Source organism: Sinorhizobium meliloti (assembly GCF_017876815.1).
Classification (GTDB): domain Bacteria; phylum Pseudomonadota; class Alphaproteobacteria; order Rhizobiales; family Rhizobiaceae; genus Sinorhizobium; species Sinorhizobium meliloti.
Window position 1 is genome coordinate 1 of record NZ_JAGIOS010000002.1, and the last position, 230,686, is coordinate 230,686.

The window sequence follows — 230,686 nt, forward strand, 5'->3', positions numbered from 1 at the left end:
AATATCGACCCGGCTCTCAATGCCGATGTGCTGCACGCGCTGAGATCGATGGGCCATGGCGACACGCTGGTGATTTCCGATACCAATTTCCCATCGGATGCCATCGCCCGGCAGACCACGCTCGGCAAACTGCTGCACATCGACAATGTTTCTTCGGCGCGCGCGGCAAGGGCGATCCTTTCGGTCCTACCGCTCGACACGCCGCTTCAGCCCTCGGCCGGGCGCATGGAAGTCATGGGGGCGCCGGACGAGGTCCCGGCGGTGCAGCGCGAGGTGCAGGCCGAGATCGACCGCGCCGAAGGGAAGCCCGCTCCGATGTACGGGATCGAGCGCTTTGCCTTCTACGAGGAAGCAAAGAAGGCCTACTGCGTCATCACAACAGGCGAGACACGCTTCTACGGCTGCTTTCTTTTCACCAAGGGCGTCATTCCCCCGGAAAACGCCTGAGCCGCGCGAGGTTACGCCCCATGGCCGAGCTCAAAGTGAGGACGCGGGAAACTGGCGCGACCGCCGTAGTCGGCCGCACCGGCTTTCCGCATGTGACATCGCTGACCGGCGGCGAACTCGATATCGTCACCAGTCCTTCGCAGCCGGGATTCGGGCCGCTCGACCTTCTTTACGCATCGCTCGCGAGCTGTCTGGTGCTCAGCGCACGCATCGCCGCGAGCCGTTTCGGCGTGCTCGACCGGCTCACGGAAGTTACGGTCAAGGTCACCGGTGAGAAGGCCCATGACGAGCCGTCGCGCGTCGCGCGGTTCGATATCGCCTTCGTTATCAAGGGCGATTTCGACGACACCGTGCGCCACGCCATCATGGAGGCGGCGGAGGAGGAGATCTGCACAGTCAGCAACACGTTGCGCGGCAGTCCGGATTTCGTAAGCACCGTGTCCGCTTAAATAAAAAACCAACCAGAGGGAGAAGAGTCCGCGATGACGCGTCCGGCCCATCAATTCAATTCCATCATCGTGCGCTCGCCGTCACGATCGGTCGTTAACGGCTTGCGCGCGGAGGATCGCGGCAGCCCCACCTACGAGGGAGTGAAGGCCGAGCACGACGCCTATGTCGAGGCGATGCGCGATGCCGGCGTGAAGGTCACGGTCCTGCCGGCGCTCGAAGCCTTTCCGGACTCGATTTTCGTGGAGGACCCCGCTCTGGTCTTCACAGAGGGGGCGGTCCTGCTTCGGCCGGGAGCGGCCACGCGCGTCAAGGAAGTCGAGGAAATCGCGCCGACGCTGCGTGACATGTTCGAGACGGTGCTCGACCTGCCGCAAGGCTATGCCGACGGCGGCGACGTGCTGACAACGCGCGAAAGCGTGATGATCGGCCTGTCGGCGAGAACCGACACGGCGGGCGCGGCGGCGCTGCAGGCCTGCCTCGAAAAACTCGGGCGCAAGAGCGAGGTCGTCGCGACCCCGGAGGGCGTCCTGCATTTCAAGACCGACTGCTCGCTCCTCGACGACGAGACGATCCTTTCCACCGATCGTCTTGCACGATCCGGCGTCTTCGGGGAGTTCAGGCAGATGATCATTCCCGAGGGAGAAGAGCCGGCCGCGAACGCACTGCGCGTCAACGACGTGGTCTTGGTCGGTTCCGATTTTCCCAGGACGATCGAGATGCTCGACAAGGCCGGCTATGGGGTCGTCCCGCTGAAGACCACGGAGATAGGCAAGATCGACGCGGGGCTTTCCTGCATGTCGCTGAGGTGGTTCAGCGAAAAGGTTTGACGGGAGCCTGCGCAGGAAGGCGTTCTGCATGAGCCCAACAGGCCGGATCCCCGTCCGAGACGGGGAGAAGGGACAAGCGGCGCGGCCACAGTTCTCCAGCGGAGGCTGGAGCATGAGGAGGGACCCAGGGGTCCCCTTCGCCCCGCTTGCGGGGAGAAGGTGCCGGCAGGCGGATGAGGGGCAATCCCCCCGACCCTACGCCGACGACAGATCTCCGAACACCGTCGGGATGAGTTCCGACACGGTCGGGTGGATGTGCACCGCGCGGGCGATCATCGTGTAGGGTTTCTTCGCATACATCACGTCAAGGATGCTCTGGATCGCCTCGTCACCACCTGTGCCCAGGATGGATGCGCCGAGAATCTCGTCGGTGTCCGCATCGACGATGACTTTCATGAAACCCTGCGTCTCGCCCTTTTCGACCGCGCGGCCGACCCTTGTCATGGGACGCGTCCCGATCAGCAGCTTGTGTCCTTTCTTGCGGGCCTCGGTCTCGGTCATGCCGGCGCGGCCGAGCGGCGGGTCGATATAGAGGGCGTAGGTCTGGATGCGGTCGCTCACCCGGCGCGGATCGTCGTCGATGAGATTGGCGGCGACGATCTCGAAGTCGTTATAGGAGGTGTGCGTGAAGGCGCCGCGGCCGTTGCAGTCTCCCATTGCGAAAATATGCGGAACATTGGTGCGCAGGCTGTCGTCGACCTCGATATAGCCCCGTTCGTCGGTCTTCACGCCCGCCTTGTCCAGGCCGAGATCATCCGTATTGGGGTGGCGGCCGGTCGCAAGCAGCACATGAGAACCGCTCACCTCCGGCTCGCCCGATGTGCAATCCACGCCCACGGCTACGCTGTCCGCATGGTTCGAGAAGCGGATGCATTCCGCATTCGTGCGTATTCGAACGCCTTCGTTCTCGAGGATCTCACGGATCGCGTCGGAGACCTCCGGATCCTCCCGCCCGATCAGCCGCGCGCCCTTTTCGATGACGGTGACGTCGGAGCCGAAGCGGCGGAACATCTGGGCGAATTCAAGCCCGATATAGCTGCCGCCCACCACGACGAGATGTTCCGGCAGCTCGGCAAGGTCCATGATCGAACTGTTGGTGAGATAAGGGACGTCGTTCACGCCGGGCAGATCGGCAACTGCGGCGCGGCCCCCCACATTGACGAAGATCCGCTCCCCCGAAATCAGTTCGTCGCCGATGCGGACCTCACGCGGACCTTCGAAACGGGCGTGGCCCTCGAAGACGGTGCAGTTCTTCATACCCTTGAGCCACTTCTCGACGCCTGAGCGGGCATCGAGCCGGACCTTTTCCTTTCGCGCCATGACGCGACCAAAATCGACCGAGACAGGCCCTGTCGTCATGCCGTATTCGGCTCCGCGTCGGGCGGTGTGGATCGCATAGGCGCTCGCGACCATCGCCTTGGTCGGCATGCAGCCGGTATTGACGCAGGTGCCGCCGAAAAGCTTGCGCTCGATCAGTGCAACGGTCTTGCCCGCATCCGACAACCGTCCGGCGAGTGAAGGTCCCGCCTGGCCGGCACCGATGACGATCGCATCGAAATGCTTGTTCATGACAACCTCCGGAGAGATGCTGGCGCCGGGCGGAAGAGTGGTCCACATTACGTCCGATTGCAATGCGCATCGACGGCAACGTTTGCCGCCCGGTCCGGACGGCGCCATGGAACGGATATCAAGTGCAGACAGCTTAAGCTCGATTTTTTCCGGAAAGCTGACATATATGGAACGTCTTGGCCGGACGCAGCGCGGAAAGCGTGATCAAAATTCGAGATCAAAACCGAGGGAGACAATCATGCGACTGAACTTCACCAGGACACTGATCGGTGCCGCCATTGCGCTTGCACTCACCACCGCGGCTGCCGAAGCCGAGGTCGTCGTTTCCTCGAAGATCGACACGGAGGGCGGCGTTCTCGGCAACATCATCCTCTCGGTCCTGAACGCCAACGACATCAAGACGACGGATCGCGTGCAACTCGGCGCGACCCCTGTCGTGCGCAAGGCGATCATCGCCGGCGAGATCGACATCTATCCCGAATATACCGGCAACGCCGCCTTCTTCTTCGAGAAGGCCAACGATCCGGCCTGGAAGGATGCGGCGAAAGCCTATGAAGAGGCGAAGAAGCTCGACTATGACGCCAACAAGATCGTCTGGCTGACGCCGTCTCCGGCCAATAACACCTGGGCGATCGCGCTGCGCAAGGACATTGCCGAGAAGAACAACCTCAAGACGCTATCGGATTTCGGCAAATTCGTTTCTGGCGGCGGCGAGGTCGTGCTCGCGGCTTCGTCGGAATTCGTCAACTCCGCCGCTGCCTTGCCTGCGTTCCAGACGACCTATTCCTTCAAGCTGAAACCGGAACAGCTCATCACGCTCTCCGGAGGCGATACCGCCGCGACGATCGCGGCTGCGGCAAACCAGACGAATGGCGCCAATGCGGCAATGGTCTACGGCACCGATGGAGGCATTGCGCCCTCCGGTCTCGTGGTTCTCGAGGACGACAAGGCCGTCCAGCCGGTCTATCAGCCGGCGCCGATCATCCGCGAAGCGGTTCTCAAGGAAAATCCGGCGATCGAAGAGATCCTGAAGCCCGTCTTCGAAAAGCTCGACCTCACCACCCTGCAGGAGCTCAATGGCCGCGTGCAGGTCGGCGGCGAGTCGGCCAAGGCCGTTGCCGAGGACTTTCTGAAGGCAAACGGCTTCCTGAAATAGCTTGACGTCGGGGGAGGGCGCTGGTCCGATAAGATTCGACCGCGCTCTTCCTTCACCTGCCTCGAACGGACCGCTGAATGGCGACTGGCATCATCCAGACAAGGGAACGCTTGGCCTTTCGTTTCGACAAGCTCGGCCTGATCATCGCGATCCTCGTCCTCTATGGCGCTCTCCTTGCGCCTTTCGCGACGTTTCGTGCAAACCGGATCATTCAGGGCGAAGCACGGGCAATCCTGGAGGCACTTCCGCCGCCGCTCGGCTACGGGCTCCTCGCCCTCGTGATTGCCGGCGCCGGCGTCGCGTTTCTCAGGACCCCGCGCCTCTTGCGGATGGCCGTGGCACTGGCTGCGCTGGCAGCTCTCGCCCTTCTGATCGGGGTGGCGGCCGATCACCTGACGCCGCCGGACAACAGCTTTGCACGCGTGTCTCCGGCTTCCGGCTTCTGGGTTCTGGTCTTCGCCTTCTCCCTGTTGGTCGCGGACGCCTTGACCCGCCTCAATCCGGGGCCTGGTCTGCGGCTTCTCGTTTTCGCGGGCGTCCTCGTCCTCGCTGGAGGAATGCTCGTCACCGGCCGCTGGGACGACCTTTCGATCATGAAGGAATATGCCAACCGCTCCGACCTGTTCTGGACCGAGGCGGGCCGTCACGTGACGCTGGCGCTCGGCTCGCTGGTCGCAGCGACCGTCGTCGGATTGCCGCTCGGCATTCTCTGTCACCGCGTCGAACGGCTTCGGGCCGGCGTGCTCAATGTCCTGAACGCCATCCAGACGATCCCTTCCATTGCACTTTTCGGCATTCTGATCGCGCCGCTCGGCTGGGTCGCGGCGAATATTCCCGGCGCTGCGGCGATCGGCATCCGCGGCATCGGTGCCGCCCCTGCCTTCGTCGCCCTCTTCCTCTACTCCCTGCTGCCTGTCGTCGCCAACACAGTCGTCGGGCTTGCCGGCGTGCCGCACGCGGCCAACGACGCGGCGCGGGGCATCGGCATGACGGACCGCCAGCGCCTCGTCGCGATCGAGTTTCCGCTGGCCTTTCCGGTGATCCTGACCGGCATCCGCATCGTGCTGGTGCAGAACATCGGGCTTGCGACGATCGCCGCCCTTATTGGCGGCGGGGGTTTCGGCGTCTTCGTCTTCCAGGGGGTGGGTCAGACGGCGATGGACCTGGTGCTGCTCGGCGCAATTCCGACTGTCGTGCTGGCCTTTACCGCGGCGATCGTGCTCGACGCGCTGATCGAGATGACCATGCCGAACCGCAGCCGAGGCAACGCCGCATGATCGAAATCGAGGAAATATCCAAGCGCTATGGCGACACGACGGTCGTGAGCGACGTGTCGCTGACGGTCGCGCCGCATACGGTCACCGTCGTCGTCGGAACCTCCGGCTCCGGCAAGACGACGCTCCTCAGAATGATCAATCGCCTCGTCGAGCCGACGGCAGGGACGATCAAGATAGACGGCGAGGACAATCGATCGATTCCGGGTTTCGAGCTGCGCCGGCGTATCGGCTACGCCATTCAAGGCCATGGCCTCTTCCCGCACAGGACAGTCGCGCAGAACATCGCGACCGTGCCGACGCTGCTCGGCTGGGAGAAAGCCCGCATCGATGCCAAGGTGGAGGAGCTGCTGAAGCTGTTCCAGCTCGATCCCTCGGAATTCGGACCGCGCTACCCTCACGAGCTTTCCGGCGGGCAGCAGCAGCGCGTGGGCGTTGCAAGGGCACTTGCGGCGGAGCCCAACGTACTCCTGATGGACGAGCCCTTCGGCGCGCTCGATCCGATCATCCGCGCCAAGGCGCAGGACGACCTCGCCGCCATCCAGAAACATTTCGGCACCACGATCATCCTCGTCACCCACGACATGGAAGAGGCCTTCCACCTTGCCGACAGGATCGCGGTGATGGACAAGGGCGAGGTGGTGCAATATGCGACGCCGGCCGAAATGCTCGTCAGGCCCGCCACGCCCTTCGTCGAGACGCTGGTCGGCGCCAGCGAGCGTCCATTCCGGCTGCTCGACATCGAAACGGTCGGCGAGGCGGTCGAGCCCGGCTCGGCCGAGGGCCGGCCGGTTCCGGAAGTTCTCAGCCAGCGTGACGCGCTGTCGGAGCTTCTGTGGACGGGCCGTTCGGCACTGCCGGTCGCGGCGGCGGACGGCGCGATCCTGGGCAAGATCACGCTCGAAGCGATCGTGAAGCGTGCGGCGAGGCGGCAGTGATGGCCACGCTGCCCAATCTGTTTCGGCTGACCGTGCTCGCCGTGTTGCTGGCTTTCCTGGTGCAGCCCGCCTTGTTCGAGCCGCTGTTGAAACCTCTGGTGCAAGAGAACGCGCCGGCCGTCTACAACCAGGGCAGCCTGTTCTGGCTGACGGTCCTGCACTTGCGGACCGTGTTCGTCGCGACGGTGGCCGCGACCATCGTCGCCGTATCACTGGCGATCATCGTTACGCGGAAGGCCGGCGCCGAGTTTCTGCCGCTCTCGCGCAGTCTGGTCAACATCGGCCAGACTTTCCCGCCGGTGGCGGTCCTCGCGCTTGCGGTACCGATTTACGGCTTCGGCGAGAAGCCGACCCTGATCGCCCTTTTCCTCTATGGCCTTCTGCCGATCTTCGAAAATGCCCTGACCGGACTGACCACTCTGCCGCCGACGGTGATGGAGGCTGCACGCGGCGCGGGAATGACCGGCCGCCAGCGGCTCTTCAGGATCGAGCTTCCGCTGGCGCTGCCGGTGATCCTGACAGGCATCCGCCTTTCCGTCGTGATCAGTCTCGCGACGGCGACGATCGGCTCGACGGTCGCGGCCAGGACGCTCGGCGAGGTGATCATCGCCGGACTTCAGTCCAACAATCTCGCTTTTGTCCTCCAGGGCGGCTTGATCGTTGGAGCGCTTGCCGTCCTCATTCACGATGCGCTCCAGGGGCTTGAACGGGCATTCGCGGGTCGAGCGCACATCTGAAGCGCCTCGCGTCCAATCGAATTGATGCGATGCGTCAGGCCGCCAGCTTGGGCGTGAGCTAAACTTAACGCCAGGAATGAAAATGAATTTCACAATCTGGCGCATTTTCCGATTTTTCATTGACGCAATGAAAAATCTGTCCCAGTCTACGAAAAATAATTACGCCGAGACAAGGGAACAGCGCGAGCATGAAAGTCGGGATAATCGGACTCGGATTCCGTCTGGGATACCTGGGCTATGTCTTCAAGGCGATCGACGAAGCCTTCGAGGTCGCGGGATATGTGGATCCCGAGCCGGCCGGCCTTGCCACGCTTACCGAGAAAGGCATTTCCGCCGGCAGGGCCTACGCCACGCCTGAAGAGCTCATCGCCGGCGAAAAGCTCGATCTCCTGATGATCGGCTCGCCGAACCACATGCATCTCGATCATATCCGTATCGGCCTCGAGGCGGGGCTCAAGATCTTCTGCGAGAAGCCCATCGTCAGCACGATCGAGCAGAGCCTGGAACTTGCGGCGCTGCTTTCGAAACACGGGCCCGACCGGCTGATGGTCGGCCTCGTGCTGCGTTATGCGCCGCTCTATCGTGACCTGCGCGCCGCGCAAGCCGCAGGAACGCTCGGCCATGTGGTTTCGATCGAGGCCGCCGAGCACATAGAGCCCTATCATGGCGCGTTCTTCATGCGCGATTGGCGCCGCTATGGACGCTATGCCGGAAGCTTCATGCTCGAGAAATGCTGCCACGACCTCGATCTCTACAACGGCGTGGTCGGCGCGCGCCCGGAACGCGTCGCCAGTTTCGGCGGCCGCAAGAGCTTCATCCCGGCCAATGATCCCAGCCGCGACGGCGTAAACGACCTGCAGCTTTTCCACCGCAAGCCGAGCGGCTGGCTCGGCTCCGACAAGGTCTTCGACAGTGATGGCGACATCATCGACTATCAGGTCGCCATCGTCGAATATGCCAACGGCGTCGCGATGAACTTCCACACCAACCTCAACGTGCCGGACCAGTTCCGTCGCTTTTGCGTCATCGGATCGCGCGGCATGGCGGAGGGCGACTTCATCCGCGGCTATCTGGACGTGCACGAGGTGCTGTCGGGCCGGAAGGTGGTGGAGAAGCGCTACGCCAAAGAGACGGCACTTTCGCAACACTACGGCGCCGACGAGCAGATGGCGGCCGAGATCATCGCGCATGTGCGGGATGGCGGTCCCCTGCCGGTCTCGCCGCTCGATGCGCTGGAAGCGGGCATTCTGGCGCTGTCCATGGACGAGGCGCGGATGAAGAGGACGGTCGTCGATCTTCGGCCGCTCTGGGACCGCTTCGACGAAGCCCTGCATGCCCGTGCGGCTTGAGAGGGGGAGGGGATGAGCGTTCGGCGCAGCACGATCATCTTCGCCTGGGTCCTGCTTCTTCCGGCCGTCTTCTACGTGACGGTTATCGTCGCCTATCCGCTGGTCGATACCTTCGTCCTGTCCTTCACCGACGCCTCGCTGAAGAAGACGACCAAATGGGTCGGCACGGCCAATTACGACAAGATCTTCAACGCCACCTTCGCGGAAGTGATCCTCCGCACCTTCGTCTGGACCGCCTTCTCGGTGACGATCAAGATGATCATCGGCACATTCGGAGCGGTGATGCTGAACGCCGCAGTGCCGGGGCGGGCGCTTTTTCGCGTGCTCACCATGCCGCCGTGGATCGTGCCCATGGCGATCGGCATCTTCATGTGGGGCTGGATGTATAACGGCCAGTTCGGAATGATCTCCGGGACGCTCCAGAACTGGGGGCTGGTGGACGGTCCGGTCGCCTTCCTGGCGCATGGCTCCACCGCTTTCTGGGCGACCATCGTCACCGACGTCTGGATCGGCGTGCCTCTGGTGACGCTTTACATGCTCGCCTCGATGCAGGCGATCCCGCAGGATCTCTACGAGGCCGCCTGGACTGACGGAGCAGGGCGCTTCTACCGCTTCCGCCGCATCACCCTGCCGCTTCTGGTGCCGTCGATGATCACCATGTCGATGCTGTCGCTGATCGCCACCTTCAACTCGTTCGACATCATCTGGATCTTGACCCAGGGCGGGCCGAACGGCGACACGACGACGATGATCATCGACACCTACCGGACCGCGATCGGCTCGAAGAAATACGGGGAGGGCGCGGCGCGCGCCGTGCTGATCTGTATCTTCCTGTCGATCTTCTGCATCGCCTATTTCCGCGTCACGCACCGCCTTGCCACGGGAGAAAGCCGATGAGCCAGCCCGCAATGATCAACCGCTACCGCTGGTACGAGCTCGTCGGCATCTATGGGGGCATCTTCGTCTTCCTCACTTTCATCCTCGCGCCTTTCGTCGAAGGCTTCCTCGTATCTCTGAAGCCGCTGGGCCGCCTCTTTTCCTCTCCCTACCGCTTCTGGCCGGAGAACGGTTCCTTCGAGGCCTATCGCACCATGTGGGTAAGCGTGCCGGGCTTCGCCCGCTATATCTTCAACTCCTTCTTCATCTCCATCATCGTGACAGCCGTCGTGCTGGCGCTGGTGGTGCCGGCGGCCTATGCCTTTGCGCGCTTCAAGTTCCGCGGCAGCGGGGCGCTGCTTGCCGCTTTCCTGGCGGTCAACATGTTCTCGGGCGCCGTGCTGCTCATCCCTCTCTTTCGGCTGATGCGCAGCTTCGGCGTACTGAACACCTATTTCGCCATGATCGTGCCGGGTGTCGCCTTCCTGATCCCCTCCGCTATCTGGCTTCTGCGCACCTACATGATGCGCATCCCGCGCGAGCTGGACGAGGCAGCCTTCGTCGACGGTGCAAGCCATTTCTACACGCTACGCCGGGTGATCCTGCCGATCGCCATGCCGGGCATCACCGTAGTGGCGATCACCACCTTCATCGGCTCCTATGCCCAGCAGTTCATTTTCGCGCTGACCTTCAACTCGAAGAGCGAGTACATGCCGCTGCCCGTGGGCCTTTTCGCCTATTTCGGCCGGCAGGAGGTGGTCTGGAACGAGCTGATGGCGGCAAGTTTCGTCGGCATCGCCCCGGCCGTGATCGTGATCTTCTTCCTTCAACGCTATCTCGTCAGCGGCCTGACCGCCGGCGCGGTGAAACAATAAGCAACCATTAAAACAGGGGAGTTTCATCAGTGACTATTGCCTACAAAGCTACCTTTCTCACGCTTGCGCTGCTCGGATCGACCGCTCTCGGCAGCGTCGCCGCACAGGCCGCGGACCAGGAAATCAGCTGGATCTATTGCGGCGACACGATCGATCCTATCCACGAGAAATACATCAAGGAATGGGAGGGGAAGAATCCCGGCTGGAAGGTGACGCCCGAAGTCGTCGGCTGGGCCCAGTGTCAGGACAAGGCGACGACGCTTGCCGTGGCCGGGACTCCGGTCGGCATGGCCTATGTCGGATCGCGCGCGCTCAAGGAGTTCGCCGAGAACGAATTGATCGTTCCGGTCCCGATGACCGAGGACGAGAAAAAGGGCTACTATCCGAATATCGTCGACACGGTGACGTTCGAGGGAACGCAGTGGGGCGTGCCTATCGCATTTTCCACCAAGGCACTCTACTGGAACAAGGACCTTTTCAAGCAGGCCGGTCTCGACCCGGAAGTCCCGCCCAAAACCTGGGCCGAGGAGATCGCCTTCGCCAAGCAGATCAAGGAAAAGACCGGCATTGCGGGCTACGGACTTCCGGCCAAGACCTTCGACAACACGATGCACCAGTTCATGCACTGGGTTTATACCAATAACGGCAAGGTCATCGACGGCGACAATATCGTCATCGACAGCCCGGAAGTCCTTGCCGCCCTGCAGGCCTACAAGGACATCACTCCCTTTTCTGTCGAGGGGGCGACGGCTTACGAGCAGAACGAAATCCGCGCCATCTTCCTTGACGGGAAAGTCGGCATGATCCAATCGGGCTCCGGAGCTGCCGCCCGGCTGAAGGAAACGAAGGTCAATTGGGGTGTAGCGCCGCTGCCGCTCGGCCCTTCGGCCAAGGGCGAAGGCACGCTGCTGATCACCGACAGCCTTGTGGTGTTCAAGGATACGGGTGTCGAAGAAAAGGCGATCGAGTTCGCCAAGTTCATCACCTCTCCCGGCCCGCAGGGCGAGTACGAGTTGCAGGGCGGTGCAGGTTTGACGCCGCTTCGGCCGTCTCCGAAGGTGGACGAATTCGTCAAGGCCGATCCGTCCTGGAAGCCGTTTATCGACGGGATAGCCTATGGTGGCCCGGAGCCGCTCTTCAAGGACTTCAAAGGTTTTCAGAACACGATGATCGAGATGGTCCAGTCGGTGGTGACCGGCAAGGCCGAGCCGGCGGATGCCTTGAAGAAGGCGGCCGCCGACCTCGAACAGTACAAGTAAACGCGCCGGGACCGCGGGGCTTCGGCTCGGCGGTTCCGCCTTCAATATTGGCGGAAATGCCGCTGCGCCGGTGGCCGGAGACAGTTTATTGGGACAGCTCACTCTCAACAAGGTTCAGAAATTCTACGGCACCTACGAGGTGCTGAAGAGCATCGAGCTCGAAGTCGGGAATGGCGAATTCGTGGTCTTTGTCGGGCCTTCCGGCTGCGGCAAGTCCACATTGCTCAGAATGATCGCGGGGCTTGACGAGACGACCGCCGGCGACATCGTCATCGACGGGAAACGCGTCAACGATCTGCCGCCGGTCAGGCGGGGCATCGCCATGGTCTTCCAGTCCTATGCACTCTACCCGCATATGAGCGTGTTCGAGAATATCGCCTTTCCGCTCAGGGTCGAGAAAATGCCCGAGGAGAAGCTGAAGGCGAAGGTCGAACATGCCGCCCGCATATTGCATCTCGACCAGCGGCTGGAGCAGAAGCCCGGCATGCTTTCGGGCGGCCAGCGCCAGCGCGTGGCGATCGGCCGGGCGATCGTGCGCGAGCCGAAGATTTTCCTCTTCGACGAGCCTCTGTCGAACCTCGACGCTGCACTGCGCGCCGACATGCGCATCGAGCTTGCGAAACTGCACCGGCAATTGAAGGCGACGATGATCTACGTCACGCACGACCAGGTCGAGGCGATGACGATGGCGGACCGGATCGTCGTGCTGAATGCCGGTGAGATCGCTCAGACGGGAGCGCCGCTCGAGCTCTATCACAAGCCCGCCAATATATTCGTCGCCGGATTCATCGGGCATCCGAAGATGAACTTCCTGCCGGTCGCCTGCACCGGCGTCACCGACGCCGGCGTGGAAGTGGACTACAAGGGGCAGACTATCCTCGTGCCGGTCGTTCCCCGCGCGGGCATGGCCAGCCGAACCCTAACGCTCGGCGTCCGGCCGGAACACATCCAGATGGGTGCCGCTGACCTGACGCTGACGGTCACCCCATCGGTAATCGAGCGTCTCGGCGCTCACACCGTGGCCTATGTGGCGCTCGACGGAGAGGGCGAGAACTATTGCGCCATGCTGCCGGGAACGCTCGCGATTCGTGCGGACGAACCGATCAGGACCGGCATCCGCGCCGTCGACTGCCATCTCTTCGACGAGAACGGCACGGCCTTCGAGCGCCGGGTCGAGATGACCGACATCGACATGGCGCTCTTCGACCCGGCGGCGGCGTAATCGTGAGCGCGACGATCAGGCTGCTTGGTATCGACGAAGCCGAGGCCTTCCGCAGCATTCGGCTGGAAGCGCTGCGGACGGAGCCTGCCTTCTTTGCCAGCAGCGCCGAAGATTGGGAAAAGCTGCCGGACGAGGAGTGGCGGCGCAGAACCGTCGGCAACCCCGTCTTCGTTGCCTTCCAGGACGATGTTCCAGTCGGGATCATGGGCCTGATGCGTCAGAGCGCAAGCAAGATGGCGCATCGTGCGACGCTCGTCATGGTCTATCTGCGCCGGGAACTGCGCGGAACCGGGCTTGCGAAGCGGCTTCTGGATGCTGTCGCGGATTACGCACGAAACGAGGGCATCAAACAGCTGGAGCTTGCCGTCAGCGCCGACAACCCGGCGGCGATCCGATTTTACCATCGCGAGGGGTTTTCTGTAGCCGGCCGCATACCAAGCGGTTTTCTTCACGAGGGTCGGGAGATCGACGATGTCATCATGGTGAAACGCATCGCAGATTGAGTGCCGGCCCGTCCCACATGCGGCCACCCTCGCCGCACGTGGGAGCGAGGGTGGCCAGCAGTTGCGAAAGGACATTGACGTCACGAGCAATCGCGCGAAAATCGGTGGCGCATTCAGGTTGCTTTGGTGAACTCGGATCGGGAGGCGGGAATGTCGGAAACAACCGTCAACGTGCGTTACATGGTCGACGACGTCGATTCTGCGGTCGAATGGTACACGAAGCATCTCGGCTTTTCGCTTCTCTCCAACCACGCTCCCGCTTTCGCGGATGTCAGGCGGGGAGCCCTGCGGCTATTGCTGAGCGGCCCATTGAGCTCAGCGGGCCGGCCAATGCCGGACGGCGAACGTCCTTCGCCGGGCGGCTGGAACCGGATTCATCTCATCGTCGACGACCTGGCTGTCGAGGTCGAGCGCCTGCGCGCCGCCGGCGTCAGGTTTCGCAACGACGTCGTGACCGGGCCCGGCGGATCGCAGATACTGCTGATTGATCCTTCCGGCAACATTGTAGAGCTGTTTCAGCCGGCGGTTCGCTGACGACGCAGGTCCCCAGATCAGCTCGGAAAGTTCCGACTTGTCGGCTCGCTTGGTTCAGCCGGCGAGCGCGCCTAGGAGGTTCACAAGCCTCCCGCCAACCCGTGCGGGTCGGTCGTCATCGGCCAGATGTCGCGCCTTGCGCGCCGATAGGGAGTCCGCGCCGGGTCGTTGGGGTAGGGCGTCCCGGCAGAGCAATAGAGGATCTCGGACGCGATCTTGGAGAATGACGCGAAGAAGTGGTTCGTGGATTTGATCACGAGGATCTTTTTCGACGTGGGATCGATGCCCATCACCGAGAAAAGGCTCGGGTCGAAGCTCTGGGCGCGCGTCGTGTTCAGGATGATGTCGATGCCATGCAAGCGGATATGAACGGCGTCGCCGAAGGGGGCGAAGCTCTCTCCGAAGCGCATTTCCGCATTGCGCACCAGCTTGACGACCTTGACGATGCCATCGATCGGCCGCCCCGTGCCGGGCCCGGATTTCGCGCCGAAGCGCAAGGGGATCTCGGCGTCTTCGCCGGCCGCCATGCAGATCTGCACGGCCATGGGATCCCAGATCGTGCCGATCGCCGTGTCGGTCGCGTTCCTCGCAATGAGTTCCTCCAACACGACCGTCGCATCGCCCGCCGTGCCGCCGCCTGGATTATCCCACATATCGGCAATCACCACGGGACCGGCCGGAGCCGCCAGCGCCTGTGCCACTGCCTGGCGTTCGTCGATCTCCGGCATGCGATACGTGCCGCGGCGGGAGAAGAGCTCGAGACCCAGCTCACGGGCGAGAGCCTCGCCTTTCTCCGCCTTGCCGTTGGTGACGACCAGCATCTTGGTGCCCATTTCCGCAACGTCGCCGGCCATGAATCCATGCACGACGGACAATGACAGCACATCGGCATCGTCCCGCTCGATCTGCATCAGCTTGTCCACGAAGCTGCGCATGGGGTCGCGCGAGGTGGGGAAGACGTCTATCATCCGGCAGTCGAAAATGGACATCACCGGCGTTACGCGGCCCTCGAGCGTATCGATCGCGATCCGCCAGAGGTCTTCGGCGCGTTCGACGAAATCGGTGTGCGGGAACTCCTTGAAGAAGACGAAGAAATCCGCGGCCGCCGCTCTCCTTGCGGTGAGGTGGCTGTGCGGGTCGAGTTCGGCGCAGACGAGCACGTCCGCACCTACGATTTCGCGCACGCGCTGAAGCAGGTCGCCTTCGGTATCCTCGCAGCCGTCGGCGACCATTGCCCCATGCAGGCCCAGAACGACGGCATCGACGGGCAGGGCGGAACGCAATTGGCCGAGAATTTCGTCACGCAGATCCTCATAGGTCTGGCGATTGACGAGACCGGCAGGATCCGCCCAGGCTGCGGTGCCTTCGATCAGTTCCCAGCCTTTTTGCGCGGTCACGCGGCGGCCGACGGTGATCGGCGCGGTGCAGAGCGTCGGCGTTTCGGGGTGCTTTCCGGGCGGAGCATAAAGCGATGCCTCGAATGCGCGCCTGTCTATGCAGATAGGAGAAAAGGTGTTCGTCTCGGTCGCGAGCGCCGCCGTGAAGATGCGCAATGGCTTCGCCTTGTCCGTCAACTCAGTTCGACCCCATCGGATTGGGGAGATAGCCGGTGAAGCCGCAGATTTTCCACCGGCCCCGGTGGAGGCGGCAATAGTAAACCGTCTGCCACTTCATCACGTCGAACGTGCCGTCCGCTTTCTTCAGCCCGCCGTCGAATTTCTTGCGCGCAAGGGCAAGCTCTCCGTCGACCTCGATGTCTTCCAGGGTCGTGGTGGTGAAGATCGCTTCCCGCGGATCCTCGGCAAAGGACTGCCCGGCGAAGTCCCGCGCCTGGCGCAGCCATTCGTCGCGATAGACGGCGAGCGAGGGAAAGGTGAGCCGCCATTTGTCCGGGTTCGTCTCCCGCCGTCCGTCGATGCCGATGAAGCTCTCCTCGACGAAATCGTCGGCTACCATCGACCAGTCGGCGGCCAGGAACGCGTCGATATCGCGGCTAACCAACATCTCCCATATGGAATGGCGCGCCGTGTCGCTTTCTGGAAACGGATTCTGGAAGGGATTCCGCATGCATTTTTGCCCGGTATTGAAATTCTTTTCATAAATGTCGATTTTCACTGGCCAAATTCCGTGTTCTATGGTCATTTGTCAACGGATAAAGAAAATAATTTGCAGAACGGGTCCTCGATGTCGATCAAGCGCTATGGTGCCGAACAGGTGGGCGCAGGCGGAAAAACATTGCCTTTCGCACGTGCCGTGGAGGCGGGCGGCTGGCTTCACGTCTCCGGTCAGGTCGCGATGGAAAACGGCGAGATCATCGGCGGCAACATCGTCGCCCAGACGCACAAGGCGATCGGCAATCTTCTGGCCATCTTGAAAGAGGCCGGCTACGGTGTCGAGCACGTGGTGAGAGTTGGCGTCTGGCTGGACGATCCGCGCGATTTCTGGAGCTTCAACCGGATCTATCAGGATTATTTCGGAGCTCATCCGCCGGCGCGCGCCTGCGTACAGTCCTCCATGATGGTCGATTGCAAGGTGGAGATCGATTGCGTCGCCTATAAGCCGAAGGACGCCTGAAGGGGGAAGGGCGCCGTTCGATGGATATTTTCGCGACACTGCAGGAGGAGAGGGGGCGGTTATCCCAATCGGAGAACCGCATCGCCGATATCCTGCTCAACGATTTCGAGTTTGCGGTGAACGCTTCGATCATTGAGCTTGCCGGCAAGGCCGACGTTTCGCCGCCGACGGTCACGCGCTTCTGCCGGCGCCTCGGCTGCGAGAGCTTTTCCGATTTCAAGGTGCAGCTGGCACGCACACCCTATGTCGGCATGCGCTACCTGAAGCCCGAGCCGAAGAGCCAGGAGCCCGGGGATGTGGCACAGGATATCATCACCAAGGCGCAGAATGCGCTCTTCCTGCTGCACCGTTCGCTCGACCTTGTAGCGATCGAGCGGGCAGCCGACCGGCTTGCGCAAGCGGAAATGATCTATGCCTTCGGTTCCGGAGGCAACTCCTCGATGATCGCCGGGGAGTTCCAGAACCGTCTCTTCCGCCTGGGATTGCGCATCACCGCAAGTTCCGATCACAGCATGCAGATGATGATGGCGGCGGCCGCACGGCCGGCCGACGTTATTGTCGGCTCCTCCTTTTCGGGACGCAATGCGGAGATCGTGCGCGCCTTCACGCTTGCGCGCGAGGCCAAGGTGCCGACGATCGCGCTTACCCAGAGCGGCAGTCCGGTCGCGCAGGCCGCCGATATCACCGTGCCGGTCGACCTGCCGGAAGGAAACAACATCTATCGTCCGACCTCCACCCGTATCGCCTACATCGCACTGCTCGATATCGTCGCGAGCCTCGTCGCCTACCGCGTCCAGCCGCAGGCGACGGTGACGCTCAGGCGCATCAAGCAGCAGCTGGTGGTGCACAGGGATGGCGACGACCGACAGCTTCTCGGAGACTGACGTGCCAGAAGGAACGCCGATGCCGAAATCCGTAGCGATCGTCACAGGAGCTGCCGGCGACATCGGCCGCGCTATCGCCGCGCGCCTGGGCGACGGACACGACACCGTTCTCGTAGCCGACATCAACACTGAGGCGGCGGAGAGGACGGCGCGTGAACTCGGCGGAACGGAGCGCTTCCTGGCCGTCCCCTGCGATGTGACGGACGTCGCAAGCGTGGCCGCAATGGCGCAGGCTGCCGCCTCCGTCGGCACCGTGCGCACCCTCGTGAACAATGCGGGTGCCGCCCGCGCGGTCAGCCTGCACGACACCACGCAGGACATTTGGCGCATGGACAATGCACTCAACCTCGAAGCGGCCTTTCTCTGTTTCCGGGCTGTCGAAGAAATGCTGAAAGAGAGCCGGGGCTCGGTCGTCAACATCGCCTCGGTGAACGGCATGAATGTTTTCGGCCATCCGGCCTATAGCGCCGCCAAGGCGGGCCTTCTGCACCTGACGCGACTGATCGCCGTCGAATACGGCAAGTTCGGCATCCGCGCGAATGCGGTGGCGCCGGCCACGGTGCGCACGCAGGCCTGGGAGGCACGCGCAGCCGCCAATCCGCAGGTCTTCGAGGAGGCGAAGCGCTGGTATCCCCTGCAGCGTATCGTCGACCCGAAGGACGTCGCCGAAGCGGTGCATTTCCTTGCCAGCCCCGCCGCCGGAGCCATCTCCGGCATCTGCCTGCCGGTCGACTGCGGGCTGACCGCCGGACAGGCGGAAGTCGCGCGGACCTTCTCGCAATCGATCCATTACTGACAATTCCACCTTGGGAGGATGTTCATGCTGCCGGTTCTCTATCGCCTCGAATCTGCCTGGCAACCGGATGGCGGTCCGTTCGGGCGCTTCACCTTCAGCCTCTTCAATCTATCGGGCGGGCCGCTCAGCGCCTTCCGGCTGGTCTACACCTCGCTCACCCGCGTCATTGAAGGGGCCGCTTGCGAAAACGCGGTTTTCCTGCGCCGCAACGCCAATTTCCATGAATTCGCGCCGCCCGAAGGACTGACGCTCGCCCATGGCGAACACTGGACGTTCACCGTCAATGGTCTGCACCGCGAGGCGAAGCATTGCACCGACGGGGCGAAGTCGGCCTATCTGACGCTCGCCGATGGCAGTCATGTTCCCGTGGCGGTCTCCGACCTTCGTCTCGAAGGCGCCGTGAGCGAGCTGCCGCCGGTACGTCTTCCCAAAGGCCGGCTCGAGCTTCCTTTCGCGCTGCAGCCCTGGCCTGCCGAGATCGACGCGGCGCCTGGAGAAGCGGTACCGGACGTCCTCTATCCCGCAGCGGAAAGCAATGCGGACGAGGTCGATGCCGTCTCCAACGTCCTCGCTCTATTCCATCGGCTGTTTTCGGCCGGACACGCTCCCTTCAGTCTTGCGCCGTCCCCGCAAGGGCTGCCGATCGTCTTCAAGAAAAAAGCGGAGCTCGAAGGCGAAGCCTACAGGCTTGCCTTTTCCGATCGGGAGATCCGGCTTGATTATGGAGCGGCGGCCGGCAGGCAATATGCCCTGACGACGCTCGCGCAGTTGATCGACGGCGCGCGAAACCACGGAGGCGATTTCAGGTTTCCCGCCTCCGGCGAAATCGCGGACCGGCCACGCTATGGCTGGCGCGGCTGTCACCTCGATGTCTCGCGGCAATTCTACCCGACGGCCGACATCGTGCGGCTCATCGATATTCTCGCCTGGTTCAAGCTCAACATCTTCCACTGGCACCTGACCGACGACGAAGCCTGGCGGCTGGAGATCAAGGCCTATCCGACGCTGACGACGCTCGGCGTCATGCGCGGCCCGGACGAGCCTATGCTGCCTCAACTCGGCAACGGCGCCGAACCGGTCGGCGGCTTCTACAGCCACGCGGACGTGAAGGCGATCGTCGCGCATGCTGCGGCGCTCAGCATCGAAGTCGTCCCGGAGATCGACATACCCGGCCACAGCACTGCCGCGCTCGTGGCGCTTCCCGAACTCTCCGATGGCCAGGAGGCGCCGGAAAGCTACCACTCGGTCCAGGGCTATCCGAACAATGCCCTGAACCCGGCCATCCCGCTCACCTATGAATTCCTAGAGAAGGTGTTCGACGAAATGGTCGAGCTCTTTCCCAGCCGGTATATCCATGTCGGCGGGGACGAGGTGGCCGACGGCTCATGGCTCGCGTCACCGCTGGCGCGAAAGCTCATGGAGCAGGAAGGGATTTCCGGCACCTTCGCGCTGCAGTCCTATTTCCTCAAGAAGGTGAAACAGATGCTGACGGCGCGCGGGCGCAAACTCGTTGGCTGGAACGAGGTCGCGCATGGCGGCGGCGTTGGAACCGAGGGCACGCTGCTGATGGCCTGGGAGAACCCGAAAGTTGGCATCGAGCTTGCGCGCGAAGGCTACGACGTCGTGATGACCCCGGGTCAGGCCTATTATCTCGACATGGCCCAGGCGGATGCGTGGCAGGAGCCCGGCGCGAGCTGGGCCGGCACGGCGACGCCGGCGCACACCTATGCCTATGAGGCGGAAGGAGAGTTCCCGGAAGAGCTGAAGAGCCGGATGAAGGGAGTCCAGGCCTGCATCTGGTCCGAGCATTTCCTGTCGCGCGGTTATTTCAACCGCCTCGTCTTTCCCCGGCTGCCGGCAATCGCCGAGGCGGCCTGGACCCCGAAGGACGACAAGGATTGGCTGCGCTTTGCCGCGATCGCGCCCTTGAGCCCCATTCTGTGAGTTGAGCCATGCGGATCGCCGTCGGTGGAATCCATACGGAATGCAGCACCTATTCGCCCGTATTGATGACGGTCGAAGATTTCCGGGTGCTGAGGGGAGAGGACCTCTTGCGGTCTGATTATTTCGGCTTCCTGCGCGCTGAAGGGATAAACCACCTTCCGCTCCTGCATGCGCGGGCCGTCCCCGGCGGGCCGGTTTCGCGCCCGGCCTATGACGCCTTCAAGACCGAGTTCCTGGCGCGGCTGAAAGCCGCGCTCCCTCTCGACGGGCTCTATCTCGCCATGCACGGCGCGATCAAGGTCGACGGGATGGACGACGCCGAGGGCGACTGGATCACCGCCGCCCGCGCCGTCATCGGCCCCGATTGCCCGCTTGCCGTCAGCTACGATCTCCATGGCAATGTCAGTCAGCGGATCATCGATCAGATCGATATCTTTGCGGCCTACCGGACCGCGCCGCATATCGATACGCGCGAGACCATGGTTCGGGCATGGTCGATGCTGGTGGAGGCGCTTCGTTCCGGCAAGCGGCCCGGTGTCGCCTGGGCACGGGTGCCGCTTCTCCTTCCCGGAGAACGCACTTCGACGGAGGGCGAGCCGGCGGCGAGCCTCTATCGCGTCCTGCCTGAATTCGACAAGCGGCCCGGCATCCTCGACGCCAATCTGATGGTGGGCTACGTCTGGGCCGACGAGCCGAGAGCGACCGCCTGCTCCGTCGTCACTGGCTCGGACAAGGGCGCCGCCTCGAAGGCGGCTGAGGAAATCGCCGCAAACTACTGGCAGCAAAGGGACAACTTTCATTTCGGATCGCTCACCGGATCGCTGGCCGACATGCTCGGCATCGCCGAGCGGGCGACCACGGCGCCCGTAATCCTTGCCGATTCCGGCGACAACCCCACGGGTGGCGGCGTCGGCGACCGGGCGGATGTGTTGATCGCGCTTCTCGAGCGCGGCTGGCGCGATGCGTTGATCGCCGGCATTGCCGATCGGCCGGCCGTCGAAGCCTGTTTCGTGACCGGCGCGGGCGGAACGCTGACGTTGCGGATCGGCGGCAGTCTCGACCCGTCGAGCCCGTCCGCAGAGGTCGAGGCCAAAGTGGTGCATCTGGATGATCCGGGACCGGTTGCCGAGCGGCAGGCGGTGGTTCAGGCCGGAGGCATAGTGGTCGTGTTGTCGGCGCGACGCCGCCCCTATCATAACATCGAGGACTTTGCCCGCCTCGGTCTCCACCCGGGGACCGCGCGGCTGCTCGTCGTCAAGTCCGGTTACCTCTCGCCGGAGCTTGCGCCGATCGCCAATCCGAACCTGATGGCGCTGACGAACGGCGTCGTCAATCAGGATATCGAGAAGCTGGAAAGCCTGCACCGGCAGCGGCCGATCTTCCCCTTCGACCGCGATTTCGAGTTTCACCCCAGCGCCAGCCTGTCCGCTCGCTGGACCTGAGATTGTAGACCCGCCCCCGAGTCTCCGGGCGGGTTTCGTCAAGACGTTCCCCTTCCGCGGACTTTGCCCCCTCATGTCTTCCCCGCTGTTGATCGCCATGCGCAATCCGGTCATCCGGACGAGCATGATCGCCATCGTCCTGTTCGGTTTTTCGGGGGCCGCGACGTCGCCCTACCAATCGGTCGTCGGCATCACCGAACTGGGATTGAGCGACGGGTTCTATTCGGCGCTGATCTTCGCAGCGGCACTGGTCAATGTTGCGGTCAGCGTGACGATCGGCATCGTCGCCGACCGCGTCGGCAATTACCGGACACTGATGCTGGCGGTCATTCTCTGCGGGGTTGTCGGTTACGGGGCGGTTTATCTGCTGCCGACTAAGGGGAGCTTCGTACTTGCGGCCCTCATGCTGTTGCCCGTTCACGGCGCACTCAATCCGCTGCTCTTCGCCTATGTCCGCACGGCTGCGAAAGAGATGGGCGGCAGGCATGCGGCTGCCGTCAATTCCGGCATTCGTGCGGCCATATCGCTCTCCTGGGTATTGGTTCCCGGACTGGTCGGATTGGTGCTGTCGGCGCGCGGCAGCATGCTGCCGGCCTATCTTCTGGCAAGCCTCGGCTGTCTCGCCAATTTCGTGCTCGTCTTGCGGCTGCTGCCGGAAAAGGCGAGCGTGGACGGTGCTTTGGGCAAACGCCTCTCGTTTCTCGCGTCCTTCGGCGAGATATTATCGCTGCGCGTTCTGGCACGGCTTCTCGCCATCGCCCTGATCTCGTCAATGCTGCACGTCACTGCGGCGGTGCTGCCGCTGATCGTCACCGGTGCAGCCGGCGGCAAGGTGAGCGACATCGGCATCATCGTCGGTATCGTCGCTTTTCTGGAGGTGGTGTTCATCGTGGTCTGGGGACGTATCCAGTACCGGCTCAGCCATATCGATGCGCTCGCGCTCGGCACGGCAATCTATGTCCTGAACATGGCCCTGCTCGGGCTTTCGACCGAGCGCTGGCACATTTATGCGTTGACGCTCATCAGCGCTTTCGGCGCAGCGGCGCTGATCAGCATCCCGATCACCTATCTGCAGGAACTGATCGCGGACCGGCCCGGTCTGGGCAGTTCGCTGATCTCGGTGAACGTCTTCCTGGGGGCAGGATTCGGCGCCGCTCTTTTTGCGCTCGGAACGCGCATCAGCGACTATTCGGGAGCCGCGCTTCTAAGCTCCCTTGCAGGCATCGCCGGGCTCTTGCTGCTGCTTTTCCTGGATGGCGACCGCCGAGGAAAAGCGTCTGCGTCCTGAAGAAGACAGAGGCTGCCCGGCCTCACCTTCAACCACCCCTCATTCCTGTGCCTGTCACAGGAGTCCAGCCAGCCCAAGTCCTTGGGCTGAAAAGACCCTTCCGCGCCGCAGACGCGGCGCCGCTCTCATCCCTGTGACGAGCACAGGGATGAGAGTGGAGGGTACGGTCCTGACCGTGTTCACTGAGCGACTAGAGCGGGATGCATTTAGGCGGAATCGGAAAGGGGATTCCTTTTTCTGCGCAAATCAGATTCACCATTCAGGCCGGTGAAGGAGGCCGGCCTTTATGGCGAGACCTTTTTCGAATGATCTTCGGGAACGCGTTGTCGATGCGGTGACGGGCGAGGGCCTATCGTGCCGGGCAGCGGCCAAGCGCTTCGGCATCGGCATCAGCACCGCGATCGATTGGGTGCGGCGGTTTCGCGAGACGGGCAGCGCCGCACCCGGCCAGATGGGTGGGCACAAGCCCCGCAAGCTTTCCGGTCCGCACCGGGCTTGGCTGCTTTGCCGCTGCCGCGAGCGCGACTTCACGCTGCACGGACTTGTCGCCGAGTTGAGCGAGCGCGGCCTGAAGGTGGATTATCGCGCCGTCTGGACCTTCGTGCACGAAGAGGGGTTGAGTTATAAAAAAAGACGCTGGTCGCCAGCGAACGGGAGCGGCCCGACGTCGCCCGCCACCGGGCACGATGGCTGAAGCACTGCCCCGGAATTGATCCCGCCCGCCTCGTTTTCATCGATGAGACCTGGACGAAGACGAACATGGCGCCGCTGCGGGGCTGGGCGCCTCGCGGCGAACGACTGGTGGGCTACGCCCCCTTCGGCCATTGGAACACCATGACCTTTGTCGCCGCACTCAGGGCCGACCGCGTCAGCGCTCCCTTTATCCTCGATGGCCCGATCAATGGCGAACGCTTCCGCATCTATGTCCAGCAAGTTCTGGTGCCGGAACTCAAAGCCGGCGACATCGTCATCCTGGACAATCTCGGCTCCCATAAGGGTCAGGAGATCCGCGCCGCCATCCGTAAGGCCGGCGCCCGCCTGTTCTTTCTGCCGAAATATTCCCCCGATCTCAATCCGATCGAAAAGCTCTTCGCCAAAATCAAGCACTGGTTGCGTGAGGCACAGGCCAGATCACGCGATGCAATCCATGACGAACTGCGCCACATTCTCCAAGCCGTCACCCCACAGGAATGCGCAGCCTACTTCAAAGAGGCGGGATATGAACGGGCTTAAATACATACCGCTCTAAGATCACTCCCCCAATATGCCCGGCAGGCGCAGGCCCTTTTCACGAGCGCAGTCTACCGCAATGTCATAGCCTGCATCGGCGTGGCGCATGACGCCCGTTGCCGGGTCGTTCCACAGGACGCGCTCGATGCGGCGCGCCGCATCGTCGGTACCGTCGCAGCAGATCACCATGCCGGAATGCTGCGAGAAGCCCATGCCGACGCCGCCGCCGTGGTGCAGTGACACCCAGGTAGCACCGGAGGCGGTGTTGAGGAGCGCGTTCAGCAGCGGCCAGTCGGAGACCGCATCCGAGCCGTCCTTCATCGCCTCGGTCTCGCGGTTCGGCGAGGCGACTGAGCCGGAGTCGAGATGGTCGCGGCCGATCACGATCGGCGCCTTCAGCTCGCCGCTGCGCACCATTTCGTTGAAGGCGAGGCCGAGGCGGTGACGATCGCCGAGTCCGACCCAGCAGATGCGTGCAGGCAGGCCCTGGAAAGCGATGCGCTCGCGCGCCATGTCGAGCCAGTTGTGCAGGTGCTTGTTGTCCGGCAGCAGCTCCTTCACCTTCCGGTCAGTCCTGTAAATGTCTTCCGGATCGCCGGAGAGCGCCGCCCAACGGAAGGGGCCGATGCCCCTGCAGAACAGCGGACGGATATAGGCCGGTACGAAGCCGGGGAAATCGAAAGCGCGCTCGAGACCTTCGTCCTTGGCCACCTGGCGGATGTTGTTGCCGTAGTCGAGGGTCGGGACGCCGGAATCCCAGAAGGCGAGCATCGCCTCGACATGGTCGCGCATCGAGGCGCGGGCGGCCTTCTCGACCGCCTTCGGGTCGCTCTCGCGCTTGGCCTTCCATTCGGCCATCGTCCAGCCCTTCGGCAGATAGCCGTTGATCGGATCGTGCGCCGAGGTCTGGTCCGTGACCATATCGGGGCGGATGCCGCGACGGACCATTTCCGGGAGTATCTCGGCTGCATTGCCCAACAGGCCGACCGATTTTGGCTCGCCGGCTTTCGTCCAGCGCTCGATCATTTCCATGGCTTCTTCGAGCGTCTCGGCCTTCTCATCGAGGTAGCGCGTGCGCAGGCGGAAATCGATCGAGTCCGGATTGCATTCGACGGCGAGGCAGCAGGCGCCGGCCATGACGGCGGCGAGCGGCTGGGCTCCACCCATGCCGCCGAGGCCGCCCGTCAGGATCCACTTGCCTTTCAGGTTGCCGCCATAGTGCTGACGACCGGCCTCCACGAAGGTCTCATAGGTGCCCTGGACGATGCCTTGCGTGCCGATATAGATCCACGAGCCGGCGGTCATCTGGCCGTACATGGCAAGACCCTTCTTATCCAGCTCGTTGAAGTGATCCCAGGTCGCCCAGTGCGGCACGAGATTGGAGTTGGCGATCAGCACCCGCGGAGCATCCTTGTGCGTGCGGAAGACGCCGACCGGCTTGCCGGACTGGACGAGGAGGGTCTCGTCCTCGTTGAGGTCCTTCAGAGACGCCACGATGCGGTCGAAATCGGCCCAGGTGCGGGCTGCGCGGCCGATGCCGCCATAGACGACGAGCTCGTGCGGATTTTCGGCGACATCAGGGTCGAGATTGTTCATCAGCATGCGGAGCGGCGCTTCCGTCAGCCAGCTCTTGGCGCTGATCTCGGTGCCGCGCGGGCTGCGCACTTCGCGAATATTGTGGCGCGGATTGTTCATGTTCATGCCTCGCTCCCTGTCCTTTTGAGCTCTTTAGCGACTGTTTCGATGCGTTCCAGAATGGCTTTCAGCGGACGGCGAAGCCTGTCGGCTTTCGCCCGGTCCAAAGCGAAGGGCGGTGCTTCCGTCGCCAGATGCGTCGATTGCGCCAGTTCCATCTGGATCGCGTGCACGCCCTGTTCCGGGCGGCCATAGTGACGGGTCGTCCACCCACCCTTGAAACGGCCATTGAGGATATGGCTGTAACACTCTGCTCCGGCTGCGATTTCTGCGGCTGCCCGTTCAATTTCAGTGGCGCAGGTCTTTCCCATATCGGTGCCGATATTGAAGTCCGGCAGCCGGCCTTCGAAGAGGAAGGGAATATGCGAGCGGATAGAATGGCAATCGTAAAGCACGACGACGCCATGGATCGCCTTGACGCGGGCGATCTCTGCGGAGAGCGCCGCGTGATAGGGCGCGTGAAAATCGCGCAGGCGCTCTGTTATGTCGACCTCCGTCGGACCTTCGCCTTCTTTCCAGATAGGCAGACCATCGAAATCAGTTTCGGGCACGAGCCCGGTTGTGTTCTGGCCGGGATAGAGGCTGACGCCTGCAGGATCGCGATTGGCATCTATGACGTAGCGGTGAAAGGTCGCGCGAACCGCGGTCGCGTCCGGCAGAAGACCTTGGTAGAGATCGTGGATATGCCAGTCCGTATCGGCGAGGATGCGGCCATTGTCGTTGAGCCGTTCCCGGATCGAGGCAGGCACGTCGGTGCCCGTGTGCGGAAAGCCGAGGATGACGGGCGAGCTGCCCTGCCTGACTTCGAAGACGGCCATGTCAGTTCTCCAGTTTCGGAAGAATGCCCGCGGAGACGGCGGCGGCCAATCGGCCCGACGCGACGAGATCGCCCGCGGCCTTGAGGTCGTCGGCCATGTAGCGGTCTTCCTCGATACTCGAGGAGACGCTGCGCACGGCTGCGGCAGCCTTTTGAAGTTCCGGGCTGGTGGTGAGCGGCGCGCGGAACTCGATGCCCTGCACCGCGGCGAGCGCCTCGATGCCGATGATCGAAAAGAGGTTTTCCGTCATCTGCAAAAGCCGGCGCGCACCGTGGCAGGCCATGGACACGTGGTCTTCCTGGTTCGCCGAGGTCGGCGTCGAGTCGACGGAGGCCGGATGGGAGAGCTGCTTGTTTTCCGACATCAGCGCCGCCGAAGTGACCTCAGCGATCATCAGTCCGGAGTTGAGGCCCGGCTTCTTGGCCAGAAAGGCCGGCAGGCCGTAGCTGAGCGCAGGGTCGACCAGAAGGGCGATGCGGCGCTGGGAAATGGCGCCGATTTCGCACACCGCGAGCGCGATCTGGTCGGCGGCAAATGCGACCGGTTCGGCATGGAAGTTGCCTCCGGAAACGACGGAATTGTCCGAAAGCACCAGCGGATTGTCGGTGACGGCATTGGCTTCGATCGTCAACGTGGCTGCGACGGAGCGCAGGAGATCGAGGCAAGCGCCATCCACCTGCGGCTGGCAGCGGATGCAATAGGGGTCCTGAACCCGCTCGTCGCCCTCGATATGGCTCTGCCGAATTGGGGAGCCGGTCAGCAGCTGCCGTAAGGCGGCGGCCGTGTCGATCTGGCCCTTATGGCCGCGCAGCGTGTGAATATCCGGATGGAAGGGGGCGGAAGAGCCCATGGCCGCATCGGTCGAAAGGGCGCCGGTGATGAGGGCGGCCTGGCCGGCGCGGTGTGCGCGGAAGAGCCCGGCAAGGGCGAGAGCCGTGGAGACCTGCGTGCCGTTGATCAGCGCCAGGCCTTCCTTGGCGGCAAGCGTTACCGGCGAGAGCCCCGCCGCCTTCAATGCAGCGTCGCCTTTCATGCGTTCGCCGGCAAAGAAGGCTTCGCCATGACCCATCATCACGGCGGCCATATGGGCAAGGGGCGCCAGGTCGCCGGAAGCGCCGACCGAGCCTTTTTCGGGAATGAGCGGGATCACGCCCTTGTCCAGCATCGCTTCGATCAGCCGGACGAGCTCCAGCCGAACGCCGGAGGCGCCGCGGCCGAGCGAGATCAGCTTGAGCGCCATGATCAGGCGCACGATGTCTTCCGTGAGCGGCTGGCCTACGCCGCAGCAGTGCGAGAGGATCAGATTGCGCTGCAACGTCGCCACGTCGGAGCTGTCGATCTTGATCGAGGCCAGTTTGCCGAAGCCCGTGTTGATGCCGTAGACCGGCGCATTGCCCGCCACGATCTCGGCGATCCGCGCTGCGGCCTTGGCAATGCCGGCATCGAAGGCGGCATCGAGGCGCGCCGGTGCGCCGGTCCAGTAGATCGTTTCGAGGTCACTGAGCGGAACGGAGCCGGGCCTGAGAATGACGGTCATCGGAGAATCCTTTCACCCTTGAAGATCCGCTCCCGAAGGGGATTGAAACCGATACGGTAGATCAATTCCGCCGGTTGATCGATGTTCCAGATGGCAAGATCCGCAGACTTGCCGGCTTCGATCGTGCCGGTCTCTCCGAGGATCCCGAGCGCACGGGCGGCCTCACGGGTAACGCCTGCGAGGCATTCCTCCAGCGTCAGGCGGAAAAGCGTCGCGGACATGTTCAAGGTGAGGAGCAGCGAGGTCAGCGGCGAAGTGCCGGGGTTGCAATCGGTAGCGATGGCGATGCGCGTTCCAGCTTCTCGGAGTGCTTCGACAGGCGGAAGCTGCTTTTCCCGGAGGGTGTAGAAAGCCCCAGGCAGGAGGACGGCGACCGTGCCGGCCTTCGCCATGGCGGCGGCTCCCGCAGCGTCGAGATATTCGAGGTGGTCGGCCGAGAGAGCGCCGTAGGAAGCAGCGAGCTTCGCGCCGCCGAGATCCGAAAGCTGTTCGGCGTGAAGCTTCACGGGCAGGCCGAGCGACTTCGCCCTGTCGAAGACCGAAGCGATTTCCGCCGGCGAAAAGGCTATGCCTTCACAGAAGCCGTCGACGGCGTCGGCGAGCCCTTCGGCGTGAGCTGCGGTGAGGCCTGGCAGGACGACTTCGGCGATGTAGTCGCCGTTGCGTCCGCGAAATTCCGGCGGGGTCGCATGGGCTGCGAGATAACTGGTGACGATGCGCACCGGGCGCAGGCTTTCCAGCCGGCGGGCGGCGCGCAGCATCTTGAGTTCGGCCTCGACGTTGAGACCGTAGCCCGACTTAACCTCGACGGTGGACACGCCTTCGGCGAGAAGGGTGTCGAGCCGTGGAAGTGCGGCCTCCACGAGTGCCTCGACGGAAAGGGCGTTGGTTGCCTCGACGGTCGAAGCGATGCCGCCTCCGGCACGCGCGATCTCCTCATAGGTCGCGCCTTCGAGGCGGAGCTGGAACTCCCGGGCGCGGTTGCCGCCATGGACGATATGCGTGTGGCAGTCGATCAGCGCCGGGGTGACCCAGCGGCCTTCGCAATCGAAGACCTGGTCGGCGCGAGCAAGCTCCGAAGGCAGACCGGCTTCGGGACCGGCATAGACGATCCGCTCGCCGCGAACGGCGATAACGCCGTCTTCGATGATCCCGAGTGGGCCCAGCTCCTCACGAAGTGTGGCAAGGCGTGCATTGCGCCAGAGGCTGGTTCTGGCAGGATTTGGGTTTTCGTTTCCGTCCATAGGTACCGCCCTTCTTCGCCAATAATGTATATACATAATACCGGCGATGACAAGTGAGAAATATGATCGGTGAGATAACGCGATGGGAGCTGCCGGCCAGAAGCACGGAAACAGGATCGGCATAGGGGGCGGCCGTTGTGACCGCGCCCCTGCCACACCACCCGGCATGCGGGTCCGCACCGGGCGGTTCGAAGAGTTGAGGTCAGGCGAGGCGGGGGATACGGAGGGCATCCATCCACCTGAGGGTTAGGACCGAATTGAGCAACATGCCGCTGTTGCGCCACCATCTGCGGCTGTTGACCGCGATCTGCCGTGCCACTTCGGGCTTGGCGCCCTTGGCAAGCAGGGCCTTGTAGGTGGTCTTGCCACGCTTCCAGTGCTTGAGCTGGATCGCGCGCACCCGGTGACGCATCCACTCCTCCAGCTCCTTGAAGAGCCTTGGAGTTTGTGCCAGCCGGAAGTAGGCTTTCCAACCCAGAACATAGACGCGCAGGCGCTCGGCCACTTCCGCCATGCTGCGCCCGCCCGAACGGCGGGTCAGTTGCCGGACGCGGCGCTTGAACGCCTTGAGCGGCTTGTCGGCCACCCGCCGCTTGACCGCGCCATCCCGGCCCCGCCAGAAGCTGAAGCCGAGGAACTTGCGGCCAAACACACTGGTAACCGCGCTCTTGCCCTCGTTGATCGTCAGGTGCAGCCGTCCGTAAAGCCGCCGCAGAAGCGCCATGACCCGTTCGCCCGCCTTGCGACTGCCAACGTAAACGTTGCAGTCGTCCGCATAGCGCACGAAGCAATGGCCCCGGCGTTCCAGTTCCTTATCCACCTCATCGAGCAGCACATTGGCCAGAAGCGGCGACAGCGGCCCGCCTTGCGGCGTGCCCATCACCCGCTCCTGGACCACGCCATGGTCCATGATGCCGCTGTTCAGATAGGCCCGGATCCGGCGGATAACCCGCTTGTCCGATATCCGTTTGCTGAGGCGGTCGATCAGGATGTCGTGGTTGACCCGGTCGAAGAACTTCTCAGGTCGACGTCCACGACAATCCGCCGGCCCGACTGCACAAGGGATTGCGCCGCAAGCACGGCCCCATGCGCACTACGGCCCGGACGGAAGCCGTGGCTGTGCTCGCTGAAAGCGGGATCAAGGAGCGGCTGCAGCACTTGCAGCAGCGCCTGCTGGATCAAGCGATCCGTCACCGTCGGGATGCCGAGCTCGCGCTCGCCGCCATCCGGTTTCGGGATCGTCACCCGTCGCACCGGCATCGGCCGGTACGTTCCCGCCAGAACCCGTTCGCGGATGTCAGGCCACGACGTGCGCAGATGAGCCGCGGTCGCCTCGATGGACAGACCGTCCGCACCAGCCGCGCCCTTGTTGGCCTTCACCCGTTTCCAGGCTCTTTGCAGGTTCTCGCGCGCCAGGGCCGCTTCCAGCAGCCCCGGCCCTGTGCTCTGCGCGTCACAGCGCGGGCAGGTCGCTTCATCGCTGCCCGGTTCAGACAGGGCTTCACCCTGTCTCCCCCCGGACCGCCCCGCTCTCGCGGGCATCTGATGCCTGGCTTCCTGCATCACTATGCCTCAAGCCCTCCTCTTCGTTCGGTCCTTCGCCGCGGATACGGCTACTACAACCTCTGCTGACTTCTCGCTCCGCCGGCGCACCACAGAAAAACCCCGAACTTCCGTCCGGGGCTTATGGAGAGAACTGAGGTCTGGCCTGCGTCGGCGACTATGCGGAAGCGGGAAGCTATTCCGCCGCCGCAGTCGCCAGGCGCCGCCGATGGGATCGCAGTCCTGCATAAAGGACGGCGAGTGAAGCCACCGGAAACAGTGCCGCGAAGAAGCCGAGATCCGCGGCAGCCGTATTCTCGAGCACCCGTCCGCCGATCGCCGTGCCGGTCGCGATGCCGAGATAGATCGCCGAGGCGTTGAGCGACAGGGTCAAATGGGCAACCTCCGGCGCGAAGCCGACTATGCGGCTCGCCTGGGCCGGCGGAAACGCCCAACCGACGATTCCCCATGGCACCATTATGCCGATCAGCAGCAAGCCGGCGAGATCGCGCGTGAGGAAGTGCAGGCCGAAGGCGATCATCAGCGAGACCGCGAGCGCGGAGATCAGCGAAGCTGTCACCACGCGCGTGGCGCCGAGCCGGTCGGCCAGATAGCCGCTGGAGAGATTGCCGATCACCGCGCCGACCCCGAAGGCGAGCAACAGCCCCGGCAGCGCCAGTTGCGAAAGCCCGGCTCCGTCGATCGCCAGCGGGGCGAGATAAGAGATGATCATGAAGCCGCCGGTGAGATACAGAAACGTCACCATGAGCGACGAGGCCACGCCCGGACGGCCGATGGCGCCGAAGCGCTCGGACATTGTCAGCTTCGTTCCACTGAGGCCCCGCGGCAGGCGCAGCCAGAGCACGGCAGCGCAGGTGAGCCCAAGCAGAGCGACCGCCCCGAACGTGCCGCGCCATCCCCAGAAGGCGGCAATCAGCGCGCCGAGAGGCGCGCCCAGCGCCACGGCGAATGTGGTGCCGCCCACCACGATTGAAATCGCCAATGCGCGGTGCTCCGGTCCTGCCAGTGAAACCGCCGCCGCTTGCGCCGTGGCGGCAAACAGTCCGCTTGCCATTCCCATCACGATCTGGGCGAGCAGCAGCGTGGTGAAGGAGACGCTCATCGCCGCGATGCAGTTGCCGACGACGAATACGAGCATTGCAGTCACCAGCAGTCGACGCCGGTCCGCCGCGCCGGCCAGGGCCGAAAGCAGCGGCGCGCCGATGGCATAGGAAAGCGAGAACAGCGTGATCAGGTGCCCCGAATGGGGAATGGTCGTGTGCGTGTCGGCAGCGATCGACGGCAAAAGGCTTGAAAAGACGAAGCCGACCGTGCTCATCGTAAAAGAGCCAACGGCGAGCCAGATGATGCGCTTGTCCATCGGGAGACCCCGCTTGTTCAAAAGATATTGAACTATTGAACTTGGTTGCTCGCCGTGTCAATATGCCGAGACTGCTAATCGTGGATCCAATGACCCTACCGCATCCCACCGCCGATCAGATCACCCTGTCCAATGTCCTAGTGGCCCTCGGCGATCCGACGCGCCTGGCGATCGTGGGCTATCTCGCCCGCCGCGCCGGACGGCCGACCATGTGCCTGAACTTCACGGATTTCGGCTCCAAGACCAATATCAGCTATCATCTGGCCAAGCTGCGCGAGGCGGGCATCACGCGTACCGAGGTCTCCGGTACCAGCCGGTTGATCACGCTGCGGCGCGACGATCTCGACATCCGCTTTCCCGGCCTCCTCGATTCCATTATCACCGCCGCGGTGGACCTGCCCATGGTCAAGAAGATCGAGGATGCAGAGGAGGAGGCCCTGGCACAAGGCGAGGCGCGATAAAGAACCGCCCGCCTCTTCTTCAGGCAGGGTGATGGCGCTTAGCTGAGTGCCGCTCGACCAGCGCGACGAATTGCCGGCCCGCCACATCCAGCCTGCCGCTGTTGTCGATGACCGTTACGTCGGCATCGGCGATGACGTCGGGTGCCTGCCGCGTCAGGCGGCGGAGCACGTCTTCCTCGCTCTCCCGGCCGCGCTCCGCCAGCCGTTTCGCCAGCACCGGCGGCTCGGCGGTGATCACCGCAACGGCGATCGTACCGAACGCCTGACGAATGGCGGGGAGGGCGGCGCGGCTGCCGTTTACGATCGCGGTCATGCCTTTGGCGATCTTTTCGGCGATCTCTGCCGGGATGGCGTAGCTCAACCCATGCGCCTGCCACGAAACGGCGAAAGCGCCGCTCCGGCTCATCTCCTCGAATTCGGCGTCGGACACGCTTTCGTGCACTTCGCCGCCTGCATCCGACGGTCTTGTGATCGCCCGCCGGACGAAGAGAATATCGGGCCGCTGCGCGAAATGGCGGGCGGCAAAGCCCATGACGCTGTCTTTCCCGGCACCGCTCGGACCGACGACGACGATGAGCGTTCCGGATACTCGATCGGCGGTGGTCATGCGACACGCCGTCCTTCGCGCCAGACCGAGCGGACGACCGGTATGCCCTCCGGCCGGCGAACGCGCGCGATGTCGGCGCGCAGCCCCACGGCGATCCGGCCGCGATCTTCGAGCCCGACTGTGCGGGCGGGCGTCGCCGTCACCATCGCAATGGCCTCGGGAAGGCCGATCGATTCGACCTCGTCTGCCAGAATGAAAGGCGCATGGATCAGGCTGAAGGGAACGTAATCGGAAGAAAGCACGTCGAGGACGCCGCGCTTCGCGAGATCGCGCGCGGCGATATTGCCGGAATGTGACTTACCGCGCACGATATTGGGCGCGCCCATCAATACGCTGAGGCCCGCGCGGTGCGAGGCTTCCGCCGCCTCGAAGCTTGTCGGGAACTCCGCAAGGCGAATGCCGTAGCCGATCGATTCTTCGACATGCTCGACCGTCGCATCGTCGTGGCTGGCGACCGTGATGCCGCGCTCGGCGCACGCTTTTGCGAGCGCGTTTCGATGCGGTGTCGCATAGCGAGCCGAGAGCGCCTGCTGACGCTCGATGAATGCGGCGAAGGCATCGTCGGTAAGGCCGCGCTTGGTTTTGTAGTAGAGCGTGTACTGGTCCATCGTCTGGAACTGGCGCTGCCCGGGCGCGTGGTCCATCAGCGAAACCAGACGGACCTGCGGGTCGTTCCGGAAGTCCTCATAGTGCTCCAGCACGTCGGCGGTCGACACTTCGCAGCGCAGATGGATCAGGTGATCGGCCCGCAAACGGCCCTCTTGCTTGGCCTGGGCGAGCGCATCGGCCATGCTGCGCATCTCGCCCTTCGGAAAGCCGCTGTCCTCGTCCGAGCCCAGGCGCAGACAATCGAAGACGGTGGTGATGCCGGAGGTGACGACTTGGGCGTCATGGGCCTGGATGGCCGCGATCTTCAGCCAGCGAACCCCGGGGCGCGGAGAATAATGCGCCTCGAGATGGTCGGTGTGCAGTTCGACCAGCCCGGGCAGCAGGTAGTCACCCTCGAAATCCTCGCCCGCGGCGCTCGCCCCTTCGGAAATGTCGGCGATCCTGCCGTCGCGGATCAGCACCGAACCGTCGAGGATCCGGTCCTCCAGAACGATGCGGGCGTTGGTCAAAACCTGTTCTTTGGGCATGTCATGCGATCTTTCGTTCGGATGCGCCGCCAAGCGGCAGCAGGGAATGGACGGTGAAAGGAGCGCCGCGGCGCTCTTCGGCGAAAAGCGCAATCGTCGAGACGGCAAGCGGCTTGCCGATGAATTCGGCGAAGACCGTTTCGAGCGCCATTCTCATGGGCCGCTGCATTTCTTCCGGCACCGGCCCCGTAAGTGTCAGATGGAACTGGAACTCCTCGAAGACGTATGGGTAGCCCCATGCGGCCAGGTACTCGCGCTGACGCTGCGTAAGCCTCTCCGGATTGCGGCGGGCGAGATCGGCTTCCGAAAGCGGCGCCCGGAATGGCTCGAAACGGCGAACCGCCTGCTCCGCAAGGCGCTGCAGGGGCGGCCAAGGCTCGGCGGAGACGAGCGCGAAGAAGGGGCCGATCTGATGCAGGACGATCTCCGGCACTTCGAACGGCTCGATCTCCGCGGCGAACTCGTCGAAAGCCGCGATCAAGTCGGCTTCACGGCGGCTGGAGCTAAGCCCGAAGGGTGCCTTCAGCGTCCCGTGGAAACCGTAACGGCGGGGCTCGGTCGTCAATGCCATCTGCTCTTCACATCCTATTGCCGGATTTTCCGGGCAGTCCAGGGCGCCGCCGGTGAACGCGTCGCGTCCCAGCCAACGCGAGGCGGTCTGCGACAGCCGGTCATCGGACGGCGGCGCGAAGTAGATTGCATAGCGCACGGGTTCACACTCTCTTCATCAGTCGCCTCGACGCAGTTTGCCCCGAGTCGATGGTTCGCGGGATGAAATGCGCAGCTAGCCGATTTGCATGACAACATCATGATGACATCGGCTCAGAACGCAAATCGGTTCGGAGCGGGATGGATTGTTTGCAGCTTCGCCTGCTCCCGCTCCAGTTATCTCGAATCAGTTCGTCATTATCCGAATCGGCCGATCCGTTTCTAGATCACAATGATTCTAGGTCGGGTCGACCCAAAAACATCAACGTGATCGATTCCAAGAAGTTGAGACGCGGGATGCGGGCGGAAAACCGCACACTTTTCCTCATCCCGCTCTAGTGTGTACGGCCAATGAGGCGCGATCGGCAGAGATTGGAGATGCTGTCGAAAACGAACACGACCATCAAGATCAGCAGCACCATATAGGCGACATTTTCCCAATCCGAATTTGTGCGCATCGCCTCCCACAGCTTTAGGCCGATCCCGCCGGCGCCGACGGCGCCGATAATGGTGGCCGAACGCGTGTTCGACTCCCAGAAATAGAGGGCCTGGCTGGCAAAGACCGGCAGGACCTGCGGCAGCACGCCGAAGCGCTGCACGGCGACCGGCGCGGCGCCGACCGATTTGACGCCCTCACGCTGCTTGTCGTCGATATTCTCGAGCGCTTCGGAGTAGAGCTTGCCCAGCGTGCCCGTGTCGGTGAAGAAGATCGCCGAGATGCCCGCGAGCGGCCCGGGCCCGAAGGCGCGCGTGAAAAACAGCGCCCAGATGAACATGTCGACCGACCGCAGGAAATCGAAGAAACGCTTCACGAACTGATTGGTGAGGCGGCTCGGCGTGATGTTGCGCGCCGCGAGGAAGCAAAGCGGGAAGGCGATGAAGGAGGCGAAGAGCGTTCCGACGAAAGCCATGACGATCGTCTGCAGGAGCTTGGTCCACACGTCCAGATGCTGCCATTCCGCATTGTAGAGGATGTTGTTCCAGGCAAGGGAGAGATTTGAGCGCGCCGGATCGAGCCGTTGTCCGGAGACGATCAAGGAGGCGACTTCGCTGTATGGCTTCCCGAAGAAGGGCGAGTTGGTGTCGAAGAGGAAATTCACCCAGCCGAAGAAGCGATTGCGGATGGAGACCTCGTCGCCCTCCACTTCGGCCCAGCCGGTGGTGCCGAAGGACAGCGTCACCTTCTCGCCCGGCCGCTTCTGGATCGCCCAGGAGGGAAGGGGTCCTTCCGGCGTCACGTTGTCCGCGCCGTCGACCTGAAGCACGAGCGTCTCGCCCGAGTGTGTGACTGTCACCAGCTTTTCGGCGACGTCGATACGCGTGGAGCTATCGAACTTCACCACGGCGTGCGTGACGGCTTCTTCGGTGCGGGTCGTGGCGGCATCTTCCTGCGGCGTCGAATTCGTGTCGGCGCCGCGCGCCGCGTTGGGCGCCATGAAGCTGAAAGAGGAGGCGGTCTTTGGCTTCTGGACTTGCGCCGCGGCCGCCGGAGCGGCGACGGTTCGCGTCACCGTCTCCTTTTCGAGCGTGACCCATTCCGGGCTTGGATCGTCTCCAAGCGGCGAATTGCGCCCGAAGGACACGCTCATCGTTCCATCGGGTGCGACGGCGATCTCGGGCCGCACTTCGTAAGATACCCAGTCTGCGAGATAGGTGCCGGCAATCCCCCAATTGGCATTGGCGAGCACGTAGCCGATCGAGAAGAACCACCAGCTGAAGATCATGTAAAGAACGACGCCAGCCGTTATCAGTGCCGTACTGCGCCGCTTGGCGGCCGACGACTGCAGGAGATGCGGGTGGCGCGCTGCGATAGCTTCCATTTCGCGCGCATCGAGGTTTGTCGAGGCAATCATGATGCGGTCCTATTGCGCAAGCTGAAAGGCCTGGTCGCCGACGAGGCGGCGGCGAAGCCAGGCGGAGAACTGATCGACGGCGAAGATCGTGGCGAAGAGCAGGAGGACGATCGCGAGCGTCTTCGCTTCATGCCCCTGGCCGATCGACAGACGCAGGAGTTCCCCGATTCCGCCCCCGCCGACGGCGCCGATGATCGTCGAGGCGCGCACGTTGATTTCGAGCCGGAGCAGAAAATAGCTGGTGAAATTGGGCAGCACCTGGGGGACCATGCCGAACCAGACCCGCTCGATCCAGTTGGCGCCGACGGCACGCAGACCTTCCTCCGGTTTCATGTCGGCATTCTCGACCACTTCGAAGAACAGCTTGCCGAGCGCGCCGATCGTGTGGATCGACACCGCAGCGATGGCGGGAATAGGCCCAAGCGAAAGGATTGCCAGGAAAAAGCCGGCGATGACGACTTCCGGAAAGGCGCGCAGGATTTCCATCAGCCGGCGTACGATGCCCCTGATCCAGGGATTGGGCATCAGATTTTTCGCGGCGAGGAAGCACAGGATGAAGCCGAAGAAGACTCCGATGATAGTCGAAAAGATGGCGATGTTCACGGTCTCCAGCATCTTGTGAACATATTCCGGGATGTAGAAGCTCTCGGTCACATAGAGGCGCCCATCCGGGTAATTGTATTTGAAACTGCCGTCGTCATAGGGCGAAGGCAGGTCGAAGAGGGCGCGAATGATCTCTATCGGATCGCGCGGCATGAGATGTCCGACGAAATCGAAGAAGTGCGGCAGCCGGTCGAAGAACTTGCCCGCGTTCGACTCGTTCGCGAACCAGAGCGAACTGAAAAGCGTCAACGCGAGAAATGCGAGACCGAGCCAGGTATAGAGACGCCGGCGATTGTTGAGCTCCTGCCAGTGACGCTCGATAAGAGCGCCGTTCTCGCTGAGGTGCCGTGTAGACACGGAAGTGGCCATTGGGTTTCCGGCTGGGGGCCGGCCTCTAGAGCGCTTCCGGGAAGAGGAAGTGCGTCGTTTCAAAAAGTAGGATCGTTTGATCGAGACGATCCGGAGCGGCGGCTGCAGGTGCCCGATAGTCGAACGCCGGCCGCAGCTTGGCGGCCGGCGCAGGATGACGCGTTCGGCGATCAGCCGCCGATCGTCGCCTTGCGGGCGTCGATGATCGGCTTGTAGAAATCGCTGTTGACCTCGACGAAACCGGTGAAGTCGCCGCCCTGGATGGCGGAGAAGCAGGCTGCATCGGTCTTCGGCAGATCCATCATGAACTGCTTGAACTTGGCCTTCATGTCGTCGTTCAATGCGGTACGCACGACGATCGGGCCGTTCGGTATCAGCGGCGACTTCCACAGTTCGACGAGGTCGTTCATGTCGACGATACCTTTGTCGACCATCTTGCGCAGGTTGCCCGAGGTGTAGCCGTCCTTGAACTCGCCGACGCCCGAGCCGAAGGTCGTGCCGGCATCGAAGGTGCCCTTCACGACTTCAAGCACGAGGTTCTCGTGACCGCCGCCGAAGCCGGTCTCGCCGAAATATTCCTTGACCGGCGCGCCGATCGCTTCCGGCAGCGTGACGAGGGGAACGAGATAGCCCGAGGTCGAGTCCGGATCGGCGAAGCCGAGCTTCTTGCCCCTCAGGTCTTCGAGCTTTGTAATGCCCGAGTCCTTGCGGGCGACCATGATCGAATGATAGCCCGTGGAGCCGTCGGTCTGGACGGTCGTCAGGATCGGCTCGACCGCGTCTGCCTTGGCGAGATAGATCTTGGCATAGCCGGAGGCGCCGAGTTCGGCGTAATCGAGCGTGCCGCCGAGGAGGCCCTGGATCACGCCGTCATAGTCGGCCGCCGGGAAGAGGGAGACCTTCTCGACGCCGATGGCTGCCGGGAGCTGATCGACGAGGCACTGGTAGTTGCGCAGGCGGTCGGCTTCGTTTTCGCCGCCGATGATGCCGACGCGGAATTCCTTCAGGTCTTCGGCCTGTGCGTGGCCGACGAGGGCGAAAAGCGCGACCGCGCTCAGAAGAGCTTTTTTAAGCATTGGGTTCGTTCTCCCGTTTTCCCGGACGCGCCGGGGTCTTTCTCGGTTTCGAAAAGGCGCCCTTGACGCGGGCATTCGATCGCGGCGGACCTTAAGGGCCGGCCAGTGCCAGCGGCTTCAAGCCGGCCGATGCTGTTTCCCGCGGGGCTTCCGCGGGGGTGTTGATGCTGGTCGAGGTCATCGACTCCTCGATCGCCGTTTCCGCGCCATAGATCGCCGCGACCGCGGCGGCGGTAAGATCCTTCGGCTGCCCGTCGAAGACGACACGGCCATGCGCCATGCCGATGACCCGCTCGCAATAGTTCCGCGCGGTATCGAGCGTATGCAGATTGGTAATCACGGTGATGCCGTCGCGCTCGTTGATGTCGCGCAGCGCGTCCATCACGATCTTGGCGTTGAGCGGGTCGAGCGACGCGATCGGCTCATCGGCGAGCAGCACCTTCGGCTGCTGCATCAGCGCGCGGGCGATTGCGACGCGCTGCTGCTGCCCACCCGAGAGCGTGCCGGCCGGCTGAAGGGCGGTCTGTTCGATCCCCAGACGCTCCAGTGCACCGATCGCCATGATGCGCTCTTCGCGGCTGAACATGTTGAGGACGCTCAGTACGGTGGATCGATGGTTCAGTCGCCCGAGGAGAACATTGGTCAGCACGTCGAGTCGAGGCACCAGATTGAACTGCTGGAAAATCATCGCGCAGTCGCGCTGCCAATTGCGCAGAGCCGCCCCCTTGAGCGAGGAGACCTGTAGGCCGGCGAATTCGATCGAGCCGGAGGAGGGGTCCACGAGACGGTTTATCATGCGCAGGAGTGTCGACTTGCCGGCGCCGGAGCGACCGATAATGCCAACCATCTGACCCTGCGGTATGTCGAAGGTAACCGAGCTGACGGCTGTCTTCTTGCCGAACTGGCGGGTTACGTTCTTCAACTGAAACATTGGCAGCAGTTCCTCTTTCGGGGAGACCGGTCATCGGTATGACCCTGCCATATCCGCGCTTCATGAAAGCGCAGTGTCAGTTTCGTGTAGGTTCTGTAACAGTGCACAGGTGCGGTTCATGAACCTCGAACGCTTCGGCCGCAGTCATCGTGACCTGTGAGACCCGTCACCCCCGCAACCTGCGGCGCAGGTCGGCTTCCAACCGCGGATCGAACGGCAGCGGAAGTGCGGATTGGTCGGTGCCGAAGCCGCAGCTTTCGGCAATCGCCTTGGCTTCACGCTTGAACTTGCCGATGGAGACTGACCGGCCCTGTTCGAGCCAGCCGGCCCCGTGGAGGATGAAATCGGCGCCGGAAAGCAACGAAGCTGCGGTCGCACGCGCGCCTTCGCTGCCGGCTTGGCCGTCGTCCATCTTAGCCGATGTGACGCCGCCTTCGCCGCGAACCGGCACGCCCAGCCGGCGAGCGAGTTGGACCGCATAGATCTGCACCAGATGCGAGGCAGGATCGCCATAGCAGGGCAGCATGCTGCGCATATCGAAGGGAATGCCGAACAGTCCCATCACCACCGGCGCGCCCGGCGACCAGAGCTGTGCGAGGGCCAGCCCTGCCAGGACCTCGGCATATCCCTGAATCAACGTGCCTGCACCGGTCACCGGCGACGTCGCTCCCATCATCATGTAGGAGGTCACCATGCAAGCCTGACGGCGCTGCGCGATCGCGCGCAGGCACTTCAGCGGATTTTCCTTGTACGTCAGCGGCGGCGTGGCGTTGATCAGGTGCAGCAGTTCGCATTCTCCGGCCTTCGGCTCCCGCCCGACCGCCATCGAGACCGCGTCGATCACCTGTTCGGCGGCTTCCGGAGATGCGATGGTGCCCATGAACGGTTTGTCGGACAGTGTGAGGTGGGCGAGCGCCATCTCCATGGGCCGGTCGGCCTCCGCCACATCGTTCAGCACGCAGATCATGTGGCCCGTGTTCGAGATTGCCGGTGCCGCATGGGCCATCGAGACCAGCCGTCGGTAAATCTCCAGCGATCCGGCAGCGCGGCGGCCGTTAGGGAGCAGGACGTTCGGCGCGCCGTAGATCGGTGCGATGGCCGCAGGTTGGCCAGCGCCTATTCCGGTGTCGCGGTCCGGATTGCGGCCTCTAAGGACGAAGCTCTGCGGTGCGCTTCCCCTGATGATCTGACGCAGGCGAGACCCTTCGAGGAAAACGCGGTCGCCCTTTATGATACCGCCGTGCTCGCGCCAGAGGTCGAGCGTCTCCGGGTCGTCCTCGAACCGAATGCCGACCTCTTCGAGGACGCGATCTGCTCCCGCTTCGATTTGCCCGAGCGCCGACTCGTCGACCGTGATGATCCCGTGGCCCGTCAGGGCCGATCCGAGATCGGAACTCGAGATCGATTGCAGACCAAGCATCGGCGATTTCCAATTGGCTGGGCGCGCTGCCCTTTGTCGAGCTAGGTATCACGTCTGCGGGCGGGAATTTGTCGCGATTGCGACCCGGTTCGCGAAATTGCTTCAGCTCTGCAGGCGACCCGGGTCGAATTGTCGGGGATCGAGCCCTTCGGCCCGGAAGCCTGCGGGCGGTGCGGTGTCGCGCAGAAGGGTGCCCGCCAGCGCGCCAAGCGCAGGCGAAGTGAGGATCCCATAGCCGCCCTGGCCGGCCAGCCAAAAGAAATCCGGGCAGCCTGGCGCAAAACCGATGACGGGCAGCCGGTCGGGGGAAAAGCTGCGCAGACCCGCCCAGCTCTTGACGATTCTTCTTACCGGGACCGTCGTCGCCTCCTCGACGTAGTGTGCGGCCCAGGCGACGTCGATCTCCTCCGGCTGAACGTCCGATGCTTCGCACGGCGTCGCGTCGGCGGGCGAGGCGAGCAGCCTCCCTCCCTCGGGCTTCATGTAAAAGTCTTCGTCTACCTCGTTGATTTCCGGAAGCTTTGCTGCATCTATGCCTGCAGGCAGGTCGACGGTGATGGCGGTGCGCCGATGCGGGACGATGCCGCTCGGGCTTACGCCGAAGACCCCGGCAACCGGGTCCGCCCAGGCACCGGCCGCGTTGACGACGACCTTGGCCCCGATCTCACCGGCCGCCGTGCCCAGCAGCCAGCCCGATCCATGATGCCGAGCGGCACGGATTTCATGGCGCTCGAGGATGTCGCAGCCGTTGCGGCGGGCGCCCTTGACGTAGCCCTGGAGCAGGTTCTCGACTTCGATGTCCCAGAAATTCGGGTCGTGGAAGGCGGCTGCGACATAGTCGGGCTTGAGGATCGGAACGCAGGCAAGCGCCTCGTCCTTCGTGAGCCGCTGGATTTCTGGTGTGAATTCGCGTTCTTCGGCGAGCAGCTTTTCAAATCGATCGAGTTTCCCGGCACCGGCGATCACCACGCCGCCGCGCTGCCTTAGCAGCGGCACTTCGCTAAAGCCTTCCGGCGGCCGATCGAAGAAGGCCCTCGATATCGTCGCGAGCTTGCAGATCTCCGGCGCGTTGTATCTGAGAACGAACTCGGCGGCCGAGCGGCCGGTGCTGTGATAGCCGAGCGCCTCCTCCCGTTCCAGGACGGCGACGGAACGATGCGGGCTCAGAAAATAGGCGAGCGACAAGCCGGCGATCCCGCCCCCGATAATCACGACGTCGTAGTTTGGCATGTACCGCTCCCGCAACTTGCCGGCGGAGAATAGGGACGGTTCGGGCACCGCTCAAATTTATAGTGGAAAATGTCGTTATCAATCCTGCTGATGGTAGCAATGATCCAACGCTTGGGTGTCGGCGACATGGGCGAGGAAGGCGGCTTCGGCCGGATTGAGAATGGAATTCGGATTCGAAATGCGGAAAACGTCGGTCGTCGGCAGGTCGCGATAGGGGGGCAACTGCCACAAATCTCCCGCCGCGAGGGCCTCGCTGGCGATATGGTCGGGCAGCATGCCGATCCCGACATTGGCGGCGATCAGCCGCATAACCTCCTCGACGTTGCAGGAGACGCCCCGAACCTGCTGGCCGAAGGAGCCTACGGCGCGGACTGCGGTCACGGAATTCATGTGCTGACCGCCGAGCACATCCGCTATGAAGGCGATGTAAGGATCGCCGCGCAGATCGTGGAAATCGACACCTTCGACGCCGAAAAGCCGGTGGCCGCGGCCGCAGTAGAGCGCGTAGCGTTCGCGTATGTGGAAGCTCTTGTTCAAACCCTCCGGTATGATGCCGTCGCAGAGACCCATCGTCGCAATGTTGCGCTCGACGGCGCTCAACACGTCGACGGTCGTTGCCACCGTCATGGAAATCGTGACCTTCGGATGCATGCGGAAGAAGCTGCCGAGCTTCCGGTCCCAGGCGGGATTGTGGGCGTGGCTCACCGCATGGATGTTGAGATGGCCGGTGATCTCCTCGCCCGCCGTTTCCAGAACGTGCGGCAGGCGAATGACGGCCGCGAAGATGTCGCGGCACTGGAGGTGCAGTTTCTCACCTGCTTCCGTCAGATCGAAACGCCCCGGACGGCGGTCGATCAGTTTCTGCCCGATGGTCTGCTCGAGCCGTTTGAGGGCCATGCTGACGGCGGGCTGCTGCAGGAGCAGCCGATTTGCGGCCGCCGTGATGCTGCCTTCCTCGACGACCACGACGAAGGTGCGCAACAGGTTCCAATCGAGATTGTGGGCGAAACGTTCAAGGCGGTTGTTGGTCATGGTGGCCGGCGGAGCGAAAATGTACTTTATGCATATTCAGAAGAATGGTCGCTTGCACAAGGCCAATCGCCAATGCGTCGATCAGATGAATCATGCAGCAGGCGCATGAGCCAGTGTCTCAATTTCGTTTGAAAGCCTTGATCCGGCTTGCGATAACACAGACGCGACAATGCGACGGGAGATAGAGATGGCCGGCAAAAGCCAATTCCAGTGGGACGATCCGTTCCTCCTCGAGGATCAACTGAGCGAAGACGAGCGGATGATCCGCGACACGGCGCGCGCCTATGCCCAGGAAAAGCTGCAGCCGCGCGTGATCGAAGCTTACCGCGAGGAGACGACGGACCCGTCGATCTTCCGCGAGATGGGCGACCTCGGCCTGCTCGGCGTGACCGTGCCCGACACCTATGGCGGCGTCGGCGCGTCCTACGTCGCCTACGGTCTCGTCGCACGCGAGGTGGAGCGCGTCGATTCCGGCTATCGCTCGATGATGAGCGTGCAATCGTCGCTCGTCATTTATCCGATTTTCGCCTACGGCTCGGAAGAGCAGAAGCGGAAGTACCTTCCGAAGCTTATCAGCGGCGAGTGGATCGGCTGCTTCGGGCTGACCGAGCCGGACGCCGGCTCCGATCCGGCGGGCATGAAGACCCGGGCGATCAAGACCGAGGGCGGCTACCGTCTGGTCGGCTCCAAGATGTGGATCTCCAATGCGCCGCTCGCCGATGTATTCGTCGTCTGGGCGAAATCGGAAGCGCATGACAATGCCATCCGGGGCTTCGTGCTGGAAAAAGGCGAGAAAGGCCTTTCCGCACCGAAGATCGGAGGCAAGCTCTCGCTGCGCGCCTCGATCACCGGCGAAATCGTACTCGACAATGTCGAGGTCGGAGAGGAGGCGCTGCTGCCGAATGTCGAGGGGCTGAAGGGACCATTCGGCTGCCTCAACCGTGCTCGCTACGGAATTTCCTGGGGCGCGCTCGGGGCGGCCGAATTCTGCTGGCATGCGGCCCGCCAGTACGGTCTCGACCGCAAGCAGTTCAACCGACCGCTCGCACAGACCCAGCTTTTCCAGAAGAAGCTCGCCGACATGCAGACCGAGATCGCGCTCGGGCTGCAGGGCTCGCTCCGGGTCGGACGGCTGGTGGACGAAGGCCGCATGGCGCCGGAGATGATCTCCATCGTCAAGCGCAACAATTGCGGCAAGGCACTCGATATCGCACGCATGGCCCGCGACATGCACGGCGGCAACGGCATTTCCGAGGAATATCAGGTCATGCGCCACATGATGAACCTCGAGACCGTCAACACCTATGAGGGCACGCACGACGTGCATGCGCTGATCCTCGGCCGCGCCCAGACCGGGCTGCAGGCCTTCTTCTGAGCGCCGCCGCTATGGAAGCGCCGCTCAAGGGCATCCGCGTGCTCGAACTTGCCCGCATTCTGGCGGGGCCCTGGATCGGGCAGACCCTCGCCGATCTCGGCGCTGACGTCATCAAGGTCGAGAGCCCGGCCGGAGACGACACCCGGACCTGGGGACCTCCCTTCGTGACAGGCGAAGACGACGAAAGGCTGGATGCCGCCTATTTCCACGCGTGCAACCGCGGCAAGAGGTCTGTCGTTCTCGATTTTACGACCGCAGAGGGGCAGGAGGCGGTGCGCCGCCTTGCCGCGCAATCCGACGTTTTGCTCGAGAACTTCAAGGTCGGCGGCCTCGCCAAATACGGCCTCGATTATGAAAGTCTGAGCAAAGTCAATCCGCGGCTCATCTATTGCTCGGTGACCGGATTCGGTCAGGACGGGCCCTATGCTCATCGCGCCGGCTACGACTACATCGTCCAGGGCATGAGCGGCATCATGGACCTGACGGGCGAGCCGGATCGCGAACCGCAAAAGATCGGCGTTGCCTTTGCCGATATTTTCACGGGGCTCTATGGTGTCATCGCCGTTCAGGCGGCCCTGGCGCAGCGGGAACGCACGGGCGAGGGCCAGCAGATCGACATGGCGCTGCTGGACTGCATGACGGGCGTGCTCGCCAATCAGGCGCTGAACTTTCTCGTTTCCGGCAAGGCGCCGCGCCGGCTCGGCAATGCCCATCCGAATATCGCACCTTACCAGGTGTTCCCGACCTCCGACGGGCACCTGATCGTCGCCGTCGGCAACGACCGGCAATTCGTGAAATTCTGCGAACTCCTCGGCCGACCGGACCTCGCGGCCGACGCGCGCTACCGCACCAATGCAGACCGCGTGCAGCACCGCGACAGCCTGACGCCGGAACTTGCGGCGGAAACCGCGAAATACGAGAGGGACACGCTGCTCGAAAAGCTCGAAGCGTCAGGCGTTCCCGGCGGCTCCATCAACACCGTCGCCGACGTATTCGCCGATCCGCAGATTGTTCATCGGCAGATGCGGGTGGACACGCCGCATACCGGTGCAGCCGCGGGAACATCGCCGGGCGTCAGAACGCCGATCCGCTTTTCCGGCGCAACCCTTGCGCTGGACCGTGGCGTGCCTCGGCTCGGGGAACATACGGCGGAGGTGCTGGCGGAGATCGGAATGAATTCGCCGAAGGGCGGATAAGTTAATTTGAGCCCTGAATATATGCCCCTCACCCTAACCCTCTCCCCGCAAGCGGGGCGAGGGGACGAGTGCGAGGCCGCCGCGAGTCCCCTTCGCCCCGCTTGCGGGGAGAAGGTGGCCGGCAGGCCGGATGAGGGGCTTTTCTCCAAGTGCCTTTCACGGCTTCATTGAAACATCGAAACGTTAATGCCTCACTCCTTCAAAGCACGGCCGAATACGCGCGACAGCCGTTCTGCAAAGGCACGCGGGTCCTCGGGCCTGTCGCCGTCGAGGACGCGTGCCTGGTCGAGAAGAAGCTTGACCGCGTCCTCGCGGAAGGCCTTGTCCTCCGAGGGGCAGGTGGCAAGCGCGGCGATCAGCTGATGGCCGGGATTGATTTCGAGGACGGGTTTTGGCGCGCCCTCGATACGCCCGGCACCCTGCAGCATCTTCTGGAGCTGCCGGTCCGGTCCCTGTTCGGGCGCAACCAGGCAGACGGCGCTTTCCGTCAGCCGGTCGGAGGTTCGCACGTCTGAAACAGCCTCGCCAAGAGTCTCCCTGGCGAAGCTCACGAAGTCGGTGACTGCGGCGCCTGCTTCCGGGGAAGCGGCGGCCGCATCGTCATTCTTGGCGATGCCCGCGAGATCTGCCGCACCTTGCGTGATCGACTTGAACGGCTTTCCATCGAAGTCGGGCGCGGTCGTCACCCAGAAGCTGTCGACCGGGCACGTCAGGAGCAGCACCTCGATGCCGCGGGCGCGAAAACCTTCGAGCTGGGGCGACGCCTTCAGCTGGGCGAGGTTGTCGCCGGTCAGGTAGTAGATAGCCGACTGGCCTTCCTTCATCTCCTTGACGTAGTCGCTCAAGGCGCGCGGCTTGTCGTCATCCGCGGTCGTGCGGAAGCGCGACAGCGCAAGAAGCTGGCCCCGCCGCTCGAAATCTTCGTAAATGCCCTCCTTGATCACGCTGCCGAAGTTTTCCCAGATCTTGGCGAAGGCCTCGGAATCGCTTTCCGCAAGCTTTTCGATGCTTGTCAGGACGCGGTTCGTCAGCCCCTTGCGGATATTTGCGAGAAGAGGACTTTCCTGGATCATTTCCCGCGAGACGTTGAGCGGCAGGTCGGCCGTGTCGACAAGACCGCGCACGAAGCGCAGGTAGCGCGGTAGCAGCTCCGCCTCGTCGGTGATGAAGACGCGCTTGACGTAGAGCTTCATCCGGCCCTTGCGATCGGGGTCGAAAAGATCGAAGGGCTTCGAGCCCGGCACGAAGGCAAGCGCGGTATATTCGTGGCGCCCCTCGGCGCGGAAATGTACCGTCAGCGCCGGCTCGTCATACTGCCCGGCAACGCCGCGATAGAAATCCGTATAATCGTCCTTGCTGATCTCGCTTTTCTGCTTCGTCCAGAGCGCCGTGCCGTCTGCGACCTGTGCCGGTTCTGCTCCGGGCTTTTCGACGATCGAGATCGGAACCGGCACGTGACCGGACTGCTCCTTGACGATGCGCTCGACCGTCCAGCGCGAGGTGAAGGTCTTGGCCTCGTCCATCAGATGCAGCGTAATGCGCGTACCGCGCGCCGGCGCGTCTGCGAGATCGACCGCCGAAACCGTGTAGCTGCCCTTGCCGTCGGATGCCCAGTGCCAGGCCTTGTCGGTACCGGCGCGGCGGGAAACGACATCGACATTGTCGGCGACCATGAAGGCCGAATAGAAGCCCACGCCGAACTGGCCGATGAGCTGGGCGCCGTCCTTGTTCTGCGCTGCATCGATCCGCTCCATGAAGGCGCGCGTGCCGGAGCGTGCAATCGTGCCCAGCGATTCGACAAGCTCGTCGCGGCCCATGCCGATGCCGTTGTCCTCGATGACCAGGCGGGCATTCTCCTCGTCGAGCGTCAGCGTGATGCGCGAGCCGGGATCGCTGCCGAGGAGCTCCGGGGCGACGATCGCTTCGTAGCGCAGCTTTTCGCAGGCGTCGGCCGCGTTCGAAATCAGCTCGCGGAGAAAGACGTTCTTGTCGGAATAGACGGAGTGCACCATCAGGTGCAGCAGCTTCGCCACATCGGCTTCGAAGACATGTTTCTCTACGGACGTTTCGACTTCACTCATCGCGTTTTCGGCCTCCTTGATGTTTGCTCCCAATTGGCAAGCCGCGGCCTGAATTTCAAGGGTCGTCTTGCGGCAGCCCCGCTTCGGTGCGAAGCTCCTTTCCGATGGAAGCGCTGCTCGTCATCAATGCCGGCTCGTCCAGCCTGAAGTTCCAGATCTTCGGGATCGCCACGGCGGGGCTCGAGCGGCAGGTTCGTGCGAAACTGGACGGCATCGCAACCCAGCCGCGCCTGAAGGCGACGGCAGCCGACGGCACCGAGCTCATCAATCGGCGCTTAGATGCGACCGCCGTTCCCGACCTTCCCGCGGCCCTCTCGGTAGCACGCGACTGGCTGGCGACGCTTCGCGGTTTCGACCTCCGGGCGATCGGCCACAGGGTGGTGCATGGCGGTCCGGATTACGTCCGGCCGGTGCTGATCGAAACGACGGTGCTCGACCGTCTGGCAAGCTATCAGGACCTCGCGCCTCTGCACCAGCCCAACAATCTCGCGCCGATCCGGCTCGCCATGGAAATCAAGCCCGACGTGCCGCAGGTTGCCTGTTTCGACACGGCCTTCCATCGGGGCCGTGCCGAACACACCGATTGCTACGCCCTGCCGCGCACCTTCTATGAGCAGGGTGTGCGGCGCTATGGCTTTCATGGGATTTCCTATGAATATATCGCCGGTCGGCTGCGCGAGGTGGCGCCGGAGGTCGCCCGCGGCCGGGTGATCGTCGCCCATCTCGGCAGCGGCGCGTCGATGTGCGCGCTGAAGGACGGACGCAGCGTCGAGACGACGATGGGCTTTACCGCGCTTGACGGGCTGCCGATGGGCACGCGACCGGGCCAATTGGATCCCGGCGTCGTTCTCCACCTGCTCACGGATCAGGGTATGAGTGCACAAGCTGTGTCGGACCTCCTCTACCATCGGTCCGGCTTGAAAGGTCTCTCCGGCATATCGAACGACATGCGCGAGCTTCTGGAGAGCGATGACCCGCGCGCTTCCTTCGCGATCGACCATTTCGTGCATCGCTGCGCGCTCGATGCCGGCATGCTGGCCGCAGCCTTGGGCGGCCTCGACGCTTTCGTCTTTACCGCCGGTATCGGCGAAAACTCCGCGCCGATCCGGGCCCGTGTTTCCGAAGGTCTCGCCTGGCTCGGCGCGGAGCTCGATCCGGCCGCAAACGATGCAGGCGCCTCGGTCATCTCGAAGGCAGGGAGCCGTGTCGCGCTCCACGTCATGCCCACCGACGAGGAACTGATGATCGCCCGCCAAACGCTGGCGATCATCCGTGCTCGTTGAAGACGGCTCAGGACCTAATCGTGCCGACAGGCCCGGTCAGATGTTTCCCATGCAGAGATATTTCATCTCGAGATAGTCCTCGAGACCGTGGCGGGAGCCCTCCCGGCCGATGCCCGATTGCTTGATGCCGCCGAAGGGAGCGGCCTCGGAAGACATGCGGCCCGTATTGATGCCGACCATGCCGTATTCCAGAGCCTCGGCGACATGCCAGACCCGCTTGAGGTTCTCGGCGTAGAAATAGGCGGCGAGACCGTAGATCGTATCGTTCGCCTCGGCCACCACCTGCTCGGCGGTCTCGAAGCGGATGATCGGGGCGATCGGCCCGAATGTCTCTTCCTGGGCGATGCGCATGTCGTGCGAGATGCCGGTAAGCACGGTCGGTTCGAAGAAGGTGCCGGTCGTTCCGATCCGGCTGCCGCCCGAGCGCACTTGCGCTCCCTTGGCTACGGCGTCGGCCACATGCGCCTCGATCTTGTCAATCGCGTGGGCGTCGATCATCGGACCGATGGCGACGTCGGGAGCAAAACCGTCACCGACCGTGAGTTCGCGCACGCGCGTGACGAACTTCTCGGCGAATGCGTCATGCACCGCCGATTGCACATAAATGCGGTTCGCCGAAACGCAGGTCTGGCCGGCATTGCGGAATTTCGCCTGGACCGCGCCGTCCACCGCCTCGTCGATATCGGCGTCGTCGAAGACAATGAAGGGGGCATTGCCGCCGAGCTCGAGGCTCACCTTCTTGATCTGGTCGGAGCATTGCCGCATCAGCAGCCTTCCGACCTCCGTCGATCCGGTGAAGCTGATCTTGCGGACCTTGGGATTGCCGCAGAGTTCGCGCCCGATCGGCGCGCCTTCGGAGGCGTAGAGAAGATTGAGCACGCCTTCGGGGAAGCCTGCCTTCTCGGCAAGCACGAACATCGCGCCTGCCACCAGCGGCGTCTGTTCGGCGGGCTTCAGGACGATCGTGCAGCCGGCGGCAAGCGCCGGGGAAATCTTGCGGGCGACCATCGAGGCCGGGAAATTCCAGGGCGTGATCGTGCCGACTACGCCGACCGGCTGCTTGATCACGAGCATACGCCGATCGTTGGCGGGTGCCGGGAAGGTCTCGCCGTAGACGCGCTTGGCTTCCTCCGCGTACCACTCGACATAGGATGCGGCGTGCAGGACTTCTCCCTTTGCCTCGCCGACGGGCTTGCCCATTTCGGCCGTCAGGATCGCGGCGAGGTCGTCGGCGTGCTCGACGATCAGGTCATGCCAGCGGCGCAGGATGATGCTGCGATCCTTGGCCGGCTTGCCGGCCCAGAGAGGCTGGGCGAGGGCGGCCGCGTCGATAGCCGTGCGTGCGTCATCGATCCCCATGTCGGGAAGCGTCGCCAGTAGCTCGCCGGTCGATGGGTTGGAAACATCGAAGACGGGGCCGGCCGGCTGCCCGGAAGACCGTGTGACCTCGTCGAGGGAGGCGAAGATCTTCGGTCGCCGGATGTGTCTGGTGAGTGCGGGCGTCAGGGCCATCGGGAGTCCTCCCACGACGCCTGCGGCGACCGCAGGCCTCGCTTCTATTCCTTGTGAGGGCGCGGATCATGCGCCCCGGCATGGGTGACCGCGATAGCGGCGGGCCCGGCAGCCGTCAACCGCGTGCTTCGAGGATCGATGCCTCGATAGTGTCGAGGGCTTCTGCGAAGACCTCGTCCTGGATCGTGATCGGCGCCAGGAAACGGATGACGTTGCCATGGACGCCGCAGGTCAGCAGGATGAGCCCCTTTTCGAGGGCAAGGAGGCGGACCTTGTTTGCGAATTCGGCGCTCGGCAGGTTCGTCCTCACGTCGTTGAATTCGACGGCGTTCATGAAGCCGGGTCCGCGGATGTCGACGATTTCCGGTGCTTTCTCGCGGATCGCCGCAAGGCGCTGTTTCAGCCGGTTGCCGAGCTGGTTCGCCCGCTCGCACAGGTTCTCCTCGGCAATCACGTCGAGGACGGCATGCGCGGCGGCGATGCCGAGCGGATTACCGCCATAGGTGCCGCCGAGGCCGCCCGGCCCGGGCGCATCCATGATTTCGGCGCGGCCGGTGACGGCGGCAAGCGGAAAGCCGCCGGCGAGGCTCTTCGCCATCGTCGTCAGGTCCGGCGCGACACCGTGATGTTCCATGGCGAAGAGCTTGCCGGTGCGGGCAAATCCGGTCTGCACCTCGTCGGCGATCAGCAGGATGCCATGCTGGTCGCAGACCTCGCGAAGCGCCTTCATGAAGGCGGTCGGGACCGGATAGAAGCCGCCTTCTCCCTGAACCGGCTCGATGATGATCGCTGCGACGCGGGCCGGATCGACATCGGCCGCGAACAGCTTCTTCAGCGCCGAAAGCGACTGCTCGACAGTCACGCCGTGAAGCTCGATCGGGAAGGGGGCGTGGAAGACATCTGCCGGCATCGCGCCGAAACCGACCTTGTACGGAACGACCTTGCCCGTCAGCGCCATGCCCATGAAGGTGCGGCCATGGAAACCGCCGCCGAAGGCGACGATCGCCTGGCGGCCCGTCGCGGCCCGCGCGATCTTCACTGCGTTCTCGACGGCTTCCGCGCCGGTCGTGACGAAGATGGTCTTCTTCGCGAAGTCGCCGGGCACGATCGCGTTCAGGCGCTCCGCCAGATGCACGTAGTTCTCGTAGGGCACCACCTGGTGGCATGTATGGGTGAAGCGGTCGAGCTGCGCCTTGACGGCGGCGATCACCTTCGGGTGGCGGTGGCCTGTATTGACCACGGCGATGCCGGCGGCAAAGTCGATGTAGCGGTTGCCTTCTTTGTCCCAGATCTCGGCGTTTTCCGCGCGATCGGCATAGACCTGCGTGGTCATTCCGACACCGCGGGAGATGGCTGCATTCTTGCGATCTGTGAGGCTCGTCATCGTTGTCGTCCTGGTCGAGAGGGAATATATTGCATTTTTTCTGCAACTTTTCTCAGGAAGAGGTACATTTTTCAGGATGGATTGCAAATCAAATTTGCTGATCGAGACAAAACCCGGATTGATGGGCGCTTCTTGTGCAGCCGCCGCGCTCGCGGCTAGATAGCCGCCAGCGATCGACGGCACGGATCCGCACGGTATGAGGATATGGATTGATGGGCGGTATTGGCACCATTCGCTACAAGGTTGCCGAGGCGGCAAGGCTAGCCGGCGTGTCCGCCTCGACGCTCAGGCTATGGGAAACGCAAGGTCTCGTCGTGCCGGAGCGTTCGGTGACGGGGCATAGACAATATACCGATGCCGATCTCGCCCGGCTGAAGCGCATTTCCTGGTTCCGCTCCGAACGCGGCCTCAACCCCGCAGCGATCAGGGAGGCTCTGGAGGCGGAAAGCGCCTTCACCGAAGACGAAAACGGCTCGGCAATGCCGACCGAAGACAATGGCGACATGCAGGTCGGGCGGAAGCTGCGCAGTCTGAGACATGCCGCGGGCAAGACGCTGGAACAGGTGGCCGGTGACATCGGCATCGCCGCATCCGTGCTTTCGACTCTGGAGCGGACGTCGCAGGGTGTCTCCGTCGCCGTTCTGCACAATCTGGCGGAATATTTCGGAACCACCGTTTCGAGCCTTTCCGGCGAAGAGCAGACAAGGGCGCGGGCGCTCGTGCGGGCCGGCGAATGGCGCAACTGGCCGCGCACGACACCGGGGGTGACGGTGCAGCTGCTTGCCGAAGGCAAGAACCAGATGGATTGCCATCGCTTCGTTCTGGCACCAGGCGCCTCGAGCGAGGGCGCCTACCGGCATGAGGGGGAGGAATTCGTCTACGTCCTCTCCGGACATGTGGAGTTCGTGCTGGATTCGGATCAGTTCTACGATCTCCACCCGGGCGACTCCCTTTATTTCGAGAGCCGCCGCCGCCATGCCTGGTCGAACAGGCACGACGGCGAAACCGTGTTGTTGTGGATCAATACGCCGCCGACGTTTTGATAGGAAACAACGGCACTTACGGCGTGAAAATAATAAAAATGTTTATCTCTGACAGCTGTCTTTCGACGTAATGAGCCGTGCTGCTCCCCAACCGCAACGCCTATTCAATCGCGCCGACGCCAAATATTGCGCGCAAGACACACTCCCGGCGTCTTGGGGATCGGCCGACTATGTTGATGAAGGACGGAACAAAGTTTGGCCCGATTCCCCCGTTCAGCCTCGAACAGTTCTTTAGCCTGCCCGACTGCTGGCTTCCATCGCTGAGCGCTCAACGAACCTGATTGCAGATGACGCACCTGTTCGCGAGTTGACGGAAGAAAGCTCGAACGGAGAGGGAGTGTTGATGCAGATGGTGCGCGACCAGCAGCTGGACGGCCTGAGAGCCGTCGCGGTCTCAATGGTGCTCTACGCGCATTTCTTGGCAGCCGATGGATCCCATTTGGGCCATCTCGGTGTCCGGCTGTTTTTCGTTTTGAGCGGCTTCCTGATAACACGGCTGCTGCTCGATGCGCGCGACGCTGCCCGTTTCGAGCCGGCGACGGCACTCAAATCCTTCTACGCACGCCGCGCACTTCGCATCTTCCCTCCCTACTTCGCCGTCCTGGCCGCCGTCTTTTTCCTGGATCTGGAACGATCGAAGGAGGTCATGGCGTGGCACGCCCTTTATCTGTCCAATTTCTGGTACGCGCTGCAGAACGAATGGACCCCGTGGGTTCTCTGTCATACGTGGAGCCTGAGCATCGAGGAGCAGTTCTACCTCGTCTGGCCACTGATCGTGCTGCTCGTGCCGCGCCGGTCGGTTGCCGGAGTTTGCGTCGGCGTTATCGTTTGCTCGCTCGCCTACCGCTTCTATTGGCCGCTCACCGGTACGCCATCACTCGCGCGGGACCTCTTGCCGCCGGCGTCGATGGATGCGCTGGCCGTGGGCGCGTTGCTCGCCGCCCGCCCATCCTGGCGAAGTGGTTGGCCGGCATGGGCAAAACTGAGCTGGATGCCGCTTTCGCTCGCTTCGCTCTGCCTCGTGTGGTCGAAGCCGGTCGCCATGACACCGGTCGTCGCGTGGTTCGCCTGGATTGGCCTGGAGGTCGTCCCTCTCCTGCCGCTCGCAATGCTGGTCGGCGGTTGTTCGAAGGGGATCGGCGGGCTTGCCGGTCGGCTCATCGCGCTTTCGCCTTTGGCGGCGCTGGGCCGGATCAGCTATGGCGTCTACCTTTTCCACGCGTTCGTGCTGGCCCTGGTCGTTCAGGCGCAGCCTTTCATCCCGGTCAATGTCTCGGATCAGGGGGCAGGGCGGTTCGTCGTTGCCGGCGCCCTGACCCTGATACTCGCCTCGGTTTCCTGGCTGTTCTTCGAGAAGCCGTTGAACGGGCTGAAGCGCCACTTTCCCTATGTTCGTCCGGACGGCGGAGCGGGGGCGGCAGCCGCTATCCCTGGCGCCAGTCGCGACGAAGCCTTGCAGCCCCAGAACCTTCGATAAGCACACGAGCCGAAACCATGCCGACGCCCGTCGTTTCCATCGTCCTGCCGGTCTACAACGCGGAGCCGTACATTGCCGCAGCTATCGAGAGCGTGTTGCGCCAGGACTACGAGCGTCTGGAGGTAATCGCGATCGACGACGGGTCGACGGATCGGTCGCGGGACATTCTCGAACGATACCGCAAGAGCGACTCTCGCGTGTCCATCATCTCCCGCGAGAACCGCGGCCTTATAGCGACCCTGAATGAAGGCCTCGCGCTCGCAAAGGGCGAGCTTATCGCGCGAATGGATGCCGACGACATCGCCTATCCGTCGCGCCTGTCGCGGCAGGTCGCATTGTTTTCCGCAGAGCCCCGGCTCGCCCTATCGGGCACGGGCATCGACATGCTGATCGGCAATCGGATCATCCGCGGCAAGCCCAATCCCATTTACCGCCCGGGAAGCCTACGAATCCTGTCGATGTTCTTCACCATCTTCATGCATTCGACCGTTGTCTATAACCGTAACGTCATCCCGGAAGAGATGCTCCGCTACGACCCGAATTATGTGCATGCGGAAGATTTCGATCTCTTCAGGCGGATCGCCGATCGTTTCCCAGTCCACATGATCGACGAGGCGCTGGTCGCCTATCGGATCCATGAGGATAGCGTGACCAGCAAGCACAAGCGGCAGATGCGCCGGACCCATTTGACCATCGTCGCCGAGAACCTGGCGCGGGATGCCCTTCTCAGAGATTCCGCTGCCCTCGAAGCGATCGGCGCCGCGGTAACGAGCGAGACGGTGGCACGTCTTGCCGACTTGGTCCTGGCGCTCGAGCGTGAGATTTCGGCGCAGCCGGGCGAGGTTCGGCGTGCCTATGAGGATGGCGCCCTTTGCTTTTTCTACTTCCTCTACCAGCTCATCGCCGAGGAGGAGCAGCCGCGACTGACTCATGAGTTCCTGACACGGACGGGGAAATGGGGCCTCATCCGCCGCCGCGAGCGATACGGGCTGCTTGCGGCCGCTCGCGCACCCTGGTGCAGCCGGATTTCGCTTGCCGCAAGCAAGCGGGTGGATCTGCTCGCGCGCCGCCTGCAGTCGGTGCCCGCCGCGACCGTGCTTCCCGGACATGGCTTGACCTGACATGGCCGTCGAACATCCCGCAAAAGCGCAGAAACATCTAAGAGCACCGGCTGCTCGGCACTCGGTGGCCGCTTCATTGTCCGAAGCGCCGGAGCCGTTCGCCAGCTTCATCGTCTGCACGCGTAACCGCGTCCGGTCGCTTGGCGCCTCGATCCGATCGATCGAGACCGCATGCCATGCCCATGCGGCGATCAGGAGCGAACTCGTGGTCGTGGACAACGGCTCCACGGACGGCACCCCGGAAGAACTCGCACGCCTGGCAGCAACCACGACAATGCCGATAACGCTCGCCACCGAGCCTCGCCCGGGCCTCGCCGCGGCACGCAATACAGGGATGGGGCGCGCACGGGGCCGAATTCTCGTATTCATCGACGACGACTGCGAGGTGGACAGGAACTATCTCGCCGACCTCGAACGGCACTACGCCAATGGCGACGCGCGGGTCATCCGCGGAGGACGCGTGGAGCTCGGCGATCCTGCCGACCTGCCGTTCACCATCAAGCGGTCGAAGATCGCGGCACGTCTGACCCGCGATGTCCACCCCGGCGGCTTCGTCCTCGGCTGCAACATGACCATGCATCGCGACGTCGCGGCGAGCATCGGTCCTTTCGACGAGCGCTTCGGTGCCGGCGCGCCCCTGAAAGCCGCGGAAGATACGGATTACCTGGTCCGGGCATTTCAACTCGGCATCCCGGTCGAATACGTGCCGGACATGATCGTCCATCATCATCACGGCCGCCGTCTTCGTGCGGCGATCGAAGAACTGCATCGCAATTACAGCCTCGGCAATGGCGGGCTCTGTCTGAAGCACCTCCTCGGCGCGCCTTGGCTTCTCAAGCATTTCGGCTGGACCGTCAGGTCCGCATGCGGCGAAGTTTTCGGCGGCGCCCGCTTCGACCCAAAGCTGCAACTGTCGCATTGGCCGATCGTTTCGATGAATATTGTCGGCGCCGCGCGCTTCGCGCGGCTTGCCATGACGAACCCGGCGCAGCCGACCGAACGGCGCCGGCCCGGACAAGCAGCACCGAAGCTCAGGTGAGGACCGCAGATGCGTAGATTCTTATTGCCAGGCCTTGAGGTCCTGCGCGGCGCACTGGGGCGGCAAATGCGCCTGCTGCCGGCCGTGGTCATTCTCGGCCTCGCCAGCGCTGCGCTCGAAGGTGCCGGCATCGGCCTCATCATTCCGATGCTGGGCATCATCGCCGGAGATGGACAGGCCAACGGGTTGAGCGGCATTTCCGCTTACTTTCAGGCGATAGGAGAGGGCTTGGGAGACGGCGAACGCCTCCTGGCTATTGCGGCCGCCGTGCTCGCGCTGATCGTGCTCAAGAATATCCTCGCCTTCGCCAACACGCTGCTCACCACCTTCATCTACGGCAAGGCCAGCCACGCCATCCGCAGCGCGCTTTCGGATCAGCTCCTACGGATAGGATATCCGTTCTTCATGCAGCAAAGTCCCGGCCGGCTGCTCAACATCATCTCCAACGAGTCATGGCGCGCGTCCGACGCGATCCAGACGGTCCTTTCGTCTATCGTGCACGGCTCGGCGGCCGTCATCCTGCTCGCCTTTCTCTTGCTCATGTCCTGGCAGATGACGCTGTTCGTGGCGCTCGGCCTCGTCTTTGTCCAGCTTGCCCATGCAGCGCTCTCTGCGACGCTCAAGGGCCCCAGCCGCCATGTGACCTCCTTCAACAGCGAGCTTGCCGCCAGAATGCTGCATCTCGTTCATGCCGGAAGGCTGATCCGCGTGTTCGGCCAGGAAACACGCGAGAAGAATGCATTTGATTCCGCATCCGACGCCGTTCGCCGGGCCGGCTTTGCGCTCCAGTCACGACAGGGGGCGCTGCCGCCGCTGACTGAAGTGCTGCATTCGGCGTTGTTTCTGGCCGTGGTCGTGAGCGCCTGGTCCATCGGCGTCAGCTTTCCGGTGATCGTCGCCTTCGTCGTGCTGCTATATCGACTGCAGCCGCATATGCGCGCCCTGCAGATGTCCTGGAGCCAGATTCAGGGCTGGAGCGGATCGCTCGAAGAGGTGCGATGGCTTCTCGACTCCTCCGACAAGCCAAAGCCTCCTCAAGGCAATGCACCGGTCGACGGCCTCCACCAGGGCATGACATTCGACCGGGTGACGTTCCGGTATCCCGGTTCCGAAGTGCGTCCCCTGGTGCTGCATTCCGCAAGCTTCGAAATCCGCAGCGGCCGTTCGACTGCAATCATCGGCCGTTCCGGCGCCGGAAAGACGACGATCGTCAATCTCCTCTGCCGTTTCGTCGAGCCGGACGAAGGCCGCATCCTCGTCGACGGCGTGCCGCTCGGTCAGATCAATCCCGTTCAGTGGCGGCGCCAGATCGCGGTCGCCAGTCAGGACCTCGAACTGGTGGACGGCACCATTCTGGAAAACATCACCTACGGTCAAAGCGCCACGCCAGCAGAAGCGGAACGCGCCGCGAAGCTGGCCGAAGCGCATGGCTTCATCGAGCAGCTGCCGCAGGGCTATGAGACGCTCGTCGGCTACAGGGGTGCAAGCCTCTCGGCAGGCCAACGCCAGCGCATCGCGCTGGCCAGGGCGCTGGTGCGCGATCCGGCCATCCTGATCCTCGACGAGGCGACGAATGCGGTGGACGGCCTGTCGGAGGCGGCGATCGTCGAGACGCTGAGATCGAGGGCCGGCAGACGCACGACGATCGTGATCAGCCATCACAGGAGCACGATCTCGTTCTGCGACGACGTCGTGGTCCTCGGCTCCGGGCGCGTCAAGGGCCAGGCCGCACTGGCGGACGTCGCGTCGCTCAGCATGGACCAGCTCTACGAGCATGAGACCGGCATGGGGGGTGGAGGGTAGGTTTGCGGCACGCTCAGCGGCCGGATGCAGGGCACGCGAAGACCCAGCCGCTTGTCCATTCGCCCCGGTTGCCGGCGCTGAGGCGCGGACGGGGAGAAGGGACAAGCGGCGCCGCCGGGAAATCTCCGGCAACCAATGGAGGAGGCGGAGGCTCCCACGAGTCCCTTCGCCCCGCTTGCGGGGAGACGGTGGCGGCAGGCGGATGAGGGGCCTCCGATCGGAAAATTATGCGGCGGCGTAGCGCTTGGCCATCTCCGGCAAACGCAGCACCCGGATCTTCGATGCCTGGCCGGCGGCACGGAAGGCCACGAAGCGCTCCTTGCAGACCTCGGTCATGTGGGCAATCGCGGGCTTCAGATAATTGCGCGGATCGAAATTATCCGGATGCTCGATATGGTGCTTGCGGATCTCGCCGGTAAAGGCGAGGCGGAGATCCGTGTCGATATTGACCTTGCGCACACCGAGCGGAATGGCCTTCTGAATCTCGGATACCGGAACGCCCCAGGTCTTCTTCATCTTGCCGCCATAGGCGTTGAAGAGTTCCTGGAGATCGGCGGGAACGCTCGAGGAACCGTGCATGACGAGGTGCGTGTTCGGCAGACGCTTGTTGATCTTGGCGATCGTCTCGATCGAGAGGATCTCGCCGTCGGGTTCACGGGTGAACTTGTATGCGCCGTGGCTGGTGCCGATCGCGACCGCAAGAGCGTCGACGCCGGTCTTCGAGACGAAGTCGAGGGCCTGCTCGGGATCGGTCAGCAGTTCCTCGCGCGAGAGCTTGCCTTCAAATCCATGTCCGTCCTCCTTGTCGCCCGCACCCGTTTCCAGATTGCCGAGGCAGCCGAGTTCCCCTTCGACGGAAACGCCGGCCGCATGGGCGATCTTCACGACTTCCGCGGTGACGGCGACATTATATTCGTAGCTCGCGACGGTCTTGCCGTCCTTCTCCAGCGAGCCGTCCATCATCACCGAGGTGAAGCCGTTGGTGATCGCCGAGATGCATGTCGACGGCTGGTCGCCATGGTCGAGGTGGAGGCAGACGGGGATATGCGGATATTCTTCCGCAGCGCCGAGGATCAGATGGCGCAGAAACGCATCGCCGGCATAGGCCCGCGCACCGCGGCTCGCCTGCAGGATGACAGGAGAGTCGGTCGCATCCGCGGCTCTCATGACGGCCTGGATATATTCGAGATTGTTCACATTGAAGGCCGGCAGCGCGTAATCGTTCTCCGCCGCGTCGTCGAGCAGTTGCCGCAATGTGATCAATGCCATTCTTAACTCCCTGATGCTCCGCGCCACTCCAGGCGCCAGTTCAAGGGCACAATAGTTCATGCGGGGCGTTTGGCAACCGGGCCGGCGGTCCTGCCGGTCGCTTGATGGACGTGCGTCAGACCAAATTGCTGTGGATGAGAAATACCCCTGTCAGAAATCGCTACTTTCGCCCTCTGGTGGTGTTGCCAATCTCAGTTGTGCCCACAGTGCAGCCGCGGGTTTTCTCTTCCGCCGGCAGGTTCGGTCCGGAACGTGGACGCGTTCGGCATCCGCAGGTGGGTGAGCCGATTTGCAAAAAGATTGCAGCGATAGGGGCAATTTTTTATGCATATTACGTAAAGTGCCGCTACAATTCATGAAGGTTGCATGACTGCTCTTTCGGAGCATTCTTCCGTGACGAAGCGCAACATGCCGAAGCGATCTACAACGTTGCAGGTGGATGTCCGCGCGCCGGGGCCGGTCGCCAGAGCCGCGTCGCGAAAGGGAGGAAATTCGTCGCAAACGCCTATACAATCTACGCGATCATTGTTGTTCGCGTTTTAAAGAGAAGGATGCAATTTTCCGGGCAGATCGCTTGCGTTCGCTGAAAATTTGCACTTCTCTCCTGCGATCAATGAACCCAAAACGAGGGGAAGGAGAAGAAAAATGGCTTCACTGAAACTCAATCTCAGGGCCGCTGCGCTCATAGGCTCGCTGCTCATCGGGGCAAGCCCCGCGCTCGCCGAGGCGGTACTTCACCGCGGCAATGCCGGCGAACCGCAGACGCTCGACCAGGCCCACACTTCGATCAACATCGAGGAGTTCATCCTCAAGGACCTCTATGAAGGCCTGACGATCTACGATGCCGCGGGCAAGATCGTTCCGGGCGCCGCCGAAACCTGGGAGCTTTCGGACGACGGTACCGTCTACACGTTCAAACTGCGTGCCGATGCCAAGTGGTCTGACGGCTCGCCGGTGACGGCAGAGGATTTCGCCTTCTCCTTCCGCCGCGTGGAGGATCCGAAGACGGCGGCCGAATACGCCAACATCCTCTTCCCGATAAAGAACGCCGAAAAGGTCAACAAGGGCGAAGTGCCGGTCGACCAGCTCGGCGTAAAGGCCGTCGACGAAAAGACGTTGGAAGTTACTCTCGAGCGGCCGACGCCGTTCTTCCTGGAACTGCTCGCACACCAGACGGCGCTTCCGGTCAGCAAGGCAAGCGTCGAGAAGAACGGCGCGGACTTCGTCAAGCCGGGCGTGATGGTTTCGAACGGCGCGTTCAAGCTGACGGCACATGTGCCGAACGACAGCCTGACCGTGGAGAAGAACACCAATTATTGGGATGCCGCCAACGTCAAGCTCGACAAGGTGATCTTCTATCCGATCGACGACCAGGCGGCATCCGTTCGTCGTTTCGAAGCGAAGGAAATGGATCTCGCCTACAACTTCTCCGCCGACCAGATCGAGCGCCTGCGCACGTCCTATGGAGAGCAGGTGCACGTTTCCCCGACGCTTGCCACCTACTACTACGCGTTTGATACGCGTCAGGAGCCCTATAACGATGTCCGCGTCCGCCGGGCACTTTCGATGGCGGTCGACCGCGACTTCCTTGCCAAGGAAATCTACAGCGGTTCGCAGCTGCCGTCCTATTCGATGGTCCCGCCGGGCATCGAGAGCTACGGCGACCCCGCCAAGGCCGACTTTGCCGACATGTCGCAACTCGACCGCGAGGACAAGGCGATCGAGTTGATGAAGGAAGCCGGTTACGGCGAGGGCGGCAAGCCGCTCAACATCGAAATCCGCTACAACACCAACCCCAACCATGAGCGTGTCGCGACAGCGGTCGCCGACATGTGGAAGAACACCTTCGGCGCCAAGGTCTCGCTGGTGAATCTCGACGTGTCGTCGCACTATGCCTACCTGCAGGAGGGCGGCAAGTTCAACGTTGCGCGTGCCGGCTGGGTCGCCGATTACGCCGATGCCGAGAACTTCCTGGCGCTGAGCCTCAGCACCAATAAGACCTTCAACTACGGACACTTCGAAAACGCCGAATTCGATGCCCTGATGAAGAAGTCGTATGAGGAACAGGATCCGGCGGCACGGTCGAAGATCATGCACGAGGCTGAAACTCTGCTGATGAAGGAGCAGCCGATCGCGCCGTTCCTGACCCAGGCGGACCTCTGGCTCGTTTCGGAACGGGTCAAGGGCTGGCAGGACAATGCGCCGAACGCGCATCTGAGCAAGTTCCTGAGCGTCGCCGAGTAACGAACAGAGGCGACGCGCGGGCACCCGCGCGTCGCCTCCGGAGCCAAGTCCATGATCTCCTTCATCCTTCGCCGGCTGGCGAGTGCGGTGCCGACGCTGTTCATCGTCGTCACCATATCCTTCTTTCTGATGCGTTTTGCCCCCGGTGGGCCCTTCAACCTCGAGCGTCCTCTCCCGCCCTCCACGATGGAGAACCTGATGAGGACCTATCACCTCGATCAGCCGCTCTGGCGCCAATACGCTACCTACCTAGGCAATGCGGTCACGGGCGACTTCGGTCCGAGCTACATCTACCATGACAACAATGTGGCGCAGCTGATCGGCAAGGGCCTGCCCTATTCGATGGAGCTCGGCTTTTACGCGCTGGTACTCGCGGTCGTCGGCGGCGTCATAACGGGAACGATCGCCGCATTGCGGCAGAACAGCTTCCTGGATTTCGCGGTCATGTCGGTTTCCACGATCGGGGTCACCGTTCCGAACTTCGTCGTCGGTCCCGTTCTGACGCTGATCTTTGCGATCGCGCTCGCGTGGCTGCCCGCCGGCGGCTGGGGGGACGGTTCTCTCCGCTTCCTCATCCTGCCGATGATCGCGCTCGCGCTTCCCCAGCTTGCAGTGTTCGCCAGGCTCACACGCGGCTCGATGATCGAGGCGCTCAACACGGATCATATCCGCACCGCGAAAGCCTATGGCCTGCCGTCCCGCGCCGTGGTCGTGACGCACGCCATGCGCGGTGCCATGCTGCCGGTCGTCTCCTATCTTGCTCCTTGCGCCGCCGCCCTCCTTACGGGCTCGGCCGTGGTGGAAACGATCTTCACTATACCGGGGGTCGGGCGCTACTTCGTGCTCGGAGCAATCAACCGCGACTATACGCTGGTAATGGGCACCGTGATCCTCATCGCGATCTTCGTCATCCTCTTCAATCTTCTGGTCGATATTCTCTACGGCCTGCTCGATCCGAGGGTTCGCCATGACTGATATCGCTCAGATTCCCGCATCGACGCCCGAAACCAAGGGCCGCAGCCTCTTCCAGCTTGCAACGCTGCGCTTCCGCCGCAACCGCCCGGCCATGGCCGGTTGCGTCATGCTGGTGCTCATCGCGCTGTTTTCATTCGTCGGTCCGCTTTTCTCGCCTCACAGCTACGATCAGGTCTTTCCGTCCTATGTCACGATCGGCCCCAGCCTCGAGCCGCGCCCGGATACGTCGACGCTTCAGGACGTGATGGAGGGCGTGGCGACCCGTGCACGCGTCACGCTCACGGAATTCAACGTCGACGGCGAAACCTTCACCGCCACGGTGACCTCCGATAAGCCGATCGATCCCCGCGCCACGCGCTATTTCGACCGGGCAAACGAGTTCGAGAACTCCAAGGTGGTCGCGACGGAGAACGATGGCCGTACCCTGAAGGTCGAGGGCGAGGTGGCGCGGGAATATTTCCCCTTCGGCACCGATTCCAATGGCCGCGACCTGCTTGTCCGGGTGATGCTGGGCGGCCAGATCTCCATCGCCGTCGGCCTGCTGGCTAGTCTCGTTTCGCTCGGCATCGGCGTCGTATACGGGGCGACCTCGGGCTATATCGGCGGGCGCGTCGATAACGTCATGATGCGCCTGGTAGAGATCCTCTATTCGCTGCCCTTCGTTTTCCTCGTCGTGGTGCTCGTCGTCTTCTTCGGCCGCAGCTTCATCCTGATCTTCCTGGTGATCGGGGCTGTCGAATGGCTGGATATGGCCCGCATCGTGCGCGGCCAAACGCTGGCGCTTAAGCGGCGCGAGTTCGTTGGAGCGGCGCAGGCGCTGGGTCTGACCGATTGGCAGATCATCCGCCGGCACATCATCCCGAATACGATCGGTCCGGTCATCGTCTTCGTCACCGTCGTCGTGCCGAAGGTCATCCTGCTCGAAAGCTTTCTGTCGTTCCTCGGACTGGGCGTGCAGGCCCCGCTTACGAGCTGGGGTGCGCTGATCTCGGAAGGTGCGAACAACATACAGTCGGCGCCGTGGCTCCTGATCTTTCCCGCCATCTTCTTCGTCGTGACGCTGTTCTCGCTGAACTTCGTCGGCGACGGCCTGCGTGATGCGCTCGACCCGAAGGACCGCTGACATGACAGAGATGAAGGACTCCATTCTCGCTGTACGTGGCCTGAAGGTCGACTTTTCCACCCCCGACGGCACCGTCGAAGCGGTCAAGGGCATCGATCTCGACGTCCGTTCCGGCGAGACGCTCGCGGTCGTCGGCGAATCCGGCTCGGGCAAGAGCCAGACCATGATGGGAATCATGGGCCTGCTCGCCAAGAACGGGACGGTGACCGGTTCGGCGCGCTATCGCGGCCAGGAACTCGTAGGGCTCGCACCGAAGGCCCTGAACAAGGTGCGCGGCTCGAAGATCACCATGATCTTCCAGGAGCCGATGACCTCGCTCGATCCGCTCTACACCATCGGCCGTCAGATCGCCGAGCCGATCGTCCATCACCGCGGCGGCAGCTTCAAGGAGGCTCGCAGGCGCGTCCTCGAGCTCCTGGAGCTCGTCGGCATTCCCGAGCCGGGGCGGCGCATCGACAGCTATCCGCACGAGCTTTCCGGCGGCCAGCGCCAGCGTGTCATGATCGCCATGGCGCTTGCCAACGAGCCGGATATCCTGATCGCCGACGAGCCGACGACCGCCCTTGACGTGACCATCCAGGCCCAGATCCTCGATCTGCTCAAATCGCTGCAAAGGCGCTTCGGCATGGCGATCGTGCTGATCACCCACGACCTCGGCATCGTCAAGTACTTCGCCGACCGTGTCGCGGTCATGCGCCGGGGCGAGGTCGTGGAGCAGGGGATGACGGCTGATATCTTCGAGCGGCCGAAGGGGGACTATACCAGGATGCTGCTGGAGGCCGAACCGAGCGGGCGCAAGGCTTCGCCCCCCGACAACGCCCCGATCATCCTGGAGGGTCGCAATGTCGCGGTGGACTATACGATCCCAGGCGGCCTCTTCCGCGGGGCCTCGGCCGCTTTCCGTGCCGTCGACGGCGTCAATCTTAGGCTCAGGCAGGGTCAGACGATCGGCATCGTCGGCGAATCCGGCTCCGGGAAATCGACGCTCGGCAGGGCGCTGCTGAGGCTTCTGCCGAGCAGCGGTTACTACCGCTTCGGCTCGACCGACATTTCCGGCTTTGACCGCGGCGCGATGCGGCCGCTGCGCCGCCAGCTGCAGCTCGTCTTTCAGGACCCCTACGGGTCGCTCTCGCCGCGCCGGACCGTGGGGGAGATCATCACCGAAGGCCTCCATGTGCATGAGCCCGACCTGAGCCGTGCCGATCGCGACCGCAGGGCCATCGCCGCGTTGAAGGAAGTCGGCCTCGATCCCGCGTCGCGCAACCGCTATCCGCATGAATTCTCCGGCGGACAGCGCCAGCGCATCGCAATCGCCCGCGCGATCATCCTGAAGCCGAAGGTCGTCATTCTCGACGAGCCGACTTCGGCCCTCGACCGGTCGGTGCAGGGGCAGGTGATCGAACTCCTGCGCGATCTGCAGGAAAAGCACGGTCTCTCCTACATCTTCATCAGCCACGATCTTTCGGTGGTGAAGGCGATGTCTGACTATGTGATCGTGATGAAGAACGGCCGGATCGTCGAAGAGGGAGAAACGGACGCGATCTTCGATGCGCCGAGGGAGCCCTATACGAAGACGCTGATCGGCGCGGCGTTCAACGTGTGAGGCAGCGGCAGGCATTTTCGCGTGGATTCGCCCCTCATCCCGCTGCCGCGACCTTCTCCCCGTTTGACGCGTTTCGACGGGGAGAAGGGAAACGCGGTGCCGCCGAGGCCACGAAAGTCCCCTCTCCCCGCATGCGGGGAGAGGGTTAGGGTGAGGGGCCTTTTCTCGCAGGGCCGATGGCAGGGTCGCCCGACCCGACCGATCACCGCTCCTCCGATAACGCCTTCTTGTCGAGCCCGAACTTCTGCATCTTTTCATACAGCGTCTTGCGCGAGATGCCGAGCGACTCGTAGACGGGCTTCAACGCGCCGCCATGGGCCGCAAGGGCGCTGGCGATGACGCTCTTTTCGAAGGCGGCCACCTTGTCGGTCAGGCGCTGGCCGTTCGCCGGTGCGAGCGCCTCTTCGCGTTCGACTTCGAGCCCGAGGACCAGGCGCTCGGCGGCATTGCGCAACTCGCGCACGTTGCCGGGCCACTCGCGTGCGGCCATTTCCGAAGCGAGCGCGGGCGAGACGACGATGTCGTCCCGGCCGTAGCGAGCGGCGGATTCGCGGACGAGCTGCATGAAGAGCAGGGGGATATCGGAGCGGCGCTGCGAAAGCGTCGGCACTCTCAAGGTTGCGACGTTCAACCGGTAAAGCAGGTCGGCACGAAAGCGGCTGCTTGCTACCTCGCGTTCCAGATCGACCTTGCTGGTGGCGATGAAGCGAACATCGAGCGGTACGGTCTCGTTCGAGCCGAGGCGCGTTATGACCCGCTCCTGCAGCACGCGAAGGAATTTCGCCTGGAGATCGAAAGGCATGGAGCCGATCTCGTCGAGCAGGATGGTGCCGCCGCGGCCATGTTCGAATTTGCCGTAGCGCGGCCTGAGCGCTCCGGGGAATGCGCCCGGTTCGTGCCCGAAGAGCTCGCTTTCGATCAGGTTTTCCGGAAGAGCCGCGCAATTGATGGCGATGAACGGGCCGCTCGCGCGGCTGCTCAAATCGTGGAGCGCGCGGGCGACGACTTCTTTTCCAACTCCCGTTTCGCCGATGATCAGCGTATCGGCGTCGGAGGCGCCGATCGCCCTGATGCGGTAGCGCAGGTCGACCATTGCCTGGCTTCGCCCGGGCAGCCGCTGTTCGATGTCGTCGCGTTTGCCCGCAACGGCCCGCAGGCGGCGGTTTTCGAGCACGAGACTGCGCCAATCGAGCGCGCGGCGAATGGTGCCGGCAAGCATCTGGGCGGTGAAGGGCTTTTCGACGAAATCATAGGCGCCTTCGCGCATCGCCCGGACCGCAAGTTGCACATCGCCGTGTCCCGTCACCAGGATCACCGGCAGTTCGGCATCGATCTCCCGGATGCGCTGCAGAAAGGTCATTCCGTCCATTCCGGGCATGCGGATATCGCTGATGACGACGCCGTGGAAGCTAAAGGCGATGCGTTCGAGTGCATATTCGGCGCTGGCGAACGTATCCACCCGGAAGCCGGCGAGTTCCAGGGCCTGAGCGCTGGAGCGACGCAGTTCCTCTTCATCGTCGACGAGCAGGATGCGGCTTTCGCTCATTCGGCTGCCTCCTGCCCGGTTTCGCCGGCAAGGGCAAGCTCGATGCGGAACACCGCGCCACCCTCCGAATGGTTCGACACGGTGAGGCTGCCTCCGAAATCCTTGATGATGTTGTAGGAAATGGAGAGGCCCAGGCCTAAGCCTCTTCCGACTCCCTTGGTCGTGTAGAACGGATCGAAGATGCGTTGCGCAACTGCCGGAGCAACGCCCGCGCCGCGATCGCGCACCGTCAGCACGGCCCTGCCGCCTTCGCGCCAGGCGCGCACGGAAAGCTTGCGATCGTCAAGTCCCTCGACGGCGTCGGCGGCGTTCGAGATCACGTTGACAAGCACCTGCTGCAAGCGGACCGAACCGGCGAGGACCGCCAACTCATCGCCGATATCGATGTCCATCTCCGCGCCTGCCGCCTTCAACCGCGTCTCCACGATCTCCAGCGTGTCGCGCACCACCTCGTCGAGACGAACCGGGCCGAGCTTCTCGTTGGGTTTTCGCGCGAAATTGCGCAGGTGACGGCTGATCGAGGCCATGCGGTCGATCAAGCCCGAAATCCGCCGGATATTGTCGCTCGCCTCGGCCGTGCGGCCGCGCTCGATCAGCAGCGCCGCGCTGTCGGCATAGGTCTTGGCGGCGGCGAGCGGCTGGTTGAATTCGTGAGACAGGGCAGCGGACATCTGCCCGAGGCCGGCAAGTTTGCCCGCCTGGATGAGATCGGCCTGGGTCTGGCGCAACTGCTGCTCGGTAAGCCGCCGCTCTGCGATCTCCGCTTCGATCTGCGAATTGACGCGCGCAAGATCCGCCGTGCGCTCCTCGACACGGCGCTCGAGTTCCTCCTGCGCCTGCTCCTGCATCAGAATGCGTTCCCTGAGCCGTGTGCGCCGCTGGATGATAATCGCGATCGCCAGGGCGGCAAGGCAAAGGAGCAGCATGACGGCCGCAACCGTGGTCAGGGCCTGGGTCCGCACGGAGGCGGTGTCCGTAAGCACGTTCACGGTCCAATCCGCCTCCGGCATATAATGGGAGAGGGCAAGATATTCCCGCTCGCTGCCCTCGGACACCCTTAGCAATCGATGTCCGGAAAGCTCGCTTTGCACGGCAGGCAGCGGTCGAAGCCTTGCATCCGCATAGCGCCGCGAGCCCTCCGTCCGGGCAAGCCGGTCAGGCGTCAGCGGCAGGATCCCGGCATAGAGCCATGCCGGATTGCCGCTCATGAAGATGATGCCTTCCGGGTCGGAGACGAAGATCCTGTATTCGCCGCCCTGCCAGGAGGCTTCAATGGTTTCGATATCCACCTTGAACACGATCACGCCGCGGATTTCTCCGCCGACGCGGACCGGCGCACCGAAATAGTAACCGCGCTTCAGCGATGTCGTGCCGAGAGCATAGAAGCGGGACTGGTCACCTTTGAGTGCGTCCTGGAAATAGGGGCGGTAGCTGAAATTCTCGCCGACAAAGCTCGTCGGCCCATCGTAGTTGCTGGCCGCGATCGTGTTGCCGTCCGGCGTGATGACATAGATGTCGGAGGATTTGAGGAGTTCGTTGATCTCCTTGAGATACGAATTGACGGCCCCGCGCAGCCGCCGGTCGCGCGGACGCGTCACCAGTTCCTTGACGTCGTCATGGTCGGCGATCAGCGCGGGCAGGGCCTGATAGCGGTTCAGGTGACCGCTAAGGGCCGCAACCGCCAGCCGCAGAGCCGTGTTCGCCTGCGACGAGGCCTCCTGCATATAGCTGCGCGTTGCGACCGCGGTTCCCTGGACTGCGATCAATCCGGCGGCTGCCGGCAGGAGAAGGAGGGCAAGAACGAAACGGTATTTCACGGAATGCCCGGGCTCCTCCTCCCGCTCGCGGTGTTGGCCGCAGGTCGAATGCTGGCGGCCGCCGCGATGCTAAATGGCGCTCTGACGCCTGGCAAGCTGCCATGCAGGCAGTCCTCTCCTGCCTGGGCCTGTATTGTTAACGGTCAGTCTGTCGTGTCAACACGCCATTGACAATCCGTTCTTTCGGAACGGTCTTTCGCTCTCGGCGTCCAGAGAGCATCTAATCGGCATCAACGCATCCCGCAAAGCCGCGGGCAGAAAGGAAGCGGATCATGCTCCAGCAAATCAAAGGCCTGCATCACGTAACGTCGATGGCGGACGACGCCCGCACGAACAACCGGTTCTTCACCGACACGCTCGGCCTGCGCCGCGTCAAGAAGACGGTGAACTTCGACTCGCCTGACGTCTACCATCTCTACTATGGCGACGCGACCGGCACCCCCGGCACCGTGATGACCTATTTTCCCTTTCCGCAGATGCCGCGCGGTCGCGCAGGCACGGGAGAGGTGGGGACGACCGTCTTCTCCGTCCCGCGGGGCTCGCTCGGCTTCTGGCAGGAGCGCTTGGCGGCACTCGGTGCGAGCGGTCTCAAGCAGGCGGAAAGCTTTGGCGAGAAGCGCCTGAACTTTGCCGGTCCGGACGGCGACGGCTTCGCTCTCGTCGAGGTCGAGGACGACCCGCGTACGCCCTGGACCGAGGGCGGCATCACCGAGGATCACGCCATCCGCGGCTTCCATTCGGTCGCCATACGCCTACGCGACGAAGGCGCGACGGCGGAACTGCTGAAGTTCATGGGTTACGAGGAACTCGACCGCAAGGACGGCGTCACCAGGCTGATCGTGCCCGGCGGCAACGGCGCGAGCCTCGTCGACCTGGAGACGCTGCCAAACATCAGCCGCGCTGCGCAGGGCGCCGGTTCGGTGCACCACGTCGCATTCGCCGTCGACAACCGCGAGAAGCAGCTGGAGGTGCGCAAGGCGCTGATGGACACCGGCTACCATGTGACGCCGGTGATCGACCGGGATTATTTCTGGGCGATCTATTTCCGAACGCCGGGCGGCGTTCTCTTCGAGATCGCCACGAACGAGCCCGGCTTCGACCGGGACGAGGACATCGCGCATCTGGGCGAGGCGCTGAAGCTGCCGCAACAGCACAAGCATCTGCGCCCGGTTCTCGAAAGCCATTTGCAGAAACTGGAAGCCTAGCGGCCAGCACCCTGCGCGCTCCTCCTCCGCTTGCGCAGGAAGGAGCGCGCTTCTTTAAATAGAATGAGTGTTCGCCACTACGCGCCCAAAGGAGAAATCGATGGTCGATCATGGCTATGTGCACAAATTGAAACCCGGCATGCCCGGCGCTCCGATCCTTTTCGTCCTTCACGGGACCGGCGGGGACGAGAACCAGTTCTTCGGCTTCGGAGCGCAGCTCCTGCCGGAGGCTACCGTCGTCTCGCCGCGGGGCGACGTATCGGAACATGGGGCCGCCCGCTTCTTCCGGCGAACGGGCGAGGGCGTTTACGACATGGCGGACCTCGCGCGTGCGACGGAGAAGATGGCGGGTTTCGTGAAGGCGCTCGCTGGCGAACACGATGCCTCGGAGATCATCGGTCTCGGCTATTCCAACGGTGCCAACATTCTCGCGAATGTACTGATCGAAGAGGGCGTCTTCGAAAAGGCCGTGCTCATGCATCCGCTGATCCCTTTCCGTCCGAGGGACAATCCCGCGCTCGCCGGGCGGAAGATTCTGATTACCGCCGGAGAGCGGGACCCGATCTGCCCGGCTCCGATGACACAGGCGCTCGGGGACTACTACACGAAGCAGAAGGCGACGGTGGAATTCGAGTGGCATTCCGGCGGCCACGACATCCGCCAGAACGAGATCGGCGCCATCGAAGCGTTTCTGAAAGCTTGATGGCGCTCTGACGAAGACGTTTACTGTGTTGTCGAAGCTTGCTGGATAGAATGCGGGACTTCAGCGCGGATTCTGCGGCGCTGATTCCACGGGGGCGAGGCAGTGGTGGAAACGATCGACATCCATGAAGCGAAGAAGCATTTGTCGCGGCTGGTTCAGAAGGCTTCGCAGGGAGAGGCCTTCATCATAGCCGAGGCAGGAAAACCTATGGCGAAAGTGGTCCCACTCGATCCGCCGGCCCCGCACGAGAAATGACGGATCGGCTTCTTGGCGGGTCAAATTACGGTGCCGGACGATTTCGACTTGATGGGTCGAGAAGAGATCGAGGGTCTGTTCGGCAAGTGAATTGGTTCAATCGTTCCAATCCTATTCGAGCCGCCTGCGGAAGAGCCACGCGGCTGACGATAGGGTGACGATCGCGATCAGGCACAGAGGAAGTGTCTGGTGGACGACTTCGGCTAGCGGTATGTCCTTCAGAAACACACCCTTCACGATCACCAGGAAATAGCGCAGCGGATTGATGAGCGTCACCGGCTGCAGCCAGGAGGGCATGTTTTCGATCGGCGTCGCGAAGCCCGAAAGCAGCATGGCCGGCACCATGAAGAGGAAGGCTCCGAGGATCGCCTGCTGCTGCGTCATGGACAGTGCCGAGATGAAGAGACCGAGACCGACGACGGCCGCGAGATAGAAGATGGCGCTCCCATAGAGCAGGAACAGTGAACCGCGCAGCGGCACGCCGAAGATGAAGACCGCGGCGAGGATATAGATGGTGATGTGGAAGAGGCCGATCATCATTGGCGGAATGAGCTTGCCGAGCAGGATCTCGTGGGTGCGCAATGGTGACACGATGAGCTGGTCGAAAGTGCCGAGCTCCCGCTCGCGCGCGACCGACAGCGCCGTGACGATGAGCCCGATCAGGAGAGCGATGCTCGCGACCAGGTTCGGCACCATGAACCATTGATAGGTGAGGTTCGGATTGAACCAGTTTCGGGCCTCGACCCGGATGGTCTCGGAGGCCGCACGCTTTCCGGCCGGCGTTTCGGCCGCGACGGCGCCGACGATGCGGCCGAGATAGCCGGAGACGATCTGCGATGCGTTGGAACGCCGGCCGTCGAGGATCATCTGTACCTCCGCCGGTCTCCCCGCCTCGATGTCGCGGGAGAAGGTGGGGCCGATCTCCACTACGGCGAGGACACGCTGGGTATCGATCGCGAGGCGGACCTCGTGAGGGCTGCTCGCGAGCTCTATCGAGCGAAAGGTCGGAGAGCCGCCGACCTGCTGCACGAGTTCCCGGCTCCAGTGGCCGTTGTCACGATTGAGCACCATCAGGTCAACGTTCGTCACCTCGAGCGTCGCCGCATAGGAGAAGACCAGGAGCTGGATGATCGGCGGGCCGATCAAGACGGTGCGGCCCTTCGGATCGCGCAGGACCGCGAGCAGCTCCTTGACGATCAGGGCTTTGAGCCGCGTCCACCACATGTCAGCCGATCCTCTTTCTGGTGCTGCGCGCGGTCAGCGCGAAGAACATGCAGCCGATCAGGAACATCACCGCGATGGCGCGTGCAAACATCGGCCAGATATCGCCGGCGAGAAACACGGTCTGCAGACTGGGTATGAGATAGCGCGCCGGGACGGCATAGGTGACCCATTGGATGACGGTGGGCATGGAATTGATCTCGAAGAGAAAGCCGGACAGCAGGAAGGCCGGCAGGAAGGCCGAGATCAGCGCGAGTTGCGAAGCGAGAAACTGGTTTTTCGTCGCGGCCGAGATCAGCAGCCCCTGTCCGAGCGCCGGCATCAGGAAGGTCGCCGAAAGGGCGTAGAGCGCCGCCACCGATCCCCGGAAGGGGACATCGAAGAGAAAGACCGCCACAAGGACGCAAAGCGTCATCGACGTGAGGCCGAGGACGAAGTAGGGCAGCAGCTTGCCGGCGAGCAGTTCGGCGGCGGAGACGGGCGTCGCCATCATCGCCTCCATCGTGCCGCGCTCCCATTCGCGGGCGACGACAAGCGAGGTCAGCAGCGTGCCGACCAGCGTCATCACGATGGCGATCGAGCCCGGCACCAGGAAGTTTCGGCTTGTCAGTTGCGGATTGAACCAGAAGCGCTGTTCGGCGGCGATCGCCGGGGGCGGGCTCCGGCCTTCGCTTAAGCGCTGGCGCTCCCAATTCGCAACGGCGCCCTGCGCATAGTTCTGCACGAAATTGGCGGTGTTCGGATCGGATCCGTCGACGATCACCTGGACCGACGGATGGCGCCCCGCCGCGTGCTCGGCGGCAAAGCCTGCGGGGATCACCAGGATGCCGCGTACCCGTCCAAGGACGAGGTCGTCCTCGAATTCCCTCCGGTCGCGTCCGGTGGCAACGGAAAAGTAGCGCGATGCCTCGAAGCTGGCGGCGAGATCGCGCGTGAGCGGGGTCGCTTCCTCGACCACCAGGGCGACACGCGTGCGCGTCGTATCGAGCGACACGCCATAACCGAAGAGGAAGAGGAGGACCAATGGCAGGACGAAGGCGATCAGGATACTGCTCGGATCGCGTATGACCTGATAGCTTTCCTTGCGCACCAGGGCAGCGAAACGCCGGGCCCGGCCCGCAGGTTCGTACGCTTTCGCCATTTTGCTCTCGGCCTTCATGCAGCCTCCTTCGCCTCGGAGCCCTGAATGAGCGCGATGAACGCGTCCTCCATGGTCGGGTCGGGGAGGTCCTTGCCTGCGACACGTGCCTTCATGTCGTCCGGCGAGCCAAGCGCGATCGAGCGGCCGCGATAGATGAGTGAGATGCGGTCGCAATATTCTGCTTCGTCCATGAAATGCGTGGTGACGAGCACGGTCACGCCCTTTTCGACGAGGCCGTTGATATGGGTCCAGAACTCGCGCCGGGTGATGGGATCGACGCCGGAGGTCGGTTCGTCGAGGAAAAGCACTTCCGGTTCGTGGAGCACGGAACAGGCAAGCGCCAGCCGCTGCTTGAGGCCGAGCGGCAGGTCCTTGGCCGAGATGTCGAGGATCGTGCGGAAGTCGAAGATCTCGCTCATCAGACCGATGCGTTCGCGTTTTCTCGCGCCGGACAGCCCGTAGACGCCCGCAAAGAAATTGAAGTTCTGGATGACGCTCAAATCACCGTAGAGCGAGAATTTCTGCGCCATGTAGCCTAGCCGATTGCGCGCCTCGGGGGCGTTGCGCCTGAGGTCGAAGCCAGCGACCCGGCCTTCGCCGGCGCTCGGCTTCAGGAGGCCGCAAAGCATTTTGAACGTCGTCGACTTGCCGGCGCCGTTCGGGCCGAGAAGACCGAAAATCTCGCCCCGCGGAATATCGAAGGTGATGTTGTCGGCGGCGGTAAAGTCGCCGAAGCGTTTCGTCAGACCCCGCGCCTCGATCACGGGTCTGCCGGCATCTTCGGTGAACTCCCGCTGCGTTTCCGCAAGCCTCGACCGGCCGCCGGGACCTCCGCCGAGCATATCGACGAAAGCGTCCTCGAAGCGCGGCGGGGTGACGGCTGCGTCAACCGCATCGGCAGTGTCGCCGAGCGGCGGCGGCGAAAGACCCGCCTTCATGACGAGCCGTATGGCTTCGCCCTGGATCACGCCGTCGACTACCCCTTCGTCTTCGAGGAATCTCGCAAGCGCTTCGCGGCGGCGGCCGCGGATGCCGGAGAGGCGAAAGACGCGGTCCTCCACGCGGCCGGTCATCTCCGCCGGCGGGCCGGAAAACATGAGGCTCCCCTGATTGAGCAGGAAAACATGGTCGCAGGCTTCCGCCTCTTCGAGATAGGCGGTCGACCAGACAACGCCGATGCCCTCCGTCCTCAGATTTCCGACCATCTTCCAGAGGTCGCGCCGCGAAATCGGATCGACGCCGACGCCGGGCTCGTCGAGAAGCAGGAGCCTTGGCTTGCGCAGGAGCGCGCAGGCGAGGCCGAGCTTCTGTTTCATGCCGCCGGAGAGCTTGCCGGCAAGCCGCGTCGTGAAGCGGGCAAGGTCGGTGAAGTCGAGCAACTCGCCGAAGGTCCGGCTGCGCTCCGTCTTCGGCAGGCCGCGCAAATCGGCGTAGAGGTCGAGGTTCTCCTGGACCGACAGGTCTTCATAGAGGCCGAAGCGCTGCGGCATATAGCCGATTGCCGCCTGAATGCTGGCGGGATCCCTGCGGGTATCGTAGCCGAGCACTTCTATGGTGCCGGCATCCGGCAGCATCAGGCCGGTCATCAGCCGGATCAGCGTCGTTTTGCCTGCGCCATCCGGACCGACGAGACCGGTGACCCGTCCGCCGAAGATTTCACCCGCAACTGCGTCGAGCGCCGGGCGCGCCGTACCGAACCGCTTGGTGACGCCGGTCAGCCGAACGAACGGGGCCGTGCCGGGCTCCGTTGCGGGGGCGGGCATCAGGAAGCCTCCTTCGCTTCCGGCAGGTGCACGGTGACGGGCATGCCCTGGCGAAGATCCTTGCCCGGATTGGCGATCACGATGCGCAGCCTGTAGACGAGGTCGGTTCTGAGCTCGGGCGTCTCCACCGATTTGGGCGTGAACTCGGCGACGGGGGAAATGAAGCCGACGGTTCCCTCATAGATACGGTCCGGCGCGGTGTCGGAGGTGATCGTCACCTTCATTCCCGGATGCACACGGCCGAGGTCTGCCTCTGCGACATAGGCGCGGACCCAGACCGGTTCCGTCAGCGAAAGCACATAGACGATATCGGCTGGCGAGACGATCGCGCCGGTTTCACGCACGCGCGAGAGAATGACGCCGTCGCTCGGGGCGGCAAGTTGGGTGTCCTCGAGCGAGATGCGGGCGCTGTCGGCCTTTGCCGTCGCGGCATTCGCCTGGGCCGCTGCCGCCGCTATGTCCTCGGCGCGGTTTCCCTCTTCGAGAAGCACCAGGGCCTCGCGTGCCGACCTTGCACGTGCATCCGCCGCTGCACGGCTGGCATTTGCCTGGTCGAGCTCCGCCTGCGAGATCGTACCATTCGGACGCAGCTGCTTTGCGCGTTCAAAGGCGAGCTTCGCATTCTCGAGCTCTGCTAGGCGTTCTTCGTGCGTGGCGCGCGCCTGGGCGATCTCGGCTGCGCGGGCGCCCGCCCTGAGCTTTGCCAGCGTCGCCCGGGTAACCTCGGCTTCCGCCTCCGCTGCGCCGACCGCCTGGCGGAACGGCTCGGCGTCAAGCTTGGCGATCACGTCGCCCGCCTTCACGCTATCGCCCTCGTCGACGCGCAACTCAGCGATCCGCCCGCTCACCCGAAAGCCAAGCGACACCTGGCGGATGTCAACATTGCCGTAAAGCACCGCCTGCCGCGGCTCGCGCGCAAAGCCGAGGCGCGCCGGCAGGTCGAACCACCAGGCACCGGCGAGACCTGCGGCGACGATTGCAACGAGTATGGCGACCTTCCTCATGACCGGCGGTCCCTCTCGGCACCGAGCACCGCCACGAGTTCGGCGGCATGGCGATGCAATGTCTCGATCTCCTTCGGTCCGGCAGATTCCCATTCGAGCTGGGCATAGACGGCTGCATGCGCCATTCGAAACACCAGAACGCTTCCGACGAAGGACAGAGTTCTCAAACGAATGTGCTCCGAGGCCGGGTCGTCCTCGAGGATCGCGCCGATCAGCCGGCGCGCCATTTCGATCATCGGTCCCATGATGCTACCGTAGATGCGTTTGAAAGCTTCGGTCGGTTCCATCTGCTCGCGAATGATGAACCGTGCCCAGCTTTCCGATTCCTTGCTGACGAAGAGAGCGATCATCCTCTGGACCATCTGGGTCAGGAAATGCCGCGCCTCCATCGACGTCATCGCAGCGCCTTCGGCGTCGAGTTCGGCAAGGCGGGAGACGATCATGGTCCGCAGGTCGCCGACATGGCCGCCGATGATCGAGGCAAGGTGCTCGGCGGCGGCTACATAAAGCCCTTCCTTGCCGCCGAAATAATAAGGAATCGCCTGGAGATTGACGCCCGCTGCATCGGCGAGCTTTCGTGTGGTCGCGCCATCGAAGCCGTAGCGTCCGAAGACGTCGATGGCCGTGTTGAGCAGCTTCTCCCGTGTCGCGTCGCCGCGGTCGGCTCGGAGCACAGCGGGTCGGTTTCCGTCCTTGATCATGCGTCGATAATGCGCCAATCAACCGACTAAGTCAATCGATCGAATGAACTCGCGCGCGGACCTGATTTAGCGGGATGCGGACGAAAAACCGCACACAGTTTCCTCATCCCGCTCTATGCGGCCGAGGCAAAATCGATAGTGATTTTCGTTCCTCCACCAGGAACCGTATCGACCGCGATCCTCGCTTTGTGAAGCTCGCCGATGCGGTGAACGATCTTGAGGCCGAGCCCCAGCTGGCCGGAGCGCTTGACATACCCGAGATCGTCATTGTGCTCCGGCAGGTCGACGAGACCCCTGCCGTCGTCCTCGACAGACACCAGAGGTCCGGGACCGCAGGTGAGCACTATGCAGGTATTGGGTGGATTATGTTTGACCGCGTTTTCGATCAGGTTGCGCAGCATGTTCTCGATGAGCGGCGCAATCACGCTCACCGGCGGCGTGCCGTGGTCTACGAATTCGATGGACTTGCCGTTGTCGAAAACGAACGGCGCAGTCGTCTGCGCGACCTCCGCCCCGATCGCCGAGAGGTCGGCGCGCTGAAAGGCCGTGGGGTCCACAGCGTCGGCTCGGGCAAGCGAGGTCAGTTGTTCGAGGATATGGGTCAGCGCGTCCAGGTCGCGCTCCGCGTTTCGGGCTCGGGGATCGTCGATGCGGCTCAGTTCCATCTTGGCGATCGAAACCGGTGTGCGGATTTCGTGGGCGATCGAGGAGGAAAAGACCTTCTGCGCCTGGATGAGATCTGCAACGCGCGCCAGGAGACGGTTGACGGCGGCGACCAGGCGCTCGATCTCCTCGGGCATGTGCGACGAGGGCAGGCGGGCATTGCCGTCGCGCGGATCGATCGCATCGGCCGCCCGCACCGCTGCTGCCACCGGTTTGAGCGCACTGCGGATCGACCAGATCGTGGCTCCGATCACGAGACAGAACATCAGCGTCATGGGCACGATCATGGAATCGAACATTTCCCGAAGCAGAACGCTATACATGAAGCCGTTGGGGTCCTTCAAGACGGCGAGCTCGACGAGCACGACCTCGCCATGACGTTCGAACGATTGGCCGCCGGCAACGCTGAAGGGTTTGCCGGGCGCAATTAGCCGCTTCCAGAAAGTCGGTGCGCTGACGGCGAGCGGAAGAAAATGCTGTGAACATTCGGCCGAGCAGTTGGTGAAGAGAACCGAGCCGGAAGCGGTGCGCACCCTCACATAGATCGCACCCGGTCCATGGCGTTCCAGGTAACGCTCTTTCAGCTCGTGATTGGGCTTGAATGTCAGATCCCCGTCCTGCGTCGCGATTGCGGTCGACAGGGTTTCTGTCTCCTCCTGCAACATCAGGACGCTGAGCTCGTCATCGTCGAACCAGTAGTCGGCGAAGACGACGCCGATCTGCAGGATCATGGCGAGCAGGGAGAAGGCGATGACGCGGCGGGCGACGATGCCGATGAGCGACGGGTTCCTGCTCTTCATCAAACGGTCCGCAGCAGATAGCCGATGCCGCGCACGGTTTCGATCTGCACGCCGGTTTCCACCGACTGCAGTCGCTTGCGTACCCTGGAGACGGCGAGTTCCAGCGCATTCGAGCTCAGTTCCTGGCCATATTCCGAAAGCGCCGTTTCGAGCCTGCGCTTCGGGACGACACGCCCGACCTCGCGCAACAGGATCTCGATCAGAGAGCGCTCGCGCGGAGGAAGAGGCAGAACGGCGCCCTCGCAGGTAAGCTCCGCCGTTGCAGGATCATAGCGCAGGGCACCGGCCTCGAGGACCGGCTGTATAGCGTTGGGATTTCGCCTCAGCATCGCCCTGCAGCGAGACAGAAGTTCGCGATGGTGAAACGGCTTGACGAGATAATCGTCGGCGCCGGCGTCGAGCCCGGCGATACGCTCGTCGACCGATCCGCGGGCGGTGATGATCAGCACCGGCAGGCCGACATGCTCCCGCCGAATCCATTGCAGCAGCTGCAGGCCGTCGCCGTCGGGAAGGCCGAGATCGAGGAGAACCAGGTCGTGCTCGCGCGCGGCAATGGCGGCCTCGGCATCGCGCAGCGTCGAAACGCCGTCGAGCCGCCAACCCGCGTCATGCATGGTCTCGTTGATGAGTTCGGTGAGGCGAGGACTGTCCTCGACGAGGAGTAAACGCATGCAGATCGCAGCCTGAGTCTTCTGGCGCCGGTGACGGCGGACCATAGGACGTTTTTTCCGAGGTGCCAACTTGTGAAGTCCCTGCCGGGTGCGGAGCTCTGCTCTACCAGCGGTGTTTCCCGACAGCTTTCCGACAGCTCGTCCAGGCTACTGGGCATGCTCCCCTGGATCGCAAACGGTGCAGGGAACATGAACGTCACGCCGCACCATGCATGCAAGGGGCGCGTCTTTGGAGGTGAGCAGCTTGAAAATCCCGCGGATTCCCCGGCCCGAGATTGGCAGTATAAGCCTGAGCGCGATCGTCGCTCTCTATCTGCTGCTGGCGACCAACAACTCGTTCTGGGCTCATGCCAGCGTCTATTTCGTTCACGCCCGGACGAGCCTGCTTGCCTTCGCGGCGGCACTCTATCTCGCCCTCTTCGCGATCTTGACGCCTCTCTCGGTCAAGTACCTGATGAAGCCGGCGCTGGTCATTCTCATTCTGGTGTCCGCCACCGCCGCGTATTTTGCCGACACCTTCGGCATCATCATAGATCGGGACATGATCGGCAATGCCGCCGTTACGACACAGGCCGAAGCCAGCCACCTGCTGACATTCAGCCTTGCGCGGCATCTGCTCGTCTACGCCGTCCTCCCTTCGATCTTGATCGTCTGGGTCAGGGTGCGCCACCGCCGGTTCCTGCCCAAGGCCGCGGTCAATTTCGCCTTCGTCTCCGTATCGCTCCTCGTCGGCGCAGGGCTCATCTATGCCAACTTCGCGACGGTGGCCTACGCGCTGCGCGAACATACGGACCTCATGAAAAGGTTCAATCCGTCCGGACCGCTGATCGCCACCGTGCGCTATGGCCTTTCGACCTATCGGGAGCGCAATCTGGTCGTAAGGCCGCTCGGAACCGATGCCCATCAGGGCGCGCGCGTTGCCGCCGCGGGGAAACCGGTAGTCGTCGTCGTAGTTGCCGGCGAGACGGCGCGGGCGATGAACTTTTCGCTCAACGGCTACGAACGCGAGACGAATCCGGAATTGAAAGCTCTCGGGGTCGTCAACTACCGCAACACGACGAGTTGCGGCACCGCGACCGCCGTCTCGCTTCCATGCATGTTTTCGGTCTATCCGCGCAGCCAGTATAGCGATTGGAAGGCGCGCTCGACCGAAAATCTCGTCAATGTGCTGACGCATGCCGGCGTCTCGGTGAGCTGGTGGGACAACAATACCGGCAGCAAGGGGATTGCCGATCTCATCAGCTTCGCAAGCCAGACCGGCCGCAAGAACAGCCCGCTTTGCAACAACGGCGAATGCCTGGACGAGATCCTCCTCAGCGATCTCGACCGGAAGCTCGGGGCGGCGATTTCGAACAGCGTCATCGTGCTGCACCAGCTAGGCAGCCACGGCCCCTCTTATTATCTGCGCTATCCCGCGGCGTTCCGCCGCTTCACGCCCGACTGCCGCACGCCGGAACTCATGCGTTGCTCTACTGCGGAACTGGTCAATGCCTACGATAATACGATCCTCTACACCGACCACATCCTCGCCAGCGTCGCGCGGCTCCTCGAAAAGCATCAGGACCGCATTGCCGGCGCGATGATCTATATGTCGGATCACGGCGAGTCGCTTGGGGAGAACGGCCTCTATCTCCACGGCGCGCCCTACGTGATTGCACCGAAGGAGCAGACGCAGGTGCCTTTCATCGCCTGGTTTTCGGAGCCGTATCAGGCTGCGATGGGCGTCGACGCCGGCTGTCTTGCCAAGGACGCCGACAAGCCGAAATCGCACGACAACCTGTTTCACACGGTGCTTGGCATGATGGACGTCGAGACGAGGGTCTATAACCGCGATCTCGACGCCTTCGCCGCCTGCACGCGGCCCGCAAACAAAGAGCACCAGCCGGCACCGGGATATCACGCGGCCCAGAATGGCGAACCCGAATCAAGCGCCGGCGGCCCGCAGGAAGCGAGATGGGCGCCCGGCGTTTTGTGATTTTCCGTTATGCCTCTCCCACGGGCGAGCTGTCGACCTTCACCAAATCTGGTAGACTGCAGGCCGATCCCGCATCCGCAGTCGGCGGGGCGTACATCAGAGGAGAATCCGATGCAGATCGCCGGAATTCAGGTCTATCCCGAGCGCGGCGGAAAGGCGGGTTTCACCGTCGAATTCGTCGGCACCAACGGGGAGGTCGTCTCCGTCTCCTGTCCGCAGAATGCCGACGGTAGCCTCAACAGGCTGAATGCCGTTGCCCAGGCAAAGGAGATACTCGCCGCGGCCATCGAGGCGGATGAAACGCTTCTTGCCATCACCGGCACGAAACGGTCTCCTTCGGTCCCCGAGGGAGCGCTTGCGAATGCCCGGCAGGCGCATGACCGGGACGCCATGGAAGAGCAGTTGGAAGAGGGCCTCGAAGATACGTTTCCCGCAAGCGATCCCGTCTCGATCACCAGTTCGGCGATTCCGAAGGGATCCTCTCACCGGTAGGCTTTGGGCGGGTCTCCCTGTGGCCCTCATTCCTGTGCCCGTCACAGGGATGAAGTGAAGAAGCCGTCTTGTGCCTGTCCGAGCCCACTATTCCTGCTACGCATCGGGCATTCCGAATATCGGTTCCGATTGTCAAGACGATGCGCTAAAGCACTCGGACACCCCGGGCGGCCTCAGATGGCCGATTCATATCAGCGACGAAAGGAGCGCGCCGTCTTGGACGAGCAAAGGAGAAGCGATTCATGAATAGCCGGCGTTTCACCTTCGCCGTCGGTGACATTCACGGTTGCCTCGAACAACTCGAAGCCTTGCTGGCCAGCATCGAATCCGTCGTCGCCGGCGGCAGGGTGGTCTTCCTCGGCGACCTCGTCGATCGCGGCCCGGACAGCCGCGGCGTCGTGGAGCGGATCATGGGCGGGCCGCGCAGGGCGAGCTGGGAATGGATCACGCTCAAGGGCAATCACGAGGCCATGCTGCTGGCGGCACGCAAGGGCCAGGCCGAGATGTCCCTATGGCTAACGAATGGGGGCGAGGAGACGATGGCTTCCTACGGCGGCGCCATTCCGTTGAGCCATCTCGTCTGGATGGCGGAACTGCCATCGCTCGTCGTCGATCGGCATCGCATTTTCGTCCATGCGGGTGTCGACGAGACGATTCCGCTCGAAGAACAGGGCGACGACATCCTCCTCTGGATCCGCACCGATCCGAACTACTCCGGTACCTATTGGGGCAAGCATGTCTGCCACGGACATACGCCGAGCCGAAGCAATCCCCGCACCGTCGGCAACAGGACCAATGTCGATTCCGGCGCCGTCTTCGGCGGCATGCTCTCCTGCGCCGTCTTCGATGACGACAGGGCGGGAGGCCCGATCGATTTTCTGGTCACGGATGGATACAGCTAGAACGATACACGACGACATACCCATGTGTGGTTTCTATGGGTTGCAGGTTCCTGCAACCGGGGCAGTGCGCCGATAAGCGTGCGGAAAGCAATTGCTTTAGCATTGTGCAACGCCGCCTCAGGCTATAGTTGTGCCGACCTGCAAAGCATGTGAACTCGAAATCCAAGGGACCCGGTTTGGACACGTCCTCTTCCGCAATCTTCACGAAGAATTTCGCCGCCCTCCTTTTCGACATGGACGGCACGCTACTCAACTCGATGGCAGTCGTTGAAAGGGTCTGGGGATCCTGGGCACTCCGCAACGGAATAGATCCCGTGGCGCTCATGAAGATCGTCCATGGCGTGCGAGCCGTCGACACGATCCGCGCCCTGGGCCTGCCGGTCGATCCGGAACAGGAGGCGCGTATTCTTGCCGAGGCGGAGATTGCCGATGTCGAGGGAATTGTCGAAATTCCGGGCGCCGTCTCCTTCCTGAAGACATTGCCGCCGGAAAGGTGGGCGATCGTTACGTCGGCGCCGCTCGAACTCGCCGCGCGCCGGCTCGAGGCGGCCGGTATTCCGGTGCCGCGCCACATGGTGACCGGTGAGGATGTCTCGGTCGGGAAGCCCGACCCGCAGGGCTATCTGCTCGCGGCCCAGAGACTCGGGGTGCGTGCCGAAGATTGCCTCGTCTTCGAGGACGCGCCTGCAGGCGTGCTCGCGGGCAAATCCGCGGGCGCCGAGGTCGCCGTCATCACCGGGGCGCATGCCGCGGCGGCCGAGATGCCGCATATCATGCTGTCGCATTACAGCGACGTCGAGGCTCGCCTCGTCGAGGACGGGTGGCTTTCGCTGCATCGCCGCCGCGGCTAGGGCACTCCAGGAAAGGTGTGTAACGGTTGCCGACGGCCATCGGCCGCCGGCTGCTTCAAGGATCACGCTCAGGCGGCGAGCCAGCACTTGGTCAGCGCATGTCCACCCATGAGTTCGCCGTTCGGATCGTCGACCCAGCCGCCGACCTTGTCGCTGGTGGCATCGATATAGTTGTTGAACATCGGCGCGATCACACCACCCTCATCGCGCAGGATCATTGCCGCCTCGCGATAGAGAACCTTGCGCTTCGCCTCGTCCAGCTCGCCGCGCGCCGCAAAGATCAGCTTGTCGAAATCCTCGCGGAAGAAGCGGGTGTCGTTCCATTCCGCCTTCGAAAGATAGGCGATGGAATAGACCTGGTCCTGCGTCGGCCGGCCGGTCCAGTAAGACATGCTGAAGGGCTGCTTGTTCCAGACGTCGGACCAGTAGCCGTCACCGGGCTCGCGCTTCAGCTCGACGTCGATGCCGCACTTTGCGGCGCTTGCCTGGAAAAGCTGCGCGGCGTCGACTGCCCCTGGGAAGGCGACGTCGGAGGTCCGCAGCAGGATCGAACCGTCATGGCCCGATTTCTTGAAGTGAAACTTCGCCCTGTCCGGATCAAAGACGCGCTGCTCGATATCGTCGTCGAAGAGCGGGTAACCCTTGATCATCGGCGTATCGTTGCCGACCGTGCCGTATCCGGCGAGAATCTTCGCCACCATTTCCTCGCGGTCCACCGCGTATTTCAGCGCAAGCCGCAGGTCGTTGTTGTCGAAGGGCGCCGTGTTGCAATGGGCGATCAGGACATAGTGGCCCTTGCCGGGGACGTTGCGGATCGTGACTCCGGGAATGCGTTTGACGAGCGCGACGATCTTCGGCTCGATGCGATTAATGATGTGCACGCCGCCCGCCTGGAGCGAGGCGGTGCGCGCCGTTGCGTCATTGATGACAGTGATTTCGATCTGATCGGCATGGCCGCGCTCGGCCGCTCCCCAATAGCCGTCCTGACGCTCGCCGACATGCTTTACGCCCGGTTCGTTGACGACGACTTTGTAGGGGCCGGTTCCGATGCCGGCCGTCGGGTCATCCTTGCCGCCGTTCGGCTGGATCATAAGATGATAATCGCTGACGATGAACGGCATGTCGGCGTTCGGCTGGCGCAGCGTGATGACGACCTTGTCGCCGTCTGCCTTAATGGTCTCGAATTCCTGGACGAAGGGCAGGGCAGCCGATTTCGAATTCTTGTCGGCATGACGCTCGAATGTGGCGACGACATCGGCGGGCGTCAGTTCCTTGCCGTTATGGAAGGTCACCCCCTTGCGGATCGTGAACGCCCAGGTCTTCGCGTCCTTCGACGCTTCGTAGGATTCAGCCAGCCGATATTCTATCTCGCCCGCCGGAGATACCTCGAGCAACTGCTCTCCCCAGCAGCGGCCGAATGTATAGGGCACCTGGCTCGCCCAGGTCGCCGGATCGAGGCTGTTCGTGGATTCGCCGCCGACGAGCCCGGCCCGCAATATGCCGCCCTTGACCGGCCCGCTCGCCCGCGCGGCATTGCCAAGCAGCACCTGGGCCGAGGCGAGCGTTACGCCGAGCGCTGCCGCGCGCCCGAGAAAATCGCGCCTCGACAGGCGGCCCGAAACGACCTCCCGGCTCATGAATTCCAGTTCTCCCGCCATCGATTTCCTCTCCTCCATTGAAACGTCCGCTCCAGTTGGCCGGCAACGCGCTCAGGCTGCAACGGATCTCCATTGCGAAGGCTGTCCGTTGGCGGCGAAGAATGTCGCAACGAGGAGAGACAAGGCCTGGCTATGTCACTGTGCGGGAGAAAAGTCGTGCACAGTTTTATCCCGGTCCGAGGCGCGCGTGCGGGCGATGCGGCCTTCGAGTTCCTCGAGGCGGCGGGCGAAGCCGAGATTGCCCGGCTGGAGCGCCACGGCCTCGGCGAGCATGTCGCGGGCGATTTCAAGTGCGCCGTCGCGGATGTGGCGGTTGGCCCGATGGTAAAGAAAGTTTACCCGCTCCACAGGTGAAAACCCTTCTCCGAAGCGTTGAAGGAACCGGTCGGCCCAGGCGGGGTGGCGAGCAATCGCCGCGATGGCGATCTGATAGGGGCGCATCGGGGCGCCGATCCGCGCCGAACGGGCAAGCGCGCGCAAACCGGCGCGGTCGTCCGCGCGGCAAGCCTCGATGAGCGAAAGCGCGCGCGCCGTTCCGGTGAAGGCCCGAACGGTGCCGTGACCGGTCATATGCACGGGGATGAGATGCGTCTCGCTCTGTATCGCCGCGATCCGCTCCGCGTGCCAGCGATCGACGGCATGGAAGGGGTCGTAGAACAGATAGGCGCGCCCGGCCGCTTGGTCGGGGGCGATTGCCATGTTCGTGTGGAGGCCCGGAGCGAAGTGGCGGACGAAGCGGTTGTCGAATGGTACGGTCTTCGGATCGATCGAGATCTGCGGGCAAAAAGCAACGGCGACGCTTGCGCCAAGACGCCGGCGATAACGCAGAGCCGCATAGCCGCCTTGCGAATGGCCGTAGAGGATGCGTTCCGGCGCTTCCGCAAGGATCGGAGCCGCAGCTTCGACCGCCGCGACCACGCTTGCCGCCGGAAACCAGTTCGGCCGCCGGCTGATGAAGCCGAGTGCGGCGATGCCGGCCTTTTCGCAGAACCGCTGTCCCCAGAAGCGGCTGCCGTTCGCCTGCATCTCCATCTCGTTGAAGGTGACGAGAAGATAGGGCGACGATCCTCGCCGATGTATCACTTCCAGGTTTTCGTCGGCGTAAACGAGCATGTGAATTCCCGAGCAGCTGTCATTTTGAGTGGAGCCGCACGCGTCTAGACTACGGCCTGTGCCGCCGCTTCATATTGCGCCGCGCCAAGAGGGCTCCGCCTGTCCTTCAGCAACCGACGATAGAGATCGGCATGCGCGCGCGCGGATTCGGCGTGGCCGGTCGGAGGCCGCAGCGTCGCATGCAGCCGGTCCCATGCCTCGGGCTTGACCAGCACGTCCGACAGCCGGTCGGCGAGATCCTGGGCGCTGCCGGCACGGAAATGGAGTCCGTCCCTTCCGTCCTGCACTTTCTCGGCCATGCCGCCGATGTCGGAACAGATGATGGGCCTGCGATGATGCAGGGCCTCCTGAATGACGACGGGCGAGTTTTCCCACCAGATCGAGGGCAGCACGACCCAGTCGACCGAGCGCATCAGCCTCGGCATGTCGGCATTCTGATAGGCGCCATAGAAACGCACCCGGCGCCCGGCATCGTCGATGAGCTTCTTCAGGCGCTCCTGGAACTCGGCCGGCTGGCGCTCGAGATTACCGCCGAAGATCATCAGGCAGGAGTCCTCGCCCCAGATTTCTTCCGGCACGCGCGAGACCGCATCGACCAGCACGTCGATGCCCTTGAAGGGTGTCATCTGCCCGAAATAGGCGAAACGGTTCCGCCGGGCGGACGGGACCGGCAGATCGCGTACCGGTGCGGCCTCGCCCATGACGATGCCGTTGTCGATCACGGAGAGCTTTTCCGCATCGATACCCCATTCGACATAGCGGTTTGCGAGGAACATGCTCGGGGAGATGAAGGCATCGGCAAGGCCGAGCATGCCGCGCAGAAATTCCTCGCGCCTCAGGAAACGGGAAACCGGGATATCGGGAAAGCAGCCATGGCAACTGATCGGCGAAGAACTGTTGCAGAGCTGGGCCGATGGTCGCTTCACCATTTGCCCGTGATTGTGACACAGCGACAGGTATTCGTGGAAGGTGACGACGATAACCGCTTCCGGCAGCGCTTCCCGGAGAGCGTAAAGCGCCTCCATCCCCATGCCGATCAGATGATGAAAGTGAATGACGTGAGGCGACAGATCGCCGACGAAGCGCAGGAGGTCGCGGCGGATCGCCTCCGTATCGCCGTTGGACAGGAAGAAGTGATCGTAATCATCCGCATGGAAGAGCACTTCGTCCACGGCAAGACGCAGACTCATGAGTGCTGACGCGCCGTGGCGCGGGACCGGATGGCCGACGCGGGCGAGATATATCGACTCGACGCCCGGCAGCGTGTTCAGGCCCTTATGCAGGCTGTGGGACGCTATCTCCGCCCCGCCCAGCGACATCGCCGGATGTCCATGCGAGACGACGAGAACACGGAGCCGCTCGCTCATGCGGAAGCCTCCTTGATGCGATTGCCTTCGCCCTGCGGCTGCGGAGCCCATCGGGCCGAAAACAGTCTTTCGTCGATCCGCTCGACGAGAGGAGCCGCGGAGGCGCTGCCGGTGGAGAATGGCTCGTCCGAGCCCAGCATCTGCACCGAAGGCAGCCACCAGGAATTGATCCCCGAACGGCTGAGCCTCAAGCCGAGATCCTGCCCCCTTTGCCGGTATCCGAGATAGCTGCCGGCAAAGCCTCCGGCGACGAGGAAAGCCTCGCGCGGCATGATGCAGCATTCGAAAGAGGCCGCCGCGATCCGGGTGAGCTTGAGCCCCGTCACTGCACTCAACGGATAACCGGCATAACGGCCCGAAAGCGAATTTTCGGACTGCGCGTCCGCCCAGGAGCCAGCCCATCGAACGGAATGGTCCTCATAGGCGAGCGTGGGCGAGATGATCCCGCCACTTTCCTCGTAGGCGGAAACCAGCCTGCCGTACCAGCCGCTCCTGCGGGGCAAAAGCGAGCCGGCGAGCAGAACGACCGTCTCGCTCGAAAGCGCGCGAATGCCGGCTTCCAGGAGATCGTAGACATCGTCCGTTTCCGCCGACATCAACCTGAGCGGCAGCCGATAGAATTGCGCGAGCTGCCTGATACGGCCGGCCTGGCGTCGAAAGCATTCGGAGTGCAGCACGAGCGCGATCGGCGCGTGCCGTGTTTCGGGATCGAGCGCCAGAAGGCCGAGGAAAGGGGCAAGCTCCTTTTCTTCTGCTTGGCCGGCAGCGACGATGATCGGCGGCCCCGAAGCCTCGTCGAACGCACCCGCATCGAGGATGGCCCCGACGCCGGGCGAGGGGCTCTCCGACGCGCACAGGAAGGGCACGATCTGCCGATCGACGATTTCCGACAGCCCCCAGTTTTCGGGATCGATGGACTTGATCTGGCGGAGCGCCGCCTGACGCGGCGGAAGCCGCGCGGGTGTCAGCGGGAGAAAGGCCCGCCGGGAATCCTTGAGCGTCAACTCCAGGTGTAGCGGGGCCGCACCATCTGCCCCCAGTCCTCCGGCAAACACGATGAAACCATGCGGGTGGGTTTCTCGGTCGAGCATGCTTTTGAACAGCGGCTCATCGGTAAAGGCATCCGTCACATCCGAGCGCTCGAGCCGCGTCCAGCGATCGTCGAGCCGCATCTCGCTCTGTCCACGGCGCAACCGGACGCTCTGGACATGCTCATCAGGGTCGAGCAGCCAGCCGGAGATCAGAAAGGCGCTGCTGTTCGCCTGAAAGATATTGTCGACGCCCAGTCGCACCGGAACGGGAAGGGTCGAGATCGTCTCGCGCCCCTCGAAGCTGTTGGCGGCCGAACGCAGCCGGAGCAGAACGGCGGGCGTGCTGTGCGTCTGAAGCAGCACGGAGCGGATATGCCCGGGCGTGTCCGTAGGACCGGCGATCAGCCGGTGCTCATGAACCGAAGCGTAGCGCCAGCCCCCGCGCCCGCGATAGACGAGCCCCTCGACGTCTCGTGCGCGAAGCGGTTCGCTGGCCGCCAACAGACCGATGAAGCCTGCGCCACCTTGCGGAGTGTCCTGCCGGGAGAAGGTCGCGATCCCACAGTCGGCAACGACCGGATTTTCGCCGCACACAATCACGCGAGCGTTGCCGGGGTCGGCGGCGCGGGCCCACCCTCTGAGGAAGATCGCTCCCTCGTGGGTCTCGCCAACGAACTCGAGGAAGCCGTCGCTACCCTTTCGGGCCTGCGTCAGGGCAACAATTGCCGCAAGCCTTCGCCGGCCGGTCGGCATCTGCATCATCGCATCCACGAGCGAGTCCAGCACGTCGGTCAGTTGGGCGCCGGCAAGCTCCGCGAGGACCGTCACGCCCTCGCGAACCGCAAGCGTGCGGGGGCCGAAGATATAGCGCCTGGGGCTACTCTCCTGACCCAGGCGGAGGGTGGTGAGCGGACGATCGGCGTCATTGATGGGCAGCAGCGCCGCGAACCCGTGCGTGGCCGTTGGCGGCTGCAGGGCCAGGCGCCAACCGATGATGGAGGCACTCGTCGCGGTGGCGGGGTCGTCATTGACCTGCGCCGGCACCTGGCCGGCGACAGGCGCGCCCGCGCCTATGACGAGCAGCAGCGTATCGTCGATCAGGCAGGCGACAACCCTCCCACCCCGCATGATCCTCGCGGCTGTTTGCGACGTTTGAGGAAGCGCCTGTTCTGCTCCGGCCATGGTACTCCTCATGCTCCGGCGAAAAGCGAGAGGGCGGCGCCGGCGGCAAAGCCCGCGAGAACGAAAAGCAGGAGCAGCAGCGGTTTCAACTCTCCATTCGACCGCTTCTGCAAGGCTCCGAGGTTCTTCTCCATCGCTGCAACCACGCCATCGAGCCGCATCAAGTGGACATCGAGGTCGTTCAGGCGCTGCCCGATCTCGGCGGCGGCGGCAGGCCCCAAGGTCGCGCCTTCGCCGCCCTCGTCATTATGCGTTCGCTGAAGAGATCGCTGCGAGACCTGCAACTGCCGCTGGGCCGCCATGAGGACGTCGAGCTTGTCGAGAACCTTGGCAAGCGGCGCGGCGATGAGGGCTTCGGCCGCCTGCTCGTCCGGGCGCGGAACGCGCAGCTGCTGTTCGGTGCCGCGTGCATCCAGGGCCGTCACCTTGAGATCGGCGGTGCGCGAGGCTGCCGCCTCGGGAAGCGCGATTTCGAAGGCATAGCCGCCGTCGCCGATGCCGTTGCGCTTGAGATCGGGGCGATTGCGGTCGGCGACCGCCTGGGCGATGACGCTGCCGTCCAGATAGACGCGGATGGTGAGGCGCTTGTCGGGTGCTGCCGGATCGAACGCCCAGCCGAAGATGCGCCCCTGGTCGATCGCGTCGACCCGGCCGCTCATCGGCTTCGTATTATCCTGATCCGGTGCGGCATTTGATTTCTCGGCAACAGCCATCGATTTCCCCTTTATGCCGCTTCGATACGTGACGGTTCGATCGCTTCGATCAAATCGAGATAGCGTCGTGCGGTGGTGTCGATGTTCTCCGGCTCCCGCGCGTGCGCGGAAAGCCGGCGCGCCAAGGCACCGTCTTGCGCGAGGCGGCGCATGGCAGAGGCGAGCGCCCGCGGATCGTTGGGCGCAACGGTGAGACCGTTTGCGCCATCCTCGATCATCTCGGCCATGCCGCCGATATTGCTGGCTAAGACCGGCCGTCCGAGGGCCTGCGCCTCCTGGATGACCAGCGGGGCATTTTCCCACCAGATCGAGGGTACGATCGTGCAATCCACCGCTGCGACGAGGTCAGCAACGTCCTCACGCCGGTAGGGCCCGCGCTGCTGCACGGTCGGTGCCGTTTCCTCGAACAGGCGTGTGATCTCGTCGATGAAACTCTCGCTCTGGAAGGGTGCGCCGCCGTGAACGCGCAACTCGAACTCCAGCCCCTCGGCAATGAGCTGCCGTGCCGCCTCGAGTAGTACCGCCACGCCTTTCCAGGGGTTGAGATTGCCGAAATAACCGAAGACCGGGTGGTCCGAGCCGATCCGGCGGGCCGCTGCCGGCGCGTTGCGAGGCGGTAGCCCGTTGGGAATGACGCTGATCCTGTCTTCCGAGAGCCCCCACTCGACGAAGCGCTGCTTGAGGAACCGGCTCGGTGATACGAACCGGTCCACCTCGCTCAAGAGGGCCTTCAGATGACGTTCGCGCAATGTGAAACGGTCGAGCGCGATGTCCTTGAAGCAGGCATGGCACCTGTCCGGGCTCGCCCCGTGGCAAAGTTCCTTGCCGCTCGTTCTCACCATCAGCCCGTCATGGTGACAGATGGGATAATAGTCGTGCAGCGTCATGACGATCCGGCACTGTGGCAGGGTTCGCCGGACGATATGCGGAAACTCCGCGCCGAGCAGGAGCAGATGGTGGATATGGACGACCTCCGGCCTGAAGTCGCGCAGCAGCTCCGCAATATCCGGAACGACTCCATAGAGATCGATCTGGCTCATGAAGAGGCGGTCGAAATGTCCGGACCACAACAGCAACTCGTCCCCTGCGGGCCCGATGCCTTGAAAGCTGGTGCCAGGCCGCGCCTGGCGGTGGATCTGGTTCGTGGCTCCGAGAAAGAGCGCTTCGCAGCCGGCACGCTTGTAGGCGCCGAACAGGTCGTGGGCGAAGATCTCCGTGCCTCCCGGGTGGAGGGCCGGATGGTTATGAGCCGCAACGAGCACGCGCATGCTCACGCTCCGCCTCCTCGGCGTTCGGCGACGAAAATGTCCTGATAATGCTCCGCTTCCTTCCCGCGCCAGGCGCCGAGCGCTTTCAGGGTGATTGCGAGACCGGCCCGGTCGAGGGCCCCGTCAAGAAAGCCGTCGTCGAAGCCGACGGCGGCAAGGCGGGGCATGTCCGGGACGTACCAGCACGGCCCGTCGCCATCGCGGGCGAAGGAAAGGCGCGCGTCGCGCCGGCCGCTCTCGTTGGCCGCCGCGACGTGATCGACCACGAAGGCGGTCATGAAGAGGCGGCCGCCGGGTTTCAGAAGCCTTCCGACCTCTCGCAGATAGACGAGGACTTCGTCCGGCGGCAGATGCGTCACGATCGACGTCATGATCACAAAATCGAAGTGACCGTCGGCATAGGGCAGTTTCAGCGCATTGCCGCTGATCTTGCCGCTCGGATTATAGAGTTCATGGGCAATATCGACACGCTGGAACGCGAAATTCGGATAGACCGAGGTGATGAAGCGGCGGCACCAGCCGATGCCGCCCTCGACCGGATCTATCCCGCTGTAGTGTCCCTTCTCGAAATCCAGATACTGGGTGAGCGGAACAGCCATGCGGCCGATGCCGCAGCCGATATCGAGAACGCGGCTTTCCGGACGCACCCCCCCCAGCCGAATGAAGTGGCCGAGGAATTCGACGCCCACCGCCCTGAAGGAGCCGTCGCCGACGAAGACACTGTCGGGATTAGGTTCCGGAAGGAAGCGGTTTCGAAGAATGCTCCCCAGCAGTGCCTCCACGCGTTCGTCGCGGGCGGGCAGTTCCGTTGCAGCTGTGTTTTCCTGGCGCAGCGCAGTCTCGCTCATGCGGCGGTCCTCGTTGCTGCGCCGATCCCGAACAGAGCCGGCATTTGGTCGCGGCCGCCGAGATCGGTTTTCATCAATTCGGTGATGTCGTCGTTCCAGCGTTCGGTGTGCAGCCACGAATTGTACTGGCTGGCGACCCCGCGCATATAGTCTTCGCTGCGGCGGATCGAGCGGCGCTCGAAATGATAGAGACACGCCGACGGCTCGTAGGCGATATCATAGCCGCACCGGCGGATTTTCAGGCACAAATCGCTGTCCTCATAATCGCCGATCACATAATCCTCCGTGTATCCGTCCACGAGCTCGTAGATCTCCCGACGCGTCACCAGGCACGCACCGGTGATGCCGGGAACGCTGCGGGCAAGTTGAGCCGGTGCGTAGTCGCCAGGCATGCCCTTGTGGAAATGATGGTTGAGCCATATGCCGCGCTGGTCGCGAGCGAAGTAGAGTCCCGCGTGCTGGAGCGATCCGTCCTCGAAGATCAGCTTCGGGCCGATCGCGCCGAGGCTCCTCTGCTCCATCAGCGGCCGGATGAACTTCTGCAGCCAGCCGGGCGCTGACGGAACGACGTCCGAGTTCAGCATGACGACGACCGAGCCGCGGGCGAAGCGCGCGCCGGCATTGCACGCCCGCGCGTAGCCGCTGTTGCGGTTCATCACCACAAGCTTCATCGGCAAGCCGTGGAGGAGATGCAGTCCGCCAAGCAGATGCTCCGTCTCGTCCTGAATCTCCGGCGAATCCAGAACGTAGATGATCTCCGCATTGCTTGCGAGCCAGCGATCGGTCGCCATGCCGGATAGCTGGAACCGCAGGAAGTCGAGGACACGGTAAAGCGGCACGACGATCGAGACCAAGGGCGCCTTTTCGGGCAGGTCGTAATCCTTGGTGTAGTCGACCTTGGCCGCTCTTCCCAACCTCTGCTCCACGTCCTGCAGGGCGGGGGCAAGGATCGTCCGGAAAGCCTGGTCGATCGCGTGCTGCGGCGGGACTGCGCGCAGTATTCGGTTGCGCTGCGCCGAAGCCTCGAAGGGTTGCGGCTTCGGCACGAGCGGTTTCACAGCACCGGAAGCCAGCCGCATCTGGAACCGCGGCTGGAGCAGGGCGCCCGGCGTGTCGTTCGACGGCAGCCAGGCGACAAAGCCGGTCACGTCGGCTCGCGATTTCTCGTCCGCTCCGCGTGCCCAGGCGGGAAACTCGTACCAGTTGCCGTCGAGCGGTATCGCCGTGCCGTCCTCCGTGAGGTAGTCGATGCCGGCGAGAGTGGCCGTCGGATCATGGGTCCACCCCCCGGCAAGCAGACCGCCGGAAAGCGTCAATGCGAGGTCCACCTCCGCTGAAGGATACATTGCGGACCTGCCGATCCGCCTTTCCGGGAGCGGTGTCCGTAGCTGGAGGTCGACGGCTGTCGCAAGTCCACCCTCGGGTGTCGTCGAGAGCCAGCGGACGACGAATTCGCGAAGCTCCGGCGTACCGCCCCGTTCCGCCCACCAGGCCTGGAGGTTGGCGCAATGAGGATTGCCGGAGGAGAGTTCGCGCACGGCAACGCCCCTTTTGCCGACAAGCACGAAAGACTGGGGGTATCGGGGGGACTCGACGATGAAATGGCAAGGACGAAGATTGTGCTCGCGTTGGGCGCCGATCAGCGCTGGCGACGCCAGTGGCAGGATGGCGTTGGCCCCGAGGGCATAGATGGCGCTGATCTCGCCGAAGTCGGGGCTGATCGCGGTCTCGATCAGGTATCGGCCCTGGGCGATCGGGCATGCAATCTTGGCGGGCGCCGGCCGCGATGTCAGCGCCTGAAGCGCGTCCTCGACGAGGCCGATGAAGAACGGGTCCCTGGACAGACGGAACGCGCTCCGCCAAACGGTCAGCAGATTGTTCAGGAACTTTACGCAGCCCTCCGGCGTAAGTGCGGCAAACAGGTCCTCCACGTCGAGGGGCGGAAGTTCACCGACGGGCCGGAGCAGAATCGTCTGAACGAAGTCGCTTTCGATGTAAATCTGCCCGCGGCTCGCTTCGGCGCCCGGGCGCATGGCCCAAAGCACGCGCTGGCCACCCTCCGCAAGAGAAAGGATCGTGCTGACGAGCGGGACGGGTTGCTCCGGCATGACGAGCGTGTGTTTGGCTGCCACCGGCAACTTGGCGCGAACGTCCGAGATCAATACTGCCACTTCGGAACCGATCCGAAAGGCCCTCGCGTCCTCGAAAATGCCGCTGGCGCTCCGCGTACGGTCGTCAAACGTCACACGCCACTCCTCTGACTAATTCTGGGATGGTGCGCCCCACGGGAGGAGGGCAGGGCGCACCGTTCGAAGCCAATGCGGGATGATGAAAAGCCGCCTGCGGTTTTCCACCCGCATCCCGCATCTCAAACTATCAGTGGACAGTGAAGTAGTTTTCGGGATGGGCCTGAATGTCTTCGGCGTCGGCATTGACCAGCGTCAGCGTGTCGCCGTGGCCGAGGTCGATGACGACATTGCCGCCGACCTGAGTGATACGCGAAGCGAGATCCTCGGGCGCGGTGACGTCGAGGCCGTTGATACCCTTGGATATCTGCAGGACGTCTTCGCCGGGGGTAAAGTCGAGGATGACGTCGTTGCCGCCGCCACCGTCGAAAACGAAGATATCGCTGCCCTGACCGCCGGCAAGCAGGTCGGACCCGGCGCCGCCGTCGATGACGTCGTTGCCGGCGCCGCCGAGCAGCACGTCGTTGCCTCTGCCTCCGAGGAGGAAGTCGCTGCCGGCGCCCCCAAGGAGAATGTCGTTGCCGTTATCGCCATAGATCAGGTCGTCACCCGATCCGCCGACCAGGATATCGTTGCCATTTTCGCCATAGAGAACGTCGGTGCCTTCGCCGCCGAACACGGTGTCGTTTCCGTTGCCGCCGAACAGCAAGTCGTCACCATCGTCGCCGAAGATGATGTCGTCCCCATTGCCTCCGTTGACGAAATCATCACCCCCATGGGCGCGGATGAAATCGTCAAAGCGGGAGCCAAACAGGGCGTCGTCGTATGCGCCGCCTTCCAAAGTGGCCATCTGCTTCTCCTCTTCGTGGTTTGATGCATGCGTCATCGGCACGGAGCCGAGGATTGCGTGCCGGAGTGTGCACTGCAATAATTACGAACGCAACACAGATGCATAAAATAAAACGGCGATATTTTGATAGAAAGAGGGTGTCAGAAACATATCTCCATGCTGTGCCAATATTGGTACAATATAATTTTAGGAGTAATTCTGACGGAAATGCAGACAAAGCGATTCAAATTTTAAAGTAATTTACGACGAGAAGAGATATCAAGAGTTAAGCAGGTCAGTCCTCCCGAAAAGCCCGGTTGAAACTGTCGGAGACTGGGGCGACGAGGTAGTCGATTGCCGAACGCGATTTGTGCACGATCAGCACTTCCGCGGGCATGCCGGGATAGAGGCGGATGTCCGGGTTGGCGGCGAGCGATTCAGGCGCCACCTCCGCCCGTGCGACGAAATAGGCGACGTTGGACTTCTCATCCACGGATTGGTCCGCCGCGATATAGGTTACCTTGCCTTCCAGAGGCAGGTGCGAGCGCTGGTTATAGGCCGTCAGACGGATTTGCGTGCTGGAGCCGATCGTTATGCTGTCGATGTCACGCGTGCTGACATGCATCTCGATAAGCAGCGGTTCGTCCTCGGGGACGATGTCGAGAAGCGGCTGACCGGGGGTGACGGCACTGCCCGGCGTCCGCAGCTGAATGTTGGCGACGATGCCGGCCTGGGGGGCACGGATTTCCAGGCGGCGAAGCACGTCCTCGGCGGCGGTGATGCGCTGCTCGACTTCCGCAAGCTCCAGGCGCGCCGTGGTGATCTCTCCGGCGATCTCCGACTGGAAATCGGATTCGATGCCGATGAGCGCAAGCTCGGCCCCCGCCATCGCCTTTTCCGCCTGCGCCTTGTCGCCCGCGAGCTCACCGCGGGTTGCGGCGAGTTCGCTGAGCCGTGCGTCGATCTCGATGAGTTTCGAGCGCTGGGCGAAGGCTTTTTCGACAAGGGTCGCTATAGCCGTCCGCTGTTCGTTCATCAGCTCGATCTGCCTGTCGGTCGCCTGAAGCTGGGCAGTGAGGGACTTCGCCTTCTCCGAATATTCCTCGATCGTCTTGCGCTGGATTGCCAGCCGGCTCTTCTTGGCCTCGCTTCGCTTCTCGAAGAACGCGTTTTCCGCCGTTACCGCATCCGCGGCAGCCTCGCCTTCGGAGACAAGATCGGACGGGAAGCTCACCGCATGCAAGCCAGCCCGCTCGGCCCGCAGCCGTGCCAGTTTTGCGATCAGGCCGACACGGCGGCTCTGCAGCGCCTGCAGGTCGGAGCGGGCGCGCGTATCCTCGAGCTTCATTAGCGGCTGGCCGGGAGCGACATGGTCCCCCTCCTGAACGAGGATCCGGCCGAGCACGCCGCCCTCGAAGTGGCTGACCGTCTTGCGCTTAGAATCGACGACGATCGTGCCGCTGGTGACGGAAGCACTGCTGAGCTCCGTCGAGAAGGCCCAGCCGAAGAAACCGCCGAAAGCAACGAGGATCGTCGTCAACCCGGCGATGACGAGGCGCCGGATGGGCGAATGCGTGTTGTCCTCCGAAAGGTCCGGCTCTGGCATTGCCGCGGAGAGACGAGCCGGCGCGGCCATCGGCAGGCGGCGTTCCGGGCTTTCAGTCTTCACGGGCGGCTGCAGGTCGAGGCGAACCGGCAGGATCTTTTCCTTGTTCATGATGCGGTACCTTCGCGTCTTGTTTCGCCCGGCATCATGGTCGCCACCACATCCGTTCGCGGGCCGAACTGGCTGATGCGGCCGCCTTCCAGCACGAGCAGCTTATCGGCCACCTGCATGATGGCCGGCCGGTGGGCAATCAGGATGACGATGGCGCCGTCGCTGCGCGCCTCGTCGATCGCGCGTATGAGGGCGCGCTCGCCGAGGGCATCGAGATTGGCGTTGGGCTCGTCGAGGACGAGCAGGCGTGGCCGGCCGTAAAGGCAGCGCGCCAGCGCGATGCGCTGCCGCTGCCCGCCGGAAAGCGTCAGATGCCCATCGCCCACCGGCGTATCATAGCCGAGCGGCAGTCGTCCGATCATGTCGTGGACGTCGGCGAGCCGCGCCGCCTCGAGCACCTTGTAGGGATCGCTCTCCGCCATTCGGGCGATGTTTTCACGGATGGTTCCTTCGAGAAGGGAAACCGATTGCGGCAGATAGCCCGCGATCTGTCCGAAAGAGCTCCGTTCCCAGAGGTAGACGTTGTTGCCGTCGAGGAAGACGCCGCCGGCAGTAGGTTTCAGAATGCCGACCAGAAGCCGCGCCAGCGTGGATTTGCCCGCCGCGGAAGGGCCGACGATACCAAGCACCTCGCCGGGTGAGAGCGAGAAGTTGATGCCCTTGATGATCGGCACGTCGATGCCCGGTGCCGCGTAGACCAGCTTGTCGACGACCAGGTCGCCTTCGGAGCGCGGCGTCGGCATGGTCTGGCGAACGGCAAGGTCTTCCTTCAGTGCCGTTTCGACGCGACGCCAGCTTGCGATCGCCAACACCCATTGGCGCCAGTTCTCGATGACGGAATCGAACGGCAGCAGAAGGCGGCCGACGAGAATGGTGGTCGCCATCATCGCGCCCGGCGAGATCTCCTGTCTCATCACGAGCAGGGCACCGGTGCCCAGCGACACCACCTGGATGGCGAAGCGCAGCGAACGGGTGATCGAGGCCATCGCCCTGCTTCTGATCCCGCTGGCCTCCAGCACGCTGAGCGCGTGCAGTTGCGCTGCGCGCCATTTCTGGGCGAGCGCGGGCAGCATTCCCATGGCTTCGATGGCTTCGGCGTGACGTAATGTCGCACCTATTTTCGACACTGCCTCAATATTAGCCTGGCTTGCCTCTTTCATGAGCTGGCGCGTCAGGAGGTCGTTGAGAAGGCCGCAGCAGACGAGTACCACGACGGAGATCGCACCGATCAGTCCGAAGAGGGGGTGCAGCAGGAACAGAACACCCAGAAAGATGGGCGACCAGGCGGCGTCGAGGGGGGCGCTCACCGCCGAAGAGGTGAGGAAGCCGCGCAGCTCGGTGAGGTCGCGCAGCGACTGCGTCGCGCGCGCAAGTCCCTGATCGGCCGATGCCTGGACGGCGGCGGTCAGGACCGGCAGGTTCAGCCAGCGGACCACGGCGCTGCCCATGGCCTGAAAGGTGAGGGCGCGAATGTAGTCGAGCACGCCCAGAACGATCAGCGCGCCCAGGGCGAGAATCGTCAGCATGACGAGCGTATCCATGCTCTGGCTGTTCAACACCCTGTCATGCACCTGCATCATATAGAGGGGCATGGTGAGCTGCAGGAGGTTGATGCAGGCGCTGAGCAGGGCTGCATAAAGAAGCGTCACGACGAACACACGCCGGGCCCGCAGAACCAACAGCTTCGGCGCGATTGTTCCGTTTTGCGCCGGTGTTGCCCGGTTGGGCCCCTTGCTAATCAAAGGATTTCGAACAGTATCACGCATGGGGCGATCTTCTAATTAGCGCATTCGCGGGTTTCATGGGGCGATCTGGTCCAGATTCACTCAAATCACAGTATTGTTGCGATAAGTGTGACACAATAAACATCGCCAGCTCAAGAGCACGCAATTTCGGGGCAGGGGTGTTATGAAATTACTTCAAGTTTTGAAGTAATTTTCCGGAATTGGAAGTACGTTCCCAATGGAGAGAGGGATGAACCACAGGATACTCTATCCGTTCGCAGACTTTGGAGACACTGTTGCAATCCTTCCCGCGAATGAAACGCAGCGGAAAGGCCTCGATACCCCTGTAGACGATCGTGACGGAGATGATTCGCTCGTCACCTATTTCGAGCTGGCCCGGGTCATGGAGCGTGCAAGCCGCCGCTTTTCCGGCCTATTGCGTGCGGAACTGACAAAGCTCGGGGTCGAAGATATCGGTCCCGCGCAGGCGATGGTTCTTCTGGCCATCGGCGAGGCGGAGCTCTCGGTGGGAGAGCTTCTGGACAGGGGCCACTATGTGGGTTCGAACATCTCCTATTATCTGAAGCAGCTTGCCGACGGCGACTACATCGACCGGATCGCATCGCAGCGTGACAAGCGTTCGGCCCGCATCCGGCTTTCAGAGAAAGGCAGGCAGCTTTGCGCCGGCCTGCGTCAGGCGGCTAAGGGCTACGAACGCGCCCTCAGCCATGGCGATCAGGACCGGCGGAATCTGGAGACCGCCTTCCAGACACTGCACCGCCTCGAACTCGTCTGGGGGAATGCCGCACGCTACGGCATCTGATGCTCCATCTGCATGTTCCTCAAAGCGTAACCGAGCAAGGGCGGTAACATGCAGGAAATCCAAATATTGCAACGAGCTTTGCGCGTCCCTTCGGACGCGCGGCGCTGCAGGTGTGATCGATCACTGACAAGTGGCTTATGAAGATGCATGTAGCATTCGTACACCGCCGTGGGTTCGGCCAGTTCGCCGCCCTGGCAAGACATCTGGCTGAGGCGGGGAACGAGGTGACGCTGGTGACGGAGACCGTGGACCAGCGGATACCTTCCGTCCGGGTCGTCCGGCATCGGGCGGAACCCGGTCCGCAACCGAATCCCCACATTGCGCGCCATCTTGGCGTTCCCGACCATCATGTCCGGATCGGACACAGGGTAGCGGAAACCTTCGACGCGATGGGCCGCCTTGGACAGAGCCCCGACATCGTTCTTGGTCATATAGGCTGGGGCAGCATGATGTTCGTGAAGGATGTCCTGCCGCGCGTGCCGGCACTCGGCTATTGCGAGTTTTTCTATCGGTCGGAAGGGGCGGATGTCGGCTTCGCGCCGGACGACCGTCCCGACTCCGAGACGCGCAAACGCTTGCGCCTCCGCAACATCGCGCAGCTGCTGTCGCTGGAGGCGATGGATGGCGGTGTCAGCCCGACCAATTGGCAGAAGAGCCTCTATCCAGCCGACGCGCGGCAACGAATCGCCGTTTGCCATGAGGGAGTGGACACGCGCCGTTTCCGCCCCGACCCGGCGGCTTCGCTGAAGCTGCCGGACGGGCGCGTACTCAAGGCCGGCGATCCCGTCGTCACTTTCGTGGCACGGGACCTCGAGCCCTACCGGGGCTTTCCCCAGGCGCTGGAGGCGGCGGCGAAGGTCGTCCGGCGGCATCCGGACGCGCTGTTCGTCTTCGTCGGCGGCGATGGGGTGAGTTACGGCGCGCCGCCCCCTGGCGGGGGATCGTGGAAGGATCATCTGCTTGCGTCTCTGGATGTCCCGCGTGAAAGGCTCATCTTCCCCGGCGTCGTGCCGCATTCCGTGCTACGTCAGCTTTTTCAGATATCGGCGGCGCATCTCTACCTCACCTATCCCTTCGTGCTTTCCTGGTCGGTGCTTGAGGCAATGGCCTGCGGCGCTCTTGTCATCGGCTCCGATACCGCGCCGGTTCAGGAAGTCATCCGCTCCGGCCGCAACGGTCTTCTCGTCCCGTTCTTCGATACCGATGCGCTCGCCGAGACGATCGTCGGGGCATTGAACCGCCCGGACAACTTCCGCGAACTGCGCGGCGCCGCGCGCAGAACGGTCGAACAGAGGTTCCGGTTGGACGACTGCCTCGCGCGCCAGTTGACGCTGATCGGCAATCTCACCGGTCAAAATGCTGCGCAAGCGAAAGAAACGCAGTTTGTCTGAATATTGCTTCAATTTTTGAAGTATAAATACCGGGTAAAGCCCCAAGAATCTATTGTTGTGCACTGCGGAATCCACGGATATGGTTTGCTCCATGAGGTTCTGGACCGCGAATATTCCCGGACCATCATTTTTTCATCTTCTGGATAAATCGATTTATTCTGGGGTCGCTGCGTGCAAGAGTTGATGTCTTCTAACGTGAGGCAGTCGCCGGCGAAGCGAAGGCTGGTCGTGGCATCCGGTCTGGACCGGGAAAATTTCGAAGGGAGCGACATCGAGCATCTGGTTCATTTTCTCGAACCGGATGCAGCTTTGCGATTTCCCCTGCAGAACGCCTTTCCTCTTATCGCGCTTGCCTTCTCGGATGAGGGTGAAGCCGATCTGCGGGAAGGGCTCGCGTCCATCAATGCTCTTGGTACCATCCCCGAGATACCGCTTCAGCGGATCGACGCGGACGGTAAAGCGGACAGCCTTGCGCTCGTGCGGTCGCTGGTGGAGGGAGGAGTGGGTCGGCTCTCCCGTTTCACGTCGTCGGTAACCGCCGAGCTCGCCATTCTCCGGCGTGAGCGAGAAACGCTGCTCGAAAATTACCGCGCGCTGGAGGATGCCTTTCAGGCCCGCAATTGGGAACCGGTCGCGGAGATATTCGCCCACGACCCTTATGCCGACCCGAAGGACGAGGGCATCGGGCAGCTCCTTGCGACCGGCTGCGTCGAGCAGCTTCTTCCGGTCTCTAGTCTTGGCGTTGCGGGGGTCGCGCTGCACCTTCATTCCGTGCCCAGGGAGGGCGGCGAACTGGTCGTCATGCTGGGTTATGTCGAGAATGGCGAGGGCGTGGCCGAATGGACCGTGCCCTATGCGCAGCTCGCGGCAAACTGGAATTTCCTCGCCCTGCCGCGCGCTTGCGGCGGCGCCGCGAGAACGCTGCGGCTTAGAATCTCAACGGCCGGCACGGAGACTGTAGGGCTTTCACTCGGCTATCCGATCGCGAGCGAGCGGTACACAGCCCGCTCGGAAACCCCGCATCCCGATCTCGATCTCCGGCCCCTGGCGTTCCGCGTCTTTACGGGACTGCCCGGCGTCAAACCGACGCGCATGCCGAACATGATCGCTCCGACCGCCTTGCTCGAAGGCCACTTCATCGAGGATTATCGTCTGGCGGTCGAATTGCTTAGTCAGATCGTCGACGTTTCGGTCACGCCGGTCGTTCCCGAATTCCAGACCGTCCGCTTCCTCGAGCATGAGAACGCGGTCGTTTGCCACCCGCTGCCGAGTGGAATCTCCGCCGGCACGATCGGCCGCGCAGTGGAACCCGGCACCATCTCCTTCTCCGCAAGCGCGATCATCGATCACCCGAAGGGCGCACCCGCGGCCGTGAGCTTCCTGCTCGCTCCGGCGAACTCCAATGCGCGCTCGGAAGTGGCGGAACTCGCGCGCAAGGGTGCTGCCAAGCCCTCGGCCTTCTTCAGCGGCTGGCGCGAGGTCACCTCCGAGCAGGCGGTCAACGTGAACTTTCAACTGGACAAGCCCGTGCGCGAGCCGATGGACCTCATGATTCTCAGCCGCGCGGTGACGGATACGGTCGATTTCTCCTGGCTCAAGGTCTCCGGCTTCCGATTGGTAAAGCAGTCCGCAGGGGCGTCCAATGTCCGGAAATAAGGAAAACTCGGACCTGATCGTGGTGGCAATGCCGCTTTATGGCCACGCAGCCCTCGTCCTGGAGGCGATCGAGTCCGTGCTCGCTTCGAAGCTTGCCGGGTGCCGGGTGGCAGTGGTGGTGTCCGTCGATGGTGATCCGCGACAGGAGACATTCGATCAGTTGCTGCTCTATGCGGCGGCCCATCCTGCGGTTCATGTGCTTTTCGGGGCCAATGCCGGGCCGGGCGGGGCGCGCAATCGCGCGATCGACTACGTGCTCGCGAATCTGCCGGAAGCAGAGGCCGTCTATTTTCTCGATGCCGACAATCGCGTGCTGCCCGGGACCATCGAGACTCTCTACCGGCAACTGCGCGCCAGCGGCTGCGGCTGGATCTATACCAATATCGACACGTTTTCGGTGAGCTGGCGCGCCCATTACGGCAATCGCTACTCGCGGCTTCTGCACTGCATCACGGACAATATCTGCGACACCGGTTCGATGATCTCGATCGACGTTTTCCGGGCGGGGGTCCGCTTCGACGACGACAGGCAGAACGGTTTCGAGGATTGGGAGTTCTGGCTGTCCTGCATCGAGCACGGCTTCGTGGGGGCGCCGTGCCACGACACGACCTTCGAATACCGGCTGAGGGCGGAAAGCCGCTTCAAGGAGGCGAACCGCGATCGCGCCGCCTCGGTGAGCTTCCTCAGAAAGCGCCACCGGGCGCTGTTCCAGCGGCCAATGCTGGTCGATTTCGAGCACGAGGAATGCCCGCGCTATCTTTTCGCACGGACGGAAGATGCCGCCATTTCGTTCTTTACGGATCCGACCAAGACGCCCAGGCGTCTTCGCCTCGACGATATCATTCCAGCCTTCTGGGCGAGCATCGGCGAGCCTGACAACGTTCACTTCCCGCCCTTCCTGATCGCCGGAAGCGGTGCCACGCTCGATCTGCTGCTGCGCTCCCGGATGCTGCCGAACGTGCTCTCCCATCTGGAGCGCCTGAGCGAGAAGGCCAACGTGGTCTTCGTCCAGCTCGGCAACGATGCGGCTCAGCGCAAGATCGAGCCGGTCTTCCTGGAGGCCGGCGCCCAGCACAACGCACCGGCCGACCTCATCTTCCTGTCCACTTCGCTCGTGCGCGACGTCATTCATAACAAGGCGCTGGACTGGTTTGCCTCCATCGGCAACCAGCAGGTCTGGCCGACATCGGCAATTCTGAAAGTCCGCTTCCCTTTCCCGAGAAGCCTGCCGCGCCGCTCGCTCATCACGCCCCAGCAGGTGATGATCAATTGCGTCAATGCCATCGCGACCAGTCCGCTGCGGCGGACCGCCGGCAAACGCTGGACCTGGCGTCCGGCACGGCTCGTTCCCTATTCCGACCTCCACAAGGCGCTTCGCCACGAGATCGGTGGCTCGCCCGTGTTGCCGCTCGGTCATAGCGAGGGAAGCAGGAAGACCGCAGCCCTGCTTGTTCCGAATGCATCCTTCGGCGGTGCCGAGAAGGTCGTATATGCGGCCTCGCGCGAGCTGAAGGCCGCCGGCTACGAGACCCATCTCTTCGTGCTCGGCACATCCAGGATGGATGTGATCGACGAGTTCGATCAGAGCTTCGACTATATTCACTTCTGGGACCAAGGCATTCCCGCCTGGGGCGGCTCCGGCTCGTTCCTGGGGCAGGACTTCATCGCCGAGGGCCACGACGTCGATTGGGCTGCGCTCAAGGGTCAGCTTTCCGGCTTCGACCTCGTGATCAACAATCACGTCATGGCGGTGCATCCGCTTATCGCGCGGTTACGCTCGGAGGGAACGCGCACCGCCTGCTACCTTCACGTGGTCGACAATACCTCCTTCAAAAGGCCCGCCGGTCAGCCCTTCGCGGCGATTGCCCACGAGCATTGCTACGATGCCTTCCTGACCTGCTCGGAGCAGCTCAAGATCTATCTGCACAGCTTCGGCGTTCCCTATGAAAAGATCTTCGCCGTCCCCAACGGCGCGAGCTTCTCCGTGCCGCCCAAGGTTCTCGCGGAGGTGCTGTCGGTCAGGCGCATCGAACGCAAGGACGATCGGCTTCGGGTCCTCTATATGGGTCGGCTCGATCAGCAGAAGGGGATCGACCGTCTCGCTGCGGCGTTCGCCGAATTGCGGGCTTCGCGCGTGCCATTCGATGCCCGGGCGATCGGCGGGGAAATCCTCGCGGATGCCACCTTGTCGTGGACGGATCGCCTGAAGGACCTCGGCGTCGAGGTGCGCCCGCCGGTGTTCGCAAGCAAGGACCTGATCAAGGCCCTCGGTTGGGCGGATGTCCTTCTGATGCCGTCGCGCTGGGAGGGCGCTCCCTTGATGATCGCCGAGGCGCAGCAGCTCGGCTGCGTCCCGATCGCGACGGCAGTCGGTGCCGTCGACGAACTCATAACCGACGGCGAGGACGGCATCCTCATCGAGGCCGCCGCCGATCCCCAGGTGGTCCGGGACATGGCAAAGGCCATCGAGGAGGTGGCCAACAACCGCCAGATGCTCGCGCCCCTCATGGAGGGGTGCCTGAGAACGGCGGCACGCCGCTCATGGACGTCCTCCTTTTCCGAGTTCCTCGGCTGGTGCGACCGTTCCGTGAACAATTCATCGCTTTCGCGCGCAACGGTCATCCGTGGGCGCGAAGCATCCAATCCCGGAGTTGCGGCCGTGGGCTGAGGCCCCGCCGGTTTCAAGAAGAAGGGTCGATTGCATGCGTCCACGGATCCTCGTGACGGGAATTCCTGGTCATTACACGCGCCTCGCCAACGGCGCCCAGGGATTATCCGTCTCCTATTCGGAGCGACAGAAACAGCCCGAGACGAAGGAGGAGTTTCTCCAGGAGCTTCGCAATATCAGCAATACGGGAAATTACCTGATCGGCGAGGGGGCGCTGCGCGCGATTGCCCCCCATGCGAAGCAGGTCCCGTTCTGGCACCTCTATAATTGCAGCCAGAACGGCGTCGGGCTCGACGAGTTCAACGCCAATTTCGACATCTGCGTCTTCACCTGCGCGAACCTTCTGCGCAAGGGCCTGTCTGCGGATGCCGAAGCGGAAGTGCTGGGCAAGCTCAAGATGCCGATCGTCATGCTCGGCATCGGCCTGCAGAACCGCCGAGACCTTGAAAACAGCCTGCCGGAGGGCACGAAGCGGCTTCTGGACGTTCTCAAGGAGCGTGAGCACTATTTCCTGACGCGCGGGTTCGAGACCGCCGGCTTCCTCAAGGACCAAGGCTTCTCCTATGTGCAGCCGACGGGCTGCCCTTCGATCTATCTGATGCCGCACAACATGCGCACCTCGCTGAAGAAGCTGCCCAATGTACCGGTCGGCAAGGCGCGGACCATCTTCTCCGGCTATCTGGGTGCCAACCACGATTGCATCGTCGACGCCGCGGCGCTGGCGCCCGAGGGTTCGCGTCCCCAATACGTCATCCAGGACGAGTTCCTCCATTTCGACATGAACGTCGAAGCGAACGGCGACGGCCGCGTCTACGACTCCGCCTCCGGCACGATGCTCGGCGAACTGAGCTATCCGGGCACCGAAAGACTGAAAACGCCCTTCGACGTGCGGACCTTCTTCGATACGAACCAGTGGCGTGCGTGGGCGTCTTCCATGGATTTCAATTTCGGCCGGCGTTTTCACGGCTCGATCATCGCGATGCAGGCGGCCGTGCCGAGCCTGATGGTGGCAGTGGACGACCGGATGCGCGAGATGCTCGGTTACACGGGCCTGCCGGCGATCGACGCAGTCGAGGTCGACAAGGCGGAAAACCGCGCCGAATTCGTCGCCGACCACCTGGCCGGGCTCAATGCGTCCGAACTGGTCGACAGGTATTCCGATCGCGAGCGCACGTTCCGCTCGGCGCTCCGGGAGATCGGGATCGGGCAATAAATCTCCGCGAGCGTTTGCAGGCTCTAATCTCAGGTGTAATCGATGCGTATCTTGCTTACGGGAATCCCGTCCTATCTGCAGCGAACCGTCTCGGGCGTGTCCGGCGCGGAGGTTCGGCACAGGCCCTATTTCGACGAGGTCAGAACCAAGAAGGAACTGATCGAGCAGGTCAAGAAGATCGCCAATACCGGCAATTATCTGATCGGCGAGGGCGCGGCCCATGCTCTTCGCGGGCATGACGTCACCTATTTGCCCTTCTGGCATCTCGTCAACAGCAGGAACTCCGACGAGGCTTATGAAAGCCTCAACGAGGAATTCGACATCTGCGTCTTCGCTTCGGCCAACCTCCTGCGCCCGGGCTACTCGGCGGATCTCGAGGCGGAAGTCTTCGAGAAACTGAAGATGCCGGTGGTGATCATGGGGATCGGTATCCAGCGGAGGGAAGGGCTCAAGGAAAACCTGCCTGCCGGCACGCTCAAGTTCCTGGAGGTGCTTAGGAACAAAGAGAGCTTCTTCCTCACGCGCGGTTATTTCACGGCCGAGTTCCTGAGGGAACAGGGCATGAAGTTCGTGAAGCCGACGGGTTGCCCCTCGCTCTTCTTCGCGCCGGCCGAGATGAAGCGTTCGCTCGCCGCGCTCGCCAATCCGGAGCTCGCTTCCTCTCAGAAGATCGCCTTCGGAGGCTATCTCGGAAGCGTGGCCGACACGATCGTCGACGCCCACGCGCTGCTGAAACCGGACAGCGTCGCGAGCTACGTCATCCAGGATGAGGTAGTCGCCTACAATCTCTCCCTTCCCGTGGACGACGACTTGCCCGTCTACGACCGCGCTAGCGGGCGCATCACCGGCCAGACCGCCTACAAGCATTCGGAGAAATGGCAGCGCAAACACGAGCTCCTGGTGTTCTTCGACACCAATCAATGGCGAAGCTGGGTCTCCGCGCGCGATCTCTGCTTCGGCCGCCGTTTTCACGGCTGCATCATCGGCATGCAGGCGGGCGTGCCGTCGCTCATGATCGCGGTCGACGATCGCATGCGGGAAATGCTGGAATTCATCGGCTTCCCCTACATGGAGGCGGCAGTCTGGAACCGGGAGCAGGACAGGAAGGCCTATCTTGCCAGCTTCCTCTCCAAGATCGATGCGCAGGCTGTCATCGACCGGTACTCGGCCTGTGAGACCAACTTCCGCAATGCTCTGGCGCATGTCGGGCTCTAGAGCAATTCCGGGGAAAGTTCGAAGCGGTTTGCGGCCCGGAACTTCGGCGAAACGAAGAGCGGGAGCATTGCTCCTTGGCGCTTTGCTGACGCTTTCCGCACCCGCGCATGCCGATGAAGCTTCGGCGGCTCGCATTGGGGTCAATCGGATGAATCTCGCCTGGCTGTCCCGGGGCGACCAGGAGAGAATTCTGACGGACATCGCCGCCAGCGGCGCGACGGATGTCCGCCTTTCGCTTTCGCGTCCGGTGGACAAGAGTATAGAGGCGCTGGCAATCGCCCACCGGCTGGGTCTGCGGATCCTTCTCGAGATCCAGCTGGGAAACAAAAGTTACTATCCCCAGAGCGTAGGACCGAGAACGGGCCATGGCCGCATCTGGGATGTCTATCGACTGTCGGACTTGGATCTCGCCCGGTATCGCAAGGAATTGCAGCAAGCGCTTCAGCGTATCGATGCCCTCGGCGTTCGTCTTGTAGCGGTCGAGCCGGGAAACGAAATCAACTATGCCGGCTACAACGGCGATCTTGCCGTCTATCCTAAGCCGGGCGCCCGGACACCGCGCAGCATCGCCGAGCTACGGGAGCGGGCAAGGTTTGAACGCGGCCTCGACAACTACGTCAAGGCGCTGGAGATCAGCCGATCGGAGCTGCGCAACACCGTGCACAGCCGCGACGCAGCCATCATTTCCGCCGGTCTCTCGGATATGAGCGCGGCAGAAGCCGACAGGCGCGGGATGGAACGGCTCGATCCCGGCGAATTCGTCGCCCTCCTTCGTCAACGCGGCATCGACAGTCTGGTCGATGCCTATGGCATCCACATTTACCCCGGAAGGAAAGCCGCGCCCGCCATTTCAGCGCGGGTCAGAAGCCTTCTCGACTTCTGCCGGACCGCGGCAACCGGCAAGTCCTGCTGGGTCACGGAATGGGGGATCGCAAACAAGGCGCGCTCCTGCCCGGTGGACGATCGATCGCGAGGAGAGGCGATCCGCGTCATGCGCGCGACCTTCGGCGAACTGATCGACGCAGGCCGATTGACCGCTGCCTACTATTACGACTGGGACACAGAGCCTTCCTATAGCCTCTGGCGCTGCGGCAAGCTCAGTCCCGCCGGCGCCGCGGCGATCGGACCGGGCGACGGTGCAGGAGCGCAAGCACGATGATGACCTCGACCGGAGTGGGCGCATGAAGGGCATCATCCTTGCGGGCGGCCGGGGAACCAGGCTCTACCCGGTTACAATCTCGGTTTCGAAGCAACTGCTCCCCGTCCATGACAAGCCGATGATCTATTACCCACTCGGCATGCTGATGCTGGCCGGTATTCGCGAGATACTGGTGATCACCATGCCCCGGGACCGGCCGCTGTTCGAGGAGTTGCTTGGGGACGGCAGCCAGTTCGGCCTCGCGATCTCCTATGCCGAGCAGCCGGAGCCGAACGGGCTCGCCGAGGCCTTCATCATCGGCCGGGATTTCATCGGCAACAGCTCCGTGGCGCTTATCCTCGGAGACAATATTTTCTACGGCGCCGGCCTGCCCGAGCTTTGCAGCGATGCAGCGGCCCGGCCGAGCGGTGCCACGATCTTCGCCTATCGTGTGGACGATCCCGAGCGCTACGGCGTCGTCAGTTTCGATGGAGAGACCGGGCGGGCCGAGACGATCGAGGAGAAACCTGAGCTGGCGAGATCGAGCTGGGCGGTGACCGGTCTTTATTTCTATGAAAACAGCGTGCTTGAGATCGCTTCTTCAATAAAACCTTCAGCACGGGGCGAACTGGAAATCACCGATGTCAACCGGGCCTATCTGGAGCGCGGCGACCTTCACGTCTGCCGCCTCGGGCGGGGGTATGCCTGGCTCGATACGGGCACGCACGACAGCCTGCACGATGCCGCTTCCTTCGTGCGCACGATCGAGCACCGGCAGGGCGTCAAGATCATGTGCCCGGAAGAGATCGCCTTAGAGCTCGGCTACGTTTCGGCGGATCAGGTGCTTCAGCGTGCCGACCTGCTCGGTAAAAACGACTATGCGATCTATCTTCGGCGACGGGTCAGGGAGCTCTCGGATGCTTGAAGTCAGGTCCCTGGGCCTCGACGGGGTTCTGGAAATCGTTCCGCGCAGACTCGGCGACGAGCGCGGCTTCTTTTCGGAGACCTACAATGCGGAGACCCTCGCCGCCCACGGCGTCGCGGCGATCTTCGTACAGGACAACCATTCCTATTCCGCGGCTGCGGGCACGCTGCGCGGCCTGCACTATCAGCTTCCGCCCAAGGCGCAGGCGAAGCTCGTTCGCGTTGTTCGAGGCAGGGTGTTCGATGTCGTGGTCGACATTCGCAAGGGTTCGCCGACCTTCGCGAAATGGGTCGCTCTCGAACTCTCGGCGGAGAAATGGAACCAGATTCTGGTGCCTGTCGGCTTCGCCCACGGCCTCGTGACGCTCGAGCCGGAAACGGAAGTTCTCTACAAGGTAAGCGAGCATTACAGCGCTGAGCATGAGCGGTCCATCCGCTACGACGATCCTGAGATCGGCATAGGCTGGCCTGCCGCTACCGACCGTCTGCAACTGTCCGCGAAGGACAGGAACGCACCACTGCTCCACGAATCCATTCTTTTCGAGTTCACCGCGTGAGGGGAGAAACCATGCGAGTTTTGGTAACGGGTGGCGCGGGTTTCATTGGATCGGCGGTTTGCCGGCACCTGATCCGAAACGGGGCCGAGCGCGTCGTCAATGTCGACAAGCTGACCTATGCCGGCAGCCTTGCGTCGTTACGGGCGGTGGAAAGCGATCCGCACTATGCTTTCTACCGGGCCGATATCCGCGACGAACAGGTTCTGCTCCAGATCATGCGCCGGGAGGGGATCGATGCGATCATGCATCTTGCTGCCGAGAGCCATGTCGACCGCTCGATCGAGAGCCCCGACCCATTTATGGAGACCAATGTCCTCGGCACGGTGCGGTTGCTTAACGCCGCACTGGCCTACTGGTCGGGGCTCGGCACCGAGGAGCGGGGGCGCTTCCGGTTTCACCATGTCTCGACCGACGAAGTTTTCGGCGACCTTCCGTTCAACCGCGGGATTTTTTCCGAGGAGACTCGCTACGCACCCTCGTCCCCTTACGCGGCTTCTAAAGCAGCGGCGGATCACTTCGCTCGTGCGTGGTACCACACCTATGGTCTTCCGGTGGTGGTCTCGAACTGCTCCAACAATTACGGCCCGTTCCATTTTCCCGAGAAGCTGATCCCCCTGACGATCATCAATGCCATAGAGGAGAAGCCGTTGCCGCTCTACGGCTCGGGAGCGAATGTCCGCGATTGGCTCCATGTCGCCGATCATGCGACTGCGCTGGAACTGGTCGTCAGCCGGGGCAGGCCAGGGGAGAGCTACAATATAGGCGCCCGTGCCGAGCGCAACAATCTGTCGGTCATGGAATGCATCTGCGATCTGCTCGACGTCCGGTTGCCGCGAAAGGGCGGTGACAGCTATCGGGACCTCATCACTCTTGTCCCCGACCGGCCCGGCCACGACCGCCGCTATGCGATCGATCCCTCGAAGGCCGAGCGTGAGCTTGGCTGGAGGCCGAAGCGGAGCTTCGAGGGCGGGTTGAGCGAGACTGTCGACTGGTTTCTCGCAAACAGGTGGTGGTGGGAGCCGATCCGGCGCGAGCGCTATTCCGGCGCCCGCATCGGCGGGCAGCATCGGAGCGTTGCGTGAGAATTGCCGTGACCGGCTGCGAGGGCCAATTGGCCCTCGGCCTCGTGGAACGGTCTCATAGGCGGTCGGGAATGGAGGTCGTTACGATCGGGCGGCCGCACCTCGATCTCACAGAGCCGGCAACGATCCTGCCGGCGATCGAGCGATGCCGGCCGGACCTCGTCGTCTCGGCGGCAGCTTACACGGCCGTCGACCAGGCCGAAAGCGAGCCGGAGGCGGCTTTCGCGGTCAACGCGTTCGGGGCTGGCGCGGTCGCTGAGGCGGCCGCCTGCCTCGAAGTGCCCATCGTCCATATTTCGACGGATTATGTCTTCGACGGGAGCAAACCGGGGAGCTATGCAGAGGGCGACACACCGGCTCCGCTTAGCGTCTACGGCGCTTCCAAGCTTGCCGGAGAAAGCGCGGTTGCCGAGGCAACTCCCCGCCATCTCATCCTGCGCACGGGCTGGGTCTACAGCCCCTTCGGGAAGAATTTCGTCAAGACCGTCCTGCGGCTCGCAGAGGAGCGCGAAGATATCGCCGTCGTTGCGGATCAACGGGGAAATCCGTCATCGGCGATCGACCTTGCGGACGCGATCCTCGATATTTCCGCGCGGCTCACGAAATCCCGTCAGGACGCCGCTTTTGGCCTCTACCACCTCGCTGGCTCGGGCGTCGTAAGCCGGGCCGATTTCGCGCGGCATGCTCTTGCGGCGAGCCGTGCCGCAGGCGGTCCCTGGGCGCATGTTCGGGACATCGCGACGGGTGGGTTTCCGACACCTGCAAGCCGCCCTGCAAACTCGTCGCTGTCGAGCGCCAAATTCAACGCGACCTTCGGCCAGGCCATGCCTGCCTGGCAGGGTTCCGTGGAGCGAACCGTGAGGCGGCTTGTCGAGAGCATTTCGAGTGAAACCAGTTAGAGCGGGACGCGGACGGAAAGCCGCGCGCACTTTCCTCATCCCGCCCTAGCCGGCGAGTTCGGCGCGAAGACCTTGGATGAAAGCGAGAAGCGCCTGCTGCGGATCCGCGCCTTCGCCGGCGAGAACGGTTACGCCCCAGTTTCTGAGCACCGCTTCCTGCACGGGATTCGGCCGGTACATGAAGACGTAGGAAGGAGGCCGGTCCTTTTCGTGTCCGGATCTCCGCCAGGTGCTCCAGATGCGGTGGAGAAGCAGGCGGATGTTCAGGTCCGACATGCTGTAGCCGATGAACAGCACGGTCGCCTCGAGTGCGTCGCTGCGAAAGCGGACGTCCAGCGGAGAGTCGAAGGACAGCCGGTTGAAATAGTCGGTTTCGGTCAGGATGAGCGTGTCTTCATCGTCGAAGTCGCCGTGATACTTGATGATTCGCGTGACGCCTGCGGGCGCGGAGGCGATGTCGCGCACGTGGCTGATCTTTGCATAGCGCTTGCCGTAGACCTCGTAGGCGATTTCCAGATTGCTGTCGTAGTTGGTCGTGTAGATCACCGGAAAGTCGAGCTCGACGATCAACCGATGCAGTTCCGAACGTTCGATGCGCTCCGGCGAGACGCGCCAGTTTTGCCGCATCCATTCGCACAGCGAGGTGATGTCCCCGTGTTGCAGGCGATAGCATTCGGCGATCGTCTGATAGGAGATGTCGGGATCGTGCATGACGGAATCGTCCAGGCGCAGCTCGCTCAGAATGTGATCGACCAGCGTTTTCCACGACGGCAATCCGACGCTCATCGACACGCCAGCCCCGACAAACAGGACCGCGTGCCGGCGCTCCAGCGCCGAAACGATCTCCTTGGTGTGTTTCTTCATGGTCGCTCCTGTTCGGAGCGCTCAACACACGAGGCGGGTAGATGTTCCCTTCTGCGCCTTTACTGTCTGGCTGCCGCCTTCTGGGCGTCGGCACGGGCGGGCGGATCGGGCGCAGCCCATTCCACGGCCGCGATGGCGGAGCCGAGCAGGAGGGCGGGCAGAGCGAGCGCTGCGAAAAACCGAAGCACGTGACGGCGACGCATGCGCTTCTTATCCTGATCGTAAACCATCTTCCGCCCCGCCCTGGATAGATTGGAAACAGCCCTCGTGCGATAGAAGCAGAGAAGCCCCTCAAGGTCGAGTTCCCTGGGTAACACAACTTTGTGTCTGTAACGTCACGTCCGACGGCCGGCTTCCCGGAAAAGCACGATCGCCGCCGGCTCGATGAACCAAATGCGTTCTCATGAGTTCCAACTTCAATGCAATTGAACCAGGAGGACTACTCATGGACTGGAATCGCGTGGAAGGTAACTGGAAGCAGGTCAAAGGGAAGGTCAAGGAGCAGTGGGGCAAGCTCACCGACGATGACCTAGACCAGATCTCCGGCAGCCGCGAGCAGCTCGAAGGAAAGATCCAGGAGCGTTACGGAATCGAGAAGGACCGTGTAAGGCGCGACATAGACGATTGGTACGGCCGCCAGACCTGGAATTGGTGATCAGCGAAACGCCGATCGAGACCCGCCTCGCGGGCCTCGATCGATCGATTTTCCGCCCAGCGATTGTTCCCCTTGATGGAAGGCGAAGATATTTGCCCGACAAACAGCGGATAGTCGATCTTGGCTTCCGCCGCCGGAGCTATGCGCCTATGCTCGCGACTGGAGTCCGAAGCCGGTAGGCCGGCACTAACCTGCGTTTCGCTCAGGAGGCCCAGCCCATGACCACCGAGAATGAACGGGACAACCGCATTCGTACACGCGCCTATGAGCTGTGGGAAAATGACGGAAGACGTGACGGAGACCATGAGCGGTACTGGCACGAAGCCGCTCGGCAAATCGACGCGGGGGGTCATTCCGGTCTTGCCTCGGACCTGCAGCCCGGTGGGACGCAGCCCGGCGGCGGACCCGCCAGGGGCGTCGGGAGCATCGGAAACGAAGGGCCCGAGAAGGCCAAGGCTCCGCCCCGCGGCGCAGGCCCGCGGCGGGGTACGGCGAAGAAGCTATAGAGAAGAGCAGGCTTCGGCGCATCCGGGGAATGAGGCCGGGCCCTAAGCCTGTCTGCCCCGGACGGCCCTGCATCGGCGCCTGCTGCCACGTAACCCAATCAGATCGAGTTTCAGCTCTCCTTCGCAATGGTTGTCCAGGTCGACCGTGCCATCATGGTCGACCCTGCCGTGGCGTCTGACCTTTGGCCGGGGCGGAACAACCGGAACCGGGTTTGGTTACCCAGTGATCGCACCCGCCCTTGGGTCCTATTACCGCAAACCGGATTGAACAAAAGCCAGCCGGTTTTGTTTGACCTCTGCAGAATGAAAGGAGATCGCAATGAAAGTGCCCCGTAAGGAAAAGGCGCTCTCGCGCGACGAGGACTATCGCGACTATGAGGAGCGCGATCTTCGCGAAGGATGGCCCTACTCGGACGGTAGCGGCAGTACCTCGCGCAGCCCCGAAAACAGAAGCTATGGCGCTACCGGCGCGAATTTCGATGAGGACCGCGGAAAGGGCTTCATCGTGGATGAGGCCGGCGCGGACGGTCTTGAGGAAAATCCCGCGGACAATGGTCGTCCTCTGCCGCCGGACCGCATCGACAGCGACGAACTCGAAGCGGTGATCACGGATCTGCTTGGCCAAAGCGATGAAGCCGAGGCAAACAGCATCGACGTGCGCGCCGATAGAGGCGTCGTGACCCTGGAGGGTGCTGTCGAAACCTTGGCGATGGCGCGCCGGCTCGCGGCAGCTGTGGAGGCAGTGCCCGGGGTCCTGGAGGTTCGCAACAATCTTCAAACCCTTGGCGTCGATTCGCACATCCCCGACGACGGGTAGCGAGGACGCCTTTGCGGTTGCGGCGCCGCCGCCGGGACATCGATGGAGGGTCCAATGTCAGTGTTCGAGGTATTGGTCGAGCAGGAAGTGGCCGAAGAACTCGGCGTCGCCGTGGTCATGTTGACCCGGGAGGACAGCCGTGGTCTCCCCCGCAAAGGGATTATGCTCACGCACGAACTCGTCGACGACGCGTTCGAAGGTGACCGTGAACGTGCGGCTGAAGCGGCACGATCCGGCGTGATCGACCATGAGGCGATGCGCCGGATCGAAGGTCCGGACAGGCTGGTTTATCACCCGCGAGGCGCAGCCGATCCTGCCGCATGGACGCTTGCCGCATTCAGCCGCGACGATTTGGGACTGTTCGAAGGACCGGTCCGTTCCGGTGGGGCCGGGGCGGGCGGCATCCAGGTTTAGATTACTTCCAACTGTGTAGCGGTTTTCCGTCCTAGAGCGTTTCAGTGAAAACTGAAACGCTCTAGCTCTGCACAGGCGGGTTGCCAGGGAACAATCCTGTCAATCCGCAGTTGGCTACCTGAAGGGACGTTCGAATGGAGAACATCCGATGAAGGGTATCCTTATCAAGAGTGCGCTCGCTTTAAGTCTCGGGGTTGCGTCCACCCCGGTCTTTGCGCAGACGGAACAGCCGGCACAGGGCCAGTCCACCGAATGCCCGGCGGGCACGGAATGTCCGCAAGGCGGCGCGCAACAGGATCAGCAGCCTGATGCTCAAGGGGGTGCGACACAGGACGGGCAGACGGGCCAGGACCAGCAGCAGCCCACCGATCAGCAGCAACCGGCGGATCAAGGTACCGGCCAGCAGCAGGATCAGCAAGATCAACAGAAGCAGCCTGACCAGCAGCAGGACCAGCAAGGCGAAACCGGGACGCAGCAGGATCAAGGCGGCTCGCAAACCCAGGAGAAGGGGACCGACACGCAGACCGAGCAGCAGGACTCCGAGCAGCAGCCCGCGCAGGGCGAAACCGAGCAGCCCGCTCAAGGCGAGTCCCAGTCGACCGAGCAGGGTCAGACCTCCGGTTCCTCCGGAAATGTCGACGTGACGGTAGAGCAGAAAACCGAAATCACGCAGGTCATCAAGGAAGAAAACGTCGAGCCAATCGACGTCGACTTCGATGTATCCGTCGGAGTGGCAGTGCCGGAGACCGTCAAGGTCAAGCTGAGGCCGCTGCCGACCCGCATCGTGAAGATCGTCCCAAGATACGAAGGCTACCTGTTCTTCGTCCTCGCCGATGGCAGGATCGTCATCGTGGAACCGTCGTCGCTGGAGATCGTGGTGATCCTCGCCTGACTGCTTGCCTCATGAAAGGGGCCGCCTGGTTCTCCAGGCGGACCTTTTTTTGTCCGGCGGTCGTGTGCTGTGGGCTTCGATTTATCCGCAGCGCTCAGGCCTCGGGATTCGAATTATGCCGGCGCCAGATATCCAGGAGCAGCAGCGTTACCGTGAAGGCTACCGGACCGATCACCAGCCCCGCCGACCCGAATACGATTATCCCTCCGATCATGCTCATGAAGGCCGTCAGCGTGTGGAGCTTCAGGCGGTCTCCCACGAAAATGGGGTAGAGAAGATTGTCGATGGTCGCAACCACTCCGGCACCCCAGGCGACGAGTATGAGCGCCTTTCCCCACTCGCCCCCCAGGGCCAGCGACAGCGCGGCCGGAAGCCAGACGATAAAGGCGCCGAGCACCGGCACGACGGCGAGCAAGCCCATGGCGAGACCCCAGACCACAGGCGCCGGCAGACCGAGCAACCAGAACATCAGGCCGCCCATCGCGCCCTGTACGGCAGCAACGGCCACCGTGCCGAAGACGACGGCCTGCACCGTTTCGTTTACCCGCGTGAACAGCCGGTTCATCTCCTGCGAGCTGAGAGGGGAATATTCCTTCAGCGCGCCCAGTGCTTGCTGGCCGTCGCGCAGAAAATAGAACAGAAAATAGAATGTCAGGATGGCGTCGACGATCTGGGCAACGGAACCACGTACAAATGAGGCGCTGAAGTTGGTCAGCCAACTGGTCGCACTACCAGCGATTCCGGCAAGATCAAGCTGCGTTTCGATCCAGACGACGACCGGCGCAAGGCGTGGATAATTGGCGAGCGCATCGCGCCAGGTGCCCGACCTCACCGCTTCCTCGACGATCTGTGCCCCTTTGGCAGCTTCGTTCACCAATCGTTCCGCCATGAAGGTGAGCGGAACAGCCACGACGAAGGCGGCGATCGCCACGGTCGCCGCGGCCGCGGCTTCCGGGTAGCGGAGCCGTTTTTCGATCCGACGATGCAGCGGCCGGAACATCACAGTGAGCACGAGCGCCCATGTGAGCGCGGGGAGGAAGGGCACGGCGAGGAAATAGCAGACGACCAATCCCACGACGAGAGCGACAAGGATTGCCAATGTTCGCGAACGCCGCGGCGTCAGTAGGCGGTCTGGAGCATGCTTTTCCTCACCTACGGAAACACTCTTCGTCATCGCGTTTTCTTCGCCCGTTTGCGGCAGTTTGGGTCCAGTGGGACGGACTTGTCAAAAGATAACGCATCTCAACCGAAAGACGTTGCGACAGCCTGATGTAAACGGGCGCATCATGCGAGGAATTGCCCCGGCAGTGCCCGTTGGTCTTGGCTGGTGGGAGCCACTACACAACACTTTGAACATGGTTTGGTAGCGCAATCGGCGTGGATGCTGGACAGTTCGTGCGGGCGAGAAAGTGGGACCCTTGGGGCATGGCGATGGCGCATGGGCGCCGGCGCGTTTTTGGTTCGGTGGAACAAAGGAAGATAGATATGTCTTTCAGGCCGCTTTTCGGTAGTGGGCGAATTCGGACTGCCGGAGAGCAGCCGGCGCAGCCCACGACAGCTTCTTGGGCCGGTTCCTCGGTCGTTTTTGATCGTCGGCGGTGGACATGCCGGGAAGCCGAACTTCGCTGGACGGCGCCGCATCACGTACTCGTTCTGACGGAGGAAGGCGCCACATCGCAGACCTCCATCCGATCCGATGGGAAGATGGTTTATGAGGGGCGGGACCGATCCGGTGCGATAACGTTCGTGCCCGCGGGGGTGGAACGACTCGGTGCCTATCGCGACGTCGATCTTACCTATTCCGCCCTGTGGATCGATCCCCGGTCTATCTCTCCCGCCAGTGAACACCTGAAGGATTTACCGGTGCTGATAAACAAGAGCGACACTGTGATCAGCGCGCTGTTGAAATCGCTGAGTAGCGAGATATCCAACGGCCATATCCCCGATTCGGCCTATGTGGATCATCTGATTGCACTCGTCACTTTGCGGATACGTGGCTTCGCTGATGAGCCCGTCCCGGCTCCCCGCCATGGCTCCCTTGGCAGCCGCGTCGTCAAACGGGTCCGTGATTATGTCGACGCACATTTGGATGGCGACATTTCCCTCGGCGATTTGGCCGATGTCGCCGGTGTTGCCTCGGATTCTTTTGCGCGTCGCTTCAAAGTCACGACTGGCTTCGCACCTTACGCCTATGTGCTCGAGGAACGCATCCGGCGCTCGGAGGCGCTCCTGTGCGAGACCGACACTACGCTGAGCGCGATCGCATTGGCCTGCGGCTTCTCGAGCCAGAGCCACTTCACCACGACATTCAAGCGCCTGCGAGGCGTCACCCCGCACGCTTATCGGTCAAAAGTTATTCCGGAATCCTGATAATCCCGCCGATTTCCTGAAAGAAACGGCAGGCGCGGGCGGCCATGTTGCGTCGTGTCGATGCGCGCTGCTCGGTGTGTTCCAGGCGGCGTGCAGCCACCTCGCAGTCGAATCCGGAGATGACTCATGGACGAAACGCAAAAGGACATTGGACCGACGCGAAGAGCCGTGCTCGAGGGCGGTGCAGCCACGACGCTGCTCCTCATCGCCGGCCTGCCTGTCGGGCGTGCCGCTGCAACCGGTGCTGCCGTTGCCGCACCGCCGGAAACCCCGACGCCCACGCTGCCGGTGCTGCTCAACATCAATTCCAATAACATCGCCGTGGAACTGGATCCGCGGACCACGCTGCTCGACACCTTGCGCAACCATCTCGTTCTCACCGGTTCGAAAAAGGGTTGCGACCATGGTCAATGCGGAGCCTGCACCGTTCTGGTGAACGGACGCCGGATCAATGCCTGTCTGACGCTCGCCGCGATGCATGAAGGGGATGAGATCACCACGATCGAGGGGCTTGCAGGTGAGGACGAACTTCACCCGATGCAAGCGGCATTTATCGAACACGACGGCTTTCAGTGCGGCTATTGCACACCCGGACAGATTTGCTCCGCAGTCGGAATGCTGCGGGAGGTCAGGGAAGGTTGGCCAAGCCACGCAAGCGCGGATGTTGCGGCCGCTCCGACCAATCTCACCGAGGCCGAAATCCGCGAGCGCATGAGCGGCAATATCTGCCGTTGCGCCGCTTACCCCAACATCGTAGCCGCCATTCGCGATGCGGCAGAGAGGTCATGAAGCATGCAACCCTTCTCCTATCAGCGGGCAGACACAGTGGAAACGGCCGTTGCGGCTGTGGCGGGCAGGCCGGCGGCACGTTTCATCGCAGGAGGCACCAATCTCCTGGACCTGATGAAGCTGGGCATCGAGCGGCCGGAGCATCTCGTCGACATCGGCCGTTTGGGACTTGACCGCATCGAGCCGACCGAGGAGGGCGGATTGCATATCGGCGCTCAGGTCCGCAATAGCGATCTCGCCGCCGATCCGATAGTCAGGTCCCGCTACCCGGCTCTGTCTCAGGCGCTGCTGGCGGGCGCCTCCGGCCAGATACGAAACAAGGCTTCGACAGGCGGCAACCTTCTCCAACGCACGCGATGCCCCTACTTCTACAACCGCAACATGCCTTGCAACAAGCGAGAACCGGGCGCCGGTTGCGCCGCGCTCAGGGGCTTCAACCGGATGCATGCGGTCATCGGAACGAGCCAGGCGTGCATTGCCGTGCATCCCTCAGACATGGCGGTCGCGATGGCGGTGCTCGACGCGAACGTCGAGACGGTCTCTCCGGGAGGTGAAACGCGTTCGATCCCGATCGGAGATCTCTACCGGCTGCCCGGCACGACGCCCCACCAGGAGACCGTGCTTGCCCACGGGGAAATGATCACCGGCGTTACTCTGCCGCCACCACCCGCGGGCCGGCAGGCATATCGCAAGGTGCGCGACCGTGCCTCCTACGCGTTCGCCCTCGTTTCCGTTGCAGCAATCATCGAGGTTTCCGGCAATCGGGTGCGAACCGCTCGTGTCGCCTTGGGCGGCGTCGCGCCGAAACCCTGGCGGGCACTGGAAACCGAGAGCAGGCTCGCGGGCGCGGCACTATCGGACAATGTGCTGACGGACGCGGCGGAGGCCGCCCTGGCGGGAGCCGTCGGACATGGCGGCAACGACTTCAAGATTCCCTTGGGCAAGCGGACGGTGCGTTACACGCTCTCTTCCGCGGCCGAACAAGCGTGACCCGAGCAGACTGGTGGAAACAATGACAGATAAGGCGCAGCGACATACCACAAGCGGCGGCAGCCTCATAGGCAGACCCGTCGACCGCGTCGATGGACCGGTCAAGGTTACCGGTACCGCTACCTATGCCTACGAAGTCGCGGAGGGCCCGCCTTCGGCTTTCGGTTTTGTGCTGGGTGCGGGCATCGCCAAAGGCCGCATTCTGGAAATCGAAACCGGCCTGGCCGAACGAACGCCGGGCGTCCTTCACGTGATGACGCATCTGAATGCACCGCCCCAACCGGAATTCGGTCCGGCCGTTACGCCGGCCGTGCGCGAGGTTTTCACCCGTGCGCGGCCCGTGCTTCGCGACGGCCGCATTCGCCACTATGACGAGCCGATCGCACTTGTGGTCGGCGAGACCTTCGAGGCCGCACGCGCCGCTGCGGCCCTCATCCAGGTTCGCTACGAAGAAGCAGCCGGCGACTTCGGCCTCGAAGAGCGCCGCGGAGCGGCCTACGCACCGCAGCGGACCAATGCAGGCTTCGATACGGATAGCGCAGTGGGCGATTTCGATGCGGCCTTTGCCGAGGCGGCGGTACGGATCGACATGACCTACCGTACGCCCTACCAGCACCACAATCCGATGGAGCCCCATGCGACATTGGCGATCTGGCAGGGTGACGACGTGACCATCCATACTTCGGCGCAGACCCTCTCGAACTTTCGAGCCGGCCTCGCTGCTACGCTCGGCATTCCGCTCGAGCGCGTGCGCGTGATCAGCCGTTACATCGGTGGTGGTTTCGGCTCCAAACTCATCGTGCATGCCGATTCGGTGCTCGCAGCTCTGGCCGCGCGCATTCTGGGAAGACCCGTCAAGGTCGCCCTAACGCGCCAGCAAATGTTCGCCAATGCCGGGCACCGTGCGGAAATGCTCCAGAACGTTCGATTGGGCGCGAGCGCCGACGGAAAACTGCTGGCTCTCGGACACGATGTCTGGTCGGCAACCTCTCGAGTTGAGGAATTCTGCGAGCAGACGGCGGTCTTCGCCCGTTCGCTCTATGCCGCACCCAGTCGCCTGACCCGCCACCGGCTCGTTCCAGTCGACCTCAACAGAGGCGAGTGGATGCGGTCTCCGGGCGAGGCGCCGGGCATGCTCGCGCTGGAATGCGCCATGGACGAGTTGGCCGAGCGGCTGGGTCTTGACCCGATCGAGCTCAGGATCCGCAACGAGCCCGATCTCGATCCCGAGCGCGGGGTGCCGTTTTCGACGCGTAACCTCGTGACATGCATGCAGGAGGGGGCGCGGCGCTTCAGTTGGGAGCGGCGCAGGTCGGAACCGGGCAGCCTGCGCGAAGGCCGTAAGCTGGTTGGCTTCGGCATGGCCGCTGCGATCCGGCCAAACTACATCGGAGCGGCGGCGGCCTCGGTTCGGATCGACGCGGAGGGACGAGTGACCGCTCGCCTCGACATGACCGATATCGGTACGGGGACCTACACCATCCTGACGCAGATTGCCGCCGATGCCCTGGGCGTTCCGCTTGCGGCAATCACGATCGAGCTTGGGGATAGCCGCTATCCCTTGACGGCAGGCTCCGGCGGTTCCTGGGGAGCGGCAAGTGCCGGGACGGCCCTCTTGCGTGCGTGCGAAGCGCTGAAACGGAAGATCGTGAACGCGGTGCGCACGCAACCGGGTACACCGGCCCAGAATTCCGGGACTGACGACGTCACGATAGCCGCTGGAGCGGTCCGCTTCGGCGAACGGACGGAAGCGTTGGCGGAATTTATGCGGCGTGTCGCACCCCAAGGGCTCGACGCCACGGGTTCGGTCGAGGCCGGTGCGAGCACCGAGAGCTACCGCGCATTCTCGCAGCATTCCTATGGCGCGCATTTCGCCGAGGTCAGCGTCGACTGCGACACGGGAGAGATCCGTGCGAGGCGCTTGCTCGCCGTGATCGGCGCAGGCCGTATTCTCAATGCGAAAACGGCGCGTTCACAGATTCTCGGAGGTATGACCTGGGGTCTCGGCGCAGCATTGATGGAGGAATCCGTCCTTGACCGCCGCTACGGATGTTTCGTCAATCATGACCTTGCCGAGTACCACGTTCCAGTCAATAGCGACGTTCCAGACCTCGATGTGGTGTTCATCGAGGAGAACGATGACAAGGCCAACCCTTTCGGCGCGAAGGGTCTCGGAGAGCTCGGCGTTTGCGGTGCCGGCGCGGCGATCGCCAACGCGGTCTATAACGCCACCGGGGTAAGGGTTCGCGAGTTCCCGCTGACCCTGGACAAAGTCCTGCCGGGCTTGGCGACGGTTGCGCTTTGAATTCCGGCGAAAGCGGGCTGCGGACCCTTTCAGGTCGGTGTCGAGCCCATCACCAGACCTTCGATATCGTGTTTCTGCGTGACGGGGATCAGCTCATCGACAACCCTGCAGACGAGGTGCTGCTTCACCAGAACGGGCAGGGCATCAAAGTAATCCTGAGTCACCATCATGTCGTGCAGTTCGGCGTGGCCCGCGCCGGGCGCGTCGACGCCGAGGACCATGACCGGGCGGGCGATCGGCGACGCATGTTCCGTACCCCGGTGGATCGTGAGCGCCGAGCGGCATGAAACATCGCCCAGCTTCGGATACTTGCGCGTCGCGAGCTCCTGAAACGCGGGCCACCTCTCCTTGGGCGGGAACATTTCATGCTTCCACTCCCTGCCGTCGAGCCACTGGGTGCCGGGCGCGATCTCGAACGGCCCCATATCCTCCGTCACGTCCACGCCGGTGAGGTTAAAGGCAAGCGAGGTGATGCGGCGCTCGACGTAGGTTTCGGGCGGCGAGGGGAAGTCGCGATGCCAGGGCTGGTACTTCGCCCCCTGAAACGGCACGTCGAAGCCGATCTCGACGATCTGGTAGTCGGGACCGAGCACCGCCTCGCACATGCCGGCCACCCACGGATGGGTGACGAGGTCGACGAAGCCGGAAAAATCCTGCGGATGGATCTCGACGTACCAGCGGCGCGGCCCACGGCCGACGGCGCCACCCGGCCGCTGAATCGCCGACCAGAAAGCCGTCATCATGTCCTCACGCATCGTTTCTGCCCATTCGCGCGAGAAGGCGCTCTTCAGTCCGGTGATGCCCTCCCGTTGCAAGGCTTCGACGGACGCGCTGAAATCGTAGCCCGACCGGGCTTCCTGTGTTGCTGTCGTAGTCATCACATCTCCTCTCGCTTTCGAATTGTCGCGGGCTTCACCAACCTGGCCGCATCTCAGACGTGTTCCTCGCCTGTTCGGCGTGACATCAATCGCGCCTGAAGAACGACGACGATCAGCAGGAAGCCGCCGCGGATGACGGACTGCCAGTAGGCCGAAAGGGAAATCCACCCGAGGCCGTTCTCGAAATTAAGGATGTTGAACACCATCGCGAGCAGAAGGGCGCCCGCAAGCGTCGCCCCCACCGAGCCCGAACCGCCTGTCAGAAGCGTACCCCCGACGACTACGGAGGCGATCGCGAAGAGTTCCCAGCCGACCCCTTCGGTGGGTTGGCCGGCTCCGAATTGCGAGGCGAGGATGACGCCTGCGAGCCCCGCCAGCGCGCCGGAACCGACATAGACGGCGGCGAGCGTCCGCCTCACCTTCAGGCCCATCAATGCGGCTGTAGCTTCGCCGTCGCCGATCGCCAGCACATGGCGGCCGACGGGCAGACGTTCGAGCACCAGCCAGCCTGCGACATAGACGAGAAGGGCGACCCAGGCGGGAATCGGAAAGCCAAGGAAGTCGTCCTGGCCGATCGAAGTGAAGCCGCTGTCATAGGAAACGGAGACCGACTGGTTTCCCGCAAGCAGCAAGCCGGTGCCATAGGCCGCAAGCATGGACGCGAGGGTCGCGATAAACGGCTGGATGCGCATGACAGTAACGGTGAAACCGTTCAATGCTCCGACGGCAAAACCCGCCGCAATGCCGCCGAAGAGACCTGCGGCCCAATGATAGGGCGACAGAAGCGCGGCGACGACGCTCGCCATGGCCGCGGTACCGCCGACGGAGAGATCGATTCCCCCGGTTATGATGACGAAGGCCATGCCCAGCGCGATCAGCGCGAACATGGAGTTGTAACGCAGGAAGCTCAGGATGTTGTATTGCGACAGGAAGTTCTCGTAACGCAGCGCTCCGAACAGGATGAGGCCGAAGAGCGCCAGAATGACGCCGAGGCGGGCCATATCGCCGGGGGACTTGAGGGCAAGAGCCTTGAGGACTGAATTCATCGGCATTCTCCCTCACGACTTTCCGGCGCGCTGCTGGATGAACACCGCAAGTAAGATCAGTGCAGCCTTGACGATCAAGGCAGCCGCGTCCGGCACGCCATTGGCGAGCAGGGTGTAGCGCACCAGCTGGATGACAAGGGCGCCGATCACGGTGCCGACGATGTTTGCCCGTCCGCCGGTCAGAAGCGTGCCGCCGACCGCGACTGCGGCGATCGCGTCGAGCTCCATGCCGAGGCCTACGAGGTTCGCGTCGCTTGCGGAATTGCGCGCGACGACGATGAGGCCCGCCACCCCGGCAAGCGCGCCGCTGATCATGTAGACGAGCAGTTTGACGCGGTGGACGGGTATCCCGGTCAGACGGGCCGCCTTCTCGTTGCCTCCGACCGCTATGACCTGCCGCCCGAACACCGTGTAGCGGATTGCCGCCCAGGCGATCGCGGCGATCGCAATCATTAGGATCACCTGGGCGGGAATGCCGGCGACACGCCCCAGGGCGATGAACTGGAACCCTTCGTTCCGGAAGACCTGCAGGTTGCCGTTGGTCATCACCTGGGCGATGCCGCGGCCTGCGATGAACAGCACGAGGGTCGCGATGATCGGCTGGATGGCGAAACGGGTCACGAGCAGACCGTTGAAAAGACCGAGCAGCCCCGTGGCGACGACCGGCAGAACGAAGGCCAGCGCCACGGCGACGGGCATGGAGGAGACCGGAAACAGCGTCCCCATGAAGATCATCGGCGCAAGCGCGCCGCCGATCGCCATCAGTGAGCCGACCGAAAGATCGATGCCGCCGGTGGCGATCACGAGCGTCATTCCGATGGCAACGATCACGATCGTGGCGACCTGGGTGAGATTGACGTTGAGCGTCTGCAGCGACAGGAAGTTCGGAGTGAAGACGACGTTGAACAGGATCAGGGCCAGGAAGGCGGCGACTGTGCCGTAACGTCCGGCGAGCGTGAAGAAACGTTTGCCGGAGGGGACGGTGCCTGCGGTCGCCTGTGTCTCGATCGTCGTCATGCTATTCCACCTGATGTGCCATGGCGGCAAAGAGGGCGGCCTCGCTCAATTCCTTGCGCGGCAGCACGGCGACCGAGGTTCCGTCGCTGAGCACGGTCACCCGGTCGGCCGCCGCCAGCAATTCCTCCAGTTCGGACGAAATCATCAGCACGCCGAGGCCTTCGTCTGCGAGCCGGCGCAGGAGGCGCAGGATTTCGGATTTGGCGCCGATATCGATACCGCGGGTCGGCTCGTCGACAATCAGAAGCTTGGGATCGGTACAGAGCCAACGCCCGAGCAGGACTTTCTGCTGATTGCCGCCGGAAAGTTCCTTGATAGGCTGGTCGGGCGAGGTGCATTTGATGGCGAGCGCCGTGATGTAGCGCTCGACGATTTCATCCTGGCGGGCGCGATCGACGATGCCGGCGCGGGCGAGCTTCGGCAGAAGCGCGAGCGTCATGTTTTCGCGGATGCTCATATCGGGAATGATACCGTCGACCTTCCGGTCCTCGGCGACGAGCCCGATACCGTCGGCAATGGCGTCCGCGGGCTGGCGATAGGCGCGGGCTTCGCCATTGTAGCGAATTTCGCCGCGCTGCAGCCGGTCCGCGCCAAAAATCAGGTTGGCCGTTTCGGTTCGCCCGGAGCCGAGCAGGCCGGCAAGCCCGGAGATCTCGCCTTCGCGCACCGTAAGGCTCACATCCCGCACGCGAACGCCAGCGCCCGCATTCCGGACCGATAGCCGGACCGGTCGCTGCGCGCCCTCGTCCGCGTCCTTGGCGATCGCTTCGAAGGCCGCGAGTTCTTTGCCCAGCATATGGCGCACCAATGCGAGCTTCGGCATGTCCGCCATTGCGGCGGTCGCCACGGTCTTGCCGTCACGCATGATGGTGACCCTGTCGCAAATCCGGTAGAGCTCCTCGAGACGATGGCCGATGAAGACGACGGAAACGCCGCCGCGCTTGAGCGTCCTTATGGTGTCGAAAAGAATGCCGACTTCCCGCTCGTCGAGGGAAGAGGTCGGTTCGTCCATGATGACGAGGCGTGCCTTCTGCGTCACGGCGCGCGCGATAGCGACCATCTGCCGGGTAGCGGCGCTGAAGCCGGCGACAGGTTGATCGACGTCGATTTCCAGATTGAAGGCCCGCAGGACGGCGGCGGCGCCATCGCGCATCGCGCGCCGGTCGATCAAGCCGAAGCGGCGGGGTTCGCGCGACAGATAGATGTTCTCGGCGACGGAGCGCTGGGGGGCGAGGTTGATCTCCTGGTAGATCGTCGCGATGCCGCGGGCCTGGCTCTCCGCCGGCATGCTGAAGGATACGCCCTCTCCCGCAAAGACGACCGCACCCTCGTCGCGCCGGTACGCGCCGGTCAATATCTTGATGAGGGTCGACTTGCCCGCGCCGTTCTGACCGACGAGTGCCATCACCTCGGCTTCCCCGACTTCGAGAGAAGCCGCACGAAGCGCCGGAATGCCGTTGAACGATTTGCAGATGCCCTGCATGGACAGAAGCATAAGTCCTCCCGATGCCGATCTGTCTTTATCGCGGCCGATTTCGCAGCGATTGCGGACTTCGCCAACCGACCGAACGATCCCGCCGGTTGGCGAAGAATGTCAGTAGGCGTTGGCGAGTTCGGCAGCCGCGTTTGACGAGTCGTAGAACTTGTCCTCGTTTATGACCATGGGATCGATCTTCTCGCCCTTGGCGTAACGCAGCATCGTCTCGAAGGCCTTGGGTCCGAAGCGTGGGTTGCACTCGACCACCGCAGCGATCTTTCCGTCGATGACCGCCTGAACCGCCTCCTTGCCGCCGTCGATCGACAAGACCAGCACATCCTTGCCCGGGACCTTGCCCGCCGCCTCTATTGCCGCAATGGCACCGATCGCCATCTCATCATTGTGGGCATAGACGATGTCGGCATCCGGGTGCGCCTGCAACAGGGCCTCGGCGACCTGCCGGCCCTTGTCGCGTGCGAAATCGCCCGACTGAGAAGCGACGATCTCGAAGCCGCCTGCCGCCTTGATCGTCTCGTCGAAACCTTTCTTGCGGTCGTTGGCCGGCGACGAGCCGGTCGTTCCCTCGAGCTCGATGATCTTCGATTTGCCGTTGGCATTCTTGACCAGCCACTCGGCGATGCGCTTGCCCTCTTCTATGAAATCCGAGCCGATGAAGGTCACGTAGTCCTCGCCAGCCTTGGCAAGCGACGGATCGACGCTGCGGTCGAGCAGGATGACGGGAATGCCGGCCTTCTTGGCGGCCATGACGGCGGGGATCAACGGCTTTTCTTCGCGCGGCGCCAGGAAGATCAGGTCCACGCCCTGGGCGATCATGGAGTTGACGTCGGCCACCTGCTTGGCCGCGGACCCGGCGGCGTCCGTATAGACGAGTTGATGGCCGAGCTTCTCAGCCTCGGCTTTCATGCTGTTTGTCTGGGCGATGCGCCAGGGATTGTTGGATTCCGTTTGCGCGAAACCGACCTTATAGGTCTCCTTCTGCGCCAGTTTTGGCAGTTCCGCGAAAGCGACGGTGCCGGCGATGGCGATTGCGCCGGCCGCCGTGGCCGCAAGCATGAACGCGCGACGTGAAATCCTGTTCATCGTGTTCTCTCCTCCCGGTTTGCCGGTACTCCTCCACCGGCTGCGAGCAACTTTATGCTTCACACGGGAAAACCTTGCGCTAATATTATTAGCAGTCAAGGCTAAAGTTATTAGCACATGCACAAATTGAATGCGGCGTTGCAGCGCCGGACAGGGGAACGAAATGGCAAAGGGCAATGGGGGCGATGCGTCGCCTAAGGAAGCGGGCGGCGGCCGGCCGACCATGACCGACGTGGCGCGCATCGCCGGTGTCTCGCAATCGAGCGTTTCCCTCGTGCTCAATGAAATGTCCGGAGCCCGCATTTCGGCCGAAACAAGGGCGCGCGTGCGCGAAGCGGCGCGCAAGATCGGGTACAGGCTGCCGAATACCCGTCAGGATCTCGCCCGCGCTCCGGCGATCGAAAAGGATACGATAGCCTTCATCGTAGACGAGATATCGACCAGTCCGCACCCGGTGGTCAGCCTCGACGGAATTCGCGACTACGCCTTCGAACAGGGCCTGCTCGTTTCCGCTCACGCGACCCGTTCCAACCCCGACCTGGAGAGCGCCGTGCTGCGCGCCGTATTGCGCGATCCGACAATCGCTGGAGTGATTTATGCGACGATCTTCACACGAAAGGTGAGCGTGCCGCGCGAACTGGCAAGCGTCCCCACCATCCTGCTGAACTGCTATGCCGAGCCGCGCCAGCACATGGCGATCGTACCCGGAGAGGTCGCCGGAGGCTTCGCGGCGACGGCGCATCTGACTTCCCTCGGACACCGGCGCATCGGCTTCATCAACGGCGAACCTTGGATGGATGCGGCAATCGATCGGCTCAAAGGCTACAAGCAGGCGCTGGCCACCGCCGATATCGCCTATGACGAATCGCTGGTGCGCAATGGCGACTGGCTTCCCTTGCGCGGCTACGAGGCTGCGCTCGAGCTGCTTGCCATCGACAATCCGCCGACCGCCATCTTCTGCGGCAACGACCTGATGGCGATCGGGGCGCTCGAAGCAGCTTCGGAGCGCGGGCTTCGCGTGCCGCATGACCTTTCGGTAATGGGTTACGACGACCAGGAACTCGCCCGCTACACGCATCCGCCGCTTTCGACGCTGGTGCTGCCGAACTACGAAATGGGCCAGAAGGCGGCGGAAATGCTGATCGACATGGCGATACACGGAAAGAACCCGCGCCCGATGACGATCAAGGTGGATGGCCCTCTGGTAGAACGGGGAACGACGGCAGCCATCCCCGAGAGGATGGCTGGACGTGCTCTTGCGTTGCGCGAGGGGTGAGGCGGCGTCGAAGTGGGTTGAGGCTACGCACTTTCGGACGGAAAGCCGCTAAACGCTTTTCCTGGAAGTGGTCTATTTCAGGAAATCGGCGCGGTGCGGCGTGAAGCTGTCGATCAGCCGGCCGGCCTCCAGCGCCTTTACGCCATGGACCACGCCCGATGGAGCAATGAAACTGTCGCCGGTGGAAAGAACCTGCGTGCGCTCGCCGACGGTGACTTCGAACTTGCCCTCTGCGATATAGCTCCCCTGCACATGAGGGTGTGAGTGGAGTGCGCCGATTCCGCCTTTCTCGAAGGCGAATTCGACCAGCATCAACTCGTCGGTATGCAGGATCACCCGACGCCGATTGCCCTGTCCAAGGTCTACCCATTCGCCTTCATCGCCACGGGCAAAAAGTTTCGTATCCATCATCTTCTTCTCCTATCTGGCGAGCCAGCCGCCGTCGACCGGAACGACGGCGCCATGCATGTAGTCGGAGGCCGGTGCGAGCAGGAAGACCGCCGCATCGCCGATGTCGTCCGGCGTGCCCCAGCGCCCGGCGGGGATACGTTCCAGAATGGAGGCGCTGCGTTTTTCGTCGGCGCGCAGTGCTTCCGTGTTGTTGGTGACGACGTAGCCGGGGGCCACAGCATTCACATTGATGCCCTTGGCAGCCCATTCGCATGCCAGCAATCGGGTGATGCCGAGAGCTCCGTGTTTGGATGCGGTATAGGAAGCGACGCGGATGCCGCCCTGAAATGACAGCAGCGAAGCGATGTTGACGATCTTGCCGCGGCTTTCCTCGGCAATGATCCGGCGCCCGAAAGCCTGACTGAGGAAGAACAGCGAACGCAGATTGACGTCGAGGACATCATCCCAGTCGGCTTCGGTGAAATCCACCGCGTCGGCGCGACGGATGATTCCCGCATTGTTGACCAGGCCCTGCAGCGGGCCATGCGCGTTCCACAACCCGTCGATGAGGGAACGTGTGGCTTCGCGATCGGCAAGATCGGCATGGGCCGGGATGAAAGTTCCGCCGGCGTCGGTGACCTTCTTTTCGGTCTCGTCCATGGCGGAACGGCCTACACCGATGACCGTGCCGCCCGCCCTGGCGATCGACACCGCGATACCCTGTCCGATCCCTGTATTGGCACCGGTGACGACGACACGGCGGCCCGCAAGGCTGAAGCGCGACGGTACGCTCATCGCAGCGTCTCCATCGGCACCATCTCCACATCGGTATAGTCGATATTGTCGCCGGCCATCGCCCAGATGAAAGCGTAGTTTGCGGTTCCGCAGCCCGAATGGATCGACCAGGGCGGAGAAAGCACGGCCTCCTCCCTGGCCATTACGATGTGCCGGGTTTCGCTCGGTTCGCCCATGAGGTGCAGGACGCGGGCGCTGTCATCGAGGTCGAAATAGAGATAGGCCTCCATTCGCCGGTCGTGCACGTGGCACGGCATGGTGTTCCAAACCGACCCCGGGGCAAGCTGAGTCATGCCGACGACCAACTGGCAGGTCTTCACGCCTTCGGGGTGGATGAACTGGAAGATCGAACGTTCGTTCGATGTGGCCGCACTGCCGAGGTCGAGCCGTTTGGCGTCCCCGATGCGGATATGGCGCCTTGGCAGCGCCTGGTGAGCAGGCGCACTGAGCAGGTAGAATTTGGCGGGCACGGCCGGGTCCTCGGACGAGAAGGTGACGTCCTCGCCCATGCCGGCATAGGCCATGTCGCGCGGCTCGAGGCGGAAGCTTTCGCCATTCATCTCGATACGGCCGGGGCCGCCGATGTTGACGGCGATGAGCTCGCGCCGCTCGAGAAAGCGCGCCGTACCCGTCGGACGGATGGTCTCGAGAGCCAAGGGCTTGTCGACCGGCATCGCACCGCCGACGATCATGCGGTCGTAGTGGCTATAGGTGAGCGAGATCCGCCCCTGCCGGAACAGATCGCCAATGTGAAAATTCGCACGCAAGGCATCGGTGTCCATGCGGGCTGCTGCTGCCGGGTCGACGGCGAAACGAATGGTGTAGTCGATATGGCTTGCGGTCATCGGCTCACGGTCCTTGGATTAGGGCACTTACAGGAAAAGTGTGTAACGGTTTCCGTCCAGGAGTGCGTAGTTTCAAGTGTTGGAACGTTCCGCTGCTTCGATAGGCAGCGAAAACGCTCTAGGGGTGGGCAATCAGACGCTGCGCTTGGCGGCGCCCCAGGCAGCCTGCTGTCCGCTCAGCCGGACACGGTAGCGTTCCTGGCTCGCGGCCAGATGGGCGCGCATGGCGGCGCGCGCCGCTTCCGGATCGCTTTCGGAAATCGCCTTCAGGATCGCCAGATGCTCGCGCTGGAGGCTTTCCTGATATTCCCGAGAAAGCACGCTTTCGGTGCCCCAGGGTGAGGCCACGTCGCAAGGGATAGCCCGCAGGCCCAGTGCATCGAGAACCTCGACGTAATAGGGATTGTTGGTCGCAGCCGCGATCGCCCGGTGGAAGGCAAAGTCGCTCTTTCCGGTTGCCTCGCCGCGCTCGAGCAGGCGATCGAATTCGAAGAAGGCCTCCTGGATCTGGGCCTCCTGGGCGCTATTGCGCCGAAGCGCAGCAAGACCCGCGCTCTCGATCTCGAGCCCCATGCGCACCTCGATGACGTTGAGCGCATGGGAGATCTTGTTGCCGACGTCGAGGCTGATCGAGCCGAAGGCAAGCGTCGGGTGGTCCATGACGAAGACGCCGGCACCCTGCCGCGGCTCCACGAGGCCGTCCGCGGCAAGGGTTGCAATCGCCTCGCGCACCACGGTGCGGCTGACGCCGAAGAACTCGCTCATCCGGCTCTCCGTCGGCAGCTTCTGGCCGGGTTGTATTTCGCCCTTCAGAACCTGCTCCCTGATTGCGTTCGCGACGCGCTCGGAAAGCTTCGGTTTGCGTTCGGTCAGAAGATCCATGCGGTGTGTCACCCTTTGAAGACGGCCGGCAGCCATAGAGAAAGGGCCGGAACATAGGTGACGAGCCCGAGGACGATCAACCCGGCCAGGTAGAACGGCCATATGCTGCGCATCGCCTCCCAGACGGAGATCTTCCCGACTGCACAGGCGACGAACTGCACGGCGCCCACAGGCGGCGTGTTGAGTCCGATGCCGAAGTTTAGGATCATGATGACGCCGAAATGGACCGGGTCGACGCCGTAGGCCATGGCGACCGGCAGGAAGATCGGGGTGCAGATGATGATGGTCGGGCCCATGTCCATGAAGGTGCCGAGGAACAACATCAGAACGTTGAGCAATAGGAGTATGATGATCGGATTTTCCGAGATCGTGTTCATCCAGTCGATCAGCGCTGCGGGCACTCTCAGGAACGCCATCAACCAGGAGAAGGCGGCCGCCATGCCGATGATGAGCAGGACCATGGCCGTCGTGCGCACGGCCGCGAAGGTTGCCTGGACGAAGTCCTGCCAGGTCATCTGCCGATAGACGAAGACGGTCACCGCAAGCGCATAGAGAACGGCGATGCAGGAACTCTCGGTCGCGGTGAACACACCCGAACGTACGCCCCCGAAGATGATTCCGATGAGCAGGAGGCCGGGCGTCGAAATCAGCAGGTAGCGCCCGACCCTGGCGAACCCGGGGAAGACCTCGGTCGGATAGCCGCGCCGGCGCGCAACGAAATAGGCGGTGGCCATCAGTGCGGCAGCGTAAAGGAGGCCGGGAAGGATGCCGGCGGTGAAGAGATCTGCGATCGAGATCTTTCCGCCTGCCGAGATCGAGTAGATGATCATGTTGTGCGAAGGCGGCAGCATCAGCGCGATCAAGGCCGCCATCGAGGTAACGTTGACGGCGTAGTCCGCGCCGTAACCGCGCTGTTTCATCTGCGGGATCATGAGCCCGCCTACAGCGGCCGCTTCCGCCACGGCCGAGCCGGAAATGCCGCCGAACAGCGTTGCGGTGACGATGTTGACCTGACCGAGCCCGCCCCGGATGTGCCCGACCAGTGAAGCCGCGAAGGCGACGATCTTCTGGGCGATCCCGCCACGCACCATCAGATCGCCGGCATAGATGAAGAAGGGAATGGCAAGCAGCGAAAACACGCTCATGCCGGAATTGAGCCGCTGAAAGATCACCAGCGGCGGCAGCCCCAGATAAAGAACCGTCGCGAAGGACGCGACGCCGAGGCAGAAGGCGATCGGCGTGCCGATCAACATCAGCAGCGTGAACACGCCGAAGAGGATCATCATGTCCATCGCGTCAGGCCCTTATTTCAGCAGTTTCGAGTTCGGCAGCAACCTCCGCCGGCGGCATTTCGTCGAGAAGGTCGTCGATCGGTTCCCCGGCAAGGCGGAGGACGATGCGCTCCAGCGCGAACAGGCAAATGAGGACGCCGCCCGCGACGAGCGGCACGTAGCTCCAGCCGCCGGAAATCTGCAGCGAAGGCAGGATGGTGTTCCAGGTTAGAGCGACGAGCTGCCCGCCATACCAGATCATGCCGATGCCGAAGGCGAGCGCGACGATATCGGAGATCATGCGCAGCCAGATCTTGCCGCCCTTCGGCACCACATAGAGCAGCACGTCGAAGCCGAGATGATAGTTTTCGCGCACGCCGACGGCGGCACCGAGAAAGATGAACCAGCTCATCAGCATGACGGCGCCGGGTTCGGTCCAGCTCGGCGAGTCGTTCAACACGTAGCGGCAGAACACCTGCCACGCTACGATGAGCGTCATCGCGACGAGGCCCACACCCGCCATCCAGAGCGAGAGAGTTCCCAGCCAGGAGAGGCCCCGGCCCAATTTTGCCAATCCGTTAGACAAGGTTTCATTCCTATCGAAAGGGACGGGCAGGCTGCTGCAGCGGCCTGTGCGCTAAGGCGCATGGCCACAGCGGGCCTGCCCGTCTGACTCGTCACTGTACTGCGCGTACGTCCTCGACCATCTTCTTCAGGACCTCATCGGTGACGTGCTTCTCGTAGACCGGCTTCATCGCATCGATGAAACCCTGCTTTTCGGGCGTGGTGATCTTCGCGCCGGCCGCTTCGACCTTCGCACGCGACTCCTTCACCTTGGCGGCCCAGAGCTCACGCTGCTTGGCAACACTGTCCTTCGCAGCCTGTTTGAAGATCTCCTGGTCTTCCGGCGTGAGCTTGTCGAAGGCGGCCTTGTTCATGACGAATACCTCCGGAAGGATGGTGTGTTCGTCGAGCGAATAGTTCTTGGCTACTTCGAAATGCTTGGCGGTGTCGTAGCTTGGAAAATTGTTTTCCGCGCCGTCGATGACGCCCGTTTCGATTCCCGAATAGACTTCGCCGTAGGGCATCGGGGTAGCGTTCGCCCCGAGTGCTGCCACCATGTCGACGAAGATGTCCGACTGGATGACGCGGAACTTCAGGCCCTTCATGTCCTCAACCGTATTGATCGGCTTCTGCTTGTTGTAGAAGGAACGCGCGCCCGCGTCATAGAAGGCAAGCACCACCACTCCGGCGCCTTCGAAGGCCTTCTTGATCTGGTCGCCAATCGCGCCGTCCATCACCTTGTGCATGTGCTCTTCCGAACGGAAGAGGTAGGGCAACGCCGGAACGATCGATTCCTTCACCGTTCCGTTGAAGGGCGCCATCGATACGCGGTTCAGTTCGATAACACCGGAGCGCACCTGCTCGATCGTGTCCTTTTCCTCTCCGAGCTGCGCGGAGTGATAGACCTCGACGGAGTAGCGGCCGGCCGTGCGCTCCTTGACCAGTTCGCCGAAATACTTGACCCCTTCGACCGTCGGATAGCCGTCCGGATGCGTGTCGGACGAGCGCAGCACCGTCTGAGCATTGGCTGCATTGCCCATGAATGACGCGGCGACCAATAGACCCGCCGCCAGTTTGACCAGGATTTTCATGCTTTTCCTCCCGTTGCATGATGTGAATTCTCAGAGCCGGTACGCCTCCTTCGCGAGACCATAGGCAAGGTCCCGCGCAAGCTCGTACGCCTCATCCTCCCGCAGGCGATGTTCCGCGACCAGACGCGCGAGAAATGCGCAGTCGACCCGGCGCGCGATGTCGTGGCGCGCGGGAATGGACGGAAACGCCCTTGTGTCGTCGTTGAAACCGACGGTGTTGTAGAAGCCCGCCGTCTCGGTGGTCATCTCACGGAAGCGTCGCATACCCTCCGCACTGTCGTGGAACCACCATGCGGGTCCGAGCTTCAGCGCCGGATAGACCCCGGCAAGCGGCGCAAGCTCGCGCGCATAGCTCGTCTCGTCCAGCGTGAAGAGAATGACAGTCAGATCGCGCTCGAGCCCGACCGCGTCGAGCAACGGTTTGAGCGCGGTCACATAGTCCGTGCGGGTCGGAATATCGAAGCCCTTGTCGCGGCCGAACTTTGCCAGAATCGCGGGCGAGTGGTTGCGGAACGAGCCCGGATGAATCTGCATTACGAGCCCATCGTCCAGACTCATCTTCGCCATCTCGGTCAGCATCTGCGCCCGGAACAGGCGCCGCTCGTCGGCATTCGCCTTGCCCAGCCGCACCTTGTCGAAGAGTGCCGCGGCCTCGGCTTGCGGAAGGTTGGCCGTGTCTGCGGTCGCATGGCCGTGATCCGTCGAGGTCGCGCCGAAATCCTTGAAATAGGCGCGGCGTGTGCGGTGGGCGTCCAGATAGCCCGACCACGTTCCGGTGTCGGCGCCGGTGATATCGCCGAGCTTATCGAGATTGGTCGGGAAACCCTGGAAATCCGGATCGACCACCGCGTCGGGACGGTAGGCGGGGACGACCCGTCCTTTCCAGCCGCTTTCCAGGATCTTCGCGTGCCATCCCAGATCGTCCAGGGCGCTGTCGGTCGTGGAGATCACCTCGATATTGAACCGCTCGTAGAGCGCGCGCGGGCGATAATCCGGGCGCGTCAGGCATTCGGCGACGTGGTCGTAAAGTCGGTCCGAACTGGCTGCGGAGGGCAGTTCGTCGATGCCGAACAGCTCGGACAGCGTATAGTCGAACCAAAGCCGCGTCGGCGTGCCGCGAAAGAGATGGTAGTTCTCGCAGAAACGCCGCCAGATCGCGCGGCCATCCGTCTCGACCGGCGAACCGTCGAGCGCCGGAACGCCGAGCTCTTCCAGCCTGATGCCCTGGCTGAACAGCATGCGGAACACATAATGGTCGGGCACGATGAGAAGTTGGGCGGGGTCTGGGAAAGCTTCGTCCAGCGCATACCAGCGCGGCTCCGTATGCCCATGCGGGCTGACGATCGGCAGACCGCTTACTTCGGCATATAGCCTCCGCGCCAGCGCACGCGTGCGCTCTTCGGCCGGAAACAACAGATCTGGATCGATCAGTCCCCTCATTACTCTCCCGCTCCTCCAACAGGTACTCTATGGCTACGGCTTGTAAAATATATTGTCAACATACAAACTTCATGAAGTTGTATGATGACTTTCTTGCCGCGCATCGATGCAGGGTGTAGATCGAGATCCGGGGGAACTTTGGCTGAGGGGGTGATGGAATGAAAAAGACGCGCATCGGCGTGATCGGGCTCGGCATGGCGGCTGCGCCGCATGCCAAAAGCCTGCTGGACCTCAACGAGAGAGTTGAGGTCGCTGCCGCCTTCAGTCCCACGGCCGCGAGGCGGAATGCCTTTTCCGATTCCTATGGTTTCACGACTTGCGACTCCGCCGAGACGATCTTCCATGATCCGTCGATCACGGCCGTCATGATATTGACGCCGCCGAGCACCCATCTCGATCTGGTGCGGCAGGCTGCCGAAGCGGGCAAGCATGTGCTTCTCGAAAAGCCGCTGGAGATCACGCCGGAGCGATCGGAAGCCCTGGTGACGGTGGCAGAGCGCGCCGGGATAAAACTCGGCATCGTGCTTCAGCATCGCTTTCGCACGGTCAGCCAGGAACTTGCGAGGCTCATCGATGAAGGCCGCCTCGGCCAAATCGTCAGTGCTTCGGCCCGGCTGCACAACTGGCGGCCGCAAAGCTATTACGATCAACCGGGCCGGGGTACACGGGCTCGCGACGGCGGCGGCGTGCTTCTCACCCAGGCCATACACACGCTCGACCTTCTCGTTTGGCTCGCTGGCCTGCCGGAAGAGGCCAGGGCCTATGCGGCGACGAGCGGGATCCACCGCATGGAAACCGAAGACCTCGCGATGGCAGCGATCCGCTTCTCCGGCGGCGCGATCGGGACCGTGAGCGCGACCACCTGCGCTTATCCCGGCTATCCGGACGAGATAGACATAATCGGAACACGCGGCATGGCGCGTCTGGGCGGCCGGCTTCTTGCCGTTTCCTTCCACAACGGAACGGAACTCTCAGTCGAGGACGAGGCCGCGGGTGGTGCCGGCGCCGATCCGATGGCATTCCCGCATCACCATCACCGTGCGGTCCTTGCCGACTTTCTCGGTGCCGTCGAAAGTAACGGCGAACCGCGCGTCAACGGGCGCGAGGCACTGAAGGTCCACCGGCTCATTGATGCGATTCTCGGCGCTTCGGAAAGCGGGCAGGCGCACCGCGTCTGAGCCGTCGCGTCCCGGAACAAGCTATTTTCCGCGGCGTTGGATATGCATGCAGCGAGGCGGAGGCCGGGTTCCGTCACCGGGCGGGCGTTGATTCATGGGTGCGAACGAAATCGAACTTGCCGAGAAGCTGGAGGCCGCGGAGCCGGGCAGGGGGCGTGCAGCCGATACGCCCGCTGATATCCCCGCCAAGGGGATGCGGGACGTCTTCTGGCGGGTGTTTTCCGAAATAGGCGAAGAGCGGGTCATGCTGATAGCCGCGGGTGTAAGCTTCTATCTTCTGCTGTCGCTCTTTCCTGCGCTGGGTGCCCTCGTCTCGATCTACGGGCTCGTCGCGGACCCATCCGAAATCGGCACCCATGTCGGTATCCTGCAGGCGCTTCTGCCGGCAGACTCCTACGGGCTGATCATGGACCAGTTGGAGACCCTGACGACGCAGAAGCCGTCCACTCTCGGCATCGGTTTCTTCGTGAGCCTGTCGATCTCCCTGTGGTTGGCAGCCAACGGCATCGCCGCCCTCTTCGATGCGATGAACGTGGCCTATGGAGAAAGAGAAAAGAGAGGCTTTCTGTCGAGAACCCTCCTGTGCCTCGCGTTCACCTTCGCGGCACTCCTCTTCGCGGTCGCGCTGATCGCGGCGATCGGCGTCGTGCCAGCCGTACTGGCCTATGTGTGGGTCGACCGTTGGGTCGAGCTCGTGACCCGAGCGGCGAGATGGCCCGCGGTACTGCTCCTCGTCACCTTCGGCACCATCCTCATCTATCGTTTCGGGCCGAGCCGCGAGCGGGCGAAACTGCGGTGGCTGAACTGGGGCGCGGTGTTCAGCACCTTGTTTTGGTTGGCCGCCTCATGGCTCTTTTCTTATTACCTGGAACATTTCGCCAACTACAACGCGACATACGGCGCTCTCGGCGCGCTCGCCGGTCTCATGACATGGGTGTGGATCTCGGTGATGATTCTCATCATCGGCGCACTCATCAATGCCGAACTCGAACACCAGACGGCGGTCGATTCGACGACGGGCAAGCCGCTCCCGTTGGGCGAGCGCGGTGCTCACGTCGCCGACACCATCGGCAAGGCGGCCGACTGATCAGCCGCAGCATGCGCCGGTTCGCATCGCAAGGAACAATCGCCGCTTCTTACGCATTTCAGGAAGACCGGGACTTGCGGTACTGGAGGATTATGCCATGGCAGATCGTGACCTCTTGGGTCTGGCGGCCAGCGCGAAGATCGGCGGGCATCCGATCCATCCGATGCTCGTTCCCTTTCCGATCGCGCTTCTTGTCGCAACGTTCATATGTGACATCGTTTATCTTGCGAACGGAAATTCATTCTGGGCAGACGTGTCTATGTGGTCGCTGGGTGCAGCCATCGTGATGGCAGCCCTCGCTGCTCTCGCCGGACTGACGGATTTCCTCGGGAATGCCCGTATTCGAGCGATCAACGATGCCTGGAAGCACATGATCGGAAACATTGTCGTCGTACTCTTCGCGATCGCCGGTTTTTGGCTGCGTTATGAGAACGGTTCCGTTGAGGCCGTCTGGCCCTGGGGCTTTCTACTGTCTCTCGTCACCGTCCTGCTGCTTCTCTACACCGGCTGGAAAGGCGGGGAGCTCGTCTATCATCATCGGGTCGGCATGGACCCCGAGGCTGAGGACGGCGCTGCCACGCCGTCCATGACAAGGCACAGGACGAAGCACATCTAAGAGGCCCTGTCGAGCCAGGCGGCAACCAGCCGATTTGCGGTTGCCGCCCGTATCATTCTATTCGCTGCGGTCGTAGAAGAACTGGATCCCAGGCGTGCCGTCCGTTTCGATGAACAGGCTCATGAAAGCGGGGACGGTTTCACTGCGCTTCCATTCCCTCTGCAGCCCGCAAAAGAGCTGGACGGCGCCGGCCTGCTCGACGCGACGCAACGCGGCGTCGTGCGCGGCAACCGACGTGCCGCCGACCGCATCCACCCGCACATAAACTTCATAGCCTTCCGCCAACGGATTGAATGCCGGGAAGGTCAGGCAAGCCTCGGTCCAGAGCGCCGTCATGATCAGCTTCTTGCGGCCGGGGTCGTCGACCGCCTTGCGGAATTCGACATCCTCCCAGCTGTTGATGCTGGTGCGGTGGTAAATCGGGTAGCCGTCCAGCGCTTTCGGAATATGCGGAACGGGCGGCTTGTTGAGCCCGGTCTGCACGTTGACCGTGGAATGAACGACCGGCAAACCGTTTTGCGGTCGCCCGGTCCGGTGCGGAAGTTCCACTCTCCGCCAGGTAGAGACGGTGCGGGCGCGTCAGCCGTCCCAGCTCCGAAAAAGCCCATGTCCGTGGGATTGAAGGTGTCACCGCAAACATTGCCCGCAAAAGCTTTGCGATCTCCAACGTAGCGTCCTAACAATAGAACGATGAAAGACTTGAACGACCTCTATTACTTCGTCCAGGTGGTCGACCACGGCGGCTACGCCGCTGCCGTGCGCGCCAATGACATTCAGAAGTCGGAGCTCAGCCGGCGCATCCAGCAATTGGAAGAACGGCTGGGTGTGCGACTGCTAAACCGGTCTTCCCGTCGCTTTTCCGTGACCGAGATCGGACGCGAATATTATGATCGCTGTGTCGCCATGCTGGTCGAGGCCGAGGCGGCCGACGAGATGATCGCGCAAGTCCGCTCCGAGCCGCGCGGCATCGTCCGCGTGAGTTGCCCGGTGGCGCTGATCAACTTCGCTGCCGACGATGATGGTTTGGCGCCAGGTCGAATCGGGCCAACTCGTTCACGTCCTGCCGGACTGGCGCCCACCCGCCGGCATCGTCCATGCCGTTTTCCCTTCGCGCCTCGGACTACTGCCTTCAGTGCGGCCACTGCTTGATTTCCTGGCGGCGGAATGCGCCGAGGCGAGGAAGCGGGCTGTCGTCTAGGGTGGTTCCACGGAACATTTCCGCCCGTTCAGCCATTCTACAAAGCTCAAGGGCGAGGTCTAAGCTTTGGATCAACCACCAGTTCGACCGGACGGATTGCAGATCGAAGAGCATCGCGCTTTTCAGGAGTCTTTCTGGAAAGTAGAGCGCGTCGCATGGATTGTTTTTGGCCTGACGTTGCTTGCCGCCGTCCTGGGCGTTACGGGCTCGCGGGGCTGGCTTCAGAGACAAGCCGTGACGTTCGCCGGCGGCTCTGTCGATGTGCCGCGTTTCAGCCGCTGGGAGGCGTCCGACACGCTGAACGCGTCATTGGCCGGCGGCGGGAACGAACGTCGCCTGATCTTGTCGCCTGAATTCTTCAGGAGCTTTCAGGTGGAGGACATGGATCCGCCACCGATCGCCGCCGAAGCAGGCAATGAAGGGCTGGTATACCGCTTCCGGTCCGCTTCGCGACAGCCCCTTGTGCTGACTCTGCACCTTCGCGCCCAAAGTCCGGGTGTCGTTTCCTATCGAATAGGCATGGATGACGAGCCAGCGCAGGCAGTGCGAACGATCGTCTGGCCCTAGAGCGGGATGAGGAAAAGTGTGCGCGGTTTTCCGCCCGCATCCCGCTCTAACTTTTTGGAATCGGTCACGTTAATGCTTTTAGGTCGACCCGACCTAAAAGCATCGTGATCTAGGAGATACGTCATGGACTCCGTCGTTCGCGGTATTACGATCTATTTTATACTCCTTGCCGCGCTCCGGCTTTCCGGCCGGCGCACGGTTGCTCAGATGACGACCTTCGACTTCGTGCTGCTGCTCATCATCGCGGAGACGACCCAGCAGGCCTTGCTTGGCGACGACTTCTCCATTGTCAACGCAACATTGCTCATCCTGACGCTCTTCGGCGTCGATATCGTTCTCTCCTACCTCAAGCAATGGTCGCCGAAGATCGCTCTGTTCCTCGACGGAACGGCGACGGTGCTCATCGCAGACGGCAAGGTCGACGAACGTGCCTTGAAAAGAGCCCGGGTCAACATCGAGGACATACTTGTCGCCGCCCGGGAGCAGCAGGGCCTGGCTCGCCTCGACCAGATCAAATTCGCGGTTCTCGAGGCCGACGGGGGCATAAGCATCATACCGAGATGACGCGGGGCTCGGTTCCGGAAGAGGGCGAAATGACATCCTTACTATTTCGATCTCACCGTGCAACGGTACTCCCCCTTGACACAAGCGATCTTGGGTGAGGAGCACTCGGCCACTCCGCCGGTCAACGAACAAACAGAGCATTGGTCATTAAACTCGAGGCAATCGGGATTGGCATCAACGAAATTCTTCATGCCAAGGCTTTGCCTTCGATCTTCTCTCTTTTCGTGCTGCATATTCCCAGCGCTTGCCGGAAGATACGGAATAGCCGCAAACAAAAATATGCCGGTTATTCGCAGCGTCGCAGGTTTCATGATCCAGCTCTTCTAAATCCGAAAACGCACGACGAGAGCATGGAGCACTTCTTATGAGAAAATAAGCTGCGCCGTGAAATAAGGGTTTCACATCGCGATGCCGAATAGCGGAGAATGCAAGGAACAAGCCAACGCTTAGCGTGTTCGAATGCCATCCGCGATCGCCCGCCGGTAAGGCCGATCAGGGGCACGGCGAACTTTCGAACGCGCGAGGACAATCAGATGAAATCCGGTGACGCAAAGAGGGGAACCGACGAACAGGCACAAGAAGCGGGCAGGGGACGCGCGGCCGACAGCCCGGGCGAAATTCCCGCGAGGGGCCTGCGTGACGTCTTCTGGCGCGTGGTTTCGCAGATCAGCGAGGACAGGATTTCGCTCATTGCGGCCGGCGTCACCTTTTATGTGCTCCTCTCCGTATTTCCAGCGTTGGCCTCGCTCGTTTCCATCTACGGTCTCGTTTCCGATCCGGCCACGATCGCAGAGCAGGCTACGTTGCTCGCGGCCGTCCTTCCGGCCCAGTCGCTTCAAATGATGACCGATCAATTGGAAACCCTGTCGTCCCAGAAAACCTCCAGCCTGAGCTTCGGCTTCATAGCCGGACTGCTCTTCGCGCTCTGGAGCGCACGCAACGGCGTGGGGGCGCTCTTCGAGGCGATGAATATCGCTTACGACGAGACCGAAAAGCGCAGCTTCATCCGGCTGACTCTATTGAGCATCGGCTTCACGCTGGCCGGTTTGATCCTGACCGCCGTCCTCATCGCGGCCATCGCGGTATTGCCGGCAGTGCTGGCCTTTCTCCACCTGGAACTGGAAGGTCTTCTCAGATTCGTACGCTGGCCCGTGATGCTGTTGCTCATAGCGGCGGGCATCACCCTGATCTATCGCTACGGTCCGAGCCGGGAGCCAGCCAAACTCAGGTGGCTTACCTGGGGTGCGGCCCTGAGCACGATCTGCTGGCTCGTCGCATCCCTGGCGTTCTCGTATTACATCGACAATTTTGCGAACTACAATGCCACGTATGGCGCTCTCGGTGCGCTGATCGGCTTCATGCTCTGGATCTGGATATCAACCATGATCGTCATCATCGGTGCTGAACTCAATGCCGAGCTGGAACATCAGACGGCGAGGGATTCAACGACAGGGCGGCCCAAGGAGCTCGGGAAGCGCGATGCCTATGTCGCCGACACGGTCGGCGACACCGAGGATTAGATCGCGGATTATTGCTGTTGCTCCGGTGATCCCTGTTCCGTAGCCCTCGGCAGAGTAGCGGGCGCGACATCGGTCTGCGGCGGCTCCGGAGGCGTGGTACCAGCTGCGGGAGGAGCGGCCCCTCCGGCTGTTCCTCCTGTCTCACCCGCCGGTGGGCTGGCTTCGCTGGTGACCGGGCTATCCCTCTGACCGTCCGTACCGACAGGGCCCGGCGTCACCCTGCCGTCGGCTCCGGCGACGCGCCAGACGGTGTTGCCGGCGTCGTCGGCAACGAGCAGCGCCCCGGTCCCGTCGATCGCTACGCCGACCGGACGACCGCGTGCCTGATCGCCTTCGATGAAGCCGGTCACGATGTCCTGAGCCTTTCCGGCCGGCCGGCCGTTTTCGAAGGGGACATAGACGACCTTGTAACCGTTGAAGCTGCTGCGGTTCCAGCTCCCGTGCTCGCCTATGAAGGCGCCGTTGGCGAAGGGCTCCGGCAAGGCGGAGCCGTTGGAGAAGACCAGACCCAGGGCGGCGACGTGGCTGGAAAGGGCGTAGTCCGGCGGGATCGCTTTCTCGACCATGTCCGGCCGCGGCGGATGGACCCGCTCGTCCACATGGGCGCCGAAATAGCTCCATGGCCAGCCGTAGAAGGCGCCTTCCTGCACCGAAGTCATGTAGTCCGGCACGAGATTCGGCCCCAGTTCGTCACGCTCGTTGACGACCGTCCAGAGCACGCCGGTCTCGGGATGGAAGATCAGCCCGTTCGGATTGCGCAGGCCGGACGCGAAGACGCGGGCCGCACCCGTTTCCCGATCTACCTGCCAGATTGCAGCACGGCCTTTCTCGGCCTCGAGCCCGCGCTCGGCTACGTTCGAGTTGGAGCCGACGGAGGCATAGAGGTAGCGCCCGTCGGGGCTGAGGGCCAGGTCCTTGGTCCAGTGATGGTTGATCGGGCCACCCGGAAGCGGCGTAAGAACCCGCGGCTCGCCGGTGATCTCCGCCTGCCCGAGCTGGTAGGGGTAGGCAAGGATTGCATCGGCTGCCGCCACGTAAAGCGTTCCGTCGTGCCACGCAACTCCGAAAGGAGAATGGAGCCCTGTCAGCAGGTCGTGGCGTTCGTCCACCGTTCCGTCGCGATCGGTGTCGCGGAGCAGCGTGATCAGGTTGCTTTCCTTTTCGGGTCCGGCACCACCGCCATGGGCCATGGACATGACCCAACCTCGGATCATGTCCTTCGGACGCTCTATCGGCTTGCCCGAGGGTTCGCGCGATTGAACGACGAGAACGTCGCCGTTCGGCAGCGTATGGACGGTCCTCGGATTGGCAAGGTCCTTCGCGTAGGCGGCAATGACGAGATTGTCGGGAACGCTCGGTGTCTTGCCGTCCTGCCAGCCGACGACCTCGGCGACTTTCATGTCCGGCAGGAGCTCCGATGTCGGTTCCGGCAGGACCGGATCGGGGCCGATCTGCTGCGAGACATCGAAATCCGCGCCGTCATCGCTGCAGCCTGCGAGCGCCAGGAGGAGAAGGCCGGTTCCGATGAAGAATCTTGCACCCAAGAAGGCAGAGCTATTCATAACCGCTCACTCCGGATTGCCTGCGATAGAGGGTGGCGCGGCCAAGCAAAGCGAAGAGGATCGTCAGAAGCACCGTCGCCGCGGAGAGGATCAACCCGTAGGGCACCACAGCCGTCCAGCCATCGGCGGCATGGACGAGGTTGTTGACGAAGGCGAGGCCGAAGACGAGGATGTAGCCGACGACATGGAGCCAAACCGCCCCTTGCCTGCGTCGCTCCCTTCGAAACAGGAACTCCAACACACTGGCTAGACCGGCGATCACGCCGGCGATGATACCGGCAAAGAGCAGCCAGGCGGAGAAGTTCTGCCACATGAGATGTCCCGTCTGCCAGAAGGCGATATCAGTCAGAAGGGCGAGCGTAAAACAGACGACTGGAAACGGCACGAGCAACGAATGGACCGGGGTGGTGACGGTCGCGGCAGTCGATGCGGAATTCAGGCTCATCGGTGCCTCCTGTTCGGTCGACGGTTGAAACCTCGGGCCTGCCTATTTGTTCCGTGAGCGGTCCGCGTCGGGTGGTTCGGCCGGCTTCGCAACCACAGGAGGTGCGGATTGGAACCATGAAGCACCCCAAACAGTTTCGCCTTGCGACACGGTCTTTCGATGCCGTGTTTCGACCGGCCGCCTGCGCCGGCGACCTTTCTGAAACCTGACCGTCGCGGTCTTGGTCAGCCGCTCGGAGGAGGGGGAGTGATGGGGCCGTTGGCGACGCATATGGCAGTGCATATCCTGCTGATGAACCTCGCCGCGCCCCTGGCTGCATTCGCCGTGACGCGGGTTCGGCTGCAGCGGCGGGAAATCGCCGGGTGGGCCCTGGCGCTTGCGACATTTGCGCAGATCGCCGCCCTCTGGGCCTGGCATGCGCCGCCTTCTCTCAACCGGGCACTGGAATTTCCCACGGTTCATTTGCTGATGAATGCCAGCCTGTTCCTGACCGCATTCCTATTCTGGCGGGTGGTCCTGCGTCTTCATGGTCAACGCTCCTGGCAACCGATCGTCGCCCTTCTGATAACCAGCAAGCTCTATTGTCTTCTCGCCGTGCTCTTCGTCTTCGCGCCGAGAGCGCTCTACCCCGCTTTCGCTGCATCCCACGCGGCGCATGCGACCGGAGCCGTGAACGCCACTTTGGCCGATCAGCAGCTCGCGGGGCTTATCATGCTGGTCGCCTGTCCGGTGACCTATGTTCTCGCAGGGATCGTGATTGCTGCGCGCTGGCTTCTGACGATGGAGAAAGACGAGGCCGGATCCAGAACAGGTGCAGCGGCGTGGACCTGAGAAACCTGCACTGGACGGCCGTTGCGAAAATCGTCGGGCTCGGCGCCGTGCTGCTCGTGGCCGCGGGCGTCGTGTTCGTCTGGTCCGGGGTCTACAACGTCGCGGCCTCCAAGGACCATCTGCGGATTACGACCTGGATCCTGACGTTGATCCGCGAACGATCGATCGCCAACCGAAGCTTTACGATCGAGGTTCCGCCGCTCGATGACGACGGCATGATCCGACTTGGGGCATCCCATTTCGAAGGTGCGTGCGTAGCGTGCCACAACCGCCCCGGCGAAGAGATAAACCCGATCGTCAGCGGCATGCTGCCCCCGCCTCCGGATCTGATGGACATCGGCAAGCGCCGCCCGCCGGAGGAGATCTTCTGGATCGTCAAGCACGGCCTCAAATATACCGGCATGCCCGCATGGCCGAATACGCGGCGCGACGACGAGGTCTGGGCCGTCACGGCATTCCTCGCGAGCCTGCCCGCAACGGCAGGCAATTATCGCGAACTGGCAGGCCTCACGCGCAGCCAGGCCAGTAGCGATGAGCGATCCGTGGGCGGCAGCGCATTGACCGCCTGCGGGCGCTGCCATGAACGCGAAGGCACAGGCACGAACGGCGACCGTATCCCGCGGCTCGCGGGGTTACCGGAAGCCTATCTCCTGCGCAGCCTCCAGGAATATGCGAAGGGGACCCGCCCGAGCGGTGCCATGGAGCCGGTCGCCGACCTTCTGTCGGAGGACGCCATGCGGGAGCTGGCAGCGTATTATTCCGCGCTTCGGCCAACCGCCGGAAATCAATCGGCGCCTCCTGATCCCGAGCAACTCAGGCGTGGCGAAGCCATTGCCAATCGCGGCATCGCGCATCAGGGCGTACCGGCCTGCCTGAGCTGCCATTCCGGACGTCAATCGCAGCAGTTTCCGGTGCTCGCCGGCCAGCATGCCGAGTACATACAGGAGCAGATACGGCTCTGGCGGCGCGGAGGGCGGATCGGGACCCCTTATGGGAGGATCATGACGGCGGTTGCCGGCGCACTGGACGAGGCGCAGATCGAAGACGTCGCCGCCTATCTGGGTTCACTGCCTCCGGGAAGCGCCACGGCTCCGATGACGGAGGTGAACCGATGAGGCTCGCCCGATATTTCGCGGCGGCGAGCGCTCTCGCGCTGCAGGGCTGCGCCGGACTGCAGTCCGCCCTCGATCCTTCCGGCGCGGAAGCCGAGCGCATCGGCACGCTCAGTTGGCTGCTGGTCCTCTTCTCGACCGCCATTCTCGTCGCGGTCTGCCTGATCACGGCGGTCGCGCTTTTCGGCGGTGAGCGCTGGCGTGCCCGCATCGCGGGCGAAAGGATAGTCATCGGGGGCGGGCTCGTTTTCCCGATCCTGGCTCTCAGCGTCCTGCTGATTTACGGCTTCTACCTTATGTCACCTGGCACCACCGAGGCCCGCTCGCAGGGCGCATTGCGCATCGAGGTCGTGGGCGAGCGCTGGTGGTGGCGGGTGACCTATGTGGACGAGGCCGGACGCCGCATCGAGAGCGCCAACGAAATCCGGCTGCCTGTCGGGCGGCCGGTGGAATTGGAACTGACATCGGCAGACGTTATTCACAGCTTCTGGGTGCCGCGGCTCGCCGGAAAGCTCGACATGATTCCCGGCCATACCAACACGCTGACGCTTCAAGCGACGAAGGCCGGTATCAGTCGCGGCCAATGTGCGGAGTATTGCGGCGGCCCGCATGCCTTCATGTCCTTTTACGTGATCGCCATGCCGGAAGACCAGTTTTCGTCCTGGCTCGCAGGCGAAGCCGGCGACGCCTCGGCTGCGAAGCCGGATCAGGCCGCAGGGCAGGCGCTTTTCCTCTCCTCCGGCTGCGCCGCATGCCACCGGGTCCGCGGCACGGATGCCCGGGGTACGATCGGCCCCGACCTCACGCATGTGGGCAGCCGGCACTCGCTTGCCGCCGCGACGCTCGAAAACGACGTCGCCGCCTTCGTCCGCTGGATCCGCGACGGCCAGCACGTGAAGCCGGAAAATCTGATGCCGCCATTCGAAATCTTCACCGACGACGAATTGCGGCAGCTCGCCGCCTATCTGGACCAGTTGAGGTGACCTATGCTTGACTTCGCCGGCCTTGGACTTTGGCTGAATCTCGCGATTTTCGCGGGGGCGGCCGTGGCAGTCTGGATGGCAGGAGTCAAAATCACTGGTTATGCCAATGCGATCAGCGAGAAGACGGGAGTAGGCCAAGCCTTCATTGGCGTCGTGCTTCTCGGCGGCATCACTTCCCTGCCGGAGCTGGCGGTAGGCGTGACCTCGTCGCTCAGCGGTGACGCCAGTCTCGCGGTCAACAGCATCCTCGGCGGCATCGCCATGCAGGTGGCGATCCTCGCCCTTGCCGACATGCTGATCGGCCGCCGGGCACTGACCTCGGTCATTCCCGACCCGGTCGTCATGCTGCAGGGCGGATTCAAAATCCTTCTCCTGTCGATCGTCGCCGCCTCGATCGTGGTGGGCGACGTGCCGGTGCTTTTCTCGGGCCTGTGGATGTGGCTGCTTGCAGCGGTCACGGGCTTCGGCATGTGGGTCTTGTCACGGACGCAGCGCGACAGGCCCTGGATAGCGAATGACGAGGAGGTCACGCCGGAGAAGGAGGAAGAGAGGGCGCGGAAGGAGGCCGAGGACAGCAAGAAGAAATCGCTGCGTGAGGTGGGCTGGGCGACTGCGGGCTGCGGCGCCGTCATCATCGTCGCAGGCTATCTGCTGTCGCGTTCGGGAGACGCGATCGCCGAAGCGACCGGACTCGGCCAGAGCTTCATCGGTGCGGTCCTCGTGGCGATTGCCACGTCGCTGCCGGAAGTCAGCACGGTGTTCAGCGCCACGCGTGCCGGCCTCTATACCATGGCCATGTCGGACATCTTCGGCACGAACCTCATAGATCTGTCCCTTCTTTTCATCATCGATGTCACCGGAGGTGCCGACGCGGTGATGAACGGCGCCGGGCGCTTCGAGGCGTTTGCAGCGCTGATCGCGATCACGGTCACGGCGATCTTCTTCATCGGACTGGTCGAACGGCGGGACCGGACAATCCTCAGGATGGGTTACGACTCCTTTGCGGTCCTCAGCGTTTACCTGGCGGGGCTGGTCGTCCTCTATTTCCTGCGCGACACTGGCGGTGGAGGCGGATGATGGAACTGCCAAATCCCGATCCCCGGCCCGAAGGCGAGGTCCGCGAACTGGAGCGCATCTGGGCGACGCCGCGCGGTTGGCGGCTGGTGACGGCTGTCAACAATACGGTGATCGGTCTTCTCTATCTCGGCGTCGCGTTTCTCTTCTTCCTGATGGCCGGTCTGCTGGCCGTCGTGATGCGCACGCAGCTCGCCCTCGGCGACAATCGCCTCGTCGACCAGGACCTCTACAATCAGATGTTCACGGTCCATGGCACGACGATGATGTTCCTCTTTGCGGTGCCGGCGGTCGAGGCGCTCGGCGTCATGCTGCTGCCGCAGATGCTGGCGGCGCGCGACTTGCCCTTTCCGCGCCTCAGCGCCTTCGCCATCTGGGCCTACGTGGTCGGCGGGCTGGTCTTCTTCTCGACCATCTTCTACGACCTCGCGCCGAAAGGCGGCTGGTTCATGTATCCGCCGCTGACGCTCATGGAGTATTCGCCGGGTGACAACGCCGATTTCTGGCTGCTCGGCATCGGCTTCATCGAGATTTCGGCGATCGCCGGGGCAGTGGAGATCGTCGTTGGCGCGCTGAGGACGCGGCCGCCGGGCATGTCGCTCGCCAAGATGCCGATCTTCGCCTGGACGATGCTGATCTTCGCCAGCATGATCATGTTCGCCTTCCCGGCGGTGATCCTGGCGACGATGATGCTGGAGATCGAGCGGGCGTTCGGATGGCCCTTCTTCACAGCCGCACTCGGGGGAGATCCGCTGCTCTGGCAGCATCTCTTCTGGTTCTTCGGGCACCCGGAAGTCTACATCATCTTCCTTCCGGCCGCGGGCCTCGTCTCGATGATGGTACCGACGATGGCCCGCACGCCGCTCGTCGGCTATCACCTGATCGTCGTCGCCCTGATCGGCACCGGGTTTTTCAGCTTCGGGCTCTGGGTGCACCACATGTTCACGACAGGCATTCCGGCGCTGAGCCTCGCCTTCTTCTCCGCCGCCAGCATGGCGGTCGCCGTTCCCTCGGGCATCCAGGTCTTTTCCTGGATCGCGACCATCGCCGCGGGACGGGAGCGCTTCCGGATCACGACCGCATCGCTGTTCATTCTCGGCTTCCTGTTCATTTTCACCCTTGGAGGGCTTACCGGCGTCATGGTGGCCATGGTGCCCTTCGACCATCAGGTACACGACACCTATTTCGTCGTTGCACATTTCCACTACGTGCTGATCGGCGGTTTCGTATTTCCGCTGTTTGCGGCGATCTATTACTGGATGCCGCTCTTCAGCCGCCGGATGCTCTCGGAACGGCTGGGCCGGTGGGTGTTCTGGCTGATCTTCATCGGCTTCAACGTGACCTTCCTGCCGATGCATCTGACCGGACTCAGAGGAATGCCGCGGCGAGTCTGGACCTATCCCGGCGAAATGGGCTGGGACACGCTGAACCTCATCTCCACGGTGGGGACCTATGTGCTTGCCGTCGGCGTTCTCGTCTTTCTGGTGGATCTCGCCGCGAAGTTTCGCCTCGGGAATGGGCCTCAGGAGAACCCTTGGGGCGCGGGCACACTGGAATGGCTGCCGAACGACGTCTACTCGACCCGAAGCATTCCCCACATTACCAGTCGCGAACCGCTCTGGGACCGGCCGAGCCTCCCTCAGGAGGTACGCGACGGCCATCATTATCTTCCAAACGCTCCGACCGGCTGGCGAGAAACGATCGTGACCTCGCCGATCCATGCCCGTCCGCAATATGTCATCCAGATGCCCGGTCCCGGCTGGCCGCCTTTCCTCGCGGCCGTCTTCACGGCCGCGTTCTTCCTGCTGCTGACGGTCAAGATGGTGACGATCGCGACCATCTGCGGAGTTCTCGCCATCGCCTTCATCCTAGTCTGGGCCTGGGGGCTCGACCCCGGGCCTTCGAAAGGCATGATCGAAATCGCCAAGGGCGTCCGTCTTCCCACCTATATGAGCGGCCCGACGTCGCACTCCTGGTGGGCGATGGTGGTCCTGATGTTCGTTGCGGCGTCCCTCTATCTCGCCTATGTCTTTTCCTACCTGTTCCTCTGGGTCGTCTCGCCGGAGGTCTGGGCACCAATCGGTTCCCCGGAACCACCGCCGCTTGGCTGGCCCTTGGGGTCCGCGGCGCTGCTTCTCGCCGGCTCGGGTATCCTATGGCTTGTCAGCCGCAGGCTGGGCGTGTTCTCGGCGTCGCGCGTGGCAATGTCGGTCGCTCTGCTTCTTTCGCTCGCCTGCCTGACGGGTGCGTTCGCACTTGAACTCCGGGGACACTTGGCGACTGGCTTGAGCCCCAAGGGGAACGCCTACGGAGCCATGGTTTATCTCGGCGCCGTTCTCTTCGCTCAGCTCGTCTTCGCCCTGGTGATCATGGGGCTGTTCGCAATGGCGCGGCATCTGGCCGCGAAGCTGGATGCCGTCCGGCGGGTGACCTACGACAGCTACGCGCTGCTCTATCACTACACCGTCGCCCAGTCGCTGCTGGGCCTCGGACTGATTCACGGCTTCCCGCGACTGATCGGATAGGTGCGTCATGAACGATCCAATCCGCGAACCACCCATTGCCGGCGCAATTCTCTTTCTTCTGGCCGGGCCGATCCTTTGGGGTGGACATCTGCTTGCCGTCTATACCTTCCACGCCGTGGCATGCGCCGCCGGGGGCCCGTGGGCGACCACCATCGTTCCGGGATCCATCGTTGTGGCCACACTCGCCGCGGCCGGAGCACTCTTGCTGGCCTTCTCGTTTCCGGGAAAGCTCGCGCAAGCGCTGCGCTGTGCCGACCAGGGAGACGACCAGCCCTTCCTGATCCGCGCGGAACGCCTTCTGACAGTCCTGGCCCTAACGGGTGTCCTGTGGACCGGCTCGGGAGCACTCGCGCTTGCGCCATGCGCACAGTTCAGGTGATATCTAAGCCGAACCGCGCAACATGATCTCCGCGCTCAGCAAAATGCGTTCGTCCTCCCGAAAGGCTTCGCCGTTGCCGGATGTTTCGCCGAGCTTGAACAGGAGCAGTTCGATCGCCAGCCTGCCGATTTCGTTGTAGTTCTGCGCGACCGTCGTCAGTGGCGGACAGGTGTAGCGGGACAAGGGATGGTCGTCGTGGCCGGCGACCCTCAGATCACTGTCGGCATCGCGCCCGACCTTCAGGCCCGACTGAAACGCGGCGGCAATGACGCCGAAGGCGACGCGGTCGTTGGCGCAAAGAACGGTTTGCGTCGGGAAACCGCCCTTTGACAGGATGCGGAGCGTCTCGTCGAAGCCGAACTTCTCGAAGTCCCAGGAGGCATATGCCGTCGTCTCCACGACCTCCGGTTTCATCTTCAGTTGCCGCATGGCCTCGACATAAGCGTCCTGGCGCGCCATGGCGTTGTTGTTGACCGGGGGCATGCCGAGATAGCAGGGCGGCCCGCCCGAACGGCAGAGATAGTCGACCATCAGCCTGAAGCTCTGCCGGTTGTCGGTTCCGACGAAGGAGGAACTGTCGTCGAGCGGCGAGTCGACATAGATCAGCGGGATGCTTTGTCCGAGCGCACTCAGCTTCTGGTGATGCGACTGGACGCCGAGCGGCGCGATGATCGCGCCGGCGACGTTCATCGACTTGAAGGTTTCGATCGCCCGTTCTTCCATCTCCGGCCTGCCGTCCGAGGAAAGGACGAAGGCGAGGAACCCCGCCTGATCGGCAATGTGCTCGATCCGGCGCGTCAGAGCCATGTAGAACGGGTCCGTCGAATTGGGCACGATGACCCCGAGGATGTTGGTTCGGCGGCGGTTCAGGTTGACGGCGAAGATGTTCGGCCGAAAGCCGGATTGCTTTATCGCCGCCTCGATGGCGTCGCGCGTCTTCTTGCGCACCGATGAGGGATCGTTGAAATATTTGGAGACGGTGGGGCGCGACAGGCCGACGAACTCCGAAAAATCCTCCATCGTCTTGATCTGTCTCGTCACGGTCGAAGCGTCCCCGCTCATCTGATTTGATCTTTCGGAATATTCACCGATCACGGCGCTTCCGCTAGAGCGGGTTGAGGAAAAGTGTCAGCGGTTTTCCGCCGCCCGCATCCCGCGTCTCAACTTCTTGATCTAGACCCGGCACGCTGCGAAATAATCCTGCAGAACAGCGTCGACGGCGGCAAGTGCCAACGGCTTGGCCTGCGGCGCGACCTCGCCATTGCGAACGCGCGCGTAGCTGCCGGCGAGAAACTGGCTGATCAGCGTTTCCGGGATCGCGACGCCGTCGAGCAGAGACATGAGTTCGTCGACGGCTGCAGCGGCCTTCGGATGCGGCCAGTAATAGCGGATGCGGTCGCTATAGGAGAAGTGCCGCTGAAGTCGCTGCTCTTCCGCCGAGCCGTGGTAGTATTTTGCCCAGTTCGCCGGTTCCTCGCGCATCACCGCTTCCGTGACTTCGGCAAGCGTCCGCTCACGCGCAGCCGGAAAGAGAAAGGCAGCGATCTGGTCGAGGCCGTAGAGGGCTTCGCGAAGAGCAAAGGTGAGGCCGGGTCCGACCTTCAGGATCGCGAAGCCGTCGGCGACCAGTTCGCGAAGCGCATCCGGCGTCTGGTAATCGGTGGAATGGGCCTCGAAGACCATCCCGTGAAGTTGGCCCAGAGTGGCGCTGAGCTTTTCGGCCCTGGCACGATCATAGGCAATGACGTTCTCGTTGCCGAATTCCACGCCCGGCTGGACGACGGCGCCAACGACGCGGCTGAAGGCCCCGGCGGCGCCGGCCTCCTCGAACGCCGCGCGATGGACGCGCACGGTCTCGATGGCAGCTTCGGGAGCAGTCACTTCGAGGGTGTCTAGCTCCTCGAGCGCGCCGCCCGGTATCGGGACTTCGGTGCCGATGATGTAGACCGGGAGTACGCCCCCACGGCCGCCGACGGCATCCTCGGCGACGGCCGCCAGCCGCGCCGCGCGGGCCGCCGTGGTGGCGTCGGGCAACGCCGTCGGTTCGCCGGCGCATCCCATGCTGGTGTCGAGATGCAGCTTGGTGAAGCCGGCTTTCGCATAGGCCGTGATCATCGCCTCTGCCTTGGCCATCGCCTCATCGGCGGGGAGATGCTTCCAGGGATTGGGGCCGAGATGGTCGCCGCCGAGCAGGATCTTCTCCCGGGGGAATTCGATCCGGTCGGCGATGGCGCCGACGAAGCGGGTGAAATCCTCAGGCGTCATGCCCGTATAGCCGCCGTCCTGATTGACCTGGTTACAGGTCGCTTCGATCAGCACCGGCGCTTTCTCCCGGTGTGCGCGCAGCATGGCAGCTTCGATGACGAGCGGGTGCGCGGAACAGATCGACGGTATTCCGCGCGGGCCGGGACGCTCGCTCCACCGGGCGATGTCGATGAGATGGTTCTCTTGCATGATCAGGCCTGTTGCTCGCTGATGAATCGTTCGAGTTCCGCGCGTGTCGAAGCGCCTTCCATAGGGCCGAAGTGCATGACGGCGCGGGCGCCGGAAGCGGCGGCGAATTCAAGGGCCTCGCGAGGGCTCGCCCCGTTGAGCCAGAAGCTGACGAAGGTGGCTCCGAAGCAATCGCCGGCCCCGGTCGGGTCGATCTCCTCGACCGGGAAGCCCGGCAGGGAGAGCGCCGCCCCGGCATCGAAATAGCTGGCGCCCGCCGCGCCGCGTTTGACGACGACGGCTTTGATGCCGGATGCGAGGAGTTCCGCAACCGCCTGACTTTCCGTCTTTGCTTCGGTGAAGAGGAAAAGCTCGTCTCCGCTCGGCAGGAAGAGATCGGTCTCGGCGAGCACCGTAAGCAGCGCCTCGCGCATACCGGGGCTTTTGAGGATCTCCGGACGAAGATTCGGGTCGAAGGAGACCGTGCCCCCGCCGGCCTTGACGATGCCGATCGCGGCGAGAATGCTCTCGACCACGCTCGGCGCGTAGAGCGAAGAGCCCATGACATGGACATGGCTGCATTCGCCGACGAGCCGGGTCATGCGCTCGTCGAGCGTGATCTTGCCGCAGGCGCTGTCGCGGATGTTGAACACGAAAGCGCGGCTGCCATCGGGCCGGTAGCGGACGAAGGCGCTGCCGGTCGTGGCGAGCGGATCGACCTCGATGCCGGAAATGTCGACGCCGTCGCGCTTGAGGCGTTCGAGGTTGACCGTGCCGAAATCATCCCCTCCGACGCGGGAGATGATCGCGCATGGCTGACCGAGCTTGCCGGCCTGGTCGATGAAGATGGCCGGTGCACCGGAAGGGAAGGGGCCGATGAGCGGCGTCGCCTTCCGGAACCCGTCACCCTTCTCGGTCGCGATGATCTCGACGAGAATCTCGCCGATCGTCAGTATCTTGTGCATGTGGATGTCACTCGTGTCGGGGTTCAGCGCTTTGCCTGCTTGGCACGGACGTCGAGCCAGACGGCGACGAGGATCACCAGTCCCTTGACGATCAGCTGGTAGAAGTAGGGGACGGAGAGCATGTTCATGCCGTTGTTCATGACGCCGATGATGAGCGCGCCGATCAGCGTGCCGACCATGGTTCCGACGCCGCCCGCAAGGCTGGTGCCGCCGAGAACGGCCGCGGCGATGGCGTCAAGCTCGTAGCTCATGCCCGCATTGGTCTGTGCGGAGAACAGGCGGGAGGAAAGCAGCACGCCGCTGATGGCCGCCATCACGCCGGAGATCATGAAGATCAGGATCTTCAGCCGGTCGACCTTGATACCGGAGTAGACGGCCGCCTCACGGTTGCCGCCGGTCAGATAGGCGCGCCGGCCGAAGCTCGTCTTGCTGAGCACGATCTGATTGATGACGAAGAGAACGGCGACGACCCAGATGATGATCGGCAGTCCCAGGAAGCTCTCGGTACCGATTGCGGTCCAGGTTTCGTTCTCGATCATGGCCGGTGCTCCGTTGGTCGGCAGGCTGACCATGCCGCGATAGATACCCATGGTCGCGACCGTGACGATGAAGGACGGCAAGAGCAGTTTGGCCGTCAGCACCCCGTTCAACATTCCCATCAGGGCGCCGGCGGCGAGCGTCAGCGCGATTGCCGGCGCGAAACCCATTCCGAAGGCAAAGCATTGCGCCCCGACCATTCCTGCCACCGCGATGATCGAGCCGACGGAAAGATCGATCTCGCCGAGCAGGATCACCCATGTCATCCCGAAGGCCGCGATCGCAACAACGGCGACCTGCTGCAGGATGTTCATGAAGTTTACAACCGTCATGAAGCGCGGGTTGAAGAAGGAAAAGACGATGCAGAGCATCACCAGCGAAAGGAAGATGCCGCCATATTGCTTGAGAGCCCGAACCAGGGCGGCTTTGGCTGCTGTGTTCTGTGTCATGATTGAAAACCTGTCGCGTGAGCCATGATCGTCTCTGGAGTGAGGGCAGAGCCTTCGAGCGTGGCGCCGGGCGCGCCCTCATGCATGACGACCACGCGGTCGCTCATTCCCAGGACTTCGGGCAGGTCGGAGGAGATCAGCAGAATTGCCGTTCCCTCGGCCGCCAGCTCGCGGATGATCTTGTAGATTTCGAATTTCGCGCCGACGTCGACGCCGCGGGTCGGCTCGTCGAGGATCAGCACCTTGGGTCGCGTGAGCAGCCACTTGGCGAGCACGATCTTCTGCTGGTTGCCGCCGCTGAGCGCCCCCGCCGGCGTTTCCAGCGAGTTCGTCTTGATCGAGAGCTTCCCGACCTGTTCGGATGCCGCGGCCCGTTCCGCGCCGTTGCGGATGAAGCCCAACCCTCCGGCGAAGTCTGCGAGAGCCGCCATGGATATGTTCCACTCGACGCTATGGCCGAGGACGAGGCCCTCTTCCTTCCGGTTCTCCGTCACGAAACCGACGCCGCGGGCGATGGCCTGGTCCGGGGAACGGAACCGCACGACCTCGCCATCGAGGCGCACCGTGCCTGCGGCGCTCTTCATGCCGAAAAGCGCGTTCATCACCTCCGAGCGGCCCGAACCGACAAGCCCGAAGAAGCCGACGATCTCACCGGCGCGCACGTCGAAGGACACGTCCTGAAACTCGCCTTCGCGCGTCAGCCGGTCGACTGCAAGGACCGGGGCCCTGTCCGCCGCCACATGGTGCACCGGCGGTGGGTAGATTTCGTCCATGCGGCGCCCGACCATCAACGCGATGAGCGTCTCGATGGTGACCTCGTCGCGCGCATGCGTCGAGACATATTCGCCGTCTCTGATGACGGTGATGTCGTCGCTGAGCCGCATGATCTCTTCCATGCGGTGCGAAATATAGATGATCGCGGCGCCGCGCTGCCTCAGCCGGCCGATGATCTCGAAGAGGATCTCGGCCTCGCTGTCGCTGAGTGAGGAAGTCGGCTCGTCCAGAATGACGACCTTGGCATCATGGCTCAGGCCTTTGGCGATCTCGACGAGCTGTCGCTGGGCAATCGAGAGATTGCCGACCTTCTCCGTCACGTCGATGGGAAGTCTGAGGTCGGCTACGATCCGGTGCGCCTTCGCGACGAGCGCCTTGTCGTTGATGAAGCCGAAACGGCGCGGCTCGCGCGTGGCGAGGATATTCTCAGCGACCGTCAGATTGTTGCAGAGGCTCAATTCCTGGAAGACGATCGCCAGCCCGAGCGAGGCGGCCTCCTGCGGGTTGGCGGGCCGGTAGGCCTGCCCGTCGAGAACGATCTCTCCTGACGTTGCCCCGTGCACGCCGGCGAGAATCTTCATCAATGTCGATTTGCCGGCGCCGTTTTCGCCGAGCAGCGTATGAACCCGGCCGCGCCGGACTTCGAGCCGCATCCCCTTGAGGGCGGCGACCTGCCCGAAGGATTTGGTGACATCGGTGATCTTGAGAATGGTATCCGCAGCGGAACCATGCATGGCGGGCCTCCTTCAGCCGGACCGGAGCGTATCCGGCACCATGCGCCGGATACGCTCGTGGTATGCCGCCGCCCCGAGGCGGCAGCCGTCCTGGGAGGGACCTATTTCCCGGTATAGACGCCCGGTACGATCGGCTGCTCGGCCGGTACCGTCTCGCCGGCGACGACCTTTACGGCGGTGTCGATCGCCTGCTTGCCCATCTGGTCCGGGAATTGCTGGATCACGCCGACCATCACCGGATTGCCATCGACGGCATCGCGTGCTTCCTTCATGCCGTCGAAACCGATGACCTTGACCTGCGATTCCAGTCCGGCGGCCTTGACGGCAACGGCCGCGGCAAGGGCCGCATCGTCGCCGAAACCGAAAATGCCGGTAATGTCGGGATTGGCCTGCAGCATGTTCTGTGCGGCAGCGAGGGCTTCGGCGCGGGTGATGCCCGTCTGCGTCGCGACGATCTCCATTTCCGGATGCTTGGCGATCGCTTCCTTGAAGCCGTTGACGCGATTGACCACCGACTGAACGGTCGGATAGTCGATAATGGCGACCTTGCCCTTGTTTCCGAGAACCTCGGCCATGAGCTCGCCCGCCTTCACGCCGCCGGTGAAATTATCGGTGCCGATATGCGACGTCACCGTCGCGCCATTAGCGGGAACGTCGACGGTGATCACCTTGATGCCGGCTTTTTCCGCCTTTGCGATGGCGGCGCGTACGCCCTGGCTGTCGACAGGCGAAATGACGATCACATCAACGCCCTTGACGATGAAGTCCTCGACGTCGGCGAGCTGCTTGTTGAGGTCCTGATTGGCGATCGCCACCTCGAGCGCGACGTTCTTCTCCTTGGCTTCGGCTTTCATCGCCTCGGCGAGCTCGATGTAGAACGGGTGCTGCTGGGTCAGGAGCGATGCGCCGATGCCGTCGGCGAAGGCGCCGGATGCCAGCAATGTGAGCGCGGTGCCGGCGACGAGAGTTTTGAGAATGCGGGGCATGTTCATGGTTCCCTCCCTTGGAAACGGCGGGCCTTCAACGTTTGCAACCAGGCAGGCAGGCCCTCCCGTCCCTGACCTTGGCAGGGAGTAAACATCACAAAACTTACCGCGCGTCAATTTTAAAAAGTACGCATACCAATAAAGATGAGCGCACGAGAAAATATTAGCCGGAGCTTCGATCCCCCGGATATTGCGGCACGGGAAGGGGAGGCAACCAGCTCTCCCGCCGGACGACCCAGATCTCGTATTGCGGATTGAGAGCGGCCGGGGCGTCGTCCAGTGAACCGACGCGAATTTCGGTTTCCTCTTCTCCCGGGTTGAAGAGCCGCGATCCGCAGTCGGGGCAAAAGCCACGGCCGGCGAATATCTTGACTTCGCCAGAGCTCTTGAAAGCCCGGGTGGGCCAGACGGCGAAGGTCACGAAAGAGGAGCCGCTTTCCTTGCGGCAGTCCGCACAATGGCAAAGTCCCACCCGCAAAGGTTCTCCGCTCACCTCATATCTCAGCGCTCCGCAAAGGCACCCGCCTGTTCTCGTAATCATCTGCTGGCATCTCCAATCTGGCTGGACTTCGAGCGGGATCAAGGAAAGGCGCATGCGCGTTCCGCCGGCATCCCGCTCCAACTCTTTCAAATCTCCGATGTTTCATGATTTGTTTTGGCCGGACAGGAAGCCATCCCAGCCGTCGGGGCATGCGGCCCTTGGGGAGCGGGCGGCGTGACCCTATCTAAGAGGCGGTGCAACCACCTGAAGGCGAAGGCTCATGTCAGAAAAGCCGATCAGAATTCCAGGCCCCGACCATCCGATCACTGTCGAACGCAATCCCGGACGCGTCGTCGTCAAGCTCGATGGCCGCGTCGTAGCCGATACGCGCGACGCGCTCACATTGCGCGAGGCGTCCTATCCGCCCGTGCAGTACATCCCCCGCAACGACGTCGACATGTCGCTGCTTGCGCGCACCGATCATGGGACCTATTGCCCCTACAAAGGCGATGCGTCCTATTACAGCATCGCAGCCGGTGGCGAGCGCTCGAAGAATGCCGTCTGGACCTATGAGAATCCGCATGACGCGGTCCGTGAAATCAAGGACCACATGGCGTTCTATCCGGACCGGGTGGATTCGATCGAGGAAAGCTAAGCGGCAGGCCCGTAACTCGGCAAGCGCCGAATGACGGCTTCCGGCATCGCCGCAACCTGCAATCGTCAGGGATGCACGGCCTTCAGAGGCTTGGGACGACGAAGTCGAACCTTCCAGTGCTCCGGTCATCGTCGAGCGCCATGACCAGCCTCGGATCGAACAGCCTGTCGCCGTGGTTTCTAGGATGGTCGGGAAAGTAGAGCTGGGTAGTCAACACCTCGCCGCCTCGTGGTTGCACGCGGATATGATAATGGGCCGTGCGGAACGAATAGTGCTGCGTCAGGATCGTGTCGAAACCCCACCGACCGGCATCATCGGTAAGCTGATAGGCGCGCCAGCGATAGCCGTCGTTGTCATATTCGCCACGCTCGTCTGCATGCCAAATCTCGACCATCGCCTCCGGCACTGGCCGGCAGCCGGTATCGAACACAAAACCGCGCAGGGAAAACCGACGTCGCGATCCGGCATCGGCCGTGAGATCGTTTCTTTGCGGCGCGTTGGGACGGTAGAATGGACCTTGCGTCTGCTGCGGCGTGGACACTGATCCCGTTTCGCATGCAGGCGTGAGAGGGAGTGCCGAGAGCTGCGCCCAAACATGGGCGGACGATCCGGTGAAAATCATAGCTGGCGGTGCGGCCAGCAATGACTGTAGGACAGTTCTGCGCGTCTGTTTCATGGGTTTGGTCCCTTGAGCATCAATATATTAAGGCGGCCGGAAAGCGAATACATTCACCAGCCCTGCAGCCAGGATCAGCGTCTTGAGCTGGAAGGCCGGGTACGCGATGTAAGCTCCACCCCGGACGGAAAACAGCATCATGCCGGAGATCAGCGCGAGCGCCAGCCCGAAAGCGGCAACCGGCACGCATGTCGCCAACCATTCCCGCCAACGATCCGCCATCCACAAGCCCGCGGTTCTCAGGTCGGAGCTGACGATTGCACCGACGAGCAAAGCTGATCCCGACGACATGTGCAGCGTTGACCGAGGCATAGGCAACCCGGCTGGCGCGGAGATAGCCGATCTGCGACGAACCGGCGACAACATCGAGGATCTCAGTCAGCATTCTTCGACCATATAGCTCATTGCGACGGTACGGCTCTCCACCTCACCCCCCGGCAGCTGCAGCCACTGGACGTTGAGTTGGCGTGGCGGGTCGCAATTCCGTACAGCGACCGCAGCAATCCGGTCTCCTCTAGCGATGCGGTCGCCGAGCGATGAATATTGGGCCGTCGGCGGCAGTTCGAGGACAACAGTCTGTCCAACGACGTCTTCAGGAACCGTCAGCGATTGCGCGTCGAGAAAGCTGGCTGCAGGACCAAGGTCGGGCAGGGGCGCAGGCATGGACAAATCGCTGGAGATCTCGACGGTAAGTTCGGAGTGTGGATTGCCGAAATACGCTTCGACCACCAACCCCTCGACCCAGACGGGTGTGGCAAGATTGTACCGCCCGTCGAAGCCGTGATGGGCTCGCGCGATGCCGACCAGGATGAGGCCCAGAAGCAACCCTGTTCCCGCGGTCCTTCTCAACATCTTGCCCAGGGGCAAGGCACCGGCGGCTGGAAACCCTTTCAAGTTCATCATCGTTTCCTTTGGCTAAGGTGCTTCGCCAGTTGAAGGGCTGCGCACCCTTTGTTCACGCAGAGCGAAAAGTTGGCATGTGTTGGCGGTGGCGTCGGGATGCGGGGCTCGCCGGCATCGAACCGATCTCGATGACCAACACCCTTGGCAGCGGCACCTCCGCGCCCAGATGTCGGGCTACGGAAGCCATGATATTGTTGACCACCTCGCAAAAGCAGATCGCTACCGCACGTCATCTACGCAATGCCACCATTCGCGTATACGACTTGACCGTTCACCCAAGACGCACCGCCGCTGCACAAGAGAGAAATGACATTGGCGATGTCGTTCGGCTCGCCGAGCCGTCCATGGGGCGTGCGTTTTACAAAACCAGCGAGCTCCGCTTCAGTTTTGCCGTCGGTGAACAGTGTCGTGTTGACCACGCCCGGAGCAATCGCATTGACGGAGATGTTCCGCCCCGCCAGCTCCTTCGCCAAAACGGTGGCATACAGTTCCTGAGCCATTTTCGAGGCCGCGTAAGGTCCGTAGGTTTCCGTGCGGAACCTGGTAATGGTGGAGGAAAGCGGGAATATCCGGCCACCGTCGCGAACGCGCCGCGCGGCTTCGCGCAACGTGTGGAAGCTCCCGAGGATGTTGACGTCGAACATGTGGTTGACGTCTTCGTCGGACATGTCGGCGAAGGGTGCCAGATGCATGACCCCGGCGTTTGCCACCACGACGTCGATGCCGCCGAACGCCTCTTCGCCGGCATCGAACAGCGCTCGCACGGCTGCGGGATCCCGCACATCCGCCTGCCGCCAGATAGCCGGGCTTCCGCTGGCCTCGATGTCGCGCGCGACCTGGGCTGCCAGATCCCTGTTCACCACGCAATTTACCACCACTCGATAGCCGTCGCGGCCTAGCTGTCGTGCCGTTGCCGCACCTATTCCTCTGGACGAGCCAGTTACCAGTGCAACTCTTGGACGGCCGGCAGTTCCCGGCACCGTTCCGTCCGGCGTTGCCGCGGACTGCGCTTGAGCCAAGCCTGCCATGGCGGCCGATGTGGCAAGAACGCCAGCTCCGGCCAGCAGCTTGCGCCGCGACACCGCATTGGTACCGGACACATTCTGGTTATCTGTCACTTTCATCTCCTTTTCGGCGATTGAGTCGACGCTGCGTCGACCGAGTTTCCCATAACCGGTGAATTCAAAGGCGCACGCTTCATCGCGGCATCACACGAGAGCGTCTCACTCAGCTTGAACCGAGCATCTCGACGGCCTTGTCGAAGTTCCCGTTTCGCTCCGCCCAGCGCAGGAAGCCGACCCGTTCCACCAGAATTTCTCGGGGCGTCGGCTGCTGGAGGAACAGCGTCATTGTCTCGTCGATAAAGGCGGCCAAGGGCATATAGCCTTCGCGCGTAGATTGGCCGGGTGTGAGTTCGGTTTGCACCGCAGGCGGTGCAAGCTCGATGACCTCGACCTTTCCCTTGAGCTGTTCGCGCAGCGAGACCGTGTATGAATGGATTGCCGCCTTTGTGGCGTTGTAGGTCGGCGTGCTGCTCATAGGCACGAAGGCAAGACCGGAGCTCACATTGACGATGGTCGCCTCCGACTGCCTGATGAGATGATCGATCAGCTCGTTCGTCAGCCGGATCGGTGCCAGAAGATTAGTGGTGATCGTCTGCTCTGCGTCACGCAGGTCACGCTTCCCGGACAGGTCCTCCCGACGCATGATGCCGGCATTATTGACCAGTACGTTCAGGGCCGGGTGCTCGGTCAGCACGCGCCCGGCGAATTCCCTGATGTGGTCACGATCGTCAACGTCGACCGCCACTGCGTACATGTCCTGGCGGCCGGCGATCGTTTCCTCCAGCGTCTCCATGCGCCGGCCTGCTACAATCACGGTGTTTCCGAGCGCGTTGAAACGCTGGGCCAACTTCCGGCCAATCCCGGAGCCGCCGCCGGTAATGAGAATTGTGTTTCCCGTCGTTTTCACTTTGAACTTTCTCCACCTCTATCTGCGGACCGTTGCTCTCCCCATAGGTCTGCCATTTCGGTGGCGGACATCCGAAAGCAAGAGGATCTGCATCCACGTTGTCAGGAGTTTTTTACAGCGAACGCGAGCATGGAAGCTTGCCCTGGCCTGCGCATAACTTGCCTTATCCTGCAGGGGCGGTGAAACTCCCTCGCTGACGTGCTACGTTCAGGCCGAAAAGCAGGAACAAGCGATATGAATGCGCTCAAGCAAGCTGTCCGGACCTATGCACGCTGCCACGCGAACCGCGACGGCTTGGCCGTCACTACCGTGCCAGGGTTGCGCACGATGTGCGTTGAAGATCCGGCCGGCGACCTACACTCCGTCTACCGGCCACTCGTCTGTTTCGTGCTGCAAGGCGCGAAGCGCATGATAGTGGGAAGCGAAGAACGTGTATTCTACGGAGGACAATCCGTCATCGTGGCGGCCGACATGCCTGTGGTCGGACGGATCGTCGAGGCGAGCTCGGGTGCGCCCTATCTTGCGATCGCAGTGGAACTGGAGATGGCGCTCCTGCGCGAAGTCGCGGCCCAGATCGGCGATACTTGCTCACTACGTTCATCGGGAATGCAAACGCTGTTCGCGGAAGATACCGAAGGAGCGATGCTCGATTGCGCGTCGCGCCTGATGCATCTTCTGGACCGACCGGACGCGGTGCCGATTCTGCGGCCCGGCATCATGCGGGAACTGCATTACTGGCTCCTATCGGGTCCGCATGGTCCTGCGCTGCGGACGCTTGCCGACCCCGACAGTTATGCCGGCCGCCTGGCTGCCGCCATAGCGATTCTCAGGACCGAGTATCGCTCGCGCGTGCCTGTCGAACGCCTCGCAGCGGCAGCGGCGATGAGCCTCACCGCATTTCACAAGCACTTCAAGATGATGACCTCGTTGACGCCGGGACAGTATCAGAAGCGACTGCGTCTCATCGAAGCACGACGTCTCATGCTCGACCAAGGCTTCTCGGCAAGCAACGCGGCATTCGAAGTGGGCTATGAAAGCGTTTCCCAGTTCACGCGCGAGTATGGTCGGCTCTTCAACATGCCGCCAAAGCAGGACGCTCTCCGCGCTCGAGCCATTTCATCAATCTTCAAGCACTCTCAAGCGGATGCATTGGGCGCAGAGCTTCATTAGCGTCGTGGCCAATGTCCTCCACGAACACCCTCTGCAAGGCTCATTCTAACCCCGCTCCGCGATCCGCGCCGCAGTCAGGGCCACGCCGTCGGCTATGCGGTTGCGCGCGATCGACGAGTAGCCCATGCGGAAGAAGCGGCATGGGCCGTCGTCCTTCGGGAAGAAGGGCGACCCGGATTCGATCAGCACGCCGTCCTTTCGCAAAGCGTTCATCAGCAAGTCCGCATCGAGACCTTCCGGCCCCTCGATCCAGAAGGACGTGCCGCCGAAAGCCGCAGATCCGGCGATCTCCAATCCGGCATCCCGGAGGGCAGCGTCCATGATGATGTGGCGGCGATGATACTCCTCGCGCATGCGGTGCAGCACGGCATCATAGTGTCCGAGCGCCAGGAAATAGGCGGCCGTTCTCTGGAGGTGCCCCGGCGGATGCCGCAACATCAAGGCCCGTAGTGCCCGCGCCTCCCGGATCACGGCAGCCGGCGCCACCAGATAGCCGAGACGCAGGCCGGGAAACAACGACTTGGAGAAACTGCCGATGTAGAAGACCCGGCCGCAGCGGTCGAAGGCCTTGAGGGCCGGGGAGGGGGGCGCCAGAAAGCTCATCTCGAACTCGTAATCGTCCTCGACGATTATGAAGTCCTTGGAGGCGGCCGCCTCGAGCAAGGCCGCCCGCCGTTCGATCGGCATCGTCGCGCCGGTCGGCGAATGATGGCTGGGCGTGACGAACACGGCATCGACCTCTTCTGGAAGCGCGGCGGGCGGCAGGCCGTCCTTGTCCACGTCGACGAAGGTGATCCCGGCGCCGCTCAAGCGAAGCGATGCACTCATGTCGGGATGGCAGGGGTTCTCGCAGACCGCATGGGCGCCCTGACGCAACAGGAGCTGGATGACGATCCAGAGGGCGTTCTGCGCGCCCACCGTCACCAGGATCTCGTCGGGGTTCGCGCGGATGCCGCGGCCCGGCAATGTGCGCGAGCAGATATAGTTGACAAGCTGGATGTCGTCCGCCGCCGCGAAGTCGCCCGCCATCAGCTCGAAATCCTCGCGCGCCAGCGCCCGTCGCGCGCAGTCGCGCCAGGCCGTGAGGTCGAACAGCGACGGGTCCATCTGACCGTATAGGAACGGATAAGGGTAGGTTCGCCAGTCGAGGGGCTTACGCATCTGCTTGGCCACGATGAAGGTCGAGCGCAACTTGGCCGACCAGTCGATGGCATCGGCCGCAGCATGGGCGGCCTGCATCGCGATGGCTGTCGTTGGGGGCTTGCCGGCCACACGGTAGCCGCTCCGGTTCGCCGCCTCCACATAGCCCTGGGAAGCGAGTTCCTGATAGGCGAGCGTTACGGTGATCCGCGAAATATTCAGATAGGCCGCAAGCTTGCGGCTGGAGGGCAATTGGGCGCCCGGCGCCAGGCGGCCCGACAATACGGCCGAAACGATCGTTTCGCGGATCTGCGCCTGCAGGCCCGTTTGGCTGGCCCGGTCAAGGAAAAAGATCGTTTCGGAGACGGTCGAGCCCGCCATTGTTCACCTCGCCCAACTGGACTCATCTAACTTCCTATCTGGATATAAGGCAATCCGAAGCGTGGGCCTATTTCTATTCAGCAAGCAAAGACCGTCATTCAATGTACGGCGCGACCCCGCAAAAAGCGGGGCGACATAACCAAAGAGGGTAACGACATGATCCACCTTAGAAGTTTCAAGCACTTGTCCGGAGCCGTGGCTATCGCCGCCGGCGTCCTCACTTCCTTCGCCGCCCAAGCGGAAACCAGCGTCGTCGTGGGCTATCAGCAGATCGTCGGTCCGTTCATCTCGGCGATTGCCGACGGTCGTTTCGATGCCGCAGCGAAGGAAGCCGGCTATACGATCGATTGGCGCCAGTTCAGCTCCGGCGGTGACATTTCGACGGCGCTCGCCTCCGGAAACGTGCCGATAGGTGTCATCGGCTCGACCGGAACGACAGCCGCAGCGTCCCGCGGCGTCGAGCTCGAACTCTTCTGGATCCTCGACAATATCGGCAAGTCGGAAGCACTCGTCGCACGAGAAGGATCCGGCATCGAAAAGCCGGAAGACCTGAAGGGAAAGAATGTGGGTGTCCCCTTCGTCTCGACGTCGCACTTCCATCTGCTGGTCGGCCTCGAACAGGTATGGAAAACCGATCCGAGGGAAGTGAACATCCTCAACATGAAGCCGCCGCAGATCGTCGCTGCCTGGCAGCGCGGCGATATCGATGCCGCCTATGTCTGGCCGCCGGCTCTGTCGGAACTCCTGAAGAGCGGCAAGGTCATCTCCGATTCCGAGGCGATCGGCGCCGCGAGCGTGCCGACCTTCGACGGGCTTGTGGCCGACAAGGAATGGGCGGAGGAAAACCCCAAATTCATGGCCGCCTTCACCAAGGTGCTCGCGGACGCCTATGCCGATTACAAGGCGAATGGCAGCGGCTGGAAGGCCGACTCGCCGCAGGTCCAGGGCATGGTCAAGCTGATCGGCGGCGACGCCGAGGGTATCGTCCAGGCACTGAACCTCCTGTCCTTCCCGACCGCCGACGAACAGGTCTCCGATAAGTGGCTTGGCGGCGGCGCTGTCCGGGCGCTGGAGGCGAGCGCCAAGTTCCTGGTCGCTCAGAAACAGATCGACACTGCGCTCGACGACTACGCACCCTTCGTCAACAGCGCCTATGCGAAAGAAGCCGCCAAGTAGCAGACGACGCGCTCCCGCCCGAGCGTCGTGCGCGGTTAGGAGCGCCGCTGATACCCTCGACACAGCACTTTCCAGGAAGGCCTGCGATATGGAAACGCTCAACGTCAGCAATGTCAGTCTGACCTATCCCGGTCTCTATTCGGACCAGGCGGTTATCGCGCTCAAGGGCGTGAATCTCGAAATCAAAAGCGGCGATTTCGTCGTCGCGCTCGGTGCATCGGGCTGCGGCAAGACCACGCTCCTCAACCTGATGGCGGGCTTCATGGCGCCGAGCGACGGGGAAATCATGCTGGGAGACCGCCGCATCACCGGCCCGGGCGCCGACCGCGGCGTCGTCTTCCAGAAGCACGCGCTTCTCCCGTGGCTCAACGTCATCGACAATACCGAGTTCGGATTGAAGCTCAGGGGTGTCGACAAGGCGACCCGGCGAGACCTGGCGACGAGAAATCTCGCGCTTGTCGGGCTGCAGGATTTCCACCGGCACATGATTTATCACCTCTCCGGCGGCATGCAGCAACGTGTCGGCATCGCCCGCGCGCTCACCTGCGATCCGGCGATGCTGCTCATGGACGAGCCTATGGCTGCCCTCGACGCACTGACGCGCGAGACCATCCAGGAATTGCTGCTGGAAGTGTGGCAACTCACCAACAAGATGTTCTTCTTCATCACCCACAGCGTCGAGGAGGCGCTGTTCCTCGGCTCCAGGCTGATCGTGATGTCGCCCCGTCCGGGCCGCATCACCCATACCTACGAGCTCGATTTCAACAAACGCTTCCTGGAGAACGGCAATGCACGCGCAATCAAATCCAGCCGCGACTTCATCGACATGCGTGAAGAAATCCTCGGCATCATCTATGGCGACGAGCTCCAATCCGGCAACCCGGAGCTCCTCCATGCTTGAGGGTGTCGCAAAGAGCAAACCGGTTCGTCCGGGCAGGATCTACGGTGCGCCGGGCGACGGCATGAGCGGCCACATCAGCCTGCTCACGGCCCTTGCGTTCATCGCGCTCTGGCTGCTCGTGACCGAAATGGGCTGGATCAAGCCGCTGTTCCTGCCGTCGCCGCTCGCCGTCTGGGACAAGTTCGTGATCGCTCTTACCGAAGGCGTCTCGAACTCCACTTTGGCACAGCATACGCTGGCAAGTCTCGGCCGCGTGCTCGGAGCTTTCCTGCTGGCACTCGTCACGGCCGTTCCCGTCGGCATCCTGATGGGCGTCAACCGGGTCGTGCGCGGGCTCTTCGACCCGATCATCGAATTCTACCGGCCGCTGCCGCCGCTCGCCTATCTGCCGTTGATCATCATCTGGCTCGGCATCGGTGAATTCCCGAAAGTGTTCCTGATCTATCTGGCGATCTTCGCGCCGATGGCGATCGCCGCCAGAGCCGGTGTCCGCTCGGTCTCGACGGAACAGATCCATGCGGCTTACGCGATGGGCGCGACGCGAGCCCAGGTGATCGGACATGTGATCCTGAAGGCTGCTCTGCCGGAGATATTCACCGGCATGCGTATCGGGATCGGGGTCGGCTGGACCACGCTCGTCGCCGCCGAAATGGTGGCCGCCCATCGTGGCCTCGGCTTCATGGTGCTGAATGCCGCCGAATACCTCGCCAGCGATACGGTCATCATGGGCATCGTCGTCATCGGCGTCTTCGCCTTCGCCTTCGATCTCATGATCCGCTACCTCGAAAAGGCGCTCATTCCCTGGAAGGGCAAAGTGTGACGGCAGCCGCTCGGACCTAGTCGGCCGCCCCGGACAACCTCTTCTCAAGCATTTGAACGGGCCCACGGCCGCCCGCCCGGCGAAGCCATGCCCAGGCATGAACAAGGAATTTCGACATGACCGCCGAAGATCTTGCAAAGCTTTTCGACGCCTTCAACAGGCACGACATCGACAACGTCATGGCCTTTTTCGCCGCCGATTGCGTCTTCAACGCCGTTGCCGGCCCGGAGGCCTGCGGCAAGCGCATCGCCGGCGCCGAAGCGATCGCCGATGCCTTCTCAGGCGTATGGACGGCAATGCGGGATGCCCATTGGGATCATCACAGCCACTTCGTCCACGGTGATCGCGCCGTCTCCGAGTGGACGTTCTCGGGGACCAATGAGGACGGTACGCGCATCGTCGCAGAAGGCTGCGATCTCTTCACGCTTCGCGACGGAAAGATCGTCCGCAAGCAGGCATTCCGAAAGAACCGACCGCTCATCGAACCGCAGCCGAGATACTGAGAGCCTCCAGGGCAGGATCACGACATGGAACACCAACTGGCCAGACCGATCGCATCGCGGAAGCCCTTCGATCCGACCTATGATCCGATCCGCGCGCCCAATCCGGGCGACGGCAAGGACTATGCGCCGACCTACTGGATCGGCACGGCCGGCACTCCGCCTGCCGACGATGGGCCCGTTAGCGGCGATATGGACGTCGACGTCGCTATCGTCGGCTCCGGATATACGGGGCTCTCCTGCGCGATCCATCTGGCCCAGGAGCATGGCATCAAGGCGACGGTGCTCGAAGCCAATGGCGTCGCCTGGGGCTGCAGCACCCGCAATGGCGGTCAGGCGCAGATTTCCGCCGGCCGGCTCAAGCGTTCGCAATGGATCGAGCGCTGGGGCGTCGATGTGGCCAAAAGGCTGCATGGCGAAATCAGCGAAGCCTTCGATCTGTTCCGGGACCTGATCCGCTCGCCCGAGATCGACTGCGACCCTCAGGACGGCGGCCATCTTTATATCGCCCATCGGGACAAGGTGATGCCGGCGCTCGAAGCCGAGTCTCGGCTTCTCAACGAGGTTTTCGGCTACCGGTCGCGTATCGTCGGCCGCGATGAGGTCCACCGCGACTTCGTACGCGACGAGGAGGCGAGGGGGGCGATGTACGAACCGGACGGCATGGGCATCCACGCGGCCAAGCTCGCCTTCGGCTACCTCAATCTGGCACGCAAGCTCGGTGCGCGGGTCCACACGGCCAGCCCCGTTCTCGGCTGCGACTGGAAGAACGGCGCCTATCATCTGACTACGCCGGGCGGCACCGTTCGTGCGCGCGCCGTCTGCATTGCGACGGCGGGCTATACCTCGCCGGACCTGCATACGCTGACGCGGCACCGGCTGATGCCGATCCTCTCGAACTCGATCGTCACGCGCCCGCTGACCGAGGAAGAACGCGCCGAACTGAACTTCAAGACGCGGATCCCGCTCACCGATACGCGCACGCTGCGCCACTACTACCGGATGATGCCGGACGGCCGCGTGCAGATCGGCAGCCGCAGCGCCATCACCGGCCGCGATGCGGTCAACCCCAAACATCTCGATCGGCTGCTCGAAGGGCTCTACCGAAAGTATCCGATCCTGAAGGGGATCACGATCGACTATTCCTGGTGGGGCTGGGTCGATGTCAGCCACGACATGATGCCGCGGATCTTCCGGCCCGATCCAAAACAGCCGCTGTTCTATGCGATGGGCTATGGCGGCAACGGCGTCATGTATTCCGCCCAGGCCGGCCGCCGCATGGCCCAGATGGTGGCGGGCAAGGGCGGCGCACTCGACCTGCCGATCTTCACGTCGCCGCTCCCGAGCCACGGCCTGCTCACGCCTTTCAGACGCCTCGGCCAGTGGGGCATGTATCGCTGGTACTACCTCAAGGACGAAATTCTTTAGCCGCCCGGTCGGCCTTACCCTCAACGCGAAAGGAACATGACATGAAAATGACGACCGAAGAGGCGTTTGTAAAAGTCCTGCAGATGCACGGCATCGAGCATGCGTTCGGGATCATCGGCTCGGCGATGATGCCCGTATCGGACTTGTTTCCGAAGGCGGGCATCCGGTTCTGGGACTGTGCCCACGAGACCAATGCCGGCATGATGGCCGACGGCTTCAGCCGGGCGACCGGCACAATGTCGATGGCGATCGGCCAGAACGGCCCCGGTGTGACCGGTTTCATCACGGCGATGAAGACGGCCTACTGGAACCATACGCCGCTGCTCATGGTCACGCCGCAGGCGGCCAACAAGACCATCGGCCAGGGCGGCTTCCAGGAAGTCGACCAGATGGCGATGTTCGAGGAGATGGTCTGCTACCAGGAGGAAGTGCGCGATCCGAGCCGCATTCCCGAAGTCCTCAACCGGGTCATCGAGAAGGCATGGCGCGGTTGCGCACCGGCGCAGATCAACATCCCGCGGGACTTCTGGACTCAGGTGATCGACGTGGACCTGCCGCGCATCGTCCGCTTCGAGCGGCCGGCCGGCGGACCTGCGGCCATCGCCCAAGCCGCGCGGCTACTTTCGGAAGCGAAGTTCCCGGTCATTCTCAACGGCGCCGGTGTCGTCATCGGCAACGCCATCCAGGAATCCATGGCACTGGCGGAGAAGCTGGATGCGCCGGTGTGCTGCGGCTATCAGCACAACGACGCCTTTCCCGGAAGCCATAGGCTGTCGGTCGGGCCCTTGGGCTACAACGGCTCGAAGGCGGCGATGGAATTGATCAGCAAGGCAGATGTCGTGCTGGCATTGGGTACGCGGCTCAATCCGTTCTCGACACTGCCCGGCTATGGCATAGACTATTGGCCGAAGGATGCGGCGATCATCCAGGTCGACATCAATGCCGACCGGATCGGCCTGACCAAGAAGGTGACGGTCGGCATTTGCGGTGATGCGAAACAGGTGGCGCAGCAGATTCTTCAGCAGCTTGCGCCCGCCGCCGGCGACGCAAGCCGCGAGGAGCGCAAGGCGCTGGTCCATCAGACGCGCTCGGCCTGGCTGCAGCAGCTCTCGTCGATGGACCATGAGGATGACGATCCGGGCACGGAGTGGAACGTCGGCGCACGCCAGCGCGAGCCCGATCGCATGTCGCCTCGCCAGGTCTGGCGGGCGATCCAGGCCGTGCTTCCGAAAGAGGCGATCATCTCCACCGACATCGGCAACAACTGCGCGATCGGCAACGCCTATCCGAGCTTCGAACAGGGCAGGAAATATCTGGCGCCGGGCATGTTCGGCCCCTGCGGCTACGGTTTCCCGTCGATCGTCGGTGCCAAGATCGGCTGCCCGGACGTGCCGGTGGTCGGCTTTGCCGGCGACGGCGCCTTCGGCATCTCGATGAACGAGATGACGTCGATCGGCCGCGAGGGCTGGCCGGCGATCACCATGGTGATCTTCCGCAACTACCAGTGGGGGGCGGAGAAGCGGAATACGACGCTCTGGTACGACAACAACTTCGTCGGCACCGAGCTCAATCCGAACCTGAGCTACGCCAAGGTTGCAGATGGCTGCGGCCTCAAGGGCGTGACGGTCGACACGCCGGCCGCACTCACCGAGGCGCTTGCAAAGGCGATCGAGGACCAGGCCAAGGGGATCACCACCTTTGTCGAGGTCGTCCTCAACCAGGAACTCGGCGAGCCCTTCCGCCGCGATGCGATGAAGAAGCCGGTAGCGGTGGCCGGCATCGATCGCGCCGACATGCGCACCCAGCGACGTATGTAAGAAACTCTCGCGACTCGCTCGGCGGTGATCACCGCCGAGCTCATTCAACGGGAAGAAAAGATGGACGCGATCTCCAAAACCGAGCGACGGAAGCAATCCCTGTCGGTCGTCCTGTCGACCTATGGACCGGGTCTGCTGGTGACGGCCGCCGTCGCCATGGCTGCCCAGTTCCTGTCGGAGCATTACGGGGCGCCGGCGATGCTGATGGCGCTGCTGCTGGGGATCGCCTTCCACTTCCTGGCGGAAGAAGGCCGTTGCGTCGCGGGCATCGAGCTATCGGCAAAGCTGGTCTTGAGGATCGGTGTGGCGCTGCTCGGCATGCGCATCAGCGTAGACCTTCTGATCGGCCTCGGCGGCGGCACCATTCTGCTGCTCGTCTCGGCGATCGTGGCAACCATCCTGTTCGGCCTCGTGGCTGCCCGCCTGCTTGGCCGGGGGTGGCGTCTCGCGCTTCTCACCAGCGGCGCGGTCGCCATTTGCGGCGCCTCGGCCGCCATGGCCATCGCCGCCGTGCTGCCCCGCAACGAGTTTTCCGAGCGCAATCTGATCTTCACCGTGCTGTCGGTGACCGTGCTCAGCACGCTTGCGATGATCGGTTATCCGATCGTCGCCGAGTATCTCGGGCTCGACGGTCAGGCCACCGGCATCTTTTTCGGCGGCACCATCCATGATGTCGCCCAGGTGGTGGGAGCCGGCTTTTCGGTCTCGCCGGAGGCGGGCGAGACCGCGACGCTCGTCAAGCTCATCCGGGTGACGATGCTGGCGCCGGTCGTCCTGATCTTTTCCCTCGTCCTGCGCAGCGTTCCGCAGGAGGGCGCGTCGATCGGAAAGCGCGCGCCGCTCGTGCCGGGCTTCGTCCTGGCGTTCCTCGTTCTCGCGGGCTTCAATTCCGCCGGGCTGGTGCCGGTGCTCGCAAGCGAGGTCGGAATGGCGATATCGAGATGGGCGCTGCTGGCGGGCATCGTCGCCGTCGGCATGAAGACGTCGCTGCGCCGCGTCCTCGAAGTTGGCGGAGATGCCGTTGCGCTCGTCGTGGCCGAAACGCTGTTCATCGCCGTCTTCATCCTCGCCGGCATGTACTATCTGGGACACAGCTGATGAAACCTCTCGATCGCATCATCGACGCCGCAAGGAAAGCGCCGCGGCACGTCGTCCTTCCCGAAGGCGAGGACCCCCGGATCGTCGCCGGCGCCGTGCAGGCGAGGCGGGAAGGCCTGGCGGCGATTACGCTGGTCGGAAACCGCGAGGTGATCACGCAGAGGCTCGCAGCCCTGGACGCGATCCCGCAGGAATTCCGGATCGAGGACCCGGCGTGCTCTCCGCTTACCGATGATTTTGCGACTGCCTATCTCGAACGCAGAAGGAGCAAAGGTGTCGATGCGGCCGCGGCTCGGGCGGCCGTCCTTTCACCGCTGACCTTCGCCGCGATGATGGTGCGCGAAGGAATAGCCGATGGGACTGTCGGCGGCGCGGTCGCGACGACCGCAGACACGGTTCGTGCCGCATTGCAGGTGATCGGCAGGGCGCCCGGCGTCGGGCTCGTCTCCAGTTTCTTCCTCATGATGCTCTGCGAGCCCCATCACGCGCGGAAGGGCGCCTTCGTCTTTGCGGATTGCGGCCTGGTCGTGGACCCGGACGCAGCCGGTCTCGCCGACATCGCGCGCATGTCGGCCAAGTCCTATGAAATGCTTGCAGGAGAACGGGCGAAAGTCGCGATGCTCTCTTTCTCGACAGGCGGCAGTGCCGCTCACGAGCGCGTTTCGAAGGTCGTCGAGGCGACCGGCATGGCGCGGCGCGCCGAGCCCGATCTTATCATCGACGGCGAATTGCAGTTCGACAGCGCCTTCGTCGAGGCCGTCTGTCTGACCAAGGCGCCGCATTCGGCGCTGCGCGGGGAGGCCAATGTCTTCGTGTTCCCGAACCTGGACGCGGCCAATATCGGCTACAAGATCGCCCAGCGGATCGGCGGCGCGACGGCAATCGGCCCGATCCTCCAGGGACTTTCACGGCCCGCCAACGATCTTTCGCGCGGCTGCACTGCGGCCGACGTCTTCCATATGATTGCCGTGACCGTCGTTCAGGCAGCATGACCTCCGTTTCGCCGTGCCGCCTTACGGCTCACAAAACATCACAAATCGCAAATTATGCACCGCATCGCAGCCGTCCTGCACCGCGCGCTTCATGTCCGCGACGTGGCTTGCGGCGCGCCACAAATATTGCAACTTTGTCCGCATGTCCAAATTGCCGAACACCCGGGCGCTCGCGCCCCGCCGCCACGAAGAAATATTGAGGCGCGTCGCTTCCGAAGGCTCGGTGAGCATTGCCGAGCTTGCCGCCTATTTCGACGTCTCGCGCGAAACGATCCGCCGGGACATGAAGTTGCTGGCGGATCGCGGCCAGCTCGATGTCGTGCATGGCGGCGCCACACTGTTCGAAGCAACCGAGCCGGCGCTGGTCCTGCGAAGCGGGGAAAACGCCGCTGCAAAGGCAGCGATCGGCCGCAAGGCGGCCGAACTGGTCAAGGACGGCATGGTGGTCTTCCTCGATTCCGGCACGACGACGCTGGCCGTCGCGCATGCATTGGGCGGTCTGCGTGACCTGACCGTCTGCACCACCGGCCTCGCCATAGCGCTGCACATGTGCCGCCAGCCGCAAGTCCGGGTGCATATGCTGGGCGGCGAGATCGACCCTGCCGAGGAGGCGGCAGTGGGCCTCGACGCGCTGGAGGCAATCGGCCGCTTCCGAGTGGACATCGCCTTTCTGGGCGGGGGAGGACTTTCTCCTGACGGCGAGGTTACCGACTTCACCCGCAACGGCGCCGAGCAGCGCTCGCGCATGATCGCCATGGCGGGCAAAGCCTACTTCGTCCTCGACAGTTCGAAATTCGGACGGCTGACTCCCCTTCGCATACCCGGGTTCCATCAGGCGGCCGGTGTGATCGTGGATACGCCGCCGCCCCCGACGATCTCGGAAGCACTCGGGCGAAAAGGCCCGCGCCTCGTCGTCGCCGCAGAGTGATGTTGCATTTTGTTGCGTTTGTTGTTGCATTCTGTGACTTCGTGACTATGCTGACACCAGTCCATTGGGAGGTCGGTTCATGGCGCAGGAATTTCCAACACAGGCGCGGGTCGTCATCATCGGCGGCGGCATCATAGGCTGCTCGGTCGCCTATCATCTCACGAAGCTCGGCTGGACCGACGTGGTCCTGCTGGAGCAGGGGCAACTCAGCGGCGGGACCACCTGGCATGCGGCCGGCCTTGTCGGGCAGTTGCGTAGCCATGCCAACATGACCGGCCTCATCCGATACTCGACGCAGCTCTACAGTGAGCTGGAGGCAGAGACGGGCCTTGCGACGGGCTGGAAGAATTGCGGCTCGCTCGCCGTTGCGCGCACGAGCGATCGCATGACCGTGCTGAAGCGGACCGCAGCCTCGGCGCGGGCGCAAGGGGTTGCCGTCGAGGTGATCTCACCGCGGGAAGCCGCCGATCTCTGGCCGGTGATGGCGATGGACGATCTCGTCGGAGCCGTCTGGCTTCCGGGAGACGGCAAGGCCAATCCGACGGACCTCACCCAGTCGCTGGCGAAGGGGGGGCGCAACCACGGCGCCCGCATTATCGAGCGCGTGCGCGTGACGGGCATCACGGTCAAGGACGGGACGGTGCGTGGCGTCGAGACCGACCGGGGGGATATCGCCGCCGAAATCGTCGTCAATTGCGCCGGCCAGTGGGCGCGCAAGGTCGGGCTGATGTGCGGCGTGACGGTCCCCCTGCACTCGGCCGAGCACATGTATATCGTTACCGGCAAGATCGAGGGGGTGCATCCGGACCTGCCGGTGCTGCGCGACCCGGACGGCTACATCTATTTCAAGGAGGAAGTCGGAGGTCTCGTCATGGGCGGCTTCGAGCCGGAAGCTAAGCCCTGGGGCATGAACGGCATTCCGGACGACTTCGAATTCGCCTTGCTGGCCGATGATTGGGGCCAGTTCGAGATTCTGATGCAGAACGCGCTCGTGCGCGTGCCGCAGCTCGAAACGACCGAAGTCAGGAAATTCTACAACGGCCCGGAGAGCTTCACGCCGGACAATAATTTCATTCTCGGCGAGGCGCCGGAACTGCGGAATTTCTATGTCGGCGCAGGCTTCAACTCCATGGGCATCGCCAGCGCGGGGGGCGCCGGGCGGGCTCTCGCCGAATGGATCGTCAACGGTGCGCCGACGATGGATCTCTGGCCGGTCGACATTCGCCGCTTCGCGAGCTTCAACAACAACCCGCGCTGGCTGCACGACCGGGTGAAGGAAACGCTCGGACTGCACTATGCGATGCCATGGCCGAACCGCGAGCTGCACACGGCGCGTCCATTCCGGCGCTCGCCGCTCTACGACCGGCTTGCCTCCAAGGGTGCATGCTTCGGTTCGAAGATGGGATGGGAGCGCGCGAACTGGTTTGCCGAAGCAGGCCAAAGATCGGAAACGGACTATGCCTTCGGTCGGCAGAACTGGCATGAGGCGGTAAAGCGGGAGATGAACGCGACGCGACAAGCTGCTGGGATATTTGATCAAACGTCATTTGCCAAACTGCTTGTGCAGGGGCGGGACGCAGCGAAGGCGCTCAACCGCATCTGCGCCGCGGACGTCGATGTCGGGATCGGCCGGTCGGTCTATACGGGCATGCTCAACGAACGGGGCGGCTATGAAAGCGACCTGACGGTGATGCGGCTCGCCGCCGACCGGTTCCTCATCGTCACCGGATCGGCGCAGGCGGTGCACGACGCCGATTGGATCCGCAGGAACACCTCACCGGACGCCCATGTCACCCTCACCGGCGTGACCTCGGCTTACGCGGTGCTGGCGCTGATGGGACCGAATGCGCGCAACATACTCGGTCGAATCACCTCCGCCGACCTCTCGAATGCGGGCTTTCCCTTTGCGACCATCCGTGAGATCGACATCGGCTATGCGACGGCCTACGCCAACCGAATGACCTATGTCGGCGAACTCGGCTGGGAACTGATCGTGCCCAGTGAATTTGCCGTGGGCGTCTACGAGGCGCTGCACCAGGCGGGGCGCGATCTAGGGCTCGTCGATTGCGGCTATTACGCTCTCGAGGCGCTCCGCATCGAGAAAGGCTTTCGCGCCTGGAGCCGCGAATTGACGCCCGACATCAATCCTCACGAAGCGGGGCTCGCCTTCGCCGTATCGTTCGACAAGCCGGGCGGCTTCATCGGCCGCGAGGCTTTGATGCGGGCAAAGCACGCCGGCGCCCCTGTCAGACGCATCGTGCAGTTCACCCTGGATGATCCCGAGCCGATGCTTTGGGGCGGGGAACTCATCCTGCGTGACGGCAAACCTGTCGGCGAAGTCCGCTCAGCCGCCTATGGCCACACGCTTGGCCTCTCGGTCGCACTCGGTCTCATCGAGGATCGTGGAGGGGTCGATCGGGAGTTCATCGCAAGCGGAAGTTTCGAGATCGATCTTGCCGGTGAGCGCCACCCGGCAACCGCTCACCTGAAGTGCCCCTATGACCCGAAGTCGGAGCGCGTGCGGGCGGATGCCGGGGAGCCGCGAGCCGCCGCCTGAAGCGGGCTGCTCCAATCACCTCTCCGCCAGCGAGCGGGCAATCTCGAAGAAGGCGCGCACGAGCTTTCCGCCGCTGCGCTCCTTCAGGCAGATCAACGCCTCGTCCATCAGCATTTCGGCGCCCACGATCTCGATCGGCGCGAGACGTCCGTCCCGGCCGAATTCCGCGGCTGAGACGAAGCCTACCCCGGCACCGGCCGCGACGATCTCCCGCACGGCCTCCCGGCCTTCCGCTTCGATGGCGGGCTTCAGGGCGACGCCGGCGGCGGCTGCGAAATCCTCGAGCTTCTGCCGCGTCTTCGAACCGCGCTCGCGCATCACCAGCGGCTGGCCCGAGAGTTCCTCGAGACTGACGGTACTTCGCCGGGCGATCGGATGTTCGGTCGATGCGAAAGCGATGATCGGCGTCGAGTTCAGCTTGACGATGTCGAACTCCCGGCTTTCGGGAACCTCGCCGAGCACGCCGATGTCGGCCTCGTAGGAATAGAGGCTGGTGATGACCGTTTCCGTGTTGCCGGCCCTCAGGGAGATCTGAACCGACGGATATTTCTGACGAAAGGCCGCGAGGATGTGAAGCAGATGGTGGGCGGCGTCGGCAACGATGCGAAGCGTGCCGGCCCGCAATGCGCGCGATTCCGAAAGCAGATCGAGCGCCTGCTGCTCGGTGTCGAACATGCGGCGGGTGATCTCCAGCAGCTGGTGACCGGCCTGGGTCAGCGTCACCTGTTTCTTGTTCCGGTTGAAGAGGAGCACGTCATATTCCTCTTCCAGCTTGCGCACCTGATCCGACACGGCCGGCTGCGTGAGGAACAGCGCCTCTGCCGCACGGGAGAAGCCTCCACAAACCGCAACATTGTGGAACGCGCGAAGCTGGACGTAACGCATGGGCCCTTCCAATCATAAGCTGATCTAATCAAACGATAGAAACGAACGATTTGATTTATGTAAAGGGAAAAGTGACGGTCTTCGGATTGGTTTCCGGAGCGATTGAAAATGACTCTCGTTGCCCTCTCGCTGCATCTCGCCGGCGCGACCGTACTGCTGCTCTACGCGGTGCATCTCGTCCGCAGCGGCGTCGAGAACGCCTATGGCACGTCGTTGAAGCGTGTGCTTGCAAGGGGAGGGGAGCGACGCATTTACGCCGCCGCGAGCGGCACGGTCCTTGCAGTCCTGTTGCAAAGCTCGACCGCCGTGGCAATGCTCGCCTCCGGTCTTTCGGCGAGCGGCTATCTTACCCTGAACACCAGCCTTGCCGTCCTGCTGGGAGCGGATCTCGGCTCGGCGCTGGTGGTTCGTGTTCTTTCGTTCGACCTGGGCTGGCTGTCGCCGCTCCTGCTTGCGGCCGGCGGGCTGCTTTACCTGAAGGGCAGAAGCGACAAGCCCCGCGAACTCGGCCGCATGCTGCTCGGCATCGGCTTCGTCCTCATGTCGCTGAAGCTGATCGGCGAGGCGACCTTGCCGTTGAAGCAGAGCGACGTGTTGCCCGCCGTCGTCGGCTATCTCGCGGAGGACCAGGTGACGGCCTTCGCGGCGGCGATGCTCTTCACCTGGATCGTGCATTCGAGCGTCGCGGTCCTGATCCTCATCCTGGGTTTTGCCGCACAGGGACTTTTGCCGGTCGAGGCAGGTCTGCCGCTGATCCTCGGCGCCAATCTCGGCAGCGGGTTGATCGCCATGTGGCTGACGCGCGGGTTTTCAGCCGAGGCGCGGCGCGTCGCGGCCGGCAATCTCCTCTTCCGGGCTTTCGGCGCCGCGATCGCCTTGCTGGTGATCGGCCCCTTCTCGGCAGAACTTCAACATCTTGGCGCCACCGCGGCGGAGCAGCTCGTTCATTTTCATCTGGCCTTCAACGCCTGCCTCGTGATCTTTTGCCTGCCGCTCTCGCAGCTTGCCGCCAGCGCCGTTACGTCGCTCATCAAATCGGATCTCAAGAGCTCCGAAGACAGCGACACGCTTGCGCGACGAATCAGCGCGCTCGACCAGGCTCTGCTCGACAGCCCCGACGCGGCCCTCGCCGCCGCGACGCGCGAGGTGCTGTTCATGGGCGAGGTGGTCGAGCGGATGCTCTGTCCGGTGATGGAGCTTCTGGAGCATCCGAGCCCGGCGAAGATCGAGGAAATCCGCCGGCTCGACGGATATGTCAACCGCGCCCACCGCGACATCAAGCTCTATCTCGCAGCAATCCATCGCGGCGTGCTCGACGAGCGTCAGTCGCGGCGGGGTGTAGAACTCATCGACATCGCCATCAATCTCGAACATGCCGGCGACATCGTATCCAAGACCCTGGTCGAAATCGCCCGCGACAAGCTGGAGAACGGCAACAACTTCTCCGACGAGGGCTGGACCGAGCTCAAGGCGCTTCACGCCAGCGTGCGCGACAACATGCGTCTCGCATTCAACCTGCTGGTGTCGGATGACCCGGTAATGGCGCGAAAGCTCGTCCGGGAGAAGGAGCGGGTACGCGCGCTCGTGCGGGAAAGTCACGAACGGCATCTGGCGAGATTGCGGGCCGGGCGCGCGGAAAGCGTCGAGTCCAGCAACATGCACCTCGAAGTCGCGCGGGCACTCAAGGAGGTGAACTCCCTCCTGGCCACGCTCGCCTATCCGATCTTGAAGCAGCGAGGGGATCTGCTCGAGAGCCGGCTTGCGCTCGTCAAAGGGTGATAAGCTAAATCGATGTATCAATATGAAATATCGATTTTACAGATACATTCGAGATCGCCATCCTCGCCCTGTCCCGGCAGTTCTCAAAGGAGAGAAACCAGATGCCCGCAGATGCAAAGACGAATGACGTTCTCGAAGCGCCGAGATTGGGTGAGCCGTACCTGCTGACGCCTGGACCGCTGACCACCGCCTTTTCCGTAAAGGAGGCGATGCTGCGCGACTGGGGGTCATGGGACGGTGACTTCCGGGGCATGACGGCCGAGTTGCGTCGCGAACTGCTTGCGATTGCCGGAGACGAGAGCGGCCAATACGATTGCGTCCCCATGCAGGGCAGCGGCTCCTTCTCCGTGGAAGCCATGCTCGGCAGCTTCATTCCCCGCGACGGCAAGGTTCTGGTGCTGATGAACGGAGCCTACGGTCAGCGCATCGCCCAGACGCTCAAATATCTCGGCCGTGCTCACGTCTCGATCGACAAGGGCGACTATATGCCCCCGCGCGGCAGCGAGGTTGCGGCCGCTCTCGATGCAGATCCGGCAATCACCCATGTCGTGGTCGTCCATTGCGAGACGAGTTCGGGCATTCTCAATCCTCTCAAGGAGATTTCCGAGGCAGTCTACAGCCGCGGCCGCAAGCTGCTGGTCGACAGCATGAGCGCCTTCGGCGCGGTGCCCGCCGGTGTCGGTGATTTCCGTTATGAGGCGATCGTTTCCTCCGCCAACAAATGCATCGAAGGCGTTCCGGGTTTCGGCTTCGTCATCGCGCGCAAATCGGAACTGGAGGCTGCGAAGGACCGCAGCCACTCGTTGAGTCTCGACGTCCATGCGCAATGGGCCTACATGAACAAGACGGGTCAATGGCGCTTTACTCCGCCGACCCATGTCGTCGCCGCCTTTCTCGAGGCGCTGCGGCTGCATCGCAAGGAAGGCGGCGTTGCCGGACGCGGCGCGCGTTACGCGAACAACCGCGACGTCATGGTCGCCGGCATGCGCCAGCTCGGCTTCGAGACACTGCTTGGTGACGAATGGCTCTCGCCCATTATCGTGACCTTCTTCAGCCCCGCCCATCCGAACTTCAAGTTCGAGCGCTTCTACGAACTGATGAAGGCGAGGGGCTTCATCATCTATCCCGGCAAGCTCACCGTCGTCGACAGCTTCCGGATCGGCTGCATCGGCCAGATGGACTCGCATGTGATGCAAAAGGTGGTCGCCGCCGCCGCCGAGAGCCTCGCGAAGATGAGGGTCGACACCGCCACCCCGCCGGCGCTCGCGCTCGCCGAGCGCGCCCGCCTCGCCGCCTGACCGATCACCCCTCCAGGAGCACAACAGATGAACCAGATGTCCAAGATTTCGGTGACGGTGAATGGCCGCCGCTATCCGTGGCCCCGCGTACCGGCAATTGCGGTCTGCCTCGACGGATGCGAGCCGGCCTATCTCGATGCAGCGATCGACGCCGGGCTGATGCCCGCGCTGAAACGCATCAAGGAACGGGGCGCCGTGCGTCTGGCGCACAGCGTCATCCCGAGCTTTACCAATCCCAACAATCTCTCGATTGCAACCGGCAGTCCGCCGGCGGTGCACGGAATTTGCGGGAACTACCTCTACGAGCCGTCGACGGGCGAAGAGGTGATGATGAATGATCCGAAGTTCCTGCGCGCGCCCACCATTTTCCAGGCTTTCTATGATGCAGGCGCCCGGGTCGCGGTCGTCACGGCGAAGGACAAGCTGCGGGCGCTGCTCGGAAAAGGGCTCCGTTTCGACGAAGGTCGCGCCGTCTGCTTCTCGTCCGAAAAATCGGACAAGGCGACCCGCGCGGAGCACGGAATCGACAATGCTTCCGCCTGGCTCGGCCGGCCGGTTCCCGAGGTCTATTCGGCAGCGCTTTCGGAATTCGTCTTCGCTGCGGGCGTCAAGCTGCTCAGGGAGTTTCGTCCCGACATCATGTATCTGACGACGACCGACTATGTTCAGCACAAATATGCTCCCGGCGTCCCGGAAGCCAATTCCTTCTACGAAATGTTCGACCGGTATCTCGCCGAACTGGACGGGCTCGGAGCAGCCATCGTGGTCACCGCCGATCACGGCATGAAGCCGAAGCACAAGGCGGACGGCTCACCCGACGTCATCTATGTTCAGGACCTGCTCGACGAATGGCTGGGCAAGGATGCGGCCCGCGTTATCCTGCCGATCACCGACCCCTATGTCGTGCATCACGGCGCGCTCGGGTCCTTTGCCACCGCCTATCTTCCGGACGGATGCGACCGCAGCGAGATCATGGCAAGGCTGAAAGCGATCCAAGGCGTCGACGTCGTGCTCGGCCGCGAGGAGGCGTGCCGGCGCTTCGAGCTGCCGGAAGACCGCATTGGCGACATCGTCCTCGTCTCATCCGAAAACAAGACGCTCGGCACCAGCGAGCACCGGCACGACCTGGCCGCACTCGACGAACCGTTGCGCTCCCATGGCGGGCTGACCGAGCAGGAGGTTCCCTTCATCGTCAACCGCGTGCTGCCCGAACTCCCGAACGCTCCCCGGCTGCGCAACTTCGATGCGTTTTTCTACGCGGTCACGGCGGCGGCCGAGGCCGGTGCGGAGGGCGGGCTATGACGAAGGCGGAGGTCATAATCGCGGTGCGCCACGAACCGATGCGAATAGCCGGCCGCCTTGTCGACACGGACGACCGCGTAGAAGTCCGCTATCCCTGGAACGACACTGTCGTCGGCACCGTACCCGCCGGCCGCGCCGAACACGCAAGAGAGGCTTTTGCGATCGCGGCCGCCTATCAGCCGAAGCTCACGCGCTACGAGCGGCAGAAAATCCTGCTGGCGACCGCGGAGGCGCTGGCCGCCCGCAAGGAGGAGATTTCCGACGTCATCACGCTGGAACTCGGCATCTCGAAGGCGGACTCGCTCTATGAAGTCGGGCGCGCCTTCGACGTCTTTACGCTTGCCGGCCAGATGTGCATCCGCGACGACGGCGAGATCTTCTCCTGCGACCTCACGCCCCACGGAAAGGCGCGCAAGATTTTTACGATGCGCGAACCCCTGACCGCAATTTCGGCGATCACCCCGTTCAATCACCCGTTGAACATGGTGGCGCACAAGGTCGCGCCGGCGATTGCGACCAACAACTGCGTGGTGGTGAAGCCGACCGAGCTCACGCCGATGACGGCGCTGCTGCTCGCCGACATTCTTTACGAGGCCGGCCTGCCGCCGGAAATGCTTTCGGTCGTCACCGGCTGGCCTGCCGATATCGGCATGGAAATGATCACCAACCCGCATGTCGATCTCGTCACCTTCACGGGCAGCGTTCCTGTCGGGAAGCTGATCGCCGCCAATGCGCACTACAAACGCCAGGTACTCGAACTCGGCGGCAACGACCCGTTGATCATCCTCAACGACCTGTCCGACGACGACCTCGCCCGGGCCGCCGACCTTGCGGTCGCCGGGGCCACGAAAAATTCCGGCCAGCGCTGCACGGCAGTCAAACGCATTCTTTGCCAGGAGAGCGTCGCGGACCGTTTCGTGCCGTTGGTTCTCGAACGGGCGAAACGCTTGCGTTTCGGGGATCCGATGGACCGGTCTACCGATCTCGGGACCGTCATTCACGAAAAGGCGGCGGCACTTTTCGAAGAGAGGGTGATGCGTGCGGCGGAGGAGGGGGCCGACATTCTCTACCATCCCGGGAGAAGCGGCGCGCTCCTGCCACCGATCGTCGTCGATCGGGTGCCGCATCAGTCGGACCTCGTGCTGGAGGAGACCTTCGGTCCGATCATACCGATCGTGCGGGTTCCCGACGACGATGACGCAACGATCACCCTGTCGAACTCCACGGCCTTCGGTCTCTCCTCCGGCGTCTGCACCAATGATTACCGCAGGATGCAGAAATACATAGCCGGGCTGAAGGTCGGAACGGTCAACATCTGGGAAGTGCCCGGCTATCGCATTGAAATGTCGCCCTTCGGCGGAATCAAGGACTCCGGAAACGGCTACAAGGAAGGCGTGATCGAGGCGATGAAAAGCTTCACCAACGTCAAGACTTTTTCGCTCCCTTGGCCGTAAGGAAACTTGCCCCCGAGTAGTACTAGGGCATGTTCATATCTGCTCCTCTGGCGGGAGCCGTTGCCATGGGGAGAAACCGGCTTCCAGTTATGCGGTCTGCCGACGGCATCGCTTGGGAGAGGTGAAGGTCAAGCCGCTTGTCGTCTCCCCCCTTGTGGGGGAGATGGCCGGCAGGCCAGAGGGGGTTGAACGCCAAACTCTGCATCCGCCGCAGACGAATTTGCCGCGAGCATACCCTGCAGCACTCCGAAGATGCAGTCATACGACTGCGTCACGTAGTCTTGATGGGCGAGCGGGAGAGCAGACCCCCTCTGGCCTGCCGGCCATCTCCCCCACAAGGGGGGAGAATACCTGCGGCGGGCCCTCGCTCCCGCTTCTGCGTTCTGCCCGTGGCATCGTTTTGGGCATGCGAAGGTCAAACCGTTTATCGTCTGCCCCAAGGCAATGGTCCCGCGGGAGGGTCAGATGTGTATATGCCCTAGTCCAGTAGTAGAGGAAGGGAGCGGCCCGATGGCCGCTCCTTTCGTCTCGAGACCCTGCGCGAAGCTATATAAGCTGGAACAATACTTATATAAAATAAATAGATTTTACTTATCGATCTATCCCCCGCAGATTTCCCAGGCAGGGCGGATTTCAGGGCGCGCAAGTCGCCGTTGCCGCCGCGAGAGCTTGCCAATTCGAATGCCAACAAAAAGGGGAATTAGCATGCCGTTTTCAAAGATCTTCCTGGGTGCGGGGACTGCCCTCATCCTCGCATCTTCCGCCGCCTATGCCGAAACCGAGCTCACGGTCTACACGTCCATCGAAGCGGTCGACCTCGACCGTTACAAGGAGACCTTCAAAAAGGCCCACCCCGACATCAAGATCAACTGGGTCCGCGACTCCACCGGCGTCATGACGGCCAAGCTTCTGGCGGAGAAAGACAATCCGCAGGCCGACGTGGTCTGGGGCGTGGCTGCGACATCGCTGCTGCTGCTGAAGTCAGAGGGCATGCTCGAACCTTATTCTCCGAAGAATGTAGAGGCGCTCGACCCGAGATTCGTGGACGGCGACAAGCCGCCGAGCTGGGTGGGCATGGACGCATATGTGGCGGCTCTCTGTTACAATACCGTGGAGGCCGGGAAGCTCGGCCTGACGCCGCCAACCAGCTGGAAGGATCTCACGAAGCCCGAATACAAGGGCCATGTCGTGATGCCCAACCCCAATTCCTCCGGCACAGGCTTCCTCGACGTCTCCGCCTGGCTTCAGACGTTCGGCGAAGAGGAAGCCTGGTCTTTCATGGACGCTCTGCACGAGAACATTGCCGCCTATACTCATTCGGGCTCCAAGCCTTGCAAGATGGCGGCATCAGGCGAAACCGTCATCGGCGTATCCTTCGAATTCCCGGGCGCCAAGGCCAAGACGTCGGGTGCGCCCATCGATATCATCTTTCCTTCCGAAGGATCGGGTTGGGAAGCCGAGGCCACGGCGATCATCGCCGGGACGGCCAATCTCGAGGCGGCGAAAACGCTGGTCGACTGGTCGATCAGCAAGGAAGCCAACGAGATGTACAATGTCGGCTATGCCGTCGTGGCTTATCCCGGGGTCGCAAAGCCGATCGAGAACCTTCCCGACGACGTCGCCGACAAGATGATCAAGAACGACTTCGAGTGGGCCGCAAACAACCGCGCCCGCATTCTGAAGGAATGGCAGAAGCGTTACGACGCGAAATCCGAGCCCAAGTCCTGATCCGCATGCATCTCCCGGGAACGTTCGGCGCTTGGCCACGAGCGTTCCCGTCAAGTCCCATCGAATGCATATTGCCCAGGAGCTTGCGGATGAAACATGCAACAGCCCCCGCGGAGCCGGCCATGCCCGCCTCCGCTACCCGTCAGATCGAAGGACGGCCATTCCTCGAAATCGACGGCCTCTGGAAGGCCTATGGCGATTTCGTCGCGCTGCGCGACATCGACCTTCAGGTGAAGGAGGGCGAATTCATCTGTTTCCTCGGACCTTCCGGCTGCGGAAAGACCACGCTACTGAGGGCCATCGCCGGCCTCGACATCCAGTCGCGGGGCACCATTTGCCAAGGCGGACAGGATATTTCGAGGTTGCCGCCGGCGCAGCGGGACTATGGCATCGTCTTTCAGTCCTATGCGCTCTTCCCGAATCTTACCATCGAGAAGAACATCGCCTTCGGGCTCGAGAATATCGGCCGCCCGCGGCGCGAAATCGCCTCACGCGTTTCTGAGCTTCTGGAGCTCGTCGGTTTGAGCAGCCAGGGCCGGAAATACCCGGCCCAGCTATCCGGCGGACAGCAGCAGCGCGTGGCTCTTGCCCGCGCCATGGCGATCTCGCCGGGCCTGCTGCTTCTCGACGAGCCCCTGTCGGCGCTCGACGCCAAGGTGCGCGTGCATCTGAGACACGAGATCAAGGAGCTGCAGCGCAAGCTCGGCGTCACCACGATCATGGTCACGCACGATCAGGAAGAGGCGCTCGCCATGGCCGACCGCATCGTCGTCATGAACCAAGGCGGCATCGAACAGGTAGGTACGCCGACCGAGATCTATCGCCACCCGAAGACACTCTTCGTCGCCGACTTCATCGGAGAGACCAATCAGTTCCCCGCAACGGTCGGGAAGGGGGCGCAGGTCGAGATCGGGCACACGCGATTTGCCTGTGCCGAGCACCGGCTGCCATCAGGTGCATCGGTCGTAGCCGCTGTCCGGCCGGCCGATATCATCCCGCACGGCGCCGCCGCCCATCGGGCGACCGGGCTCGATGCCGTAGGCAATGCGGACAATCTCATCGACGCGCATGTGGAGGATATGGAGTTTCTCGGCATGTTCTGGCGCACACGGCTCTCGGCCCCGCGCCTGAAAGAGAAGGCGCTCGTGGCGGACTTCTCGACGAACGCGGTTCGCCGCCTGAGCATCGAGATCGGCAGCGCCATCCAGGTCGAAATCCCGCAGGAACGCCTGCTCCTTTTTGCAAAGGCCTGACGCGAATGACGCTTGCTGTCGATTTCCTTCCGCCCGGCCGAGCCGTTCGGCAGCAGATTTCCGGCGATGACTGGCTCAAACGCGCAGTCATGCTCGTCGTCGGCATCTATCTGGTTGTTGCACTTGCGCTACCGCTCTTCGTGATGCTGTCGAAGTCGTTCTCCACCTACACGTTCGATCTCCACCAGTTCGAGTTCCAGGTGAGCGACCAAAGCGGGCAGGGGTGGAGCGATCCCGTTACCGCCGCGGCGCTCAATGCCGCCGTCGCCGCCTTCCCGGAAAGCGACCTCAAGGCCAGCGCCGACGGGCGGCTGCAGGCGGCGAAGCTTTTCCCGGATTTCAGCTTCCGCAGCCCCGTCAGATATCGCATCCGCGGCACGAGCGACGAGACGCACTTCCTTGCCGGTTCGCAGCTGGTGCGCGGTACCGAGTGGCAGGAATATGACAGCAACAATTTCCGCCGGGTGATGCTGCGGCCCTCGCGCTCGATCGGGCTCTCCAACTTCGCCGAGTATTTTTCAACGCCTTCTCTGGTCCGTTCGATCAAGAATTCGGTGACGATGGCGCTGATCAGCACCGCAGTCACGCTCGTCGTCGCTTTCGGGCTCGCCTATGCCCTGAACAGGAGCCGGATGCCGGGGAAGGGGCTGTTCAAGCTCATCGTCACGATCCCGATCCTCGTTCCGTCCCTCTTGCCGGGCATCGCGCTCGTGTACCTGTTCGGCAACCAGGGCGTCTTCAGGGATCTGCTGCTCGGCCATTCGATCTATGGCCCGCTCGGCATCGTCGTGGGCTCGGTATTCTTCACGCTGCCGCACGCCTTTCTGATCATATCGACGGCGCTCTGGGTCGCCGACGCCCGTCACTACGAGGCGGCGACGTCGCTTCGCGCAAGCAAGTGGCGGACCTTCTGGACGGTGACCGTGCCCGGCGCCCGATACGGTTTGATCTCCGCCGCCTTCGTCGTCTTCACCCTGGTCATAACCGATTTCGGCCTGCCCAAGGTCATCGGCGGGCAATATGGCATGCTTGCCGTCGACATCTACAAGCAGGTCATCGGCCAGCAAAATTTCGAAATGGGCGCCGTCGTCTCGGTCATTCTGCTCGTTCCGGCATTTCTGGCCTTCGCGGTGGATCGCCTGACACAGCGCCGGCAGGTGGCCCTGCTGTCTGCGCGCGCCGTACCCTATGAGCCGAAACCGCGGCGCGGCTTCGATGCGGCATGCTTTGCTTTCTGCACGCTGGTCGCAGTCTTCGTGCTCGGCATGATCGGCATGTGCCAGGTCGCGGCGCTCGTGAAGTTCTGGCCCTACGATCTCAGCCTGTCGCTGCGCAACTATGCCTTCGATCTCATGGATGGCGGCGGCTGGGACTCCTATTACAATTCGATCCGGCTCGCTCTCATGACGGCTGTCATCGGCTCACTGATCGTGTTCACCGGCGCCTACATGGTCGAAAAGACCAAGGGCTTCGGGCTCGGCCGGGCGACATTCCATATGCTCGCCATGCTTCCGATGGCCGTGCCGGGCATGGTGCTGGGTCTTGCCTATATCTTCTTCTTCAACAGTGCCGCAAACCCGCTTCACGGCATCTACGGCACGATGACGATCCTGGTGCTGTGCACGGTCACGCATTTCTACACCGTCGCCCATCTGACGGCGCTCACTGCGCTGAAGCAGCTGGACCCGGAGTTCGAGGCGGTGGCGGGTTCTCTGAAGATTCCTTTCTACAAGCTCTTCTTCCGGGTCACACTGCCGGTTTGCCTCCCTGCCGTGCTGGAGATCGCGATCTATCTCTTCGTCAACGCCATGACGACGGTCTCGGCGGTCGTGTTCCTCTATGCCACGGACACCAAGCTCGCCTCGGTTGCGATCCTGAACATGGACGATGCGGGCGACATAGCCCCGGCGGCCGCGATGGGCATGATGATCTTCTACACCAATGTCGCGGCAAAACTTCTTCACGCGTTTGTATCGCGGCTTCTTCTTGCCCGCACACAGGGCTGGCGGCGTGTATCGCAGAGTGCAGCGGCTACCGTTCCGCACTGACCGCCGAGCCGGCTAACGTGACGTCACCCCCGCCTTTGTGGGGGTGACAAGTCGAAGTTTCCAATCTCATTATTTCGGGTGGGGCTGACGGGCAGGCGCACGCCATGCGTGCGGGGTGGAAAATTGGCAGCTGCAGAACGGCACAGCCGTAAATGCGCACAATCGTCAGAGAGGGAAGCTTACGATGCCGAACCCTAGCCAGACCAGCGACAATTGGTGGATCAACGATCAGACGCCGGATAACCCTTACGGCAAGAGCGAGGACTATGAGTCTTTTCTCGACTACCTTGGGGCGTTGCCCCGCAGTCTGACGCCGGAAATGGCTGCGGGAACGCTGAGGATCAACGTTTACGAGCTCAACGATCACCCCGAGTACAAGGCCGCCGCGATAGGCGCCTTGCAGATGTGGGCATCCGTCACCCCACTGAAGTTCGAGATCGTCGACGACACACCGTTCGACAGCACGACGGACTGGATGGAGGTCGTCAGCCCCGAGCTCGGCGAGGAGGACGATGGCAGCGCCTATTCGAGCAACCGTTATGTCAGCATCGGTCAGCGTTTCCACGACACGGAACCCAATAAGACGGATATCGGCGGCTATGTCTTCGATTCCTTTATCCATGAGTTCGGCCATGAATTCGGGCTGAACCATCCCGGGCTCTACAATTACAGCGGTCCCGGCGGCGTGCAGATCAACTACCTGAACAATGCGACCTGGACCTATGATCGCCAGCAATACAGCGTCATGTCCTATTTCGATGGGATCGATGTCGGGGAAACCAGCCGCTGGTCTGCCTCGACCCCGCTCATGGCCGACATAGAGGCCGTCATCCGCCGCTTTTTCTCAACCGTCGACGAGAATGGAGTGCGTACCTATCAGCACATCGACCTCAACACAGGGGACAATGTCTACGGCTTCGGGAGCACGCAGTACGGCTACCAATTGACCTCGTCCGGCATGCAGCACGACATCGGTTTTGCCATTCATGACACCGGCGGGGTCGACACGATCGACTTCTCCGGCTCGACCGCGGGTACGATCCTCGACTTGCGCGCCGGACAGTTCTCAAGTGTCAACGGTCACAGCAATAATGTGTCGATCTTCGCCGGCCACAATGCGGATGCGGCGGACTATTACATCGAGACGGGGATCGGCAGCAGGTTTGACGACATCCTGATCGGCAATGACGGCGCCAACACCCTGGACGGCCGGAGCGGCGGCGACCGCATGGCTGGCAACGGCGGCGACGATACTTATTTCGTCGATTCGCTGGAGGACATCGTTCGTGAGGAGGCCAATGGCGGCAACGACACGGTCATCCTCCTGTCCAGGAACCTGAAAATCAGGAAAATCGCCAACGTCGAAAACATCATCTACGCCGACGAGTCGACAACCCAGCCGGGCGGCGGCGGCGCGTCTCCGCCCATCGCCGGGGACAACACGATGACCAGCATCATCTTCGGCGGCAACGGAAATGATACGCTCGACGGCGGCGCCGGCGACGACACGATTTTCGGCAAGGGAGGAGACGACCTGATCATCGGCGGCCGCGACTCGCTCGCCAGCCGCGATATCAACAACACGATCGATGTCGAAGATCTTGAAGACCAGACCGAAAGCGACGATGGCAACGATACGCTCTACGGCGGCGGCGGCAATGACACCATTCTTGGCGGCCAGGGCAACGATATTCTCGACGGGGGCGCCGGCGACGATGTGCTGAGCGGCCAGGACGGCGTGGACATATTCAGGGGCGGGGCAGGCGTCGATACTGTCGATTTCAGCAAGGAGAGCCCTTTCCAACTGCTCGTCAACCTTGCCACGAATGTCGCCAGCGGCGGCACCGCCTCAGGCGACACTTTCCACAGCATCGAAAACCTGATCGGTTCCGATGACCGCATTGACCGCTTCATCGGCACATCCGCCGCAAATCATTTCTGGGGCCAAGGCGGCGGGGATTATTTCAATGGCGGCGGCGGCAATGACATTCTGGATGGCGGCAACGATGGCGATATCCTGTATGGCGAAGCCGGCAACGACACGGTCATCGGTGGCGCCGGTCAGGACTATCTGGATGGTGGTTCCGGTATCGACACGGTCGTCTATGCGGGCAGCCCGGACGGCGTGACGATCGATCTTGCCAACGGCACGGCCAGCGGCGGCGACGGTGATGGTCCGGTGCAAATCGTCGGCCGAGGCGCAGTCATCCGGCACGATATTCTCGTCGGCTTCGAAAATGCCGCCGGTTCATCGTTCGATGACCATCTCATCGGCAATGCCCTGGCCAATGAGCTCTCCGGCGGTGCTGGCGACGATACGCTGACCGGCGGCGGCGGCGCCGACAGATTGAACGGCGGCGCCGGCAGCGACACGGCGGACTACGCTGACGCGACGAGCGGCGTGAGGCTCAGTCTCGCTGGAGGCAGGTCCGGCGGAGATACATATGTCTCCATCGAGAATCTTGCGGGGTCGGGATTCGGCGACCGGCTGACCGGCAACGGCGCAGCCAATGTGTTGACCGGCCAAGGCGGAAACGACACGATCGACGGCGGCCGCGGTGACGACACCCTGCTCGGCGATTTTGCCTATCAGGGGGACGCGCCGCCGCGTCCGGGCATGGGAAGCGGCTACGCCACGCTTGGACCGGACGCGGCGAACAACTCCATCGCAGCCGCGTTCGACATTTCCAACAACTTTTCCCTGACCAGCGACCCCGATATCTTCGATTCGACAACGATCCTTCATACGACCGTCAACGCCACCGGAAACGGCCGGGGCGGGTACTACAAGATCGATCTGGCGGCCGGTACGGTCATTACGATCGACATTGACGGAATTGCCGATCCGAATGTCCATGACAGCTGGGTCAGGCTGCTCGACAGCGCCGGCAACATCGTCGCTCAGAACGATGACGGCGGCGGCGACCCCGGCTCTACAAGCAACCGGGATTCCAGCCTGGTATTCGTAGCTCAGGAGACCGGCACCTATTACATACTGGAAGGCAGCTGGTCACCGACGGCGCCGGGCGATGGCTGGGCGGAAGCCGTGCCGGCAGGCTCGACATATGAGTTGAACGTATCGGTCGAGTTCCCCCCTCAGCCGGCCCAGCCGGGTGTTGCGGGATCCGACACGCTCATTGGCGGCGGAGGCAGCGATCTGCTGGACGGCGGTCTGGCGGCCGACACGCTCACCGGCGGCGCGGGAGAGGATACATTCCGCTTCTCGACGGCGCTTGGAAACGGCAATGTCGACTGGATCAAGGACTTCAATGTCATCGACGACACGATCCTGCTGGACAACCTCATCTTCGAGAGCGTGGGTGGCGAAGGCGCTCTCGCCCTGGGTGCATTTTACGGGAGTGCGGGGGGCGTCGCCCATGACGCCGACGACCGCATCATCTACGATGCCGATAGCGGCGTCTTGTCCTATGACGCCGATGGCGCCGGAGAAATCGCGGCGATTCAATATGCGCAGCTGAGCACAAATCTGAAGCTTTCGGCGGCCGACTTCATTATTATCTAACCTGATAGTGGATGGGGCGCTTTCAGGCGCCCCATCCACTGCGTCGTGCATCCTTTCGAATTACAAGCCGAGCGGTAGTGCCGCTACCGTAGGGGTTTCGCGGGGCGTCCATGGGAGAGTGTGTGATGAAGCGCCCGACCAACCGCCGCACAGTATTGATGACCGCCGGAGCTGCGGCCGTCGCCGCGGTCGCCGGGCCAGTCGCTGCGCAATCGCCGGATATTCGTGGCGCAGTCACATTCGAGGGCGGCGCGGTCCCGGAAGGTCATCTAGAAATTTACCTCGAGGATCCTGCCATTCAGGACGAAGCGCGACGTCGCGCCACGGAAACGCGCATCAAAAGCGACGGCACGTCAACGTCGATAGCATTTTCCTTGTCCCCGCCCGCCAGCGTGAATGCTTCGCCAACGCTGCGGATCGTTGCGCGCCTGGAGCGTGCGGATGGCTGGCTGGTCGCGCGCGGCAGCACACGGTTCGAGGCGGGTTCGCCTGTCTACGTCACGCTCAATCCAGTTATGTATTGAAGAGCCAAGACTACAGCGCCGCGCGTCTTATCAGACGCGCAAAGGTCGCTGTAGCACTTTGGCACACGTGATCAGTCGAGCGGGATCATCACCCGTCAGGGACAGTTCCGACCCGCTGGAATCCATCGAGCGCACGCCGCAAGCGAGTGGTGGCGACCCGACCGAGCATGATTGGCGTAAGGGACCGGCCGAGCGACAGGAGCGAGCGCCCCTTGTCTTGCGATCTCACGCGCACCACCCGATCCAGATTTATAATCAGAGAGCGGCTGACGCGGAAGAATGGCGGCGTCGGAAGCTCTGCGTCGAACTGGCCGAGCAACCGGCATACCAGATGGTCCCGTGCATCCGCCATCACGATGCGCGTAAAGTCCGCTTCGGCGGCCAGCATGGCGATCCCGTCGGTCGGCAGGACGAGTGTTTGGCCCGCCATCCTGATGTGCAAGCGTCGCCTGCCCGGCATGACCACCGGCAGCACGGTTGCCGTGTCATCGAGGACCTTGCCGCCGAGTTCGAGTGCGTGCCGATAACGCCGCAACCGCTCGAGGGTCAGCGCCAGGCGCTGCCGCTCGACCGGCTTCAGCAGGAAGTCGAGCGCTGCGACATCGAAGGCTTGAGGCGCGTAGGTGCCATGTCCGGTCACGAAGACGATCGCGGGCACCTGATCGAGCCGCTTGATGAGGCCGAAGCCGTCATCGTCGCCAAGGTCGATGTCGAGGAAGATCGCATCTGGCCGCAAGGCGTGCGTCAGTTGATGCGCCTGATCCAGTGAGCCGGCTTCGCCGACGACTTCGACATCCGGGTGCGCTTGCATGAGTCGCTTCAGCCCGCGCCGGGCCGGCGGCTCGTCGTCGACAACCATCACGCGTAGCATGCAGCCCCCCTCAGCATCAGTCGCGCGATCACCTTGTCGCCGGCCTGGATCAGTGTGAGTGCGTGGCCGAGTGGATAGTGCAGTTCCAGCCGGCGGCGAATGTTGGCGAGACCGATCGGCGGACGGTCACGCTCGCCCGCCTCCAGCCGGCCGGGATTGCTGATCTCGATGAAGAGGTCGGCATCCCGACACTCTACGGTGATGCCGACCGCGAAGCGGCTGGCCGGCGAGCGCAGTCCGTGCTTCACGGCGTTCTCGACCAGCGGCTGTAGAATGAGGTGCGGCACGGCGACCGGCCGGGCGGCGGGGTCCACCTCGACCACGCAATCGAGGCGACCTTCGAACCGCAACTCCTGGATACGGATGTAGGCCATCATCGCTTCGATCTCGTCCGAGAGCGGACAGATGCGACGCGTTTGGTTCTCGAGCAAGTAGCGCAGATACGCCGTGATCCGATGGATCATCTCAAGCGCGGTGTCCGGCTCCTCCGGAATCTCCATCGCGACAGTGTTCAGCACGTTGAACAGGAAGTGTGAATCGAGTTGCAGGCGCAGCTGGTGAAGCTCGGCCCGCAGCGCCTCCTCACGAGCCCGGTGGCGCCGCATCCGTTGCTTTCGGGCGTCGGCATCCGCCTTGATCCAGAGATAGGCAAGAGACCATCCCAGAAAGATAAGGGTATAGTAGATGGCCGGGATTACCGAGCCATTGGCGCCATAGTCCGGATCGATGTTCGGCTGCAGGACGTCCTTCATTGCGTTGGCGATCAGCATCTGCAGCACGCCACCGGCAATCGAGAGCGCCAGGGCGACTGCAACGACCGTCAGCGTGACGCCGCCGATCCGGTGACGGAATATTCGGTAAGCAAGCGTAGTGAGCGCGAACCCAAGCGGCTCGAGAACGGCGGTCAATGCAAACGCGAACGCCACGTCCTCGAATGCGAGAATACGGCTGACGACGGCGAACAGCGCGCCGAAGAGCCAGCCGGCCGTCTGCGCCCGCCAGAACGAACCGAGCGCACCCACCAGAACGGTACCCGACCCGTTGAATTTTCGCTTCGTCCGGCTCCGCCTGTAGCTTGGATCCGCGATGTGACTTCCACTCAGATCGGGAAGCAGATCGGGCTCGGCAATAACAACCATCGAGCTGTAATTCCCTAATTGCCGTCATCCCGGGGCAGGATTGGTTTCTTCACCGAGTAGATCGACCGGTTCATCGAATAGGGCGTGTCTATGCGCGGAGGGCGCATCATTAATACCTATAAGGAGTCGCATATTCAGCGCGTCGCACACTCGCACGTTGAGCATGGTGGTGCAAGGTTTGCCGCCGTGTGTCGATGTATGAGCGCCATTTTTCGGGGGGATACATCGGATGAAGCACGCCACCAGAACCAGGAAAGCCCGGCCGAGGTCTTCGCTGGCAGCATTCGGACCCGGCGTCCAAGCTGCGTTTCCGTCCGAGCGGAACACGTCGCATTTTTTGATCGTGCTGGCCGTAGGGCTCGGCGGGGCGGCCCTGGCCGGCGAGGCGTATGCGGGTTGCAATGGAAATGCAACCCAGACGATCGGCCAGGTCGACTATGGATACACATGGTCGGCCTGTTGGGGCGACAGTGGTGTCGATGACAAGGATGAGAAGAACGGTGATCCCGGAGCGAGCATAACGATCAACACCCAGGCGTCGTACACGGCCGGCGCCAGTCTCCCTTACACCATGCCCTGGGATTCCGTCGGCGGTGTTATCATGACATACACAATGGGTGGCGCTGGCGTCGACGAGGGAACCGCCGGCGCCGGGGGCGCCGTGACGATCACCAATTACGGCCCCATAACCCTGACCACCTCGACGGATCCAGGCTCGATCGGCAGCTTGATTTCGGCAACGAGCTTCGGCGGCTCGGGGGACGGGGATAACGACAACTACAAGTCCAACGGTGGAGCTGGCGGGTCGGGAGGCTCGCTGACGATCACCAACTACGGCGCGCTGAGCGTAGAGTCGCTCAGCCCGAACACGGCCAGGGGCATGGCCGGCATCCATGCCGTGAGCAAGGGTGGCACCGGCGGTAATCAGAACAGCGGCGCGGCGGGCGACCAGTTCGGGGGGGTCGGCGGCAGCGGCGGAAGCATCAGCATCACCAACACCGGGCAGGTGAATCTCGGCAGCGCGACCAACCCGCTGAACGGGCTGGACTATGTCTGGGGTCTCGCCGCCGAGTCCATCGGCCAGGCGGGGGGGCACGACAATGGCGCGGGTGGCGCGGGTGGCGCCATCCAAATTCACAACGGTTCATCCGGCGGAAATGCCTCGATCGGTGCGATCAACATCTACTCGAACAGCGCCGACAGCGCGCGCGGCATCTATGCATTCAGCCAAGGCTCTTATGGCACGGCCTCTCAGGATTCATCCGACGATGGCGGCGCCGGCGCGGACGGCGGCCAGTTCAGCATCGACACCTATTCCGATATAGCCGTGGTCACCACCGGCTCCGACCCCAACGAACTGTCCGGCGGCATCGTTGCCATCAGTCAGGGTGGTGATGGCGGCGCCGGCACCGCGTCAACGACCGGAGGCCGTGGTGGGAACGGCTCTGCCTTCGGCTCTACCCTGAGCGTCCAATCAGGTGTCACGGTTTCGACAAAGGGCGATTATGTCGCCGGCGTCGTCGGGTTGGCCCAGGGCGGGCGCGGCGGCGACGGCGCCAGCGGCGAGAAGGACAGCTCCGGCGGTAGAGGCGGCGACGTCGGCGCGATTCAGATCAACGTCTATGGCGGTTCTATCGAGACAGATGGCATCCAGGCCTACGGCCTGCTGGGCGGAAGCATCGGGGGCCAGGGCGGCAATGGTGGCGACGACACGGCCGTTGTCGGAACGAGCGGCGGCGGCGGCTTCGGTGGCAATGCCGGCGGCGTCGGCGCGTATGTCACCACCGGCTCCAAGATCACGACAACAGGGGATTTTTCCGCTGCGGTCACTCTGCACTCGATCGGCGGCGGCGGCGGGACGGGGGGCGACTTCACGGACGTGCTCGGCGGTGGCGCGGGCAATGGCGGCAATGGCGGCAACGGCAACACCGCTACCATCAACAATGCTGGCGGGACGATCAGCACCTCGGGCGGGCATTCCTACGGTATCCTGGTGCAGTCGATCGGCGGCAGCGGCGGCACAGGCGGAATCGCCGAAGGATTGACGCTCGAACTGGGCGGCGATGGAGGCGAGGGCGGTTCTGCCGGGGCGGCCAGTGTCCAGAATACAGGCGCAATCACCACCGACGGTTATTCGGCGCATGGCATCCTGGCGCAGTCGATCAGCGGCGGCGGCGGCGCTGCCGGCACCGCTGGCGGCATTCTGTCGATCGGCGGCACCGGCGGCAACGCCAACTACGCGGGGAATGCCGAGGTCCAGAGTTCAGGCGCCATCAGCACCGGCGGCGACGCGGCGATCGGCATCCTGGCGCAATCGATCGGCGGTGGCGGCGGCTCTGGCGGCGGTGCCAAAGGCATCGCGACAGTCGGAGGCTCGGGTGGCGCCGGCGGTTACGGCACCTACGCCAGCGTATGGCTGAACGGCGGCTCGATTGCCACGCGGGGCGAGATGGCGCATGGGATCATGGCGCAATCGATCGGCGGTGGCGGCGGCAACGGCGGCAGTGTGATCGACATGTCGGTCGGGATTCCGGCGCTGGGCGTCGGTGGAAGCGCCACGGGCGGCGGTAGCGGCGGGTGGGTTTGCGTCACCAATGAAAATTCGGGCGGCGACTGTTCTACAGGCTCCGGAGCGCCGCAGGCCGTCGCGATCGCGACCGCGGGTGCCGGCGCGGTCGGCATACTCGCGCAGTCGATCGGCGGCGGCGGCGGCAATGGCGGTAACGCCACCGGCGGCGATGCCGGGTTCGGCAGCTTCCAGATTGGCGGTGGCGGTGGCGGTGGCGGCTACGCAAATACCGCAAACGTCGGTTTCCAGGGGCTGACCCTGACGACCCAGGGCTCGCACGCCGCGGGGATCGTGGCGCAGTCGGTGGGCGGCGGTGGCGGCACCGGCGGCACCGCCAGTTCCTATTCCGCCGGTATCGGCTTCACGGCGTCCGTGGCGGTCGGCGGTACCGGTGGCAATGGCGGCGCCGGCGGCGAGGTCTCCGTAAGCCTGACCGACAGCGCCATCAGGACCGGCCAGGGCGGTGGAGACGTGACCGACGCCATCGGCGTGCTTGCGCAGTCGATCGGCGGCGGTGGCGGCAATGGCGGCTCATCGATTGCCGACGCGCTCACCGTGGCGGTGCCGACCGGCGAAGACGTCTCTCTGGCGATGAGCGTCGCCACGGCGGTCGGGGGCAGTGGTGGATCAGGCGGGACGGCTAAGGAGGTGTCGCTGACGCTGGACGGCAGCACCGCCGTCTTCACGAAAGGCGATTCTTCGCATGGCCTCCTGGCGCAATCGATCGGCGGCGGCGGCGGCAATGGCGGCAGTGCGTCGTCGATGTCTTCGACCGCCGGCACGGTGGACACGATCAGCGCCGACATCGGCGTCTCGGTCGGCGGCTCGGGCAGCGCCGGCGGCAATGGCGGCGCCGTCACGGCCGCTCTCAAGGACAGCGCCTCGGTGACGACGGCCGACGACTATGCCAATGCGATCGTGGTGCAGTCGATCGGCGGCGGCGGCGGCAATGGCGGCGTAGGCAGCGTCAACAGCAAGGAGATCGGCAGCGGCTTCAACCTGACGGCAAACGTCGGGGTCGGCGGGTCTGGCAGCGGCGGAGCCAGTGGTGGAAACGCGATCGTCGGCCTCGACAGCGGTACCCACCTGCAGACCAGCGGGTCCGGCGCGCGCGGCGTAATCGTCCAGTCGATCGGTGGCGGCGGCGGCACTTCGCAGGGCGCCAGCGTCGGGCTGTCGGCCAGCGCCAGCCTGCCCGGCGGTGGCGAGGAAGCCGCTGAAGCGGAAGAATCCGAAGAGGGCAGCGGCGCCTTCTCCGCATCCGTCGGCGTTTCCGTTGGCCGGACCGGCGGCAGCGGCGGCTCGTCCGGCACGGTCAACGTCACCACCGCGGGTACAATCTCTACCTTCGGCGCGGACGCCGACGGGGTGCTTGCACAGTCGATCGGCGGCGGCGGCGGGTTGGGTGGTTCGGTGGGGCAGGCGTCTTCCGGCGATTCCGAACCACTCGATGACGAAGGCGACAGCGAGTGCGCCAGCGAAGGCGGCAATGGCGATGACGGACACGGCTACTGCTTCGGCGTCAGTGTCGGCGCCACCATCGACGATGGCGGCACTGGCGGCACGGCCGCCAACGGCAACGCGGTCACGCTGACCCATGCCGGCCACATTGCCACCGCGGGCGACTGGGCAGACGGCATCGTCGCCCAATCGATCGGCGGCGGCGGCGGTGCGGGCGGCACCTCCACCGCGTCCGGCAGCCAGGCGACGGCCAACATCACCGTCGGTGTCGGCGGCAGCGGCGGTGCGGGCGGCAATGGCGGCGCGGTCGGCATCACCTTCGACGATAACCATGGCAACAGCATCAGCACCGCGGGATACAGCGCCTATGGCGTGTTGCTGCAGTCGATCGGCGGCGGTGGCGGGCAGGGCGGCGACGGTTCCGACGAGGCGGCGGGCAGGATCACCGTCGGGGGCGGCTTCGGCGGCAGCGGCGGTGCGGGCGGCAGCGGCGGCATGGTCACCGCCAAGGGGTGGATCAACCTTTCGACGAGCGGCGATGACGCGCACGGCATCGTCGCGCAGTCGATCGGCGGCGGCGGCGGCGTCGGCGGCGCCGGAAGCAGCACGGCCGCCGAAAAAGAGCACAGCCACACGATCGATCTCGTCGTCGGCGGCAGCGGCGGTGTCGGCGGCAGCGGCGGCGAGGTTGATCTCAGCGTCGGCACGACCCTCAGCACTTCCGGCGCCCGGGCATTCGGCCTCGTCGCACAGTCGATCGGCGGCGGCGGCGGCATCGGGGGCGCCGGCGAGGCCGACAGCATTGCCTCGCTGGTGGTGGGCGGCTCAGGCGGTGGAACAATAGACGGCGGCGCCGTCACGGTCGACCTGACGAGCCAGAGCTCGATCACCACGCAGGGCATAGCCGCCCATGGCCTCGTCGCCCAGTCGATCGGCGGCGGCGGCGGCGTTGGCGGCGCCGCCTCGGGTGCGCCGCTCTCCTTCACCGGCAGCAGCCCCGGCAGCCACGGTGACGGTGGCGACGTCGCCGTCACGGCCGACGGCAGCATCTTCACGCGCGGCGACTACGCCTTCGGCGTGCTGGCGCAGTCGATCGGCGGCGGCGGCGGTTTCGGCGGCAACGCGACGAGTGCCTTTATCGGCTCCAACGGAAATCTCTCGTCGGACGGCAAGAGCGGCAATGTGACGGTCAGCTTCGATGCCGGCAGGACCATCCAGGCGTCCGGCAAGGACTCGATCGGCATATTCGCGCAGAGCGATGCAGGGACGGACAACAACGGCACGATCGATGTGACCGTCAATGGTACTGTCACCGGCGGCTCCGGCGACAACGGCGCCGGTATCTGGGTTTCGGCCGGGAAAGACAACGTGGTGACCGTCAATTCCGGAGGCAATGTCTCGGCCGCTTCGGGCGTCGCCGTGCAATATACCGCCGGCATGAACTCGCCCGAAGACAGCACCCTGGTGGTGAATAACGCCGGTACGATCAGCGGCAGCGTGAAGGGGGCCCTAACCGTCGCGGCCAAAATGCCGAGGCTTGCCCGCTCCGGCCGCGACACCGTAGTCTCCGTCGTCAACAAGACGGGCGGCGTGCTGACGGATGCGGAGATCTACGAGGCCGACGTGATGAATCATGGCCGGCTGACGATCGGCCAATCCGGCGGCATCGACGCCACCCGAATCACCGGCGACCTCACGCAGGATGCAGGTGGCATACTGGGGTTCACCGCCGACTTTGCCGGCTTCCGCATGGACCGGCTGATCATCGACGGCGACGCGACGCTCGCCGGCAAGTTCACGGTGAACGCCATCAGCGTCCTGCCCGACATCAGTCTGCCGTTCCTCACCGTCGCAGGCACGCTGGACCATGCGCTGAGCGCCGAGTCGTCGATCTTCGAATATTCCATCAGCCGGGCGGGAAACGAGCTGTCGGTTTCAGCGGACTCGGCTCACTTCACCGATCCCGGCGCCATGCTCAACGAAGACCAGATCAATGTCGCCGGTCATCTGCAGGAGGTTTGGGACGCCGGCGGCGGTTCCTTCGGCACGCTTTTCGGCACGCTCGGATCTCTGGCCGACCGCAATTCCGGCGACTATGCGGCTGCTCTCTCCGACATGTCGCCCGGCATTTCGGGCGCGGCCGCGGCCGGCAGCATCGCCATGACGCAGCAGCGTCTCGACCTGCTGTTGAGCTGTCCGATGTTTGCCGATGGCACCTCGGCTCTGGTCGAGACCAGTTGCGTTTGGAGCCAGGCCGGCGCACAAACACTCGACCAGAAGGCCAGCGGCGGCATGTCGGGCTTCGATACGACGACCTACGCTCTTCGGGCGGGGGCCCAAATGGAGGTGTCGCCGGACTGGTTCGTCGGCATCGCCGGCGGCTATGACCGCAGTTCCATTCGCGGCGACGACGGCCGGGTCGACGCCGACGGCGACATCATCTATGCCGGCGCCTCGTTGAAACATGAGATCGGGCCGTGGCTTCTTTCGGGCGCTGTCGCCGGCAGCTATGGTTGGTACGACAACACGCGCACGATCCGCATCCCGGGCTTCGCCGGCCAGGCCGAGGGCGATCCGGAGATCTACAACCTCAGCACCCGTGTACGCGCCGCCTATACCTTCGCGCAGGACCCCTATTATGTGCGGCCCCTGGTCGATCTCGATCTGATCTACTCGCATGCCAGCGGATATCGCGAGTCGGGAACCGGCGCGCTCGATCTCCTGGTCGACGATGCCGGCCAATGGAGCTTCCACGCAACCCCGGCGATCGAGGTCGGCACGCGGGTGGAGGTGAACGAAACGACGGTGATGCGGGCGTTTGCAGGCGCCGGAGTGAGCTTCAGCACTGTCGATAGCTGGGATACCTCGGCCCGGCTGGCCGGTGCACCGGCCGGGATCGGTATGTTCGACAGCGAGGTGCCGCTGGCAGATGTGGTCGGGCGGGTAACCGCGGGCCTCGATCTTGCAACGGATAGCGGCTTCGGTCTCCGCGTGGAATATAACGGCTCATTCTCGGATACCTACAACAGTCATGCCGGTTCGCTGCGCTTGAGCCACAAGTTCTGAGGAGACGACTCGAGACAATGCAGCTGCACAGGAGCAGCGGACGCTCCGGGCGGGGCGTCCTCGACGCGGCTTCGCATCACTGTTCCGGCACGGAAAGATTTTCCAAACAGAAAGATTTTCCAAAGTCAGCGGATCTCCGGCCAAGCCATGTCCTGACTCGGCCCGGATCGCGGGGTAGACGAGGTTCGACAAACGAATTCGGGAGCCTCATGAAAATGCGCATCGCATCATTAGCATTCACGCTGTCCGTCCTTGCCTCGTCCGCGCTCGCTGCCGACATAAGCCCGCTCGTCGACGCCGAATGGGTCAAGGCGAATGCCGGCGACAAAGACGTCGTCATCCTCGACATCCGCGACAAGGTCGCCGAGACGGAACTTGGCGACAAACCCTATATCCAGGGCGCGGTTGTTGCACCCTATGCGAGCGCCGGCTGGCGCACCGAGGTGGGTGGCGTCCCCGGCATGCTGCCGCCGCTGGAGCAGATCACCAAGTTGATCGGCGATCTCGGCATCGACAATGACGATCACGTCGTCATCGTGCCCTGGGGTACCGATTCGACCGAGTTTGGTGGCGCGACCCGCGTCTATTGGACGTTCAAATATCTTGGCCATGAGGAAGTTTCGATCCTCGACGGCGGGTGGCGGCAATACGACGCCGCCGGCGGGACACGCTCTGCCGAGGCTGTAAAGCCCGAACCGGCGACGTTCCACGCCGAGCCGCAGGAAAAGCTGCTGGCGACGACCGAGGAAGTCGCCGCCGCGCTCAAGGCCGGCGTCAAGCTCATCGATGGCCGGCCGGCCGAGCAGCACCAGGGCAAGTCGAAGAGCCCGGTCGTGCGCGCCAACGGCACGATTCCGGGGTCGATCAACATCGAGCACTCCAAGCTCTACAGCCAGGACCACGCGCTCTTCGCCCGCCCCGAGACTGTGAAGGCCCTGACCGAGGCCGCCGGTCTGGCTGCGGAGGAGGAAAACATCACCTTCTGCAACACAGGGCATTGGGCATCCGTAACATGGTTCGCCCTGTCCGAGGTGCTAGGCAACAAGAACACCACCATGTATGACGGCTCGATGGCCGAATGGACGGCCGATCCGGCGCGCCCGGTCGAGAACAAGTCGGGCACCTGACGCCAGCGGACCAGGACCGATCCGCGCCAACGGAAGAACAGGCCAATGTCCGCAAGCTGCGGACATTGGGATTTGACCAATGCCGCATAGGCGGCGGGATTTCGAAATGACCGACATTTCCTTTGATCGTTCGCGATATTTGCCGTCGGCGGTTGTCGACCGTGGGCCGGCGCTCGTAGCCGGCGGCGCACTGCTGATAGGCCTTCTCGTCATCGCGCAGTTGATCGATCTGCGGCAGGCGGCCCTCTTCGTCGTCGGCGGTCTGTTGGGGGTCGCCCTTTATCACGGCTCCTTCGGCTTCACAGGCGGGTGGCGCCGGATGGTGGTCGAGCGCCGCGGGCGCGGCATCCGCGCCCAGATGCTGATGATCGGCGTGGCGGCATTGGCCATGATCCCGCTGATCTCGGCGGGCAGCCTCGGTGGCCAGCCGCTCGTCGGCGCGCTGGCGCCGGTCGGGGTTTCGGTACTCGTCGGGGCTGCCATGTTCGGGTTGGGCATGCAGCTTGGCGGCGGCTGCGGTTCGGGCACACTGTTCACGGTCGGCGGCGGTTCGGCCCGCATGCTCGTAACGCTTACCTTCTTCATCGTCGGCGCGCTCATCGGCTCGGCACATCTTCCGTGGTGGCTGACGCTTCCATCCTTCGGCACGATCGATCTCGGCCGGCAGCTCGGGACCGGCACTGCGATCCTCGCGACGCTCGCAGGCCTCGGCCTCGTCGCCCTGGCGACGGCGCTGATCGAGCGGCGGGCGCATGGCAACATCGAAAGGGAGCCGGAACCGTCGCGTCCGGGTTGGACCTGGCTGCTTTACGGTCCATGGCCCCTGGTGGGGGCAGGGCTGCTCATGGCTCTGCTCAACGTCGCCACGCTGCTCCTTGCCGGCCATCCCTGGTCGGTCACGTTCGGCTTCGGCCTGTGGGGCGCCAAGGCGGCGCAAGCGGTCGGCGTTCCGGTCGCGACGTGGGAGTTCTGGAACTGGCCGGGGCCGCAAGCGGCGCTCAGTGCAAGCGTGCTCGCCGACGTCACATCGGTGATGAATTTCGGTATCGTTCTTGGCGCGGCAGCCGCCGCGAGTCTTGCCGGAAAATTCGCGCCGAAGGCGAAAATCCCGCTTGGCTCCATGCTCGCGGCCGTCGTCGGCGGTTTGTTGATGGGCTATGGCGCAAGGCTTTCCTTCGGCTGCAATATAGGCGCGCTGTTCTCCGGCATCGCTTCGGGCAGCCTGCATGGCTGGCTGTGGTTTGCGACTGCCTTTGTCGGCTCATTCGTCGGCATCTGGATGCGTCCGCTTTTCGGTCTCGACGGGTTCAAGAAGAAATGACGACAAGGAACACGCTTCTTTTCGGTGCAGCGCTGGCGGCGGCGACCGCCGCTGTGGCAGTCGATCACCACAATCATCCCGTTCCGCGCGCCCAGCCAGCAGCGACCTCCGGTTCGGCAGGAGGGGCAGCACCCTGTGCCTCAGGTGCCCCGTGCTCCGCTGCCGCGCCGTGCGCCGCCGGCGCTCCGCTCGCAGCACCACCTCCACCGCCCGCGCCAATGCCCTCTATGCCTTGTGCCGCCGGGGCGCCCTCAACGGCAGTGGCACCCAAGCTCGCGCCTCCGCCGCCGCCGGCTCCCCTGCCGACCGAGGGGAAGAAGCTTCCGCCGCCTCCGCCGCCCGCTCCCTTGCCGGTACAGGGAAATGACTGAGGAAGCCGTAGAACTCGCGCGCCGCGAGATCGCCTACTGCGAAACCTTGCTCGCCAAGGGCGGCCTCAACGTGCTCAGCGAGACCTTTCGCGACACGGCTGAAATCAAGGCCTGGGACCACTACCCGACCGGCGATGTGTTCGACCCGACGAGCGGCGCGCAGTGGTTCTATCACTGCCACCCGGCTGAAGAGGGGGCGGAAGAACACGGCCATTTCCACTGCTTCTTGCGACCGCAAGGACCGCAAGGGCCGATCCACCATCTCGCGGCTGTGGGGGTCGACGCTCACGGGCGCCTTCTGCGGCTTTTCACGGTGAACCAGTGGGTGGTCGGCGATGATTGGCTCGGCGCGGAAGGCACGATCGCTCTTTTGCCGCGCTTCGACGTGCAGATGCCGCGCCCGTCTTATCTCGTGAACCGTTGGCTGACGGCAATTTTCACCGCCTACGAGCAACAAATAACCGAACTGATCCGCGAGCGTGACCGCACCTTGCTGGCACACCGTCAGCCCGAAAGCGTCGAAGCGCGCCAGGACCGCGCGCTGGAAGTCACTTCGGAGTTCAAGCTCTCAGGTCGCTAGACTAGATGCGGCGAACGACGATCAAGCATATCCCGTTAATTCCACGCCAAAGCTCCAAAGAGTGCGGTTCCGGCTCCGAATCTGGGTGAATGAGTGCCTGGAAAGTCCTGTAATCACAGGCGTTCTATGGAATCGGCGCTACCGACCTGAAGGTACAACCGGATGATTGAATTCAGGTCACTGACCGAAGCAGATTTTCTGATGTTGTGTGAATGGCTAAATAGCCCTCATATGCGTGCTCACTATCAGAAGACGCCGATAACGATCGAGGAAGTTCAGGGGAAGTATTCTGAGCGCCTGAGCCCAAGCCATCCCACCCATTGCCATATAGCCCGATATAATGGTGAGCCTTTTGGAATGTTGCAGTGCTATTCGCTTCGCAACTATCCCGATTTCGCGTCTGAGATAGGCGAGCAAGACGGCGTAGCCGTCGACCTATTTATCGGTGAGGAGCGTTTCATAGGGAAGGGCTTTGGGAAGGCTATGCTTCGCTCCTATGTGCTGAACGTGGTTCCTTCCATTTTTCCGCAAGACTGCAAATGCTTCATCTGTCACGCTAAAGAGAACAAAATAGCTATTCGTGGTTCGCTGTCCGCAGGGTTTCTGCCGTATCGAGACGTCATCGAGCGCGGCGTGGAAAGTCTGCTACTTTCATTCGACCGACCGATTTAGAGGGATTGGGACTTAAAGCCGAACTGGGCCGTAATGCGCTCGACCGTCTCGGTTATCACGGGTATCGACGACGACCGGCTTGCGGACCTGAAGTTACGAGCTGTCGGCGAACTACCTCGAGCCAGAGAAGCGGCCCAGGATTGCCTTCTGTTGCTTAAATCGCTGCGCCATTCTTTGCGCGTGCACGCGCGCTCGCTTCGGCATGGTTCACCCTGCCAAGATATGTCTTGGCACGCACGATCGGGTCGTGCAGATACTGCTCCCGTCCGAGCATCTGGTTGTCATTGAGATCGCGCCTGTCGAGCAGATCAAAGGTGACGCGTTCGAGGCGGCAATTCCATCCTTCCGGAGATCGGCCCGCCCATCCGTTCGTGTGGTATGTCAGCAGTCGGCTCCGAAGCGAGTAGCCGTGGTGGTCGAAAGCGATTACGCCGTCGGTCACGAAAATATGGTTACCGGCGAAGCCTTCGCCGGGGATGATGCGCTCGGCATAAAATCCGGGAAGGGGTGCCTCGCTCAAAAACACACCGGCGAGAATGGCATACGCGCCATTTCCGAAGAAGACGCGGTCAGGCAGAGCCCAGCGCCGCACCGGGTCCTTTTTTATGCCGGGCTTCAACGTGTACAAGGTAGGTGCACCATCAAAACTGAATCGGCGACCATCAGCGTGGTCGATGATCATTGTCGCGTCAATCAAATGATCAAATGCCTTCGAAAGGAACAAAACCAACTGGATGTTCCATAACATGCGTTATCTGATTTTACGCCTTATAGTTGCGGACTAAGGATTAAGTGCGACTTACGATAGATGCCAATGGACTATCACGCTCAGGAATGGCTCATGAGCGCACCTACTCCCAGATCGATATGGATGAACGTCGCAGGATCGCTCGCTGGCGATCGGCCGGCCTGAGCGCCCCGTCATCGCCGAGAAGCCCTGCCGCAGCGTCGTGCGAGGCGCAGGCCGAGGCATGCCCGACGGCGCTACGCCCGCCGCTTACACCGCAAAGTTGAAGTGTCCTGATCCTGCAAAGTAAGAACGTCACTCTCCCGGCGTTTTGACGTCGTAGGAGATTGCGGATGGGATTGATTGCGATGAGTAAGCGGTATCTGCAGCGGATCGAGGTTCTGTCGCAAGTGATCGAACTTGATTCAAAGCAAGTTGAGTGGAAGGATGTCCGGGCCTCAACGGTCGCTGGCGCCGCTCTAGGAGGCGCTCGTCATCTGGAAATTCGGAGCGAAACATGGCTGCTGAGTCCCACGGCATAGACCTGCTGCCGGTTATCGCCCTGCTTGGAGCGGCCGTCGTCGCGGCTCCGCTTTTCAAACGCATCGGACTCGGCTCTGTTCTCGGTTATCTCGCCGCCGGGATTGCCATCGGCCCCTTCGGGCTTCGGTTGCTCCAGGAGCCGTCATCCATTCTTCACGTCGCCGAATTGGGCGTGGTGATGTTCCTCTTCATCATCGGACTGGAGATGCGGCCCTCGCGCCTCTGGGGGCTTCGCCGCGAGATTTTCGGGCTCGGCATCGTACAGGTCGCCCTTTGCGCGCTGCTTCTGACGGGCGTCGGCGTTCTGACCGGCTTTCCGGTAGCCCCCTCCTTCGTCGCCGGCGCCGGCTTCGTGCTCACCTCGACTGCGATCGTCATGCAGTTGCTGGAGGAACGCCGGGAGATGGCGGCGCCGAAGGGGCAGCGCATCGTGTCGATTCTCCTCGTGGAGGATATGGCCATCGTGCCCTTGCTTGCGCTGGTCGCCTTCCTCGCACCGATCGTGCCCGGAAGCGTTGCCGCGTCCGGGGCGATCGACTGGCTTTCGATCGCGATCGGGCTTGTTACGATTGCAGGCCTCGTCCTCGCCGGGCGTTATCTGCTCAATCCGCTTTTCGGCCTCATTGCAGGCGTCGAAGCCAGGGAGGTGATGACGGCGGCAGCACTGATGGTCGTGCTCGGGTCGGCCTATGTCATGCAGCTCGGCGGTCTCTCCATGGCGATGGGCGCCTTCCTCGCCGGTGTCCTGCTGTCGGAGTCGACGTTCAGGCATCAGCTCGAGGCCGATGTCGAACCGTTCCGGGGCATTCTGCTCGGCCTTTTCTTTCTTGCGGTCGGGATGTCGCTCGATCTCGGCGTCATCGCCCGGAACTGGGCGATGATCCTGTTCTACGTGGCCGCCTACATGGTCGTGAAAGCCATCGTCATCTACCTTGTGGCGCGGCTCTTCAGGGCGTCCAACTGGGAGGCGATCGAGCGTGCGGTTTTCATGGCGCAGGGCGGCGAGTTCGCCTTCGTGCTCTATGCCGCGGCCCTCGGCACCGGCATCATCAGCAGCGAAGAGAACGCCATTCTGACGGCGATCATCATCGTATCGATGATGGTGACGCCGCTGCTGATCGCGGCGCTGCGTCTCGTGGAAAGGAACATTCCGCTCTCGACGGACGGCGTGGAGCGGCCCGAGAACCTCAGCGGCAATGTCCTGATCATCGGTTTCGGCCGTGTCGGCCAGATCGTGAGTCAGGTCCTTCTGACACGAGGTCACGTCATCTCCATCATCGATACCGACGTGGAGATGATCAACACCGCGCGCGAATTCGATTTCAAGGTCTATTACGGTGATGGCAAGCGCCTCGACATCCTCCATGCGGCGGGCGCCGAGCGCGCCAGTGCGATCGTGGTCTGCGTGGACAAGGCGGACGACGCCACGAAAATCGTCGAGCTCATCAAGGCGGAGTTCCCTCTCATCCCGGTTCTCGCGCGTGCCTCTGACCGGCGGCACGCGCTGGATCTCATCACCGCGGGCGCCGATTTCCACATCCGTGAGACGTTCGAATCCTCGCTGGTTCTCGGGCAGAAAGCACTGGAGGCGTTGGGAGCGGATCTGCCGGAGGTCGCCGAAATCATCGAGAAGGTTCGGCAGCGGGACGAGAAGCGGCTCGAGCTCGAATTGGTCGGCGGCCTCTATGCCGGGCGGCCGCTCTTCAGCGGCAAATTGGAGCCGGTGGAGGCCGTGCCGCCCGGCGGTTCGGCGTGAACGAAGCAGAGGCAGCGTCGAAGCCGCGATCCTCATTCCTGTGACCCGCACAGGAATGAGGAAACGAAAGCGGCTACGTTCTACAGCAGGCTCTCGATCGTGATCGGAAGTTCATGCACCCGCCTTCCGGTGGCGTGATGAATGGCGTTCGAGACCGCCGCCGACATTCCCACAAGCGCGATTTCACCGAGCCCCTTCACCCCCAGCGGATTGACGATCGTGTCTTCCTCATCGATGAAGTGGGCTTCGATATGCGGCGTATCGAGGTTCACCGGCACGAGATAATCGGCCATGTGCGCATTGATCGGACGCCCGTTGCGCCTGTCGAGCAGCGTTCGCTCCATGATGGCCATGCCGATGCCGCCGATCATGCCGCCGATGCACTGGCTCGTCGCAAGCTTCGGGTTGACGACCCGGCCGACTCCGTAGGCGCCCAGGGCTCGCCTGACCTTGATCGTCTTCACGTCGGGATCGATGGCGACTTCGGCGAAGACCGCGCCGAATGAATGCATCGAATATTTCTGTCCGGTTTCGGCGTCACGGGCGGCAGTCCCCTCCCCGACGAGCGGGCTCTCCCCGCCATAGGACACGAGGTCAGCATAGGTGACGCCTCGATCGGACCGGCCTTTCACGAACAGCATGCCATCGCGCCATTCCAGCGCTTCCGGCGATTGCCCGGCGAGCCCCGCATTGCCGCCGCCTTTTGCCGCAAGCACGGCCGCCTTCGCCTGAAGATCGAGGCATGCGGCTCTGATCGCGGAGCCGACAGAAGCCATGGTCATCGACCCGCCATGGGGCGGCGTCGCCGGAAAATCGGAGCGGCCAAGAGAAAACCGGATTCTCTCGACGGGAATTCCCAGATATTCCGCGGCGACCTGCGACATCGAGGTGTAGGTGCCCGGCCCCATGTCGCTTGCCGCCGCCTCAACCTCCACCGTCCCGTCGGGGAGAAGTCTTACTCGGGCGCTTGCCGGGGCAAACAGGCATGGATAAGAGGCGTTGGCCATTCCATAACCGATCAGAAGGCGCCCGTCCCGCATCGAGCCCGGCTCGGGCGTCCGGCGACTCCAGCCAAAGCGTTCGGCTCCAAGATCGTAGCATTTCAGCATCGATCGGCTGGAGAACGGCACCTGCCGCCCTTCGTCGATCTGCGGCTCGTTGATCCGCCGCAAGTCGATCGGGTCCATCTGAAGCTTATAGGCCAGTTCGTCGACCGCACATTCGAGCGCGTGGATACCGCTCGCCTCGCCGGGGCCCCGCATATAGGTCGGTGTGCTCGCGTCCAGGGGAATGAGGCGATAGCTCGTGCGCACGTTCGGACAGGAATACATGAAGCTCGTCACGGACGTGAGCGCCTCCATGAATTCCTCGTAACGGCTCGTCTCCCCTGCCCCTTCGTGGACGATACCGATGAGCTTGCCGTCGGGCTGCGCCCCCAGGGCGATGCGCTGTAGCGTGTAAGGCCTGTGCCCCGTCGCAAAAAACATCTGTTTGCGGGTGAGCACGAGCTTCACCGGACGGTTGACGTGCCGCGCGGCCAGAGCCGCCAGGGTGACGTGCGGCCAGGTTCTCAGACTGGTACCGAAAGCGCCTCCGATGAAGGGGCAGATCACCTGCACATTCTCCGGCGGAAGCCCGAAGACGGCGGCGATTTCGGCCTGTTCGTTGACCACGAACTGGCTCTTGCTCCAAAGCGTCAGGCGGTCGCCGTCCCAGGCGGCGATGGTCGCGTGCGGCTCCATCGGATTGTGGTTCTCGCGCGCGATGACATATTCCGCCTCGACCTTCACGGCCGCGGTTTCGAGCGCCTTGTCGGCGTCTCCGCGGGCGACATCGGCTTCGGCCCGGGCACCCGGCCGGCGCGCGACCGCCGGGACGACCTGCTCGCCGGCATGGGCATCGACCTGCGGCGGGCGGGCGGAGTAGGTGACCTTGAGCGCGTTGGCCGCATGCTCCGCTTGATCGAGCGTTTCGGCGACGACGATGGCGACCGGTTCTCCGAAGAAGCGTACTTCGGAGCCCTGCAGCACGTGAAGCCGTTCTCCCGCCGGCGGATCGATAGGTCCGCGGTGTTCGTTGTAGGCAAGCCGCTGCGCGTTGAGGTGGCTTATGACAGCCACGACGCCCGGCATTTTCTCAACCGCTGCGCTGTCAATCGATTCTATTCGACCGAGCCCGACAGTACTGCCCACGATGACTGCGTGGGCTTGGCCTTCCTGGTTGAACTCGGCCGCGTATGTGGCCTGGCCAGTGACCTTCAGGCGGCCGTCGATGCGCGACAAGGATTTACCGATAGCCGTCGTCATGCCACATCTCCTGCCATTTCGAGTGCTCGTACGATCGTTGCGGGAAGGAGTTTCACCTTGAATCCGTTGTGGGAGAGAGGACGCGTCTCCTCGGTCGAAACCGCCGCCGCGATCTCGTAGCTGGCGCGAGCGGCGGGTTTTCCCACCAGCGCCTGCTCGACAGCGTTCATGCGCCACGGGCGGGTGCCCACGCCCCCCGCGGCGATGCGGACCTCTTTGATTATTCCGTTCTCCACGTGAAGAGCCGCTGCCGCCGATACGAGCGCAAACTCGTAGGAGGATCGGTCCCGGACCTTCAAATAGCGCGCCTTTCTCGCATAGGGACCGTTTGGAATGTGGACCTCCACGATGAGTTCGCCTGGTTCCAGCGTGTGCTCGAGATGAGGCGTCGACTCCGGAAGCCGGAAGAGCTCCTCTACCGGAATGGTCCGCTCGCCGCGCGGCCCCTTCAAGGAGAGCATCGCTCCCAGGGCGACGAGAGAAACGGCCAGATCGGATGGATGCGTGGCGACGCAGTGCTCGCTGGTGCCGAGAATTGCATGGCCAGCGTTCAAGCCGTCGATTGCCGAGCATCCCGAACCCGGTACGCGCTTGTTGCAAGGCGCGTCCAGCATGCGGAAATAGGGACAGCGGACCCGCTGCAGCAGATTGCCGCCGATCGACGCCACATTGCGGAGCTGCGGCGATGCACCCTCGGTCAACGTCTCCGGGATGAGCGGCTGCAATCTGCGCACATCCTGATTGGCGGCGACCTCGGACATGCGGGCCAGCGCGCCGATGACGATCGCTTCATCCGTGGCCCGGAGGTAATTCAGCGGCAGGCGATTGATGTCCACGATCTTTTCCGGCGTCTCCACCTCCTCTCGCATCAAGTCGACGAGGGTCGTCCCGCCGGCAAGATATCTGGCTCCGGCAGCGCCTGCGGCGATCGCTTCGGACTCGCTGGCCGCCCGTTGAAATTCGAAGGGTCTCATGTGCGATCCTCCTTGGCAGCCTGGGCGACGGCCGCAACGATCCCGGGATAGGCACCGCAGCGACAGATGTTGCCGCTCATCCAGTAGCTGATCTCCTCGGCCGAGGATGCATGACCCTCGCTGATGCAGCCGAGCCCCGACATGATCTGTCCCGATGTGCAATAGCCGCATTGAAAGGCGTCATGCTCGATGAAGGCCACCTGCAGCGGATGCAGCGCCTCTCCTTCTGCGACACCCTCGATGGTCGTGATCTTCGCGCCGTCATACATGACGGCGAGCGCCAGGCACGCATTGACGCGCTGGCCGTCTATCAGCACCGTGCAGGCCCCGCACGCACCCTGGTTGCACCCTTTTTTGGTGCCGGTCAGAGAGAGCCTCTCCCTCAGCATATCCAGAACAGACAAGCGGGGATCGACAACCAGCTGATGGACTCGACCATTCACGGTCACTTCCAACGGCAGCGTGTGCGTGGGAGGCGCGGGCGTTGCGGTTGAATCCGCTGCTGCCTCGGCCGGGAGCGGCAGCGCGGCAAATGCCACGGCCCCGGCGGTTGCCTGAAGCGCTTCTCGGCGTGACATGGTAAGACCAGGCGGATGCAATTCTGCTGTTTCGTCAGTCATGAAAGGTCCCCTTCGGCTCAGTAATGGCGAGAGAGAATAGGACGTGCGCCGCGAGTTCACTGTTCCGGTCTTTCGGAATTGTTCGGATGTTGCTGTGACGATCAAGAACTGCGGCGAGAGTCAGCCATCAGCCATCAAACAAGCTGCCGCAAACACAGGCATTGCTGAAGCATTCCGCCGATGAGACCGGTGCAAGATGTCAGAGCCGACGGCGAAACTCGGTCGGTGTGATCCCCACCGCTTTCCGAAAGCTAGCGGCAAAAGCGGATTGTGTTTCATAGCCCACGGCCAGAGCGATATCGTTGACGCGCAGCTTCATATCTCTCAGCAGCGTCTTGGCGTAGGCGATGCGCTGACGAGTCAACCATCCGTATGGCGTCTGTCCGGTGGCCATACGGAAGGCCGTACAGAAGTGGAACCGGCTCAAGTTTACCAGGTCCGCCAGTTCCTGAATCCGGATATCCTCCGCCATATTTTCGCGCATATAGCCGGTGACACGCTTGACCTGCCAACCCGAAAGACCACGCTGCGGTCCAGGCGAGATAGGCATTGAACTTGCGGAATGAGCCCTGAGGAGCTGAAGACAGACAAGGTCGAGGAGCTGATCGATGTACAAGTGGGAGATCGCGTCTCCCGAATTTATCTCGTCATTGATCAAAGCCATGATGGTGAACAGTTTGGGATCGCTGAAGTTGACCCGGTCAAGCAGCTCGGGCTCCCGGCCATTTCCCACCTGATCCGCGCTGGCTAGAAGGCGCTTGTGGCCCAGGAAAATGTTCGAGACCTCGACATGGCCGTCGGCACGCCAAAAGCCACCGTGGCCTCTTGGTGCCAACGTGATCGTCCCCATCGCCGCGGGAGCGGAAATCGTTTGACCGCCGATCTTCACCGAGGCCATGCCCTGCCCGGAGTATTTCGCAGAAAGCACATGGTCCTTCAGCGGCGGCAACTCATACTCGAACGGTTTGTTCCACCACCGGCCGACCAGTCGCGTATCATCCGAAAACACCTCTGCAACAAGGGGTGGCGATAAGCCCCGCTGCAAACGACGGATGTGGGCCGTCGTATCCGCAAGCGCTTTCCCGCCCATGGCTGTCCCCTCTTCTCAATCTGCAGCTAACCCAAGCTTCGCGGATGCTAGCATGCTCGAATATTTGCAAAATATACAGTTTGGTGAAGTGACGGCTCGTGTGGGCGGTAGCGTGTACTTGCACGAGGTCGGATAACGGCTCAGCGTGACACCACTTTGCACATAAGCGCACATCACCACTTTGCCGCAGTCCAACTGCCGCGTCGAGATGCCGTGATCTCTCAAAGTAAGAGTGCCCTGCCCCTCTCTCCGAATTTTGCACGCGGTGGTGACCCCGGCGCCTTACCGATCCCTCACAGGCTTGCTTTGCACCGGCAGCGTCACGACGAAGCAGGCACCGCCGTCCGGCGGAGATTCGTAGCTGACGGCGCCGCCGTGACGTTCGGCAATCTGGCGCACCAGCGCCAGTCCCAAACCCCAGCCGCCCGCGGCCTCGCTACGTCCCGACGGGCGGTAGAAAGGCTCGAAAACGCGATGCCTCTCGCTATCCGCTATGCCGGGCCCGTGATCGCGGACCCTAAGGATCGCAGCATCGTCTGCCTGCGCGACAGCGGCTGTGACAGGTGGACCGCCGTGGTGCAGTGCGTTCTGCAGGAGGTTGCGCACGAGCCTGCGAAGCAGGCGAGCATCGCATGCGACGATCGCAGGCATTCCGAAAACCTCTACATCGTTGCGCGCGCCCTCTTCCGATACGAGAGCCAGAAGGTCGACGGACTCCAGCGCATCGAGCTTCTCGACGTGGTCCAGCCTGCTTGCCAGCAGGATCTCCTCGATCAGCGTGTCCAGTTCGGAAAGGTTGCGGATGATTTCCTGCTTGCGATCGTCGTTCGGCGCCTGCTCGTAGAGGTCGATCGCCATGCGCAGGCGCGCAAGCGGCGAGCGCAATTCATGGCTGGCATTGGCGAGCAAGGCCCGGTGCGACTTGATCAGCCGCTCGACCTGGTCGGCGGCCCTGTTGAAGCTCTTGGCCACCGCCGCCACCTCGTCGCTGCCGTCCTCCGGCACGCGAACCACGAAATCGCCCTTGCCCCAGGCATCCACGCCCACGCGCAGCCGCTCCAGCCGGCGGGTCAGGTGACGGACCACCGGATAGGCGGCCAGCCCGATGACACCGGCGATCAAAGCCAGGTAGGCGAGCGGATTGCGGCCGGACGGACGCAAGGGCCGCTCCATGCGCGCAGCCACGGTACGGCCGTCGGGCAGTTCGGTCACCATGGTGTGAAAATTGCCCGGGCCGTGGCGCCAAGGCTGGTCGAGAATGTCGCGCGGAATCGGGCTGCCGCCGCTTGCGATCAGCCTGCCGCGCGGGTCGTATACGGCAATGTCGGCATCGAAAGCGCGTGAAAACCGCTCGATGGTCGCCTCGACGGTCCGGTCGTCCATGTCCGGCGGAATGAGCGCGGCGACGAACCGGGCGCGCTGGCTTTGCCAGCCGGATTCCTCCTCGCCCTGCCCGAGCCATACGAATGCGGCGCTGGCGACGGCAACCGCGGCAAGGCTCGCGAGCAGTGTCAGGTAGATTTTCAGGAACAGCCGGCTGCGCATCGCTCTATCTCGTATCGTCCTGATAGCGGGCGAAGACATAGCCGGCGCCGCGCACGGTAATGATGCGCCTCGGATGCTTGGGATCGCTCTCGATGGCCGCCCTGATGCGCGAAATATGGACGTCGATCGAGCGGTCGAAAGCATCCAGCTCCTCGCCCTTGACTGCATCCATCAACTGTTCGCGCGAGAGCGTGCGGCCGGGATTTTCGGCGAGCGCCACAAGCACATCGAACTGGTAGCTGGTCAGCGTACACTCGCGGCCGTCGATCCTGACGGAGCGGGAACCGGGATCGATCTCGAGCCGTCCGAAGCGAAGGGTCCGCGCAACCGCGGCGCTGCCGTTTCGGCGGCGCAGGATCGCCTTCAGCCGCGCCAGAAGCTCGCGCGGATTGAAGGGCTTGGGCAGATAGTCGTCGGCCCCGAGCTCCAGCCCGACGATCCGGTCCGTCTCCTCGCCTTTAGCCGTGAGCATCAAGACGGGGACGTCCGAGACCGCGCGTATGCGTCGGCAGGTCTCGAAGCCGTCGAAATCCGGCAGCATGACGTCGAGGATGACGACGTCAGGGGTGCGGCGCCCGAGTTCGGCGATGCCCGCCGTGGCGGTCGCCGCGGTATGAACGGTGTAGCCATTTCCGGAGAGATAGTCGGAGAGCATGGCGGACAGGCGCGTGTCGTCGTCAACAATCAAGACCCGTTCCGCCATCCCTGCGCTCCGCTCAATCTTCCGCCCGACTCATATTTACCACCGGCCGTGGCCCCTGCGCTTCTTCAAATGCTCGACGAGCTTGGCGCGCTGCTCCGGCGTCAGCACTTCGGCCGCGTCGAGCAGCGCGGTCGTCATCTTGCGTGAGGCCTCGTCAATGGCTGCGATGCGTTCGCTGCGAAGTTTCTCGGCGGCGGCCCGGTCGATGCCCGGCGCGCCCAGGAGTTCGATAACCTCTTCGCGCGTCTCGCGGAAGTCCCGGAACGTCGGCCTGATCTCGGCGCGGGCATCATCGATGATGTCCCAAAGCTTGTCTTCCTGTTCGGGTGTCGCATCGAGCTCGTCGAGCATGGTGCCGATCCGGTGTTCCATAAAGCCGCCACCTCCCATATGCGCGTGCATCACATGGCCGCCCATGCCGAAACGGCCCATGCCGAAGCCGAAATCGTCGCTACGCGCGGCTGCAAATCCGACCGCGCTGACGGCCGCGACGGCTGCGAGGCCGCCGATCGCGGCGTGCCGTCCCCATCCTTTCGAAACGGCTTTGCCGGCGCCCCGGCCCGACAGGTCATTGTCTTCGTTTTCCATTGCCAGTCTCCTTTGCTCCGCAGCACCTGCTGCGATGGAGGAAAGCTAACCGGGCAACGTTTCGACCGTTCTGGGCGAATGTAAAGAAATGTAAAGCCGCGGCGCCGTAGACTGGGGACGCGAGCACGGGCTACAACGATCCGGCACGCTCCGCCGCCGCCTTGGTGACCATTCTCAATCGATCCAGCTCGAGGCACGCATCCGGAAGCGCTCGATGGACGGGCGGCGGCCCGGTTGCGCCGATGACGCCGAGGACCAGGTCCGATATCTCCTGATCCGAAAATCTGTCGCCCATCTTGCGCCGTGCCGCATCGAGGAAGGCCTCGTCGGACCTTTTCAGCCGTAGAGCATGCCTTGGCAGCCCGGCAGCTCTCAGCAGCACGCTCAGCCATTTGCCGTCCCAGGATGGTGCGCTGGCATAAAGCCGGTGTCCGGCCAGCTCACGGATCATTTCTTCGGCGACGAACGCGACAGGGAGCCCCTCCGCGCGAAGCATACCCCTCGATATGCCATGAACTTCCTCGGCTTCGGCGGACCAGTCGGTCCAATCCGGAGCCGGCCGTATCAGATAGGAACGCGAGCGGCCGTCCTGGAAGACCCAGGCGACCTCTATGGGGAAGCTTTTCTTGTTCAGAGAGGACGCTTCGAAGTCCAGGAATACGATCATTCGCGGCCACGTTCCTCCAATGTACCAACGTAATCTAGGTCAGTCCCGCTCGATCGACATGTCCAAGGCGACCTCACGCGATATGTCGGAATGCCGCGCGGGCCACCAGCAGCTCCAGTGGAATGGCGCCACACTTGTTACTCCCATCATCGGCGTTCCGGTGCCAAACTACTTCAAGCCCGACAGCCAGGCCATGGCGCGATCGGGAACGCGCCTCCAGGAGGCGCCAATGCGTACAGATTGCCAAAGCACACAAACTGGAGGTGCCGAGCCATGACGAAACCAATGCACACGCCACCCGTCGTCCCGCCGCAGGCCTGGGAGGCTGCGCGCGAGCAGCTGCTCGTCAAGGAAAAGGCCCTGACGCGGGCGCGCGACGCGCTGGCCGCCGAGCGCCGGCAGATGCCATGGATGGCTGTAGAGAAGGAATATGCGTTCGAAGGCCCGGAGGGCCGTGTCAGCCTCGTCGACTTGTTCGAGGGTCGGCGACAGCTGATCGTCTACCGCGCCTTCTTCGAACCGGGCGTTTTCGGCTGGCCCGATCACGCCTGCAGAGGCTGCTCCATGGTGGCCGATCAGGTGGCGCACCTTGCCCACCTGAACGCCCGTGACACAACCCTCGTCTTCGTCTCGCGGGCACCCCAGGCGGACATCGCCCGGCTGAAGGCGCGCATGGGATGGCAGATCCCGTGGTTTACCGTGACGGACAGCTTCGACGCCGATTTCGGGGTGGACGAGTGGCACGGCACGAACGTGTTCTATCGCGACGGCGACCGCGTTTTCCGTACCTATTTCATCAACAATCGCGGCGACGAGCAGATGGGCAGCACGTGGAATTACCTCGACATCACGCCGCTCGGCCGGCAGGAAGTCTGGGAGGATTCGCCCGAAGGCTATCCGCAGACCCCGACCTACAAATGGTGGAACTGGCACGACAGCTACGTCAAAGACGCCGAGCCGGACAAGAAGTGGGTCGAAGTGTCGGACGCCGGAGAGGCGGCGTTCCGGAACCAGGACTAGCGAGGCCTTAAGGAACATGCCCTCGGAAGGGAGGCCCGCCCCGAGGGCAAGGGCGGGCCCGGTCCATCGCTTAAAAGTCCATGCCGCCGCCGGCCGGAAGCGCCGGTGCGGCTTCCTTCTTGGGCTTTTCGGCGATCATGGCTTCGGTCGTGACGAGAAGACCGGCAACCGACGCTGCGTCCTGAAGCGCGGTGCGGACGACCTTGGCCGGGTCGATGACGCCCATGGCATAGAGATCGCCATATTCGTTGGTCTGGGCATTCCAGCCATAAGAGAACTCCGTCTTCTCGCGCAGCTTGCCGACGATGATCGAGCCCTCGGCTCCGGCGTTTTCCGCAATCTGGCGGACGGGAGCTTCGATAGCGCGGCGCACGAGATCGACCCCGACGCGCTGATCGTGGTTGGCGGTCTTAAGGCCGTCGAGAGCCTTGACCGCCCGCAGCAACGCGACGCCGCCGCCGGGCAGTATCCCTTCCTCGACTGCCGCCCGCGTCGCGTGCAACGCGTCGTCGACGCGGTCCTTCTTTTCCTTCACCTCGACTTCGGTAGAGCCACCTACGCGGATGACTGCGACGCCGCCGGCGAGCTTGGCAAGGCGTTCCTGCAGCTTCTCGCGATCATAGTCAGAGGTCGTCTCCTCGATCTGGGCGCGGATCTGCGCGGTACGGCCCTCGATATCGGCTTTCGAACCCGCACCGTCGATGATGGTGGTGTTCTCCTTCTCGATCGAGACTTTCTTAGCACGGCCCAGCATGTCGAGCGTGACGCTTTCAAGCTTGATGCCGAGGTCTTCCGAAACGACGGTGCCGCCGGTCAGGATGGCGATGTCTTCCAGCATGGCCTTGCGGCGGTCGCCGAAGCCAGGCGCCTTGACGGCAGCAACCTTGAGGCCGCCGCGTAACTTGTTGACGACGAGGGTGGCGAGCGCCTCGCCTTCCACATCCTCGGCGATGATGAGGAGCGGCTTGCCGGACTGGACGACCGCTTCGAGCACCGGCAGCATGGCCTGCAGGTTCGAAAGCTTCTTTTCGTGGATGAGGATATAGGGATCCTCCAGTTCCACGCGCATCTTGTCCTGATTGGTGATGAAATAGGGAGAGAGATAGCCGCGGTCGAACTGCATACCCTCGACGACCTCGAGTTCCGTCTCGGCCGTCTTGGCCTCCTCGACCGTGATCACCCCTTCATTGCCGACCTTCTCCATGGCTTCGGCGAGATAGCGTCCGATTTCGGTGTCGCCATTGGCGGAAATGGTACCGACCTGAGCGATCTCGGAATTCTTGGAGATCTTCCTGGCGTTGTTCTTCAATTCCTTCACGACCGCATCGACTGCGAGATCGATGCCGCGCTTCAAGTCCATCGGGTTCATGCCCGAGGCGACGGCCTTGGCACCTTCCCGGACGATTGCCTGTGCGAGCACCGTAGCGGTCGTCGTTCCGTCCCCGGCAAGGTCGTTGGTCCTGGATGCGACTTCGCGCAGCATCTGCGCGCCCATATTCTCGAACTTGTCCTCGAGTTCGATTTCCTTGGCGACGGAGACGCCATCCTTGGTGATCCGCGGCGCACCGAACGACTTGTCGATAACGACGTTACGGCCCTTCGGACCGAGAGTTACCTTTACGGCATTGGCCAGCACGTCGACACCACGCAGCATGCGCTCGCGTGCGTCGGTCTGGAATTTGACTTCCTTCGCAGCCATTTCTTCACTCCTTGATAGGCAGCTTGTTGACTGTATCTTCGCGTTATCAGGCGGCTATCTTCTCGGCGGCCCGGGCCTCGATGATTCCCATGACATCGCTTTCCTTCATGATCAGGAGATCTTCTCCGTCGATCTTGATCTCGGTGCCGGACCACTTGCCGAACAGGATGCGGTCGCCCACCTTGACGTCGAGCGGCTGGATCTGACCCTTTTCGCCGCGCGCGCCGGGACCTACAGCGAGGACTTCGCCTTCCTGGGGCTTCTCCTTGGCAGTGTCGGGGATGATGATGCCGCCTTTGGTCTTCTCTTCGGACTCGACGCGGCGGACGAGAATACGATCATGAAGCGGTCGAAACGCCATGTTTTCCTCCATGGACAAACATTGATGATCTTGTTCCCCATCCCGGACCGGATGACCAATCCGGACGGGTGCGAAGCCTCGTTCGAGCACTTCGCGCGGGATGATCTGGTTGGGCTAAAAATGGATTTCAAGAGGCCCCGGCAAAAAAATTAGCAGCGCTTCGAGGCGGCTGCTAACAGACTGGAAAGGAACCCGAATTTCGCTGTGACGTTAAGGTCATGCCGGGGCGCCCGCGCAAGATCAGCCGGGAGCCGGCGAATGATATGTAACGGAGATGAAGCATGCGATTTTCATCGGATCTCGAGCGCCAGCTCAACGGTTACGGTCTCACAACCGCGCATATCCTCTACCGCATTCCCGATTTCGAATCCGTCCTGCAGACCTATGTCTGGCAGGATTACGACCTCGCACCTGAATTTCCCCAGATGCGAAAGTTCCTCGATTTCTGGCAGACTAATCTCGACGGGCCGCTCCACTCCGTGCGATTCACCCACAAACGGCTGATCGGCCCGAACGAGTGGCGGCAGGTGGATGGCGAATTCAACATTCACTGAGTTTCGGCGTTAAAGGACGCTTGCGTCTTCCCGCTCCGGCTGCTGCGAGATGGATGATGGCGCTTGTCCTCGCCCTCGTTTCTGTGCTTGTCACAGAGATCCAGCAGCGCCGCGTCTGCGGGGCAGGGAGAGTTCTTTCAGACCAAGGACTTGGTCTGGTTGGATACCTGTGACGAGCACAGGGATGAGGAAATCAAACAGTCGCGGCGGGTATCCCGAATCTCAACAGGCCCTAAGTCGGCTCCGCCAGTAATGCCCAGAATGCCAGTAGCGGCGTGTCGACCGACCGCATTGCGTGCCTGATGCCCGGCTCGTTGTAGAACGAGCCGCCGAGGCCCGGTGAAAACCATTCTCCCTCCCCCTGCCGGAATTCTCCCTTCGACAGAACGAGATAGACCTCCTCAGGCGCGTGCTCATGGTCCGGATAACGCACATGCGGCGCCATCAATGTAACTCCGAGCCAGACGTCCCTGCGCTCTTCGAGACCGCCAGGTCCGACGATCATCGCGTTCGCATGGCCCTCGAGGAAATTCGCGCTCGCGGAACCGTCGCAACCGGTGCGCCGGCGCCATGCGAGAAAGGGCTCGACTGCCCTGAACCGATCGATCAGACGTCGCAGCGGCTCGTGTTCCGTTTCGATGGAGAGCGCCGGCTCAAGGTGGGAACACACCGGCAGGCGGCTTCCGTGGCCCCGCCTTTCCACACCCGGCACCTCGAGCGCAGAAGAAATCTGCAGGATCGAGCGGCGCGATTGCGGAGCCTGCGCGAAATGATCGAACGCTTCAAAGGCACTGTCGATGAACAACTGAAGGGCATCGCTGCGAGGTGACATTGATAGGTCCTTCTAGGAGTGAAAAGGTCTGGGGACCTGCCTGGCGTCAGATATCCTTGAGAAGGCGTAGAGCGTCGTAGATCGCGGCGTGGGTGTTGCGCGCCGCGACCGCATCGCCGATACGGAAGAGCTGGAACTTGCCCTCGGCGTTGCGGACGACCGATTGCGGTTCCCCGGCGATCATTTGGTCGTGCGCGATCTCGCCCAGATTGCTGGAGAAGGGCTTCAGCTCGAAATAGAGTTCATCGAGCGGGATGGTCCCATGATTGACGACCACCTGGTCGAAAGTCCGCTGTTTGGAGATACCCCCGTAGTCGCTGCCGACATGGGCGACCAGTTCATTGCCGCTCTTCTCTACCGCTTCCAGACGGTAGGTGACGGTAAAGGTCACATCGAGCTTCTGCAGGCAACGCATGTAAGGCACGAGGTTCATCGCCATGACCTCCGGCGCGAAGGAGCGGTCGGGCGTCATGATCTCGACCCTGGCGCCGGCAGTGGCGAGAAATTCGGCGGCCTGCAGAGCGGCGTGGTCGCCGGCGTCATCGAAGATCAGAACATTGGTGCCCGGCTTTGCGTCCCCGGAAATGATGTCCCAGGCGGACACGACGAGCTCGTTGCCCCTCGACAGCACCTCCGTATGCGGAAGCCCGCCGGTGGCGATGATGACGACGTCAGGACTTTCCGCCTGAATGGCCTCCGCTTCCGCCCATGTGTTGAAATGGAAGGTGACGCCAAGTTTCTCGCACTGGCTCATGCGCCAATCTATGATGCTGATCATTTCCCGCCGGCGCGGGCTCTGCGCAGTCAGGCGGACCTGGCCGCCCGGATCGCTCGCCGCCTCGAACACAATCACCTCGTGGCCACGCTCCCCCGCCACGCGTGCCGCCTCGAGACCAGCCGGTCCGGTCCCGACGACGACCACTTTCCTGCGACAGTGCGCCTTTGCGATGCTGTGCGGCATCGTCAGCTCCCGTCCGGTCGCAGCATTGTGGATGCAATAGGCGGCGCCCCCCTGATAGATGCGGTCGAGACAGTAGTTCGCACCGACGCAGGGGCGAATGTCTTCCTCCCGCTTCTCGATGATCTTGCGGACGATATGCGGATCGGTCATGTGGGCGCGGGTCATCCCGACCATGTCGACCTTGCCGGACGCAATCGCGTGGCGCGCGGTCGCGACGTCAGGGATTTTCGCCGCATGGAAGGTCGGGAAGTTCGTCGCTGCGCGTATCTCGCCGGCGAAGTCGAGATGCGGCGAATTGGCCATGCCCTGAATAGGAATTACATCCGTCAGTCCGGGATCGGTATCGATATGGCCGCGAATGATGTTCAGGTAGTCGATAAGTCCGCTTTCCTTGAGGCGTTTCGATATCTCAAGGCCCTCCGCCTTGTCCGTCCCCCCGGGAAGGCATTCATCGGCCGTGTATCGCACGCCCAGGATGAACTCGTCTCCGACACGTGCCCGGATCGCCTTCAGGACGTCGAAACAGAAGCGCATGCGGTTGTCGAGCGAGCCGCCGTAGGGACCATCGAGTTCGTTCGTCAATGGCGAGGCGAACTGGTCGATGAGGTGACCGTAGGCCTCGAGTTCGACGCCATCCATTCCGCCGGCCTTCATGCGCTCCGCCGCATCGGCAAAATCCTTGATGATCCTGTCGATATCCCAGTCTTCGATCTTCTTGGGGAAGGCGCGATGCGCCGCTTCGCGGTGATGCGAGGGAGCGACGACCGGAAGCCAGTCTCCCTTGTCCCACCGCGTGCGCCGGCCGAGATGGGTGAGCTGGATCATGATCGCCGCCCCCTCCTCGTGCACGGCGTCGGTCATCTCCCTGATCCACGGCACGATCTCGTCCCTGTAGGCGAGCAGATTGTTGAAGACCGGCGGGCTGTCCTTCGAGACGGCCGCCGAACCGGCGGTCATCGTCATCGCCACGCCGCCCCGCGCGCGCTCCACCGTATAGGCGCGATAGCGCTCCTTTGGCATGCCGTCCTCCGGATAGGCCGGCTCGTGTGCCGTCACGATGATGCGGTTACGCAGCGTCAGGTGCTTCAGCTGGTACGGTTGAAGGAGGGGGTCGTTCGGCATCTGCGGGTCTCCGGCTTGGTCTGTCGGCAGCCTATGTGAAAATGTACATATGTGTCAACAAATCAGGCATTGCAGTCGGGGACGGAGACACTGATGTACATTTTTCTTGCGGGGTATCCTTCGATCTGTTAAACAGTAACGATGGAGCAGATCACGAGCGACAGCGGCTGGCGCGGTTCCCCGGATGTCTGGCTTGGAGCGGCCTACGAATCCCTGCTCGATGCCGGCATCGATGCGGTGAAGATCCAGCCGCTCGCGAAGAAGCTGAATCTGTCGCGGACGAGCTTCTACTGGTTTTTCAAGGACCGCGAGGAACTGCTCGACAGGCTCGTCTCGCGCTGGCGCGAAAAGAATACCGGCAATCTGGTAAGACAATCCGAGGCCTATGCTGAGACGATTGCCGAAGCGATGCTCAACGTCTTCGACTGCTGGCTTGATGGCAGCCTGTTCGATTCGCAGTTCGAGTTCGCGGTGCGAAGCTGGGCTCTGCAGTCGCCTGAAATTCTTGCGGAAGTCCAGAGCGCCGATCAGCAGCGACTCGACGCGCTCACGCGCATGTTCCTGCGGTTCGGGCATGACGAGGCGCGGGCCGATGTACGTGCGCGCACGATCTATCTCGTGCAGATCGGCTATATCTCGATGCAGACGAAGGAAGACGTATCCGTGCGGATGAAGCGCATCCCGGAATATGTGGAGATCTTCACCGGACAAGTCCCGGAGCAGAGAGAGCTTGACCGCTTCTTCGCCCGGCATGGCTACTCCGGATAGCGACAAAGGAGGATAAGGAACGAGCGAGGCAGGAGCGGGTATACGCGGCACCCTGCTCTTCCGATAAGACGCCGCAAAAAGAAGAGGGAACAATGTAATGAAAAAGCTGCTTGCGTCGACATGTCTGATGCTTGGTCTCATCGCAGGAGCATCGACGTCGAGTGCCGCCGAGTGCGGGACCGTCACCATTGCCAGCATGAACTGGCAGAGTGCGGAGGTCCTCTCCAACCTCGACAAGTTCATTCTCAATGAAGGCTACGGCTGCAGTGCCGAGATCACGATCGGCGACACCGTGCCGACGATCACCTCCATGGCCGAGAAGGGCCAACCCGATATCGCGCCGGAAGCATGGATCGACCTCCTGCCCGATGTCGTCAAGAAAGGCCAGGACGACGGTCGTATCATCACAGTCGGCTCCCCGCTGCCTGACGGCGGCGTACAGGGGTGGTGGATCCCGCAATACCTCGCCGACGCACACCCGGACATCAAGACGATCGGCGACGCGCTGAAGCACCCCGAGCTCTTTCCTGCCTCCGAGGACCCCAGCAAGGGCGCGATCCTGAACGGGCCACAGGGCTGGGGCGGAACGGTGGTGACGACGCAGCTTTTTAGCGCCTTCGACGGCGAGAAGGCCGGCTTCACCCTGGTCGACACCGGCTCCGCGGCCGGCCTGGACGGCGCCATCGCCAAGGCCTATGAACGCAAGGAGGGTCTTCTTACCTATTACTGGTCTCCTACCGCCCTCCTCGGTAAATACAAGATGGTCAAGCTGGACCCCGGCGTGCCCCATGACGCGGCCGAATGGAAACGCTGCAACACCGTAGCGGATTGCCCCGACCCCAAGCCGAATGCATGGCCGGTCGACACGATCGTGACGCTGGTTGCCAAGCCCTTCTCCGAGCGGGTCGGCCCCGAGGTCATGGACTATCTGACCAAGCGCTCCTGGAGCAACGAGACCGTCAGCCAACTCATGGCCTGGATGACCGACAATCAGGCCAGTGGTGAAGAAGGTGCGAAGCGCTTCCTCGAAGAGAACGAGGACATGTGGTCGAAGTGGGTCTCGCCTGAAGCCGCCGAGAAGATCAAAGCGGCGCTCTGACGGCCTTTCTCCGTGCGGCGTGCAAGATGCACGCCGCATCCACTGCCAAGGCAAGGAAATCAGTGGGCGGAACAAGTCGGGCGGGCTGTCCATTTGATGTTCATGAAGAACATCATTCTTGTCGCAGCCGCCCTGTCATTGGGCCTCCATTCCACCGCCAGTGCTGAAGACCTTCAGCCGGAAGCGATCAACAATGCTCCGATTGCCTCGATCGCGCCGGAACGGCCACCGAAGGAACCGCCTCACCCGGATCCGGCCATCGTCCACCTCCAGATTCTTCTGGATCGCGCGGGATCCTCTCCCGGGGTGATCGACGGCTACTACGGCGAGAATGTCACCAAGGCCGTTGCGGGATACGAGGCAATGCAGCGTCTTCCTGTCGATGGAAAGCTGGACCCTGAGGTCTTCAGCCGGCTTCCGCAGGACCAGCCTGTCATCCAGTCCTATGCCATCACGGAAGAGGACGCCAAGGATCTCGTCGACGAGATTCCCGACGACTATTCCAAGCAGGCCAAGATGGATCACCTGGGTTATACGAGCGTCGAGGAGAGATTGTCCGAGCGGTTTCACATGGACCTCGACCTGTTGAAGGCGCTGAATCCAGGTTCGTCGTTTGCCGTCGGTGAGACAGTTTGGGTTGCAAAGCCCGGCGCCGCAAAGGAAGGCGAGGTCAAAAGGATAGAAGTGCGCAAGCGAGCCGGGCAAGTTCTGGCATTCGCCGAAGATGGTTCGCCGCTCGCTGCGTATCCTGCCTCCATCGGCAGCGAAGGGTCCCCCTCCCCCACGGGCACCCACAAGGTCAAGGGGGTCGCGCGAATGCCCCCTTACGAATACGACCCCGACGTCAACTTCAAGCAGGGCGACAACGACGAGGCCCTGACGCTTCCCAAAGGCCCCAATAACCCGGTGGGAACCGTCTGGATCGATCTGACGGAGCCCACCTATGGAATCCATGGCACGCCCGAACCGTCCTTGATCGATAAAGCTCAGTCACACGGGTGCGTTCGCCTGACGAACTGGGACGCGGAGGAACTTGCGGCGATGGTCAAGCCAGGGGTGGTCGCCGAGTTCATCGACTGAACGTCGCATCCTCCGATGACTCGAGACCCGATCGAAACAGCTTAGGAGCCGGATCTCGCACCGTTGTTCAAGAGCTTTCACCCCGCCGGGTGAGTAGCGCTTACGGTCGCGCCACCCTCCCTCTCGGGTATTGCCCCCGCTACGCAACCGAACGCTCATCTGCTGAGCGACGTCCGGCTCCATTCCGCCTGGTAATAAAGACAGTACCAAGCCGGCTGTTCGTCCGCTCGACCGTTCCATTGTCGAGTGCGGAACGTTACATCGGGGTCGGACTTGGACCGCGTCGTGAAGCGCGCTTCCCGGGTTCTTGACCGCTTCGGACACCGAAACGGCGCGCTAAAGACCTACGCCGAAATTCGGTTTGACTACCATGGCGGCTATGGCGGCCCCTACTTCGCTTCCTCGGGTATCGGTTCTCGTTGAATCTCCAAAGCTCCGGTTTCATCTTTGGCGATGCTGATTTGGTAAAGCAGCTTTGCGTCAATCTTCTTACCAACGCTACTCGCCACACTCCTTGCGGGCCGGCGGTCGAACTCACACTTTCCAGCGACGCGGAATGGGTGAAGTTGATCGTTTGTGCCAATGGCCTCGGCATCCCGGCTGCCGAGCGGACGAAGGTTTTCGGGCGTTTCTACCGCCTCGACAAGACGCTCGG

Annotated in this window: 198 protein-coding genes and 2 pseudogenes (1 of these 200 cut by a window edge); 108 read left to right on the forward strand and 92 right to left on the reverse strand. The window is 62.9% G+C overall.

The genetic code is table 11. From position 1 onward, the window contains the following. The 3 genes from JOH52_RS18975 to JOH52_RS18985 all read left to right on the forward strand — a co-directional run. Positions 1-447: RbsD/FucU family protein (locus JOH52_RS18975; protein ID WP_209566057.1), on the forward strand; the 447-nt coding region annotated here is incomplete at its 5' end. 20 nt (positions 448-467) lie between these two features. Beyond that, complete coding sequence (locus JOH52_RS18980) at positions 468-896, forward strand: OsmC family protein (RefSeq protein WP_010975663.1); 429 nt, start codon at positions 468-470, stop codon at positions 894-896. 33 nt (positions 897-929) lie between these two features. Continuing rightward, entirely contained in the window at positions 930-1,724 is a 795-nt protein-coding gene (locus tag JOH52_RS18985; RefSeq protein ID WP_017271860.1) for an arginine deiminase family protein, read from the forward strand. A gap of 195 nt (positions 1,725-1,919) precedes the next feature. Here the strand turns inward: JOH52_RS18985 and JOH52_RS18990 are convergent, their stop codons facing one another. Continuing rightward, a complete protein-coding gene (locus JOH52_RS18990) occupies positions 1,920-3,293 on the reverse strand; it encodes an FAD-containing oxidoreductase (protein WP_013850733.1) in 1,374 nt (457 codons plus the stop codon). A 238-nt stretch (positions 3,294-3,531) separates the two neighbouring features. On the opposite strand from JOH52_RS18990, the gene osmF reads away from it, so the two are divergent. From osmF to JOH52_RS19045, 11 genes are all read left to right on the forward strand, one after another. Then, positions 3,532-4,449 (forward strand): glycine betaine ABC transporter substrate-binding protein OsmF, encoded by a 918-nt coding sequence (osmF, locus tag JOH52_RS18995; protein WP_014530465.1) that lies wholly within the window; start codon positions 3,532-3,534, stop codon positions 4,447-4,449. 77 nt (positions 4,450-4,526) lie between these two features. Next, positions 4,527-5,726, forward strand: a complete 1,200-nt coding sequence (locus tag JOH52_RS19000; protein WP_014527228.1) for an ABC transporter permease — start codon at positions 4,527-4,529, stop codon at positions 5,724-5,726. Next, the gene (locus JOH52_RS19005) at positions 5,723-6,661 is read left to right on the forward strand and encodes an ABC transporter ATP-binding protein (RefSeq protein ID WP_010975668.1); all 939 of its coding nucleotides are present in this window, start codon (positions 5,723-5,725) and stop codon (positions 6,659-6,661) included. Before JOH52_RS19000 ends, JOH52_RS19005 begins: the two co-directional genes overlap by 4 nt. Beyond that, entirely contained in the window at positions 6,661-7,398 is a 738-nt protein-coding gene (locus JOH52_RS19010; protein ID WP_014530464.1) for an ABC transporter permease, read from the forward strand. The genes JOH52_RS19005 and JOH52_RS19010 overlap by 1 nt, the downstream gene beginning before the upstream one ends. A 188-nt stretch (positions 7,399-7,586) precedes the next feature. Next, positions 7,587-8,747: a Gfo/Idh/MocA family protein gene (locus JOH52_RS19015; RefSeq protein WP_014527226.1), complete on the forward strand. Its 1,161-nt coding sequence runs from the start codon at positions 7,587-7,589 to the stop codon at positions 8,745-8,747. Positions 8,748-8,759: 12 nt separating this feature from the next. Beyond that, on the forward strand, positions 8,760-9,644 hold the full coding sequence (locus JOH52_RS19020; protein ID WP_010975671.1) for a carbohydrate ABC transporter permease: 885 nt from the start codon (positions 8,760-8,762) through the stop codon (positions 9,642-9,644). Beyond that, positions 9,641-10,498, forward strand: coding sequence for a carbohydrate ABC transporter permease (locus tag JOH52_RS19025; protein WP_010975672.1), 858 nt, complete (start codon positions 9,641-9,643; stop codon positions 10,496-10,498). Before JOH52_RS19020 ends, JOH52_RS19025 begins: the two co-directional genes overlap by 4 nt. Positions 10,499-10,527: 29 nt before the next feature. Continuing rightward, entirely contained in the window at positions 10,528-11,757 is a 1,230-nt protein-coding gene (locus JOH52_RS19030) for an ABC transporter substrate-binding protein (RefSeq protein WP_017277540.1), read from the forward strand. A gap of 88 nt (positions 11,758-11,845) precedes the next feature. Continuing rightward, the gene (locus JOH52_RS19035) at positions 11,846-12,979 is read left to right on the forward strand and encodes an ABC transporter ATP-binding protein (RefSeq protein ID WP_010975674.1); all 1,134 of its coding nucleotides are present in this window, start codon (positions 11,846-11,848) and stop codon (positions 12,977-12,979) included. A gap of 2 nt (positions 12,980-12,981) precedes the next feature. Next, the gene (locus JOH52_RS19040; protein WP_010975675.1) at positions 12,982-13,482 is read left to right on the forward strand and encodes a GNAT family N-acetyltransferase; all 501 of its coding nucleotides are present in this window, start codon (positions 12,982-12,984) and stop codon (positions 13,480-13,482) included. Between the two features lie 150 nt (positions 13,483-13,632). Then, positions 13,633-14,016 carry a VOC family protein gene (locus tag JOH52_RS19045; protein WP_010975676.1) on the forward strand — a complete coding sequence of 128 codons (384 nt, stop codon included), beginning with the start codon at positions 13,633-13,635 and terminating at the stop codon, positions 14,014-14,016. A gap of 80 nt (positions 14,017-14,096) precedes the next feature. Here the strand turns inward: JOH52_RS19045 and JOH52_RS19050 are convergent, their stop codons facing one another. Together JOH52_RS19050 and JOH52_RS19055 are read right to left on the reverse strand one after the other, a co-directional pair. After that, positions 14,097-15,569, reverse strand: coding sequence for a M81 family metallopeptidase (locus tag JOH52_RS19050; protein ID WP_014527224.1), 1,473 nt, complete (start codon positions 15,567-15,569; stop codon positions 14,097-14,099). A gap of 22 nt (positions 15,570-15,591) precedes the next feature. Then, entirely contained in the window at positions 15,592-16,083 is a 492-nt protein-coding gene (locus tag JOH52_RS19055) for a hypothetical protein (protein WP_026030250.1), read from the reverse strand. 117 nt (positions 16,084-16,200) lie between these two features. On the opposite strand from JOH52_RS19055, the gene JOH52_RS19060 reads away from it, so the two are divergent. From JOH52_RS19060 to JOH52_RS19090, 7 genes are all read left to right on the forward strand, one after another. Further along, positions 16,201-16,590, forward strand: a complete 390-nt coding sequence (locus JOH52_RS19060; protein WP_010975679.1) for a RidA family protein — start codon at positions 16,201-16,203, stop codon at positions 16,588-16,590. A 20-nt stretch (positions 16,591-16,610) separates the two neighbouring features. Continuing rightward, the gene (locus JOH52_RS19065; RefSeq protein WP_014527222.1) at positions 16,611-17,474 is read left to right on the forward strand and encodes a MurR/RpiR family transcriptional regulator; all 864 of its coding nucleotides are present in this window, start codon (positions 16,611-16,613) and stop codon (positions 17,472-17,474) included. Between the two features lie 19 nt (positions 17,475-17,493). Continuing rightward, complete coding sequence (locus tag JOH52_RS19070; RefSeq protein ID WP_010975681.1) at positions 17,494-18,270, forward strand: SDR family oxidoreductase; 777 nt, start codon at positions 17,494-17,496, stop codon at positions 18,268-18,270. A 24-nt stretch (positions 18,271-18,294) separates the two neighbouring features. Next, the gene (locus tag JOH52_RS19075; RefSeq protein WP_017271864.1) at positions 18,295-20,214 is read left to right on the forward strand and encodes a beta-N-acetylhexosaminidase; all 1,920 of its coding nucleotides are present in this window, start codon (positions 18,295-18,297) and stop codon (positions 20,212-20,214) included. Between the two features lie 8 nt (positions 20,215-20,222). After that, the gene (locus tag JOH52_RS19080; protein WP_017269356.1) at positions 20,223-21,656 is read left to right on the forward strand and encodes a M81 family metallopeptidase; all 1,434 of its coding nucleotides are present in this window, start codon (positions 20,223-20,225) and stop codon (positions 21,654-21,656) included. A gap of 73 nt (positions 21,657-21,729) precedes the next feature. Continuing rightward, positions 21,730-22,944, forward strand: coding sequence for an MFS transporter (locus JOH52_RS19085; RefSeq protein ID WP_014527219.1), 1,215 nt, complete (start codon positions 21,730-21,732; stop codon positions 22,942-22,944). A 286-nt stretch (positions 22,945-23,230) separates the two neighbouring features. Continuing rightward, positions 23,231-24,177, forward strand: a protein-coding gene (locus tag JOH52_RS19090) for an IS630-like element ISRm2011-2 family transposase (RefSeq protein WP_011970797.1) whose coding sequence is annotated in 2 segments (ribosomal slippage) — positions 23,231-23,570 and positions 23,570-24,177 — 948 coding nt in all. Because the reading frame shifts where the segments join, the coding sequence is not laid out codon by codon here. An 18-nt stretch (positions 24,178-24,195) separates the two neighbouring features. Here JOH52_RS19090 and hutU read toward each other — a convergent pair. From hutU to JOH52_RS19120, 7 genes are all read right to left on the reverse strand, one after another. Continuing rightward, on the reverse strand, positions 24,196-25,869 hold the full coding sequence (hutU, locus tag JOH52_RS19095; RefSeq protein WP_033043727.1) for a urocanate hydratase: 1,674 nt from the start codon (positions 25,867-25,869) through the stop codon (positions 24,196-24,198). Between the two features lie 2 nt (positions 25,870-25,871). Then, positions 25,872-26,687: an N-formylglutamate deformylase gene (gene hutG / locus JOH52_RS19100; protein WP_010975686.1), complete on the reverse strand. Its 816-nt coding sequence runs from the start codon at positions 26,685-26,687 to the stop codon at positions 25,872-25,874. A gap of 1 nt (position 26,688) precedes the next feature. Then, positions 26,689-28,224 (reverse strand): histidine ammonia-lyase, encoded by a 1,536-nt coding sequence (gene hutH / locus JOH52_RS19105; protein WP_013850715.1) that lies wholly within the window; start codon positions 28,222-28,224, stop codon positions 26,689-26,691. Further along, entirely contained in the window at positions 28,221-29,468 is a 1,248-nt protein-coding gene (gene hutI / locus JOH52_RS19110; protein WP_013850714.1) for an imidazolonepropionase, read from the reverse strand. The genes hutH and hutI overlap by 4 nt, the downstream gene beginning before the upstream one ends. Before the next feature lie 202 nt (positions 29,469-29,670). Next, positions 29,671-30,534 (reverse strand): reverse transcriptase domain-containing protein, encoded by an 864-nt coding sequence (locus JOH52_RS36805; RefSeq protein ID WP_318852087.1) that lies wholly within the window; start codon positions 30,532-30,534, stop codon positions 29,671-29,673. Then, on the reverse strand, positions 30,453-31,010 hold the full coding sequence (locus tag JOH52_RS36810) for a reverse transcriptase domain-containing protein (protein ID WP_234833327.1): 558 nt from the start codon (positions 31,008-31,010) through the stop codon (positions 30,453-30,455). The genes JOH52_RS36805 and JOH52_RS36810 overlap by 82 nt, the downstream gene beginning before the upstream one ends. A gap of 196 nt (positions 31,011-31,206) precedes the next feature. Next, on the reverse strand, positions 31,207-32,391 hold the full coding sequence (locus JOH52_RS19120; protein ID WP_014530449.1) for an MFS transporter: 1,185 nt from the start codon (positions 32,389-32,391) through the stop codon (positions 31,207-31,209). Between the two features lie 89 nt (positions 32,392-32,480). On the opposite strand from JOH52_RS19120, the gene JOH52_RS19125 reads away from it, so the two are divergent. Then, complete coding sequence (locus tag JOH52_RS19125; RefSeq protein WP_013850711.1) at positions 32,481-32,852, forward strand: ArsR/SmtB family transcription factor; 372 nt, start codon at positions 32,481-32,483, stop codon at positions 32,850-32,852. 19 nt (positions 32,853-32,871) lie between these two features. On the opposite strand, the gene phnN is transcribed toward JOH52_RS19125, so the two are convergent. The 10 genes from phnN to JOH52_RS19175 form a co-directional block, all read right to left on the reverse strand. Beyond that, positions 32,872-33,459, reverse strand: coding sequence for a phosphonate metabolism protein/1,5-bisphosphokinase (PRPP-forming) PhnN (gene phnN / locus JOH52_RS19130; protein WP_013850710.1), 588 nt, complete (start codon positions 33,457-33,459; stop codon positions 32,872-32,874). Next, entirely contained in the window at positions 33,456-34,595 is a 1,140-nt protein-coding gene (locus tag JOH52_RS19135; RefSeq protein WP_014527214.1) for an alpha-D-ribose 1-methylphosphonate 5-triphosphate diphosphatase, read from the reverse strand. Before JOH52_RS19135 ends, phnN begins: the two co-directional genes overlap by 4 nt. Before the next feature lies 1 nt (position 34,596). Continuing rightward, on the reverse strand, positions 34,597-35,304 hold the full coding sequence (locus tag JOH52_RS19140; protein WP_013850708.1) for a DUF1045 domain-containing protein: 708 nt from the start codon (positions 35,302-35,304) through the stop codon (positions 34,597-34,599). Positions 35,305-35,638: 334 nt separating this feature from the next. After that, a complete protein-coding gene (phnE, locus tag JOH52_RS19145; RefSeq protein ID WP_017272146.1) occupies positions 35,639-37,156 on the reverse strand; it encodes a phosphonate ABC transporter, permease protein PhnE in 1,518 nt (505 codons plus the stop codon). A 9-nt stretch (positions 37,157-37,165) separates the two neighbouring features. Further along, positions 37,166-38,128, reverse strand: a complete 963-nt coding sequence (phnE, locus tag JOH52_RS19150; protein ID WP_014527213.1) for a phosphonate ABC transporter, permease protein PhnE — start codon at positions 38,126-38,128, stop codon at positions 37,166-37,168. Between the two features lie 170 nt (positions 38,129-38,298). Next, a complete protein-coding gene (gene phnD, locus JOH52_RS19155; RefSeq protein WP_017272145.1) occupies positions 38,299-39,204 on the reverse strand; it encodes a phosphonate ABC transporter substrate-binding protein in 906 nt (301 codons plus the stop codon). Between the two features lie 91 nt (positions 39,205-39,295). Further along, on the reverse strand, positions 39,296-40,135 hold the full coding sequence (gene phnC / locus JOH52_RS19160; RefSeq protein WP_014527211.1) for a phosphonate ABC transporter ATP-binding protein: 840 nt from the start codon (positions 40,133-40,135) through the stop codon (positions 39,296-39,298). Between the two features lie 166 nt (positions 40,136-40,301). Then, positions 40,302-41,555 carry a trimethylamine--corrinoid methyltransferase gene (locus JOH52_RS19165; RefSeq protein WP_015243074.1) on the reverse strand — a complete coding sequence of 418 codons (1,254 nt, stop codon included), beginning with the start codon at positions 41,553-41,555 and terminating at the stop codon, positions 40,302-40,304. Positions 41,556-41,657: 102 nt separating this feature from the next. Continuing rightward, positions 41,658-42,785, reverse strand: coding sequence for an NAD(P)/FAD-dependent oxidoreductase (locus tag JOH52_RS19170; RefSeq protein ID WP_107010393.1), 1,128 nt, complete (start codon positions 42,783-42,785; stop codon positions 41,658-41,660). A 78-nt stretch (positions 42,786-42,863) separates the two neighbouring features. After that, on the reverse strand, positions 42,864-43,817 hold the full coding sequence (locus JOH52_RS19175) for a LysR family transcriptional regulator (RefSeq protein WP_014527210.1): 954 nt from the start codon (positions 43,815-43,817) through the stop codon (positions 42,864-42,866). A gap of 187 nt (positions 43,818-44,004) precedes the next feature. On the opposite strand from JOH52_RS19175, the gene JOH52_RS19180 reads away from it, so the two are divergent. Continuing rightward, positions 44,005-45,192: an acyl-CoA dehydrogenase gene (locus tag JOH52_RS19180; protein ID WP_014530441.1), complete on the forward strand. Its 1,188-nt coding sequence runs from the start codon at positions 44,005-44,007 to the stop codon at positions 45,190-45,192. 11 nt (positions 45,193-45,203) lie between these two features. Then, positions 45,204-46,388 (forward strand): CaiB/BaiF CoA transferase family protein, encoded by a 1,185-nt coding sequence (locus tag JOH52_RS19185; protein ID WP_017272144.1) that lies wholly within the window; start codon positions 45,204-45,206, stop codon positions 46,386-46,388. A 191-nt stretch (positions 46,389-46,579) separates the two neighbouring features. Here JOH52_RS19185 and htpG read toward each other — a convergent pair whose 3' ends face one another. After that, entirely contained in the window at positions 46,580-48,469 is a 1,890-nt protein-coding gene (gene htpG, locus JOH52_RS19190) for a molecular chaperone HtpG (protein ID WP_026031309.1), read from the reverse strand. Positions 48,470-48,573: 104 nt separating this feature from the next. Here htpG and JOH52_RS19195 point away from each other — a divergent pair, with 104 nt between their 5' ends. Then, on the forward strand, positions 48,574-49,752 hold the full coding sequence (locus tag JOH52_RS19195) for an acetate/propionate family kinase (protein ID WP_017264564.1): 1,179 nt from the start codon (positions 48,574-48,576) through the stop codon (positions 49,750-49,752). Positions 49,753-49,788: 36 nt separating this feature from the next. On the opposite strand, the gene JOH52_RS19200 is transcribed toward JOH52_RS19195, so the two are convergent. Beyond that, the gene (locus tag JOH52_RS19200) at positions 49,789-51,264 is read right to left on the reverse strand and encodes an NAD-dependent succinate-semialdehyde dehydrogenase (RefSeq protein WP_010975707.1); all 1,476 of its coding nucleotides are present in this window, start codon (positions 51,262-51,264) and stop codon (positions 49,789-49,791) included. Between the two features lie 115 nt (positions 51,265-51,379). Further along, positions 51,380-52,648, reverse strand: a complete 1,269-nt coding sequence (locus JOH52_RS19205; RefSeq protein WP_017264565.1) for a 4-aminobutyrate--2-oxoglutarate transaminase — start codon at positions 52,646-52,648, stop codon at positions 51,380-51,382. Positions 52,649-52,860: 212 nt separating this feature from the next. On the opposite strand from JOH52_RS19205, the gene JOH52_RS19210 reads away from it, so the two are divergent. From JOH52_RS19210 to JOH52_RS19230, 5 genes are all read left to right on the forward strand, one after another. Continuing rightward, positions 52,861-53,691 carry a MerR family transcriptional regulator gene (locus JOH52_RS19210; protein WP_003529089.1) on the forward strand — a complete coding sequence of 277 codons (831 nt, stop codon included), beginning with the start codon at positions 52,861-52,863 and terminating at the stop codon, positions 53,689-53,691. Positions 53,692-54,034: 343 nt separating this feature from the next. After that, positions 54,035-55,168: an acyltransferase family protein gene (locus JOH52_RS19215; protein WP_010975709.1), complete on the forward strand. Its 1,134-nt coding sequence runs from the start codon at positions 54,035-54,037 to the stop codon at positions 55,166-55,168. 17 nt (positions 55,169-55,185) lie between these two features. Continuing rightward, positions 55,186-56,289, forward strand: coding sequence for a glycosyltransferase family 2 protein (locus tag JOH52_RS19220; RefSeq protein WP_010975710.1), 1,104 nt, complete (start codon positions 55,186-55,188; stop codon positions 56,287-56,289). 1 nt (position 56,290) lies between these two features. Beyond that, the gene (locus JOH52_RS19225; protein ID WP_010975711.1) at positions 56,291-57,328 is read left to right on the forward strand and encodes a glycosyltransferase family 2 protein; all 1,038 of its coding nucleotides are present in this window, start codon (positions 56,291-56,293) and stop codon (positions 57,326-57,328) included. 9 nt (positions 57,329-57,337) lie between these two features. Further along, the gene (locus JOH52_RS19230) at positions 57,338-59,131 is read left to right on the forward strand and encodes an ABC transporter ATP-binding protein (protein WP_014530435.1); all 1,794 of its coding nucleotides are present in this window, start codon (positions 57,338-57,340) and stop codon (positions 59,129-59,131) included. A gap of 225 nt (positions 59,132-59,356) precedes the next feature. Here JOH52_RS19230 and fba read toward each other — a convergent pair whose 3' ends face one another. Beyond that, the gene (gene fba, locus JOH52_RS19235) at positions 59,357-60,400 is read right to left on the reverse strand and encodes a class II fructose-bisphosphate aldolase (RefSeq protein WP_010975713.1); all 1,044 of its coding nucleotides are present in this window, start codon (positions 60,398-60,400) and stop codon (positions 59,357-59,359) included. Between the two features lie 645 nt (positions 60,401-61,045). On the opposite strand from fba, the gene JOH52_RS19240 reads away from it, so the two are divergent. Genes JOH52_RS19240 through JOH52_RS19255 form a run of 4 tightly spaced genes read left to right on the forward strand, consistent with a single transcriptional unit; the run spans position 61,046 to position 66,345 of the window. After that, the gene (locus tag JOH52_RS19240; RefSeq protein ID WP_010975714.1) at positions 61,046-62,644 is read left to right on the forward strand and encodes a peptide ABC transporter substrate-binding protein; all 1,599 of its coding nucleotides are present in this window, start codon (positions 61,046-61,048) and stop codon (positions 62,642-62,644) included. Positions 62,645-62,695: 51 nt separating this feature from the next. Then, on the forward strand, positions 62,696-63,619 hold the full coding sequence (gene oppB, locus JOH52_RS19245) for an oligopeptide ABC transporter permease OppB (RefSeq protein ID WP_017269961.1): 924 nt from the start codon (positions 62,696-62,698) through the stop codon (positions 63,617-63,619). Further along, positions 63,612-64,742 carry an ABC transporter permease gene (locus tag JOH52_RS19250; RefSeq protein ID WP_003529064.1) on the forward strand — a complete coding sequence of 377 codons (1,131 nt, stop codon included), beginning with the start codon at positions 63,612-63,614 and terminating at the stop codon, positions 64,740-64,742. Before oppB ends, JOH52_RS19250 begins: the two co-directional genes overlap by 8 nt. A gap of 1 nt (position 64,743) precedes the next feature. Continuing rightward, entirely contained in the window at positions 64,744-66,345 is a 1,602-nt protein-coding gene (locus JOH52_RS19255; protein WP_003529062.1) for an ABC transporter ATP-binding protein, read from the forward strand. 202 nt (positions 66,346-66,547) lie between these two features. On the opposite strand, the gene JOH52_RS19260 is transcribed toward JOH52_RS19255, so the two are convergent. Then, on the reverse strand, positions 66,548-67,891 hold the full coding sequence (locus JOH52_RS19260) for a sigma-54-dependent transcriptional regulator (RefSeq protein WP_014527204.1): 1,344 nt from the start codon (positions 67,889-67,891) through the stop codon (positions 66,548-66,550). Further along, positions 67,888-69,708: a sensor histidine kinase gene (locus JOH52_RS19265; protein ID WP_010975718.1), complete on the reverse strand. Its 1,821-nt coding sequence runs from the start codon at positions 69,706-69,708 to the stop codon at positions 67,888-67,890. The genes JOH52_RS19260 and JOH52_RS19265 overlap by 4 nt, the downstream gene beginning before the upstream one ends. Before the next feature lie 272 nt (positions 69,709-69,980). Between JOH52_RS19265 and JOH52_RS19270 the strand changes: the two genes are divergently transcribed. The 3 genes and pseudogenes from JOH52_RS19270 (at position 69,981) to JOH52_RS19280 (ending at position 71,961) form a co-directional block, all read left to right on the forward strand. Further along, entirely contained in the window at positions 69,981-70,913 is a 933-nt protein-coding gene (locus JOH52_RS19270; RefSeq protein WP_010975719.1) for a VOC family protein, read from the forward strand. Positions 70,914-71,013: 100 nt separating this feature from the next. Continuing rightward, positions 71,014-71,616 (forward strand): alpha/beta hydrolase, encoded by a 603-nt coding sequence (locus tag JOH52_RS19275; protein ID WP_010975720.1) that lies wholly within the window; start codon positions 71,014-71,016, stop codon positions 71,614-71,616. A 105-nt stretch (positions 71,617-71,721) separates the two neighbouring features. Continuing rightward, positions 71,722-71,961 (forward strand): annotated as a pseudogene (locus JOH52_RS19280) (type II toxin-antitoxin system Phd/YefM family antitoxin). A gap of 21 nt (positions 71,962-71,982) precedes the next feature. Here JOH52_RS19280 and JOH52_RS19285 read toward each other — a convergent pair. The 7 genes from JOH52_RS19285 to JOH52_RS19315 form a co-directional block, all read right to left on the reverse strand. Continuing rightward, positions 71,983-73,095 carry an ABC transporter permease gene (locus tag JOH52_RS19285; protein ID WP_088199754.1) on the reverse strand — a complete coding sequence of 371 codons (1,113 nt, stop codon included), beginning with the start codon at positions 73,093-73,095 and terminating at the stop codon, positions 71,983-71,985. A gap of 1 nt (position 73,096) precedes the next feature. Further along, positions 73,097-74,251 carry an ABC transporter permease gene (locus JOH52_RS19290; RefSeq protein ID WP_017275084.1) on the reverse strand — a complete coding sequence of 385 codons (1,155 nt, stop codon included), beginning with the start codon at positions 74,249-74,251 and terminating at the stop codon, positions 73,097-73,099. Beyond that, positions 74,248-75,996: an ATP-binding cassette domain-containing protein gene (locus JOH52_RS19295; protein ID WP_088194940.1), complete on the reverse strand. Its 1,749-nt coding sequence runs from the start codon at positions 75,994-75,996 to the stop codon at positions 74,248-74,250. Before JOH52_RS19295 ends, JOH52_RS19290 begins: the two co-directional genes overlap by 4 nt. Next, the gene (gene hlyD, locus JOH52_RS19300; RefSeq protein WP_088194941.1) at positions 75,996-77,000 is read right to left on the reverse strand and encodes a secretion protein HlyD; all 1,005 of its coding nucleotides are present in this window, start codon (positions 76,998-77,000) and stop codon (positions 75,996-75,998) included. Before hlyD ends, JOH52_RS19295 begins: the two co-directional genes overlap by 1 nt. Further along, positions 76,997-77,701, reverse strand: a complete 705-nt coding sequence (locus JOH52_RS19305) for a CerR family C-terminal domain-containing protein (protein ID WP_014527197.1) — start codon at positions 77,699-77,701, stop codon at positions 76,997-76,999. Before JOH52_RS19305 ends, hlyD begins: the two co-directional genes overlap by 4 nt. A gap of 113 nt (positions 77,702-77,814) precedes the next feature. Further along, entirely contained in the window at positions 77,815-79,164 is a 1,350-nt protein-coding gene (locus JOH52_RS19310; protein WP_015456672.1) for a sensor histidine kinase, read from the reverse strand. Further along, on the reverse strand, positions 79,164-79,835 hold the full coding sequence (locus JOH52_RS19315; protein WP_010975726.1) for a response regulator: 672 nt from the start codon (positions 79,833-79,835) through the stop codon (positions 79,164-79,166). Before JOH52_RS19315 ends, JOH52_RS19310 begins: the two co-directional genes overlap by 1 nt. A 244-nt stretch (positions 79,836-80,079) precedes the next feature. On the opposite strand from JOH52_RS19315, the gene JOH52_RS19320 reads away from it, so the two are divergent. From JOH52_RS19320 to JOH52_RS19335, 4 genes are all read left to right on the forward strand, one after another. After that, positions 80,080-81,810: a phosphoethanolamine transferase gene (locus tag JOH52_RS19320; protein ID WP_014527195.1), complete on the forward strand. Its 1,731-nt coding sequence runs from the start codon at positions 80,080-80,082 to the stop codon at positions 81,808-81,810. A 111-nt stretch (positions 81,811-81,921) separates the two neighbouring features. Then, positions 81,922-82,302 carry a hypothetical protein gene (locus JOH52_RS19325; RefSeq protein WP_010975728.1) on the forward strand — a complete coding sequence of 127 codons (381 nt, stop codon included), beginning with the start codon at positions 81,922-81,924 and terminating at the stop codon, positions 82,300-82,302. Between the two features lie 242 nt (positions 82,303-82,544). Continuing rightward, on the forward strand, positions 82,545-83,204 hold the full coding sequence (locus JOH52_RS19330) for a metallophosphoesterase family protein (protein ID WP_010975730.1): 660 nt from the start codon (positions 82,545-82,547) through the stop codon (positions 83,202-83,204). Positions 83,205-83,380: 176 nt separating this feature from the next. Then, positions 83,381-84,055: an HAD family hydrolase gene (locus JOH52_RS19335; protein WP_013850688.1), complete on the forward strand. Its 675-nt coding sequence runs from the start codon at positions 83,381-83,383 to the stop codon at positions 84,053-84,055. 68 nt (positions 84,056-84,123) lie between these two features. Here JOH52_RS19335 and JOH52_RS19340 read toward each other — a convergent pair whose 3' ends face one another. The 11 genes from JOH52_RS19340 to JOH52_RS19390 form a co-directional block, all read right to left on the reverse strand. Further along, complete coding sequence (locus JOH52_RS19340) at positions 84,124-85,713, reverse strand: ABC transporter substrate-binding protein (protein WP_014527194.1); 1,590 nt, start codon at positions 85,711-85,713, stop codon at positions 84,124-84,126. A 135-nt stretch (positions 85,714-85,848) separates the two neighbouring features. Further along, entirely contained in the window at positions 85,849-86,826 is a 978-nt protein-coding gene (locus JOH52_RS19345) for a hypothetical protein (protein ID WP_010975733.1), read from the reverse strand. Positions 86,827-86,870: 44 nt separating this feature from the next. Continuing rightward, positions 86,871-88,193 carry a glycosyltransferase family 4 protein gene (locus JOH52_RS19350; protein WP_014527193.1) on the reverse strand — a complete coding sequence of 441 codons (1,323 nt, stop codon included), beginning with the start codon at positions 88,191-88,193 and terminating at the stop codon, positions 86,871-86,873. Beyond that, a complete protein-coding gene (locus JOH52_RS19355) occupies positions 88,190-90,406 on the reverse strand; it encodes a hypothetical protein (RefSeq protein WP_017272137.1) in 2,217 nt (738 codons plus the stop codon). The genes JOH52_RS19350 and JOH52_RS19355 overlap by 4 nt, the downstream gene beginning before the upstream one ends. Before the next feature lie 8 nt (positions 90,407-90,414). Beyond that, positions 90,415-91,119, reverse strand: a complete 705-nt coding sequence (locus JOH52_RS19360) for a hypothetical protein (protein ID WP_003529026.1) — start codon at positions 91,117-91,119, stop codon at positions 90,415-90,417. A gap of 11 nt (positions 91,120-91,130) precedes the next feature. Continuing rightward, positions 91,131-92,393: a glycosyltransferase family 4 protein gene (locus JOH52_RS19365; protein WP_017275086.1), complete on the reverse strand. Its 1,263-nt coding sequence runs from the start codon at positions 92,391-92,393 to the stop codon at positions 91,131-91,133. After that, positions 92,390-93,235, reverse strand: a complete 846-nt coding sequence (locus JOH52_RS19370) for a class I SAM-dependent methyltransferase (protein ID WP_013850683.1) — start codon at positions 93,233-93,235, stop codon at positions 92,390-92,392. The genes JOH52_RS19365 and JOH52_RS19370 overlap by 4 nt, the downstream gene beginning before the upstream one ends. Continuing rightward, positions 93,232-95,481, reverse strand: a complete 2,250-nt coding sequence (locus JOH52_RS19375; RefSeq protein WP_017272135.1) for a glycosyltransferase family 2 protein — start codon at positions 95,479-95,481, stop codon at positions 93,232-93,234. Before JOH52_RS19375 ends, JOH52_RS19370 begins: the two co-directional genes overlap by 4 nt. A 130-nt stretch (positions 95,482-95,611) precedes the next feature. After that, positions 95,612-96,271 carry a calcium-binding protein gene (locus JOH52_RS19380; RefSeq protein ID WP_003529018.1) on the reverse strand — a complete coding sequence of 220 codons (660 nt, stop codon included), beginning with the start codon at positions 96,269-96,271 and terminating at the stop codon, positions 95,612-95,614. A 274-nt stretch (positions 96,272-96,545) separates the two neighbouring features. Next, positions 96,546-97,967, reverse strand: a complete 1,422-nt coding sequence (locus JOH52_RS19385; RefSeq protein WP_017272134.1) for an HlyD family type I secretion periplasmic adaptor subunit — start codon at positions 97,965-97,967, stop codon at positions 96,546-96,548. Then, positions 97,964-99,733 carry a type I secretion system permease/ATPase gene (locus JOH52_RS19390; protein WP_010975741.1) on the reverse strand — a complete coding sequence of 590 codons (1,770 nt, stop codon included), beginning with the start codon at positions 99,731-99,733 and terminating at the stop codon, positions 97,964-97,966. Before JOH52_RS19390 ends, JOH52_RS19385 begins: the two co-directional genes overlap by 4 nt. A gap of 208 nt (positions 99,734-99,941) precedes the next feature. Between JOH52_RS19390 and JOH52_RS19395 the strand changes: the two genes are divergently transcribed. From JOH52_RS19395 to rfbD, 11 genes are all read left to right on the forward strand, one after another. After that, positions 99,942-100,514: a MarR family transcriptional regulator gene (locus JOH52_RS19395; protein ID WP_003529010.1), complete on the forward strand. Its 573-nt coding sequence runs from the start codon at positions 99,942-99,944 to the stop codon at positions 100,512-100,514. A gap of 137 nt (positions 100,515-100,651) precedes the next feature. Next, on the forward strand, positions 100,652-101,905 hold the full coding sequence (locus JOH52_RS19400; RefSeq protein ID WP_127657764.1) for a glycosyltransferase family 4 protein: 1,254 nt from the start codon (positions 100,652-100,654) through the stop codon (positions 101,903-101,905). A gap of 183 nt (positions 101,906-102,088) precedes the next feature. Further along, positions 102,089-103,561, forward strand: coding sequence for a DUF6212 domain-containing protein (locus tag JOH52_RS19405; RefSeq protein WP_127657765.1), 1,473 nt, complete (start codon positions 102,089-102,091; stop codon positions 103,559-103,561). Continuing rightward, complete coding sequence (locus JOH52_RS19410) at positions 103,548-106,229, forward strand: glycosyltransferase (RefSeq protein ID WP_013850677.1); 2,682 nt, start codon at positions 103,548-103,550, stop codon at positions 106,227-106,229. Before JOH52_RS19405 ends, JOH52_RS19410 begins: the two co-directional genes overlap by 14 nt. Before the next feature lie 34 nt (positions 106,230-106,263). Continuing rightward, positions 106,264-107,442, forward strand: coding sequence for a polysaccharide pyruvyl transferase family protein (locus tag JOH52_RS19415; protein ID WP_010975746.1), 1,179 nt, complete (start codon positions 106,264-106,266; stop codon positions 107,440-107,442). Between the two features lie 42 nt (positions 107,443-107,484). Further along, positions 107,485-108,657, forward strand: coding sequence for a polysaccharide pyruvyl transferase family protein (locus JOH52_RS19420; RefSeq protein ID WP_017272132.1), 1,173 nt, complete (start codon positions 107,485-107,487; stop codon positions 108,655-108,657). A gap of 67 nt (positions 108,658-108,724) precedes the next feature. Next, entirely contained in the window at positions 108,725-109,816 is a 1,092-nt protein-coding gene (locus JOH52_RS19425; protein WP_017272131.1) for a hypothetical protein, read from the forward strand. A 22-nt stretch (positions 109,817-109,838) separates the two neighbouring features. Beyond that, positions 109,839-110,720 (forward strand): glucose-1-phosphate thymidylyltransferase RfbA, encoded by an 882-nt coding sequence (rfbA, locus tag JOH52_RS19430; protein ID WP_010975749.1) that lies wholly within the window; start codon positions 109,839-109,841, stop codon positions 110,718-110,720. Beyond that, positions 110,713-111,276: a dTDP-4-dehydrorhamnose 3,5-epimerase gene (gene rfbC / locus JOH52_RS19435; RefSeq protein ID WP_013850675.1), complete on the forward strand. Its 564-nt coding sequence runs from the start codon at positions 110,713-110,715 to the stop codon at positions 111,274-111,276. The genes rfbA and rfbC overlap by 8 nt, the downstream gene beginning before the upstream one ends. Before the next feature lie 11 nt (positions 111,277-111,287). Continuing rightward, a complete protein-coding gene (gene rfbB / locus JOH52_RS19440) occupies positions 111,288-112,358 on the forward strand; it encodes a dTDP-glucose 4,6-dehydratase (RefSeq protein WP_015243052.1) in 1,071 nt (356 codons plus the stop codon). Then, positions 112,355-113,257 carry a dTDP-4-dehydrorhamnose reductase gene (rfbD, locus tag JOH52_RS19445; protein ID WP_014527183.1) on the forward strand — a complete coding sequence of 301 codons (903 nt, stop codon included), beginning with the start codon at positions 112,355-112,357 and terminating at the stop codon, positions 113,255-113,257. The genes rfbB and rfbD overlap by 4 nt, the downstream gene beginning before the upstream one ends. 45 nt (positions 113,258-113,302) lie before the next feature. Here the strand turns inward: rfbD and JOH52_RS19450 are convergent, their stop codons facing one another. Both JOH52_RS19450 and JOH52_RS19455 read right to left on the reverse strand, forming a co-directional pair. After that, positions 113,303-114,121: an SIR2 family NAD-dependent protein deacylase gene (locus tag JOH52_RS19450; RefSeq protein ID WP_014527182.1), complete on the reverse strand. Its 819-nt coding sequence runs from the start codon at positions 114,119-114,121 to the stop codon at positions 113,303-113,305. Between the two features lie 59 nt (positions 114,122-114,180). Further along, positions 114,181-114,324 carry a hypothetical protein gene (locus tag JOH52_RS19455; protein ID WP_127672122.1) on the reverse strand — a complete coding sequence of 48 codons (144 nt, stop codon included), beginning with the start codon at positions 114,322-114,324 and terminating at the stop codon, positions 114,181-114,183. 242 nt (positions 114,325-114,566) lie between these two features. Between JOH52_RS19455 and JOH52_RS19460 the strand changes: the two genes are divergently transcribed. The 5 genes from JOH52_RS19460 (at position 114,567) to JOH52_RS19480 (ending at position 117,405) form a co-directional block, all read left to right on the forward strand. Next, positions 114,567-114,776: a CsbD family protein gene (locus JOH52_RS19460; protein ID WP_003528984.1), complete on the forward strand. Its 210-nt coding sequence runs from the start codon at positions 114,567-114,569 to the stop codon at positions 114,774-114,776. A gap of 218 nt (positions 114,777-114,994) precedes the next feature. Beyond that, complete coding sequence (locus JOH52_RS19465; RefSeq protein WP_014527181.1) at positions 114,995-115,282, forward strand: DUF2934 domain-containing protein; 288 nt, start codon at positions 114,995-114,997, stop codon at positions 115,280-115,282. A 319-nt stretch (positions 115,283-115,601) separates the two neighbouring features. Continuing rightward, on the forward strand, positions 115,602-116,099 hold the full coding sequence (locus JOH52_RS19470; RefSeq protein ID WP_010975756.1) for a BON domain-containing protein: 498 nt from the start codon (positions 115,602-115,604) through the stop codon (positions 116,097-116,099). A 54-nt stretch (positions 116,100-116,153) separates the two neighbouring features. Further along, entirely contained in the window at positions 116,154-116,513 is a 360-nt protein-coding gene (locus JOH52_RS19475) for a hypothetical protein (protein WP_013850672.1), read from the forward strand. A gap of 148 nt (positions 116,514-116,661) precedes the next feature. Further along, the gene (locus tag JOH52_RS19480; protein WP_017268517.1) at positions 116,662-117,405 is read left to right on the forward strand and encodes a DUF1236 domain-containing protein; all 744 of its coding nucleotides are present in this window, start codon (positions 116,662-116,664) and stop codon (positions 117,403-117,405) included. A 94-nt stretch (positions 117,406-117,499) separates the two neighbouring features. On the opposite strand, the gene JOH52_RS19485 is transcribed toward JOH52_RS19480, so the two are convergent. Continuing rightward, positions 117,500-118,579: an AI-2E family transporter gene (locus JOH52_RS19485; protein ID WP_013850670.1), complete on the reverse strand. Its 1,080-nt coding sequence runs from the start codon at positions 118,577-118,579 to the stop codon at positions 117,500-117,502. Positions 118,580-118,890: 311 nt separating this feature from the next. Between JOH52_RS19485 and JOH52_RS19490 the strand changes: the two genes are divergently transcribed. From JOH52_RS19490 to JOH52_RS19505, 4 genes are all read left to right on the forward strand, one after another. Continuing rightward, a complete protein-coding gene (locus JOH52_RS19490) occupies positions 118,891-119,775 on the forward strand; it encodes a helix-turn-helix domain-containing protein (protein WP_017268518.1) in 885 nt (294 codons plus the stop codon). A gap of 126 nt (positions 119,776-119,901) precedes the next feature. Then, positions 119,902-120,564, forward strand: coding sequence for a 2Fe-2S iron-sulfur cluster-binding protein (locus tag JOH52_RS19495; RefSeq protein ID WP_014527178.1), 663 nt, complete (start codon positions 119,902-119,904; stop codon positions 120,562-120,564). Positions 120,565-120,567: 3 nt separating this feature from the next. Further along, a complete protein-coding gene (locus JOH52_RS19500; protein WP_014527177.1) occupies positions 120,568-121,554 on the forward strand; it encodes an FAD binding domain-containing protein in 987 nt (328 codons plus the stop codon). A 22-nt stretch (positions 121,555-121,576) separates the two neighbouring features. Then, the gene (locus JOH52_RS19505; protein ID WP_015008278.1) at positions 121,577-123,859 is read left to right on the forward strand and encodes a xanthine dehydrogenase family protein molybdopterin-binding subunit; all 2,283 of its coding nucleotides are present in this window, start codon (positions 121,577-121,579) and stop codon (positions 123,857-123,859) included. A 29-nt stretch (positions 123,860-123,888) separates the two neighbouring features. Here the strand turns inward: JOH52_RS19505 and JOH52_RS19510 are convergent, their stop codons facing one another. The 5 genes from JOH52_RS19510 to JOH52_RS19530 all read right to left on the reverse strand — a co-directional run bounded on the left by JOH52_RS19510 (position 123,889) and on the right by JOH52_RS19530 (position 129,378). After that, entirely contained in the window at positions 123,889-124,737 is an 849-nt protein-coding gene (locus JOH52_RS19510; protein WP_127657766.1) for a phytanoyl-CoA dioxygenase family protein, read from the reverse strand. Positions 124,738-124,790: 53 nt separating this feature from the next. After that, complete coding sequence (locus JOH52_RS19515) at positions 124,791-125,783, reverse strand: ABC transporter permease (RefSeq protein ID WP_164855800.1); 993 nt, start codon at positions 125,781-125,783, stop codon at positions 124,791-124,793. Between the two features lie 12 nt (positions 125,784-125,795). Further along, positions 125,796-126,800, reverse strand: coding sequence for an ABC transporter permease (locus JOH52_RS19520; RefSeq protein ID WP_017268521.1), 1,005 nt, complete (start codon positions 126,798-126,800; stop codon positions 125,796-125,798). A 1-nt stretch (position 126,801) separates the two neighbouring features. Further along, positions 126,802-128,295 (reverse strand): sugar ABC transporter ATP-binding protein, encoded by a 1,494-nt coding sequence (locus JOH52_RS19525; RefSeq protein ID WP_010975768.1) that lies wholly within the window; start codon positions 128,293-128,295, stop codon positions 126,802-126,804. Between the two features lie 99 nt (positions 128,296-128,394). After that, positions 128,395-129,378, reverse strand: coding sequence for an ABC transporter substrate-binding protein (locus tag JOH52_RS19530; RefSeq protein WP_010975769.1), 984 nt, complete (start codon positions 129,376-129,378; stop codon positions 128,395-128,397). A 163-nt stretch (positions 129,379-129,541) separates the two neighbouring features. On the opposite strand from JOH52_RS19530, the gene JOH52_RS19535 reads away from it, so the two are divergent. Then, positions 129,542-130,654, forward strand: a complete 1,113-nt coding sequence (locus JOH52_RS19535; protein WP_014530406.1) for a LacI family DNA-binding transcriptional regulator — start codon at positions 129,542-129,544, stop codon at positions 130,652-130,654. A 72-nt stretch (positions 130,655-130,726) separates the two neighbouring features. Here JOH52_RS19535 and JOH52_RS19540 read toward each other — a convergent pair whose 3' ends face one another. The 8 genes from JOH52_RS19540 to uxaC all read right to left on the reverse strand — a co-directional run bounded on the left by JOH52_RS19540 (position 130,727) and on the right by uxaC (position 137,932). Further along, positions 130,727-131,065 (reverse strand): cupin domain-containing protein, encoded by a 339-nt coding sequence (locus JOH52_RS19540; protein ID WP_010975771.1) that lies wholly within the window; start codon positions 131,063-131,065, stop codon positions 130,727-130,729. 9 nt (positions 131,066-131,074) lie between these two features. After that, entirely contained in the window at positions 131,075-131,839 is a 765-nt protein-coding gene (gene kduD / locus JOH52_RS19545; protein ID WP_013850663.1) for a 2-dehydro-3-deoxy-D-gluconate 5-dehydrogenase KduD, read from the reverse strand. Then, on the reverse strand, positions 131,836-132,684 hold the full coding sequence (gene kduI, locus JOH52_RS19550) for a 5-dehydro-4-deoxy-D-glucuronate isomerase (RefSeq protein ID WP_013850662.1): 849 nt from the start codon (positions 132,682-132,684) through the stop codon (positions 131,836-131,838). Before kduI ends, kduD begins: the two co-directional genes overlap by 4 nt. A 132-nt stretch (positions 132,685-132,816) precedes the next feature. Then, positions 132,817-133,566: a FadR/GntR family transcriptional regulator gene (locus tag JOH52_RS19555; RefSeq protein ID WP_003532444.1), complete on the reverse strand. Its 750-nt coding sequence runs from the start codon at positions 133,564-133,566 to the stop codon at positions 132,817-132,819. A gap of 8 nt (positions 133,567-133,574) precedes the next feature. Then, complete coding sequence (locus JOH52_RS19560; RefSeq protein ID WP_010975774.1) at positions 133,575-134,858, reverse strand: TRAP transporter large permease; 1,284 nt, start codon at positions 134,856-134,858, stop codon at positions 133,575-133,577. 4 nt (positions 134,859-134,862) lie between these two features. Beyond that, positions 134,863-135,423 carry a TRAP transporter small permease gene (locus tag JOH52_RS19565; RefSeq protein ID WP_013850661.1) on the reverse strand — a complete coding sequence of 187 codons (561 nt, stop codon included), beginning with the start codon at positions 135,421-135,423 and terminating at the stop codon, positions 134,863-134,865. Between the two features lie 91 nt (positions 135,424-135,514). Continuing rightward, positions 135,515-136,492 (reverse strand): TRAP transporter substrate-binding protein, encoded by a 978-nt coding sequence (locus JOH52_RS19570; RefSeq protein WP_003532439.1) that lies wholly within the window; start codon positions 136,490-136,492, stop codon positions 135,515-135,517. Positions 136,493-136,522: 30 nt separating this feature from the next. Beyond that, the gene (uxaC, locus tag JOH52_RS19575) at positions 136,523-137,932 is read right to left on the reverse strand and encodes a glucuronate isomerase (protein ID WP_015243043.1); all 1,410 of its coding nucleotides are present in this window, start codon (positions 137,930-137,932) and stop codon (positions 136,523-136,525) included. 158 nt (positions 137,933-138,090) lie between these two features. Between uxaC and JOH52_RS19580 the strand changes: the two genes are divergently transcribed. From JOH52_RS19580 to JOH52_RS19590, 3 genes are all read left to right on the forward strand, one after another. Continuing rightward, positions 138,091-139,110, forward strand: coding sequence for a Gfo/Idh/MocA family protein (locus JOH52_RS19580; RefSeq protein WP_017272129.1), 1,020 nt, complete (start codon positions 138,091-138,093; stop codon positions 139,108-139,110). Between the two features lie 94 nt (positions 139,111-139,204). Next, a complete protein-coding gene (locus tag JOH52_RS19585; RefSeq protein WP_010975778.1) occupies positions 139,205-140,197 on the forward strand; it encodes a YihY/virulence factor BrkB family protein in 993 nt (330 codons plus the stop codon). 97 nt (positions 140,198-140,294) lie between these two features. Continuing rightward, complete coding sequence (locus tag JOH52_RS19590) at positions 140,295-140,813, forward strand: DUF2231 domain-containing protein (RefSeq protein WP_010975779.1); 519 nt, start codon at positions 140,295-140,297, stop codon at positions 140,811-140,813. 57 nt (positions 140,814-140,870) lie between these two features. Here JOH52_RS19590 and JOH52_RS19595 read toward each other — a convergent pair whose 3' ends face one another. Then, positions 140,871-141,323 (reverse strand): isochorismatase family protein, encoded by a 453-nt coding sequence (locus tag JOH52_RS19595; RefSeq protein ID WP_017267602.1) that lies wholly within the window; start codon positions 141,321-141,323, stop codon positions 140,871-140,873. 180 nt (positions 141,324-141,503) lie between these two features. Between JOH52_RS19595 and JOH52_RS35125 the strand changes: the two are divergent. The 4 genes and pseudogenes from JOH52_RS35125 (at position 141,504) to JOH52_RS19615 (ending at position 144,662) form a co-directional block, all read left to right on the forward strand. Continuing rightward, a pseudogene (locus tag JOH52_RS35125) lies at positions 141,504-142,011 on the forward strand (LysR family transcriptional regulator). Between the two features lie 66 nt (positions 142,012-142,077). After that, positions 142,078-142,578: a hypothetical protein gene (locus JOH52_RS19605; RefSeq protein WP_010975783.1), complete on the forward strand. Its 501-nt coding sequence runs from the start codon at positions 142,078-142,080 to the stop codon at positions 142,576-142,578. 123 nt (positions 142,579-142,701) lie between these two features. After that, a complete protein-coding gene (locus tag JOH52_RS19610) occupies positions 142,702-143,142 on the forward strand; it encodes a DUF421 domain-containing protein (protein ID WP_014527165.1) in 441 nt (146 codons plus the stop codon). Positions 143,143-143,675: 533 nt separating this feature from the next. Further along, positions 143,676-144,662: a YihY/virulence factor BrkB family protein gene (locus JOH52_RS19615; RefSeq protein ID WP_015243039.1), complete on the forward strand. Its 987-nt coding sequence runs from the start codon at positions 143,676-143,678 to the stop codon at positions 144,660-144,662. Between the two features lie 8 nt (positions 144,663-144,670). Here JOH52_RS19615 and JOH52_RS19620 read toward each other — a convergent pair whose 3' ends face one another. Together JOH52_RS19620 and JOH52_RS19625 are read right to left on the reverse strand one after the other, a co-directional pair. Next, positions 144,671-146,224 (reverse strand): PQQ-dependent sugar dehydrogenase, encoded by a 1,554-nt coding sequence (locus tag JOH52_RS19620; RefSeq protein ID WP_010975786.1) that lies wholly within the window; start codon positions 146,222-146,224, stop codon positions 144,671-144,673. Continuing rightward, positions 146,217-146,669 (reverse strand): DUF2231 domain-containing protein, encoded by a 453-nt coding sequence (locus JOH52_RS19625; RefSeq protein WP_014527163.1) that lies wholly within the window; start codon positions 146,667-146,669, stop codon positions 146,217-146,219. Before JOH52_RS19625 ends, JOH52_RS19620 begins: the two co-directional genes overlap by 8 nt. A 249-nt stretch (positions 146,670-146,918) precedes the next feature. Here JOH52_RS19625 and JOH52_RS19630 point away from each other — a divergent pair, with 249 nt between their 5' ends. The 6 genes from JOH52_RS19630 to JOH52_RS19655 are packed head-to-tail and all read left to right on the forward strand — an operon-like array spanning position 146,919 to position 153,573. Next, complete coding sequence (locus tag JOH52_RS19630) at positions 146,919-147,500, forward strand: cytochrome c oxidase assembly protein (RefSeq protein ID WP_010975789.1); 582 nt, start codon at positions 146,919-146,921, stop codon at positions 147,498-147,500. Further along, positions 147,491-148,615: a c-type cytochrome gene (locus JOH52_RS19635; RefSeq protein ID WP_017272127.1), complete on the forward strand. Its 1,125-nt coding sequence runs from the start codon at positions 147,491-147,493 to the stop codon at positions 148,613-148,615. Before JOH52_RS19630 ends, JOH52_RS19635 begins: the two co-directional genes overlap by 10 nt. Continuing rightward, a complete protein-coding gene (locus tag JOH52_RS19640; RefSeq protein ID WP_010975791.1) occupies positions 148,612-149,595 on the forward strand; it encodes a cytochrome c oxidase subunit II in 984 nt (327 codons plus the stop codon). The genes JOH52_RS19635 and JOH52_RS19640 overlap by 4 nt, the downstream gene beginning before the upstream one ends. A 3-nt stretch (positions 149,596-149,598) precedes the next feature. Next, positions 149,599-150,672, forward strand: coding sequence for a sodium:calcium antiporter (locus tag JOH52_RS19645; RefSeq protein ID WP_010975792.1), 1,074 nt, complete (start codon positions 149,599-149,601; stop codon positions 150,670-150,672). Next, positions 150,672-153,194 carry a cytochrome c oxidase subunit I gene (ctaD, locus tag JOH52_RS19650; protein WP_014527159.1) on the forward strand — a complete coding sequence of 841 codons (2,523 nt, stop codon included), beginning with the start codon at positions 150,672-150,674 and terminating at the stop codon, positions 153,192-153,194. Before JOH52_RS19645 ends, ctaD begins: the two co-directional genes overlap by 1 nt. A 7-nt stretch (positions 153,195-153,201) precedes the next feature. Continuing rightward, positions 153,202-153,573, forward strand: coding sequence for a hypothetical protein (locus tag JOH52_RS19655; protein WP_010975794.1), 372 nt, complete (start codon positions 153,202-153,204; stop codon positions 153,571-153,573). A 3-nt stretch (positions 153,574-153,576) separates the two neighbouring features. Here JOH52_RS19655 and JOH52_RS19660 read toward each other — a convergent pair whose 3' ends face one another. The 7 genes from JOH52_RS19660 to JOH52_RS19690 form a co-directional block, all read right to left on the reverse strand. Then, positions 153,577-154,635, reverse strand: coding sequence for a LacI family DNA-binding transcriptional regulator (locus JOH52_RS19660; RefSeq protein WP_003532415.1), 1,059 nt, complete (start codon positions 154,633-154,635; stop codon positions 153,577-153,579). 111 nt (positions 154,636-154,746) lie between these two features. Beyond that, positions 154,747-156,027, reverse strand: coding sequence for a D-tagatose-bisphosphate aldolase, class II, non-catalytic subunit (locus JOH52_RS19665; RefSeq protein ID WP_010975795.1), 1,281 nt, complete (start codon positions 156,025-156,027; stop codon positions 154,747-154,749). A 2-nt stretch (positions 156,028-156,029) separates the two neighbouring features. After that, positions 156,030-156,971 (reverse strand): tagatose kinase, encoded by a 942-nt coding sequence (locus JOH52_RS19670; RefSeq protein ID WP_010975796.1) that lies wholly within the window; start codon positions 156,969-156,971, stop codon positions 156,030-156,032. Between the two features lie 23 nt (positions 156,972-156,994). Continuing rightward, positions 156,995-157,957, reverse strand: a complete 963-nt coding sequence (locus JOH52_RS19675) for an ABC transporter permease (protein ID WP_010975797.1) — start codon at positions 157,955-157,957, stop codon at positions 156,995-156,997. Then, a complete protein-coding gene (locus tag JOH52_RS19680; RefSeq protein WP_017272126.1) occupies positions 157,954-159,465 on the reverse strand; it encodes a sugar ABC transporter ATP-binding protein in 1,512 nt (503 codons plus the stop codon). The genes JOH52_RS19675 and JOH52_RS19680 overlap by 4 nt, the downstream gene beginning before the upstream one ends. 101 nt (positions 159,466-159,566) lie before the next feature. Then, on the reverse strand, positions 159,567-160,457 hold the full coding sequence (locus tag JOH52_RS19685) for a substrate-binding domain-containing protein (RefSeq protein ID WP_010975799.1): 891 nt from the start codon (positions 160,455-160,457) through the stop codon (positions 159,567-159,569). Between the two features lie 157 nt (positions 160,458-160,614). Then, positions 160,615-160,992 carry a GFA family protein gene (locus JOH52_RS19690; protein WP_014527155.1) on the reverse strand — a complete coding sequence of 126 codons (378 nt, stop codon included), beginning with the start codon at positions 160,990-160,992 and terminating at the stop codon, positions 160,615-160,617. A gap of 220 nt (positions 160,993-161,212) precedes the next feature. Between JOH52_RS19690 and JOH52_RS19695 the strand changes: the two genes are divergently transcribed. Continuing rightward, positions 161,213-161,587 carry a DUF427 domain-containing protein gene (locus JOH52_RS19695; protein ID WP_014527154.1) on the forward strand — a complete coding sequence of 125 codons (375 nt, stop codon included), beginning with the start codon at positions 161,213-161,215 and terminating at the stop codon, positions 161,585-161,587. An 82-nt stretch (positions 161,588-161,669) separates the two neighbouring features. Here JOH52_RS19695 and JOH52_RS19700 read toward each other — a convergent pair whose 3' ends face one another. The 5 genes from JOH52_RS19700 to JOH52_RS19720 form a co-directional block, all read right to left on the reverse strand. Further along, positions 161,670-162,263: a dioxygenase family protein gene (locus JOH52_RS19700; RefSeq protein ID WP_010975802.1), complete on the reverse strand. Its 594-nt coding sequence runs from the start codon at positions 162,261-162,263 to the stop codon at positions 161,670-161,672. Between the two features lie 27 nt (positions 162,264-162,290). Next, a complete protein-coding gene (locus JOH52_RS35130) occupies positions 162,291-162,485 on the reverse strand; it encodes a hypothetical protein (RefSeq protein ID WP_227692205.1) in 195 nt (64 codons plus the stop codon). A gap of 156 nt (positions 162,486-162,641) precedes the next feature. Further along, complete coding sequence (locus JOH52_RS19710) at positions 162,642-163,166, reverse strand: hypothetical protein (protein ID WP_014530386.1); 525 nt, start codon at positions 163,164-163,166, stop codon at positions 162,642-162,644. 233 nt (positions 163,167-163,399) lie between these two features. Then, the gene (locus JOH52_RS19715; protein WP_017268117.1) at positions 163,400-164,290 is read right to left on the reverse strand and encodes an SDR family oxidoreductase; all 891 of its coding nucleotides are present in this window, start codon (positions 164,288-164,290) and stop codon (positions 163,400-163,402) included. 103 nt (positions 164,291-164,393) lie between these two features. Continuing rightward, positions 164,394-165,137, reverse strand: coding sequence for an SDR family oxidoreductase (locus tag JOH52_RS19720; protein WP_010975806.1), 744 nt, complete (start codon positions 165,135-165,137; stop codon positions 164,394-164,396). Positions 165,138-165,371: 234 nt separating this feature from the next. Between JOH52_RS19720 and JOH52_RS19725 the strand changes: the two genes are divergently transcribed. Further along, positions 165,372-166,307, forward strand: coding sequence for an AraC family transcriptional regulator (locus tag JOH52_RS19725; protein WP_010975807.1), 936 nt, complete (start codon positions 165,372-165,374; stop codon positions 166,305-166,307). A gap of 45 nt (positions 166,308-166,352) precedes the next feature. Here JOH52_RS19725 and pdxR read toward each other — a convergent pair whose 3' ends face one another. Further along, complete coding sequence (pdxR, locus tag JOH52_RS19730; protein ID WP_010975808.1) at positions 166,353-167,828, reverse strand: MocR-like pyridoxine biosynthesis transcription factor PdxR; 1,476 nt, start codon at positions 167,826-167,828, stop codon at positions 166,353-166,355. A gap of 156 nt (positions 167,829-167,984) precedes the next feature. Between pdxR and tauA the strand changes: the two genes are divergently transcribed. The 10 genes from tauA (at position 167,985) to JOH52_RS19780 (ending at position 180,045) form a co-directional block, all read left to right on the forward strand. Continuing rightward, positions 167,985-169,004, forward strand: coding sequence for a taurine ABC transporter substrate-binding protein (gene tauA, locus JOH52_RS19735; RefSeq protein WP_010975809.1), 1,020 nt, complete (start codon positions 167,985-167,987; stop codon positions 169,002-169,004). Positions 169,005-169,092: 88 nt separating this feature from the next. Further along, positions 169,093-169,905: a taurine ABC transporter ATP-binding protein gene (locus tag JOH52_RS19740; RefSeq protein WP_010975810.1), complete on the forward strand. Its 813-nt coding sequence runs from the start codon at positions 169,093-169,095 to the stop codon at positions 169,903-169,905. Then, positions 169,898-170,725, forward strand: coding sequence for an ABC transporter permease subunit (locus tag JOH52_RS19745; RefSeq protein ID WP_010975811.1), 828 nt, complete (start codon positions 169,898-169,900; stop codon positions 170,723-170,725). The genes JOH52_RS19740 and JOH52_RS19745 overlap by 8 nt, the downstream gene beginning before the upstream one ends. A 116-nt stretch (positions 170,726-170,841) precedes the next feature. Beyond that, complete coding sequence (locus tag JOH52_RS19750; protein WP_010975812.1) at positions 170,842-171,228, forward strand: nuclear transport factor 2 family protein; 387 nt, start codon at positions 170,842-170,844, stop codon at positions 171,226-171,228. A gap of 24 nt (positions 171,229-171,252) precedes the next feature. Continuing rightward, positions 171,253-172,653: an NAD(P)/FAD-dependent oxidoreductase gene (locus JOH52_RS19755; RefSeq protein ID WP_010975813.1), complete on the forward strand. Its 1,401-nt coding sequence runs from the start codon at positions 171,253-171,255 to the stop codon at positions 172,651-172,653. Between the two features lie 41 nt (positions 172,654-172,694). Further along, entirely contained in the window at positions 172,695-174,470 is a 1,776-nt protein-coding gene (xsc, locus tag JOH52_RS19760) for a sulfoacetaldehyde acetyltransferase (protein WP_010975814.1), read from the forward strand. 60 nt (positions 174,471-174,530) lie between these two features. Next, positions 174,531-175,568, forward strand: coding sequence for a YeiH family protein (locus tag JOH52_RS19765; protein ID WP_010975815.1), 1,038 nt, complete (start codon positions 174,531-174,533; stop codon positions 175,566-175,568). Next, complete coding sequence (pta, locus tag JOH52_RS19770) at positions 175,568-176,560, forward strand: phosphate acetyltransferase (protein WP_010975816.1); 993 nt, start codon at positions 175,568-175,570, stop codon at positions 176,558-176,560. Before JOH52_RS19765 ends, pta begins: the two co-directional genes overlap by 1 nt. A gap of 142 nt (positions 176,561-176,702) precedes the next feature. After that, positions 176,703-177,488: a DeoR/GlpR family DNA-binding transcription regulator gene (locus JOH52_RS19775; RefSeq protein WP_010975817.1), complete on the forward strand. Its 786-nt coding sequence runs from the start codon at positions 176,703-176,705 to the stop codon at positions 177,486-177,488. 79 nt (positions 177,489-177,567) lie between these two features. Further along, a complete protein-coding gene (locus JOH52_RS19780; protein WP_127657755.1) occupies positions 177,568-180,045 on the forward strand; it encodes a GcvT family protein in 2,478 nt (825 codons plus the stop codon). 15 nt (positions 180,046-180,060) lie between these two features. Here JOH52_RS19780 and JOH52_RS19785 read toward each other — a convergent pair whose 3' ends face one another. Continuing rightward, positions 180,061-180,930, reverse strand: coding sequence for a LysR family transcriptional regulator (locus JOH52_RS19785; protein ID WP_010975819.1), 870 nt, complete (start codon positions 180,928-180,930; stop codon positions 180,061-180,063). 108 nt (positions 180,931-181,038) lie between these two features. Here JOH52_RS19785 and JOH52_RS19790 point away from each other — a divergent pair, with 108 nt between their 5' ends. The 9 genes from JOH52_RS19790 to JOH52_RS19830 all read left to right on the forward strand — a co-directional run bounded on the left by JOH52_RS19790 (position 181,039) and on the right by JOH52_RS19830 (position 195,839). Further along, positions 181,039-182,709: a Na/Pi cotransporter family protein gene (locus JOH52_RS19790; protein ID WP_014527146.1), complete on the forward strand. Its 1,671-nt coding sequence runs from the start codon at positions 181,039-181,041 to the stop codon at positions 182,707-182,709. 101 nt (positions 182,710-182,810) lie between these two features. Beyond that, positions 182,811-184,007, forward strand: a complete 1,197-nt coding sequence (locus JOH52_RS19795) for a 2-aminoethylphosphonate--pyruvate transaminase (RefSeq protein ID WP_014527145.1) — start codon at positions 182,811-182,813, stop codon at positions 184,005-184,007. A 27-nt stretch (positions 184,008-184,034) separates the two neighbouring features. Further along, entirely contained in the window at positions 184,035-185,309 is a 1,275-nt protein-coding gene (gene phnA, locus JOH52_RS19800) for a phosphonoacetate hydrolase (protein ID WP_010975822.1), read from the forward strand. Then, a complete protein-coding gene (gene phnY, locus JOH52_RS19805) occupies positions 185,306-186,763 on the forward strand; it encodes a phosphonoacetaldehyde dehydrogenase (protein ID WP_014527144.1) in 1,458 nt (485 codons plus the stop codon). Before phnA ends, phnY begins: the two co-directional genes overlap by 4 nt. Positions 186,764-187,468: 705 nt before the next feature. Beyond that, entirely contained in the window at positions 187,469-188,491 is a 1,023-nt protein-coding gene (locus JOH52_RS19810) for a putative 2-aminoethylphosphonate ABC transporter substrate-binding protein (protein ID WP_014527143.1), read from the forward strand. An 89-nt stretch (positions 188,492-188,580) separates the two neighbouring features. Then, positions 188,581-189,744 carry a putative 2-aminoethylphosphonate ABC transporter ATP-binding protein gene (locus tag JOH52_RS19815; protein WP_014527142.1) on the forward strand — a complete coding sequence of 388 codons (1,164 nt, stop codon included), beginning with the start codon at positions 188,581-188,583 and terminating at the stop codon, positions 189,742-189,744. Between the two features lie 5 nt (positions 189,745-189,749). After that, positions 189,750-191,792, forward strand: a complete 2,043-nt coding sequence (locus tag JOH52_RS19820; protein WP_014527141.1) for a putative 2-aminoethylphosphonate ABC transporter permease subunit — start codon at positions 189,750-189,752, stop codon at positions 191,790-191,792. 184 nt (positions 191,793-191,976) lie between these two features. Next, positions 191,977-195,315: a M10 family metallopeptidase C-terminal domain-containing protein gene (locus JOH52_RS19825; protein WP_015243022.1), complete on the forward strand. Its 3,339-nt coding sequence runs from the start codon at positions 191,977-191,979 to the stop codon at positions 195,313-195,315. Between the two features lie 125 nt (positions 195,316-195,440). Continuing rightward, the gene (locus JOH52_RS19830; protein WP_010975829.1) at positions 195,441-195,839 is read left to right on the forward strand and encodes a hypothetical protein; all 399 of its coding nucleotides are present in this window, start codon (positions 195,441-195,443) and stop codon (positions 195,837-195,839) included. A gap of 88 nt (positions 195,840-195,927) precedes the next feature. On the opposite strand, the gene JOH52_RS19835 is transcribed toward JOH52_RS19830, so the two are convergent. Continuing rightward, positions 195,928-196,710, reverse strand: a complete 783-nt coding sequence (locus JOH52_RS19835; protein WP_014527139.1) for a LytR/AlgR family response regulator transcription factor — start codon at positions 196,708-196,710, stop codon at positions 195,928-195,930. Next, positions 196,698-197,849, reverse strand: a complete 1,152-nt coding sequence (locus JOH52_RS19840; RefSeq protein WP_014527138.1) for a sensor histidine kinase — start codon at positions 197,847-197,849, stop codon at positions 196,698-196,700. Before JOH52_RS19840 ends, JOH52_RS19835 begins: the two co-directional genes overlap by 13 nt. Before the next feature lie 229 nt (positions 197,850-198,078). Here JOH52_RS19840 and JOH52_RS19845 point away from each other — a divergent pair, with 229 nt between their 5' ends. The 5 genes from JOH52_RS19845 (at position 198,079) to JOH52_RS19865 (ending at position 209,016) form a co-directional block, all read left to right on the forward strand. Next, on the forward strand, positions 198,079-204,945 hold the full coding sequence (locus JOH52_RS19845; protein ID WP_164857709.1) for an autotransporter outer membrane beta-barrel domain-containing protein: 6,867 nt from the start codon (positions 198,079-198,081) through the stop codon (positions 204,943-204,945). A gap of 215 nt (positions 204,946-205,160) precedes the next feature. Then, entirely contained in the window at positions 205,161-206,072 is a 912-nt protein-coding gene (locus tag JOH52_RS19850) for a sulfurtransferase (RefSeq protein WP_013850619.1), read from the forward strand. 106 nt (positions 206,073-206,178) lie between these two features. Next, positions 206,179-207,393, forward strand: a complete 1,215-nt coding sequence (locus JOH52_RS19855) for a YeeE/YedE family protein (protein ID WP_013850618.1) — start codon at positions 206,179-206,181, stop codon at positions 207,391-207,393. Positions 207,394-207,756: 363 nt separating this feature from the next. Further along, on the forward strand, positions 207,757-208,344 hold the full coding sequence (locus JOH52_RS19860; protein WP_017271659.1) for a DUF6969 family protein: 588 nt from the start codon (positions 207,757-207,759) through the stop codon (positions 208,342-208,344). Positions 208,345-208,506: 162 nt separating this feature from the next. Then, a complete protein-coding gene (locus tag JOH52_RS19865; protein WP_017266907.1) occupies positions 208,507-209,016 on the forward strand; it encodes a GNAT family N-acetyltransferase in 510 nt (169 codons plus the stop codon). A gap of 154 nt (positions 209,017-209,170) precedes the next feature. Here the strand turns inward: JOH52_RS19865 and JOH52_RS19870 are convergent, their stop codons facing one another. Next, a complete protein-coding gene (locus JOH52_RS19870) occupies positions 209,171-209,764 on the reverse strand; it encodes a hypothetical protein (RefSeq protein WP_026031282.1) in 594 nt (197 codons plus the stop codon). A 496-nt stretch (positions 209,765-210,260) separates the two neighbouring features. Between JOH52_RS19870 and JOH52_RS19875 the strand changes: the two genes are divergently transcribed. Continuing rightward, the gene (locus JOH52_RS19875) at positions 210,261-212,042 is read left to right on the forward strand and encodes a monovalent cation:proton antiporter-2 (CPA2) family protein (RefSeq protein WP_010975839.1); all 1,782 of its coding nucleotides are present in this window, start codon (positions 210,261-210,263) and stop codon (positions 212,040-212,042) included. An 80-nt stretch (positions 212,043-212,122) separates the two neighbouring features. Here JOH52_RS19875 and JOH52_RS19880 read toward each other — a convergent pair whose 3' ends face one another. From JOH52_RS19880 to JOH52_RS19915, 8 genes are all read right to left on the reverse strand, one after another. Then, entirely contained in the window at positions 212,123-214,348 is a 2,226-nt protein-coding gene (locus tag JOH52_RS19880) for a xanthine dehydrogenase family protein molybdopterin-binding subunit (protein WP_127657754.1), read from the reverse strand. Next, entirely contained in the window at positions 214,345-215,322 is a 978-nt protein-coding gene (locus JOH52_RS19885) for an FAD binding domain-containing protein (protein ID WP_127657753.1), read from the reverse strand. Before JOH52_RS19885 ends, JOH52_RS19880 begins: the two co-directional genes overlap by 4 nt. Continuing rightward, positions 215,319-215,942, reverse strand: a complete 624-nt coding sequence (locus JOH52_RS19890) for a (2Fe-2S)-binding protein (protein ID WP_010975842.1) — start codon at positions 215,940-215,942, stop codon at positions 215,319-215,321. Before JOH52_RS19890 ends, JOH52_RS19885 begins: the two co-directional genes overlap by 4 nt. 199 nt (positions 215,943-216,141) lie before the next feature. Beyond that, on the reverse strand, positions 216,142-217,032 hold the full coding sequence (locus tag JOH52_RS19895) for a helix-turn-helix domain-containing protein (protein WP_010975843.1): 891 nt from the start codon (positions 217,030-217,032) through the stop codon (positions 216,142-216,144). Between the two features lie 282 nt (positions 217,033-217,314). Continuing rightward, complete coding sequence (locus tag JOH52_RS19900) at positions 217,315-218,577, reverse strand: HAMP domain-containing sensor histidine kinase (protein ID WP_014527131.1); 1,263 nt, start codon at positions 218,575-218,577, stop codon at positions 217,315-217,317. 4 nt (positions 218,578-218,581) lie between these two features. Beyond that, positions 218,582-219,280, reverse strand: a complete 699-nt coding sequence (locus JOH52_RS19905) for a response regulator (protein ID WP_013850612.1) — start codon at positions 219,278-219,280, stop codon at positions 218,582-218,584. Between the two features lie 36 nt (positions 219,281-219,316). After that, the gene (locus JOH52_RS19910; protein ID WP_010975846.1) at positions 219,317-219,868 is read right to left on the reverse strand and encodes a Spy/CpxP family protein refolding chaperone; all 552 of its coding nucleotides are present in this window, start codon (positions 219,866-219,868) and stop codon (positions 219,317-219,319) included. A gap of 130 nt (positions 219,869-219,998) precedes the next feature. Further along, positions 219,999-220,535 carry a 3'-5' exonuclease gene (locus tag JOH52_RS19915; protein WP_013850611.1) on the reverse strand — a complete coding sequence of 179 codons (537 nt, stop codon included), beginning with the start codon at positions 220,533-220,535 and terminating at the stop codon, positions 219,999-220,001. Between the two features lie 273 nt (positions 220,536-220,808). Between JOH52_RS19915 and JOH52_RS19920 the strand changes: the two genes are divergently transcribed. Then, complete coding sequence (locus JOH52_RS19920) at positions 220,809-221,555, forward strand: DUF899 domain-containing protein (protein ID WP_014530360.1); 747 nt, start codon at positions 220,809-220,811, stop codon at positions 221,553-221,555. Positions 221,556-221,625: 70 nt separating this feature from the next. Here JOH52_RS19920 and groL read toward each other — a convergent pair whose 3' ends face one another. Together groL and groES are read right to left on the reverse strand one after the other, a co-directional pair. Beyond that, positions 221,626-223,254, reverse strand: coding sequence for a chaperonin GroEL (gene groL / locus JOH52_RS19925; RefSeq protein WP_014527129.1), 1,629 nt, complete (start codon positions 223,252-223,254; stop codon positions 221,626-221,628). 46 nt (positions 223,255-223,300) lie between these two features. Next, a complete protein-coding gene (gene groES, locus JOH52_RS19930) occupies positions 223,301-223,615 on the reverse strand; it encodes a co-chaperone GroES (protein WP_013850608.1) in 315 nt (104 codons plus the stop codon). A 281-nt stretch (positions 223,616-223,896) separates the two neighbouring features. Between groES and JOH52_RS19935 the strand changes: the two genes are divergently transcribed. Beyond that, positions 223,897-224,169 carry an usg protein gene (locus JOH52_RS19935; RefSeq protein ID WP_013850607.1) on the forward strand — a complete coding sequence of 91 codons (273 nt, stop codon included), beginning with the start codon at positions 223,897-223,899 and terminating at the stop codon, positions 224,167-224,169. A 232-nt stretch (positions 224,170-224,401) separates the two neighbouring features. Here the strand turns inward: JOH52_RS19935 and JOH52_RS19940 are convergent, their stop codons facing one another. Beyond that, on the reverse strand, positions 224,402-225,001 hold the full coding sequence (locus JOH52_RS19940) for a dimethylsulfoniopropionate lyase (RefSeq protein ID WP_010975853.1): 600 nt from the start codon (positions 224,999-225,001) through the stop codon (positions 224,402-224,404). A gap of 46 nt (positions 225,002-225,047) precedes the next feature. Next, positions 225,048-227,084, reverse strand: a complete 2,037-nt coding sequence (locus JOH52_RS19945; RefSeq protein WP_014527128.1) for an NADH:flavin oxidoreductase — start codon at positions 227,082-227,084, stop codon at positions 225,048-225,050. A 141-nt stretch (positions 227,085-227,225) separates the two neighbouring features. Between JOH52_RS19945 and JOH52_RS19950 the strand changes: the two genes are divergently transcribed. The 4 genes from JOH52_RS19950 to JOH52_RS19965 form a co-directional block, all read left to right on the forward strand. Continuing rightward, positions 227,226-227,852, forward strand: a complete 627-nt coding sequence (locus JOH52_RS19950) for a TetR/AcrR family transcriptional regulator (protein WP_004434671.1) — start codon at positions 227,226-227,228, stop codon at positions 227,850-227,852. Positions 227,853-227,949: 97 nt separating this feature from the next. Beyond that, entirely contained in the window at positions 227,950-228,951 is a 1,002-nt protein-coding gene (locus tag JOH52_RS19955; RefSeq protein WP_004434654.1) for an ABC transporter substrate-binding protein, read from the forward strand. A gap of 96 nt (positions 228,952-229,047) precedes the next feature. After that, positions 229,048-230,031 carry a L,D-transpeptidase family protein gene (locus tag JOH52_RS19960; RefSeq protein WP_013850605.1) on the forward strand — a complete coding sequence of 328 codons (984 nt, stop codon included), beginning with the start codon at positions 229,048-229,050 and terminating at the stop codon, positions 230,029-230,031. Positions 230,032-230,450: 419 nt separating this feature from the next. Next, positions 230,451-230,686 carry the 5' portion of a sensor histidine kinase gene (locus JOH52_RS19965; protein WP_014527126.1) on the forward strand. The gene runs 148 nt beyond the window's last position, so the window shows 236 of its 384 coding nt (coding positions 1-236); its start codon is at positions 230,451-230,453; its stop codon lies off the right edge, out of view.

Excerpts from the sequence above, each read along its gene's own strand:
- JOH52_RS19820 (WP_014527141.1), top strand. The coding sequence starts at position 189,750 with ATGACGCTTGCTGTCGATTTCCTTCCGCCCGGCCGAGCCGTTCGGCAG.
- groL (WP_014527129.1), bottom strand. The coding sequence starts at position 223,254 with ATGGCTGCGAAGGAAGTCAAATTCCAGACCGACGCACGCGAGCGCATG.
- JOH52_RS19710 (WP_014530386.1), bottom strand. The coding sequence starts at position 163,166 with ATGATGAACTTGAAAGGGTTTCCAGCCGCCGGTGCCTTGCCCCTGGGC.
- JOH52_RS19165 (WP_015243074.1), bottom strand. The coding sequence starts at position 41,555 with ATGCTTGGTCTGCAATCGATCTCGAGTTCCGATCTCGGATCGGCCCTG.
- JOH52_RS19490 (WP_017268518.1), top strand. The coding sequence starts at position 118,891 with ATGTCTTTCAGGCCGCTTTTCGGTAGTGGGCGAATTCGGACTGCCGGA.
- JOH52_RS19955 (WP_004434654.1), top strand. The coding sequence starts at position 227,950 with ATGAAAAAGCTGCTTGCGTCGACATGTCTGATGCTTGGTCTCATCGCA.
- JOH52_RS19340 (WP_014527194.1), bottom strand. The coding sequence starts at position 85,713 with ATGGCGGGAGAACTGGAATTCATGAGCCGGGAGGTCGTTTCGGGCCGC.
- JOH52_RS19345 (WP_010975733.1), bottom strand. The coding sequence starts at position 86,826 with ATGCTCGTTTACGCCGACGAAAACCTGGAAGTGATACATCGGCGAGGA.
- JOH52_RS19415 (WP_010975746.1), top strand. The coding sequence starts at position 106,264 with ATGCGTCCACGGATCCTCGTGACGGGAATTCCTGGTCATTACACGCGC.
- JOH52_RS19290 (WP_017275084.1), bottom strand. The coding sequence starts at position 74,251 with ATGAAGGCCGAGAGCAAAATGGCGAAAGCGTACGAACCTGCGGGCCGG.
- JOH52_RS19055 (WP_026030250.1), bottom strand. The coding sequence starts at position 16,083 with ATGCGGAATCCCTTCCAGAATCCGTTTCCAGAAAGCGACACGGCGCGC.
- JOH52_RS19000 (WP_014527228.1), top strand. The coding sequence starts at position 4,527 with ATGGCGACTGGCATCATCCAGACAAGGGAACGCTTGGCCTTTCGTTTC.
- JOH52_RS19830 (WP_010975829.1), top strand. The coding sequence starts at position 195,441 with ATGAAGCGCCCGACCAACCGCCGCACAGTATTGATGACCGCCGGAGCT.
- JOH52_RS36810 (WP_234833327.1), bottom strand. The coding sequence starts at position 31,010 with ATGCCCGCGAGAGCGGGGCGGTCCGGGGGGAGACAGGGTGAAGCCCTG.
- JOH52_RS19615 (WP_015243039.1), top strand. The coding sequence starts at position 143,676 with ATGAAATCCGGTGACGCAAAGAGGGGAACCGACGAACAGGCACAAGAA.
- hutH (WP_013850715.1), bottom strand. The coding sequence starts at position 28,224 with ATGACCGTCATTCTCAGGCCCGGCTCCGTTCCGCTCAGTGACCTCGAA.
- JOH52_RS19515 (WP_164855800.1), bottom strand. The coding sequence starts at position 125,783 with ATGAATTCAGTCCTCAAGGCTCTTGCCCTCAAGTCCCCCGGCGATATG.
- JOH52_RS19700 (WP_010975802.1), bottom strand. The coding sequence starts at position 162,263 with ATGAAACAGACGCGCAGAACTGTCCTACAGTCATTGCTGGCCGCACCG.
- JOH52_RS19255 (WP_003529062.1), top strand. The coding sequence starts at position 64,744 with ATGACAGAGATGAAGGACTCCATTCTCGCTGTACGTGGCCTGAAGGTC.
- JOH52_RS19080 (WP_017269356.1), top strand. The coding sequence starts at position 20,223 with ATGCGGATCGCCGTCGGTGGAATCCATACGGAATGCAGCACCTATTCG.
- JOH52_RS19690 (WP_014527155.1), bottom strand. The coding sequence starts at position 160,992 with ATGATTACGAGAACAGGCGGGTGCCTTTGCGGAGCGCTGAGATATGAG.
- JOH52_RS19170 (WP_107010393.1), bottom strand. The coding sequence starts at position 42,785 with ATGCCAAACTACGACGTCGTGATTATCGGGGGCGGGATCGCCGGCTTG.
- JOH52_RS19560 (WP_010975774.1), bottom strand. The coding sequence starts at position 134,858 with ATGGACATGATGATCCTCTTCGGCGTGTTCACGCTGCTGATGTTGATC.
- JOH52_RS19360 (WP_003529026.1), bottom strand. The coding sequence starts at position 91,119 with ATGGCTGTTGCCGAGAAATCAAATGCCGCACCGGATCAGGATAATACG.
- fba (WP_010975713.1), bottom strand. The coding sequence starts at position 60,400 with ATGGCATTGATCACATTGCGGCAACTGCTCGACGACGCGGCGGAGAAC.
- kduD (WP_013850663.1), bottom strand. The coding sequence starts at position 131,839 with ATGAGCGTACCGTCGCGCTTCAGCCTTGCGGGCCGCCGTGTCGTCGTC.
- JOH52_RS19765 (WP_010975815.1), top strand. The coding sequence starts at position 174,531 with ATGGACGCGATCTCCAAAACCGAGCGACGGAAGCAATCCCTGTCGGTC.
- JOH52_RS19880 (WP_127657754.1), bottom strand. The coding sequence starts at position 214,348 with ATGACGACGGCTATCGGTAAATCCTTGTCGCGCATCGACGGCCGCCTG.
- JOH52_RS19895 (WP_010975843.1), bottom strand. The coding sequence starts at position 217,032 with ATGGGCGGGAAAGCGCTTGCGGATACGACGGCCCACATCCGTCGTTTG.
- JOH52_RS19695 (WP_014527154.1), top strand. The coding sequence starts at position 161,213 with ATGTCAGAAAAGCCGATCAGAATTCCAGGCCCCGACCATCCGATCACT.
- htpG (WP_026031309.1), bottom strand. The coding sequence starts at position 48,469 with ATGAGTGAAGTCGAAACGTCCGTAGAGAAACATGTCTTCGAAGCCGAT.
- ctaD (WP_014527159.1), top strand. The coding sequence starts at position 150,672 with ATGGAACTGCCAAATCCCGATCCCCGGCCCGAAGGCGAGGTCCGCGAA.
- hutG (WP_010975686.1), bottom strand. The coding sequence starts at position 26,687 with ATGGCCGTCTTCGAAGTCAGGCAGGGCAGCTCGCCCGTCATCCTCGGC.
- JOH52_RS19390 (WP_010975741.1), bottom strand. The coding sequence starts at position 99,733 with ATGCGTGATACTGTTCGAAATCCTTTGATTAGCAAGGGGCCCAACCGG.
- JOH52_RS19120 (WP_014530449.1), bottom strand. The coding sequence starts at position 32,391 with ATGGACAAGCGCATCATCTGGCTCGCCGTTGGCTCTTTTACGATGAGC.
- JOH52_RS19905 (WP_013850612.1), bottom strand. The coding sequence starts at position 219,280 with ATGGCGGAACGGGTCTTGATTGTTGACGACGACACGCGCCTGTCCGCC.
- JOH52_RS19015 (WP_014527226.1), top strand. The coding sequence starts at position 7,587 with ATGAAAGTCGGGATAATCGGACTCGGATTCCGTCTGGGATACCTGGGC.
- JOH52_RS19465 (WP_014527181.1), top strand. The coding sequence starts at position 114,995 with ATGACCACCGAGAATGAACGGGACAACCGCATTCGTACACGCGCCTAT.
- JOH52_RS19625 (WP_014527163.1), bottom strand. The coding sequence starts at position 146,669 with ATGAGCCTGAATTCCGCATCGACTGCCGCGACCGTCACCACCCCGGTC.
- JOH52_RS19250 (WP_003529064.1), top strand. The coding sequence starts at position 63,612 with ATGACTGATATCGCTCAGATTCCCGCATCGACGCCCGAAACCAAGGGC.
- JOH52_RS19395 (WP_003529010.1), top strand. The coding sequence starts at position 99,942 with ATGAACCACAGGATACTCTATCCGTTCGCAGACTTTGGAGACACTGTT.
- JOH52_RS19410 (WP_013850677.1), top strand. The coding sequence starts at position 103,548 with ATGTCCGGAAATAAGGAAAACTCGGACCTGATCGTGGTGGCAATGCCG.
- JOH52_RS18985 (WP_017271860.1), top strand. The coding sequence starts at position 930 with ATGACGCGTCCGGCCCATCAATTCAATTCCATCATCGTGCGCTCGCCG.
- JOH52_RS19535 (WP_014530406.1), top strand. The coding sequence starts at position 129,542 with ATGGCAAAGGGCAATGGGGGCGATGCGTCGCCTAAGGAAGCGGGCGGC.
- JOH52_RS19860 (WP_017271659.1), top strand. The coding sequence starts at position 207,757 with ATGACTGAGGAAGCCGTAGAACTCGCGCGCCGCGAGATCGCCTACTGC.
- JOH52_RS19825 (WP_015243022.1), top strand. The coding sequence starts at position 191,977 with ATGCCGAACCCTAGCCAGACCAGCGACAATTGGTGGATCAACGATCAG.
- JOH52_RS19495 (WP_014527178.1), top strand. The coding sequence starts at position 119,902 with ATGGACGAAACGCAAAAGGACATTGGACCGACGCGAAGAGCCGTGCTC.
- hlyD (WP_088194941.1), bottom strand. The coding sequence starts at position 77,000 with ATGAGGAAGGTCGCCATACTCGTTGCAATCGTCGCCGCAGGTCTCGCC.
- JOH52_RS19610 (WP_014527165.1), top strand. The coding sequence starts at position 142,702 with ATGGACTCCGTCGTTCGCGGTATTACGATCTATTTTATACTCCTTGCC.
- JOH52_RS19785 (WP_010975819.1), bottom strand. The coding sequence starts at position 180,930 with ATGCGTTACGTCCAGCTTCGCGCGTTCCACAATGTTGCGGTTTGTGGA.
- JOH52_RS19350 (WP_014527193.1), bottom strand. The coding sequence starts at position 88,193 with ATGAGCGAGCGGCTCCGTGTTCTCGTCGTCTCGCATGGACATCCGGCG.
- JOH52_RS19775 (WP_010975817.1), top strand. The coding sequence starts at position 176,703 with ATGTCCAAATTGCCGAACACCCGGGCGCTCGCGCCCCGCCGCCACGAA.
- JOH52_RS19715 (WP_017268117.1), bottom strand. The coding sequence starts at position 164,290 with ATGAAAGTGACAGATAACCAGAATGTGTCCGGTACCAATGCGGTGTCG.
- JOH52_RS19680 (WP_017272126.1), bottom strand. The coding sequence starts at position 159,465 with ATGCATGGTTCCGCTGCGGATACCATTCTCAAGATCACCGATGTCACC.
- JOH52_RS19210 (WP_003529089.1), top strand. The coding sequence starts at position 52,861 with ATGGGCGGTATTGGCACCATTCGCTACAAGGTTGCCGAGGCGGCAAGG.
- phnA (WP_010975822.1), top strand. The coding sequence starts at position 184,035 with ATGAACCAGATGTCCAAGATTTCGGTGACGGTGAATGGCCGCCGCTAT.
- JOH52_RS18990 (WP_013850733.1), bottom strand. The coding sequence starts at position 3,293 with ATGAACAAGCATTTCGATGCGATCGTCATCGGTGCCGGCCAGGCGGGA.
- JOH52_RS19070 (WP_010975681.1), top strand. The coding sequence starts at position 17,494 with ATGCCGAAATCCGTAGCGATCGTCACAGGAGCTGCCGGCGACATCGGC.
- JOH52_RS19795 (WP_014527145.1), top strand. The coding sequence starts at position 182,811 with ATGCCCGCAGATGCAAAGACGAATGACGTTCTCGAAGCGCCGAGATTG.
- hutI (WP_013850714.1), bottom strand. The coding sequence starts at position 29,468 with ATGGACGGAAACGAAAACCCAAATCCTGCCAGAACCAGCCTCTGGCGC.
- JOH52_RS19675 (WP_010975797.1), bottom strand. The coding sequence starts at position 157,957 with ATGACACAGAACACAGCAGCCAAAGCCGCCCTGGTTCGGGCTCTCAAG.
- JOH52_RS19900 (WP_014527131.1), bottom strand. The coding sequence starts at position 218,577 with ATGCGCAGCCGGCTGTTCCTGAAAATCTACCTGACACTGCTCGCGAGC.
- oppB (WP_017269961.1), top strand. The coding sequence starts at position 62,696 with ATGATCTCCTTCATCCTTCGCCGGCTGGCGAGTGCGGTGCCGACGCTG.
- JOH52_RS19270 (WP_010975719.1), top strand. The coding sequence starts at position 69,981 with ATGCTCCAGCAAATCAAAGGCCTGCATCACGTAACGTCGATGGCGGAC.
- JOH52_RS19420 (WP_017272132.1), top strand. The coding sequence starts at position 107,485 with ATGCGTATCTTGCTTACGGGAATCCCGTCCTATCTGCAGCGAACCGTC.
- phnD (WP_017272145.1), bottom strand. The coding sequence starts at position 39,204 with ATGCTTAAAAAAGCTCTTCTGAGCGCGGTCGCGCTTTTCGCCCTCGTC.
- JOH52_RS19580 (WP_017272129.1), top strand. The coding sequence starts at position 138,091 with ATGAAAAAGACGCGCATCGGCGTGATCGGGCTCGGCATGGCGGCTGCG.
- JOH52_RS19285 (WP_088199754.1), bottom strand. The coding sequence starts at position 73,095 with ATGTGGTGGACGCGGCTCAAAGCCCTGATCGTCAAGGAGCTGCTCGCG.
- JOH52_RS19065 (WP_014527222.1), top strand. The coding sequence starts at position 16,611 with ATGGATATTTTCGCGACACTGCAGGAGGAGAGGGGGCGGTTATCCCAA.
- JOH52_RS19780 (WP_127657755.1), top strand. The coding sequence starts at position 177,568 with ATGGCGCAGGAATTTCCAACACAGGCGCGGGTCGTCATCATCGGCGGC.
- JOH52_RS19885 (WP_127657753.1), bottom strand. The coding sequence starts at position 215,322 with ATGAGACCCTTCGAATTTCAACGGGCGGCCAGCGAGTCCGAAGCGATC.
- JOH52_RS19385 (WP_017272134.1), bottom strand. The coding sequence starts at position 97,967 with ATGAACAAGGAAAAGATCCTGCCGGTTCGCCTCGACCTGCAGCCGCCC.
- JOH52_RS19530 (WP_010975769.1), bottom strand. The coding sequence starts at position 129,378 with ATGAACAGGATTTCACGTCGCGCGTTCATGCTTGCGGCCACGGCGGCC.
- JOH52_RS19185 (WP_017272144.1), top strand. The coding sequence starts at position 45,204 with ATGGAAGCGCCGCTCAAGGGCATCCGCGTGCTCGAACTTGCCCGCATT.
- JOH52_RS19910 (WP_010975846.1), bottom strand. The coding sequence starts at position 219,868 with ATGGAAAACGAAGACAATGACCTGTCGGGCCGGGGCGCCGGCAAAGCC.
- kduI (WP_013850662.1), bottom strand. The coding sequence starts at position 132,684 with ATGACCGCAAGCCATATCGACTACACCATTCGTTTCGCCGTCGACCCG.
- JOH52_RS19815 (WP_014527142.1), top strand. The coding sequence starts at position 188,581 with ATGAAACATGCAACAGCCCCCGCGGAGCCGGCCATGCCCGCCTCCGCT.
- JOH52_RS19510 (WP_127657766.1), bottom strand. The coding sequence starts at position 124,737 with ATGACTACGACAGCAACACAGGAAGCCCGGTCGGGCTACGATTTCAGC.
- JOH52_RS19470 (WP_010975756.1), top strand. The coding sequence starts at position 115,602 with ATGAAAGTGCCCCGTAAGGAAAAGGCGCTCTCGCGCGACGAGGACTAT.
- JOH52_RS19475 (WP_013850672.1), top strand. The coding sequence starts at position 116,154 with ATGTCAGTGTTCGAGGTATTGGTCGAGCAGGAAGTGGCCGAAGAACTC.
- groES (WP_013850608.1), bottom strand. The coding sequence starts at position 223,615 with ATGGCGTTTCGACCGCTTCATGATCGTATTCTCGTCCGCCGCGTCGAG.
- JOH52_RS19890 (WP_010975842.1), bottom strand. The coding sequence starts at position 215,942 with ATGACTGACGAAACAGCAGAATTGCATCCGCCTGGTCTTACCATGTCA.
- phnC (WP_014527211.1), bottom strand. The coding sequence starts at position 40,135 with ATGTTTCAGTTGAAGAACGTAACCCGCCAGTTCGGCAAGAAGACAGCC.
- JOH52_RS35130 (WP_227692205.1), bottom strand. The coding sequence starts at position 162,485 with ATGGCGGATCGTTGGCGGGAATGGTTGGCGACATGCGTGCCGGTTGCC.
- JOH52_RS19450 (WP_014527182.1), bottom strand. The coding sequence starts at position 114,121 with ATGAAGAAACACACCAAGGAGATCGTTTCGGCGCTGGAGCGCCGGCAC.
- phnE (WP_014527213.1), bottom strand. The coding sequence starts at position 38,128 with ATGGCCACTTCCGTGTCTACACGGCACCTCAGCGAGAACGGCGCTCTT.
- JOH52_RS19755 (WP_010975813.1), top strand. The coding sequence starts at position 171,253 with ATGGAACACCAACTGGCCAGACCGATCGCATCGCGGAAGCCCTTCGAT.
- JOH52_RS19135 (WP_014527214.1), bottom strand. The coding sequence starts at position 34,595 with ATGCCCAAAGAACAGGTTTTGACCAACGCCCGCATCGTTCTGGAGGAC.
- JOH52_RS19260 (WP_014527204.1), bottom strand. The coding sequence starts at position 67,891 with ATGAGCGAAAGCCGCATCCTGCTCGTCGACGATGAAGAGGAACTGCGT.
- JOH52_RS19045 (WP_010975676.1), top strand. The coding sequence starts at position 13,633 with ATGTCGGAAACAACCGTCAACGTGCGTTACATGGTCGACGACGTCGAT.
- JOH52_RS19620 (WP_010975786.1), bottom strand. The coding sequence starts at position 146,224 with ATGAATAGCTCTGCCTTCTTGGGTGCAAGATTCTTCATCGGAACCGGC.
- JOH52_RS19540 (WP_010975771.1), bottom strand. The coding sequence starts at position 131,065 with ATGATGGATACGAAACTTTTTGCCCGTGGCGATGAAGGCGAATGGGTA.
- JOH52_RS19020 (WP_010975671.1), top strand. The coding sequence starts at position 8,760 with ATGAGCGTTCGGCGCAGCACGATCATCTTCGCCTGGGTCCTGCTTCTT.
- phnN (WP_013850710.1), bottom strand. The coding sequence starts at position 33,459 with ATGACCACCGCCGATCGAGTATCCGGAACGCTCATCGTCGTCGTCGGT.
- JOH52_RS19180 (WP_014530441.1), top strand. The coding sequence starts at position 44,005 with ATGGCCGGCAAAAGCCAATTCCAGTGGGACGATCCGTTCCTCCTCGAG.
- JOH52_RS19485 (WP_013850670.1), bottom strand. The coding sequence starts at position 118,579 with ATGACGAAGAGTGTTTCCGTAGGTGAGGAAAAGCATGCTCCAGACCGC.
- JOH52_RS19500 (WP_014527177.1), top strand. The coding sequence starts at position 120,568 with ATGCAACCCTTCTCCTATCAGCGGGCAGACACAGTGGAAACGGCCGTT.
- tauA (WP_010975809.1), top strand. The coding sequence starts at position 167,985 with ATGATCCACCTTAGAAGTTTCAAGCACTTGTCCGGAGCCGTGGCTATC.
- JOH52_RS19075 (WP_017271864.1), top strand. The coding sequence starts at position 18,295 with ATGCTGCCGGTTCTCTATCGCCTCGAATCTGCCTGGCAACCGGATGGC.
- rfbB (WP_015243052.1), top strand. The coding sequence starts at position 111,288 with ATGCGAGTTTTGGTAACGGGTGGCGCGGGTTTCATTGGATCGGCGGTT.
- JOH52_RS19640 (WP_010975791.1), top strand. The coding sequence starts at position 148,612 with ATGAGGCTCGCCCGATATTTCGCGGCGGCGAGCGCTCTCGCGCTGCAG.
- JOH52_RS19790 (WP_014527146.1), top strand. The coding sequence starts at position 181,039 with ATGACTCTCGTTGCCCTCTCGCTGCATCTCGCCGGCGCGACCGTACTG.
- JOH52_RS19220 (WP_010975710.1), top strand. The coding sequence starts at position 55,186 with ATGCCGACGCCCGTCGTTTCCATCGTCCTGCCGGTCTACAACGCGGAG.
- JOH52_RS19940 (WP_010975853.1), bottom strand. The coding sequence starts at position 225,001 with ATGTCACCTCGCAGCGATGCCCTTCAGTTGTTCATCGACAGTGCCTTT.
- JOH52_RS19570 (WP_003532439.1), bottom strand. The coding sequence starts at position 136,492 with ATGAAAATCCTGGTCAAACTGGCGGCGGGTCTATTGGTCGCCGCGTCA.
- JOH52_RS19225 (WP_010975711.1), top strand. The coding sequence starts at position 56,291 with ATGGCCGTCGAACATCCCGCAAAAGCGCAGAAACATCTAAGAGCACCG.
- JOH52_RS19660 (WP_003532415.1), bottom strand. The coding sequence starts at position 154,635 with ATGAGCGGGGACGCTTCGACCGTGACGAGACAGATCAAGACGATGGAG.
- JOH52_RS19520 (WP_017268521.1), bottom strand. The coding sequence starts at position 126,800 with ATGACGACGATCGAGACACAGGCGACCGCAGGCACCGTCCCCTCCGGC.
- phnE (WP_017272146.1), bottom strand. The coding sequence starts at position 37,156 with ATGATTGCCTCGACAAACCTCGATGCGCGCGAAATGGAAGCTATCGCA.
- JOH52_RS19670 (WP_010975796.1), bottom strand. The coding sequence starts at position 156,971 with ATGCACAAGATACTGACGATCGGCGAGATTCTCGTCGAGATCATCGCG.
- JOH52_RS19060 (WP_010975679.1), top strand. The coding sequence starts at position 16,201 with ATGTCGATCAAGCGCTATGGTGCCGAACAGGTGGGCGCAGGCGGAAAA.
- JOH52_RS19085 (WP_014527219.1), top strand. The coding sequence starts at position 21,730 with ATGTCTTCCCCGCTGTTGATCGCCATGCGCAATCCGGTCATCCGGACG.
- JOH52_RS19400 (WP_127657764.1), top strand. The coding sequence starts at position 100,652 with ATGAAGATGCATGTAGCATTCGTACACCGCCGTGGGTTCGGCCAGTTC.
- JOH52_RS19945 (WP_014527128.1), bottom strand. The coding sequence starts at position 227,084 with ATGCCGAACGACCCCCTCCTTCAACCGTACCAGCTGAAGCACCTGACG.
- JOH52_RS19240 (WP_010975714.1), top strand. The coding sequence starts at position 61,046 with ATGGCTTCACTGAAACTCAATCTCAGGGCCGCTGCGCTCATAGGCTCG.
- JOH52_RS19200 (WP_010975707.1), bottom strand. The coding sequence starts at position 51,264 with ATGGCCCTGACGCCCGCACTCACCAGACACATCCGGCGACCGAAGATC.
- uxaC (WP_015243043.1), bottom strand. The coding sequence starts at position 137,932 with ATGAGGGGACTGATCGATCCAGATCTGTTGTTTCCGGCCGAAGAGCGC.
- JOH52_RS19665 (WP_010975795.1), bottom strand. The coding sequence starts at position 156,027 with ATGCAAGAGAACCATCTCATCGACATCGCCCGGTGGAGCGAGCGTCCC.
- JOH52_RS19025 (WP_010975672.1), top strand. The coding sequence starts at position 9,641 with ATGAGCCAGCCCGCAATGATCAACCGCTACCGCTGGTACGAGCTCGTC.
- xsc (WP_010975814.1), top strand. The coding sequence starts at position 172,695 with ATGAAAATGACGACCGAAGAGGCGTTTGTAAAAGTCCTGCAGATGCAC.
- rfbC (WP_013850675.1), top strand. The coding sequence starts at position 110,713 with ATGCTTGAAGTCAGGTCCCTGGGCCTCGACGGGGTTCTGGAAATCGTT.
- JOH52_RS19875 (WP_010975839.1), top strand. The coding sequence starts at position 210,261 with ATGGCTGCTGAGTCCCACGGCATAGACCTGCTGCCGGTTATCGCCCTG.
- JOH52_RS19355 (WP_017272137.1), bottom strand. The coding sequence starts at position 90,406 with ATGGCCGGAGCAGAACAGGCGCTTCCTCAAACGTCGCAAACAGCCGCG.
- JOH52_RS19685 (WP_010975799.1), bottom strand. The coding sequence starts at position 160,457 with ATGAACATGCCCCGCATTCTCAAAACTCTCGTCGCCGGCACCGCGCTC.
- JOH52_RS19740 (WP_010975810.1), top strand. The coding sequence starts at position 169,093 with ATGGAAACGCTCAACGTCAGCAATGTCAGTCTGACCTATCCCGGTCTC.
- JOH52_RS19750 (WP_010975812.1), top strand. The coding sequence starts at position 170,842 with ATGACCGCCGAAGATCTTGCAAAGCTTTTCGACGCCTTCAACAGGCAC.
- JOH52_RS19480 (WP_017268517.1), top strand. The coding sequence starts at position 116,662 with ATGAAGGGTATCCTTATCAAGAGTGCGCTCGCTTTAAGTCTCGGGGTT.
- JOH52_RS19855 (WP_013850618.1), top strand. The coding sequence starts at position 206,179 with ATGACCGACATTTCCTTTGATCGTTCGCGATATTTGCCGTCGGCGGTT.
- JOH52_RS19585 (WP_010975778.1), top strand. The coding sequence starts at position 139,205 with ATGGGTGCGAACGAAATCGAACTTGCCGAGAAGCTGGAGGCCGCGGAG.
- hutU (WP_033043727.1), bottom strand. The coding sequence starts at position 25,869 with ATGAACAATCCGCGCCACAATATTCGCGAAGTGCGCAGCCCGCGCGGC.
- JOH52_RS19555 (WP_003532444.1), bottom strand. The coding sequence starts at position 133,566 with ATGGATCTTCTGACCGAACGCAAACCGAAGCTTTCCGAGCGCGTCGCG.
- JOH52_RS19125 (WP_013850711.1), top strand. The coding sequence starts at position 32,481 with ATGACCCTACCGCATCCCACCGCCGATCAGATCACCCTGTCCAATGTC.
- JOH52_RS19725 (WP_010975807.1), top strand. The coding sequence starts at position 165,372 with ATGAATGCGCTCAAGCAAGCTGTCCGGACCTATGCACGCTGCCACGCG.
- rfbA (WP_010975749.1), top strand. The coding sequence starts at position 109,839 with ATGAAGGGCATCATCCTTGCGGGCGGCCGGGGAACCAGGCTCTACCCG.
- JOH52_RS19935 (WP_013850607.1), top strand. The coding sequence starts at position 223,897 with ATGCGATTTTCATCGGATCTCGAGCGCCAGCTCAACGGTTACGGTCTC.
- JOH52_RS19325 (WP_010975728.1), top strand. The coding sequence starts at position 81,922 with ATGCAGATCGCCGGAATTCAGGTCTATCCCGAGCGCGGCGGAAAGGCG.
- JOH52_RS18980 (WP_010975663.1), top strand. The coding sequence starts at position 468 with ATGGCCGAGCTCAAAGTGAGGACGCGGGAAACTGGCGCGACCGCCGTA.
- JOH52_RS19835 (WP_014527139.1), bottom strand. The coding sequence starts at position 196,710 with ATGCTACGCGTGATGGTTGTCGACGACGAGCCGCCGGCCCGGCGCGGG.
- JOH52_RS19370 (WP_013850683.1), bottom strand. The coding sequence starts at position 93,235 with ATGAGCGAGACTGCGCTGCGCCAGGAAAACACAGCTGCAACGGAACTG.
- JOH52_RS19005 (WP_010975668.1), top strand. The coding sequence starts at position 5,723 with ATGATCGAAATCGAGGAAATATCCAAGCGCTATGGCGACACGACGGTC.
- JOH52_RS19920 (WP_014530360.1), top strand. The coding sequence starts at position 220,809 with ATGACGAAACCAATGCACACGCCACCCGTCGTCCCGCCGCAGGCCTGG.
- JOH52_RS19455 (WP_127672122.1), bottom strand. The coding sequence starts at position 114,324 with ATGCGTCGCCGTCACGTGCTTCGGTTTTTCGCAGCGCTCGCTCTGCCC.
- JOH52_RS19850 (WP_013850619.1), top strand. The coding sequence starts at position 205,161 with ATGCGCATCGCATCATTAGCATTCACGCTGTCCGTCCTTGCCTCGTCC.
- JOH52_RS19745 (WP_010975811.1), top strand. The coding sequence starts at position 169,898 with ATGCTTGAGGGTGTCGCAAAGAGCAAACCGGTTCGTCCGGGCAGGATC.
- JOH52_RS19405 (WP_127657765.1), top strand. The coding sequence starts at position 102,089 with ATGTCTTCTAACGTGAGGCAGTCGCCGGCGAAGCGAAGGCTGGTCGTG.
- JOH52_RS19845 (WP_164857709.1), top strand. The coding sequence starts at position 198,079 with ATGAAGCACGCCACCAGAACCAGGAAAGCCCGGCCGAGGTCTTCGCTG.
- JOH52_RS19305 (WP_014527197.1), bottom strand. The coding sequence starts at position 77,701 with ATGATCAAGGACGGAAACCGACCCGCTGTGCTCCGAGCCGACCGCGGC.
- JOH52_RS19630 (WP_010975789.1), top strand. The coding sequence starts at position 146,919 with ATGGGGCCGTTGGCGACGCATATGGCAGTGCATATCCTGCTGATGAAC.
- JOH52_RS19215 (WP_010975709.1), top strand. The coding sequence starts at position 54,035 with ATGCAGATGGTGCGCGACCAGCAGCTGGACGGCCTGAGAGCCGTCGCG.
- pta (WP_010975816.1), top strand. The coding sequence starts at position 175,568 with ATGAAACCTCTCGATCGCATCATCGACGCCGCAAGGAAAGCGCCGCGG.
- JOH52_RS19295 (WP_088194940.1), bottom strand. The coding sequence starts at position 75,996 with ATGCCCGCCCCCGCAACGGAGCCCGGCACGGCCCCGTTCGTTCGGCTG.
- pdxR (WP_010975808.1), bottom strand. The coding sequence starts at position 167,828 with ATGGCGGGCTCGACCGTCTCCGAAACGATCTTTTTCCTTGACCGGGCC.
- JOH52_RS19310 (WP_015456672.1), bottom strand. The coding sequence starts at position 79,164 with ATGAAGAGCAGGAACCCGTCGCTCATCGGCATCGTCGCCCGCCGCGTC.
- JOH52_RS19840 (WP_014527138.1), bottom strand. The coding sequence starts at position 197,849 with ATGGTTGTTATTGCCGAGCCCGATCTGCTTCCCGATCTGAGTGGAAGT.
- JOH52_RS19590 (WP_010975779.1), top strand. The coding sequence starts at position 140,295 with ATGGCAGATCGTGACCTCTTGGGTCTGGCGGCCAGCGCGAAGATCGGC.
- JOH52_RS19505 (WP_015008278.1), top strand. The coding sequence starts at position 121,577 with ATGACAGATAAGGCGCAGCGACATACCACAAGCGGCGGCAGCCTCATA.
- JOH52_RS19960 (WP_013850605.1), top strand. The coding sequence starts at position 229,048 with ATGTTCATGAAGAACATCATTCTTGTCGCAGCCGCCCTGTCATTGGGC.
- JOH52_RS19810 (WP_014527143.1), top strand. The coding sequence starts at position 187,469 with ATGCCGTTTTCAAAGATCTTCCTGGGTGCGGGGACTGCCCTCATCCTC.
- JOH52_RS19330 (WP_010975730.1), top strand. The coding sequence starts at position 82,545 with ATGAATAGCCGGCGTTTCACCTTCGCCGTCGGTGACATTCACGGTTGC.
- JOH52_RS19655 (WP_010975794.1), top strand. The coding sequence starts at position 153,202 with ATGAACGATCCAATCCGCGAACCACCCATTGCCGGCGCAATTCTCTTT.
- JOH52_RS19195 (WP_017264564.1), top strand. The coding sequence starts at position 48,574 with ATGGAAGCGCTGCTCGTCATCAATGCCGGCTCGTCCAGCCTGAAGTTC.
- JOH52_RS19870 (WP_026031282.1), bottom strand. The coding sequence starts at position 209,764 with ATGTTATGGAACATCCAGTTGGTTTTGTTCCTTTCGAAGGCATTTGAT.
- JOH52_RS19230 (WP_014530435.1), top strand. The coding sequence starts at position 57,338 with ATGCGTAGATTCTTATTGCCAGGCCTTGAGGTCCTGCGCGGCGCACTG.
- phnY (WP_014527144.1), top strand. The coding sequence starts at position 185,306 with ATGACGAAGGCGGAGGTCATAATCGCGGTGCGCCACGAACCGATGCGA.
- JOH52_RS19460 (WP_003528984.1), top strand. The coding sequence starts at position 114,567 with ATGGACTGGAATCGCGTGGAAGGTAACTGGAAGCAGGTCAAAGGGAAG.
- JOH52_RS19525 (WP_010975768.1), bottom strand. The coding sequence starts at position 128,295 with ATGCTTCTGTCCATGCAGGGCATCTGCAAATCGTTCAACGGCATTCCG.
- JOH52_RS19865 (WP_017266907.1), top strand. The coding sequence starts at position 208,507 with ATGATTGAATTCAGGTCACTGACCGAAGCAGATTTTCTGATGTTGTGT.
- osmF (WP_014530465.1), top strand. The coding sequence starts at position 3,532 with ATGCGACTGAACTTCACCAGGACACTGATCGGTGCCGCCATTGCGCTT.
- JOH52_RS19915 (WP_013850611.1), bottom strand. The coding sequence starts at position 220,535 with ATGATCGTATTCCTGGACTTCGAAGCGTCCTCTCTGAACAAGAAAAGC.
- JOH52_RS19205 (WP_017264565.1), bottom strand. The coding sequence starts at position 52,648 with ATGACGAGCCTCACAGATCGCAAGAATGCAGCCATCTCCCGCGGTGTC.
- JOH52_RS19275 (WP_010975720.1), top strand. The coding sequence starts at position 71,014 with ATGGTCGATCATGGCTATGTGCACAAATTGAAACCCGGCATGCCCGGC.
- JOH52_RS19380 (WP_003529018.1), bottom strand. The coding sequence starts at position 96,271 with ATGGCCACTTTGGAAGGCGGCGCATACGACGACGCCCTGTTTGGCTCC.
- JOH52_RS19315 (WP_010975726.1), bottom strand. The coding sequence starts at position 79,835 with ATGCGTTTACTCCTCGTCGAGGACAGTCCTCGCCTCACCGAACTCATC.
- JOH52_RS19010 (WP_014530464.1), top strand. The coding sequence starts at position 6,661 with ATGGCCACGCTGCCCAATCTGTTTCGGCTGACCGTGCTCGCCGTGTTG.
- JOH52_RS19950 (WP_004434671.1), top strand. The coding sequence starts at position 227,226 with ATGGAGCAGATCACGAGCGACAGCGGCTGGCGCGGTTCCCCGGATGTC.
- JOH52_RS19175 (WP_014527210.1), bottom strand. The coding sequence starts at position 43,817 with ATGACCAACAACCGCCTTGAACGTTTCGCCCACAATCTCGATTGGAAC.
- JOH52_RS19645 (WP_010975792.1), top strand. The coding sequence starts at position 149,599 with ATGCTTGACTTCGCCGGCCTTGGACTTTGGCTGAATCTCGCGATTTTC.